Annotated in this window: 190 protein-coding genes, 23 tRNA genes, 1 pseudogene and 2 riboswitches (2 of these 216 cut by a window edge); of the genes and pseudogenes, 91 read left to right on the forward strand and 123 right to left on the reverse strand. The window is 41.9% G+C overall.

All coding sequences use genetic code 11. The features are described 5' to 3' along the window. Positions 1–981: the 5' portion of a cache domain-containing protein gene (locus DXX92_RS09695; protein WP_116000275.1), read on the reverse strand. Its footprint begins 411 nt before the window's first position; only the first 981 of its 1,392 coding nucleotides appear in the window; the start codon lies at positions 979–981; its stop codon lies beyond the left edge, outside the window. A gap of 754 nt (positions 982–1,735) precedes the next feature. Between DXX92_RS09695 and DXX92_RS09700 the strand changes: the two genes are divergently transcribed. Next, positions 1,736–2,158 (forward strand): type II toxin-antitoxin system HicB family antitoxin, encoded by a 423-nt coding sequence (locus DXX92_RS09700; RefSeq protein ID WP_116000276.1) that lies wholly within the window; start codon positions 1,736–1,738, stop codon positions 2,156–2,158. 34 nt (positions 2,159–2,192) lie between these two features. Here the strand turns inward: DXX92_RS09700 and bioD are convergent, their stop codons facing one another. From bioD to bioB, 4 genes are all read right to left on the reverse strand, one after another. After that, on the reverse strand, positions 2,193–2,897 hold the full coding sequence (gene bioD, locus DXX92_RS09705; RefSeq protein ID WP_116000277.1) for a dethiobiotin synthase: 705 nt from the start codon (positions 2,895–2,897) through the stop codon (positions 2,193–2,195). A 69-nt stretch (positions 2,898–2,966) separates the two neighbouring features. After that, positions 2,967–3,749: a malonyl-ACP O-methyltransferase BioC gene (gene bioC / locus DXX92_RS09710; protein WP_116000278.1), complete on the reverse strand. Its 783-nt coding sequence runs from the start codon at positions 3,747–3,749 to the stop codon at positions 2,967–2,969. After that, on the reverse strand, positions 3,749–4,897 hold the full coding sequence (locus tag DXX92_RS09715; RefSeq protein WP_116000279.1) for an aminotransferase class I/II-fold pyridoxal phosphate-dependent enzyme: 1,149 nt from the start codon (positions 4,895–4,897) through the stop codon (positions 3,749–3,751). Before DXX92_RS09715 ends, bioC begins: the two co-directional genes overlap by 1 nt. Before the next feature lie 21 nt (positions 4,898–4,918). After that, complete coding sequence (gene bioB, locus DXX92_RS09720) at positions 4,919–5,971, reverse strand: biotin synthase BioB (protein ID WP_116000280.1); 1,053 nt, start codon at positions 5,969–5,971, stop codon at positions 4,919–4,921. A gap of 99 nt (positions 5,972–6,070) precedes the next feature. Here bioB and bioA point away from each other — a divergent pair, with 99 nt between their 5' ends. After that, on the forward strand, positions 6,071–7,369 hold the full coding sequence (gene bioA / locus DXX92_RS09725) for an adenosylmethionine--8-amino-7-oxononanoate transaminase (protein WP_116000281.1): 1,299 nt from the start codon (positions 6,071–6,073) through the stop codon (positions 7,367–7,369). Between the two features lie 104 nt (positions 7,370–7,473). Here bioA and DXX92_RS09730 read toward each other — a convergent pair whose 3' ends face one another. Further along, positions 7,474–7,857, reverse strand: coding sequence for a hypothetical protein (locus tag DXX92_RS09730; protein WP_116000282.1), 384 nt, complete (start codon positions 7,855–7,857; stop codon positions 7,474–7,476). 159 nt (positions 7,858–8,016) lie between these two features. Here DXX92_RS09730 and asnS point away from each other — a divergent pair, with 159 nt between their 5' ends. Then, positions 8,017–9,417 (forward strand): asparagine--tRNA ligase, encoded by a 1,401-nt coding sequence (asnS, locus tag DXX92_RS09735; protein ID WP_116000283.1) that lies wholly within the window; start codon positions 8,017–8,019, stop codon positions 9,415–9,417. Between the two features lie 182 nt (positions 9,418–9,599). Here the strand turns inward: asnS and DXX92_RS09740 are convergent, their stop codons facing one another. The 10 genes from DXX92_RS09740 to DXX92_RS09785 all read right to left on the reverse strand — a co-directional run bounded on the left by DXX92_RS09740 (position 9,600) and on the right by DXX92_RS09785 (position 17,375). After that, positions 9,600–10,079, reverse strand: a complete 480-nt coding sequence (locus DXX92_RS09740) for a hypothetical protein (protein ID WP_116000284.1) — start codon at positions 10,077–10,079, stop codon at positions 9,600–9,602. A 59-nt stretch (positions 10,080–10,138) separates the two neighbouring features. After that, positions 10,139–11,335, reverse strand: a complete 1,197-nt coding sequence (locus DXX92_RS09745; protein WP_147301948.1) for an alkaline phosphatase family protein — start codon at positions 11,333–11,335, stop codon at positions 10,139–10,141. 160 nt (positions 11,336–11,495) lie between these two features. Continuing rightward, on the reverse strand, positions 11,496–12,053 hold the full coding sequence (locus DXX92_RS09750; protein ID WP_116000286.1) for a phosphoribosyltransferase: 558 nt from the start codon (positions 12,051–12,053) through the stop codon (positions 11,496–11,498). A 72-nt stretch (positions 12,054–12,125) separates the two neighbouring features. Continuing rightward, positions 12,126–13,097: a M20/M25/M40 family metallo-hydrolase gene (locus DXX92_RS09755; RefSeq protein ID WP_116000287.1), complete on the reverse strand. Its 972-nt coding sequence runs from the start codon at positions 13,095–13,097 to the stop codon at positions 12,126–12,128. 14 nt (positions 13,098–13,111) lie between these two features. Then, a complete protein-coding gene (locus DXX92_RS09760) occupies positions 13,112–14,290 on the reverse strand; it encodes a tetratricopeptide repeat protein (RefSeq protein WP_116000288.1) in 1,179 nt (392 codons plus the stop codon). A gap of 238 nt (positions 14,291–14,528) precedes the next feature. Next, positions 14,529–14,619, reverse strand: a tRNA-Ser gene (locus DXX92_RS09765). Between the two features lie 260 nt (positions 14,620–14,879). Then, positions 14,880–15,665: a hypothetical protein gene (locus tag DXX92_RS09770; protein ID WP_181901733.1), complete on the reverse strand. Its 786-nt coding sequence runs from the start codon at positions 15,663–15,665 to the stop codon at positions 14,880–14,882. 124 nt (positions 15,666–15,789) lie between these two features. Beyond that, positions 15,790–15,880 (reverse strand) — tRNA-Ser (locus DXX92_RS09775). Between the two features lie 107 nt (positions 15,881–15,987). Continuing rightward, positions 15,988–17,073, reverse strand: coding sequence for an HDOD domain-containing protein (locus tag DXX92_RS09780; RefSeq protein WP_116000290.1), 1,086 nt, complete (start codon positions 17,071–17,073; stop codon positions 15,988–15,990). Between the two features lie 211 nt (positions 17,074–17,284). Next, a tRNA-Ser gene (locus DXX92_RS09785) sits at positions 17,285–17,375 on the reverse strand. Positions 17,376–17,514: 139 nt separating this feature from the next. Between DXX92_RS09785 and DXX92_RS09790 the strand changes: the two genes are divergently transcribed. The 6 genes from DXX92_RS09790 to DXX92_RS09815 all read left to right on the forward strand — a co-directional run bounded on the left by DXX92_RS09790 (position 17,515) and on the right by DXX92_RS09815 (position 20,344). Continuing rightward, positions 17,515–18,108, forward strand: a complete 594-nt coding sequence (locus DXX92_RS09790) for a DNA-3-methyladenine glycosylase I (RefSeq protein ID WP_116000291.1) — start codon at positions 17,515–17,517, stop codon at positions 18,106–18,108. A gap of 112 nt (positions 18,109–18,220) precedes the next feature. Then, complete coding sequence (locus DXX92_RS09795; protein ID WP_116000292.1) at positions 18,221–18,889, forward strand: Bax inhibitor-1/YccA family protein; 669 nt, start codon at positions 18,221–18,223, stop codon at positions 18,887–18,889. 98 nt (positions 18,890–18,987) lie between these two features. Continuing rightward, the gene (gene tusD, locus DXX92_RS09800; protein WP_181901734.1) at positions 18,988–19,353 is read left to right on the forward strand and encodes a sulfurtransferase complex subunit TusD; all 366 of its coding nucleotides are present in this window, start codon (positions 18,988–18,990) and stop codon (positions 19,351–19,353) included. Next, complete coding sequence (tusC, locus tag DXX92_RS09805; RefSeq protein ID WP_116000294.1) at positions 19,350–19,712, forward strand: sulfurtransferase complex subunit TusC; 363 nt, start codon at positions 19,350–19,352, stop codon at positions 19,710–19,712. Before tusD ends, tusC begins: the two co-directional genes overlap by 4 nt. 10 nt (positions 19,713–19,722) lie before the next feature. Then, positions 19,723–20,016, forward strand: a complete 294-nt coding sequence (tusB, locus tag DXX92_RS09810) for a sulfurtransferase complex subunit TusB (RefSeq protein ID WP_116000295.1) — start codon at positions 19,723–19,725, stop codon at positions 20,014–20,016. A gap of 1 nt (position 20,017) precedes the next feature. Beyond that, the gene (locus DXX92_RS09815) at positions 20,018–20,344 is read left to right on the forward strand and encodes a TusE/DsrC/DsvC family sulfur relay protein (protein ID WP_116000296.1); all 327 of its coding nucleotides are present in this window, start codon (positions 20,018–20,020) and stop codon (positions 20,342–20,344) included. Between the two features lie 33 nt (positions 20,345–20,377). Here DXX92_RS09815 and DXX92_RS09820 read toward each other — a convergent pair whose 3' ends face one another. Both DXX92_RS09820 and DXX92_RS09825 read right to left on the reverse strand, forming a co-directional pair. Next, positions 20,378–20,578 (reverse strand): hypothetical protein, encoded by a 201-nt coding sequence (locus DXX92_RS09820; protein ID WP_116000297.1) that lies wholly within the window; start codon positions 20,576–20,578, stop codon positions 20,378–20,380. Positions 20,579–20,790: 212 nt separating this feature from the next. After that, positions 20,791–22,242, reverse strand: a complete 1,452-nt coding sequence (locus DXX92_RS09825) for a glyceraldehyde-3-phosphate dehydrogenase (RefSeq protein ID WP_116000298.1) — start codon at positions 22,240–22,242, stop codon at positions 20,791–20,793. A gap of 168 nt (positions 22,243–22,410) precedes the next feature. Here DXX92_RS09825 and DXX92_RS09830 point away from each other — a divergent pair, with 168 nt between their 5' ends. Further along, positions 22,411–23,211, forward strand: a complete 801-nt coding sequence (locus tag DXX92_RS09830; protein WP_116000299.1) for a DUF2989 domain-containing protein — start codon at positions 22,411–22,413, stop codon at positions 23,209–23,211. A gap of 64 nt (positions 23,212–23,275) precedes the next feature. On the opposite strand, the gene msrB is transcribed toward DXX92_RS09830, so the two are convergent. Together msrB and gndA are read right to left on the reverse strand one after the other, a co-directional pair. After that, positions 23,276–23,653 (reverse strand): peptide-methionine (R)-S-oxide reductase MsrB, encoded by a 378-nt coding sequence (msrB, locus tag DXX92_RS09835; protein ID WP_116000300.1) that lies wholly within the window; start codon positions 23,651–23,653, stop codon positions 23,276–23,278. A gap of 10 nt (positions 23,654–23,663) precedes the next feature. Further along, positions 23,664–25,187 carry an NADP-dependent phosphogluconate dehydrogenase gene (gndA, locus tag DXX92_RS09840; RefSeq protein WP_116000301.1) on the reverse strand — a complete coding sequence of 508 codons (1,524 nt, stop codon included), beginning with the start codon at positions 25,185–25,187 and terminating at the stop codon, positions 23,664–23,666. Positions 25,188–25,427: 240 nt separating this feature from the next. On the opposite strand from gndA, the gene gap reads away from it, so the two are divergent. Then, complete coding sequence (gene gap / locus DXX92_RS09845; protein WP_116000302.1) at positions 25,428–26,423, forward strand: type I glyceraldehyde-3-phosphate dehydrogenase; 996 nt, start codon at positions 25,428–25,430, stop codon at positions 26,421–26,423. Positions 26,424–26,628: 205 nt separating this feature from the next. Continuing rightward, positions 26,629–28,902, forward strand: coding sequence for a hypothetical protein (locus tag DXX92_RS09850; RefSeq protein WP_245961451.1), 2,274 nt, complete (start codon positions 26,629–26,631; stop codon positions 28,900–28,902). A gap of 101 nt (positions 28,903–29,003) precedes the next feature. On the opposite strand, the gene DXX92_RS09855 is transcribed toward DXX92_RS09850, so the two are convergent. Genes DXX92_RS09855 through zwf form a run of 5 tightly spaced genes read right to left on the reverse strand, consistent with a single transcriptional unit; the run spans position 29,004 to position 34,664 of the window. After that, positions 29,004–29,648, reverse strand: coding sequence for a bifunctional 4-hydroxy-2-oxoglutarate aldolase/2-dehydro-3-deoxy-phosphogluconate aldolase (locus DXX92_RS09855; protein ID WP_116000303.1), 645 nt, complete (start codon positions 29,646–29,648; stop codon positions 29,004–29,006). Then, complete coding sequence (locus tag DXX92_RS09860; protein WP_116000304.1) at positions 29,645–30,670, reverse strand: glucokinase; 1,026 nt, start codon at positions 30,668–30,670, stop codon at positions 29,645–29,647. The genes DXX92_RS09855 and DXX92_RS09860 overlap by 4 nt, the downstream gene beginning before the upstream one ends. Then, positions 30,670–32,499 carry a phosphogluconate dehydratase gene (edd, locus tag DXX92_RS09865; RefSeq protein ID WP_116000305.1) on the reverse strand — a complete coding sequence of 610 codons (1,830 nt, stop codon included), beginning with the start codon at positions 32,497–32,499 and terminating at the stop codon, positions 30,670–30,672. Before edd ends, DXX92_RS09860 begins: the two co-directional genes overlap by 1 nt. 2 nt (positions 32,500–32,501) lie before the next feature. Continuing rightward, on the reverse strand, positions 32,502–33,194 hold the full coding sequence (pgl, locus tag DXX92_RS09870; RefSeq protein WP_116000306.1) for a 6-phosphogluconolactonase: 693 nt from the start codon (positions 33,192–33,194) through the stop codon (positions 32,502–32,504). A 3-nt stretch (positions 33,195–33,197) separates the two neighbouring features. Further along, positions 33,198–34,664 (reverse strand): glucose-6-phosphate dehydrogenase, encoded by a 1,467-nt coding sequence (zwf, locus tag DXX92_RS09875; RefSeq protein WP_116000307.1) that lies wholly within the window; start codon positions 34,662–34,664, stop codon positions 33,198–33,200. A gap of 294 nt (positions 34,665–34,958) precedes the next feature. On the opposite strand from zwf, the gene DXX92_RS09880 reads away from it, so the two are divergent. Both DXX92_RS09880 and pyk read left to right on the forward strand, forming a co-directional pair. Then, positions 34,959–35,807: a MurR/RpiR family transcriptional regulator gene (locus tag DXX92_RS09880; protein WP_116000308.1), complete on the forward strand. Its 849-nt coding sequence runs from the start codon at positions 34,959–34,961 to the stop codon at positions 35,805–35,807. Positions 35,808–35,868: 61 nt separating this feature from the next. Next, positions 35,869–37,323, forward strand: a complete 1,455-nt coding sequence (gene pyk, locus DXX92_RS09885; protein WP_116000309.1) for a pyruvate kinase — start codon at positions 35,869–35,871, stop codon at positions 37,321–37,323. Positions 37,324–37,490: 167 nt separating this feature from the next. Here pyk and DXX92_RS09890 read toward each other — a convergent pair whose 3' ends face one another. Both DXX92_RS09890 and DXX92_RS09895 read right to left on the reverse strand, forming a co-directional pair. Beyond that, positions 37,491–37,859, reverse strand: a complete 369-nt coding sequence (locus DXX92_RS09890; protein WP_281269100.1) for a VOC family protein — start codon at positions 37,857–37,859, stop codon at positions 37,491–37,493. Positions 37,860–38,148: 289 nt separating this feature from the next. Next, positions 38,149–39,018, reverse strand: coding sequence for a DUF6279 family lipoprotein (locus DXX92_RS09895; protein WP_116000311.1), 870 nt, complete (start codon positions 39,016–39,018; stop codon positions 38,149–38,151). Positions 39,019–39,163: 145 nt separating this feature from the next. Here DXX92_RS09895 and DXX92_RS09900 point away from each other — a divergent pair, with 145 nt between their 5' ends. After that, positions 39,164–40,180 (forward strand): 6-phosphofructokinase, encoded by a 1,017-nt coding sequence (locus DXX92_RS09900; protein ID WP_116000312.1) that lies wholly within the window; start codon positions 39,164–39,166, stop codon positions 40,178–40,180. Between the two features lie 143 nt (positions 40,181–40,323). On the opposite strand, the gene DXX92_RS09905 is transcribed toward DXX92_RS09900, so the two are convergent. The 36 genes from DXX92_RS09905 to DXX92_RS10080 form a co-directional block, all read right to left on the reverse strand. Then, positions 40,324–40,731: a DUF6488 family protein gene (locus tag DXX92_RS09905; protein ID WP_116000313.1), complete on the reverse strand. Its 408-nt coding sequence runs from the start codon at positions 40,729–40,731 to the stop codon at positions 40,324–40,326. Between the two features lie 19 nt (positions 40,732–40,750). After that, positions 40,751–41,269: a hypothetical protein gene (locus DXX92_RS09910; protein ID WP_116002374.1), complete on the reverse strand. Its 519-nt coding sequence runs from the start codon at positions 41,267–41,269 to the stop codon at positions 40,751–40,753. Between the two features lie 85 nt (positions 41,270–41,354). Next, positions 41,355–42,014, reverse strand: a complete 660-nt coding sequence (locus DXX92_RS09915; protein WP_428977362.1) for a HupE/UreJ family protein — start codon at positions 42,012–42,014, stop codon at positions 41,355–41,357. A 43-nt stretch (positions 42,015–42,057) separates the two neighbouring features. After that, positions 42,058–45,240 carry an efflux RND transporter permease subunit gene (locus tag DXX92_RS09920; protein ID WP_116000315.1) on the reverse strand — a complete coding sequence of 1,061 codons (3,183 nt, stop codon included), beginning with the start codon at positions 45,238–45,240 and terminating at the stop codon, positions 42,058–42,060. 11 nt (positions 45,241–45,251) lie between these two features. Then, positions 45,252–46,490: an efflux RND transporter periplasmic adaptor subunit gene (locus DXX92_RS09925; RefSeq protein ID WP_116000316.1), complete on the reverse strand. Its 1,239-nt coding sequence runs from the start codon at positions 46,488–46,490 to the stop codon at positions 45,252–45,254. An 11-nt stretch (positions 46,491–46,501) separates the two neighbouring features. Continuing rightward, positions 46,502–47,713 (reverse strand): TolC family protein, encoded by a 1,212-nt coding sequence (locus tag DXX92_RS09930; RefSeq protein WP_245961452.1) that lies wholly within the window; start codon positions 47,711–47,713, stop codon positions 46,502–46,504. A gap of 361 nt (positions 47,714–48,074) precedes the next feature. Further along, positions 48,075–49,019 (reverse strand): M56 family metallopeptidase, encoded by a 945-nt coding sequence (locus DXX92_RS09935; protein WP_116000318.1) that lies wholly within the window; start codon positions 49,017–49,019, stop codon positions 48,075–48,077. A 9-nt stretch (positions 49,020–49,028) separates the two neighbouring features. Then, positions 49,029–49,415, reverse strand: a complete 387-nt coding sequence (locus DXX92_RS09940) for a BlaI/MecI/CopY family transcriptional regulator (RefSeq protein ID WP_116000319.1) — start codon at positions 49,413–49,415, stop codon at positions 49,029–49,031. Between the two features lie 221 nt (positions 49,416–49,636). Beyond that, positions 49,637–50,461 (reverse strand): LytR/AlgR family response regulator transcription factor, encoded by an 825-nt coding sequence (locus DXX92_RS09945; protein WP_116000320.1) that lies wholly within the window; start codon positions 50,459–50,461, stop codon positions 49,637–49,639. Positions 50,462–50,473: 12 nt separating this feature from the next. Then, the gene (locus DXX92_RS09950; protein WP_116000321.1) at positions 50,474–51,541 is read right to left on the reverse strand and encodes a sensor histidine kinase; all 1,068 of its coding nucleotides are present in this window, start codon (positions 51,539–51,541) and stop codon (positions 50,474–50,476) included. Between the two features lie 260 nt (positions 51,542–51,801). Further along, positions 51,802–53,013, reverse strand: coding sequence for a phosphotransferase (locus DXX92_RS09955; RefSeq protein WP_181901735.1), 1,212 nt, complete (start codon positions 53,011–53,013; stop codon positions 51,802–51,804). An 82-nt stretch (positions 53,014–53,095) separates the two neighbouring features. Further along, positions 53,096–53,785 carry a nicotinamide riboside transporter PnuC gene (pnuC, locus tag DXX92_RS09960; RefSeq protein WP_116000323.1) on the reverse strand — a complete coding sequence of 230 codons (690 nt, stop codon included), beginning with the start codon at positions 53,783–53,785 and terminating at the stop codon, positions 53,096–53,098. Positions 53,786–53,820: 35 nt separating this feature from the next. Further along, the gene (locus DXX92_RS09965) at positions 53,821–54,084 is read right to left on the reverse strand and encodes a hypothetical protein (protein WP_116000324.1); all 264 of its coding nucleotides are present in this window, start codon (positions 54,082–54,084) and stop codon (positions 53,821–53,823) included. Between the two features lie 192 nt (positions 54,085–54,276). Further along, positions 54,277–56,364 carry a TonB-dependent receptor gene (locus DXX92_RS09970; RefSeq protein WP_116000325.1) on the reverse strand — a complete coding sequence of 696 codons (2,088 nt, stop codon included), beginning with the start codon at positions 56,362–56,364 and terminating at the stop codon, positions 54,277–54,279. A 126-nt stretch (positions 56,365–56,490) separates the two neighbouring features. Then, a riboswitch (TPP riboswitch) is annotated at positions 56,491–56,653 on the reverse strand. A 168-nt stretch (positions 56,654–56,821) separates the two neighbouring features. Continuing rightward, positions 56,822–57,184, reverse strand: coding sequence for a purine nucleoside phosphoramidase (hinT, locus tag DXX92_RS09975; protein ID WP_116000326.1), 363 nt, complete (start codon positions 57,182–57,184; stop codon positions 56,822–56,824). A 72-nt stretch (positions 57,185–57,256) separates the two neighbouring features. Then, the gene (locus tag DXX92_RS09980; protein ID WP_116000327.1) at positions 57,257–60,367 is read right to left on the reverse strand and encodes an efflux RND transporter permease subunit; all 3,111 of its coding nucleotides are present in this window, start codon (positions 60,365–60,367) and stop codon (positions 57,257–57,259) included. Beyond that, the gene (locus tag DXX92_RS09985) at positions 60,364–61,752 is read right to left on the reverse strand and encodes an efflux RND transporter periplasmic adaptor subunit (protein ID WP_116000328.1); all 1,389 of its coding nucleotides are present in this window, start codon (positions 61,750–61,752) and stop codon (positions 60,364–60,366) included. Before DXX92_RS09985 ends, DXX92_RS09980 begins: the two co-directional genes overlap by 4 nt. Further along, entirely contained in the window at positions 61,739–63,385 is a 1,647-nt protein-coding gene (locus tag DXX92_RS09990; RefSeq protein WP_116000329.1) for a TolC family protein, read from the reverse strand. Before DXX92_RS09990 ends, DXX92_RS09985 begins: the two co-directional genes overlap by 14 nt. 247 nt (positions 63,386–63,632) lie before the next feature. Beyond that, entirely contained in the window at positions 63,633–65,504 is a 1,872-nt protein-coding gene (locus DXX92_RS09995) for a putative bifunctional diguanylate cyclase/phosphodiesterase (RefSeq protein WP_245961453.1), read from the reverse strand. Positions 65,505–66,044: 540 nt separating this feature from the next. Then, positions 66,045–66,120: transfer RNA gene (locus DXX92_RS10000), tRNA-Gly, on the reverse strand. A gap of 43 nt (positions 66,121–66,163) precedes the next feature. Continuing rightward, a tRNA-Leu gene (locus DXX92_RS10005) sits at positions 66,164–66,250 on the reverse strand. Positions 66,251–66,254: 4 nt separating this feature from the next. After that, positions 66,255–66,328, reverse strand: a tRNA-Cys gene (locus DXX92_RS10010). Between the two features lie 47 nt (positions 66,329–66,375). Then, a tRNA-Gly gene (locus tag DXX92_RS10015) sits at positions 66,376–66,451 on the reverse strand. A gap of 100 nt (positions 66,452–66,551) precedes the next feature. Then, a tRNA-Gly gene (locus DXX92_RS10020) sits at positions 66,552–66,627 on the reverse strand. Between the two features lie 31 nt (positions 66,628–66,658). Next, a tRNA-Leu gene (locus tag DXX92_RS10025) sits at positions 66,659–66,745 on the reverse strand. A gap of 61 nt (positions 66,746–66,806) precedes the next feature. Next, a tRNA-Gly gene (locus DXX92_RS10030) sits at positions 66,807–66,882 on the reverse strand. Between the two features lie 107 nt (positions 66,883–66,989). Then, a tRNA-Gly gene (locus DXX92_RS10035) sits at positions 66,990–67,065 on the reverse strand. Positions 67,066–67,096: 31 nt separating this feature from the next. After that, positions 67,097–67,183 (reverse strand) — tRNA-Leu (locus DXX92_RS10040). Positions 67,184–67,238: 55 nt separating this feature from the next. Next, positions 67,239–67,314, reverse strand: a tRNA-Gly gene (locus tag DXX92_RS10045). Positions 67,315–67,392: 78 nt separating this feature from the next. Next, positions 67,393–67,479 (reverse strand) — tRNA-Leu (locus DXX92_RS10050). 4 nt (positions 67,480–67,483) lie between these two features. After that, positions 67,484–67,557 (reverse strand) — tRNA-Cys (locus DXX92_RS10055). A 56-nt stretch (positions 67,558–67,613) separates the two neighbouring features. After that, positions 67,614–67,689 (reverse strand) — tRNA-Gly (locus DXX92_RS10060). 146 nt (positions 67,690–67,835) lie between these two features. After that, positions 67,836–68,417, reverse strand: coding sequence for a CDP-diacylglycerol--glycerol-3-phosphate 3-phosphatidyltransferase (gene pgsA / locus DXX92_RS10065; protein WP_116000330.1), 582 nt, complete (start codon positions 68,415–68,417; stop codon positions 67,836–67,838). A gap of 112 nt (positions 68,418–68,529) precedes the next feature. Continuing rightward, the gene (gene uvrC, locus DXX92_RS10070; RefSeq protein ID WP_116000331.1) at positions 68,530–70,407 is read right to left on the reverse strand and encodes an excinuclease ABC subunit UvrC; all 1,878 of its coding nucleotides are present in this window, start codon (positions 70,405–70,407) and stop codon (positions 68,530–68,532) included. Between the two features lie 8 nt (positions 70,408–70,415). Beyond that, entirely contained in the window at positions 70,416–71,063 is a 648-nt protein-coding gene (gene uvrY / locus DXX92_RS10075; protein ID WP_116002376.1) for a UvrY/SirA/GacA family response regulator transcription factor, read from the reverse strand. A gap of 212 nt (positions 71,064–71,275) precedes the next feature. Then, the gene (locus DXX92_RS10080; protein WP_116000332.1) at positions 71,276–71,515 is read right to left on the reverse strand and encodes a hypothetical protein; all 240 of its coding nucleotides are present in this window, start codon (positions 71,513–71,515) and stop codon (positions 71,276–71,278) included. 159 nt (positions 71,516–71,674) lie between these two features. Between DXX92_RS10080 and fabA the strand changes: the two genes are divergently transcribed. Beyond that, a complete protein-coding gene (gene fabA, locus DXX92_RS10085; protein WP_116002377.1) occupies positions 71,675–72,190 on the forward strand; it encodes a bifunctional 3-hydroxydecanoyl-ACP dehydratase/trans-2-decenoyl-ACP isomerase in 516 nt (171 codons plus the stop codon). 103 nt (positions 72,191–72,293) lie between these two features. On the opposite strand, the gene rmf is transcribed toward fabA, so the two are convergent. Further along, positions 72,294–72,467 (reverse strand): ribosome modulation factor, encoded by a 174-nt coding sequence (rmf, locus tag DXX92_RS10090; RefSeq protein ID WP_116002378.1) that lies wholly within the window; start codon positions 72,465–72,467, stop codon positions 72,294–72,296. Positions 72,468–72,683: 216 nt separating this feature from the next. Between rmf and DXX92_RS10095 the strand changes: the two genes are divergently transcribed. Together DXX92_RS10095 and DXX92_RS10100 are read left to right on the forward strand one after the other, a co-directional pair. Next, positions 72,684–73,193, forward strand: a complete 510-nt coding sequence (locus tag DXX92_RS10095; RefSeq protein ID WP_281269101.1) for a SixA phosphatase family protein — start codon at positions 72,684–72,686, stop codon at positions 73,191–73,193. A gap of 53 nt (positions 73,194–73,246) precedes the next feature. Beyond that, entirely contained in the window at positions 73,247–73,621 is a 375-nt protein-coding gene (locus DXX92_RS10100; protein ID WP_116000334.1) for a VOC family protein, read from the forward strand. Positions 73,622–73,636: 15 nt separating this feature from the next. Here the strand turns inward: DXX92_RS10100 and DXX92_RS10105 are convergent, their stop codons facing one another. After that, complete coding sequence (locus DXX92_RS10105) at positions 73,637–74,182, reverse strand: nitroreductase family protein (protein ID WP_116000335.1); 546 nt, start codon at positions 74,180–74,182, stop codon at positions 73,637–73,639. A 122-nt stretch (positions 74,183–74,304) separates the two neighbouring features. Then, positions 74,305–74,988 (reverse strand): HvfX family Cu-binding RiPP maturation protein, encoded by a 684-nt coding sequence (locus DXX92_RS10110; protein WP_116000336.1) that lies wholly within the window; start codon positions 74,986–74,988, stop codon positions 74,305–74,307. 187 nt (positions 74,989–75,175) lie between these two features. Between DXX92_RS10110 and sppA the strand changes: the two genes are divergently transcribed. Next, positions 75,176–77,059 carry a signal peptide peptidase SppA gene (gene sppA / locus DXX92_RS10115; RefSeq protein ID WP_116000337.1) on the forward strand — a complete coding sequence of 628 codons (1,884 nt, stop codon included), beginning with the start codon at positions 75,176–75,178 and terminating at the stop codon, positions 77,057–77,059. A 239-nt stretch (positions 77,060–77,298) separates the two neighbouring features. Beyond that, positions 77,299–78,321 (forward strand): asparaginase, encoded by a 1,023-nt coding sequence (gene ansA, locus DXX92_RS10120; RefSeq protein WP_116002379.1) that lies wholly within the window; start codon positions 77,299–77,301, stop codon positions 78,319–78,321. Between the two features lie 58 nt (positions 78,322–78,379). On the opposite strand, the gene DXX92_RS10125 is transcribed toward ansA, so the two are convergent. The 5 genes from DXX92_RS10125 to DXX92_RS10145 all read right to left on the reverse strand — a co-directional run bounded on the left by DXX92_RS10125 (position 78,380) and on the right by DXX92_RS10145 (position 84,572). Beyond that, on the reverse strand, positions 78,380–81,199 hold the full coding sequence (locus DXX92_RS10125) for a DUF349 domain-containing protein (protein ID WP_116000338.1): 2,820 nt from the start codon (positions 81,197–81,199) through the stop codon (positions 78,380–78,382). Beyond that, on the reverse strand, positions 81,196–81,501 hold the full coding sequence (locus DXX92_RS10130) for a YeaC family protein (RefSeq protein ID WP_116000339.1): 306 nt from the start codon (positions 81,499–81,501) through the stop codon (positions 81,196–81,198). Before DXX92_RS10130 ends, DXX92_RS10125 begins: the two co-directional genes overlap by 4 nt. After that, the gene (locus tag DXX92_RS10135) at positions 81,502–81,831 is read right to left on the reverse strand and encodes a zinc ribbon domain-containing protein (protein ID WP_116000340.1); all 330 of its coding nucleotides are present in this window, start codon (positions 81,829–81,831) and stop codon (positions 81,502–81,504) included. 80 nt (positions 81,832–81,911) lie between these two features. Further along, positions 81,912–83,387 carry an alanine/glycine:cation symporter family protein gene (locus DXX92_RS10140; protein ID WP_116000341.1) on the reverse strand — a complete coding sequence of 492 codons (1,476 nt, stop codon included), beginning with the start codon at positions 83,385–83,387 and terminating at the stop codon, positions 81,912–81,914. 57 nt (positions 83,388–83,444) lie between these two features. After that, the gene (locus tag DXX92_RS10145; protein ID WP_116000342.1) at positions 83,445–84,572 is read right to left on the reverse strand and encodes a M14 family metallopeptidase; all 1,128 of its coding nucleotides are present in this window, start codon (positions 84,570–84,572) and stop codon (positions 83,445–83,447) included. Positions 84,573–84,847: 275 nt separating this feature from the next. Between DXX92_RS10145 and DXX92_RS10150 the strand changes: the two genes are divergently transcribed. After that, entirely contained in the window at positions 84,848–85,468 is a 621-nt protein-coding gene (locus DXX92_RS10150) for a glutathione S-transferase family protein (protein WP_116000343.1), read from the forward strand. A gap of 277 nt (positions 85,469–85,745) precedes the next feature. Here DXX92_RS10150 and DXX92_RS10155 read toward each other — a convergent pair whose 3' ends face one another. After that, positions 85,746–86,633, reverse strand: a complete 888-nt coding sequence (locus DXX92_RS10155; RefSeq protein WP_181901737.1) for a sugar-binding protein — start codon at positions 86,631–86,633, stop codon at positions 85,746–85,748. 417 nt (positions 86,634–87,050) lie between these two features. Between DXX92_RS10155 and DXX92_RS10160 the strand changes: the two genes are divergently transcribed. From DXX92_RS10160 to DXX92_RS10185, 6 genes are all read left to right on the forward strand, one after another. Then, positions 87,051–90,083, forward strand: a complete 3,033-nt coding sequence (locus DXX92_RS10160) for a TonB-dependent receptor (RefSeq protein ID WP_116000345.1) — start codon at positions 87,051–87,053, stop codon at positions 90,081–90,083. A gap of 381 nt (positions 90,084–90,464) precedes the next feature. Further along, the gene (locus tag DXX92_RS10165; protein ID WP_116000346.1) at positions 90,465–92,024 is read left to right on the forward strand and encodes a tryptophan halogenase family protein; all 1,560 of its coding nucleotides are present in this window, start codon (positions 90,465–90,467) and stop codon (positions 92,022–92,024) included. A 23-nt stretch (positions 92,025–92,047) separates the two neighbouring features. Beyond that, positions 92,048–92,776 (forward strand): SapC family protein, encoded by a 729-nt coding sequence (locus tag DXX92_RS10170; RefSeq protein WP_116000347.1) that lies wholly within the window; start codon positions 92,048–92,050, stop codon positions 92,774–92,776. Between the two features lie 124 nt (positions 92,777–92,900). Beyond that, the gene (locus DXX92_RS10175) at positions 92,901–93,938 is read left to right on the forward strand and encodes a cupin-like domain-containing protein (RefSeq protein WP_116000348.1); all 1,038 of its coding nucleotides are present in this window, start codon (positions 92,901–92,903) and stop codon (positions 93,936–93,938) included. Then, the gene (locus DXX92_RS10180; RefSeq protein WP_245961454.1) at positions 93,935–95,488 is read left to right on the forward strand and encodes a tryptophan halogenase family protein; all 1,554 of its coding nucleotides are present in this window, start codon (positions 93,935–93,937) and stop codon (positions 95,486–95,488) included. The genes DXX92_RS10175 and DXX92_RS10180 overlap by 4 nt, the downstream gene beginning before the upstream one ends. Positions 95,489–95,515: 27 nt before the next feature. After that, on the forward strand, positions 95,516–96,247 hold the full coding sequence (locus tag DXX92_RS10185; RefSeq protein ID WP_116000349.1) for a DUF6445 family protein: 732 nt from the start codon (positions 95,516–95,518) through the stop codon (positions 96,245–96,247). Between the two features lie 90 nt (positions 96,248–96,337). On the opposite strand, the gene DXX92_RS10190 is transcribed toward DXX92_RS10185, so the two are convergent. Both DXX92_RS10190 and DXX92_RS10195 read right to left on the reverse strand, forming a co-directional pair. Continuing rightward, positions 96,338–97,675: a HAMP domain-containing sensor histidine kinase gene (locus tag DXX92_RS10190; protein ID WP_116000350.1), complete on the reverse strand. Its 1,338-nt coding sequence runs from the start codon at positions 97,673–97,675 to the stop codon at positions 96,338–96,340. Beyond that, positions 97,668–98,345 carry a response regulator transcription factor gene (locus DXX92_RS10195; protein WP_245961455.1) on the reverse strand — a complete coding sequence of 226 codons (678 nt, stop codon included), beginning with the start codon at positions 98,343–98,345 and terminating at the stop codon, positions 97,668–97,670. The genes DXX92_RS10190 and DXX92_RS10195 overlap by 8 nt, the downstream gene beginning before the upstream one ends. 232 nt (positions 98,346–98,577) lie before the next feature. On the opposite strand from DXX92_RS10195, the gene DXX92_RS10200 reads away from it, so the two are divergent. Both DXX92_RS10200 and DXX92_RS19140 read left to right on the forward strand, forming a co-directional pair. Continuing rightward, positions 98,578–99,843, forward strand: coding sequence for a hypothetical protein (locus DXX92_RS10200; RefSeq protein ID WP_116000352.1), 1,266 nt, complete (start codon positions 98,578–98,580; stop codon positions 99,841–99,843). Positions 99,844–100,156: 313 nt separating this feature from the next. After that, positions 100,157–100,279, forward strand: a pseudogene (locus DXX92_RS19140) (DUF6445 family protein); the annotation flags it as partial. Between the two features lies 1 nt (position 100,280). Here DXX92_RS19140 and DXX92_RS10205 read toward each other — a convergent pair. From DXX92_RS10205 to DXX92_RS10215, 3 genes are all read right to left on the reverse strand, one after another. Then, on the reverse strand, positions 100,281–100,598 hold the full coding sequence (locus DXX92_RS10205) for a hypothetical protein (protein ID WP_116000353.1): 318 nt from the start codon (positions 100,596–100,598) through the stop codon (positions 100,281–100,283). A gap of 259 nt (positions 100,599–100,857) precedes the next feature. Then, a complete protein-coding gene (locus DXX92_RS10210; RefSeq protein WP_116002381.1) occupies positions 100,858–103,419 on the reverse strand; it encodes a glycoside hydrolase family 3 protein in 2,562 nt (853 codons plus the stop codon). Between the two features lie 155 nt (positions 103,420–103,574). Continuing rightward, positions 103,575–104,843, reverse strand: coding sequence for a sugar MFS transporter (locus DXX92_RS10215; protein ID WP_116000354.1), 1,269 nt, complete (start codon positions 104,841–104,843; stop codon positions 103,575–103,577). Positions 104,844–105,141: 298 nt separating this feature from the next. Between DXX92_RS10215 and DXX92_RS10220 the strand changes: the two genes are divergently transcribed. The 5 genes from DXX92_RS10220 to DXX92_RS10240 all read left to right on the forward strand — a co-directional run bounded on the left by DXX92_RS10220 (position 105,142) and on the right by DXX92_RS10240 (position 110,395). After that, positions 105,142–106,467 (forward strand): GH1 family beta-glucosidase, encoded by a 1,326-nt coding sequence (locus tag DXX92_RS10220; protein WP_116000355.1) that lies wholly within the window; start codon positions 105,142–105,144, stop codon positions 106,465–106,467. A gap of 50 nt (positions 106,468–106,517) precedes the next feature. After that, positions 106,518–107,870 (forward strand): glycoside-pentoside-hexuronide (GPH):cation symporter, encoded by a 1,353-nt coding sequence (locus DXX92_RS10225; RefSeq protein ID WP_116000356.1) that lies wholly within the window; start codon positions 106,518–106,520, stop codon positions 107,868–107,870. Between the two features lie 70 nt (positions 107,871–107,940). Beyond that, positions 107,941–108,942, forward strand: coding sequence for a LacI family DNA-binding transcriptional regulator (locus DXX92_RS10230; RefSeq protein WP_116000357.1), 1,002 nt, complete (start codon positions 107,941–107,943; stop codon positions 108,940–108,942). 125 nt (positions 108,943–109,067) lie between these two features. After that, positions 109,068–109,499: an MbcA/ParS/Xre antitoxin family protein gene (locus DXX92_RS10235; protein WP_245961457.1), complete on the forward strand. Its 432-nt coding sequence runs from the start codon at positions 109,068–109,070 to the stop codon at positions 109,497–109,499. A gap of 131 nt (positions 109,500–109,630) precedes the next feature. Beyond that, a complete protein-coding gene (locus DXX92_RS10240) occupies positions 109,631–110,395 on the forward strand; it encodes an RES family NAD+ phosphorylase (protein ID WP_116000358.1) in 765 nt (254 codons plus the stop codon). A gap of 7 nt (positions 110,396–110,402) precedes the next feature. Here the strand turns inward: DXX92_RS10240 and DXX92_RS10245 are convergent, their stop codons facing one another. Together DXX92_RS10245 and DXX92_RS10250 are read right to left on the reverse strand one after the other, a co-directional pair. After that, positions 110,403–113,465 (reverse strand): efflux RND transporter permease subunit, encoded by a 3,063-nt coding sequence (locus DXX92_RS10245; protein WP_116000359.1) that lies wholly within the window; start codon positions 113,463–113,465, stop codon positions 110,403–110,405. A gap of 1 nt (position 113,466) precedes the next feature. Continuing rightward, the gene (locus DXX92_RS10250) at positions 113,467–114,513 is read right to left on the reverse strand and encodes an efflux RND transporter periplasmic adaptor subunit (protein WP_116000360.1); all 1,047 of its coding nucleotides are present in this window, start codon (positions 114,511–114,513) and stop codon (positions 113,467–113,469) included. A 309-nt stretch (positions 114,514–114,822) separates the two neighbouring features. Here DXX92_RS10250 and DXX92_RS10255 point away from each other — a divergent pair, with 309 nt between their 5' ends. The 3 genes from DXX92_RS10255 (at position 114,823) to DXX92_RS10265 (ending at position 118,660) form a co-directional block, all read left to right on the forward strand. Next, complete coding sequence (locus DXX92_RS10255) at positions 114,823–115,398, forward strand: TetR/AcrR family transcriptional regulator (protein ID WP_181901738.1); 576 nt, start codon at positions 114,823–114,825, stop codon at positions 115,396–115,398. A 185-nt stretch (positions 115,399–115,583) separates the two neighbouring features. Further along, positions 115,584–117,686, forward strand: coding sequence for a CapA family protein (locus tag DXX92_RS10260; RefSeq protein ID WP_116000362.1), 2,103 nt, complete (start codon positions 115,584–115,586; stop codon positions 117,684–117,686). A 548-nt stretch (positions 117,687–118,234) separates the two neighbouring features. Then, positions 118,235–118,660, forward strand: a complete 426-nt coding sequence (locus DXX92_RS10265; protein ID WP_116000363.1) for a DUF6678 family protein — start codon at positions 118,235–118,237, stop codon at positions 118,658–118,660. Between the two features lie 383 nt (positions 118,661–119,043). Here DXX92_RS10265 and DXX92_RS10270 read toward each other — a convergent pair whose 3' ends face one another. After that, entirely contained in the window at positions 119,044–120,069 is a 1,026-nt protein-coding gene (locus DXX92_RS10270; RefSeq protein ID WP_116000052.1) for an IS110 family transposase, read from the reverse strand. 110 nt (positions 120,070–120,179) lie between these two features. Between DXX92_RS10270 and DXX92_RS10275 the strand changes: the two genes are divergently transcribed. The 7 genes from DXX92_RS10275 to DXX92_RS10310 all read left to right on the forward strand — a co-directional run bounded on the left by DXX92_RS10275 (position 120,180) and on the right by DXX92_RS10310 (position 125,978). Continuing rightward, on the forward strand, positions 120,180–121,154 hold the full coding sequence (locus tag DXX92_RS10275; protein WP_116000364.1) for a YiiX/YebB-like N1pC/P60 family cysteine hydrolase: 975 nt from the start codon (positions 120,180–120,182) through the stop codon (positions 121,152–121,154). Between the two features lie 138 nt (positions 121,155–121,292). Continuing rightward, positions 121,293–121,799 (forward strand): hypothetical protein, encoded by a 507-nt coding sequence (locus DXX92_RS10280; protein WP_116000365.1) that lies wholly within the window; start codon positions 121,293–121,295, stop codon positions 121,797–121,799. Between the two features lie 215 nt (positions 121,800–122,014). Then, a complete protein-coding gene (locus tag DXX92_RS10285) occupies positions 122,015–122,407 on the forward strand; it encodes a hypothetical protein (RefSeq protein WP_116000366.1) in 393 nt (130 codons plus the stop codon). Beyond that, positions 122,407–123,000, forward strand: coding sequence for a restriction endonuclease (locus DXX92_RS10290; RefSeq protein ID WP_116000367.1), 594 nt, complete (start codon positions 122,407–122,409; stop codon positions 122,998–123,000). Before DXX92_RS10285 ends, DXX92_RS10290 begins: the two co-directional genes overlap by 1 nt. A 79-nt stretch (positions 123,001–123,079) precedes the next feature. After that, on the forward strand, positions 123,080–123,388 hold the full coding sequence (locus DXX92_RS10295; protein WP_116000368.1) for a hypothetical protein: 309 nt from the start codon (positions 123,080–123,082) through the stop codon (positions 123,386–123,388). 504 nt (positions 123,389–123,892) lie between these two features. Further along, positions 123,893–124,294 carry a hypothetical protein gene (locus tag DXX92_RS10305; protein WP_116000370.1) on the forward strand — a complete coding sequence of 134 codons (402 nt, stop codon included), beginning with the start codon at positions 123,893–123,895 and terminating at the stop codon, positions 124,292–124,294. Positions 124,295–124,785: 491 nt separating this feature from the next. Further along, positions 124,786–125,978 (forward strand): IS3 family transposase gene (locus DXX92_RS10310; RefSeq protein ID WP_116000054.1). Its coding sequence is split into 2 segments (ribosomal slippage): positions 124,786–125,091 and positions 125,094–125,978, totalling 1,191 coding nucleotides; the frame shifts between segments, so codons are not numbered across the junction. A 393-nt stretch (positions 125,979–126,371) separates the two neighbouring features. Here DXX92_RS10310 and DXX92_RS10315 read toward each other — a convergent pair. Together DXX92_RS10315 and DXX92_RS10320 are read right to left on the reverse strand one after the other, a co-directional pair. Continuing rightward, positions 126,372–127,397, reverse strand: coding sequence for an IS110 family transposase (locus tag DXX92_RS10315; RefSeq protein ID WP_116000052.1), 1,026 nt, complete (start codon positions 127,395–127,397; stop codon positions 126,372–126,374). A 129-nt stretch (positions 127,398–127,526) separates the two neighbouring features. Continuing rightward, positions 127,527–128,039: a MerR family transcriptional regulator gene (locus tag DXX92_RS10320; RefSeq protein WP_116002383.1), complete on the reverse strand. Its 513-nt coding sequence runs from the start codon at positions 128,037–128,039 to the stop codon at positions 127,527–127,529. A 204-nt stretch (positions 128,040–128,243) separates the two neighbouring features. Here DXX92_RS10320 and DXX92_RS10325 point away from each other — a divergent pair, with 204 nt between their 5' ends. Next, positions 128,244–128,756: a hypothetical protein gene (locus DXX92_RS10325; RefSeq protein WP_116000371.1), complete on the forward strand. Its 513-nt coding sequence runs from the start codon at positions 128,244–128,246 to the stop codon at positions 128,754–128,756. Between the two features lie 95 nt (positions 128,757–128,851). Beyond that, on the forward strand, positions 128,852–129,184 hold the full coding sequence (locus DXX92_RS10330; RefSeq protein ID WP_116000372.1) for a hypothetical protein: 333 nt from the start codon (positions 128,852–128,854) through the stop codon (positions 129,182–129,184). Positions 129,185–129,570: 386 nt separating this feature from the next. Here DXX92_RS10330 and DXX92_RS10335 read toward each other — a convergent pair whose 3' ends face one another. After that, positions 129,571–130,596 carry an IS110 family transposase gene (locus tag DXX92_RS10335; protein ID WP_116000052.1) on the reverse strand — a complete coding sequence of 342 codons (1,026 nt, stop codon included), beginning with the start codon at positions 130,594–130,596 and terminating at the stop codon, positions 129,571–129,573. Between the two features lie 111 nt (positions 130,597–130,707). On the opposite strand from DXX92_RS10335, the gene DXX92_RS10340 reads away from it, so the two are divergent. Further along, a complete protein-coding gene (locus tag DXX92_RS10340) occupies positions 130,708–131,154 on the forward strand; it encodes a hypothetical protein (RefSeq protein ID WP_116000373.1) in 447 nt (148 codons plus the stop codon). 104 nt (positions 131,155–131,258) lie between these two features. Here the strand turns inward: DXX92_RS10340 and DXX92_RS10345 are convergent, their stop codons facing one another. The 3 genes from DXX92_RS10345 to DXX92_RS10355 are packed head-to-tail and all read right to left on the reverse strand — an operon-like array spanning position 131,259 to position 137,510. Beyond that, positions 131,259–132,488, reverse strand: a complete 1,230-nt coding sequence (locus DXX92_RS10345) for a DUF1552 domain-containing protein (RefSeq protein ID WP_245961458.1) — start codon at positions 132,486–132,488, stop codon at positions 131,259–131,261. A gap of 23 nt (positions 132,489–132,511) precedes the next feature. Beyond that, complete coding sequence (locus DXX92_RS10350) at positions 132,512–135,712, reverse strand: DUF1592 domain-containing protein (protein ID WP_116000375.1); 3,201 nt, start codon at positions 135,710–135,712, stop codon at positions 132,512–132,514. Positions 135,713–135,716: 4 nt separating this feature from the next. Continuing rightward, on the reverse strand, positions 135,717–137,510 hold the full coding sequence (locus DXX92_RS10355) for a cellulose binding domain-containing protein (RefSeq protein ID WP_181901739.1): 1,794 nt from the start codon (positions 137,508–137,510) through the stop codon (positions 135,717–135,719). A gap of 1,109 nt (positions 137,511–138,619) precedes the next feature. Between DXX92_RS10355 and DXX92_RS19410 the strand changes: the two genes are divergently transcribed. The 3 genes from DXX92_RS19410 (at position 138,620) to DXX92_RS10370 (ending at position 139,951) form a co-directional block, all read left to right on the forward strand. After that, complete coding sequence (locus tag DXX92_RS19410; protein WP_428977363.1) at positions 138,620–138,820, forward strand: DUF7661 family protein; 201 nt, start codon at positions 138,620–138,622, stop codon at positions 138,818–138,820. Positions 138,821–138,930: 110 nt separating this feature from the next. Then, the gene (locus DXX92_RS10365; RefSeq protein WP_116000378.1) at positions 138,931–139,467 is read left to right on the forward strand and encodes a DUF7010 family protein; all 537 of its coding nucleotides are present in this window, start codon (positions 138,931–138,933) and stop codon (positions 139,465–139,467) included. Positions 139,468–139,492: 25 nt separating this feature from the next. After that, on the forward strand, positions 139,493–139,951 hold the full coding sequence (locus DXX92_RS10370; RefSeq protein ID WP_116000379.1) for a hypothetical protein: 459 nt from the start codon (positions 139,493–139,495) through the stop codon (positions 139,949–139,951). 174 nt (positions 139,952–140,125) lie between these two features. On the opposite strand, the gene dgcA is transcribed toward DXX92_RS10370, so the two are convergent. The 4 genes from dgcA to DXX92_RS10390 all read right to left on the reverse strand — a co-directional run bounded on the left by dgcA (position 140,126) and on the right by DXX92_RS10390 (position 145,250). Further along, a complete protein-coding gene (gene dgcA, locus DXX92_RS10375; protein WP_116000380.1) occupies positions 140,126–141,133 on the reverse strand; it encodes an N-acetyl-D-Glu racemase DgcA in 1,008 nt (335 codons plus the stop codon). Between the two features lie 2 nt (positions 141,134–141,135). Beyond that, positions 141,136–142,143, reverse strand: coding sequence for an N-acetyltransferase DgcN (gene dgcN, locus DXX92_RS10380; protein WP_116000381.1), 1,008 nt, complete (start codon positions 142,141–142,143; stop codon positions 141,136–141,138). Between the two features lie 392 nt (positions 142,144–142,535). Next, entirely contained in the window at positions 142,536–143,420 is an 885-nt protein-coding gene (locus tag DXX92_RS10385; RefSeq protein WP_116000382.1) for a LysR family transcriptional regulator, read from the reverse strand. Positions 143,421–143,528: 108 nt separating this feature from the next. Further along, a complete protein-coding gene (locus DXX92_RS10390; protein ID WP_245961459.1) occupies positions 143,529–145,250 on the reverse strand; it encodes a Na+/H+ antiporter NhaC family protein in 1,722 nt (573 codons plus the stop codon). Between the two features lie 436 nt (positions 145,251–145,686). Between DXX92_RS10390 and DXX92_RS10395 the strand changes: the two genes are divergently transcribed. Both DXX92_RS10395 and DXX92_RS10400 read left to right on the forward strand, forming a co-directional pair. Then, positions 145,687–146,838 carry a M14 family metallopeptidase gene (locus DXX92_RS10395; protein ID WP_116000384.1) on the forward strand — a complete coding sequence of 384 codons (1,152 nt, stop codon included), beginning with the start codon at positions 145,687–145,689 and terminating at the stop codon, positions 146,836–146,838. Positions 146,839–147,011: 173 nt separating this feature from the next. Continuing rightward, positions 147,012–148,595, forward strand: a complete 1,584-nt coding sequence (locus tag DXX92_RS10400) for an N-acyl-D-amino-acid deacylase family protein (RefSeq protein WP_116000385.1) — start codon at positions 147,012–147,014, stop codon at positions 148,593–148,595. A 188-nt stretch (positions 148,596–148,783) separates the two neighbouring features. Here the strand turns inward: DXX92_RS10400 and DXX92_RS10405 are convergent, their stop codons facing one another. Then, positions 148,784–148,975, reverse strand: coding sequence for a hypothetical protein (locus tag DXX92_RS10405; protein ID WP_116000386.1), 192 nt, complete (start codon positions 148,973–148,975; stop codon positions 148,784–148,786). Positions 148,976–149,278: 303 nt separating this feature from the next. Between DXX92_RS10405 and sbcB the strand changes: the two genes are divergently transcribed. After that, positions 149,279–150,724, forward strand: a complete 1,446-nt coding sequence (sbcB, locus tag DXX92_RS10410; RefSeq protein WP_116000387.1) for an exodeoxyribonuclease I — start codon at positions 149,279–149,281, stop codon at positions 150,722–150,724. A gap of 198 nt (positions 150,725–150,922) precedes the next feature. Here the strand turns inward: sbcB and DXX92_RS10415 are convergent, their stop codons facing one another. Further along, positions 150,923–151,789 (reverse strand): NAD(P)-dependent oxidoreductase, encoded by an 867-nt coding sequence (locus DXX92_RS10415; RefSeq protein ID WP_116000388.1) that lies wholly within the window; start codon positions 151,787–151,789, stop codon positions 150,923–150,925. A gap of 284 nt (positions 151,790–152,073) precedes the next feature. Here DXX92_RS10415 and DXX92_RS10420 point away from each other — a divergent pair, with 284 nt between their 5' ends. Continuing rightward, on the forward strand, positions 152,074–152,556 hold the full coding sequence (locus DXX92_RS10420) for a glutathione peroxidase (protein ID WP_116000389.1): 483 nt from the start codon (positions 152,074–152,076) through the stop codon (positions 152,554–152,556). A gap of 19 nt (positions 152,557–152,575) precedes the next feature. Then, on the forward strand, positions 152,576–153,016 hold the full coding sequence (locus tag DXX92_RS10425) for a MarR family winged helix-turn-helix transcriptional regulator (protein WP_116000390.1): 441 nt from the start codon (positions 152,576–152,578) through the stop codon (positions 153,014–153,016). A 97-nt stretch (positions 153,017–153,113) separates the two neighbouring features. Here DXX92_RS10425 and lysC read toward each other — a convergent pair whose 3' ends face one another. Further along, a complete protein-coding gene (lysC, locus tag DXX92_RS10430) occupies positions 153,114–154,463 on the reverse strand; it encodes a lysine-sensitive aspartokinase 3 (protein ID WP_116000391.1) in 1,350 nt (449 codons plus the stop codon). 191 nt (positions 154,464–154,654) lie between these two features. Continuing rightward, positions 154,655–154,841: riboswitch (Lysine riboswitch) on the reverse strand. Between the two features lie 543 nt (positions 154,842–155,384). On the opposite strand from lysC, the gene DXX92_RS10435 reads away from it, so the two are divergent. The 5 genes from DXX92_RS10435 to DXX92_RS10455 all read left to right on the forward strand — a co-directional run bounded on the left by DXX92_RS10435 (position 155,385) and on the right by DXX92_RS10455 (position 160,064). Beyond that, positions 155,385–155,461 (forward strand) — tRNA-Met (locus tag DXX92_RS10435). Positions 155,462–155,621: 160 nt separating this feature from the next. Next, a tRNA-Met gene (locus tag DXX92_RS10440) sits at positions 155,622–155,698 on the forward strand. Positions 155,699–155,858: 160 nt separating this feature from the next. Beyond that, a tRNA-Met gene (locus tag DXX92_RS10445) sits at positions 155,859–155,935 on the forward strand. A gap of 265 nt (positions 155,936–156,200) precedes the next feature. Next, a complete protein-coding gene (locus DXX92_RS10450; protein WP_245961460.1) occupies positions 156,201–156,914 on the forward strand; it encodes an ElyC/SanA/YdcF family protein in 714 nt (237 codons plus the stop codon). A 249-nt stretch (positions 156,915–157,163) separates the two neighbouring features. Continuing rightward, positions 157,164–160,064, forward strand: a complete 2,901-nt coding sequence (locus DXX92_RS10455) for an insulinase family protein (protein ID WP_116000393.1) — start codon at positions 157,164–157,166, stop codon at positions 160,062–160,064. Between the two features lie 178 nt (positions 160,065–160,242). Here DXX92_RS10455 and DXX92_RS10460 read toward each other — a convergent pair whose 3' ends face one another. Next, positions 160,243–161,001, reverse strand: a complete 759-nt coding sequence (locus DXX92_RS10460; RefSeq protein ID WP_116000394.1) for a Nif3-like dinuclear metal center hexameric protein — start codon at positions 160,999–161,001, stop codon at positions 160,243–160,245. A 500-nt stretch (positions 161,002–161,501) separates the two neighbouring features. On the opposite strand from DXX92_RS10460, the gene DXX92_RS10465 reads away from it, so the two are divergent. Both DXX92_RS10465 and DXX92_RS10470 read left to right on the forward strand, forming a co-directional pair. Next, positions 161,502–164,120, forward strand: a complete 2,619-nt coding sequence (locus tag DXX92_RS10465) for a TonB-dependent receptor plug domain-containing protein (protein ID WP_116002384.1) — start codon at positions 161,502–161,504, stop codon at positions 164,118–164,120. Between the two features lie 133 nt (positions 164,121–164,253). Next, positions 164,254–165,582, forward strand: a complete 1,329-nt coding sequence (locus DXX92_RS10470) for an IS4 family transposase (protein ID WP_115999868.1) — start codon at positions 164,254–164,256, stop codon at positions 165,580–165,582. Positions 165,583–165,721: 139 nt separating this feature from the next. On the opposite strand, the gene DXX92_RS10475 is transcribed toward DXX92_RS10470, so the two are convergent. Both DXX92_RS10475 and DXX92_RS10480 read right to left on the reverse strand, forming a co-directional pair. Beyond that, positions 165,722–166,195, reverse strand: coding sequence for a GNAT family N-acetyltransferase (locus tag DXX92_RS10475; RefSeq protein WP_116000395.1), 474 nt, complete (start codon positions 166,193–166,195; stop codon positions 165,722–165,724). Positions 166,196–166,336: 141 nt separating this feature from the next. Further along, positions 166,337–166,588: a hypothetical protein gene (locus DXX92_RS10480; protein WP_116000396.1), complete on the reverse strand. Its 252-nt coding sequence runs from the start codon at positions 166,586–166,588 to the stop codon at positions 166,337–166,339. A 295-nt stretch (positions 166,589–166,883) separates the two neighbouring features. Here DXX92_RS10480 and DXX92_RS10485 point away from each other — a divergent pair, with 295 nt between their 5' ends. After that, positions 166,884–167,840: an IS110 family transposase gene (locus tag DXX92_RS10485; RefSeq protein ID WP_116000397.1), complete on the forward strand. Its 957-nt coding sequence runs from the start codon at positions 166,884–166,886 to the stop codon at positions 167,838–167,840. A gap of 22 nt (positions 167,841–167,862) precedes the next feature. On the opposite strand, the gene DXX92_RS10490 is transcribed toward DXX92_RS10485, so the two are convergent. The 4 genes from DXX92_RS10490 to DXX92_RS10505 all read right to left on the reverse strand — a co-directional run bounded on the left by DXX92_RS10490 (position 167,863) and on the right by DXX92_RS10505 (position 170,801). Beyond that, the gene (locus DXX92_RS10490) at positions 167,863–168,204 is read right to left on the reverse strand and encodes a hypothetical protein (RefSeq protein ID WP_116000398.1); all 342 of its coding nucleotides are present in this window, start codon (positions 168,202–168,204) and stop codon (positions 167,863–167,865) included. 402 nt (positions 168,205–168,606) lie between these two features. Next, positions 168,607–169,410 (reverse strand): methyltransferase family protein, encoded by an 804-nt coding sequence (locus tag DXX92_RS10495; protein WP_116000399.1) that lies wholly within the window; start codon positions 169,408–169,410, stop codon positions 168,607–168,609. A gap of 61 nt (positions 169,411–169,471) precedes the next feature. Then, positions 169,472–169,774, reverse strand: coding sequence for a hypothetical protein (locus DXX92_RS10500; protein WP_116000400.1), 303 nt, complete (start codon positions 169,772–169,774; stop codon positions 169,472–169,474). A 169-nt stretch (positions 169,775–169,943) separates the two neighbouring features. Beyond that, entirely contained in the window at positions 169,944–170,801 is an 858-nt protein-coding gene (locus DXX92_RS10505; protein ID WP_116000401.1) for a LysR family transcriptional regulator, read from the reverse strand. Positions 170,802–171,021: 220 nt separating this feature from the next. Between DXX92_RS10505 and DXX92_RS10510 the strand changes: the two genes are divergently transcribed. Continuing rightward, complete coding sequence (locus DXX92_RS10510) at positions 171,022–171,432, forward strand: hypothetical protein (RefSeq protein ID WP_116000402.1); 411 nt, start codon at positions 171,022–171,024, stop codon at positions 171,430–171,432. A gap of 110 nt (positions 171,433–171,542) precedes the next feature. Here the strand turns inward: DXX92_RS10510 and DXX92_RS10515 are convergent, their stop codons facing one another. The 3 genes from DXX92_RS10515 to DXX92_RS10525 all read right to left on the reverse strand — a co-directional run bounded on the left by DXX92_RS10515 (position 171,543) and on the right by DXX92_RS10525 (position 174,279). After that, positions 171,543–172,445, reverse strand: coding sequence for a haloalkane dehalogenase (locus DXX92_RS10515; protein WP_116000403.1), 903 nt, complete (start codon positions 172,443–172,445; stop codon positions 171,543–171,545). Between the two features lie 85 nt (positions 172,446–172,530). Next, on the reverse strand, positions 172,531–173,274 hold the full coding sequence (locus DXX92_RS10520) for a DUF1223 domain-containing protein (RefSeq protein ID WP_181901740.1): 744 nt from the start codon (positions 173,272–173,274) through the stop codon (positions 172,531–172,533). Between the two features lie 105 nt (positions 173,275–173,379). Then, complete coding sequence (locus tag DXX92_RS10525; protein WP_116000405.1) at positions 173,380–174,279, reverse strand: methyltransferase domain-containing protein; 900 nt, start codon at positions 174,277–174,279, stop codon at positions 173,380–173,382. A 118-nt stretch (positions 174,280–174,397) separates the two neighbouring features. On the opposite strand from DXX92_RS10525, the gene gloB reads away from it, so the two are divergent. The 3 genes from gloB (at position 174,398) to DXX92_RS10540 (ending at position 177,633) form a co-directional block, all read left to right on the forward strand. Continuing rightward, positions 174,398–175,177 carry a hydroxyacylglutathione hydrolase gene (gloB, locus tag DXX92_RS10530; protein WP_116000406.1) on the forward strand — a complete coding sequence of 260 codons (780 nt, stop codon included), beginning with the start codon at positions 174,398–174,400 and terminating at the stop codon, positions 175,175–175,177. 84 nt (positions 175,178–175,261) lie between these two features. Next, entirely contained in the window at positions 175,262–176,881 is a 1,620-nt protein-coding gene (locus DXX92_RS10535; protein WP_116000407.1) for a lytic transglycosylase, read from the forward strand. 134 nt (positions 176,882–177,015) lie between these two features. Further along, a complete protein-coding gene (locus tag DXX92_RS10540) occupies positions 177,016–177,633 on the forward strand; it encodes a LysE family translocator (RefSeq protein WP_116000408.1) in 618 nt (205 codons plus the stop codon). Positions 177,634–177,753: 120 nt separating this feature from the next. Here the strand turns inward: DXX92_RS10540 and DXX92_RS10545 are convergent, their stop codons facing one another. Continuing rightward, positions 177,754–178,218, reverse strand: coding sequence for a hypothetical protein (locus tag DXX92_RS10545; RefSeq protein ID WP_116000409.1), 465 nt, complete (start codon positions 178,216–178,218; stop codon positions 177,754–177,756). A 280-nt stretch (positions 178,219–178,498) separates the two neighbouring features. Here DXX92_RS10545 and ccoN point away from each other — a divergent pair, with 280 nt between their 5' ends. From ccoN to DXX92_RS10615, 14 genes are all read left to right on the forward strand, one after another. Beyond that, entirely contained in the window at positions 178,499–179,923 is a 1,425-nt protein-coding gene (gene ccoN, locus DXX92_RS10550) for a cytochrome-c oxidase, cbb3-type subunit I (RefSeq protein ID WP_116000410.1), read from the forward strand. Positions 179,924–179,946: 23 nt separating this feature from the next. After that, complete coding sequence (gene ccoO, locus DXX92_RS10555) at positions 179,947–180,591, forward strand: cytochrome-c oxidase, cbb3-type subunit II (protein WP_220347692.1); 645 nt, start codon at positions 179,947–179,949, stop codon at positions 180,589–180,591. Between the two features lie 5 nt (positions 180,592–180,596). Further along, a complete protein-coding gene (locus DXX92_RS10560) occupies positions 180,597–180,770 on the forward strand; it encodes a cbb3-type cytochrome oxidase subunit 3 (RefSeq protein WP_116000412.1) in 174 nt (57 codons plus the stop codon). Further along, positions 180,770–181,744 (forward strand): cytochrome-c oxidase, cbb3-type subunit III, encoded by a 975-nt coding sequence (ccoP, locus tag DXX92_RS10565; protein ID WP_116000413.1) that lies wholly within the window; start codon positions 180,770–180,772, stop codon positions 181,742–181,744. Before DXX92_RS10560 ends, ccoP begins: the two co-directional genes overlap by 1 nt. Before the next feature lie 199 nt (positions 181,745–181,943). After that, on the forward strand, positions 181,944–182,708 hold the full coding sequence (locus DXX92_RS10570) for a BRO family protein (protein ID WP_116000414.1): 765 nt from the start codon (positions 181,944–181,946) through the stop codon (positions 182,706–182,708). A gap of 174 nt (positions 182,709–182,882) precedes the next feature. Continuing rightward, positions 182,883–183,377 (forward strand): FixH family protein, encoded by a 495-nt coding sequence (locus DXX92_RS10575; RefSeq protein ID WP_116000415.1) that lies wholly within the window; start codon positions 182,883–182,885, stop codon positions 183,375–183,377. Positions 183,378–183,387: 10 nt separating this feature from the next. Continuing rightward, complete coding sequence (locus DXX92_RS10580) at positions 183,388–185,781, forward strand: heavy metal translocating P-type ATPase (protein ID WP_116000416.1); 2,394 nt, start codon at positions 183,388–183,390, stop codon at positions 185,779–185,781. Then, positions 185,778–186,011 (forward strand): cbb3-type cytochrome oxidase assembly protein CcoS, encoded by a 234-nt coding sequence (gene ccoS, locus DXX92_RS10585; protein WP_116000417.1) that lies wholly within the window; start codon positions 185,778–185,780, stop codon positions 186,009–186,011. Before DXX92_RS10580 ends, ccoS begins: the two co-directional genes overlap by 4 nt. Further along, on the forward strand, positions 186,011–186,682 hold the full coding sequence (locus DXX92_RS10590) for a sulfite exporter TauE/SafE family protein (protein WP_116000418.1): 672 nt from the start codon (positions 186,011–186,013) through the stop codon (positions 186,680–186,682). The genes ccoS and DXX92_RS10590 overlap by 1 nt, the downstream gene beginning before the upstream one ends. Before the next feature lie 46 nt (positions 186,683–186,728). After that, positions 186,729–187,445 carry a fumarate/nitrate reduction transcriptional regulator Fnr gene (gene fnr, locus DXX92_RS10595; protein WP_116000419.1) on the forward strand — a complete coding sequence of 239 codons (717 nt, stop codon included), beginning with the start codon at positions 186,729–186,731 and terminating at the stop codon, positions 187,443–187,445. A gap of 213 nt (positions 187,446–187,658) precedes the next feature. Further along, on the forward strand, positions 187,659–188,588 hold the full coding sequence (gene uspE / locus DXX92_RS10600) for a universal stress protein UspE (protein ID WP_116000420.1): 930 nt from the start codon (positions 187,659–187,661) through the stop codon (positions 188,586–188,588). A gap of 211 nt (positions 188,589–188,799) precedes the next feature. Next, complete coding sequence (gene ttcA, locus DXX92_RS10605) at positions 188,800–189,729, forward strand: tRNA 2-thiocytidine(32) synthetase TtcA (protein ID WP_116000421.1); 930 nt, start codon at positions 188,800–188,802, stop codon at positions 189,727–189,729. A gap of 180 nt (positions 189,730–189,909) precedes the next feature. After that, complete coding sequence (locus DXX92_RS10610) at positions 189,910–191,202, forward strand: NCS2 family permease (protein ID WP_116000422.1); 1,293 nt, start codon at positions 189,910–189,912, stop codon at positions 191,200–191,202. Positions 191,203–191,211: 9 nt separating this feature from the next. Then, positions 191,212–191,973, forward strand: a complete 762-nt coding sequence (locus DXX92_RS10615; protein ID WP_116000423.1) for an outer membrane protein OmpK — start codon at positions 191,212–191,214, stop codon at positions 191,971–191,973. Between the two features lie 389 nt (positions 191,974–192,362). On the opposite strand, the gene DXX92_RS10620 is transcribed toward DXX92_RS10615, so the two are convergent. From DXX92_RS10620 to DXX92_RS10645, 6 genes are all read right to left on the reverse strand, one after another. Next, positions 192,363–193,190 (reverse strand): glucosaminidase domain-containing protein, encoded by an 828-nt coding sequence (locus tag DXX92_RS10620; RefSeq protein WP_116002385.1) that lies wholly within the window; start codon positions 193,188–193,190, stop codon positions 192,363–192,365. 39 nt (positions 193,191–193,229) lie between these two features. Then, positions 193,230–194,018, reverse strand: a complete 789-nt coding sequence (locus DXX92_RS10625; protein ID WP_116000424.1) for a hypothetical protein — start codon at positions 194,016–194,018, stop codon at positions 193,230–193,232. 172 nt (positions 194,019–194,190) lie between these two features. Further along, positions 194,191–194,499 carry a hypothetical protein gene (locus DXX92_RS10630; RefSeq protein WP_116000425.1) on the reverse strand — a complete coding sequence of 103 codons (309 nt, stop codon included), beginning with the start codon at positions 194,497–194,499 and terminating at the stop codon, positions 194,191–194,193. A 64-nt stretch (positions 194,500–194,563) separates the two neighbouring features. Then, positions 194,564–194,890: a hypothetical protein gene (locus DXX92_RS10635; RefSeq protein WP_245961461.1), complete on the reverse strand. Its 327-nt coding sequence runs from the start codon at positions 194,888–194,890 to the stop codon at positions 194,564–194,566. A gap of 701 nt (positions 194,891–195,591) precedes the next feature. Then, positions 195,592–196,149 (reverse strand): DUF1415 domain-containing protein, encoded by a 558-nt coding sequence (locus DXX92_RS10640; RefSeq protein ID WP_116000427.1) that lies wholly within the window; start codon positions 196,147–196,149, stop codon positions 195,592–195,594. A gap of 66 nt (positions 196,150–196,215) precedes the next feature. Further along, entirely contained in the window at positions 196,216–197,997 is a 1,782-nt protein-coding gene (locus tag DXX92_RS10645) for an ABCB family ABC transporter ATP-binding protein/permease (RefSeq protein WP_116000428.1), read from the reverse strand. Positions 197,998–198,303: 306 nt separating this feature from the next. Here DXX92_RS10645 and DXX92_RS10650 point away from each other — a divergent pair, with 306 nt between their 5' ends. Beyond that, positions 198,304–198,789, forward strand: a complete 486-nt coding sequence (locus tag DXX92_RS10650) for an acyl-CoA thioesterase (RefSeq protein ID WP_220347646.1) — start codon at positions 198,304–198,306, stop codon at positions 198,787–198,789. A 113-nt stretch (positions 198,790–198,902) separates the two neighbouring features. Here DXX92_RS10650 and DXX92_RS10655 read toward each other — a convergent pair whose 3' ends face one another. Beyond that, positions 198,903–199,298: an MAPEG family protein gene (locus DXX92_RS10655; RefSeq protein WP_116000429.1), complete on the reverse strand. Its 396-nt coding sequence runs from the start codon at positions 199,296–199,298 to the stop codon at positions 198,903–198,905. 102 nt (positions 199,299–199,400) lie between these two features. On the opposite strand from DXX92_RS10655, the gene DXX92_RS10660 reads away from it, so the two are divergent. Then, complete coding sequence (locus tag DXX92_RS10660; protein ID WP_116000430.1) at positions 199,401–200,012, forward strand: TetR/AcrR family transcriptional regulator; 612 nt, start codon at positions 199,401–199,403, stop codon at positions 200,010–200,012. Between the two features lie 93 nt (positions 200,013–200,105). Here the strand turns inward: DXX92_RS10660 and DXX92_RS10665 are convergent, their stop codons facing one another. From DXX92_RS10665 to DXX92_RS10685, 4 genes are all read right to left on the reverse strand, one after another. After that, positions 200,106–200,705 carry a GTP cyclohydrolase II gene (locus tag DXX92_RS10665; protein ID WP_116000431.1) on the reverse strand — a complete coding sequence of 200 codons (600 nt, stop codon included), beginning with the start codon at positions 200,703–200,705 and terminating at the stop codon, positions 200,106–200,108. Between the two features lie 558 nt (positions 200,706–201,263). Next, a complete protein-coding gene (uvrB, locus tag DXX92_RS10675) occupies positions 201,264–203,264 on the reverse strand; it encodes an excinuclease ABC subunit UvrB (RefSeq protein ID WP_116000433.1) in 2,001 nt (666 codons plus the stop codon). After that, positions 203,261–204,637, reverse strand: a complete 1,377-nt coding sequence (locus tag DXX92_RS10680; protein WP_116000434.1) for an MATE family efflux transporter — start codon at positions 204,635–204,637, stop codon at positions 203,261–203,263. Before DXX92_RS10680 ends, uvrB begins: the two co-directional genes overlap by 4 nt. A 707-nt stretch (positions 204,638–205,344) precedes the next feature. Continuing rightward, entirely contained in the window at positions 205,345–207,312 is a 1,968-nt protein-coding gene (locus tag DXX92_RS10685) for an alpha/beta hydrolase family protein (RefSeq protein WP_116000435.1), read from the reverse strand. 613 nt (positions 207,313–207,925) lie between these two features. Here DXX92_RS10685 and DXX92_RS10690 point away from each other — a divergent pair. The 4 genes from DXX92_RS10690 to DXX92_RS10705 all read left to right on the forward strand — a co-directional run bounded on the left by DXX92_RS10690 (position 207,926) and on the right by DXX92_RS10705 (position 208,500). After that, positions 207,926–208,002: transfer RNA gene (locus tag DXX92_RS10690), tRNA-Asn, on the forward strand. An 81-nt stretch (positions 208,003–208,083) separates the two neighbouring features. Further along, positions 208,084–208,160 (forward strand) — tRNA-Asn (locus DXX92_RS10695). A 98-nt stretch (positions 208,161–208,258) separates the two neighbouring features. Beyond that, a tRNA-Asn gene (locus DXX92_RS10700) sits at positions 208,259–208,335 on the forward strand. A gap of 88 nt (positions 208,336–208,423) precedes the next feature. Then, positions 208,424–208,500: transfer RNA gene (locus DXX92_RS10705), tRNA-Asn, on the forward strand. Between the two features lie 101 nt (positions 208,501–208,601). Here the strand turns inward: DXX92_RS10705 and DXX92_RS10710 are convergent. After that, positions 208,602–209,063, reverse strand: coding sequence for an Lrp/AsnC family transcriptional regulator (locus DXX92_RS10710; RefSeq protein ID WP_116000436.1), 462 nt, complete (start codon positions 209,061–209,063; stop codon positions 208,602–208,604). A gap of 114 nt (positions 209,064–209,177) precedes the next feature. Between DXX92_RS10710 and ctlX the strand changes: the two genes are divergently transcribed. The 3 genes from ctlX (at position 209,178) to asnB (ending at position 213,737) form a co-directional block, all read left to right on the forward strand. Then, complete coding sequence (gene ctlX, locus DXX92_RS10715) at positions 209,178–210,263, forward strand: citrulline utilization hydrolase CtlX (RefSeq protein WP_245961462.1); 1,086 nt, start codon at positions 209,178–209,180, stop codon at positions 210,261–210,263. A 107-nt stretch (positions 210,264–210,370) separates the two neighbouring features. Further along, a complete protein-coding gene (locus tag DXX92_RS10720; protein WP_116002388.1) occupies positions 210,371–211,813 on the forward strand; it encodes an alanine/glycine:cation symporter family protein in 1,443 nt (480 codons plus the stop codon). Between the two features lie 259 nt (positions 211,814–212,072). After that, the gene (asnB, locus tag DXX92_RS10725) at positions 212,073–213,737 is read left to right on the forward strand and encodes an asparagine synthase B (RefSeq protein ID WP_116000437.1); all 1,665 of its coding nucleotides are present in this window, start codon (positions 212,073–212,075) and stop codon (positions 213,735–213,737) included. Between the two features lie 115 nt (positions 213,738–213,852). Here asnB and DXX92_RS10730 read toward each other — a convergent pair whose 3' ends face one another. From DXX92_RS10730 to DXX92_RS10740, 3 genes are read right to left on the reverse strand one after another with little or no spacing between them, the layout of a single operon-like run. Further along, complete coding sequence (locus tag DXX92_RS10730; protein ID WP_116000438.1) at positions 213,853–217,014, reverse strand: efflux RND transporter permease subunit; 3,162 nt, start codon at positions 217,012–217,014, stop codon at positions 213,853–213,855. Beyond that, entirely contained in the window at positions 217,011–218,393 is a 1,383-nt protein-coding gene (locus DXX92_RS10735) for an efflux RND transporter periplasmic adaptor subunit (protein WP_181901741.1), read from the reverse strand. The genes DXX92_RS10730 and DXX92_RS10735 overlap by 4 nt, the downstream gene beginning before the upstream one ends. A 37-nt stretch (positions 218,394–218,430) precedes the next feature. Next, the gene (locus DXX92_RS10740; protein ID WP_116000440.1) at positions 218,431–219,090 is read right to left on the reverse strand and encodes a TetR/AcrR family transcriptional regulator; all 660 of its coding nucleotides are present in this window, start codon (positions 219,088–219,090) and stop codon (positions 218,431–218,433) included. Positions 219,091–219,472: 382 nt separating this feature from the next. Here DXX92_RS10740 and DXX92_RS10745 point away from each other — a divergent pair, with 382 nt between their 5' ends. Continuing rightward, positions 219,473–220,273 carry a hypothetical protein gene (locus tag DXX92_RS10745; RefSeq protein ID WP_116000441.1) on the forward strand — a complete coding sequence of 267 codons (801 nt, stop codon included), beginning with the start codon at positions 219,473–219,475 and terminating at the stop codon, positions 220,271–220,273. 93 nt (positions 220,274–220,366) lie between these two features. On the opposite strand, the gene DXX92_RS10750 is transcribed toward DXX92_RS10745, so the two are convergent. The 4 genes from DXX92_RS10750 to DXX92_RS10765 all read right to left on the reverse strand — a co-directional run. Beyond that, positions 220,367–221,848, reverse strand: a complete 1,482-nt coding sequence (locus DXX92_RS10750) for an OmpP1/FadL family transporter (protein ID WP_116000442.1) — start codon at positions 221,846–221,848, stop codon at positions 220,367–220,369. A gap of 638 nt (positions 221,849–222,486) precedes the next feature. Then, positions 222,487–223,497 (reverse strand): quinone-dependent dihydroorotate dehydrogenase, encoded by a 1,011-nt coding sequence (pyrD, locus tag DXX92_RS10755; protein ID WP_116000443.1) that lies wholly within the window; start codon positions 223,495–223,497, stop codon positions 222,487–222,489. 101 nt (positions 223,498–223,598) lie between these two features. Next, entirely contained in the window at positions 223,599–228,437 is a 4,839-nt protein-coding gene (locus DXX92_RS10760; protein ID WP_116000444.1) for an NAD-glutamate dehydrogenase, read from the reverse strand. Positions 228,438–228,830: 393 nt separating this feature from the next. After that, positions 228,831–230,686, reverse strand: partial view of an efflux RND transporter permease subunit gene (locus DXX92_RS10765; protein WP_116000445.1) — the 3' portion only. Its footprint extends 481 nt past the window's final position; only the last 1,856 of its 2,337 coding nucleotides appear in the window; its start codon lies off the right edge, out of view; it ends in the stop codon at positions 228,831–228,833.

Consider the following 230,686-nt stretch of genomic DNA (forward strand, 5'->3'; position numbering starts at 1 on the left):
CTCATCAAGTGCAGCACTAAGCCCATGATCTTCCAATATTCCAGGATGAAGCTGGTGTGAAATACTGCGGATGTCACGCATTACGCTACCCGTTAAATCAACAGCATGTTCAATATCTTTTGTGGGATCTTGCTGATGTTGGACTTTTAGTTTTATCGTTTCCATTGAGTACTTTGCCGCAGCTAACGTTTGCCCAACACCATCATGTAATTCTCTTGAAAACCGTTTACTCTCTTCCTCTTGAGTTTGAAAAATGCGTTCGTTTAACTCTCGCAGTTTTTTATCTGCTAACCGTTTTTCTCCATACCTAAAATAGTGGCTAGTAATAAACACCATGACAGTGGCTAATACACCAATAAGGAAAATGGTTTGTGATGCCGATTGAATGTGCTTGGTGACGGCTGATTCTATTTCAGTGACTTGGTTGTCTATATCATCAATATAAACGCCTGTTCCAAATACCCACTGCCACTGTGGAATTTGTTCAGAATAAGCCATTTTTTTGGCCGTTTCGCCAGTAGACGGTTGGTTAAACACGTATTGAGAATACCCGCCGCCATCGCGACTATTTTCTATGATTGACTGAACAATTTTCACGCCATTCAGATCTTCCATCTCGTACCAATTTTTCCCGATACGCCACTCTTGGCCTGGCAGAACAACATTTACACCGTCAAAGTCGTAAGCGAAAAAATAGCCATCCGAGCCAAACCGCATCTTGGTTAAAATTGCTTTAGCTTGCGATTGATAAACATCTTTATCTAGCGCTTGTCCTTGATATAAATGTTCAACCGCACCTCGAGCTAATGAAACATAGTTTTTTAATTCTTCTAAGCGATGATTCACCACATTTTGGCGATACGTATTTTCCAGCTGTGTCGATAGCTCATTAAATTCCATGCGTGTCGTGTACAAGACAGTGCATAAAGCAACAATTAGCGGAACCGTAGTAAACAATTGTAGTTTCAAGTTTATATTCATTAACACGCCTAAAAGCTTTATACCAATTGAAATAAATACTTAATCATTCAGCGAGAATTAAAAGGCTCAGAGGCAAGGCATTGACTGTAGAGAATGGTTTCTCCCTTGTTTAAATCAATAACGCCGCATATGAGCCTTTTAATCTCGCCCTTTGGGAGCGTGTCAGCGTCGCGATAACTGCACCAAATTGATTAGATGTAGAACAACTATATCAACAAAAATTTGGCTTGTTCTCCCAACGCTGGCAGCGCTCTGAATTGATCAATTAATTAATTCAATTGGTATTATTTGTAAAGAATGTAATTTATCCGGCGCAATTATACGTCTAAGACGATTTCACTCATAGATTTCACTCATAGAAGTTATCTGTTTAGGTGTTTATTTGCTTCCATCTGTTTGAGAAAATAAACAAAGCAAACGCTATTAACTTCCAACTTTAATCATTTTAAACGCCTAAAATCGCAGTCTAGCCACAACCATTAACAACTCTAATACCTCTTATTATCTAACTGGTTTAGCCATTTTTATTGAGCATGGCTCAGGACCTTCAACATTATAAAAAAAGCTTCAAGTAATTTGTAAGTATACACTAACATATTTTATAGAGTTATCAGGGTTATCCAAAGTGGAGTACTGAGAGTTATCAGAGTTATTTAGATGTCAACTTTAGGGGTTACTGGAGTTACAATCAATTTGCTATAGAGGGTTATAAGGGTTATGGTGTATTAAGTGGTTAAATTAAGGACAATCTAAGATGCACTACCCAGTTAAATTTGCTGGCAACCCTATGAGTGGTTATCAGGTATTGGTTCCCGATCTACCTGGCTGTGAAGTGAACTGCGAATCAATAGATCAAGGCTTAAAAAAGGTAAAAGACGCGATCACAGCTCATTTAATGATTTTGGCCGAATATGGTGAGCCAGTGCCACCAGCGAGCCAAATCGATAAGTGGCTGGAAAAAGAAAACGCCTCTAATGCCGAGGATGTTGGGCTAACTTGGGCAATTATCGAAATTGATGTTGCACAATATTTAGGTAAGAGTCATAAAATCAACGTGACACTGCCTGAGTTACTTATCAAGCAAATTGATGATCGAGTAAGCAAATCAGAGCAATACAAAACACGCTCAGGCTTTATTGCCCAAGCATGTTTGGCTGAACTCGCTATAAAAGATTAATGGTGCAAACCAGTATGACTATCAAACCAAGTTTTTATTCTTGATGAAAACTAGCGATTTGTTCAATCATATCTTCGTTCAGGAATTTGCTGGCTTGCTCGGCGTTTTCTACACTAGGCACTACACCTAGCAGCGGCGCATCTAAATATTGACTGAGTTCAGTTATGTTCTCTTGTTGATAATCCATTGGCTCAATACAATTTGCGACCCACCCAACAACAGTTAAACCATCACGTTTTATGGCTTCATAACTAAGCAGCGCATGATTTAAACAGCCCAATTTCATGTTCACCACTAATATCACGTGCTGTTCAGTTTGCTTGGCAAAATCTGAAAGAAACTGACCTTCCCCCAAAGGCAACCGCCAACCGCCAGCCCCTTCAGTTAATATCACATCAGGCGCGAAACTATCTAACGAATCAAACAAGTTAGAAACCTGCACTGCGTTAATTTTTTGTCCTAGCGTTTGTGCGGCAATATGAGGGGCAATTGGCTCTTCAAATGCAATAGGGTTAATACTTTCAAGTGGTTGATTACAATTGGCCTGTTGTTTTAATTGCAATGCATCGTGATTCACTAGCTGCCCGTTAACATTATCGCAGCCCGCAGAAATTGGTTTGAATACGGCAACTTTACGTGCCTTAGTTAAAATATTGATAATTGCACAGGCAACTAAGGTTTTTCCCGCATCAGTATCAGTTGCTGTTACGAAAAGGTGCTTTGTTTTTTTACGGGGCATTTTTTAGGGCCTTTTGGGCTTTAGCGATAAAAATGTACACAAGAAGTACTACGAATAATTTCAGGTATTTTATGTCAAGGGTTTCACGACTTGCCCTGAAAAAACGCGATACGTTGCAGGGTATACACCGCTCGGCTCAACAAAGTCTTGATAAGCCTGAGTCATTCGCTGCCATTTATCTTTACCAGCCAAACCACGATGTTGTTTCTTAGGTACATGGTTAGCGCCTAGTCCTTTGAGCTCTCGCGCTAAATGAAGCACATTTTCATATTCCAAAATAACATCTTGCACGTGATGACAAGTTAACTCCCAACCTTGGCTATCTAACGTTGAGAGAATATCGATATCTTTTTTAAAGTCGATAACGTGTTTGTCATCGTCCACTTGTGCCCAAGAAGACTTAAGTTCACTTAAGGTTTGATCAAGTAAGGTCGTAAATACAAATCGACCACCTGGTTTGAGCACTCGCATTAACTCTTCAAATAGGTGCGCTAAGTTATCGCACCACTGAATAACGAGGTTGGAATAGATTAAATCGATGCTGTTGTCTTGAAATGGTAAGTGATAGGCATCACCCGCTACCAAATAATCTACTTTTCGATGTGACCTTGTGTAATTGAGCATTTTATTGGAAATATCAACACCGATAACACGTTCAAAATTCCCTGATAAAAGTTCGGTAAAAAACCCTGTGCCGCAACCTAAATCGATAACGGTTAACTGCCTTTCTTGTGGTAGCCATGGCATTAAATGTTTGCCACTATAACGCTGTAAACGCGCTGAAACATCATAAGAATTGGTCGCTGAATCAAATGATTTAGCAATTTTTATTTGGTTTAACGTATTTGGCATTACACCAATACCTCATTTAAACATTCTGCTAAGTATATGATATCCCTTTCTTTATGGTTCGCACAAATGGTTACGCGTAACCTAGATGTACCACTCGGCACTGTCGGTGGCCGAATTGCTGTCACCCAAATTCCTTTTTGTTTTAGTTTTTCGCTCGCTGCTAACGCTTTAGTTTCTTCTTGAACATTAATGGCATGAATTGACGATGTGGTTGGCACCAAATCTATGCTGCTATCGAGTTGACAACTAAATAACCTTGTTAGAGTAGATAGCTTTTCTTGTCGCCAAATTTCTTTTTTTATCGTCTCTATGCTTTTTTTAGTCGCCCACGCTATTGCCGGTGAAATTGCCGTTGAATAAATATAGTGCCTTGCAAAATTAACAAAATAATCATGTAACTCTGCATCGCAAGCTACAAATGCCCCACTGGTTGCAATCGCTTTACCAAATGTCGCCATCACGATATCGACATCAGCACTCGCGATACCTTGTCCTTGTTCACCTTTGATGCCAATACTGTGAGCCTCGTCAAGGTAAATCATGGCATTTGCTTTATTCGCCAGCTGCGTTAAGGCGTCAATATCCGCTTCATCACCATCCATACTGAAAACACCTTCAGTTGCAATCAAGGTGTTTAACTCATTGTTTGCCGCCGCCGTTTTCGCGAGTAATGCGCCTAGATGCTGATAATCATTATGACGATATCGTTTTAAGCTCGCTTGAGATGATAATGCTCCATCAATAATAGATGCATGTGAGAGTTTATCCAGTAGTAACTGCACGTCTTTTTGACCTAGCGCATGCATTACTGCCTGATTTGCTGCAAATCCACTACTAAAAAGCAACACACGCTCTCGCCCGAGCCAGTTTGCGGCTGTTTCTTCTAGTGCCTGATGGGCATAATTAAAACCAGTGACTAGACTTGACGCACTAGCGGAAACACCGAACTTTTCAGCCCCTTCGATCATCGCCGCTTGAATGTCAGGATGATTATTGAGGCCTAAATAATCGTTAGAGGAAAAGTTCAGGTATTGTTTACCATCAACAACTATCTCTCGACCACTACTACCTGCAATGCTAACTCGCTGACGATACCGATTTAGTTGCGTTTGCTGAGCCAATTGCTCAGCAATAAATTTGAATTTCATCTATCGCGCTAATTGTTAAAACTAGCCAGCGTTATAAAACAGGTCTTGGTTTTCTTGTTCACTAATTGCGGTGTGAATTTTCTTTTCATCACTGCCATCGTCAACAAGCGACTCAATGGTTTCTGTATTGATGCCAAGCTTATTGAACAATGCAATATCTTGGTTAGTTTCTGGATTCGCCGCTGTTAATAACTTACAGCCGTAGAAAATCGAGTTTGCGCCAGCTAAGAAGCAAAGCGACTGCATTTGCTCATTCATAGTTTCTCGGCCCGCCGATAAACGAACATGGCTTTTTGGCATCATAATACGCGCAACGGCAATACAACGGATAAAATCGAATTCGTCTAAATCGGCAACATCCGCAAGTGGCGTACCGTCAATTTTTACCAACATATTAATGGGTACACTTTCTGGCTGTGGCTGCAAATTGGCCAGTTGTACTAACAGTGAGGCACGATCATTGGCCTTCTCACCTAAGCCAACAATACCACCACTACACACTTTCATGCCGGCAGAACGCACATTGTCTAGCGTGTCTAATCTGTCTTGATAGGTGCGCGTAGTAATAATTTGATTATAGTGTTCTGGCGAGGTGTCCAAGTTGTGATTGTAGTAATCTAAACCTGCTTCTTGCAGCGATTGGGCTTGGTCTTTAGACAGCATACCTAGCGTCATACAAGTTTCTAAACCCAGCGCCTTTACGCCTTTAACCATTTCGGTGACATAAGGCATGTCACGCTCTTTTGGGTTACGCCATGCTGCGCCCATACAAAAACGCGTAGAGCCTTGCGCTTTCGCTTGTTTAGCAGCTTCCAGCACTTTCTCAACTTCCATTAAACGTTCTTTTTCAATATCGGTTTTGTAGCGAGCGCTCTGTGAACAGTATTTACAATCTTCGGGGCAGGCACCTGTTTTAATCGACAACAAGGTGCTGACTTGAACTTCGTTGGCATTAAAGTGCTGACGGTGCACAGTTTGTGCTTCAAACATCAAATCATTAAACGGTTTGTTAAATAATGCGTTAACTTGTTCGATTGTCCAATTGTGTCGAACCTGAGATAAATTTTCTGTCATAGTGTGCCCGTCGTTGCTGTGTTGCCAGCGAATAAATTTAGGAGTAGTCTAGCCGCCAAGTAAAAGATGTCAACGCAGACCAGAATAACAAGTTAACATATGAGCATTATTTATACAGATGATTTAGCGTTTGACCGCGCACATATTTGGCACCCGTATACGTCAATGACTAACCCTTTACCTAGCTTTAAGGTAAAAAGTGCCAATGGCGTGCATTTAACACTAGAAGGCGGCCAACAAGTTATCGATGGTATGTCATCTTGGTGGGCAGTTATTCACGGTTATAACCACCCTCGCCTAAATCAATCGGTATCAAACCAGCTAGCGCAAATGGCACATGTCATGTTCGGCGGCTTAACTCATGAGCCAGCTATTGAACTTTGTAAAAAGCTAGTAACGTTAACACCTGAGGGGCTTGAGAAAGTATTTCTTGCTGATAGCGGCTCTGTTGCGGTTGAAGTCGCGCTTAAAATGGCAATTCAGTATTGGCATAGTTTAGGTCAACCACAAAAAAACAAACTATTAACGGTAAAAAATGGCTATCACGGTGATACTTTTGCTGCGATGTCGGTATGCGACCCAGTTAACGGTATGCACCAGCTATTTGCCAACTCCATTAACCAGCACTATTTTGCCGATGCGCCGCAAACTCGATTTGGTGAAGAATGGCAAGCAGACGATATCGCGCCGTTAAAAGCGCTATTTGAGCAACACCACCAAGAAATCGCCGCCTTTATTATCGAGCCTGTGGTGCAAGGTGCTGGTGGCATGCGGATTTATCACCCGCAGTATTTAGCTGAATGTCGAAAATTGTGCGATGAGTACAATGTATTGATGATTGTTGATGAAATCGCCACTGGCTTTGGTCGTACGGCTAAGTTGTTTGCCAGCGAATGGGCAGATATCACGCCAGATATTATGTGCTTAGGCAAAGCATTAACGGGCGGCTATATGACACTTGCCGCAACACTGACCACTAAACACATTGCAGAAACCATCAGTAACGGCGAAGCAGGCTGTTTTATGCATGGCCCAACGTTTATGGGCAATCCACTTGCCTGCGCCGTTGCCAATGAAAGCTTAGCAATGCTGATGGAAAACCAGTGGCAAGCGCAAGTAAGCCGTATTGAAAAAACGCTCACGAGTCTGATTTCGCCTTTAGCTGAACATCGCCGTGTAGCTGATGTACGGGTACTGGGAGCTATCGGCGTTATTGAAACAAAACAAGCAGTGAAGATGGAAAATATTCAAGCACTATTTGTTGAGCAAGGTGTGTGGATTCGCCCGTTTGGTAAACTCATTTACTTAATGCCACCTTTTGTGAGTTCTGATGAACACCTACAGAAACTTGTTTCGGCAATTGCATTGGCACTAGATAATGAACACTGCTTTCAATAGTTTTATATTGTGTTCAATTACTAAGGGTTAGTGTTCAATTGCTTAGGATGAGTGATCTTTGCTAGGAAACATCATACATTTCTAATGAATGTTTAATATTGAATTTAAGACTGCCAATAAGCATTAATTGCAATATAAAATACCCAAGCCGCGCAAATCACAAAAAGTAGTACGAAGTTATAAAACTTATTATCGGTAGCGCGGCGAGTGCGAAAATGACTCAATATAATGCTACCGAGGCTTAATAACGCGGTAATCCACAATAGTATGTACAAATAGTCAGTGAGTGGCGTTACCCAATAGTCTCTTACCTCAATGCCTTTATAACGGGTAATACCGTAAGAACGTTCCGGTGCTGCGTAAAATGAAACAACTAAGGCGATAGAAAATAAAAACCAGCCAATCAATGACAACCACTGTAAAATGTTAACCCAAGTGTCTTTGTTTTCTCGGCGGTCTACTTCCGGCCATTGCTTGTTTGAATCCATCTTAACTACATCCAAAATAACAACATTTTTAGTGTAAACATTCAGTTCACGAATTAATTAGCTAAATTAAGTAATTATTACTTGTTAAACGCAATAGTCACGTTAACATAATACGCCCTAAAATTATGTATTATTTATAACGAAAAACGAGGTCATTCAATGTCAGTTATTTCAATTACTGATGTCTTAGCAGGCAAATTCCCTGTTAATGAAGAGATCACTGTGCACGGCTGGATCCGCACTCGCCGCGACTCAAAAGCAGGTATCTCATTTTTAGCTATTCACGATGGTTCATGTTTCGACGCCATCCAAGCTGTTGTTCCGAATGATCTGAATAATTACGAAGAAGAAGTTTTAAAACTAACGACTGGTTGTTCAGTAAAAGTTACGGGTACTTTGGTAGAGTCTCAAGGCCAAGGTCAAGCGTTCGAAATTCAAGCAACTGGTGTTGAAGTGCTAGGTTATGTTGAAGACCCTGACACTTACCCGATGGCTGCTAAACGTCACAGCATCGAATTCTTGCGTGAGCAAGCGCACTTGCGTGCTCGCACAAACTTAGGAGGTGCGGTAACACGTGTGCGCAACACGCTTGCACAAGCAATTCACCGCTTTTTCCATGAGAAAGGCTACTTCTGGATTGCAACGCCATTAATCACAGCAAGTGACTGTGAAGGTGCAGGTGAAATGTTCCGTGTGAGCACGTTAGACATGGAAAACCTACCACGCACTGACAAAGGCGAAGTAGATTACAGCGAAGATTTCTTCGGTAAAGAAGCGTTTTTAACAGTATCTGGCCAACTAAACGTTGAAACCTACTGTAGCGCTCTTTCAAAAGTTTACACTTTTGGTCCAACTTTCCGTGCTGAAAACTCAAATACTTCTCGTCACTTAGCAGAGTTTTGGATGGTTGAGCCTGAAATCGCATTTGCTGATTTATCAGATGCTGCAGATTTGGCTGAAGACATGCTGAAGTATGTACTAAAAGCATTACTTGAAGAGCGCGCTGATGATATGGCGTTCTTCCAACAACGCGTTGATAAAACCGTTATCGATCGTTTAAATGCACTAATCAGTACCGACTTTGTACGCATGGATTACACTGACGCTATCGAGATCTTAGAAAACTGTGGTAAGAAATTCGAAAACCCAGTGTCTTGGGGCATCGACTTAAACTCTGAGCACGAGCGTTACTTAGCCGAAGAACATGTTGGTGCGCCAATTATTCTGCAAAACTACCCGAAAGATATTAAAGCTTTCTACATGCGCCTTAATGAAGACGGTAAAACAGTTGCGGCGATGGATATTCTTGCGCCAGGTATTGGTGAGATTATCGGTGGTGCACAACGTGAAGAACGTTTAGATGTACTAGATGCACGTTTAGCGGAAATGGACTTAGATCCAGCTGATTACAGTTGGTACCGTGACTTACGACGCTACGGTACTGTGCCTCACGCTGGTTTTGGTTTAGGCTTCGAACGTTTAATTGCTTACGCTACTGGTATTGCAAACGTACGTGACGTTATTCCATTCCCTCGTACACCAAACAACGCTGCATTCTAAGCAGTATTGTAGCGAGTTAATTAAATTAGAAAGCCCATCTAGTTGATGGGCTTTTTGTTATTTGGCTTTTTATTTTTTGCTTTGCGGTGTTTTTATTTTGGCTCTTTTGGGGCCATTGGCCAACCAACACAATATGCCGAGCTAATGCACTTATTTAATGCACTTAGTCATTGATTCACGATTCATTTGATTAACAATTCAAGTTCATCTCCATAGCTTACCCCCTCAATAAAAGGCGCAATAAGTTCAACCACATTACTCGGTTGAAAATGCCCTACTTTAGTTTCTGCTTTGGGTTGATAGATAAAAGCTGAATAGCATTTTCCTTGGTAAGCAATTTCGCAAGAATAGAAATCAAAATCCTCTGCTGGCCAATCTGTTGTCCATTTAACGTTTTTAAATCGATAGTCGGCTATGCCAAACTGAATGCACAGCTCTGCATGCCTCTCTTGACAGGGCTCTTGACTCGATTCTTGAACTAGATCTTGAACAGTTTGCTCAATTGCCAAATTAATTGTGCCATCGAACATTCGGGATAAATCTAGCCCTAACTTTTTAAAGAAAGGTTTTTGTAACGCTATTGTACCTTCAGAAAATGGCGAGTCAGTGGCTTTGCCAGAAGCAACTTGATGGCCCTTAATAACTCGCCCTTTCATTCTCATCGTTATTGTCTAGCTATAAAGTTTAGTTAAAGGTTTATGTATAAGCTTAAGACTTTGCATTAATCAACAATATATTCGTTAATGGCATGCTTGTCTGCTGGCGTTTTTACGCCAATTAATTCTGCGATAAAGTTAAACACGTGAATGTTTTCAAATGCTTCTACCTTTCCTGGCTTGACGTTGGGGCCTGACGCAAAAAATACGGCTTCCATTTGTGCTGTATCGGCAATGTCATAACCATGAGTTGCTGCTGTTTGATATTTTTTTTCGATAAAAATGATACCAGGCGCCGCGTTAACAATTAAATTCGGTAGTACGTCGGCTTGAGCTTGTGTTGTCGGTGCGAAACGCCAATGCTTTGGATAACTGTCAGGTAAATAAGCTTGATAACGACCTTGGCCTTTTTTATTTATTCGTTTTGCTGACTCCGCTAATACCTTTTTATTGTTGGAGTAAACATAAAGCTGTGTTTGACCATTCACCACTAGGGAGTTTTTCGACAATACTCGTGGCAGAACTTTAGATTGTAAAAGTTTATTCTTGATTGGTGCCATACCGTGATCAGACACAATCACTAAATTGATTTGAATATCATTTTCGTTTAGCACATCAAGAAATTCACCTACTAGCTGATCTACTTCAGCCACTGCTGCTTTAGCTTCGCTCGAATCTATTCCATGTTCGTGATTGGCTGAGTCGACAACCGAAAAGTAACTGGTAATAAATTGCGGTCGTTTTTCTTTAGGTAGCTTTAACCAGTCTATTACTTGCATCAACCGTTGCCGATTAGAATGGCTGCCATCATAAATTTCGTAAAAAGTGGGACGCGTATTAAATAGATTGGCATCAGATGTTGGCCAAAAATAAGTGGCCGCTGTCACACCTTGTTCCTCTGCTAACACCCACAAAGGTTTGGCGAGTAACCAGCTTGGATCTTCTTTAGTTTTACCCATGCTGTAGAGGTTGTTTCGTGTTCTACTGTAAAAACGGTTGTGAATAATGCCGTGCTCAAGAGGATACTTGCCTGTGACGATAGAGATATGATTTGGAAAGGTTTTTGTTGGGTAAACCGGGAGTAACGCGTTACTGGATAACCCCTTATTTCTTAATGATGATAAGTGTTTTGGGGCAAGTAATTCGAATTGCTCTTGGCTAAAGCCATCGATAGAAAGGAGTACTGTCGGCGCTTTTTCTGCAAAAGCAGGTGTCACTGTGATAACGCTTAAAACAAGCATTATTGTCGTTAAAAACTTCACTATGTTTCCACTTATAATTATGTTGATTTCTCTTTTGTTAACGAGAAAGCGCAAAAGTACGCTGGTGAATGAATCATTAAAATTGAGTTAACAAACGAACAAAAGGCAAAATTTGGGCAATAAAAAAGGAGCATAATGCTCCTTTTCTGTGGCAGTACGATTACACGAATAGATCTTTAATATTCGCTAAGTCGGTTTTGCCGTTAGCAATTTCTTCTGGTGTTAAACCGGAAAGTTCATGAGGGAAAACTAACCACTCTTCTGACTCATGAACATAGTAATCAGGCACAATTTCTACCTTGGAATTTTTAGGCTTATACCAAGGGCATGCAACGCGAACATCGGTTGGCATGTTGTTGCGCATTAACACTTTTAATTGTTTGATAAGGGCGTCAATACTGCGGCCAGAATCAAATACATCATCAACAATTAATAGGCCGTCACCCGCGTTAGCATTTTCAATAATGTAGTGCAAACCGTGTACTTTAATTTCTTTACTTTGCTGATTGATGCCGTAGTAAGAAGAAGTACGCACTGCAATATGGTCGGTCTCTACTTTTTTGAAATCAAAAAATTCTTGAACGGCGATACCGATCGGCGCACCACCACGCCAAATGCCAACGATAAACTCTGGTCGGAAGCCATCTTCATAGACTTTGGCCGCTAATTTGAATGAATCTTCAAGTAACTCTTGCGCTGAAATGTATTTCTTTTCCATTGAGGAAATTACCTATTTATTAAAGCTAAGGTGATAACCAACGATTGTAACAAAGCTTGACTAGTTGGTTAACTACTTTACGCCAATATGTTGATCTAAATAGCGTAGATGTAAATAAATACTATTGCTAGCACGCCAAAAAAATTCTTTATTAATGTTATCGTAAGTGTCAGACGTTTGGTGATAATGCTGATGTGTGCCTACCCCAAAATAGATGAATGGGATGCCTGCTCGATAAAATACGCCGTGGTCACTCGCCAGCTTCCATCGCCTTTTATTCCACATGCCTGCCGCCCTTTCGCGCTTAAAACCCTTTTGTACCGGCACCCAACTGGAATACTGAAAGCGTAAGAATTCCTCTTCCTTTTGGTCAGATAATAACTGATCAAGATTATGACTAATGTAACTTAGCTTACTCGTATTCTTAACCCCAGCTATCATGTCCAAATTAACGTTTAGCAAGGTATCTCTTACAATGCCTGGTAATTCATCTACAAAAGCTTTGGCACCTCGAAGGTTATCTTCCTCTCCATCACTAAAGACTAAAATAATATCGTGCTTCGTTTTACCTTTTAGTACCTTAGCCAATTCAAGCAGTGCCGCAACGCCTGAGGCATTATCGTCTGCGCCGTTATAGACTTTATCACCACTCGCACCAATGTGATCATAGTGCGCCGAAAGCACAATATAGCGCGGTGACAGTATTTCGTCAGCGTTATTGCCCTTAATGTACGCAATAACATTCGTACCGTTTTTTTGCCTACCAAGGTGGTAACTAAAAGACTGAAAATACCCTCCCACTTGCGGTAAAGGCCCAATTCCATAATTGATAAGTTCATTTTTAATATATTGCGCGCTTGCTCGTGCGCCTTGAGTATCTGTTTCTCGGCCTTTGAGTTGATCACTCGCCAAATATTTAACATGGGCAAGTAATGAGGATTGATTGATAACTGTGCCTGAAAGAGGCGGCGACTGATAAAGTGTTGTTTTGTTAGTACATGCACTAACGCATACAATTAGCAATAAAATACTTAATTGCTTCATATTAGCTCAGGACACTACTGGTTTAAGATATTGAGCTTCGCCAAATATTGCTGTTCAACATCTGGATATTTGTTAATCCGAATCGCCCTTTTCATTGCTATTTTCGCAGAGTTTGTTTTGCCTAAGGCACTAAACACTTTAGCTAATCCATAGTGAAATTCATGAATGCTGTCATCAAGTTTTATCGCCCGTTGGTAATGACGAGCTGCACTTTCATAATTGCCTTCATAAAAATCTTCATCTGCTAACAAGGCATGGTAATACGGGTTTTTAATACGCTGTTTGAGTATCATGCTGTCGATGCGCCGTGCTTCATCGTAGCGACCTTGAATTGCCAACAATATGGAAAGATTCGTTAAGGTGTTTAAGCTTCTTGCATCTAAGCTAATCGCATGACGATAAGTGGTTTCTGCTAGCTCATTTTGATCCGTGAATCGGTAAAGTACAGCCAAATTTCCCCAGCCTGCAGCAAAATCAGGAGCGGTTTTTACTGCTTGAGCAAAATAACGGTAGGCAGTGTCGTAATCGCTTTCAACAAGTGCTTGTGCGCCCTTATTATTATAAAACATCGCTGCAACCGTATTAATACTGACTTTTTTCTTAGGAAAGCGTTTCTTTTTAACGAAAGGATCAAAATCAATTTCGATATCAGCACCGCCCCACACAACACTAACATTAGGATCTCGAGATTTAACACCAGGAATTAGTAAGTTAACGTGGCCTGTTAGCAAATTATATTGGCCATTTCTCACCCAGTATTCTGGTACTTGAACATCTTGGAACACAACATCAAGCCCCGACGCTTTAGCCATGGCATACGCCATAATGGTTAACGACATGCAATTGGCCGTCTGGCTTTGATACGTTTCACTCGCGGTTAAATTTGCATTACTTTGATAAGCAAGACCAACATTATTATCACTAAAAATATGGCGAATAAGTTTCATTGCTTTATTGTGCTTGGTGCGCTCAGACATAAAGCTGCTGCGCACAACCGACTTCATTTCATCGCTTAACGCAAAAATTTCTTCTTTTGACTCAACATCAATTTGCTGCGCTTTGGGGAAGGCTTTGTCAACTAGGAGTAGGTCTGGATTATAGGCGGCGACACCCGCAGAGTGTTGAGGCACAGTTGAATTGCAACCGCTAAGCGAAAAAACCATGGGGAACAGCAATAAAACCAGTCTATGCATAAGCCACCTCAAACATCACATCTTATTTAAGCATAATGTAAAACTGATAGATTGCTTAATTGAATACTATGCGGTTAATAACTCGTTACATAAAAACTTGTGGAAGAGCAATTAGCTATGTGGAGATGTGTTTGTCTTATAACTTGTCGATGTGTTGAAAACTGAGGTTTAGTATAGGCTCCAATTACTAGAGCCTTATAACGAAAAAAGGCTGCACAATGTGCAGCCTTTTCGAATATGGCGGTGAGATAGGGATTTGAACCCTAGAGGGGCTACAAACCCCTGCCGGTTTTCAAGACCGGTGCTTTCGACCACTCAGCCATCTCACCAAACTTGTTCCCTTTGCTTGGGAACGAGGCGCATATTAAAGACAGATTCACAGCTTGTAAAGCCCTAATTTGAAGATTTTTAACGATAAAGAAGATAATTGTACTGTTTGATTAATTAACCTACGCAACTCGTTCAAAAAGTATAAGGCAACTCAATTTGCGAGGCACTCAACACTCGATTAATTCGATGTATTTACCCCATATATCCTCACTTTAGGTTTCAAATTCGACGCTATTAATTCACGAATAGATCAAGATAACTAGATAGCAGCCTTTTGAACTACCTTCAGTTCGATTATAAAATCCGAATTACTAAGCAATTTCATCGCTTTTTTTAGCTGCTTACCAAGATGTGGCTTAAGGTATCGACTAGCCTCATTGATTGGTAGATCTTTTAGCAGTAGAAATATTGCAAGCGCATAAACATGTTCATTTTCACTGAGGTATCCACTGCGACTTGATTTCCACCCTTGAGAGTCTGCATCGGCATATTGGCTAAAGTTAAATGCTGAGTTCGCCATAAATATCCCAAACCCCATAAAAGTCGCTGCAATATCTGTTGCAAACTCCCAATTATCCCAACCGCCCGGTGGCTCATCTTTAGCAGTTGCTGTTAAATAGTGCGCAAGCTCATATGCAAGCGTGGCAACCAATTGCATAGGTTGCCCTACTAAAACTGGATTGTAGGTAATAATCACTTTATCTGACGCAGTAGCTTGGAAAGTTCCATTAGGGCTAACTGGTGCATTTTGTATGGCAATACCCGCAGAAATGAAAGGGTTGGCATCTTCTTGTTGTGCTTCAAGTATGCAATCCCACTCCGCCATATTGGCGTGCTGCTTTACTGAATTAAACGTTGCTATAGCGGCAGCTTCTGCGTTATCTGCTTCAACAGGAAAATATGCTTTTGTCGGTAAGACTAAACTTGTTGCTTGGTAAAAATCTTCTCCACCAAAATTACGCAACAACCAGCGATATGTCTCAATATGAAATGTTTGATCTTCTGGCGCAAGAAAGGGTTTGTTTTTAAATAAGTTAAACATCAATCCATTGAAGCTTGAAAGCAATGAGTTTGATATTACAAAAACAATAAACAGAGGTCTATTGATTACCCCCTGTTTGAATAATTAAAACGAAAAAAGGCTGCACAATGTGCAGCCTTTTCGAATATGGCGGTGAGATAGGGATTTGAACCCTAGAGGGGCTACAAACCCCTGCCGGTTTTCAAGACCGGTGCTTTCGACCACTCAGCCATCTCACCAAACTTGTTCCCTTTGCTTGGGAACGGTGCGCATAGTAAAGCGTGCCCACGCGCTTGTAAAGCGTTAATTGCAATAAAATTGCAATATCGTTCCGTTCGCTCACAAACTAATCAATGGCCATGTATTTTTCTACAATTTTACGAGTTGCAGGTACATTTATTAGCTTATTAGTTTCTTGCTCTAGTACAACATCATCAATTCTTTGCGACTGACGAAGCATAATTAATTGGCTTAGTTTATTGGCATCATAATTAGCCGCTGCTACAGGGTGTTTGTCTTTAACCGACATGAGCTGAGTAACGTTAGTGGCTTTTATCTGCACGGCAAGTGGCAACAAAACACTTTCAGGCAACTGCCATGTTTTTGCAATAATATAAGTTAGCTTAAGCGAATACTTGTCGATGATTTGCTTGAGCACCAAAGCATTTGGTCTACAGTCAGGATCAACCCAACTAAAAGCTTCTACCATCAATTGGAAAAGTACCATTTCACCAAGGTTTCTAATTAGGCCGACAAAATAAGCACTAGCGGCCGCTTCTGGCGCTTGGCGTTTAACTATTTCCTGCGTGAAATCAGCGGTATTTTGGCTGTGCTGCCAAATTCGCTCACCGAACTGTTTGAAATAGGCACTGGTAACGGGCTTGTAACTATTTATGTAGCCATAAATCGCCCCTTCCAGCAGGCCAGCAGTACCTACGGTAACAAACGCGGTTTTCAAATCAGTAATATCTTTGGTGCCACGTTTATATTTAGTTGTATTAGCCAGCTTAATAACATCCGCAGCGATACTTGGCTCTGCAGCAATAATTTTTAAAAGATAATCGGTATCAAAATCACCGGATGATAACTGATTAGCAAGATCGGTAATCGTCGCAGGCATCACAGGCAGCTCGTTAATAATTGCCTTTGCCTGTGTGGTAATGATTGTCTCAATTTGCTGTTTAACAAATTGACTGATTTCATCAACGTGACTGCCCGTCACTTCTGAATTAAATAAGTAATTGGTGAACGCTTGACCAAGTTCAAAACGCATAGAAGGTATAGAAGACGCTGATAAGTTTTGTTGAGCTTCATTGAGTGAAGTAGCATCTACTTCTTTAGTTGCCCTACTCTGGGCGAACGCTTCATAATTAGGTTTTTTCTGTGATTTAGCTAGCGTAGGAAAAGCTGATTTAATTAATTTACGAAACACAAAGATAAAGCCTGTGAATGATTGAAAACACTAACAATTCCATTGTCTACGAATAAGGTTTACAAATAGTGAATCCTTCAAGAAGCTAATTGCTGCTTAATGAAATGATTTGCGAAACAGCGCGGAGAATAGTAACACAATCTGTAGGGGCTATTTGTAAACAAAAAGTAAAAGATAAAAAAAAACCTCGCATTTGCGAGGTTTTAGAATATGGCGGTGAGATAGGGATTTGAACCCTAGAGGGGCTACAAACCCCTGCCGGTTTTCAAGACCGGTGCTTTCGACCACTCAGCCATCTCACCAAATTGTTCCCTTTGCTTGGGAACGAGGCGCATATTAAAGTGTTGATATTCGCTTGTAAAGCGTTAATGTTAAAATTAATTTTGTTTGCTTTCATTTTGAGCAAAGCTATTATTTTTAAAGCAAAAAGGCTAAAAATTAATGAATAAATGTCGCTGCCCTTGGCTAGATGAATCTAAACCAGATTATGTAAAGTACCATGATGAAGAATGGGGACTACCTGTTAAAGAAGACCAAAAGCTGTTTGAGTTTCTCGTTTTAGAGTCGGCACAGGCAGGCTTAAGTTGGTATACCATATTGAAACGCCGCGAACACTATCGAACAGCCTTCGCAAATTACGATGTTAATACGGTTAGCCAATTTACTGAGGATGACGTAGAAAAGTTAATGCTAAATAACGGTATTATTCGCAATCGCAAGAAAATAGAAGCAGCAATAAACAACGCCTCCCGCTTTATTGAAATACAACAAGAATTTGGTAGCTTTGCCAACTATCAGTGGTCGTTTGTTGGTAATAAGACCATAGTCAATGCCCCTAAACAATTAAGTGACTACCCAGCTACGACAGAAGTTTCAGATAAGCTTGCGAAAGACATGAAAAAGCGCGGTTTTAAATTTCTCGGTTCAACAACTATTTACGCGCACATGCAAGCCTGTGGCATGGTTAACGATCATTCGGTAGACTGTTTCAGAAGAAAACAAATAATTGATCTCTTTCAGCAAGAAATAGCGTAGTAATTTTAAAATCTGCGTGCCATAATATGTCACGCATTGACAATTTGGGCTTGAACTTTTTGTTATTGCCCAAATCTACATAATTAGAAAATAAGTTCATAGAGGAAAGTTTATGCAAACAAATATGAATCTAGGTACTGCAAGTCAAAGTAGTGCTATTGAAATTAATAAGGTATTGCGAAATACCTACATGCTTTTAGGCATGACCTTAGCGTTTAGTGCGGTTACTGCTGGTGTTTCAATGGCCATGAATTTATCGCATATGGCTGCTTTAGTCATGACGCTTGTTGCTTTTGGTTTACTATTTGTTGTTAACAAGCAAGCAGACAAAGCCAACGGTATTTTCTGGATTTTTGCTTTCACTGGCTTAATGGGCGCCTCACTAGGGCCATTACTTAATATGTATGCTGCTCTACCTGGTGGTCCATCATTAATTATGCAAGCGTTAGGCGGCACGGCGTTAATTTTCTTTGCTTTGTCAGGCTACGCACTAACAAGTAAGAAAGACTTCTCATTTATGGGTGGTTTCTTAATGGTTGGTTTAATTGTGGTATTGATCGCTGGTATCGCGAATATCTTCTTCGCTATTCCTGCAGTATCACTAGCGTTAAACGCTGCGATTGTGATGATTATGTCTGGTTTAATTTTATTCGATACTAGCCGCATTATTCACGGCGGTGAGCGCAACTATATTCGCGCTACAGTGTCGTTATACCTAAACATTTACAACTTGTTTGTTAGCCTACTTCAACTATTAGGCGCATTTAATTCAGACGATTAATTCTGAATTGATATTAATATATAATAAAGCCCCGTTTTAAAACGGGGCTTTTTTTATTTGCGACTTTTACTTTATGACAACGAGCTATTAGGAAATCTGTGTCTGTTTATACTTTGGTAGTGACTACTCCACCCCATCAGAACAATACCGCCACGGTAATTGAATTTGCAGAATCAATTTTAACGGCTGGGCATCAAATTAACGGTATTTTTTTCTATCAAGACGGTGTGCTTAACGCGAGCACATTGACGTCAATACCTAACGATGAATTCCAAGCGCCAGCCGCTTTTGTGAAACTTCATAACGATCACCAAGTAGCGCTACATTTGTGCATAACTGCGGGTGAGAAACGCGGTTTAACCGACCAAGATGGTGTAATAAATATAAATCCAGCATTTACCGTATCTGGTTTGGGGGAAATGGTAGAACTGACATCTACAGCAGACAAGGTGATTCAGCTATGAGTTCAACTTCACTAGCCGTTATTAATACGAAAGCGCCTTTTGCGACTAGTCATGGTAAAGATGCTTTAGACCTAGCACTTATCTTTGGTAGTTATGAGCAACAAATATCGCTATTTTTTATTGGCGATGGTGTTTTTCAACTACTTCAACGGTGTGACGGTATTACATTAAACGTAAAAGACTTTACCAAAACTTTCGCGGCATTGTCGTTCTACGATATAGAAAACGTTTATGTCAGCCAAGAATCATTAACTAAACGCTCATTAAACAAGAGCTCATTAATTGATGGCGTAGAGGTTTTATCTGATGATGTAATTCAGCAGTACCTTAGCCAACACACCGCAGCGTTAACATTCTAAAGGTTTATCAATGACAAGTTTGCACCTTATCCGAACATCTTCATTTAGCAGCGATAGTTTTACGAATGCTTTAACAGTGATGAAAAGTAGTGACCGAATTATTTTATTAGACGACGGCGTTTACAGCATTAATCACCCTATCCTACAAAAGGCTTTAGCCTTAGTGGGCAAAGAAAACCTTTTTGTGATCGAGCATCACTATTTGGCACGAGGTTTAGTGACTGATGATGCGTTGAATTTTATCTCAATGGCAGCACTCGTTGCACTAACTGAAGCTGCAAATCAAATTATTACATGGCAATAGTATGCAATTTAACAATCAAACAATAGAACTCGATAAACACGGCTATTTAATCGATTTTCAACAATGGAGTGAGGAACTCGCACCTGAATTGGCAAAACAAGACGATGTAGAGTTGACCGAAGCGCATTGGGAAGTGATCCGCTTTGTGCGCGAATTTTATGTAAAATTTAACACTTCGCCAGCAATTCGCGCGCTAACTAAAGCAATGAAAGACGAATTCGGTGAAGAAAAGGCAAACAGCCGTTACTTATATCGATTGTTTCCCGAAGGGCCTGCAAAGCAAGCAACAAAATACGCAGGCTTACCAAAACCTGCGCGTTGTATTTAGTTTGCTAACGTCAGTGAGCGATTTAAACAAACGTTAGACTTTGATATTAATGTTGTTACCCGAGCTCGCTGTCGGTGGGCTTACTTGGCCACCAGCAAGGCTAGATTCGATGAGATCAACAGCGATCTGGCCTTCCACTTCTGTTTGACTATTTTCTCGCTGTGCACCTTTTACTTCTAGTGCGTTTCCGCCATCTACATTCACTGGTGTTGAAGAACCGATGGTTAAAGTCATAACTACCTCTCATTACATGACAATATTAACACGTTAGTGTTCCTGATCTATTTATCGGAAAAACTACGAAAAGCTTTAGCGCTTTTAATGGCTAACTCAGTGAATATTTCCTTAAAACCGCTTTGACTATTTTTTAAATAAGCAGCTGAAGCTTCAACATGTACAAAAAAAGCGCCGAAGCGCTTTTTTAATCGTAATCCATAAATGCAAGCTTACGCTGCTGGCAAGTTTGGTACAAAGATCCCCGCCATTTCTTGCATAACACGTACAACTTGGCAACTGTAGCCAAATTCATTGTCGTACCATACGTATAATACAGCGCGATCTTCATCAACAATGGTTGCTTGAGAATCAACAACACCAGCATAGCGAGAGCCAACTAAATCCGTTGATACAATTTCAGTTGACGCTGTGTAATCTACTTGGTTTTGTAGATCTGAGTTTAACGAAATATCACGTAGGTAATCATTTAAACCGTCAGTGGTAGTTGCTTCTTTAAGGTTTAAATTCATGATTGCCATAGAAACATTTGGCGTTGGAACGCGAATCGCGTTACCTGTTAACAAACCTTTTAATTCAGGCAATGCTTTAGCAACCGCTTTAGCTGCACCTGTAGAAGTAATAACCATGTTAAGTGGCGCACTGCGACCACGACGCGGCGACTTGTGGTAGTTATCAATTAAGTTTTGGTCGTTAGTGTACGAGTGAACCGTTTCTACGTGGCCGTTTTTAATACCAAACTTATCGTTTACCGCTTTAAGTACAGGTGTGATTGCATTGGTTGTACAGCTAGCCGCTGAAACAATTTTATCTTCAGCCAAGATCATATCGTGGTTTACACCGTAAACAATGTTCTTGATATCACCTTTAGCTGGTGCCGTTAATAATACTTTAGCCACACCGTTTGATTGTAAGTGCTGGCCTAGACCTTCTTCGTCTGACCAAATACCTGTATTATCAACTACTAGCGCATTGTTAATACCGTATGCAGTGTAATCAACATCAGCTGGTGATTTTGCGTAGATAACTTGAATGAAAGCACCGTTAGCTTTGATAACGTTGTTTTCTTCATCAATAGTAATACTACCGTTAAACGAACCATGTACAGAATCGCGACGAAGTAAGCTAGCACGTTTTGCTAAATCACCTTCTTTACCTGGGCGGATAACAATGGCGCGTAAACGTAATTTTGACGAAGGACCCGTTTTTTCAATTAATAAACGAGCAAGTAAACGACCGATACGGCCAAAACCATAAAGCACAACATCTTGCGCTGCTGGCTCTTCACTATTGACAGCTAAACTGTCAGCAAGTTCTTTTTCTAAGTACTGTTCAATCGTTAAACCATTCGCACCACCTAAAAATAGGTAATTGTAAGCAAGTTTACCAATATCAACGCGCGCTGGTGATAATGACATCTTGGTTAACGCTTCTAAAAATGGGAAACTCTCACGTAAGCGTAATTTACTTTCTTCGTGTAATGCGACAGACTTGTGTGCTTTGACGATATCAATGGCCGAAGCATTAACGAGAGAACGACCATAAACAGCAACTTCAATTCCTTTATTGCGGAATAGTTGGCTGATAATAGGTAACATATTTTCGGCGAATGTTTGGCGCTCTTGCCAGCTTGCTTGATATTGTTCCTCAAGATGAGAAGTCATTACTTAAACCTTATATTTCCATGAAGTGATCGTTTGACTATTATCAATGTTTTAATATGACGTTATGATTAATAATAGCTACTTGCTTGATGCGGCGGACATTGTAATGCACAGTGAAAGTTTTCGCTACCACCTACATAAAAATTTCCAAGTTTACTTGAGTATTAAATGAAGCATTTACCCTTACTACTACTTTCTCCTTTGCTACTAATGGCTTGCGATACAGGACCAGATCTCGCGAAAATATGCAAGGAATCGCCAGCTATGTGCGAAGAGTTTATTGAAGATACTTGGTGTAAGAAAGAACGTGTAAAAACAATTTATCACAACTACGCACTTACACAGACAGGTGCAGATAAGCAAAAGTTCGATTTGTTAATCGCTTACGAAGAGTATGCAGCTTGTATGGATCACGCTTCGCAAATAGAACATATCAAACTCAAGTACAAAAAACGTAACCGTATTGATAATGCAATAAAGGCAAAAGAGCGTATCAAGCAGCTAAGTGAAGAAACACTGCGCTCTGAACACCCCGAGTTATTGTTTTATCACTGGTCACGGTATTTAAATGAAGGCGCGCTCGCAAAATTTTTAGCGATGGAAGGAAGTAAAGCATTAGAAACAGCTGCTTCACAATTTAACTTGGCCACTTATTATATTAAACGCGATCCCGACAAAACCTTAGATCTACTATTTCATGCATTGGAATTACAGGCCGATGATTCGCCGGTAAACACTGAGATATTCAAATCTATTACGACAATATTTACAGATAAAGAAGAGTTTAAACAAGCTTACATTTGGTTAAAAATACTCACCCTTTACGATCCTGAAGATATTGATAGTAGCGAGCAAGGATTAATGGCATTTGCGCAATTCCACAAGTTGGATGCTGACTTTCTCGATAAGGTTGCGAGCGCAACCTTAGATAAGATTACCGATGGTACCTTTACTGCTCCACGCCATTAGGAGCAGTAAGGTGTTCTTTATTCCCTTAGGTGCTAGCTATTCTTCGTCGTTTGATTAGTCTGAACTATAGTTCTTGTTCAAAAATCAAGCTCAAAGAGTTCACACAATAACGCTTGCCAGTAGGTGCTGGGCCGTCATCAAATACATGGCCGAGGTGCGAGTCACAATGCTTACACTGAATTTCAACCCTTACCATATTGTGAGTCAAATCTTCCAAGTAAGCGACGTTATCATCTAAACAATCATAAAAACTTGGCCAACCGCACCCAGCATTAAATTTTGTTACTGACGAAAACAAAGGACGTTCACAACAGGCACAATGATAACTTCCTTCAAGCCAGTGATCATTATATTTGCCCGTAAAAGGCCGCTCAGTCGCCGCTAATCGACACACAGCATAGGCTTCTGGGCTTAATTTATCTTTATAATGATCCTGACTCATAGTCTACCTACTAAATTTTTTGAATTGCGCGTTCCTGCGATGACCATTCAACATGATACTTCTTACCCGCTGCTTTATCTAAACGTTCAAACGTATGGGCACCAAAGAAATCACGCTGACCCTGCAATAAGTTTGCTGGCAACACCGCTGAGCGCATTGAATCGTAGTACGACAATGATGAAGACAACGCCCCTGCCGGAATACCCATCAAAGTAATTTCAGCAACCGCCTGACGCCAGTTCGCTTGGTGTGTATTAAGCTGTTCAACAAAGAATTCATCGAGGAATAGGTTCTCTAACTCTTCATTGCGCTCAAACGCTTCAGTAATTGATTGCAAGAACACAGCGCGAATAATACAGCCTGCACGCCATATTTTAGCGATGCTGGCAAAGTCTAGCGTCCAATTATGTTCTTTTGCTGCAAGTTTCATTAACTGGAAGCCTTGTGCGTAAGCACAAATCTTTGCACAGTATATTGCATCATGTAGGCGGGCGATGAATGCTTGTTTGTCTTCCTCAGAAAGCGTTTTCTGCGCAGGGCCTTGTAAAAGTTCAGATGCGGTAACACGCATATCTTTGAAAGACGAAATTGAACGTGCGTATACAGCCTGTGAAATTGTCGGCGCTGGGCACCCTACTTCTAAGCTACTTACCGCTGTCCACAAACCAGTACCTTTTTGGCCGGCTTTATCCAGAATTAAATCAACTAGTGGCGTTTCGTCTTCTATCTTGTGACGCAAAACTTCCACTGAGATTTCCATTAGGTAGCTATCTAATGGACCTTGGTTCCACTGTTCGAAGGTATCAGCAATTTCATCACAGCTCATGCCTAAGCCATTTCGTAGTACATGATACGCTTCACAGATAATTTGCATATCTGCGTATTCAATACCATTGTGCACCATTTTTACGTAGTGACCTGCACCTGCTGGGCCAATATAGGCGGCACATGGATCGCCACCTTCTATTATTTGACCTGGCTCAACACGCTCAATTGGCTTACCAGTTTTAGGGTCTACCTTGGCAGAAATAGCCTCCCAAATTGGCTTAATGCGAGTCCACGCATAAGGAGAACCACTTGGCATAAGCGCAGGACCAAATCTTGCGCCAACTTCACCGCCAGATACCGCTGACGAGAACAAAATAAATTGATTTTTGTAACGCTCTTCGCGCTCAACCGTATCAACCCATAAACTATTACCAGTATCGATAACAATATCGTCTGGTTGAATACCGGCTCCTATCAAGCTCTCGCAAACTTGATCTACTGGCTCACCAGCGGGAACAGACAGAACAATTAAATGAGGGGCTTTTAGTTGTGAGAGGAGTTCAGTGTAAGACGAGCAACCATAAACACGTTGGCTATCTGTTTTGTTTTCTTCCTTGTCTTGCTCAATTGCATCATTTACTTTTTCTTGGCTTAAATCAAAAGCAGCAATTTTATAGCCGTTATCAGCAAGATTAAGTACAAGGTTTTTACCCATTACACCTAAGCCGATAAAGCCGATGTCACACAATGCTTTCTCTTGTGTCATATTCTAATTCCGAGGGTTAATACAGTGGATGTCGGCGCATCAATGCGCCATGTTTCCACTATTTTATCATGGGAATTTCCATAACGCTTCAGTTAAAACGTATAAAGCTGTTAATTTTTCTTGGTTTTTTAGTAACAATCCGAAATTTAATTTAACTAAATTACATAACCAAGTGTTTTACTCTTGTATTTTTTATTTATTGGTGTAATTTTACTACATTAATAAAATTCAGGAATTCACATGACTATTAAAGTTGGTATAAACGGCTTTGGTCGCATCGGCCGTTTTGTATTTAGAGCGGCGCAAGAACGCCAAGATATTGAAATTGTCGGTATTAACGACTTAATTGACGTAGATTACATGGCTTACATGCTTAAATATGATTCAACTCATGGTCGCTTTAACGGTCAAGTTGATGTCGTTGATGGCAATTTAGTGGTAAATGGTCAAACAGTTCGTGTCACCGCTGAACGCGATCCAGAGCAGTTAAAGTGGAATGACATTGGAGCGGATGTGGTTGTTGAGGCAACAGGATTGTTCTTAACTGATGAAACAGCACGAAAGCACATTAAAGCTGGCGCTAAAAAAGTTGTCATGTCGGCACCGTCTAAAGACGCTACACCAATGTTTGTTATGGGCGTAAACCATAGCGAATATCAAGGTGAAGATGTTGTATCGAATGCTTCTTGTACTACCAACTGCTTAGCACCAATTGCTAAAGTGCTCAATGACAATTGGGGTATTACAGACGGCTTAATGACTACAGTTCATGCTACGACTGCGACCCAAAAAACCGTCGATGGCCCTTCTGCAAAAGACTGGCGTGGTGGCCGCGGTGCTGGTCAAAATATTATTCCATCTTCAACGGGAGCGGCAAAAGCCGTTGGAAAAGTTATTCCTGAACTAAATGGCAAGTTAACGGGTATGGCATTTCGTGTGCCAACGCCAAATGTGTCAGTTGTCGACTTAACGGTAAACCTTGCGAAGCCAGCAAGTTATGAAGAAATCTGTACGGCAATGAAAAGTGCTGCACAAGGTGAACTAGCGGGCGTATTGGGTTACACAGAAGACCAAGTAGTTTCAAATGACTTTATCGGTGAAAAATGCACTTCAGTATTTGATGCTGGTGCAGGTATTGCCTTAACAGATACCTTCGTCAAAGTTGTATCTTGGTATGACAACGAAATTGGCTACTCAAATAAAGTACTCGATTTAGTTGCATACATAGCCAAGTAATCGACAGCGAAATAAGCAAATCAAACAAAGTTAGATTTACGCTAATTGAACACTTAGAAAAGTCGGCACTCGCCGACTTTTTTGTTAACTATTAAGCAATTATTCTATTCATCTACTATCTTCAGGCTATAGGCGAACTCACTCGTCTTATTAAGCATTGCAAAAGTGCTTACAAATCGTTGGGAACAAAGCCAGAGAGGATGATATGCAGAAAAACAAACCAAGCAAGGTAGCTAGTAACCAAGTAAACTCCCCTCAGCGCAAAACAAGAGAGCCACTTAAAGCTCATTCCCCTTCTTCCAATTCGACCACTGCAAGAGAAGAAGAAACGATTTCGAATAAACGTACGATTGCAACGAATAGTAATGAAACTAGTGACTTCATTGGCGCAGATAAATACAATTATTTCACCGAAAAAGACGTCTCACTAATACTTAAAAATTTGGATAACTTGCGAGGTGAGGTCTACCCCAATTCGCATGCTTCGGAAGACGAAGATCTTATACCCCCAAACTTTCCCTCAGTCTGTTTAATTGGTTTGGGTCGCTGTGGTTCAAATATCGCCTTAGATGTTGCCTGCCTTGTTCACAATGCTCGTAATTACTATCTAGATGAATTTCACAACGCCCAACTGCAAGCACAAGAAAATGATAGCAAACCACTGAAATGGATTCAGCGCAGCCTTAATATTCAACCGTCTAAAGCAGTAAAGCCGGTATTCCTTATCGAGCCTTTGGTCATGCTTGGTGATTTAGACAAAGACATCGAAGGTCGTATTCGATTCTCCTCTAAGGGTTTTGACAATAATTTCCTTAAAGATTACAACAAACTCAAAATCATGGATCTGTCTGAAGTACATGCGGGCGGTGCGGGCAACGCACCTATTCTCGGCCAATATTTGGCGAAAATAATTCTGAACAAAAATACCGATCAATTCACTAATCAAGATTGGAAGTTTATTCACTCGTATTTAATAGATTCATGCGGTATTAAAGCCAACCAATCGCGCTTGTATTTTTACATTTTTAGCGCTGGTGGTGGCACAGGGTCTGGCATGGCGTCAGAATTTGGTTTGGCTCAGCAATATTCGTATATGAATAAAACGTTCGATACAAAGTCGGAGCGGGATTTAGCCAGTCACAATCAATCGTTTGTCTTTGAGCCCATTTTTACTAGCGGTATCTGTATCTTACCCAATATTTCAGATCAGTACGTCGAAACGTCGGAAGCCCTGCATATCAACGCAGGCCGCCTGTTATGTAAATATCTGTCGGAAGAATGGAATTTCTCGTACAGCATGGATAACGAAAATACGTCAATAACTAACATGATACCCCACATACGGCCTTGGAATGCGATGATGTTAATTTCCAACGATATCATGCGCTACGCCGAACAAAACGATAAAGACGGTGGCATGCAATTTATTGATGTTAACTCGATGGAACGACACGCGAATCAATATATTAGTCAACAGATTTTCAACATTTTAACGGCGCAAGCGGTCACCACAGATTACGACGAAAATTATTTTAGACGCGCGGGTATTGATATCGGCGAAACCATTCGGCTTGACGCCAATGATTTATTTATGAGTTTGGCAGGCCCTGTAGCAATTGCATATGCAGAATCTGTGGTTGGAGATAGCGAACATTCTGGTGAAAGTAAAAAGCTATTCAATACCGATGAACAATCACTCGATATTGATGATCTTTTTTATCGCTCAATCGACCTGCCGCACTTTAATAAACAAACTCAAGCCATCGAAGGCATCAGTATTTTACCTATTGAGTCTAATCAATATCGTGTCGCCCTAGAACACTATAAAAAGCATGACTACGATGCTTCAGTACTTAAAAAGCTGCATTTTTATAAAAACTGCTCTTCTGTGGTTTCAATCGTATCACTGCCGAAAGACTATAAACTTTCTTACATGGATTTAAATAAATTAAAAATGCACCTGAATAATTTATTTCCAAATACCACATTAAAACGCTACGCCCTTGTTATTGGTGCCTCTGCAAACTTGTCATTAACTACGTTAATAGCTAAAAGTCCTTGTCTAAGCGACGACTTCTTAACGCTTTTTGTTGCATATATAAAACGTTGTTTTGCACGAGATAACTATCGATTTGACGATACGGTAGACAAGCGAATTATTGAGTTTATTAAGGCTGATGAATTCGATGTAAAAGAAGTCGATAAGTTGTTACTGGAGTTTGAAAATCCGGCCAAGATTCTCGACACAAATTGGTATGCCATTAAGCCGATGTATGAGAAGAAGTATCGGGAGCTGATTAATGACAACAAGCAGTTTACGTCAATTAATGACATTCGACTAACCTTGGATAACGTTAAAAATGCAATCTACTATTTACGCGAAATATATCGCCACCGTATCAGCAAAACAAATGTTATTTCCTTGAATAACACTATCTCAATTAGCGATATTGACATTAAGGACAAGAATAGCGACTAAGCCAACACTTTTAGGCTAACCAAACAAAAAACCAGTCAATAACGACTGGTTTTTCTATATTAAAGCAACTAACTTAGTCGTTATTTTACAACGCTAGCTTGTTAGACATGAGCCAAGGCTTCTTGCGCCAGCTCAGTAATTGCCGTCCAATTTTTTTGCTTAATGATGTTGTCAGAGACCAACCAAGAGCCACCACAACATGCCACATTCCCTAAAGATAAATAGTTGTTAACATTGTTTAGGTTAATACCACCCGTTGGACAGAACTTGATGTTAGGGAAAGGTCCACCAATGGATTTAATTGCCTTAACGCCACCTGATGCCTCAGCGGGGAAAAACTTAAAGTGGTCATAACCAAAGTCAATGCCATCCATTAATTCTGAAATCGAGGATATTCCTGGAATTAATGCAATATCACCTTCATTACCCGCTTTAAGCAAATCTTTGGTTAACCCAGGGCTAATAGCAAACTTAGCGCCTGCATCTCGTGATCTTTGCAATAATTCACGGTTAGTTACGGTACCCGCGCCAACCACAGCATCTGGTAAATTCTTAGCAATGGTCTCAATAACCTGCAACGCAGAAGGTGTGCGAAGCGTAACTTCTAATACGTTAATATTAGCAGCCATTAGCGCTTCAGCGATCGGCAACGCATCTTCAACATGCTCGATAACAAGTACAGGCACAATTGGTCCCATTGCAAATAGCTCAGATGGCGCCAGTTGCCATTTTTTTAAATCCTTCATAATGCCTCTTTCTTATCTTGTATATCGTCTTGTAAATCGTGTTGAAGGTTGTCTTGAAGAAGGTATGCGGTTGCACCCAAAATCCCAGGTTGAGATTCAGTAATCACATAAGTAGGAATGTTTTGGTTAAAACCAGACATACGGCCTTTTTCTTCGAAACGTTGCCTAAAATCACTGCTTTTAAAATACTCTATAAATCTTGGAACTATGCCACCAGCAATATAAACTCCGCCGAAACTTCCTAGCGTTAATGCTAGATTGCCAGCAAAGCTGCCAAGTGTTTTGCAAAATTGTGCTAAAGCTTGAGCACATACTTCACACTCGCTTGCTAAGGCGCGAGTGGTAATATCTTGTGCGGCTAGCTCGGTCTCAACCGAGGAATTTTTACTGGCAAGCGCTTGGTATATTTGTTCAATCCCCAAGCCAGAAAGCAGCTGCTCATACGAAACATGCTGATATTTCGTCAGTAAAAATTCCAATATGTCGATTTCTTGTTTATCTACAGGCGCAAAGTCGACATGTCCACCCTCGCCGCTTAAACTTAACCAAGTTTCTTGCTGTTGGGCATCTTGCTCTTGAATTAGGTTCGCAACACCTAAACCAGTGCCCGGCCCACAAACCGAAATAGGTTTACCAGCGACTGACTCACCACCACCAATTTGAACTTTTTGCTCATCACTTAGCATAGGAATCGCGTGGGCAATTGCGGTAAAGTCATTAATAAGCAGTAACTTGTTGAGCCCAAGAGCCGATTTCAATTGTGTTTTTGAAAATTGCCAAGGTAAGTTGGTCATAACCACAAGATCATTTTCGACCGGGCATGCTATTGCAAAACATGCATTGATTGTTTTACCCGACAGCTGCTCTTTTTCAATAAAATCAGCAATTACTTCAACCAAACTTGCATATTTAGCGCATTGGTAAACAGTTAAGGCCTCGCAACTACCATCTTGCTGGGCAATGCCAATTCTTAAATTAGTGCCGCCAATATCGGCGACAATATTAACTACATTCTCGAGCATTAATGCTCACCCTCAAGATTACCAAATAGTGAACATGCGCCAGTGTCAGCTGAACTCAAGCTTTGACGCATAAAGCCAAACAACTCACGTCCCATACCTTCATGGTGGCCATTAACATTAAAATTAGCTAACGGACGCTGTGCTAACTCTTGTTCGTCAACTAACAAGGTTAATTCGCCTGATTCACCATCAACCATGATCATGTCGCCGTTCTGCACTTTAGCGATCCAACCACCATCTAGTGCTTCTGGACACAAGTGGATAGCAGCCGGCACTTTACCTGATGCACCAGACATACGTCCGTCAGTTACTAACGCAACTTTAAAACCCTTGTCTTGCAAAACACCTAACGGTGGCGTTAATTTATGAAGTTCAGGCATACCACGCGCTTTCGGCCCTTGAAAGCGCACTACTGCAACAAAGTCTTTTTCAAGCTCACCAGCTTTAAATGCAGCTTCTAATTCGTGTTGATCTTCAAAAACAACGGCTGGCGCTTTAATCACTGTACTGCCATCGCGTAGTGCAGACGTTTTTAGTACTGAAGTTCCCAAGTTACCTTTGAGTACTTTCAAGCCACCGTCTGGCTTGAATGGTTGTGCTGTAGTTGCGATCACTTCTGGATCGCCAGAAACGTCAGTACTGTCTACCCATACTAATTTGCCATTCTCTAGCAAAGGTTGCTGGGTGTAGCGTGTTAAGCCTTTACCACAAATCGTCTCTACATCTTCATGTAGTAAACCAGCACCGATTAGTTCTTTGAATAACAACGCCATACCACCTGCTTGTTGGAAGTGGTTAATATCGGCATGACCATTAGGATAAATGCGAGTGATCAGTGGGACTGCGTCCGACAAATCATTAAAATCTTGGAAGTCGATAATGATGCCGGCAGCTTTTGCAAATGCGATAATATGCATGGTTAAGTTTGTCGAACCACCAGTGGCAAGTAGTGCCACAATCGCGTTAACCACTGAGCGCTCGTCAACCATTTTACCAATAGGTAAGTAGTTACCTGATTGCTGTGTTAGACGCGTGACTTGGCGTGCTGCTGCTTTGGTTAACTCTTCACGTAGTTCCGTGTTTGGCGCGACAAAAGATGCACCCGGTAAATGCAAGCCCATTACTTCAACGACTAACTGGTTAGAGTTAGCTGTTCCAAAGAAAGTACAAGTACCAGCACTGTGATATGACGCTGATTCTGCTGCTAGTAGCTCTTCTTTGCCCACTTCACCTTTGGCAAATTGCTGTCTAACACGTGCTTTTTCTTTGTTAGGAATACCTGAAGGCATAGGGCCAGCTGGCACAAATACTGTTGGTAAGTGGCCAAAGGTTAAACTCGCTAATAACAAGCCAGGGACGATTTTGTCACAGATGCCAAGCATTAACGCGCCATCAAACATGTTGTGTGACAAGCCAACAGCCGTAGACATTGCAATCACATCTCGGCTCATCAAGCTCAGATCCATACCCGGTTGACCTTGGGTGACACCATCACACATTGCAGGTACACCACCGGCAAATTGAGCTACGCCACCAGTTTCAGATACTGCTTGCTTGATAATCGCTGGATACGTTTCGTAAGGCTGATGTGCCGAAAGCATATCGTTATAAGCTGATACAATGGCAATATCTGAGTGATTTAAACCTTTAAGTTTGTTTTTATCTTCTTTGCCACACGCAGCAAAGCCATGTGCTAAGTTGCCACAAGACAAACTGGCACGGTGGACTGTGTCCGATTTTGCTCGTTCAATTTTATCTAGGTAAGCCTGACGAGTAGGCTTACTGCGTTCTATGATTCGTTCAGTTATCGCTTGAATTTGGGGATTCATCATTATTCCGCCCAGTATACTTGAGTCTCAAGTGACTCATGGTGCAAAAATGCACGAATTGGCATTTGCGTCGCATCAGAGTCTGCTAGTGCTTCCTCTAATACTTCTTTCTTGCTATCGCCACAAATGTGTAAAAAGGTGTTTTTACTTTGCGCTAAGTACGCGTAGCTAAAGGTAATGCGTTCGTGTGGCGCCGTTTGCGGTACCACCTTTAACAGTGGCGCCGCGTCGCGTGATAAGGCTGAGTGAATTTCGTTGCTGCACGGGAACAGTGAAGCTGTATGACCGTCTTCACCCATGCCTAAAATCAGCACATCAAATGGCAACACTGTAGTGCCTGCGGCAAGGTTTAAGTCTGAAAGTACTTCAACTGTAAGCTCGTCGCCTTGTTTGATATGAAAGAAGTTAGCGTCCAGTGCCTTATTTTGTAGTAGGTTTTCATGAACTAGCTTGGTATTGCTAGCGTCATCAGTAATATCAACCCAACGCTCATCGGCTAACGTTACCGTAATTTGTTTCCAAGGCAGATCCATGTTGGAAAGTGCGGCAAAAAAACCTTTTGGCGTCGAACCGCCAGAAACGGCAATGCTTGCTTTACCTTTTAACTTTACCGCACTAACTAGAATTTCAGCCACTTGATTAGCAAGCGCTTGGTCTAAATTTGCGCGAGATTCAAATTCGTTAATTTTATACATCTATTATTCTACCCATTGTCTATCATCACGAGCGATCAGTGAAATTGACGACACTGGTCCCCATGAACCTGCTGCATATGGTTTCGGCTTATCATTGCTCGCTTGCCATGCATCAATAATGCTATCTGCCCACTTCCATGCGGCTTCCACTTCATCGCGGCGTACAAATAACGATTGGTTGCCATTGATAACTTCCAACATCAAACGCTCGTAAGCATCAACCACACGCTCATTTTCATACGTTTCTGAGAAGCTCAAATCCAGCTTGTTTTCGTGAATGTTCATTTGTGATGCGATACCTGGGATCTTATTCATAACCTCAAGCTCTACACCTTCATCTGGTTGCAATCGTATGGTTAATTTATTTGCAGGTAAATCAGCATAGCTATCTTTAAAGATGTTGTGTGGCTGCTCTTTAAAGTGAACAACAATTTCACTGTGTTTGGCTGGCATACGTTTGCCCGTTCTCAAGTAGAAAGGAACCCCCGTCCAACGCCAGTTATCAATTTCTGCTTTAATCGCGACAAAGCTTTCCGTATTGCTATTTTTATTGGCGCCCTCTTCTTCAAGGTAACCTGGTACCGCTTTACCAGCTAAAAAACCTTCAGTGTACTGGCCTCGAACCGTTTTCTCTTTAATGTTCTGACGAGTGATAGGCAATAACGCTTTGATGACTTTTAGTTTTTCGTCACGAATGCTGTCAGCACTCAGATCGGCTGGTGGTTCCATCGCCAGTAGCGATAGAATTTGCAATAGGTGGTTTTGTACCATATCACGCATCTGGCCAGCTTCATCATAGAAGCCCCAACGTCCTTCAATACCGACACTTTCGGCGACGGTAATTTGGATATGGTCGATATGGTTGCGATCCCAATTATTAGTAAACAAGGAATTGGCAAAGCGCAGTACCAATAAATTTAGTACCGTTTCCTTACCTAAGTAATGGTCGATGCGGTAAATCTGATTTTCTTCAAAATGCTTGGACACCATGTCGTTGATAACTTTAGATGACGCAAGACAATGACCAATTGGCTTTTCCATAACCACACGGTCTTTTGGCTGAATTAAATCAGCTTTATGTAAGCCTTCGGTAATATCACCATAAATAGCAGGTGGTGTTGAGAAGTAATAAATACGCTCTTTATCTGCGGCTACTGTATTCGCTAAGTCTGCGTAACTGTCAGTTTGCTTGAAGTCTAAACGCTGATATACCAAGCGTGCTAAGAAACGACTCAGTACCTCTTCATTTAGCCCTTCTTTGACAAACTGCGTTAAGTTTTCTTTAGCAAAGTCGACTAAATCTTGGTTTGAATGCTCTTGTCTGGCGACACCTACAACACGAGTGCTCTCATCAAGCAGGCCAGCTAAATCCAGTTGATAAAGCGCTGGGAGTAACTTTCTGCGTGATAAATCTCCAAGTACTCCAAATAGTACGACGTCAACTGCTGGGCTGCTTTGTGCATTTTTCATATATAAATCTCTAGTTTACATGCTGTAACTAAACTACATTTGCGGTTAATTTAGCGCTACTTATAAGCGCAGTAAAGAACTTTCTGTAATTTTACTACACTTCATACGTATGTAGTCGCTACCTTTATGTGTCGCTTGTAATTATAGCAGCTGAGCAATGGCTATTAATTAAACATCGAGTTTATTTTCAACAGATAAGAGTAATCTAATGAAATATTGTAATAAATTTACATTTTTACTGTTATTTATTGAGAAAATAAATTACAGTTAGCAAAAAAGATCTGGAAAAATTATATGAACATTTTAGAAAAGATCGCTAACGAGCTAGACACCTTTAGTAAGTCTGAACGAAAGGTTGCTGAAGTCATTCTAGCGTCGCCAAATACAGTTATTCACGCAAGTATTGCCGCTTTGGCTAAACAAGCCAATATTAGTGAGCCAACCGTTAACCGCTTTTGTCGCCGATTAGACACCAAAGGTTATCCGGACTTTAAGCTGCATTTAGCTCAAAGCTTGGCAAATGGTACACCTTATGTAAACCGACATGTCGATGAAGACGACACTGCTGATGAATATACAGCAAAGATCTTCGAGTCAACCATGGCGAGCTTAGAATTAGCAAGAAAAAGCTTAAATACAACCGCCGTTAATCGCGCCGTTGATTTGCTCACACAAGCCAACAAAATATCGTTTTTCGGCTTAGGTGCTTCTGCTGTTGTCGCACATGATGCTTTGAATAAGTTCTTCCGTTTCAACGTACCTGTTGTTTACTTTGACGATGTCTTGATGCAACGCATGAGTGCTATTAATAGCCAGCAAGGCGACGTGGTTATCGTGATTTCGCACACAGGTCGTACTAAAGCCTTAGTTGAAGTTGCTGCTCTAGCAAAAGAAAACGATGCTACTGTAATTGGTATTACTACTGATGGCTCTCCACTTGCCAAAGAGTGTAGCTTAGTGCTTTCAGTAGATGTTGCCGAAGATACCGATTTATACATGCCAATGTCTTCTCGCATTGCCCAGTTAACGCTCGTTGATATCTTAGCAACTGGTTTTACTCTGCGCCGTGGCAGTAAATTTAGAGACAACCTCAAAAAAGTTAAAGACAGTCTGCGTAGCTCGAGATTTGAACGCAAAGAATAAAAAACAGGCATACTTAGGTATGCCTTTTTTAGTACCCACTTACACAGGATGAATCACAAAAATGCCTAGAAGAACCAAAATTGTTGCTACCTTAGGTCCAGCAACAGACGATAAAGAAACACTAAAAAAGGTACTGGCAGCGGGCGTGAATGTTGTACGTTTAAATTTCTCGCATGGCACACCTGAAGATCACATCAATCGCGCAAATATGGTGCGTGAACTATCAGCTGAGCTTGGTATTTACGTTGGTATTTTGGGCGATTTACAAGGCCCTAAAATTCGAGTTTCAACGTTTAAAGACGGTCCTATACAGTTAAACGTTGGCGATAAATTTGAGTTAGATGCCACCTTACCTAAAGGTGAAGGCACCCAAGAAAAAGTTGGAATTGATTACAAAGAATTGCCTAATGATGTGAGCAGTGGCGATGTCTTGTTACTTGATGATGGTCGAGTACAACTAAAAGTTCTAAACACTCAAGGCACATCAGTATTTACTGAAGTTGTTGTCGGTGGCCCGCTATCAAATAACAAAGGTATAAACCGCCAAGGTGGTGGCCTAACGGCGCCTGCACTAACCGATAAAGACAAAGAAGACATTAAGCTAGCAGCTAAACTAGATGCTGATTTTCTTGCGGTTTCATTCCCACGTGACGCCGCTGATATGCGCGAAGCGCGTTTACTCGCCCAAGAAGCTGGCTGCAACGCTCGACTAGTTGCGAAAATCGAACGCGCAGAAGCGGTTAACGACGACCAAGTGTTAGATGAAATTATTTTAGCGTCAGACGTGGTCATGGTAGCGCGTGGTGACTTAGGTGTGGAAATTGGCGACCCTGCCCTAGTGGGCAAACAAAAACACATTATCGCTCGTACCCGTCAGCTTAACCGTGTAGTGATCACCGCAACACAAATGATGGAAACCATGATCAGCCAACCTATGCCGACTCGTGCAGAAGTGATGGACGTTTCAAACGCGGTTCTTGATGGCACTGACGCAGTTATGCTGTCAGCTGAAACAGCTGCTGGTAAATACCCAGTAGAAACCGTAACTGCAATGGCGGCAGTATGTTTGGGCGCTGAGCAACACCGTTCAGTTAATATGTCGAGACATCGTATTGAGTTAATGTTTACTGAAATTTCAGAAACCTTAGCACTGTCAGCAATGTACGCCGCTAACCATTTAGAAGGTGTAAAAGCAATTATCGCCTTAACAGAATCAGGCCAAACATCGAAAATTATGTCGCGCATTACCTCAGGATTGCCGATTTATTCACTTTCGCGCCATCACAAAACATTAACAAAAACGGTTATCTACCGTGGTGTTTACCCAGTGCAATTTGATTCAACCGAAAGCACAGACCAATCGTTAACTAAAGATGTACTGAAAGCTGTTGTTAGTCACGGTGATTTTAAAGAAAACGACAAAGTCATTTTCACCCACGGCGATTTAATGGAAACAGTTGGTGCAACAAATACCATGAAAGTGCTTAAAGTAACCAAGGACTTGTTAAAGCACTAAATGGCACGTTAAAACATGGTGAAATAGACTTGTTGCGCTAATTTTCTTTCATTCAAAAAAGCGAGTACCCGTAACCAAGTACTCGCTTTTTTTATGCTGATTTTTTTATACGGATAATATAGAACTGCTGATTTGCAGCTTTAGTCTTTAAAAACTGAGTTACTGGTTTAAAGGTATTCAAGCCCTTGATAAGGTGAACGCTTTAGTGATAACAATCGACTTGTTAAATTGCCGCAATGAATTTCTAGTTTGTGGCCGTCAGGGTCTAGAATATAAAGCGAATTTCCCTCACTTGTGTTGTCCTGCCACTGTTTCATATTATGTTTTGTGATTAATTGACGAAACACGTCAAATTTATCCGTGGCAATAGTAAATGCAATATGGCTATAGTCTTTGCTTGGCTTGACCTCTCCAAGCGACAAACAAAACCACAAAGAATCAAGTGTTGTATAAGCCCCAGTATTCCATTTGACTTCCCCTTTCATTCCCAACACTTCTGTGTAAAACCGTAGAGAACGATCTGATACCAATTGAATTAATTAATTGATCAATTCAGAGCGTTGACAGCGGTGGGAGAATCAGCCAAATTTGTGCAGATATAGTTACTCTACATCGAATAAATTTGGCGAAATTATCGCGCCGCTGACACGCTCCCAAAGGGCGAGTTTAAAAGGCTTATATGCTGCGTTATTGATTTTAACAAGGGAATAACCATTCTCTGCAATCAATGCCTTGCCTCTCAGCCTTTTAATTCTCGCTGAATGATTAAGTATTTATTTCAATTGGTATAAATCACTAACAGCGATGGTGATGTGATTCAACGCACTAATCATCTGCTAAGTCGTTCAAATCGTCAATATAATCTTGTAGACGGTTATTAAAACGATTTTTCTGCTTAGGCGTTAGGCTGTGCATCATATAGTAAAAGATATCGGAAAAGTTTTGATTATTTTGTGTTTGTATTGCGACATACTCTTTACTTTTTAAGTCATCTGGCGAAGAGATAAGCTCGGCAAACAATTGCTGATACGTTTCTTTATTTAGCTCAGGGCTTAGTGCATGGCTAAAGCCTTGATACCAAGCCTGACGATACGTTAACCAATGGCTATAGGTTGATTGAAACCCTTCGCTCAAAACACAAAGCTGAGCTTTTTGCTCCTTATTGAGCTTGCCAACCCATTTTCTGAATTGTTCTTGTTGCTCCACACACTCTTTTTTAACCCATTCATCGCGTGTCAGGTTTTGATACTCTGCCTCATACTCCTCTTTATTTTCTCGATTAGTTTCAGCAATACCTTCTAATAAATCCTGACGCTGTTCTTGATCTAGTAAGCTGGTAAGCTCAATCAGATCTGGCTTTGCATGCTCGCGCAAATTAACCCAGTGAGCCCTCATTTGCTTTAAGTGCTCAGCGATTTGCTCTGGCGTAATGCCTTGGTTCACCTGCTCTTTTAGCGACGTTAATTGTTTTGCGTAAGCAGTTAATTGTGTCGCTCGGTGCCAATCATGTAACTCGCTAAACTTGGCATCAAACACTTTTTTCTGTGATTTATTTAGTGAGACATAGTCATCTAGATACCAATCAACCCACCAATCAAGATTGTTGTAAACGAAAGTAAAACTACAACCGGTTAAAAATAAAGAACAAAATATGACGGTTGCAAACTGTTTACCACGTTTGATGAAGCTCATCATTAACACAATCCCTCGGTATAAATTATTGATTCAACACAATCTGTGTTTAAGTTAGTTGAATTAAACTACGATAGTCAGAATACAAAGGATTGTAAACATGCGGTTATGTCAGCAAATATTTCAAAAAGCTTAGGAGTGAATAACGATGGCAACACGCGAAAAACCACTTAAGATAGGGCTACTTACCAGCGGTGGCGATGCCCCTGGAATGAACGCTGCCATTCGAGCTATCACCCTAGCGGCCGCACACCACAAGCTTACTTGCTATGGTTTTCACCATGGTTATAACGGATTAATCAATCAAGATTACGGCATTTTAGCGCCTGATAACGTAACCAATATTATTCATCAAGGCGGTACCATCTTAAAAAGCGCTCGCTGCCCAGAAATGATGACCCAAACGGGAATAAAGCAAGCTGTTAGCTGTCTAATCAAAGAGAATATCGATGCCTTGATTGTGATTGGTGGTGATGGCTCTTTCAACGGCATGTTAGCCATACAAGATCATTGGCAGGGTAAGTTAATTGGCCTGCCTGGCACCATCGACAATGATTTAGATGGCACAGATTTTACGATTGGTTTTTCCACCGCAATTAATACAGCAATCAATGCTATTGATAAAATCCGTGATACCGCTGATGCCTTCGATCGTGTGTTCGTTGTGGAGTTGATGGGGCGTCATAGTGGCCACATCGCATTTAATGTTGGGGTCGCATGCGCCGCAGAGCAAATTATTTCCTTTGAAAATTTTGATCCACTAGCGCAAGAAGCTAAATTAGCCGAGATAATTGCTGATATTGAACAGCAAAAGCTAAACAAAGCGCACAGTTATTTAATTGTACTTGCAGAGAACCTTTGGCCCGGTGGCGCTCACTCGCTAGGCGAAGCACTAAAGCAACAGGGTAATATCGATGTTGGTATTTGTGTACTTGGCCATATTCAACGAGGTGGTTCACCCGTTGCAAAAGATAGAATATTAGCCACTAAACTTGGGGTCGCCGCGATTGAAGCGATTATTACAAAGAAATCCGGCATTATGATTGGCGAATGCGAAAGCAAAATTACTCACACACCACTTACCAAAACCATACAACATCAGAAAATGGTTAACGATGACTTGGTTAGTATTCACGAAGATATTTTCAAAATAGGTAATCACTAGTCAATAAGAAATGCCGGCCCTGTTGTATGTTCAATAAGGTTCAAGATAATCTTCGTTGTATACGGAGCATGAGCACTGAGCACTGAGCACTGAGCACAGTTCAAAATCTATGCGCCCAGTGCATGCTAACAACTCGTTTAAACTTAATGGGCGTGCCCGTGACTATGACCATGCTCACCAGATTGTGACTTGGCTTCTTTGACATCCAGCACTTTTCCACCTTTGCTGACGTTAAAAAGCAAGGTTTGTTGGTTATTCGTATTAGTCGCTTTAACGATAATAGCATTATCCGTTTCTTCAACCAGCTTAAACGCACCTTTAGCTACCTTGTTCCATGAACTATCAAGCTTACCCACTGACATGCCTTTGTCCTTAAACGTTAACATTTTGGCTGAAGTTTGCGCAGCTTGAATAATCTTACTTTGATCTAGCTTACTGTGGCCGTCACCATGGGCGAAGGCTGATGAGGTGAAAATAAGCGTCGAGGCTAAAACGAGTCGGCTTATTTTTTGAGTTAATGTTTGAGTTATTGCTTGAGTTAAAGCTTTCATAATTTTTCCTTATTTGCTGTTATTTAAGACCTTCAATGACATAGTTGCCACTGAAAAGAAGTTGAATGTTGATGTCTTTATCTGAGTTGTTTTTCCAATACCAGCCGTGTGAACCGTCAAAAGGGACAGTGAAACTCCCTTTCATTTCTTCAACACTGGCAATGGTATAAGACTCAAAATAGCCTGTGGTATCGCCTTTGGGCTCGCCATGTAAGTCAACATATAAGGCACCACCATCGGTTACCCACTCGTAGGTAGCTTTTTGAAACTTGTTCATACTCAACTTGTATTCAATGCCTTTGCCTGCTGGTACGGTAAGTAAAACAGCATCTTGCTCGCCATCAGATGATGCGGATGTTGGTGTTGAACCTGCTTCATTAAAGACAGTTAGCCCCAATTTTTGACCAACACCTGTCGGGTCGATGCTGTATTCTGCGGGTAGAATGAATAGCACTAATGCGATTACCGCAACAACGAGTGAACTGATGGTCGCTTTCACTAATGAGCGATTGGTTTGATTAACTTGACTGGTTTCCATAAAAATGTTTCTCATAATGGTTAACTAAAAATGTAGATTGATAAAACTAGCTGGCATTACTATCTGACAAAGCTAACTGACAAGGCTAACTGACAATAAAGCCTGTCAGCTGCATGCCAACTAGCATAAAGCCCGCACTCATCAGCGCGGTATTGGTGGCTTTGGCAAAACGGTTAAAACTCTCAAATTGACGCCAGAAATTAATGGCCAATAAGATAAATATCAGTGCTAAGAATTGCCCTATCTCTACCCCGATATTGAACGACAGTAGGTTTGTCGCCAGCCCTTCACTCGGTAATGCAAACTCTTGTATTTTGGTGGCTAGGCCAAAACCGTGGAATAAGCCAAAAATCAACACGGTTTTTTTTGGATCCGGCTGTTTACCAAAGAAATGTTTAAAACCACCCAAGTTATCAAAACCTTTGTAAACCACAGACAAACCAATAATGGCGTCAATCAGGTAGGCATTTACTTGAATGTTGGCTAACACGCCGGTCATCAAGGTCAAGCTATGACCAATCGTAAACATACTGACATACAACAAAACATCACGCGTACTTCTTAAAAAGAAGAGCACACCGACCAAGAACAACAAGTGATCGTAGCCTGTTACCATGTGTTTCGCGCCGATATACACAAACGGTAATATTTGTACGCCGGTATTGTTTTCGAGAAAGTTACGTGTACTGTCATCAACACCGTGAGCGAAAGTTTCAAAAGAAACCAAGACTGCCAGCATTAACATTGGGCACCACAAATAAGTGAGTTTAAATTTTCCTAACATCGATTTACCCTTTTGCTATTGTTAAGTTGTTTTTTGCTGACACTAGTTGTTTATCGTTTGCATGTAACAAACGATAAAGTGCTGGTAAAACAAACAAAGTTAGAATGGTTGATGAAATAACGCCGCCAATCACCACCGTAGCCAGTGGTCTTTGAACTTCAGAGCCAATGCCAGTATTTAGCGCCATTGGAATAAAACCTAGTGATGCCACTAAGGCCGTGGTAAGTACGGGACGAAGTCGGGTTAAGGCGCCGGTAATGATTGCTTTTTCTAACGCATAGTTTTGTTTAATCAAATCGCGAATAAAAGACACCATGACCAAGCCATTAAGAATGGCGATGCCCGAAAGCGCAATAAATCCAACCGCAGCAGAAATTGAAAAAGGTATATCGCGAATCATCAGGGCAAAAACACCACCTGTTAAGGCCAGAGGTACCCCTGAAAAAATAATCAATGAATCTTTCATTGAGCCAAGTGCTAGTAGCAACAAGCCAATAATCAGCACAAGTGTCACAGGTACCACTATGCTTAAACGCTGTGAGGCAGATTGCAATTTTTGATAGGTGCCACCGTACTCAATCCAATAGCCCGCTGGCAGTTCAACATTGGCATTAACCGCTTGTTGAATATCCTTAACAAAGCTTCCTAAGTCTCTGCCACGGACATTGGCGGTAACCACCACACGGCGCTTGCCGTTTTCACGATTGACTTGGTTGGCACCCACCACCATCTCGATATTGGCCAATTCTTGCAGCGGTACATAACTCTTTTCTGACACTGAATTTGGCAATGAGATCGGCACTGAGATCGGTAATTGGCCTAAGGCATCCACGTCTTGACGCTGTTGTTCAGGTAACCGCACAACAATATCAAAGCGTTTATCACCTTGATAAAATTTACCCGCGGTTTTGCCTCCCATAGCAATTGCTACCTGAGCTTGGAAGTCCGCAAGGCTCAAACCATATAACGCCAGTTGCTCGCGTTTAGGAGAAAAGGTCAACACAGGTAAACCCTTGGTTTGCTCTACTTGCACATCACGAATGCCGTCAACGTTCACAATGGCTTTTTCTAACGCCTTGCCAAGTTCAGCTAAGGTATCAAAATCGTCGCCAAATACTTTAATGGCTAGCTCAGCACGCACACCCGCAAGCAGTTCATTAAAGCGCATTTGAATCGGTTGCAAAAATTCATAACGATTACCTGGCACAGGGGTTACTAACGCTTCCAACTCTTTGACTAAAGCTTCTTTAGGCTTGTTTGGGTTAGGCCATTCATCTCGCGGTTTTAAAATAATAAAGTTATCGGCAACGCTCGGTGGCACGGCGTCTGTGGCGACATCTGGCGTGCCCACTTTGGCAAACACTCGCTCAACTTCTGGCAGTTGTTTGATCCGTTCTTCCAGTGCTTTTTGCATCGCAATAGATTGCGATAACGAAGTACCTGGAATGCGCAGCGCATGCATGGCAATATCGCCTTCATCGAGGTTCGGAACAAATTCACTGCCCAGTTGTGTGCTCATCACACCGGCATAGCTGACCAACGCCACAGCACCTGCTACCACCAACCAACGTGCTTTTAACACGAACGTTAGAATTGGTTGATAAAGTGAAACGCTTGCTTTAATAATCACGTTTTCTTTTTCTACCACTTTACCTTTAAACGTTAAGGCAATAGCGGCAGGAATAAAGGTAATCGATAAAATCATGGCGCTAATCAAAGCGATCACCACGGTAATCGCCATGGGGTGGAACATCTTGCCTTCTACCCCTGACAAGGCAAAGATGGGCAGATAAACGGCGGTGATAATAAAGACACCAAATAGTGCTGGGCGGATCACTTCTCGGGTTGCGTCATACACCAAAACTAAGCGTTCTTTTACCGGTAATATCTTACCTTTTGAAGCATGGCTTAAACGGCGCAAACAGTTTTCGACAATAATAATCGCGCCATCGACGAGTAGGCCAAAATCCAATGCCCCTAAGCTCATTAAGTTCGCGCTCGTACGGGTTTGGATCATGCCAGTTACTGTCATTAACATGGCAAAAGGGATCACCAGCGCGGTTAGTAATGCTGCTTTGATATTACCAAGCAATAAAAACAACACGACAATTACTAACACGGCACCTTCGGTCAGATTCATTTTAACCGTGTCTAAAGTTTTATTAACTAACTTAGTACGGTCATAAACCGCGTTAACCACTATACCTTGTGGCAACGACTTGCTGATTTCCTCAAGCTTTTCACCCACTCCTTTGGCAACCTTTTGGCTGTTTTCACCAATTAGCATAAACACTGTACTGAGCACGACTTCACGGCCATTTTGGGTCGCTGCACCTGAGCGTAATTCTTTGCCTTCAGTTACGTCAGCAACGTCTTTAACGCGCAGAATTTGCCCAGCTTTTGCTGTTAAAGAGTTTAATGGCAACGGAATATTAGCCAGTTGCTCAACGCTATCGACTTGGCCTGGCAAGCGAATTAACCACTGGGCACCACTTTTTTCGATAAAGCCAGCACCGCGATTTTGGTTATGTGTGCCAACAGCCTTGATCACGTCTTGCTGGCTTAAGCCAAACATCAGCAGTTTATCTGGGTTTATGGCAATTAAAATCTCGCGCTTATAGCCGCCAATGGGGTTAACTTCAACCACCCCTTCTACTTGCATTAGCTGCGGGCGAATAACCCAGTCGTGAACAGTTCTTAAATCGGTTGACGTGATTGCACTGCCATCAGGGTTAGTTGCCCCTGCTTTCGCGTCCACCGTAAACATAAAGATTTCACCAAGCCCCGTTGATATAGGGCCTAATTCGGGCTCCAATCCAGCGGGTATTTCTGACTTAGCGGCACTTAAACGCTCATTCACTAACTGGCGCGCAAAATAAATATCGGTTTCATCACTAAAAACGGCAACTACTTGAGACAAGCCATAGCGTGAAACGGAGCGGGTGTAGGTTAGGTTAGGAACACCTGAAAGCGCGGTTTCTATTGGAAATGTCACCCTTTGCTCAACTTCCAATGGCGTAAAACCCGCCGTTTCCGTGTTGATGACTACTTGCACGTTAGTAATGTCTGGTACAGCGTCAATCGGTAGTTTTTGGAAATTCCAAAGCCCTAACATGGCAACCGCAAACACAAATACTAGTATCAGCTTACTGCGCTCAATAGAAAATTTTAAAATCGATTCCAACATATCATCAATTCCTAGTGGTCGTGTGAAGCGCCAGACTTTTCAATGTCGGCCTTGATGATGTAACTATTGGTGGTAACGTATTCTGTGCCTAGTGGTATACCGCCAAGCACTTCCACCCAAGGGCCTGCTTTACGGCCGAGTTCAAGCATCCGTACTTCGTATTGGTCACCAAATTTACCGTAGACCACGGTAAAATCACGAAATGACTGTAACCCTTCGGCTTTAACCGCTTTTTCGACCGTATAGGTATTCACCAGTACTTGCCCGGTGACAAATTGCCCTAGGCTAAACAACCCTTGGCTATTATCGATTACCGCGCGGTAAACTTTCGCTTGCTGCGCAGTTAATTGATAAAGCGACTCCGTTAACACAGTTTTTATGGGTGTTTCGCTGCTAGCAATATGGATATCAACTTTGGCACCTAATGTGATTTTCGCTTGATCCATAGGGTAAACATTGACATCCGCCAATAGCTTGCTGGTGTCAGTGATGCTAAGCAGCACACGATCACCAGACTGCTCGCCAACGCCAACATTTTGTTGGGTAATCACACCGCTAATTGGCGATGTTATTTGGTAAGTTTGTAGACTTTCATTGGCTTCGATGGTCATGAGCACTTGGCCTTTTTTGACCTTATCACCCATTGTTGCGTTTAGTGATTTCACCTCGCCGGCAAAGCGAGCAGCAACATTACGAGTCGCGTTGGCGGGTAATGAAAGCGCGCCATAAACTTTTAACCGTTCTTCCATTTCCTGACTGGCTACCACTTCCGTTTCAATCCCCATCGACTGTGCAAGCGCGTTTGGAATTTGGATACGCCCCTCAAAGTTGTCATAAGACCATTGGTAGCTTTTTCCTTGATAGTACGCCGTTAACGTCACCAGAAATGAATGTGGCTCGTAAATTTCCATGTTGCCGCGCTGATAGTCGTTTTCAACAAAGAAGTTAATGTCGTCAACACCGTCGCCAAGGCGCGTTAGCTTAACGTTAACCTCAAATTCTTGTGCATTTATCGGCTGACCGGATTTAGTTGCGTAAACGCGAAATTCGGGGGGTACACCCGTTTCGAAGATCGCCAATTCAATGGCAAAATCACCATCGCGCAGCATACGACCATTGTTTGGCCCCTTCTCTACTTCCGCTTGAATTTCAACTGGCTGACTTTCGGCATTGGCACTTTGGCTATATATCGAAAATCCGAAACCTAGCTGACTTAACGCGATAACTGCGGCTATTGATTTAAGTTTCATTATCTTCTCTCTTACCTTGACACTGACGTGCCAGTTAATCGTTCTAACTCAATGTTAAATTGTTGAATATTGGTATAAGCATCTATCAATTGTGACTGCGCATTAATCAGCTCTTGCTGAACCGCATAGAGGTCGGTATAGCGATAGCTGCCCAATTGATAGGCTTCATTAGCTTTACTGCTCGCTTGCTGCAAATAAGGAATCGACTGATTTGTCAGGCTGTCGATAACGTGAAGGTTGTGCTTTAGTTTATGGGTTAACAGTAACGCTTGTGTTGAGATGCGCTGATACAGCGCAGTTGACTCGGCCCTGCTTTGATTTTGCTTGGCTTTAAGGGCTGCAATTTGACCTTTATTTCTATGACTAGTGCCAAATGGGACGGTTATGCCTGCGGTAAACGAGTAATCATCAGCGACCTCATTGCGTCTTATTCCCGTTGTTATCTGCCAAGCTGGATCTTGTTCCGTTATGGCTAAGTCAATGGCGGATTGGGCGATATCTTGCTCAACTAAAAAGCGCTTTAATAATGGATTGGATGTTAACTTTGCCAACGCACTATCCAGCGATTTAACGCTTAGAATATCAGCCAAATTACCTACGATATCAAAGTCAGTACCGCTGGCATTCTCGCCACTCCAGCTATCAGAAAACTGCGCCGCAAGCTGTGCCTTAGAAGCGGCTATTTCATGGGTTAAGTCTTCCACCTCTAGTGTGAACATTGACAGCGCCGCTTTTGCCCGCAACTCATCAACAACAAACAGCTTACCAGCGCTTACCTTCTTACTGATTTGCTGAACCACAGCTTGCGCTTGTTGTTCGGCCAGTTTGGCAAGCTTTAGCTTTTCCTGCTGGGAAAGTATTGTGATAAAAATACTCGCTGTCTCAGCCGCGATATCAATGGCTTTAATTTCCCGTTCGATCGTTGCGGCTGCAACTTCACTGTTTGCGAGCTTTACCCGTGAATCTATAATATCGTCTTCGAGTAACCACGAAATACTCAGTGTCGTTTGCAGCCCTTTAATACCAGAGTAACTCCCTGTACCAAACGCATCTTCGACCATAGCATTTACCGCAAGCGGTGTGCCTACTCCTGCTTGTTCAACCAGTGCTTGTGCCGCCTCAGTTTTATAAGTAAATGTTGCCAGCTCAGGGTGCTGCTTTAGCGATAAGGCAATGGCTTTATTCAGCGACATGGCTTCTGCGGCATTAGCTGTTGCAGCCACGGATAAATTGACTGACAGTGCAATACAACAGAGTCCTACGCGGCCAACCCCCTTTAAATACCGATTCACAATCGGTTTTAAGTTTAAATTTTTCCCACAAAACATGCGTCTAACCTTTACGTTATAAGTGTATAAGTGCTTATGTGTTTAACCTCATTTGAGGTTGTTTATCTTTGTACTAACCTGTACCTAGCTTGCTCAGAACGGCTTTAAGCTCCATAAAATGCGTTTTTGCGTTAATAGCAAGAAACCGACAGCTAAAACCCATCCATAATCGGTTTTAAATGTAAAAAAATAGCTAAATTTTAATACCTAGTTATTAATGGCCAATTTTTAATGATTGGCTATTAATGGCTAGCTTCTAATGACTAAATAAGGTCTCCATAAAGTGATGAATGCCGTCGATAGAAGTTGTTGAAATAACCACTAATAAGGTCAATAAGATGACTGTAATGCCTTTATGTACGGGGGCTAATTTCAGTTTGTCGAGTAGAAAATAAATACGTTGCTCCAGCACATCAGCGCCAAAATTTACGACCAAATCATTGCTTTTTAACAGGCTACTTTGGGCATTAAATTTAGCGATTTTGACTAGAGTGCTAGCAACGAATAGCTTTGGCGTGCCACTTTCAATAACGGCACTGTCTGCTGCTTGCTCCATTGCAAGCGTCATATGTAATTTAAGCCTTTGCCCTATCGGTTTAATAAAAAACGTACTTAGCAGTGAAAACAGCCATTTCTTAAATGGATCATTTGCTAATCTGTGCGCTTTTTCATGCTTGATCACAACATCATATTCTTCAGCAGATGTTTGATTGATAAGCCCTGTACTAACAAAGCATTTTTTAGTAAAAAAACCTGTGGTAAAAGCTGACGCGTTATCCGTTTCCAGTTGATAGACACCAGCTTCTTTTTCATTGGCAAAATTTAACAAGGCGGACACTTCTTTTTTATGCAGCCAAAGGTCCTTTATACTGCGAGCCAGTACAAAGACAATATAGCTAACCAAGGCGATCACGCTAACGCCATGCCAGCTATGCCATTGAAAGTCAGCCATATGATGCCAATGGGGAAAACCATAGCCAGTTAATGAATCATTGGTGTGATAGGAGGTAAACAAATAGCCAGAACTTGCTACACTGACTAGCCAAGGTAAAAGCACAATAGACCATAGCAAGAGCTTGCGAGAGTCTAATTGAATATTGAGGACTTGTTGGCTGACTAGGGAAAATAGCGCAGACAAGAAAATATTTGCCACGACAAAAGTGATCGAGAAAATTGCCAACACATTCAACAATACTTCCATCGTCAAATCCTAATCGTTCTCGTCAGTTAGCTTTTGTTTCTGCGCTTCAATCAATGCTTCTAACTTAGACAGTTGCTCGACATTAAAGTCTTTCGACATAGAAGAAAATGCAGCAATGAGACTGTTATCGTCTTCAGTGACAAAATCGCTAGTGACCGACTTGATCAATTGACCAATCAATTCATGTCTTTCAACGCGAGGGCGATAGTGAAAGGCATAGCCAATTTTCTCTCTTGCCAACAGATCTTTCTTAAACAAACGATCTAACGTGCTTTGATAGGTATTTAAACTACCACCGCGAATTCTTTCAAAGTGAGCAAATACCTGTTTCACATCTGCGGACTTGTGTTGCCACAAGTACTGCAGCACTAATTTTTCTAACTCACCTAATTTCATATGAGCACCTACTAATACCGATTAACGATGGGTATTAAGCCAAAAATAAAACCGACAGTCAATGGGTTTTAATGTAAAGAAGGGTAAATTGAACCTATAGAATAGCTTTGGATAAGGCTTAATGTGAAAAAATTACGCAAATCTATGAATGTGACAATAGAAGGAATAATGAGAAAAATAGCTGCTTTCAGGTGAAAACAGCTATCTATAAAATGGATAAACTACTGAGTAACCGCCTGTTTAACTTTGTCTTTATAACTGCGACTAACTTTGAGTTCTTTACCACTGTTCATCACTAAGTAGTACTCGCCGTTAAGCTGGCTACAGAACTTCTGCACATAATTTTTATTGACTATGGTTGAACGGTGGCTGCGAATAAATATACGTGGGTCAAGCAACTCTTCTAATTGCTTCATGGTCTTGCGTAAAATGTGCGTGCCCTCTTCTGTATGAACACACATATAGTCGCCCGCCGCATCAATCCATGAAATGGTATTAACGGGGACTCGGCTTAATTCGCCGCCGTCTTTAATGGGTAAAACATCAGAATACTGTGAAATTGACACTGTTTGCTTGTTAGCTAACTCTTCCAAAATGGTGTTTTGATCATTACCTGTCACATCGCTAACCAGTTTAACGAGCTTATTTTTGTGCTCTGCGTCAGTTTTGCTTTGCAAGTGTTCGCGAATGCGGTCCATTGCTTGAGCTAGGCGCGCGTCATCAGCAGGCTTCATTAAGTAATCAACCGCATGTACGTCAAAGGCTTTAATCGCATATTGATCAAAGGCGGTAACGAAAACGACCATGGGCATAGGCAGCCCTTGCGCTATTAGTGCGTCTATCACTTCAAAGCCATTTATTCCTGGCATTTGAATATCTAGAAAAACGAGATCAGGGCGATGCGTTTTAATCGCCTCAATCGCTTCACGACCATTGCTACATTGAGCAACAATACTAATGTCATTATGGGCAGCTAAACGAATGGCAAGACCTTTACGTGCTAACGGCTCATCATCCACTATGATGGTAGACAGCGTGGCAGTCATATTAACGTCCTATTAATGTCCAAGTTCGTAGGGAATTCTGATATTTACTTTAACACCTGAAGGCTTGTTTGAGGATACTACCAGTGAAAAATTATCTTTATAAAGCGCCGCTAAGCGCTCACGAGTATTTGCTAGACCTACGCCGTTTTCACGATGTAAATTACCATTTTTGATCTCTGCACCTGGGCCATTATCGGCTAGCTCTACCAGTAAGTCATTGCCAAAACGATTAACCGTGATAGAAATGGTACCGCCTTCTTCTTTTACCGCTATCGCATATTTAATCGCATTTTCAGCAAGTGGCTGTAACACCATACTCGGCACTAGTGCGTTGGCGCAGTCATCGGCAATATTAATATCGACTTGCAAGCGCTCTTCAAATCTGACTTTTTCAATATCTAAATAAAGCTGTAGCGCCTGTATTTCGTTAGTTAAAGTGACTCGCTTCATTGGGTCTTTATCCAATGAATAGCGCAAGAACTCACTAAGTTTGGTGACCATACCGTTAGCGGTATCATTTTCTTTGACCAAGATTAACGTAGAAATGGCATTAAGAGTGTTAAACAAAAAGTGTGGGTTTAACTGGTAACGCAACATTTTTAACTGTGCTTGATGGGCAGCGGTATTCGCTTGTAATACATTTTGCTTTTCTTTTTGCAGCATCTGGTAGTACTTGATGCCAAAATACAAACAGCTCCAGCTCAAAATAATGTAGAACGACCAGACACTCGATTTGGTGTAATACAACCAAAATTCAGGCTGCCAACCGTGCTTATAGATTTCCCAATAGTTAATGTTTTTAATCACCTGCCAAATTACTGCGGTAACGTAAGAACTCAAGATAACAACGGCGACAAGCTTTATCGGTGACAAGTTCCAAGCACGACGATAAACGTAGCGCAAAGGTACAGTAAGCATCCAACCTGCATAACTGTTTAAGAAGATAACGATGACAAATAAATCACGTAAATCATGCAGCAAAGAGCCAAGGAACTGAACTAAGGCAAAGCCAAACCAGCCTGCAGTATGCAGCAGCCAGAAAAAGCGATTGCGGTTTTCAATAAGTGCTTTCCAGTTCACAAACAACGACCAACACAGGTTAATAATTTAGTTACTGTAATTATGCGAAAATAGCAGGAAAGGCGCATTACGGTTAATCGTAACTTTTTGGCACCCTGTCTCAATTCAGCCTCAATTTAGCCTCAATTTGGTCCAAATTTGCGCCCGCTTTACGTCTTTTTACATGATTTATCTTAGTTATTGTTAGTCGTCGAATTCGGTTAACCGGCTTTTATTTTAGGTTAAGGCAAAATATTGAAGTATTTATGAAGCAGCTAATGCTAAACCGCAGAAATTACCATTTTTGCGTAATTTTTTTGCTTCAAGGCCATCGCCTTATAGTTTTCTACACAGCTATTGTTAAATTTATCGCCCGCTTGGCCTAAAAACCATAACCAGTTGATTATAGAAGAAATAAATGCGTAACGCGTAACCTCTTCGAGATTAATTTTACGCAGTTTAAGCGACGATTTTAAATAATTTTTCACGGTTAACGAAGTTAAAGACAAAGGAACATTATTTATCGCCATCAACATGCCAAGATCATATTCAACCGGCGCCATTGCCACCGATTCAAAATCAATAACACAAGCGTCAATGTCTTTATTGGTTTGACTGACTAATAGGTTGGTGTAGTTCAAGTCTCCGTGAACAACGACAAGGTTTGCGGAATGTTGAAGTTGCCGATGTGACTTATTAGTGGCCGTGCAATCAGTCATTGAGTTGCTCGTTTCAACCTTGCTGGCTTTAACCTTGCTAGCTTTAGTTTTGCTAGCTTTGCTTTGAATAGAGAATAAATCAACATCATGTTGCAACGCTTTCGCAAAGGAGACTGCCTTGCTGATGAGCTGCTGATCACTTTCAGCCAAACCTACCTCCAACTCCTTGAGCTCGGACACTAGTTCGCTAAGTACCGAAACTAAATCTAGCTTAGTAATATTTCTCGTATCCGTGGCGATGTTAAATGCACGATGAAATTTGGCTAGTGCGCTTGTCGCAATTGTTATCTTTTCTTCTTCACTGAGTGTTAACTGGCTTAAAAGTGGTTTATCAATAAATTCTGAAACTAGCCACTGCCCTTCGCAGTAAATAATTTTAGGAGACAACGCCTTGTCTGCTAAAAACCGTTGAACAAAAGCTTCTAATTGTGCTGTTGTTTTATCGCTAAAGCGCTTAGCAATATAAAATTCAGGTTCAAGGGCAGTATTGGGCGATGTTGAGCAGTTCGCTTGCTTATTTTCCCTGCACTTGTCTTTTTCCTTGCGCTTGTGCTTGTCCTTGTCTTTGTCCTTTCCTGAAACGCTTACTTCAACGGTAGATACTTTAAAAACTTGTTGGCTAAAGCCCGAATTAATTTTAATGATCTCAAGTGATTTACCCACAAAGCAACTTAGCCTAGAAAGCTCAGTATTAACGCTTTCAATGAATCTAGGTAAACTTTTGTTGCTCTTTTGTTCACTGTATTCAGTGTGTTCGCTTTGTTTATCGTTCATTCCAATCGTTACTGGCATAAAGTACTAAAAACACTCAAACCTAACAGTCAAACTTAACAGCCAAACCTGACACACAAGCTTGCTAGCTTTTACCTTGTACTATTTTGTTATCGACACCTGCAAAGCTATCATGACCTTCAGCTAACGCTTGATGGTTCCTTTTATATTTATCAAGCCAAGTAAAGTAACCAACAATAGCGACAACCACATAGACAACAAATAGCATTGCCGTTGGCGTTAACCCTTTTTCGATATAGATATATATCGACACTAGGTCGATCACTATCCAGTACAGCCAGTTTTCAAGCACTTTTTGAGTCACCAAGTAAGTCGCATAAACAGCGAAAACCGTAGTTGCTGCGTCTAAGTATGGGAAAGTCGTCGGCGTATTGTTGGCCATGAAATAGCCCACAAGAATTGACGTGATCGAAAGCGCCAATAAGGCTTTAAGATGCTTAATTAGTGGCTGTTGATGAATAACAGTCGCCGTTTGCTCCTTGTTTTGGGCAAGCGCACCATCATTTGCTCGCACCTTACGCCAACAATAAAAACCATAAATTGCCATGGCAAAATAATAAACTTGTAGCGCACTATCCATCCACAAATACACGTCATAAAAAATAATGGTATATAAAAGCGTGCTGATGAGTGCTGCTGGCCAACACAAAATATGCTCACGGGCAGCCAAAATTACGTAAGCCATTGCGGTAATCACCGCGATTATTTCCAGAACAGCCATTTGGCTAAAATATTGATAGGTTTCTTGCCACATTTTTACTTATGCTTATTTGCTGAGTCTTGTATTGATTAGTTTTCATATTCGCGAAAGCGATCGTCGGCAATTATCTTGAGAATAAACACGGCACCGCCAACCGTTTGGTGTACTTTTTTCATTTCCGCCATGACGAAATTGAGTGTGTGATCATACTCACCAAACACCTGAGTACTCATGCCATTGGAAACGACTTTCACTTGCGCGTCTGCTTTCAAGGCGTTAATAAATGCCCATATTTCGGTTTTATAGGCCTTCTGTGCCAACGGATAAAGGCTTAAATCGATGGATATTTGCATTACCTTCTCCACTTTGTGTTCTTATTTGATGCATTTTTTGATGCGTTTTTTGATGTACTTATTGAAGTAAAGGTTAAGCGCATCAAATTTTTACGTTTGATGCGCTGGTCATTTTACTTGTTACGTTGCTGGTTACTTCGCTAGTTAAGTAGCTTACTGCTTAATTTATTGCTTAATTTACAAAAAAGCTTACTAGAACTGATAGTCCAGTGTAACGCCATAAACTCTTGGCTCACCTAGCTGGTAATATTGCTTAGCTTGATACCCGTCGCGCGGATCATTACCAAAGAAGAAGCCACGAGTTTTGTAATCTTCATCTGTGATATTACGCGCCCATACTTTGACTTGCCAGTCACTCATCTCATAAGTTAAGGACGCATTAAGAGTCTCATAACCGTCTGATTGCTCGTTATGACTGTCTGAGAAATAAAAGTCGTCTTTGGCAATAATATTAACGTTAAATGTCACTTGATCATTAATAAACGCATTTACGCCCAATGTCGCTTGGTAATTCGGTGCATGAGCTTGATCGCGGCCAGTTAAATCAACGCCTTCCTGATTGACAAAATCGCGAAGTTCAGTGTCTAAATAGCCAAATGCACCATAAATTTCTGCACTTTCAGTTAGTTGCCAGCTAGCATCAAGTTCAACCCCTTGGTTTTTCCCTTCTGCAGCGTTACCTAAATAGCTAATGAACTCTGCACTACCGTCAGGTCTAACGTCTGTGCGACTGCTATTGACCTGCATATCAGTGCGATCCATGTAAAACGCCGTCACGCGAACATAGCCAGAGTTGTCGTCAAAGCTGTATTTGTAACCTAATTCGTAGTTCCATAAATACTCTGGATCAAATTCTCGAAGGTCAGCAGGCAAACTACCATCAGTATTAACGCCGCCGGCTTTATAACCGCGGTTGATTGAAGCAAAAACTAATGCTTGCTCCGTTTGCTGATAAGACAAGACTAATTTACCACCTACCATAGTATCGTCTGGGCTAAATGTTAAACCATCGGTGTTATCGTAATCGGCACTGCGCTCTTCTACACGTAAGCCTGACGTTAACGTCAGCTTTTCCGTTAATTGGCTGTCTAGCTGAACATAAGCAGCAATCGTATCGGTATCGAAGTTTGACCCAAAGTCGCCATCAGCAAAAGTGTATTCTCGCAGCAACTCTTCAGACTCTGTTTTAGCGTATAGTCCAGCAACCCATGCCGTTGTACCATTGAACAATTTACTTTGGTTATTTGAAACGGCTCTTAACTCAAGTGTTGAACTCGATTTTTCACGGAAATAATGGTCAGTTGAGCTGTATTCGAATGGATGCAAGCCAACAAAGCTCCAGTCTTCGTCATAACCATAGTCAATATCACTGTCTGCATGAGTCACTATGGTAACAAGCTCACCAAAATCAAAACCTGAATAATGAGATTTAGCACTTAATGCATAAGTTTCTTGGCGATCAAAACCCGGTTGATCTGAGCGTGTTTGACGGTTGTTATCGAGGGAAAATGCATCATATCCATTGTCAAAATCAAAGTAATATAAGCCCAAATCGAGGTGATGGTCATCGCTAAGTGTAATGGCAAGTTTACCGCGCGCAGTAAGTTCATCGCGATCATTGGTGTCGTCGCGGTTTAGGTGAATATTGTCGATGAAGCCATCACTTTGGTATTTTTCTAATGCAAAGCGATAGTTAACGCTGTCTGTTGCAGGGCCAGACAAAGCAAGACCAGCACCATAGCTACCGTAATTACCCGCTGTGAGCTTAGCTGCGCCTTCAAAATCATTACTTGGTGCATTTGTGGTGATGTTGATTAAACCTGCTAACGCGTTAGCACCAAAGCGTGTTCCTTGTGGCCCGCGAAAAACTTCAGTTTGGTTAACATCAAATAATGAAGCAATACTGCCAACGCCAGTAAAGTCGATATCATCAATGATAATACCAACCGATGGGTTAATTGGCTCACGGAATTGACTGCGTTCGCCAATGCCACGAATTTGGTAATAACGCGCTCGCTGGGTGCCTGCCGAAAAGTTTACATTAGGCGCGATAGAGATCACTTCCTCTAAGTTTTGTGCGTTTAAATTGGCAATGTCTTGTGCCGATAGCACACTTAATGAAGCAGGAATCTTTTGTAAGTTAGTGTCGCGAAAATCCGAAGTAACGGTAATCACCTCTACTTCTTCTAGCGAAGTCGCGTCGTTATTTTCGGCATAAACAACAGAAGAAAAAATGGCACTGGTAATAGCAGCGGCAAGAATTGATTGTCTTGTTTTCATTATACTCTCGTTCGATTTCTCTAAAATCGGCGTTTTGTTATAGGAAGTTGAGTAAAAACCAAAACAGACGCAGATATCGTTAGAGCGACAGCATAATGCTTAGGAGCCAAGCGGCGGAGAATGCAGATATGATGTGCTAACCATCCCTACGCCAGTATTAACCGGATCAGGTAATAAGGGTTCTGCACTTTCAACACAATGTAAACAATACAATGTGAGAAGCCAGCAATCTCAGCAGGTATAAATTACTAAAAGTAACTTCCATATACCCGCACCCCTTGGTTTTCGCGGCATATTATCAAGTATTAACGAAAAGTATACAAACTATTTCAAATAGCTTATGCGTAAATACTCATCATTTTATTGATCTTTTTTTACAGCCGCTTCTTTGCAAAGTAAAAATCAATCAACCTTTAGCCGAATGAATAGTTAGTTTAATGATGTTGGAATCAGGTAGCTACACACTTACCATAGGCCCCATGGGTTGACCGCCTAATAAATGCATATGAATATGATAAACCTCTTGGCCGCCATGTTTATTGCAATTCATGATCAGCCGATAGCCATCTTCAGCAATGCCTTCTTGCTCAGCCAGCTTCTTAGCCACTGTAAATAAGCGGCCAAGTGCTAATTCATCACTTTCAGTGACATCATTGACCGTTGGAATTAATTTATTGGGAATGATCAGTATGTGTGATTTAGCCCGTGGTGAAATATCACGAAAAGCTGTAACTAGCTCATCTTGATAAAGTAATTCGGTTGGGATCTCTTGGCGAATAATTTTAGAGAAAATGGTTTCTTGCCAGTCAGTATTTTCCATTTTATATCCTTGTTACATCGTAATATTTAAAGGTAATGATGCCAAACCACTACCTTTGAACACAACGACGGATTAATTGGCAGCGGAGAGCTGCCTAGCGTCTTTACTAAATTTTAACGCGCTTTTTAGATCTTCCACCAGCAAATAATTAACGGGTACTAAAACTAAGGTGATCAAGGTAGCAAATATAATCCCAAACCCCAGTGACACGGCCATTGGAATTAGGAGTTGAGCTTGCGTCGCTTTTTCAAACAATAGCGGCATTAAGCCAATAAAGGTGGTTAGTGATGTAAGCATTACTGGGCGAAAACGTGCAGCACCAGCAATTAACACCGACTCCATTAATTGCGCCCCTTCTGCCCGTTTTTTATTGACGAAATCAACGAGTACCAAGGAGTCATTAACAACTACACCAATGAGCGCCATTAATCCCAGCAGACTCATAATGGTTAAATTCATGCCCATGATCCAATGGCCAATTACCGCACCAATTGCGCCAAATGGTATAACAGACATTACAATAATTGGCTGCAAGTACGATTTAAACGGAATCGCTAACAAACAATAGATAATAAAGAACACAAAAATTAAGCCATAAAACAGGCTGCCAAACGAGTCTTGTTGCTCACGCGCTTCCCCTTCCAGTGAATAGCTTACCCCAGGGTACTTAACAACAAGTTCATCCAAGAAAGGTTTTAAATCTGCATTAAGTACCGTCATGTTAGTGCTTTCTTTCTCTACATCGGCCGTAACATTAACGGTTCGGTAGCGATCAATGCGACTAATAGTTGACGGACTTTTACCAGTGTTAAATGTGGCAATGTGAGACAGCGGCACATCGCCACCTTGTGGCGTTGATATTTGCATATCGGCGAGATTTGCTATTGCTGAACGCTCTGCGAGTGGAAAACGGAGCATCACACGCACATCATCTCGACCCCGTTGAATACGTTGAATTTGCGCGCCAAAAAAGGCGTTGCGTACTTGCTGAGTGACACTGCTGACCGACAAACCCATGGCGTGACCTTGTTCCGTTAATTCGATTTGTATCTCTTCTTTACCATTGGATAAGCTATCGGCAATTTCAAACACTGTGGGATAAGTTGCCAAGCGCCCTTTAACTTCTTCAGCGACTGTTTTTAACAAACCGAGATCGGTAGCAGATAGCTGAACATCAATGGGATCACCGCCGCGCCCGATTTCTGCCCTAAAAGTTAAACTTTCAGCACCCGGTAATGCGCCTATCAACCCGCGCCATTCATTGACGAGTTGGCGAATAGTAACACCTGATTCATTTTTATCTGCTGGCAAAATTTCAAATCGAACACGACCAATATTAGTATTATTACCGCCAGTAATGGCAAGTACATTGGTGATCACGCTATTCCCTTCTTCATCGCGATACTTTTCTTGCAATTCAATGGCTGCATTAGCCATTTTCTCAACATAGCCATCTATGACGTCAAAGCTGGTGCCAACCGGCATAACTAAATTAGCACGTGCAGTTTCGCTAGGAATACGTGGAAAAAACGTAAACTTAGTCCAGCCACTGGTGATAAAAGACAAGATCAAAATAAAGACGCCGATAAAGCTCATTAAGGTGGTTAAACGGTTGCGCACGGCAAGCGCTAATATCGGCTGATAGTACTGAATAATGGCTTGCTCAAAACCATCGGCGAATCTCTGTTGTAGTGCCTGTAATTTAGATGTGTTTTCTTTTTCATGTCGCAGTTTTAAATGGCGTAAATGGGACGGTAAAACGAATTTAGATTCAATCAGAGAAAATAGTAAGACAGGAATCACCACAATCGGAATTTGCGCAAACAAGGCACCACGAGTGCCTTCAATAAATGCCAGTGGCAGAAATGCAGCGATTGTGGTTAAAATGCCAAAGGTCACTGGAGTTGCCACCTCTTCCGTGCCTTTAATCGCTGCCTGTAAGCCTGATTCAGCAAACTGGCTATGACGATAAATATTCTCACCAGTAACAATGGCATCATCTACAACGATGCCCAACACTAAAATGAAGCCAAATAGGCTCATGATATTGAGCGAAATATCAAAAATTGGCATAAATACAAAGGCGCCCATAAAGCTGACGGGAATGCCAATAAATACCCAAAAAGCAATGCTTGGACGCAAGAACAAGGTTAATAACAGTAATACCAAGAAGCCGCCCTGCAAGGCATTGCTAATTAACGTGTTTAAGCGGCTTTTAACAATTTCTGAGTCATCATCCCAATAGCTTAGGGTAAAGCCAGCAGGCAAGCTATCTTGCTGCTGCTCAATGTAATCTTTGACCGCATCAGCGACTTCAATCGCATTTTGCTGACCAATTCGATAAACCTCAATTAATGCCGCTTGCTGGCCGTTAAAACGCGCTCTCATCGGTGTTTCTTCAAAACCATCATTGACGTTGGCGATATCACCCAGCTTAACAATCGTGCCATCAGGATTTGTTTTTACCACAATACTTTCAAATTCATCTTGCCGATAAGCTTGGCCTTTACTGCGCACCAGTACATCGCCACCTTCGGTTTTAATGTTACCGGCAGATAAATCAACAGAGCTATTACTGATAGCACTCGCTACAGCATTAAGCGATAAATTAAACTCGCGTAGCTTGTCTTGTGATAAATGAATGCCGATTTCATAGTTTCGCACAGCGTCAAGTGAAAGCTGGGTTACTTCAGGCAGCCTAAGTAGATCATCACGCACTTTTTCCGCAAACTCTCTAAGCTCTTTTTCGCTATAGTTTGAGGCTATGGTGACGGCAATAACTTCACGCTGACGTTGACGAAGCGCAATTACAGGCTTTTCCGCGTCAGCCGGAAAGGTATTTACCGCATCAACTCGACTTTTAATATCAGCCAATAATTCACGGGCATCATAGCCAGATTCAGCTTCAATATTAATTGTCGCTGCGCCTTCAACCGAACTACTGGTGATCTTTTTGATCCCTTCCAAATCTTGTACGGCCTCTTCCACTTTAATAGCAACACCCAGCTCAACATCCTCTGGCGTCGCGCCGCGTAAACTGATATTGACGGAGACCACATCAGAATCGAATGACGGAAAGACTTCGAGCGGAATACGCAGATTCATTGACATCAAGCCCACCATTAAAATGGTGATCATCAATAAATTTGCCGCGACGTGGTTACGAGCAAACCAGGCGATCATAATGCTGCCTCCTTATTCATCAGCGCTTTTTTTGACGCTTGAACTTGATCCGCGCTCGGTTTTTTTCCTCGATGCTGTTTCGTCTGACGAGCAGCTTGGCTAGTTGTTTGATTAGAGGCGCTTGTTACTTGGTTGTTGTTTTGGCTTTGTTTTAGGTTAAGGTTACGACCATCTTTAGCCACTACAGCAACAGGTGTTCCTGAATTCACCTGCCCTAAAGGCGTTAATACTAATAAATCGCCTTCCGTAAGCCCTTGTTCCTCTTGCGTATATCCTTGTTCCCCTTTCGTATATCCTTGTTCTAACAGCGCAAACTCTTTGTTTTGCCATGCAATATTGATTGCCTGCCTTTTTAACAAACCGTCTTTAACCACAAACACATAGCTGCCCTGATAAATGGCTTTATTTGGGATTTTAATAACCTTGCTCAGCGATTTACCTTCGATGTCGGCACGTACGTACTGGCCAATTTTAAGCGGTAAACCATTGGTAGAGGCCACGCCGTAAGGGTCATCAATTTGCGCAACAACAAAGAGTTGTTGCGAATTTTGATCAAACGCGCCTTCAGTTCTAATCACTCGTCCTTGCCACTGCTGTTCATTCACGAGTTCTGAATATATAGTGACACTCGGCAGTTGGACTTTTACTTCGTTATCAAAGCGAGTGCGCTCTGGCAGGTTCATATAGGGCAGATCATTGTTTTTAATTGGCAATCGAACTTCGACATAATCAACTGCGAATATTTCGGCAAGCTGGGTATTAGCTGACACAACTTGCCCGAGATCTGCAGCTTTATTGAGAATTCGTCCCGTATAGGGTGCTTTAATTTCAGTGCGTTCTAGTGACAATTGTGCCTTTGCTAGTTGCGCCTCTGCCGAATACACAGCAGCTTCGGCTGCAAGTAACTGTGGCTTTCGCAATACTAACTCCGAGGCTTGCTCGCTGTTACCCAACCGCTGCCAATCCTGTTTTGCTTGCTCTGCACGCGCTAATTCTTCTGTTAACGCTTGCTTAGCACTGTATAAATTGGCTTTGGCGATATTAATATCTGCAAGGTAATCTCTATCGTCTAACTTAACCAGCACTTCACCTTGTTCAAAAAAACCACCTTCACGAAAGTTGTCGCTAATTGCAGTGATCTCGCCTGCAACTTGCGGCATTAATATGCTTTGTGTTCTTGGCTGTACCGTGCCGTAACTGCTAATTTTTAACGTTAGTTTTTCATTGTTAATGGTTTGCACGGCAACGTTAAGTTGTGGCGCAGCACTCGGTTTACCGCGTTTAGCTTGCGGCGGATTACTTGCCACAAAATTAGCCGCAATAATAAAGGTTGCCAATACAAGGATTGGCACACCAAATCGGGTTAGCTTTTTATTGAACGTCATGATGTTTTTCTACACGGTTAGAGTCTGAAGTCACTTGCTGAGTTTCTGCTTGCGTGCTCGATGCCAATGCTATCGCACCGTCATTATTTTTAGATAAGTTACCGTCAGCAAGCATAGCGCCTATGTTTTTACCGCCAATACTGGTTAGCATAGCAATGCGGTTTTGAATAATTTGATGGGTGATTTCTACCAAGTTGGTTTGTGCGTCAAATGCTCTGCGCTGAGCTTCAAGCACCGTTGTGTAATTCACCAAGCCTTTTAAATACTGATTAAAAGACAAGTCTTCCGCTGCAATAGCATTATCCTTCGCTTGCTGAATATGGTTAAGTTGCTTGGTTAATGCTGTATGGTTGCTAATTTGGTTTTCGATATCAGCCAACTTACTGTACACCTGGTCTAAATAGGCTTGCTCTTGCGCTTTAACTTGCAAACGTGCTTGTTGTTCAAGCGATTTAAGTCGACCCGCATTAAACAAAGGAGCTGTGATTGCACCACTGATTGACCAAGCGAGCGGGTTTCCTGAAAGTAGATTTCCCAGCTCGTCACTACTATCTCCGCCTGATGCCGTCAATCTAAGTGATGGAAAACGCTGCTTATGGGCAACGGCAACACCTGCATCGGCAGCGAGCAAAGACAACCAGCTTGATTGCAACTCAAAGTTATTAGTTAACACACTAGCAGGTAATTCACTCAACGACTGTTTGGCAAATGTTGGCAATTCGAAGCGTGTATTTTTAACCAAATGCCCTTTAGGGTAATTAGCAACTAATAGTTCCAGTTCCCGTTGACGCTCCAATACCACTTGTTGCTGAGCATCAACGCGCGCTTGCTCACTGTTAACTTCATTTTGTGCAAGGTAAACATCAAGCGCATCAGTTAAACCAAGTTTATAAGAGGCATTGATAATATCGAGGTTATTGAATAAGTTAGCCGCACGATCTTGGTACAAGTTAACCAGCGTTTGGGCTTGTGCCAAGGCATACCATGAAGATACGATTTGCGAGATAAGGTCATTTTGTCTTTGGTTAAGATCGAGTTTTGCCGCTGAATACTCAAGCTGCGCTTGCCGCTGCTCCGCTGACAATTTGCCCCAAATGTCTAGTTCGTAACTTAGCTGTAAACTTAAGTCGGCGCTATTGGAAAAACTTGCTTGCTCAGCACTAACCGATTTTCGTCGGCTTTGATTGATGGCAAGTGATAGTTCCGGAAAATCGCTCGCGTCTGCAATATTTAACTGTTCTTTAGTGATTAACAAATTTTGGTAGCTAGCGTTTAGCTGATAGTTATTAGCTAAGCCAGTGCTAATAAGTTTATTGAGTAATTCACTATTAACAACTAACTGCCATTCACCCACCACACCTTGATTTGAGGTTAGCTCACCCACTGCTAACTGACTATCTGATGCTGGTTCCGTTGTTCTATGTATAGCTAATTGTGGTTTAGCGATTTGCGTTTGCCACTGCTCTGGTAATGGCGGCTTTTTCGCCAATTCTGATATCGCTGATTGAGAGGCACAACCTGTTGTAAGTAATATCAGCCCAGTGCACACAATACTATTGGATACTTTGGTGATTACGCGTGCCGTCGGTCGATATGTCGGAATTGAGCAAACTTTAGAACTCGATTTCTTCACACATTATTCCTAATTTTGTAATACTCGCCAAAATGATGGTCGATTAACGACAGTCATAGTAATTGTGAGCTGTAGAGAACAAAATTAGATTTACGATACTTTACAATCGTAAGTTTATGAAAGTTGAAACTTTGAGGTGCTAGCCAAATCAGTTTCCTTGGTATCAATACGCAACTGATACCATCAAAAACATTTGGTCATTAAAGAGTTTTGAAGAGATAAGACTTATAAAATCGAAAGTTATAAATTAACCTAATGCAGAACTCACAACGCGTGACTTTTGTGGTGGCCAGACACCAGTACCAGTCATAGAAAGGTGACTAACACTTTGTTTTAGCACTTTATCACCAACATGTGCTGATGTTTGCGGGCGGCTAATCAAATAACCTTGGATATAAACAATACCCAAAGATTTGAGCAGTTCTAATTGTTCGATATCCTCAATACCTTCGGCAACAACTTTTAAATCTAGTTGCTTAGAGAGATCGGCAATCGATTGGATAATTTTATTGTACTTAGTATTTTTTGTTGCTTGGCTAACAAATAATTTATCTATTTTCAGCACATCGACTGGCAAATTAGCCAATAACGATAATGAACTAAAGCCTGTGCCAAAATCATCTATCGCAATAATAATCCCCTCGTTGCGTAACTTGTTAAGCTCATCAACAGTATTATCAGATAAATCGATAAATGAGGATTCGGTAATTTCAAGCATCAACGAACTTGGTGGCAGGCCAATTTTATTCAAACTCGCCATCACCCATTGGTACAAAGAACGATGTTTAAGCTGCACACCCGATAAATTTACCGAAATACGAGTTTTAGACATACCCGCATTATACCATGCGGCCATTTGTCGGCAGGCTTCATCTAATATCCAATCACCTAGTTTTAAGATTAAGTTGGAGTCTTCTGCAATTGGGATAAATTCGCTTGGTGCAATACTACCTTCAGCTGGGTGGTGCCAACGAACTAATGCCTCAAAATAACTAATGGCACTGCCATCTACATTAATTATCGGTTGAAACGAAAGTGTAAAACTATTGGTATCAAGTGCAACACGCATTTCTTCCAGTAAATAATGGTATCGCCTCATGTTACTGCCCATTTCAGGAGAGTAGATGCGATAAATACCACGCCCTTCCTTCTTCGCACGATACATAGCAACATCTGCCATTTGAACCAGTGCTTCTGGAGAATTAGCACTGTCTGGATAGATAGCAATACCAATGCTTGCACTTATCTTGATTTCTTTATTACCAAGCACGAAGTCTTTTTCTATTTCTTTTAGTACATTCTTGGCAATTTCAATCATTCGTGAAGACTCAGATAAATCTTCCACAAATAAGGTAAATTCATCACCACCTAAACGGGCAAGGCTGTATTCAAGACCTGAATTATCGTTACATTCATAAGATAGCTTTTCAGTGCGTACAATGGTTAATAAACGCTCCGCAACTTGAATAAGTACTTCGTCACCGAAGGAGTGACCAAATGAGTCATTAACTTGTTTGAAACCGTCTAAATCGATAAACAATAAACCGCTTTTCTTAGATTGCTGCCCGTTCTCTCCCAACCTTTCCGTGATGTGTTCTAAAAAGCGATGACGATTCACTAAACCAGTTAAACGATCGCGATGAGCATTATTAATTGAACGTGCGTGATATTCGTTTGCAAAAGACGATAAGCCATCCAAGGCCATGTTGATACGAGTAAGAGATGATTGGCCTTCGTCAGGTTTTAATTCCTTACCAAAGACATCTGCAGTTTGCTCTGCTTTACTAACTAAAGCAGCCATTTTGACATTTAGGCGAGCGCGATGATATTTCCCTGACATCATAAACATGATGGCAGCGACAGCGATCAAGGCAGTTAGCGGCAGAACAATATCAACAAAAGTTTTAAACAGTACAGGCCTTAAGGCGATCGTTTTTCGTTGCCCTGTTTCATCAGTAAACCTGATCGCCAAAGTATTATCTATTTTGGTGATATTACTGAGTAACAAGGCATCTGTGTAGACTTGTTCTAAGGTAGAAAGCGGTTGTACGCTTTGTTGTTTGAGTTCAATACTTGGGAACTTGTTCGGTTGCTCTAGTTCTTTTGATAAACTAGACACAAATAACACATAAGACATAATGCTGATCATTATCAGCGTTGTCATAAAAGTATTAAAAAGTTTTACTGCCAGCTTTTTCAAAAACTAAACCTGTTTAATGCTTCCAGCACTTATTCTTTTCTAACAACCAATCGACTCATTCGACTGCGCGCCTTTTATAGGCGCTTGAAAAAGTACTAACGTAAAATTACATATTAGCTACATATTGCATTCAAACTACATAAAAGTGAATAGCAATTTATAAACAATTGCGGAATTATGGTAACTTTTTTTCACACTTGTTAACACTTTGTTAAATATGGATTACATATTAACCGTTAAGGGTTAACCAATAGAATAACTTCTCAAATGAGCTTTCGAAGGCGCTATAGATTCAGGGCTTAACAAGTGTGAATTATTCGATGAATGTAGCCGTAGCGAGGACAAACTGGTAACAACGGTTTTTAACGCAATACTTGAAAAAATTAAGATAAGAAATGAATACAGAGAATTATATAGTGAATATTGTCTGTGTATTTTTATAAGAGTTTATTGGAAATTTGGAGCGGCTGACGAGGCTCGAACTCGTGACATCCACCTTGGCAAGGTGGTGCTCTACCAACTGAGCTACAGCCGCAATATGAAGAAAAACTTTTAACTATCCACTTATCATAGTGAAATGGTACCCAGGGCCGGACTTGAACCGGCACGCTCTTACAAGCGAGGGATTTTAAATCCCTTGTGTCTACCAATTCCACCACCCGGGCATTATGGAGGCGGGTCCCGGAGTCGAACCGAGGTCCACGGATTTGCAATCCGCTGCATAGCCACTCTGCCAACCCGCCATATCACTACGACTCGGGGGTAGTATTTTAGCTTCTCTTTGAGAAATTGGAGCGGCTGACGAGGCTCGAACTCGTGACATCCACCTTGGCAAGGTGGTGCTCTACCAACTGAGCTACAGCCGCTTCTTGTCAAATAGTCTAGTCGACTATTCTGTCTTTGTTATCGTTGGCATAACAAAGTGTATTTTAACCTAGGATATATAGAAACCTGAGATTTAAAATTTGGAGCGGCTGACGAGGCTCGAACTCGTGACATCCACCTTGGCAAGGTGGTGCTCTACCAACTGAGCTACAGCCGCTTCGTGTATTTACTATTCGATTCAGATGAAATGGTACCCAGGGCCGGACTTGAACCGGCACGCTCTTACAAGCGAGGGATTTTAAATCCCTTGTGTCTACCAATTCCACCACCCGGGCACTGTGTTAACAACTAGTTAATTGTTAATGCCACTATTCATCTAGAATGAGCAGTAAAATTTGGAGCGGCTGACGAGGCTCGAACTCGTGACATCCACCTTGGCAAGGTGGTGCTCTACCAACTGAGCTACAGCCGCTTCGTACTTATCCCGTGTTTCTTATAAAAAGCAAGACAAGCAAATCTCAAAACTTGAGATGCTTCACTAATGCTAAATTAGCAAAGACTTTGTTTCCTAAGAGGAATTGGAGCGGCTGACGAGGCTCGAACTCGTGACATCCACCTTGGCAAGGTGGTGCTCTACCAACTGAGCTACAGCCGCTTCATGTGTTTACTATCCGATTCAGATGAAATGGTACCCAGGGCCGGACTTGAACCGGCACGCTCTTACAAGCGAGGGATTTTAAATCCCTTGTGTCTACCAATTCCACCACCCGGGCACTGCTTACTGTTTAAGTAATGCCACTCATTCATCTTGAACTGAGTAGTAAAATTTGGAGCGGCTGACGAGGCTCGAACTCGTGACATCCACCTTGGCAAGGTGGTGCTCTACCAACTGAGCTACAGCCGCTTCGTAAATTGCGGCGCGCATTCTAACGCACCTATTTCTCTATGACAACTTCTTTATACAACACCGTTCGAAGTGAAATGGTACCCAGGGCCGGACTTGAACCGGCACGCTCTTACAAGCGAGGGATTTTAAATCCCTTGTGTCTACCAATTCCACCACCCGGGCATCATGGAGGCGGGTCCCGGAGTCGAACCGAGGTCCACGGATTTGCAATCCGCTGCATAGCCACTCTGCCAACCCGCCATATCACTACGACTGGGTAGTATTCCTTGAAGTTACCTCTTAAAAGAAAGAGAAATTGGAGCGGCTGACGAGGCTCGAACTCGTGACATCCACCTTGGCAAGGTGGTGCTCTACCAACTGAGCTACAGCCGCTTCCTGACGCTGACTCCCTGTCAACTGGTGGTGCATTCTACATTGATATTAATGGGAGTCAACAATTAAATATCAAAAATATTTCAAGTGATTAAAAAGCGTTTAATGTGATGTTTTTTTAGCTTTTTCGCGACAAAAACAAGCATTTATTCAGCTTTTAAATCAGGCCATGCAGCTTTGAAATAACTCACCATAGTTGAGACCGTTAAGACAGTCGCAATGAAATAGAACAAATAAGCAGCACCCATTAAAATTTCATGTGGGAAATTAAACACAATCAACGGAATATCGTAATCTGGTTGCCAAATTAACCCCATGATCCCGAGCATTTGTGCAGCCGTTTTATATTTACCTAATGTTGACACCGCTACGGTGTCGCGCTTGCCTTTAGATGACATCAGTTCTCGTAAGGCACTAATAAAAATTTCGCGGGCGATCATTATCATCGCCGGAACCGAGATCCACCACACGGCATAATCTTCAGCAATCATAATCAGCGCTGAAGCAACCATAAGTTTATCGGCGACAGGATCAATAAAGGCACCAAATGCCGAAGATTGATTAAGCTTTCTAGCTAGGTAGCCATCTAATGCATCACTAACCGCTGCTAACCAGAAAATGGCAAACGCACCGAAATGATTCCATGAGACAGGTAAATAGAAAACAATGATAAATACAGGAATTAATACAATTCGAAATAAGGTAATTTGGTTAGGAATGGTCCACATAGATACTTCACAAAGCTATTCTTATCGTTGCTACCGTTACTATATAGAAGACAATCAAACATCATCTCTATAGCAACGGCAGTTTGTGAAGCTATTCTACACAGTTATTTAACTAATTGTCATGCAGCGCATCATATATATTTTGCGCGAGGGTTTGGCTGATGCCTGGCACCTTCTCTAAGGTTTTAACATCGGCATTTTTTACTTCCTGCATACCACCAAGGTATTTAAGCAAAGCTTGGCGCTTCTTAGCACCGATACCAGGAATAGATTCAAGCGATGACGTTTTCGCGTGCTTTTGTCGCTTAGCGCGATGACCCGTTATCGCAAACCGGTGCGACTCATCTCGAATGTGTTGTACTAAATGCAATGCTGGAGAGGTCGCTGGCAATGAAATAAGTTGATGGCTACCTGCGAGAATAAGCGTTTCTAAGCCTGGCTTACGCGACTCCCCTTTTGCTACCCCCACCAACAGCGGTATTTTAGAGAGTGACAAGGTGGCGAAAAACTCTTCTGCTTTAGCTAACTGTCCTTTACCACCGTCAATAAAGACAATATCAGGTAATTTATCTTCGTCAGTGACTTTGCCATAGCGCTTGTTGAGCGCGAATGCCATGGCGGCATAATCATCACCCGGCGTTATCCCTTTAACATTGTATCGGCGATAATCGCTTTTCAACGGTCCTTCAGTATTAAACACCACACAAGAAGCAACCGTTTGTTGCCCCATAGTATGGCTGATATCAAAACACTCTAACCGCTCTATTTGCTGGTCTAGTTCAAACACTTCGTTTAATTGTTCAAAGCGTTTATGCATTGACTCTTTTTCACTATTGCGAGTGATCAGTGCTTGTTCAGCATTCGTAGCAGCAAGCTTTAAATACTGTTTTCGCTCTTGGCGCACATTACTCGAAATTTTAACTTCGTATTCCGACTGCTCTGACAACAAGGCTGACAGTTCGCTGGCACTTTCAATTTTATAGTCGATCACAATTTCTTTCGGTATTGCGCCTTGAAATGCTTCATTGACTAAATAATGTTGGCCAATAAACGCAGCGATAATTTCTTCGTCGGTATCTTCCGCCATCAATGTTGGATAGTAGCTTTTACTCCCGAGAATTTTATGATCGCGAACAAATAACACGTGCAGACACACTTGCGCCCCTTTGCGATACAAACCAATAACGTCCATTTCTGCAGCAACGCCACTAACAAATTGCTGTTGCTGAACTTTGCGAAGCGTCGCTATTTGATCGCGATAACGTGCCGCCTGCTCAAATTCAAGTGCCATACTCGCTTCTTCCATACGGCCAACGAGTGTGTCAATCACCTGCGAGCTTTTACCACGAAGGAATAACTTGGCAAGGCTAACTTGCTGCTGATAGTCGGGCTCTGAAATTTTATCCACGCAAGGTGCAGAACATCGGCCTAATTGATACTGCAAACACGGGCGTGTTCTGGCGCGATAATAGCTGTCTTCACATTGTCGAATGGGAAAAATCTTTTGCATTAAGCGCAGCGACTCCCAAACAGCACCAGGGCTTGGGAACGGGCCAAAGTACTCGCCCTTTTGTCTTTTTACACCGCGATGCATACCAAGCTTTGGGTGTTTATGGCTAGTGATCAGTAAATACGGATACGACTTATCATCACGCAACAGAATATTGTATTTAGGCTGGTACTTTTTAATGTAGTTATTTTCAAGAATTAACGCTTCACCCTCGGTATGGGTGATGGTCACGTCAATTGCCAGTATTTGCCGCACTAAGGCTTTGGTTTTGACACTGGCAACGTCTTTACGAAAATAACTGGCGAGGCGTTTTTTAAGATTTTTGGCTTTACCCACATAAATAACCTCTTGCTCAAGGTTATACATGCGATAAACACCAGCCTTTTCCGTTACTATTTTGAGAAACGACTGGTGATCAAAAGTTTGTGCGGTTGGTGAACTTTGTTTGGAAAGTTCAGGTGATTCTGTTTGTTCAGGCAAGGCCGACTCTAGAATTTTTCTGTTTTTAACATGCCGTGGCGAATTGCCAAATGGGTAAGTTCAACGTCATTACTCACGTTAAGCTTATCAAACATCCGATAACGATAACTATTGATCGTTTTAGTACTTAGTACCAGTTGCTCAGAAATATCTGGCACTTTTTCGCCTCGAGTGATCATCCACATAATTTGTAACTCACGCTCTGATAGCGCGTTAAATGGATTCTCTTCTGTAGATTTAAATTGATTGAGCGCCATTTGTTGCGCAATTTCTGGCGTTATATAGCGCTGCCCACTGTTAACTGCACGGATTGCATTGACCATTTCATCTGGCCCTGCGCCCTTGGTTAAATAGCCAGCGGCACCAATTTGCATCACTTTTGTCGGGAAAGGATCTTCACTATGGATAGTTAAGACAATAACTTTAACATCAGGTGCATAGCGGATGATTTTTTTGGTGGCTTCTAGACCACCAATGCCCGGCATGTTCATGTCCATCAAGACAACATCAGGTTGCTGTTCCTTACGACAGAACTGCACAGCCTCTTCACCGGTTTCAGCTTCGCTGATGACTTTAATTCCTTTAACTTCGTCAAGTATCTTGCGTATCCCTGTACGGACTAATTCATGATCGTCAACTAAAAGAACGTTAATCAAGAGCATCTACCTTTGTTTTGTTATACATTGTTATCCCTGAATTTTTATTATGTTTTTAATTGCTATTGCATTATTCGCCGGAGCATTGTTGTTAGTATTTTGCTCTACGAACTTATTCAGAGATAGATCAAAACTATATAGTGAAATACCTATTATGACAATTAATTAATTCCATAAAACGCTTATAAATTAGGCGTATAAACACCTTTTGACTAAAGCTTATTCTTTGTTAACCAATTATTTAGTAATCCTATTTGACCATTTTTATAAGCCGCATAAGTTAGCCTAACCGCATTGCTTAAAATAACAGAATCAGACCAGTTGGTTTGTTCTTGGATTAGCTCATAACATTCCAATGCTTCTTTCGATAGATAGCCGCGCATTTCCTTTTTACCATTTTCTTTTTGACGTTCGCGATAACGCCGCTGTTTTTCTGCATTGCTTAACGCCATGTCATCTCCTTGTCATTAAGCTCAATTAATATACGCTACTGATGGTTACGCATAACCATCAAAATTGCAACAAAATAACTGCTCCGAGTTGTTTAGTGTACAAGTGTTCGCTAAAGTAGCTACTCTAAATTACAGCAATGATTAATGAACAGAAAAAATATGGAACAAAAAAACGCATTCAGCAAAGAAGACTTAGTGTTAGCCGGTACCACCGACTTTTTTGGTGAAGGTAACAGCAAATTGCCCGCTGACAACATGCTGATGATGGACCGTATCAATCTTATTACTGAAGAAGGTGGTGAGTTTGGTAAGGGTGAAATCATTGCCGAACTTGATATTAATCCCGACCTTTGGTTTTTTGATTGCCACTTTAAAGGTGATCCGGTAATGCCAGGCTGCTTAGGTCTAGATGCTATGTGGCAACTTGTAGGCTTTTACTTAGCATGGGCAGGCGGTCCAGGCCGTGGCCGTGCATTAGGTGTTGGCGAGGTTAAATTTACGGGCCAAATATTACCTACGGCGAAAAAAGTAACTTATAACATTCAACTAAAACGAGTGATCAAGCGTAAGCTGTTTATGGGTATTGCTGACGGCACCGTTTCTGTTGATGGCAAAGTGATTTATACCGCAACTGATCTTAAAGTAGGTTTATTTACAGATACATCAAGCTTTTAATTCAAAGCTTGATGTTAAATACTTGAACAGACAATACACAAAAGCCCGACGACAAGTCGGGCTTTTGCTTTTCTACTATTTGTATTTTCAATTGTGTTGTTTTCTACTTAAATAAACCTTGCTGTTTATCGGCAATGGCCTCTCGCCAACCACCTAGCCACTCAGATTTTGCTTCACTGTTTTGATATGGACACATTTCTTTAGAACGCCCTGCGACGCCTGCTTGGTAACCTTTAGAGTGTGCTCTATCGTGACGATCACGTTTTTGCCTCTTCATCATCGACAAGTTCTCCTTATTATCTTTTAGCTCTTTTTTTGTTGAACATTTTTCAAACGCCCTATTAACGAATAGAAGACAGTAAAGGTTATTTCAACAAAGAACTTAGTGTTAACAACCAAGAGATTGATATAACGAATTAAATAATTGGCTCTTCCAACCTCTACAAACAATTATTTGCCAGCAGGAATTGCCAAGATTGGCTACATTAGAAAGGTGGAAAAGATAACCTTACATTTGATCAGGCACGCCAAATCGAGTTGGGATAACCATATGCTCGCAGATATTGAGCGGCCACTCAATCAAAGAGGCAAGCAAAGTTGCAGAATAATTGCGCCCAAAATTGCAGAGTTAGGTTGTGACTTTCAACAGGTACTTGTCAGCAACGCGACACGCGCACAACAAACTATTGAAGAAATCGCCAGCAGTCTTCCGAATATTCAATTGCAGTGGCACACTGAACCGCAGTTATACACATTCAGTGCATCCGCCCTGCTGGCCTATTTACAATGTCTAGAGCTTCATATAAGTAACCTTGTTGTTATTGGCCACAACCCTGCTCTAACTGACCTGTGCGACTATTTAACGGGTAGCGACATAGGCAACATACCGACAGCTGGCTATGCACAACTAACATCTATCGGTCCTATTTCATGGCAAGATTTAACGAGGAATAGCTTTGCATTGTGTCATTTTATTAAACCGAAGGACTTTAAAGCCAACTGAGCTACACATAAAAACGAACGCACAAAAGAGAAACGCACAAAAGAGGAACACACATGAAACTTGGCGCATTTTCAATCAGTTTAAATGTTAAAGACATTAAGCTCTCATATGAGTTTTATCAAAAACTAGGCTTCACTCAATTTGGCGGTGATATCGAACAAAAATGGCTAATTTTACAAAACGAAGATAAGCATATTATTGGCTTGTTCGAAGGTATGTTAGATAACAACACCCTCACTTTTAATCCAGGCTGGGATCAAAGCGCACAATCGTTAACAAGCTTTGACGATGTACGAAAAATTCAAACTCAGTTATTAGCCGATGGCGTAAATTTTGTGACGCAAGCTGATAGCAATAGCGAAGGACCTGCAAGTTTTGTGGTGTTAGACCCAGATGGCAACCCCATTCTTGTCGACCAGCATCGCTAAAACTAGCAACGAGCATTAATCCAAATAACGGGTCACTGTTTCAAATGATTTTCGTGACTTACTTGGCAGTACTTTACTCTCAGTGCCGACATATAAATAGCCAACAATATCTTGCTCTGCAGCTACATTTAGCGACTGCTTTACGATTTCACAATGCGCCATATCGCCAGTGCGCCACATCGCTTGATAACCCAATGCTACTGCGGCCATTTGCATAGCGTAAACGGCACAGCCTGCGGTAATTAGCTGTTCTTCCTTGGGTACCTTCGGATGTTCTTGGTAATTGGTTGCGACAACAATCATCATTGGCGAGCGAAATGGCATTTTTTCCGCTTTAGTCACTTTAAATTCATCACCACTATTGGCCTGTGCTGATTGTTTGAACGCTTGTCCAAGTGAAGCGCGGGCTTCTTCTTTAACAACGATAATGTTAAATGGCGTTAAACCACCGTGATCAGGCACTGACATTGCGGCTTGCAGCAATTGTTCAAGCTCATGTTCGCTTGGCGCAGGTAAGGTTAAGTTTGGGTTAGATTGGCGTTGAAGTAGAAAATCGATCACAAGCGTACTTTTATCTGTGTTTATCTGTGTTGTGTTCCTTTCATTGTAATGAATATAAAAATAATAAAAACCCGCACTTAGTGCGGGTTTATAAAAATAGCTAATTTCTACACTATTTATTATTAATCAGCAGACAAAAATCGTGCACGAACGAAGTGATCGGCACTCGTAAGGCGACCGGCACCAATAAAGAATAGCGCAAGTAGCATGATGAAATAAGTTACTGCAAACTCAATACCATTGTTTAGCACAACAATATTACCGTTTTCATATAACCAGTTGGTGTTGCCATTCTCATCCAAAATATCGCGCATTTTATTTAAGCGTACTGACGTTTCTTCTGAATTTTCCAAGCTCGCTTTTGCACTGTCAAAGCCTAACCAAGCAACCATTTTTGCTGGGCTTGTATCTGGGTTTGTCGGCGTGATAGCGAACCAACCATTGTCAGCGTGCACACTTGTTGCGGCAACAACCATAGTGAACATTAGCGGAATTGAGATTAAGCGAGTGAATAAACCGATAATCAACAACCAACCACCTAAAAATTCAGTCCATGCTGCTAAATTTGCCAACAGTGTTGGGAATGGTAAACCTAAGCCCCATTCCGTGTTGCCAAACCAATTCACAATGTTTGGATCCGCAGCCAGCGATGCTAAACCGGTAACATCTGGGTTGCCAAGTTGTAATTTAGAATAACCAGCAATGATGAATACAGGAGCAAGATATAAACGAATTAACAGCGCTGGAATACCGTCAAGTTTTGAAAGCTGTTGAGTAAAACTTTGATATAAAGAAGGTAAGTTCATAAGTTCACTTTTGTTGTGTTAAATAATATAGTTGGACTAGACCGTAGAAAACCCAAAATAATTCTCCTACGTATTTGTTATATTTAAAGATAATAAATTTTACAAAATTTACTACTGCAAGTTAATAAATTATGTAGCATTAGTACCATGACGGTAGCTTCTCAATCCGATGTAATGGAAAATATGAATGAATAGTAATCCTGGCCTTATTAGACGATTTTTTTCAGCAAGTTGGCGTGTTGTCGACACAAGTCGCAAACTTGTAGTAAACCTAATTTTTCTCGCGATCATTATCGCTATTATTGGCATCATTAGTAGTGACGATACGCAAGTCACCGTCCCAGAAAATTCTGCACTTGTGCTTAATTTGCGTGGTGACTTGGTAGAACAAAAAGTGGCGATTGACCCCATGGATGCATTATTTAACGAAGCTTTAGGCCAAAAAGAAGAAAGACCCGAAGTGTTAGTAAGTAATGTACTTTCTGCAATTGAGCATGCAAAAAATGATGATCGCATCAAGCTATTGGTACTTAAGTTAGATCAACTTGGTCGCGGTGGTTTGAGCAAGTTACAAGATATCGGTCAAGCATTAAACGACTTCAAAGGCGCCGATAAACACGTAATTGCACTTGGCGATTCATATTCACAAGGACAATACTACCTCGCTAGCTATGCCGACGAGATATGGTTAGATCCTAAAGGCTATTTGCTGCTCGATGGCTTTGGTCGCTATCAACTTTATTTCAAATCAGCGTTAGAAAAGCTCGCCATCAGCCCGCATATTTTCCGAGTAGGCACCTACAAATCAGCGGTTGAACCTTACATTCGCGACGATATGTCTGAGGAAGCGAAAGCCGCTAATCAGTTATGGTTAAACGACCTATGGCAAGAATATAAAAAAGATGTAGCTAAAGAGCGTGGCTTTGAAACATCTAATTTCGACGAAAACATTGAATCTTTGTTAACTAAATTTAGCGAGGCTAATGGCAGTTTCGCTGAATACGCGAAGCAAAACCAGTGGGTAGATTCACTAAAAACTCGCGATGAAATGGTTAACGATTTAATGTCTCGTGTAGGCAAAAACACCAGTGGTGAATACTTTAAGCACATCAACTATAAGTCTTACCTTAAGGCGATTAAACCTCCGTTCCCGTTAGATACAAACGGTAGTGATAAAGTAGCTGTTGTCGTTGCAAAAGGCACGATTTTAAATGGTAACCAAGCACCTGGTACCATTGGTGGCGATAGCACGGCTAAACTATTAAAACGCGCCCGTTTTGACAAGCAAGTAAAGGCTGTTGTACTGCGTGTTGATAGCCCAGGCGGCAGTGCTTATGCATCAGAAATTATTCGCCAAGAAGTAGAACTGTTAAAGCAGGCGGGTAAGCCTGTTGTCGCCTCTATGGGTAGTGTTGCGGCATCTGGTGGTTACTGGATTTCAGCATCTGCAGATAAAATTGTCGCGTCACCAACCACGATTACAGGTTCAATTGGTATTTTTGGCATGTTTATGACGTTAGAAAATACGCTTGGCAAACTTGGTATTCACACCGACGGCGTTGGTACAACTGATATTGCTGGTTTTGGTGTAACTCGCCCACTCTCTGAAGGTATGTCGAAGTTATTTCAATTAAGCATTAATCGGGGTTACGAAGACTTCATTTCGCTAGTGGCAGAAAACCGAGCGATGACCAAGCAGCAAGTAGATAAAGTTGCACAAGGTAGAGTGTGGTCAGGCATTAAGGCGCAAGAGCTTGGCTTGGTTGACGAGCTAGGCTCGCTAGACGAAGCTGTTAACATTGCAGCAGATTTAGCTAAGCTTGAAGACTTTGAACAAGTATTGATTGAGCGCGAATTGAGCCCTCAAGATTTGTTCTGGCAAAACCTAGTGGACAGCAGCGCATTTGTTGCTGAGAAATTAGGTTATGAATATCAATCGTCTTCACCAATTGCCCATATGGGACAAGCTCGCCAAATCGTGCAGCAAGTTATCGACGAGGTTAAACAACTCGAGCAATTTAACGACCCACAAGGCATATACTCATTTTGTTTGACTTGTGAAGTAAATTAATTCTTAATGCCCCGATTATTCGGGGCTTTTTTTTACTTAACCTCAGGTTTGGATAAGAAATAGCAAATAAACAATAAATTTATACATTTAAATTTACCGTTACCTTCTAACGAGAAATTTTTTCTGAGATCAAGGCGAATTTGCGCGTCAATAGCTGGTCTATTGCAAGTAAATTCAACGCTGATACCAGGAAAAATAGCCGCTAGAAGCGCATTAGTTATCCTGAGCTGAGGTTAATGATCATGAAGAAAAACATTTATGTCGCCTACACAGGCGGTACTATCGGCATGAAGCAAAGTGATCAAGGGTACATCCCTGTTAAAGGCCACTTAACCGATGCTATCAATCGTACACCTGATTTTCATCGCACAGAAATGCCAGATTTTGTCATCAATGAATATGAGCCATTAATTGACTCATCAAATATGACACCAAAAGACTGGCAACGTATTGCTGATGATATCTACCAACATTACGACGACTTTGACGCCTTTGTCGTGCTGCACGGCACAGACACTATGGCGTATACCGCTTCTGCCCTGTCATTTATGTTTCAGCACCTCAGTAAACCCATTATTGTGACGGGTTCGCAGATCCCTTTTAGTCAATTGCGTTCAGACGGACAAGAGAACTTGCTGAACTCTTTATTTATTGCTGCCAACTACCCAATCAATGAAGTGGGCTTGTATTTTAATAACAAGCTATTTCGCGGTAATCGAAGTATTAAAGCCTACGCTGATGGTTTTAACGCCTTTGATTCTCCGAACATGGAACCATTACTTGAAGCCGGTATAGATATTAAAATAAAGGCTGGAAGGCTTGCCGATACAACAACGGAAAAAGAGCGACAAGCGCTTAAACTCGTTCCAATTACACCGCAACCTGTTGGCGTAGTTCATTTGTATCCTGGAATTAGTCATGAACTAATTAGCAACGTATTACAACAGCCGGTTAAAGCCTTAATTTTAAGAAGTTATGGTGTGGGTAATGCCCCACAAGATGAACAGCTACTAAGTGTACTTAAGCAAGCGACAGAGAAAGGGATTTTAATTCTAAACCTTAGCCAGTGTGTCAAAGGTAAGGTAAATATGGGCGGTTATGCAACAGGCTCAAGTCTAAGCCAATGTGGCCTAATTAGTGGCGCAGATATGACTTTGGAAGCTGCCTTAACCAAGCTACACTTCTTGTTAAGTCAAAACTTGCCTTATGAAACACTATGTCAACTAATGCAAGAAAACCTGCGTGGTGAGCTATCACTTTGATAGTGATAGCTACCCAAACTTCTTATTCTTAACTAAACCTAAGCTTAAGCCTAAAAGACTAGCAGAAAATTCTTTTTGCTCGATCTATTAACGGCAAGTCTTCAGCCGTTAATTGTCCATCATTTAGCCAAGACCAAAGCTTATCTTCAGCCGACGTTAATTCACCAGAGTTCATTTTTTGTTGCATGAGCTCAACTTGAATTATTCTGCGCTGCGCTTGGTCTTGTGCTGGTGATTCAACGCCAGCAATAATCTCTAACGTAATGGTTAGCGCTAAGCGATTTTCAGCATTCTGCTCAGATAAATGGTCAAGCACTTTACGCTTGCTTGCTTTAGACAAGCTTTCATACGCTGCTGTATCTTCACAAGCTTGACGGGTAAGACTTTCTTGCGCAATTTGCTCAAATAAAGCAAAAACCTGTTGCCAGTCCTTTTTACTGCTTTGTGCCAACAACAACTCAAGTTTGCTTTGGCATTGGCTGACAAACTGACTCACTTGGCCTAGCGCCGTTTTATTTGGGTGTGACTCCCCAAGAAGTTGCTGTTTCAACTGCTGTGCCTCGCTTTGCAAGGCTTTTATGTCACTAGGTGTTGTGGTTTCTGCTGTTAGTTTAACATTGAGTGCTTCAAGCGTAGCTTTTACTGAAGACAATTGCTCGGCACTTTCTTGCTTGTGCTTTGACTGTAATTGTTGTCGCTGACCAAATATTTGATCATTTATGGCGCGAAACTGTTGCCATAAACGGTTTTCTTTCTTAGCACCAGCGTATCCAACTGTCTTCCATTGTTCTTGCAGTCGTTTAACACGGTTAACCGCATCAAAAACAGCTTGCTCGTCGTCCATATGACTAGCGAGTGATTGTGCCTCATCAATTAGCGCCTGTTTGGCTAGTTCATTGTTATCGTGATATTGATTAATCGCTGTACGCACAGGCTTAGAGAGCGTTTGATATTCTTGGTTGATGTTGCGATAAACTTTGCGATCGACATCTCCGGCATTTCGCCATTGTTGATTTAATTTGTTAAAGCTCGATTCTATCGTCTTAAAATCAATATCCTTGCTAGATAGCTGTTCAACAAGCAACTTCAGGTGTTCAATCAGCTCTTTACGTGTCGCTAAATGTGCATCGCGAATTTTCTCTTGTTCAGCATAAAACAAACGACATGGAGCAAATGCCTGCTCGCAAGCCTGGTTAAACGCTTGGTTTAATTCACGATCAACTTCTTCATCGGCGTGACCTAATGTATTCCACGTTTTTCTATACCATTTAACTTTGTCAGCTTGCTCGTTCGGATTATCGAGCGGTGTCTGTGCAAGCATTTTAATTTCTTGCAGTAACTCTTTCTTACGTGGCGTGGCAATGTAGTGCTCCCAGTCACTTAACTCTGCCATTTTCTCTGATAAATGCTCAAAATCACGATGTAGCTTACGTTGGAGTTCTTCCGTCAACTCGTTATAGGCGCGTTTGAATTTGTTAAATACACCAAATGCCGCATTGTATTTGCCCGATGCTAACAAACGTTTCAAGTCAGACACTTTACGCTGGGTTTGGCGCAGCAACTGTTCTTGCTCTTTTTCAAGTGGTGCCAACGCTGCTAACCAAGCTGTTTTCACTTCTTTGTGCGCTGCAATAATTGATTCAGGCAATACGCCACTGGCTTGGCGCATATTTTCTTGCCAATCTCTAAGCCAAGATTTGAAGATACCTTGCTTGTCAGATAATTCTGATTGGCTTACCGGTGGTGTTTGCTGCGACATTCTGGCAATTAACTGCGTAGCATTAGCGACAGAAGCAGCAATTTCATTCACTTTGGAAAGCTTATTGGTCAGCTCTTGTGATTGTACTAACAACGATTTTACCGCTTGTTCACTAAGTACCGACGCTTTTACTAGGCGTTCAAATTCTGCAATATCATTCAACAATTGCTGCTCGTCAAGACTAGCATTTTCAAAAATAGCTTCACTTATTGCTTGTGTTGTTGACGATAAAAATTGCTCAAAATCTTGCTGTTGGTCTTGTTGCTGTTGGGCAACTTTGGCTGCTATTTGTGCTTGTTGGTACTGCTCTGCTTTAGCAACGAAAACCTTATCTAATGTCGCGTTAATCGTTACGTATTTTTCATTGAAGGTTTGCGCACTTTCTTCTGACAATAGCTGAAATTGTTCGCTTAGCACTTGCCATTCTTGCTCTAACTCAGCACGCTTTGATAAAACAACACCATAGTCAGTCACATCTTTCAATGCTAATAGCTTAGACAAGTTCAATTGAGCATCTTTGCTAATTTTTATCGGTGCTTGTTCCGCTTCTTTTAGCGCCGTAATTTTATTATTTAATAGCGTTGATGCCGACTCAAGGTTAACCTTCTTGGCAAGCTTTTCCAGCGAATCGATGTCACTATTGTTATCAATAATATATTGCCATAGCGCTAGTTGATTCTTTTGCTGCGCGATGCTCACCAGCAAGTGAGGCTTATCAAGCTTGCTAAACAATGCCAGAATAAGGTCAATCGAATTGGTTTGGTTTAAAACCTGTTCAGCTAATGCTTTATTTAGCTGCCCGCCAAGCTCTATACGCTTTTCAATGCTTGACTGACTGTCTTCACTGGCGATGTGTTCAACAATTTTTTGCTCAGCAACTCGGCGAATTGAGCTGGCACTGTCGTTCGTTAGTGCCTGTTGCCAAAGCGAATAATCATTCAACTTTAACAGCGCAGCACGTCGCACAAGCGCACTCTCGTCTTCACTGGCAAGCTGACGAATAATTTGCTCGTCTTGTGCTTCGTTCAATTGTAATTCTTGCTCGATGCAGCTAACCCGAACGTTCGGGTCTTGGTGCTGCCAATTCGCTTTTGAAGCGAATAACTTTGAAAAGATCATAGATCCGTAAACCTAGCAATATTGTTCTGTTCAAGGGGTGTTGAAGATTGCTCTTGGTTATGACTAAACTCAGCCTTCAACTCACGTTTGCTTTTACTGACAATTTCTCCATTTTCACCAACAGTGAGCATTTCTTTTGATTTAAGTACGCGTGCCTGATACGCCATTACAATCTGCATGGCAGTATCGCGTTGTGCTTGATCGACGTTGGTGCCTTCTGGCCACTTTCCCGTTTCTGCGGCACACTTGAAACGTTCAAACATATCCACAGAAAGATTATCTACAACTTGAATGATATCCATTTATTTTAATTTTCTTTTCACTAATAAAATTCTTACGCGAGTAACGATATACAGAATGAAACCGATCACTGTGCTACTCATGGCGGTAACATACTGCCAGCTACCTGGCTGAGCGTTTTGCCAAAATAAAAACAAGAAACCGCCACAAAATAGCAACATGGCGATAAAAGAATGCGTCATTAACGATTGTTGCTGCTTAATGCGTTTTTCACGCTCAAAACTGGCGAGTTTTTCTTGGTCTACGCCCTTAAGCGGAACGCCACAATGGCTACAAGATTCACTTTTATCAGATATTTTTTTACGGCAAGACGGGCAATTGATAACAGCCATATAGCTTCCTGTTTTTCTAAATACCTCGGTATTTTAACCAAAAAAAACGCCCTTGCGGGCGTTTTTTCTTGGATTATCGATTATTTTTTATCGCGCCAAATGTCGGCATTTTTTATGCCTAACTTATCAGGGTCAAAACTGTACTCTTCAACCCCTTCTTGCTGCTGACGCTCGTAGTCTTTCAGTGCTTTAATCGCTGGTTTAGCCATAAAGAAAATCACTAAAATACCAATGATATTTAACCAGGCCATTAAGCCAACACCAACATCACCTAAGCCCCATGCAATATCTGCTGCTTTTACCGTACCGTAGAAAGTGGCCACCATAATGGCAACTTTTAACAAGAAAGTTAATGCAGGGATTTTGAACGTACGCTTAATGTAAGCAACGTTGTTTTCCGCAATAAAGTAGTAAGCCAAAATAGTGGTAAACGCAAAGAAGAACAAGGCTAATGCAATAAATGGTTTGCCAATGCCTGGCAGCATGCCTTCCACAGCAATTTGCGTAAATGCTGGGCTATTGGCTGCAACATCAGCGGCTACATTTTGAATAATAAAGGCGTCACCTGCACCATGAACATTGTACGCACCCGTGATTAAAATCATAAAGGCAGTTGCTGAACAAACAAATAGCGTGTCAATGTAAACAGAGAAAGCTTGCACAAGCCCTTGCTGCGCAGGGTGCTTAACCTCGGCAGCTGCTGCCGCATGAGGGCCAGTCCCTTGGCCAGCTTCATTTGAATATACACCGCGTTTAACACCCCAACCAATAGCAGCACCAACACCTGCCATTGGTGAGAATGCATCATTGATAATCATCATGAAAACGCCTGGTAATTTATCGATATTAAGCGCGATCATCACACAAGCAATAATAATGTATGCCAATGCCATAAACGGCACGACAACCTGAGTGAAATTAGCTATACGCTTAACACCACCAAAGATGATAAAACCAAGTAACAACACAATAGCAACCGCCGTATACACTTTAGTGATAGCGAGCGGGCCAAAGGCTGTATCAACAACATGCCCTTGACCAAAGACCATAGTTACCGCTTCACCAATACTGTTTGACTGCACCGTTGGTAACAACACACCACAGGCTAAAATAGTTGCTATCGCAAATATCCATGCATACCATTTTTGACCCATAGCTTTTTCAATGTAATAAGCTGGGCCACCACGGTATAAGCCATCGTGCTCTTCTTTGAATATCTGCGCATTCGTAGATTCGATATAAGCAGTCGCAGCACCAAAAAACGCCACAACCCACATCCAAAATACCGCGCCAGGGCCACCGAAACCGATGGCAGCGGCAACCCCTGCAATATTACCCGTACCAACGCGGCCAGAGAGTGAAACCGCTAAGGCCTGAAAGGAAGAAATACCCTGCTCAGAGCTTTTTCCTGACAGCAGCAGGCGCCACATTTCGCGAAAATGGCGAACTTGCACAAAACGGGTAATAACTGAGAAAAATAAACCTGCGCCTAGGCACAAATAAATAAGCGCAGGGCTCCATATCACGCTGTTAAGCGTATTGACTAGTTCTAACACTAATTAACTCCAATATTGTTATTGTTTTTATTGTCATGTTTCCTGAAATCGTTATTTTTATCGCAGATCGTCTACCACATGGTAAACCGCTGTTAAGACATCGCGACCAAATAAGCTGCTTCGTTCACCTGACCAGCCAACGCTATAATCTGGCAATAAAGCATTGTCTTTAAATGGCATTTCAATGGTATAAGCTAAACATTTAAAGGTTTCACCAACCCAGTTGCTACCTACAGTTAAGTTAGCTTGGCCTGGCTCATCTTTGTCGTAGCCTTTTTCATCTTGGAATTCAGGCGTAATCGCTAAAAGCACTTGTTTAAACTTGTCTTCTAACGCTTTATGACGTTCGTCGTATGAAGGACAGCCTTCACAACCAGCAACGAAGTTATAAGGTAACGCTTCATCACCATGAATATCAAGGTGCATATCAACACCTGTCTGCTTCATTTTTTCTGTGACGAGGAAAACTTCCGGGCTTTGTTCCATTGATGGCGACTGCCATTCACGGTTTAAGTTAACACCAATCGCATTAGTTCTTAAGTGGCCACGAACACTGCCATCTGGGTTCATGTTCGGCACAATGTAGAATACAGCTTTGTTTAACAGTGCACGTGCAACACCGTCATCTTCATCTAATAAACGGTCAATAAAGCCTTCGACAAACCACTCCGCCATCGTTTCACCTGGGTGTTGGCGAGCAGTGATCCAAACGGCTTTCTTGTCTGCCCCTTCTTCACCAATTTTTAACAGTGACATATCACGACCATCTAAGGTTTGACCTAATACCTGTAGTTCACAGTCGATGTCTAATTGCGCTTGATGTAATAGGTCTTGATGGCGTTCATAGCTGTATGGCTGGAAGTAAGCAAAATATACCGAATCAAATTCCGGCATAAACGTGATTTTAAGCTCTTGGCCATCAAATTCGGTAGGCACGCGGAACCAATGCTCGCGATCGTAAGAAGCCACCGCTTGATAATCGTGCCAGCCTTCTACATAGGCTGATTGCCCAGCATTGACGATGCGAATGTTATGCTCAACACGCTCATTGTTGTGTAATTTAAAGTGAAACCATTGATAGAATTCTGAGCCGTTATCTTTGTTAATGGCTAGTTGAATATCGCTTGGATCATTAGCTGCTAATACTTGAATATTGCCGCTGTCGAAGTTAGAAGAAATTTGCATAACGTTTGTTTTATTGCTCTGACATGAAGCCGTAGTGTACACAAAGCCTTAAGTGATCAGAAGTTTTAATAAAAACATCACACCGAATGACTGTCAGCAACAAGTTACAGCTTATTTTTAGAACAATTTTGACCTCCCGATTCAATTTCCTTCTTACTTCCTAACACACGCGTCTAGATTGCATCTAATGGCTTGCGGGGCTATCTTAGCACTAGCCACGACAAAGTTTACTTAGCACGTAATTTTAACGACAAAAGAATAACAAGGATCCAAATATGAAGCTCTTTACCTTTCCGCCCGCACCAAACCCTTTACGCGTTAGCTATTTTTTAAAATACAAAGGGCTAGAAATTGAAACCGAAATTATCGATTTAAAAGAGAAACAACAGTTTAACGCCGAGTATGTCGCGGTAAACCCCAATGCCACCGTACCAGCTCTATTGTTAGACGATAACACGCTGCTCACTGACAGCATCGCGATTTGTGCTTACCTAGAGCGCAAGCACCCAGAAAAACCTTTGTTTGGGCAGAATGATAAAGAATACGCGCAAGTCATCGGCTGGTGCCACAAGCTTTACGTTGAGGGGTTTAGTGCAGTTGCAGAGGTGTTGCGCAATGGCAGTGAATTTTTTGCTGATCGCGCCCTACCCGGCTTAACGCCAATAAAGCAATTACCAGCATTAGTTGAACGTGGCCAAACCCGTATTGGACTATTCTGGAATATGCTTGATAAACACCTAAGTGAACGCGAATTTGTTGCCGCAAGTGGTTTTAGTCAAGCAGATATCGATGCATACGCTATTTGTCAATTTGCGAGTTGGGTAAAAGCAAGCATTCCGACAGAATGCGAAAACTTGAATCGCTGGCATCAACAAGTTGCAGCTATTCTTGATTAAAGGCTACTTTGACTTACGCTTAGTAGCAGCCGACAAAACTAAAGCATCTATCAGGTAATCTGTTAACAATATAATGTTAAGCACCTGACTCTTTGTTTGATTTTTAATAGCTATCGCTAACATTTTACTAGCGATGGCTTTTCTTTAACTTTCATTTAACTTATGAGCTCTTCCGCTATCGTGCGAACATTTATTAAATGGCGCTTACATTCGGCTCTCACAAATGACTAACAAATGACTAACAAATAGCAATCAAACCGCCAATCAGCATTTTGCATTAATTTTGATTCTCAGAATTGCTATCAACGGACTTAGTATCATTGAAATAATCGTCGCCGACTAAGATCAAGGTATCGAAAACATCTGCAGTTTTATAACCTAGGTTTTTATCACCGTTAACGGGGATAATGTCAGTTGAACCGATAAAGTGCTCTCTGTACTCGCTGCCATCATTATCGCAATAGGCCAACATAAAACCGATTTTTTTACCTTCTACATTGCTCACCCGATAACGTTCAGCATTAGATTCTTGATAAACATAGCGATCATTGTAAAGCTTAACCGCCAGTTCCCAATAAAACGGGTTTCCAACTTCAAGACTCCGCTGCCATTGGCTATCAATGTGATGGTTAAACAGTTTAGGTTCACCTTGTCTATTTCGTTGTTTCGCTAACTGCTCGTTTTCGACTGTTGTTTCTATCGAAGGGGCAATATCAACGACCTGATTGTCGAGCGCAATGTGGTAGGCAAACGCATTAAAATTAGCCAAATGCTCCCCTTTAGAGTTGTCTTCATCGATAAATACCTCTAAACAGTCATCATCCCAATAACGAATCAACGGATCAGGGTGCGCATCATACAATACGTTATCGAATAGCTTTACCAACACATATAAGTAGTCTTTATCCCACAGTAATTTATAACTTGCAGAAAAATCATCAGGTGTTGGGTAGCTACCTATTATCTGTTTATCAATCGGCAGCCAACTTGCCTCTTGCCAAGCAGTTTCGTTAACAATGCCGTCAATTTCGATAGCTTGCACAGCTCTTTTAACGTGTATCGAATTATTGGCGTATATCACTTCACTGAATACCGCGGTAGCCATCGGAATACCACCAACAAAACATGATGTAATTATTTTACTAACAGGCCAGATGGCGTTCATTTCTTCGTCCTTTAATATTGTACAAATACAAAGATTCAATCGCATTCAAGCTATGCATTGTTTCAATTCTTCGCTTCTTAGTTTCAAAGCTCCGGAAAGTAAAATTAGCTAGTCATTTAACTATAAGCGAATACTACCTAGCATTTACGTCAGGCTTGATAAGCTCATGTATCTTAATGAGTATTAATGACTCAACGAGTATAAATTCATCAAGCGCCCCCTCACTGGTCAGAGTTTAAACAACTTTTTTGATTTCAAGTTGATCAAAGTTATATTATGAACTAAATTAATGTAAGCGCTTTCAGGTTTCACAAATCTTTATGACTTGTGATTTTTTTTAAAACACCATGTAAGCGCTTACAACAAATCATTAACGTATAATAATGATGATAAAAAATAGAAATCGAGGGGATTCGAATGGCAAACAAAAAGTTCAATAAATCAAAGTTGGCGACCAGCCTATCTTTGATTTTAGGTGCTTCTATCGTCACTCCCGCCCAAGCTGCTGAAAGTCAAAATGCCGAAAATGTTGAGGTCATTGAAGTACGCGGTATCCGAAGCTCGCTAGTCAAAGCGATGGATATCAAACGCAGTAGTAAAGGCGTTGTAGAAGCAATTAATGCGGAAGATATTGGTAAGTTTCCTGATTCAAACTTAGCGGAATCACTACAACGTATTTCTGGTGTGGCCATTGACCGTGACAATGGTGAGGGTAGCCGAGTCTCTGTTCGTGGTTTTGGTCCAGATCGTAACTTAGTGTTACTTAACGGCCGCCAAATGCCAACATCAACGGGTGACCGTTCATTTGACTTTGCCAATATCGCCTCAGAAATGATTTCGGGCGCTGAAGTTTACAAAACAAGTGATGCAACGATTGCAACCGGTGGTATTGGTGCCACGATAAACATCCAAACCCATCGCCCACTGAACAGCCCTGGCCGCACCGCGACAATTAGCGGAAAATTATTAGATGATACTTCGGCTGAAGATGGTGATATTACGCCAGAATTATCAGGTATGTACTCCGAAACCTTCGCTAATGATACTTTTGGTATCTCTATCGCAGGTAGCTACTCAGAGCGTGAAAGTGGTAATCAACGCGCTGAAGTCGGCACCGGTTGGCGTACCTTTCCAGCTCGCGTTAACCAAGACTGGAGTGGTGGTAATGCAGACTGGGGCGGCGTGCCTTACGAAAACCAAGTTAACCGACCAGATCCTAGCTCGGATGATATCTATTCAGTTCCTCAAACAACTATCTACCGTTTTGAAGAACAACAACGTGAACGCATTAATGGTCAGCTAGTACTGCAATATGCACCAACCGATAGCTTCACCGCAACTTTAGACGTTACTCACATGAGTAATGAAATTGATGTGCAGTTTAACGACATATCAGCTTGGTACACGTTTGCACCGTCTGAAAATGTGTGGACTGATGGCCCTGTCGCTGCTCCACTATTTTACAGCGAAGATTACGAGGCAAATGGCATTGGTAACCAAGATTTATCAATGGCAGTTTCGAATTCATCGACTAAAGCTGAATCAAATTCAATCGCCCTAAATTTACAATGGCAGGTGAATGACAACTTAAACCTTGAGTTTGATCACCACTCGTCAGAGGCAGAAGAAACACCAAATAGCCCATACGGTAGCTCAAATTCGCTGTCAACAGCGGGCTTTGTGCGTCGAGCAGCCGCAACGGACTTTACAGGTGACTTGCCTATTTTAGCGGTTCGCGGCTCTAGTGATGTCAGTAAAGCCGATATGCTAGTGACAGGCTCTTTCTTTAGAAACGAAGATAACCGCGCTGAAATCGACCAAACTCAACTGAGAGGTACATACGAGCTAGACGAGTACGGTAGCATCGACTTTGGTGTTAGCTTGATTAAAGCTGAAAAACACAACCGTGCCGTGCAAGTACAACGTAACGATTGGGGCGGTGTCGGTGCAGCTGGTGATTTAACCAATATCGCCGGTGATATTAGTGGCGTGCAAGACAAGTTTGATGACGTAAGCGGTGGTAATTTTGAAGATCACCCCGACGGACCAGACGGTTTTGAAATTGTTGATAGTATTATCAACTGGGATTTTGAAGCACTGCGCTCATTTGCTGCTGCCAACTATACCCCAGCAGAATTAACCGGTATCGTCGGTGATTGTGGTAACCAATTCTGTGCATCTACTGACTATGCAGCTGATACTGATCGCTTCGTTGAAGAAGAGGTCACCTCTTACTACATCCAATGGAACTATGAAGGTGAAATTGGCGATATGCCTTATGACGTGCATATCGGTGTTCGATACGAAGAAACGGAGATTGACTCAACCTCTGTAGTACCAATATACAACGGAGCGCGTTGGGAAGGTGACACCGAAATCGTGCTGACAGGCAACGGCGAACGTGAGTCACTGAGTAAGTCAGGTGACTACGACCATACCCTGCCGAATATCAACTTCAATCTAGAAGTGACTGACGACATTATTGTTCGTGCAGCATACAGCGAAACCATTGGCCGCGCAGCATACGACCAATTACAAGGCGGTACAACGGTTGGCACACAGTACAACCGTGGTGGTGGCTCTGGTTCTTCGGGTAACCCGAATTTAGAGCCGCTAGAGTCAACTAACTTTGACCTATCATTTGAATGGTACTACAGCGATTCAAGCTATGCCGCTATCGGTTGGTTTAAGAAGGATGTAGAAAACTGGGTTACCAACGGCCAAATCCGCGATACCCTGTTCAACATCCGCAACCCAATTGATGGCCCGAAATACGATGCCGCAGTTGCAGCAGTGGGTGGTGATGCAGGTCAACAACGTCAATGGATCTTAGATAACTTTGGCGATCGTCCAGAAGTTTACATTCAAGACGGTAAGCTGATTATCGAAGGTGTTGACGAAGATAACTTAGTTGAATTCTTAATTGATGTGCCAGTAAACGACGATATCGAAAATACGTTCGATGGTTTCGAGTTCGCTATTCAACATGTATTCGGCGACACGGGTTTCGGTTTCTTCGCCAACTACACTATGGTTGACGCTGGTGACGATTACAACACTCAAGTTATTACCGGCGCACCTTACGACAATACTGATATCTTAGGTGACACTAACGATGACGTACAAAATGGTATTTCAGATACAGCAAACTTAGTGCTCTTCTACGAGAATTATGGTGTTTCAGCTCGCCTTGCGTACAACTGGCGTGATGATTACCTAGAAAAAGTAGGCGACGATACGGGTTCTAATCCAACTTTTGTTGAAGCTTATGACCAGTTAGATTTTAACATTAGCTACGACACCCCATGGGTTGAAGGGTTATCGGTATTCTTCGAAGGTATTAACATTACGGACGAATATCGCCGTAAACATGGTCGCAACTCTCACCAAGTACTTAACGTAACCCAACAAGGTGCGCGTTATAGCTTAGGTGTTCGTTACAACTTCTAATGTTGATGACGATTAGCTAATTTAAAGCCGTGTGAATGCTCTCTCCTGTTCACGCGGCTTTATTTTTGCAACTTTATTTTTATTAAAGGCTTAATTTTAAGCCATATAGAAATGACAAAGAAAAGATAAAAAATACTTAACTAAGTAATAAGTAAACGTAGTGATTGACTGTACTCATTAATTGAAACGGTTGCAGCAAGGAATATGCTCACACTTAATAGCCACTTTGCCAAAACACTTTAGTTTTGACTAAGCAGCAGCTAAGTTAAAAGACATAGGCTAAGACAAATTAAGCGCATGCAAAGCAACAGCGCAATCAACTGTCCAAACATCAGGTAAAATTATAAACAAATATTTTGTTAAGTATTTTTGGTAGCAAGAATGACAAAAGACGTAACGCAAATTGTTGTCGTAGGTGGCGGTAGCGCTGGGTGGTTATCCGCTGGCATTATCGCGGCACACTATCAAACACAAGGTGATAACGCGATAAACGTCACTTTGGTTGAGTCACCTGATGTCGCCACCATTGGTGTTGGCGAAGGTACTTGGCCTTCAATGCGCGGAACGCTTAAAAAGCTAGGCATTAGCGAAGCCGAGTTTATTCTTCATTGTGATGCGAGCTTTAAACAAGCATCAAAATTTAATAACTGGCTTTATGAAGAAGATAACGGTGGCGACAGCTACTACCACCCTTTCACCATTCCCACTGGCTTTTTTGAGGCGAACATTGCTGAGCAATGGTTGCAATATCGCGAACAAATCAACTTTGCAAACGCCACCTCTAGCCAAAGCCATTTATGTGAACAAGGCAAAGCCCCTAAACAAATTGCCACGCCTGAATACGCTTTTTTGCAAAACTATGGCTATCACTTAGATGCCGGAAAATTTAGCAATTTCCTCACAAAGCATTGCACACAAAAGCTAGCCGTTAAGCATATTAAAGATAATGTGACCGCGGTAAATACGCATGATGATGGTGCGATTGCATCCATCGCTACCGCTCAACACGGAGACGTTGAAGGTGATCTATTTATTGATTGCACCGGTTTTACGGGTCTTTTAGTCGACAAACACTATGGTATTTCGCTAAAACCTCAAGACCATATTTTGTTTAATGATCGCGCGTTAGCAGCACAAGTACCCTATTCGCAAGCCGATGCGCCCATTGCATCGCATACGGTATCAAGCGCACAAGACAATGGCTGGATATGGGACATTGGTTTGCAATCTCGTCGTGGTGTCGGTCATGTCTACGCCAGTAATTTTACCAGTGACGAGCAAGCAGAAATTGATTTACGTCGCTATATTAGCCGCACAAGCGATATTAAAGAGGACGACATTAACGTTCGTAAATTGGTGATTAATCCTGGTTACAGAGAGAAATTTTGGCACAAGAACTGTGTTGCAATTGGCCTATCTGCGGGCTTTATTGAGCCGCTTGAAGCTTCAGCAATTGCGCTTATTGAGTTATCAGCCAACTTTGTCGCAGAGCAACTGCCTGCTAACAGTGATGTAATGGCTATTACCGCTGCCCGCTTCAATCGCAAATTTAGCCACCGCTGGCAACGTATTATTGAATTTTTAAAATTACATTACGTGCTTTCCGAGCGAGAAAGTGATTATTGGCAAGCAAATCGCAGAGCACAGACGATTCCTGAAGAACTGCAAGAACTGCTCAGCTTGTGGCGATATCAAACGCCCTATCAGTATGATACGCATCAAACTGAAGAATTATTCCCTGCTGCCAGCTTCCAATATATTTTGTATGGCATGGGGTTTGAGACCCAGCTACCTGCGAGAGAAAAAAGAGCAAGTGTTGCAGCTAATGCGCAACAAATATTTAATGAGAATAAACAACGTACGGCAAAACTAATGCACGCATTGCCAAGCAATCGCGAGCTGATTAATAAAATAAAGCAGTACGGATTAAGTAAAGTCTAAAAACAATTATTAGGGTGAGATATATGGCACAGCACGCGCTAGTGAATAACATTGACCACAAAGATATCAAAATCATCAATAAACGCTCTGCTGAGTTGGGCGATGACCTTTGGTATGCACTAACGTTTCCTAGAGAATTTCGTAGCGTACAAACCCACTATCCTATTCTTCTGCACAAAGACCCGCAAACCGGCCAATTTTTATCCGTTGCGCTTTTTGGTTTCCAAGAAGGAGAAAATTTATTTCTCGATGACGCTGGTTGGCACGCAGCCTACATTCCGGTCTCGGTTAAGCGCCAACCATTCCTCATTGCCAACCAAACCCGAATGGTTGATGGTAAAGAAATACAAGATCGCATGCTGTGTATTGATATGGAACATCCTCGCGTTAATAAAGAACAAGGTGAGCCACTGTTTTTGGAATTTGGTGGTAACACGGAATTTCTTGATCAAACCGCTAGCATGATGGAAGCCATGCACTTGGGCATGAGCGACGGCGAAGCATTTTGCAAAGCCTTAGCTGACCTAGATCTTATCGAGTCGTGCACCTTTGATATTCAGCTAAAAGACGGCAAAAAGTATCAAATGATTGGCTTTTATACTATCAATGAAGAAAACCTGGATGCACTAACTGACGAGCAAGTACTTGAGCTTAAGAACAAAGGTTATTTACAAGCCATTTATATGATGCTCGCCTCACAAGGCAATATTCATCACCTATTGGCAAAGAAAAACGCAAAAGTTTCAGGTTAACAATTTAGTCTTAAAAACGTTTATTTAAGCCTTTAACAACAGTTGGGTTGGATTGAGTTGAATCGAATTAATGACAAATACTGGTCAAGTCAACCACAAGCAAGTGAGCATAAGCTAAGACCACATGAAGCAAGTTAACACAAAGCAAGGCAACATAAAGCAAGGCAACATGAAGCAAGTTAGCGATATTCGGGCTGACAATATTCCCGATTGGTTATACGCTGAGGAACAGCCTGTTGTCTTAAAAAACTTTGGTGAAAGCTGGCCACTTGTTCAAGCTGGAGCACATTCTGAGCAAAAAGCCGCGGAATGCTTGCTGTCTTTTTACAACGGTCGTCCGGTTAATGCTTGCCACTTACCAGCAGAGGAAAATGGCCGCGTATTTTACAACGAAAGCATCGATGGTTTTAACTTTCAGCCATCGCGCGTTCCATTGCAACAGGTGCTCGCTTATTTGCTATCGTCGCAGGAAGAAAAGCCTGCAGGCATCTATGTCGGTTCAACTGAAGTTGAAAGCTATTTTCCTGGTTTTAAAGCAGCACATACATCAGCACTTGATACATTCTCACCGTTAACCAGCTTGTGGATTGGCAATAAGAGCCGAGTGGCCGCTCATTACGACTTTCCACACAATATCGCCTGTGCCATGGTAGGTAAGCGTCGCTTCACCCTGTTTCCGCCAGAGCAAGTCGTTAACCTTTACCCTGGGCCTATGGAGTTTGCACCCGGCGGCCAAGATGTTTCCATGGTGGATTTTGCAAACCCTGATTTTGAACAGTTTCCCAACTTCAAAGTAGCACTCGAACATGCACAAGTGGCTGAACTTGAAGCCGGCGATGCGGTTTTTATTCCAAGCATGTGGTGGCACCATGTTGAAGCACTCAGCAGTTTTAGTGTACTACTCACCCATTGGTGGCGCGATACGCCAGCATACATGGGTCGCCCCAATAACGCCTTGTTGACCGCGATGCTTAGCTTGCGCAACCTGCCGAAAGCTCAACGTAAAGCATGGCAAGCCATTTTTAATCACTATATTTTTGAACACGACGATGCTGATTTTACGTATCTACCTGATCACGCAAAAGGTATGTTAGCAACGCCAATGGATGAACTAACCGCTCGTCGTATTCGCGCTGAACTATTAGAGAAACTTAAACGATGAATAAGCAAACAGCTAATCCCGCACATATGCAGGTAAATATGCCGGTAAAAAAAGTCGTGATTGCAGGCGGTGGTACCGCTGGTTGGATGGCAGCAGCAGCGATAAGTAAACTGCTTGGCAAAGCGGTGAGCGTAACCCTCGTTGAGTCCGACCAAATTCCTACTATCGGCGTTGGTGAAGCAACAATTCCAACTCTGCATATTCTTCATCAACTGCTAGGGATTAATGAAGCTGAGTTTATGTCGGCAACTAATGCCACCTTTAAGTTAGGCATTTCTTTTGAGAATTGGAAAGACCTAAACCAAGACTATATTCACTCCTTTGGCTACCTTGGGCAAGACTGCTGGGCCTGTGGCTTTCATCACTTTTGGCGCAAGGGCTTAGATTTAGGACTGGTTTCTGAAATTGGCGATTATTGTCCAGAGCACCTCGCTAGTCGAGAAGGTCGATTTGCTGTGATGGCCAATCAAGACCTCAATCATGCGTACCATCTAGACGCAGGACTTTACGCAAAATTCTTACAAGGAATTGCTTTTAAACACGGCTGTGAGCGAGTAGAAGGTAAAATTAGCCAAGTTCATCAAGATAACCATACCGGCTTTATCACAACACTCACCTTAGATAATGGCCAGCAAGTCAGTGGCGATTTATTTATTGATTGTACTGGCTTTAGAGGCTTGTTAATTGAGCAAGCCCTGCACACAGGCTTTGATGACTGGAGCCACTATTTACCTTGTAACAGTGCCATTGCAGTGCAAACAGAAACGGTTGGTTCACCTGTCCCTTATACTCGCTCTATCGCCCGAGATGCGGGCTGGCAATGGCGAATTCCTCTGCAAAATCGCACAGGCAATGGATTCGTATTTTGTGACAAATACATCAGTGACGAGCAAGCGATTGATACGTTACTCAGTAATATTGAAGGAAAAACGTTAAACGATCCCCGTGTTATTAAGTACACAACAGGTACACGTCGTAAACATTGGAATAAAAACTGTATCGCGGTTGGTTTGTCAGGCGGTTTTGTTGAGCCACTTGAATCAACAGGTATTCACTTGTTCCAAAAGGCTATTGTTCGCTTATTACAACTATTTCCACATACCGGTATTGATGACGCCATTGTGGATGAATTTAACAAGCAAACCCAAGAAGAAATGGACAATATTCGCGACTTTATTGTCTTGCACTACTATCAAACTGAGCGCAATGACACACCATTTTGGCGACATTGTGCCAACATGCCGATTCCAGATAGCCTAAAGCATCGCATGGCGCTGTTTAAAGAATCTGGGCGGGTATTTAAAAAAGCAGAAGAATTGTTTGGTGAAGCCAGTTGGGTACAGGTAATGATGGGACAAGGGTTACTGCCAGATCAGTACCACCCGATTGTTGATCAGATGTCTGAGCAGGAGCTTGCCAACTTTCTAAACCGTATCAAACAGAACACCAGTAAAAAAGTGGCCAGCTGGCCATCGCATATCGACTTTATTAATCATTATTGCCGCAGTAAGGTAAGTCGAAGTAAGACAAACTCGGCCGAAGCAAGTTAAACTTGATCGAAGCGAGGTAACGCAAGCTTGCCAGCCACTGGAGCCGCAACTGAACTTACCATTAACCCTAACTTTACTGTTAGGGTTAAGCGTATTGGCTTCGAAAAAACACCTGTATTAGTCATTGATGATTACTTAGCGAATATCGATGAGCTTAGGCAGCAGGCTAGCAAACAGGACTATCGTGAAGATAAGCAAAGTTTTTATCCCGGTATTCGAAGCCCAATAGCCACTAAAACAGTCGTTGCACTTATTCAACCTGTGTTGACTGGCTTTTACAAAGCACTAAAGGTTCCTAGTAGTCATAAGGCAGCCGCACACCCTAGCTACTTTTCGCTCATTACCAAACAGCCGGAACAATTGGTGGCCATGCAAACAATTCCGCATTTTGACACCTCACGCCCCTACTACTTTGCCGCCTTACTTTATCTAAATGAAGCTACACACGGCGGAACGGGCTTTTTTAGACACAAAGCAACTAATTACGAGCGAATAAGTGATAGTAAGGTCGACAGTTATTTAGCATCAGTACAAACAGAGTTTGATGGACAGAATGATCAAGGTAGTCACCATCACAGTTATCAAACGGGCACAAATCAACAGTATGAACTAATTGATAGCATTGCCTACCGAGCCAATCGGCTAGTGATTTACCCAGGTAACCTACTACATTCCACCTTAGTTGATAACACAAATGACATTAGTGTTATCCCCGAAATAGGCCGGTTAACCGCGAATATTTTTATCGAATTTCAATAACCATACTCACGGAATTGATATCAATCTGAACCTTAATCAACGGAATTAAATTGGTATAAGCCCAGCAACTTTATGACTGAGATGAATCAATTATACCGGTATCACTACCATAAATTTAGCGCCGTGAGGATTGGCATCGGTGACCTTTATTGAGCCATGCATTGCTTTTGTGGCTGCACTAGTTATTGCAAGCCCTAACCCTAACCCGCCAGTATTCCGATTGCGACTTTTATCAAGACGGGCAAAAGGGATAAAAATATTTGCTCTGTCTTGTTCAGGTATACCATCACCGTCATCCTCGATACACAACACTACCTGTGCTTCATTGCTCTCAATCCTCACCGTCACCTGTTGATGAGCGTATAAAACAGCATTTTTAAGAAGATTATCTAGCACCAATCGCAAATTGACTTCATTAACAAACAACTCAATGCTAGTTGAGCAATAAACACGGATTTCAATATCGGGTTCTAATGCTAGTTGTTGAACACGATTATTAATAAAATTGACTAAGGTAACCTGTTTTTTCGAGGATTTCTCAGACTGTAAATTGAGCTTTGAGAAGGCAATAATTTGGGTACAAAGACCGTCGATGTCATCGATATATTGATCGATATTGTCAATCAATGTGAGTTGTTCTTCATTTGGCATGTGTTGCCTTAAGATACCTGCTGCAAGCTGTATTCGACTTAACGGTGTGCGCAGTTCGTGAGGTACTGCTTGCGCAAAAATTTGGCTCTCATTGAACTTACTGCTCAACTCTTTTGCCATGGTATTAAAACGATCTGCAAGCTTGTTTAGTGGCACAGGTAAGTCTTTGTTAGCCCTAACTGAAAAGTCACCTGCGCCTATTTTCTCACTGACATCATCTAAATGAATTATGCTATGTTGCAGTTGCCTTAATGGCAAATACAAAGCAGCACCCGATGCTAAAATAATAAAAACGCAAACTACCTCAACCGCATATGCTTCTAGGTCAAATGCATAAAAGAGGTTTTCATCACGATGCTCAGGCAATAAGGTCTGTTTATCTTGTAACAACAGAACGCCTGGCATTGCTTGTGTTAGGCGATGCACAGCGACTAATAAGCCATCTACACGTTCGTAAACATCAACATTTTTGTAGCTGCCAATAAACTCACAGTCTGCGCACTTACTTTCGATAGAGGTATTGTTAATCCAATTAACTTCAAAGGGGTAAAGAAGGCTATCAAGCAGAGGGTAAAACACCTTCGCGGATTGTGCCTTTTCATGCCTTTGTCGCTCTAAAACTGCCACTACAAATAGTGTATCGTCAACAAAATCCTCGGTGTTGTTATGCTCATTCCAGTTATCCAGCACAGCAAACGTCAGTAACATGCTTGCAAGCATAGCAATAACGATATAGCCATATAACCTAGCAAAAAAAGAAGAAAACAGCTTATTCATTAACTAGCATGTAACCTTTGTTACGGATTGTTTTGATCATTTGATAAGGGGCCACTTCGTCGCCGAGTTTCTTGCGCAATCCCGAAATACGCATGTCTACTGAACGATCTGAAACCTCATAGTTGATGCCGCGCAGCGCTTGTATACATGCAGCTCTCGAAACCGTTTCTCCTTTGTGACTAGCAAGCAATGCCAACAAGTCAAATTCCGCAGAAGTTAAATCAACTCGGGCCCCGCCAAGTGTAACCGTATGGTTATGGTCATGGATGACTAATTGATTAGCCAACGCAACTGGCCTAGCCCCCTGTTGCGATGTTGCTCGCCTCAACAGCGCTTCAATGCGAGCCAGCATAATATGAGGTTTAACTGGTTTACGTAAGTAGTCATCTGCGCCGAGCTTGAGCAAACTCACTTCACTCATATCGTCTTCGCGGGCAGTCATCACCAAAATAGGGCCAAAATAAAACATTCGAGCTTGTTGGCAAATTTCAAAACCATCCACAGTGGGCAACATTAAATCAAGCAAGACCAAATCGGGCTGAAGGTTTCGGGTGGTTGCCAATGCGTCTTTACCATCACTTACGAGGCTAGTATCGTAGCCTTCACTTTTTAGAAAAAGCTGTGTCAGGCGGGCAATTTCTGCATCGTCTTCAATAATTAAAATGTGCATAACAACCATACCTTATAGGCAAATTCATTAAGAAAAGCCCCTGTAAAAGCCCAGTTAATAATCAGGCAATTAAACAAAGCCTATATTGTACTTAAATTCGCGAAAAGTTCGATTTTGCTTACAAACGCTTACAAACCATTAAAACGCTTACATTCGCTTACCCAACAGCAGCCTTGTCTTGGTTAACATAGCTGCACATCCTTTCTGTTAAATTTAAACGGGTAAAATAGCAGTGAAATTTTTACACCTTTCTTCTCTAGCTTTGCTTTCAGCGACCACGTTATTAGTTGGCTGTGGCTCAGATTCGTCGGAGAACACGACGACTTCACCCAATAGCCAAACTCTTGCACCTAATACACAGGGTTCGGGTAACACAACCAACAACCTATCAGATGCCACAAAGGCACTGGGTATTGAGGTCATCCCTAGTTCATTAAGTAGAACTTACTCAACGTCATTAAACTTCGATCGTTATACTAAGGTAGATACGCCTAATGGCAAGGCCATTCATATCGTCGCGCAGAATCAAATTACCGACAATCAAATAGTACGTGCTCGAAGTATTTTACAAAGCTACCTCGCTCCTTTCCCCGGTTCAAAATATGGCGAAGATAAATCCGCTGTAGCGAACAAAATGTCAGATAACGGCGCAATTCTTATGCTACTCAATGGAGTTGATGATGGCAGCAACAAGGCAGCCGAGCTTGATGGCCAGCCTCTTTATTATGGTGAGATGCAAGTGGAAGGCGGCCAATGGTACATCCAACAAGACTATCAACACCGCGATGCGTCATTTGAAGAAATCCTTCACCTTGTGCATGACTTTGGCATAGGTATCGATCAAGAGTCTGAATTTTTTGGCGCTTTACCTGAATTTCAAGCAGATATTCGAGCTGCGCAAATTAACGCTCTAAACTCTGGTATTTGGGGAGCTAACCAACCCAGTTGGATCGATGAGCTCCAAGACGAAAATAGTTTGTCACAAGAATATTTAGCCGCGCTTATCGATGTTTACTATGGCTTATGGGGAGCAAACACTCAGTTTCCTCATACCGGTATGTATGACATTTACCTACCTAAACATCGAGCAGATATCCGCACTGAAGACCCACAAGGAGAAGCTTTACTCGACAATAGCTTTTTCTTGCCCTACTTGGCATATAACGCGCGTATCGACGAAAGTTTTAAAGGTGATTTCAGCTTGAAATTTAACGCTAGCCTTCCGTATACACATCACGCTCAATACTTAAAAGATATTACACTTACCGGCGAAAACCCCAGTAAGGTTATTGTTAACCAGCTTAATAACTCAATTACAGGTAACAGCGCGGTGAATACGGTAATATTCTCAGGAGCATCTTCTGAGTATCAAATCACGAGTGTTGATAAGGAGGTTACAGTAGTCGACCTAGTTGATAACCGTGATGGTACTAACACCTTAAGCGGTATTGAGAAGCTACGATTTACTGATACAGAAGTTGAATTATCGACAAACTAGGCTTGTCATCATCGTAACTAAACTAGCGGGGCAACACGATATAACGCAATGTGTAGTCCCGCGTAATAAATTTCCCAAGCCCTTTATTCCAAGTCCACACTAACCCGCCTTTCAATAGAAAACAGTTACCAAAGCCTGATTGTTGGCATACTTTTATCGCGAAATGAAATTTAACTTGATGGTAAAAATTTGCTTTCAAACAACACCAAAGTGATATGGGGAATGGTATCAATAGCAACATTATTAAATATAAAATCATACTCTATCTAAACGAAGCTACACATGGCGGAACAGGCTTTTTTAGACACAAGCCAACCGGTTAGTGATTTTCCCAGGTAACCTGCTGCATTCCACCTTAGTTGATAACACTAATGACATCAGTGCTATCCCAGAAACAGGCAGGCTAACCGCGAATATTTTTATCGAGTTTCAATAAGCTATTGACTTTTTTGTGCTCGGATTTGCTTATTTGCAACTTCCAACATAATCAGCGTTTCACACGGTGAATATTTTTCCAATAACGATACTGAGCGATAATTTACCCACTCAGAAATGGGGTCAAACTTGTCTTTCTTTTTGAAGGTAAGATCTTTAATCTGAACTAAACACTCTCCTTGCATTTTCGCATTTTCAATCGTTTTACGATCAAGCGAGGATTGTTTATATTTCTCGGCAACAATATCAAACCTGTTGAGTTCAACGGCAACGCAATTAAAGCTTATTGTCGAGATTAATAAACAGGTAAACTTTTTCATCCAATACTTTCCTTTGTTAACAGATTCCATACTCACGCATCTACATTAGTTAAACGACTATTAGTTTTTTAGCAAATACATAACGTCATGAAAGTTACGCTAATACTTTAAATAAAGCCATAGCTATTAATAACTTAACCAAACAAAAAACGCTCATTAGGTAAGTAACCTAATGAGCGTTTTACATTAATCTAATTAGTTTCAGTAATTACTGCTAGCGAACCTAGCGCAGAACTGAATGTATTTACTGATAATTTGCTTATTGGCAAGAAATTGTCGCGCTTTCTGCCATATTAGGTTGATAGCTAATTTCCGCAAGTTGCAACTCGACAGCACCTTGTGAGTAAATCTCAAAAGGTACAACTAAGTCGCCAAAGCTTGTGCCTTTGTTAGCAAAACACTGTAAATCAATACTAATTGCTGACCAGCCGTGATGAACGATTTGGTTAAGTGCATCGGTAATATCAATTTCGGCACCACAGTTATCGGTTGGGCTTTCCGCCTTTTGACAACGAGTAGCCACAATCACTTTATCTTGCGGTTTGCTATTCACGCTAACAGCAAAATGAAGGGCTGATTTGTTTTCCAACGCTGAGCGTAAATCTTCTCTGAAATTACTCTTGCTCACCAGTGATAAACCAGCTTTAACACTGCCATCTAGGGTAATCTGCCGAGCATCTTCTTGTACTTTTTTATCAACGGTACGATACGCTAACCCTTCCAAAACGTGAGTATTCGCATTAGGCTCTAAACGTGTATCGCCAGCATTTAACCACATTAGCCAAGGCTTATGCATTTTGCCATCGAAGAAAATTTCTTGCTGAGCGTCTGTCGCTGAAACCTCTACCGTTTCGTCTAACAATTTCGCTAGTACATTTACATCACCGGTATTTTTATCGTAAGTTAACCCAAAACCGTATGGTAGCAATGGCGCATAATCTTTGTCGCCACGGTTTACAATGACTTGCGTTGGGCTTACTGGCCAAGAAAATGACAGCTTACCGACAAAGTCATGCTGTACTTTGCCTTGTCCATCCGTAAATAAAACATCAGCTACTCCATTACCTTCAGAGCCAGGTAACCAAGCGGCAACAAACGCATCAGATGCATTAAGTTCAGGGTTAACCCACATAGGGCGGCCACTAATAAATACCGATACTACTGGTATACCTTGCGCTTTAAGGCTTTTCAGCAACGCCAAGTCGCGCTTATCACCACGCTGAAAAGCTAAATTATCACGGTCGCCATGGCCTTCCGCGTAGGGATCTTCACCGAATACAACAATCGCTACATCAGGTTTTTCGCTGAAGCTACCATCGGTACTTAAGGTCGCTTTGCCGCCTGCTTTAGCAACTTGCTCTGCAATTCCATCGTAGATTGAACTACCGCCTGGGAAGTCCTTGTTATTATTGCCCGTGCCTTGCCAAGTAATTGTCCAGCCGCCAGACTGTTTACCAATATTATCTGCGCCGTCGCCAGCTACCAATACATTAGCTGTTGGCGATAACGGCAATAAATTCTCATTGTTTTTTAATAGAACTAAAGATTCTCGCACGGCTTGTCTGGCAACGGCTCTGTGCTCAGCTGCGCCAATGAGCTCTGTTTTACCTGAAAACGGACGATTAGCAGGGCTTGGTTTTTCAAATAATCCAGCGCGAATTTTTACTCGTAAGATGCGACGTACAGCGTCATCAATACGCGCCATTGGAATCTCACCGTTATTAACCTGCGCGATGGTATTTTCATACAAAGGCTTCCACGCCGCGGTTGGCACCATAAAAATATCTAGGCCAGCATTGACCGCTTGCGGGCAACTTTCATTCGTGCAGCCTTTAACTTGACCATGACCATTCCAGTCGCCAACGACAAAACCATCAAAGCCCATTTTATTTTTCAACACGTCAGTCATTAGGTATTTGTTGCCATGGTTTTTCTTGCCATGCCAACTATTAAATGATGCCATCACCGACTGCGAGCCAGCACTTAAGCCACCAACATAGCCTTGTGCGTGAATATCAAACAGCTCTTGTTCTGAGGCGACATTATCGCCTTGGTCGTCACCAGCAACCGTACCACCATCACCTAAGAAGTGTTTAACAGTAGAAATAACCCGTTGATCGCTCAAGAAATCTCCATCAGCATGTCCTTGCAGACCTTTTACAATCGCAGCTGAGTATTCACGAACGATTTCTGGGTCTTCCGAGTAGCCCTCGTATGTGCGTCCCCAACGGTCATCACGAACAACAGCAACAGTAGGCGCAAACACCCAATCAATCCCCGTGACCATCACTTCTTTGGCGGTAATTTCAGCAATTTTTTCAATTAGCGCGGGGTTATTTGCTGCCCCTAAACCAATGTTGTGTGGGAACAAAGTGGCACCAATCACATTGTTATGGCCATGCACTGCGTCTGTTCCCCACATAGTTGGTATGCTAGAGCCATCTAGTGAATCATCAATTGATGCTTGATACAGCTTTTCAGCTAATGCGATCCAATCTTGTGGTGTAGCGTGTTTATTGTTATTCGGAAACGCACCGCCACCATTGAGGTAAGAGCCAAAGCCGTATTTACGCATATCTTCTACGGTGATATCACGTATTTCAGGCTGGATCATTTGCGCCACTTTTTGCGCTAGCGTCATACCGCTTAACAAGCGCTCAACTTTCGCTTCTACCTGTGCGTCTTTCTTAACGGCAATATCAAGTGTTGGCCAAATCGCTAAATTGTTCTTTTCTACACTGGTAGTTGCAGAGGCTTGGGTAGCTGCCGTTTGCTCTGCACTTTCGCTTGATGCTTTTTCTTGATTACATGCCGTAGCCATTAGCGCCAATGGCAGTAAGTAAGCAATTTTATTTTTCTTAAACATAATGTTCGTTAACTTTTTTGTGTTTGTTGTCTAACCCGTATCAACGAATTGCAGTTAATTTGAATTCATGATCACGGGTTTCCTTATTTAAAGCCTTGCTATATCCGCTTTTATACTTGTTTAACTGCCTGCTTTGGCTTGTGACCAATCAAGCCGTAGTAAGCAATGTAGAGGTAGCAGAAAATCGGTAAGAAGAACGACAACTGAACCCCAATAGAATCGGCCAACATACCTTGGAATACCGGGATAATTGCACCACCAACAATAGCCAAACATAAAATCCCCGAACCTTGTGAGGTATGTTTACCAAGACCGGTAATAGCTAAACTGAAAATGGTTGGGAACATTATCGAATTGCATAGGCCAACCGCCAAAATTGCCCACATCGCCAAGTCGCCTTTAGTGAAAATAGCCACAAAGACAAACAGCACAGCAAATGCAGCGTTAAACGCTAACACCTTACCTGCAGCGATTTTTTGCATCACCGCAGCGCCGATAAAACGACCCACCATAGCGCCGCCCCAGTAGTAGGCAATGTAAGTGGCTGCATCCGCTTCTTCTAGGCCTGCAATATCTGGCTGATTTAAAAAGCTAACAAGAAAACTACCAATTGCGACTTCGCCGCCCACGTAAACAAATATACCGATCGCACCAAGCACTAAGTGACTGTATTGCCAAGCACTGCCAGAAACCGCTTTGTCTTCATCTGTCTCTACTTGTTCTACAACAGGTAATTTTAAGTATGCAAAAATTGCTGCCAGTAACAGCAACATAGAAGCTAACAATACGTAAGGCATCTGCACTGCTTCTGCACCTGCTGCAGCATTACCGACTTCTGTTGCTGCTTGCTCTAAAATCAAGAATGCGCCGAAGAAAGGCGCCACTGTCGTACCTAATGAATTGAACGCCTGTGTCATCGTTAATCGAGAAGAAGCGGTTTCAGGCTTACCAAGGATACTGACATAAGGATTGGCAGAAACTTGCAATAAAGTAATGCCACTTGCTAATACAAAGAGTGCTATCAGAAAAACTGGGTAGCTTTGCAAAGAGGCCGCAGGATAAAAGCCTAAGCAACCGACAGCAGCGATCACTAAACCAATAACTATACCCTTTTGAAAACCAAGCTTTTTAACCAATACACCCGATGGAATTGACACAATAAAGTAAGCCCCGAAGAAGCAGAATTGAATCAACATGGCTTGTGTGTAGGTTAGATCAAACACCGCTTTTAAATGTGGGATCAATATATCATTAAGGCAAGTGATAAAACCCCACATAAAAAACAGTGAAGTCAATGATGTAAGTGCAAATCGGTAGTTTTCACCGCTTGCACTTACCTTAGTGTTATTCGTCTCTGGTACCGCAGATGCGCCTGCCATACAGCCCCCTTAATTATGAATTTTTGTAATAGTAGAGAAAGCAACTTGCGACACTAGCTCACGATATGCGGTAACATGAAATACGTCGCTACGCGCCCCGCGTTTTCACGCAATTTATTGACGTTAGAGTTGATAACTACTACCCTAATCAATGTAAGCGCTTTCACTCCCCGTTATTAAAAACCAACAAGGGTTGTTTTTCAATACATTTGTAAGCGCTTTCAATCTTTCTTGAACTCAGTATAACGTAATTCAAAATGGTCGCTGATATTGTGCCCAATTAAATAGGTAAAAGTGAATGAATAAACTAGAGCTACCCGCTAACTCAACCATGTTAAACAAGGATTTTGTTTATGGTGTTGCAACGGCTTCATTTCAGATTGAAGGCGGTATCGACGACAGGTTAGCTTGTATTTGGGACACATTCTGTGCCACCGAAGGCAAAATTGCCGACAGCTCTAACGGCGCTATCGCCTGCAACCATTACGAAAAATGGCAAGACGATATCAAGCTTATTGATTCATTGGGGGTAGACGCCTATCGCTTGTCAATTTCATGGCCTAGAGTCATGAACCAAGATGGCTCTGCTAACCAACAAGGCTTGGACTTTTATATTGCTATTTTAGATGCGTTAATTGCACGTAATATTAAGCCGTTTGTCACCCTTTACCACTGGGATCTACCACAGCACCTTGAAGATAATGGTGGCTGGTTAAACAGAGACACCGCCTATAAATTCCAAGAATACGTCGAGCTAGTAACCAAAGCATTTGGCGATCGCGTTCATTCTTACGCAACGCTAAACGAACCTTTCTGTAGTGCCTACCTTGGTTATGAAGTGGGTATTCATGCGCCGGGTAAAGTAGGTAAAGAGTTTGGCAAGAAAGCCGCTCACCATTTACTGTTAGCGCATGGTTTAGGTATGCAAGTGCTACAAAAAAATAGCCCAAATACCATGAACGGCATTGTGTTGAATTTCACTCCTTGTTATCCAGAAACTTCTGCAGATCAAGCAGCAGCGAACTACGCGGACGATTATTTTAACCAGTGGTATATCAAGCCAATACTTGATAAAGCTTATCCAACAATTATTGACGACTTGCCAAAGTCGCAACAGCCTGAAGTATTTGATGGTGACTTTGAGATTATTAGTCAACCGCTAGATTTCCTTGGTATTAACTTCTATACACGTGCAATTTATACCTCGCATGATGAAGAAATTTTTGAACAACTACCGCCACCAGCACCAATAACCGACATCGGCTGGGAAATTTACCCTTCATCGTTTACTAAGTTACTTACGGATTTGAATAGTCGCTACCAACTGCCGCCGATTTACATTACCGAAAACGGAGCCGCAATGGCTGATACCTTCGTTGACGGACAAGTTAACGACTTAGATCGCCTGAACTATTACCAACAGCATTTAGTTGCTGTGAACAATGCCATTGAGCAAGGCGTTAATGTTCAAGGCTATTTTGCTTGGAGCTTAATGGATAATTTTGAATGGGCTGAAGGCTATCTAAAACGCTTTGGTATTGTTCATGTTGATTATGACACGCAACAACGTACGATAAAGCAAAGTGGCCTCGCCTATCGTGATTTGATTTTAAGCCGACCTTAAAAAAAGCGCCCATAAAAATAATAATTAGGTATAAAACTTAGGTAATGCAAATGACAATAAACAGCAGCGTTAGTGTACGTGAAAAAATCGCCTATGGCCTTGGCGATACCGCGAGTAACATTATTTTCCAAACGGTCATGATGTTTTTAATGCTTTACTACACTGATGTTGTTGGTTTATCGCCAGCTGTAGTTGGTACCATGTTTTTAGTCGTGCGCGTGGTCGATGCAATTACCGACCCGTTAATGGGAACACTAGCCGATCGCACACACACCAAATGGGGACACTTTCGCCCTTACCTGCTCTGGTTAGCACTGCCATTTGCCATTATCAGCGTGCTCGCATTTACCACTCCTGACTTGCAAGGTACCAGTAAGCTGGTTTATGCCTTTACTACCTATACGCTGTTGATGATTGCCTACACTGCAATCAATATTCCTTATTGTGCGCTTGGCGGCGTGTTAACGGCTGATGCTAAAGAGCGTGTCACCGTGCAATCGTATCGTTTTGTCTTTGGCATGCTCGGCGGCGTTATTGTCGCAGGTTGCACCATGCCCTTAGTCGAGTTTTTCGGGCAAGGAGATAACGCGAAGGGCTATCAATACACGATGGCGGCGATGAGTACCATGGGGCTGATTATGTTTTTATTGTGTTTTATCGGCACTAAAGAACGTATCGAACAGCCAAAAGAGCAAGAAGTGAGTTTATTAAAAAGCGCTCGATCACTATGGCAAAACGATCAATGGCGAATCCTCTGTTTAGCCGCGCTATTTCTACTCACCGGACAAGTGTTACGATTTACCTTAGCCGTATACTACGTCAAGTATTACCTAGGTCGTGAAGACTTAATCACTTCATTTATGACCCTAGGGGTGGTTGCCAGTATGGTAGGCTGTGCGCTCGCACAACCACTGGCTAAACGAGTATGTAAAATTAAGGCCTATATTAGCCTTCAGTTTATTGCCGCGACCATTTGCTTATTGAGTTTCTTTATTGGTGCTGATCAACTGGTACTCGCTTTTGTCGCTTTTATTTTATGGAAATTCTTCCTCGACATGGCAACGCCACTACTTTGGGCCAAAATGGCCGACACCATAGATTACGGCCATGAAAAAACGGGCATTCGTATTACTGGGCTAGTCTATTCTGGTGTTATCTTTTTCATCAAAATGGGCGTAGCTCTTGGTGGCGCAATTGCCGGCTGGTTGCTGGCATACTACCAATATCAACCAGATTTTGGCCAAACCGAAGCAACCCAGCAAGGTATTTTGTTATCGTTTACGGTATTACCGGCGTTAGGTTCATTTTTAGTTGCGGCGATCATGACCCGCTACACCTTAACATCAAATAAACTAGAAACGATCCAAGGCAAGCTAAAACACAATGCATTAACCTCTGGTTAACAAAGATTATCTTAGGTATGATTGCCGCCCATTTGGTCAAAGAACAACAGCAAGGTAGTTAATAGCGCTCATGGCAACGATTTATGAAGTATCAAAATTAGCTGGTGTATCACTCGCAACGGTTTCTCGCGTAATGAATAATAATGCGCGTGTCAGCGATAAAACCAAGCAAAAAGTGCTTGATGCCATGAATGAGCTTGGTTACAGACCCAATGCAAACGCCCGTTCGCTAGCATCAAACCGCAGTGACTCGGTGGGTATTATGGTGTCTGAGCTACATGGCCCTTTCTTTGGTCAAATGATGGCCGGTATTGAATCAGAGCTAAGAGCCGCTGGTAAACACGTTATCTTTACTACTGGGCATTCAGAAGAAGACCGAGAAAAAGACGGTATCGAGTTTTTAATGGGCCGTAATTGCGACGCCATTATCATTCATGTTGAAGCGGTAACTGATGACTACTTAGTCGAGGTTAGCCAAGGCAATACGCCTATTTATCTACTTAGCCGCTATGTTGAGCAGCTTAAAGATAAGTGCATTAGTTTAGACAATGAAGTTGGTGGTTATTTGGCAACAAAAGCGCTGATTGATCACGGCCATAACAACATTGCTTACATCGCAGGACCACAATTTAAAGCAGATGCCAGCAATCGACTACTAGGTCATAAGCGCGCACTGCAAGAACACGGAATCGAATTTAATAGCGACTTATTGTTCATTGGCGACTTTAAAGAAACTGGTGGTAGCGAAGGATTAAAGCATTTTATCGACAATCAATTGAGTTTTAGCGCTGTCGTTTGTGCCAATGACGAAATGGCATCTGGTGCCATGAAGTACGCTCGTGAGCACGGCTATACACTACCCAATGATTTATCGGTGATCGGATTCGATAATGTTATTTTTGCCAATTACCTTTACCCTACTTTGACCACTATCGATAATCCTGTTGAAAAAATGGGACGTATGGCCGCCAAAATGGTGTTAACCGATATTTATAAGCGCAAAGACTTATCAATTGAACGCGTTTTTGAGCCTAGCCTTATATTGCGCAATTCAATCGTAGAAAGTAAATAACCTCAGCTCTGAATAAGTTCCTATAGCTGGCTTTAAGGTTTCGCTTGTTCCTATAGCAGCCAACCTCAAAACTTGCATTTGCACATTTTTTATACCAAAATTTGCATATGCATTTAGGAGGCCTAATGACTGCTGTTCCGAAACTTAACACAAATACATCAAGCCAAGCGATGTATTCGAGCACTGATGATCATCACAATACCGATCAACAACGCAGTGAAGCGCAGGTGATCATCAAAGCGTTTAACAATGCCTGCCAGTCACTCAATATCTCAACACAAGAGAAAGTGGCTATTTCTGGCGTTAATGCCTCAACGCTTTCACGCAATCAACACAAAGGATTCTCGCCTAAATCTAAAACAGGTGAAATTCTGCTGCATTTTATCCGTTTGTATCGCTCACTCTTCGCGATAGCAGGTGGTGATGAAGCTTTTATGCAACATTGGTATCGCACACATAATAACGCCTTAAATGGTATCCCAGCAGAAATTTGTCCGACCATTGAAGGTTTATATCGAACCAATCAATATTTAGATGCAATGCGCGGTAAAATTTAATGTCCGGTAGCTCCGGTAGCGCTATTTCGTTACTGTTATTACTGGTTATATAGCTTCGTTACACTTACTTAGTTTAGTTATATTGCCAACAAGCCAACACACAACCTTACCCGCATAGAAATGGAACTTCTATGATAAACAACATCATTGCTGCCTGCCCCAAGCATACCGCCTATTCAAATCATGTATTTCGCATTGTTGAAACGCAAGAATACGCCGCAACCACTAAAATTGTTGATGATTTAAGTGAACAACATTTACTTGAACAGTTATTAGATGAGGTGAAACCCGCCTATCGCCCAGCAACTGAAGAGCTGCACTATTTAATCAGCACGCCTTTTCGCTACCCACCACTTAAATACGGTTCACGCTTTGGCGATATCACAATGCCTAGCTATTTTTATGGTGCTGAGCAAATATCAACGGTACTGGCAGAGTGTGCGTTTTATCGTTTTGTGTTTTTGCATGATATGGCAACCCCTTATGAAGGTACCATTCAATCTGAACACTCTATTTTTAGCGTAAAAGTGAGCACAACACGTTGCAGCGATTTAACTAAACTGGCCGAGCAAGACCACCTCAGTGCCATTAGCGCCGCGACCAGCTATCAAACCTCGCAAGCCATAGGTAAACACCTAACACAGCAGAAAGGAACAGAAGTTATCCGCTTTTATTCAGCCCGAGACACACACGGTATGAATCAGGATATGGAACGCGGTGTGAACTTGGCGATTGCAACACCTGACGCCATAAAATCAAAAAAGCCAGAGCAAATGCAGCTCTGGCTTTGTCAAACGAATAACGAAAGTGTCACTTTTTCTACTCAAGGTCAGCAACCAAGCATCTTTTCCCGCGAAACATTTTTGTTAGATGGTCAGCTGGCTAAACCGTTTTAGCCAGCTCTTAAGCACTTTTAACTTTAGTTACTTTAATGCGATAGAGAATGCTATACAGCACCGGCACAGCAACTAGGGTTAACAGTGTTGCAAATGCTAATCCGCCCATAATGGTCACTGACATATCGGCAAAGAAAGGATCTGCAATCAACGGCATCACCCCTAAAATAGTGGTAATCGCCGCTAGCGATACAGGGCGTAAACGACTTAAGCTCGCATCAACAATTGCCACACCTTTTGCTTTACCTTCTTCAATTTGCAAATCGATTTCTTCCAGTAACACAATAGCATTTTTGATTAACATGCCGAATAAACTCAGGAAACCAAGCAACGACATAAAACCAAACGGTAAATCAGCAATTAATAAACCAGCGACTACACCAACAATCGCCATAGGCACAACAAGCCAGATGATCAACGGCTGACGAGTGCGGCCAAATAGCAGCACGCTAATAATAAACATCACCAAGAAACCTAGCGGTAAACCTTTACCTAGTGCAGCTTGCGCATCGCGTGAAGATTCAAACTCTCCACCCCACTCTAATTGGTAGCCGTCAGGCAGTTCAATAGCTTCTATCAATGGACGCATACGGTTAAACGCTGCTCCCGCCGTTTCGTTATAACCCGCTTCCGCCATGACGGTTATGGTTCTAACGCGATCGCGACGGTTAATCAGCATCTCTTCACTATCGAAGCTGGTATTGCCACTGACCTGGCGAAATGGAATATAAGTACGTTGGCTGGCGCTCCACACTAAACCATTTTCTAGCTCGCCAAGTTGCGCTGGTCCCGACTCCCCCTGAGTCACCCGATTTTTCGCGACAATTGGGTATAAATAATCGCCCTCTTGCAACTGTCCAACTGTTAGACCATTAGTGTAGAACTGCACAGTTTGATTAAAGTCACTACGTGAAACCCCAGCCATACCCGCTGCGTTAATGTCATATTCAGGCATTAACACCATGCCTTTAGTTCGCCAATTATGGCGAACATCTCGAATATTACCGTCTTGTTGATACAAGGTTTTTGCTTGCTCGGCTAAATCCCTTAGCACCACAGGATCTGATCCTGAAAAGCGCACTTGCAGTTTTGCCCCTGAACTTGGGCCAAATTGCATAACTTCTGGGTAGTAATTGGCGTTCGGGTTAATTGCTTGTAAACGCTCGCCCAAGTCTTTGGCAATGCGAGGAATATCTTTCGCATCGTCAACGCGCACTAAGTACATGCCGTAACTTTCATTAGGCATTTGCGGCCCGTAAACTAAGGTAAAACGCTCTGCGCCACGGCCAATAAAAGTCGTTAATGAGCTTACACCTTCAGTTTCCAGAATGAGTGATTCGCCAGCCTTCATGTACTTTTCTGTCGCTCGAATGTCGCTATCTTGTGGACCCCAGTAATGGACAAAAAAGTTAGGAGTGTTCGATGGAGGGAAAAAGCCTTGTTTGATCAAACCAAAACTTGCATAAGCACCAACAGTGATCACCAGCAACACAAGTACTGACAAGCCACGGTAATGCAATGCATTGCGCAATAAGACTAAATAGCCACGATGGAAGAAAGAGTGCTGCTCATGTTCCGTTTCAGTTGCTGCTACTTTGTAGAAGTATTTGCCTAGTAACGGAGTTAACGACACCGCGAGTACCCAACTTAGCATCAGTGAAATGAGCACAACCGCAAACAACGAGAATAAGAATTCACCTGTTGCGTCGTCAGACAAGCCAATGCCACTAAACGCCGCAATACCAATAATGGTCGCGCCTAAAAGCGGCCATTGAGTGCGCTTTACAATAAAACTGGCTGACTCTAGTGCGGACTTGCCCTTTTCCATACGCAGCATCATGCCTTCAGCAACTACTATGGCATTATCGACAAGCATCCCCATCGCGATCACCATAGCACCAAGCGAAATACGCTCTAGCTGTAGGCCATAAAGCCACATTATCAGTACTGTACCCAAGACTGTGACGAGCAAAGTGCCACCAACCACGACACCTGAGCGCCAGCCCATGAAAATACATAGCGCTATCGTTACCACAGCAACTGACATTTCAAGGTTTAAAATAAAACCATCAACCGCTTTATCAACGATTTTAGCTTGGTTGTAGATAGGTGAAACATCGATACCCGCAGGCAAACCGGCAAGTACATTCGCAAGTTTTGCTTCAATGCGCTCACCAACTTCAACAATGTTGACATCGTTTTGTGCCGAGATACTCAGGGTTATCGCACTTTCACCATTGTAGCGTTTAAGATCAGACGGAATATCAACAGGCTGCAAGCTTAACGTCGCAACATCTTTGATTTTGATCGACGCATTGCGACCAGGTAAAACAAAAGAAATATTCTCAATTTCAGCTATTTTATCGGTTGCTGCAGATACCGGAATACGAATTTGCTTGTCACCTACGTATAAACGACCACCCGCAAACGGCTTTAAGTTACTCGCAAGAATTTGTTCAATATCTGGAAATGAAAGCCCTAAACCAGCAATTTGATAAAGGTCAATTTCCGCAACAATTTGCTCTTCTAGAATGCCGCTAACGGCGACTTTTGCGACGCCATCTACCGTTAATAACTCACGGCGAATAATGCGCGAGAATTCACGCATTTGGTAAGCGGAAAAATCTGGTGCAGTAAGTGCGTAGTAAATACCAAATACATCACCAAAATCATCAATCACTACCGGCTGGCTTGCTCCTAACGGTAAATCCGCTCTTACATCACGCAAACGTTTGCGTAATTCATCCCAGATTTGCGGTAGCAGTGGTCCGTCAAGGTTCGACTTTACTTCCATGGTAATGCGTGAAAAACCTGGTTTACTCTCTGACTCAACCCGCTTTAACTGCCACATTTGTTGCAGTGCGATTTCCAGTTGCTCCGTGACTTCTTTTTCGACTTTTTCCGCATTTGCGCCCGGATAATAGGTCATGATCACCGCTTGCTTGATGGTAAAAGCAGGATCTTCCAGACGGCCAATATCATTTAAGCCAATGACACCACCAACCAACAAACATAGAGTGATAAGCCAAACATTAATCGGCCGAATAAGTGAATAACGTGCGATATCCATATTAGAAATCCGCCTGATATTCTTTAACTTTTAACCCTTCGCGCATTTGCTGAACAGCTGCGGATACAACCTTGTCACCAGCTTTTAAGCCTTTGCCAATTAATGCAAATTCACCGCTAATTGCAGCAATTTCAACAGATGCCTTAGCCACGGTATTTGTGTTTTTATCAAACAGCCAGACAAAAAATCCGCTGTCTTTACTCCCCGTTAAGGCATTTAACGGTACCACGAGTGCTGCTTGGTCTTCATGAACGTCACTTACTTTAACGGTTGCACGAGAGCCTGGGTAAAAAAGTTCTGACGCTTCGCCGTCAATTGCAAACGTAATTTTATAGGTTTGGGCAATCGGATCAGGTGTTGTTTCATGCTCAACATAATGAATATCAAATATTTGCTGCTCATGACCAATCACCGAGGCTGTCGCCTTAATTTCGCGATTACCTGCATTGGCCGTCATTACGCGCTCTGGTACTTCAAATGAAAAATATAGCTCTGAACGATCTTGGATATTTGCAACGGTATCACCAGCACGAATATAGCTGTTGTTTTCGATAGAGCGTGTGCCAATAACGGCATCAAAAGGTGCGCGAATTGTGCAGTAGCTTAAATCTTGTTCTGCATCTTCAAGGGCAATTTTGGTGAGTGTAAATAGTGACTGGGCATCGTCTAATTCGCGCTGTGAGGCGACGTTCTTTGCATGAACTTCTTCAATACGGCGCAGCGCTCTAGCGGCATCTTGATGGCGAGTGCGACTTTCTTCAACCTTACGACGAAACGGTGCCGGATCAATTCTCGCCAGCACTTCACCTTTTTTCACTAGGCTACCTTCGATAAGGTTTTCTTCAATTAAGCGGCCAGAGACTTCAAATTTAACATCAACATCTTTTACTGCTGAAACAATCGCAGGAAATTCATAAACTTCATTAATATTTGTTGCATTAACTTCGGTTAATTGCACAACTAATGGTGGCTTTTCAGCCACTTCTACAGTTTGCTCTGAACACGCTTGTAAAGTAAGCGCCATCATCACGATTAAAATACGAAACACATCAACTCCAGTAGTTTGTTACATACCAACAATGGAAATTTTTAAGCTGAGTAAGGTAGCAATTTGGGGTTAGCCTTTTTTAGCTTGTTGGGGCTTGGTATAGCTTGCTGAATTAATAGCGACTAGCCCGCCGTTTTAACCATACTCAAAAGTAATTTGTGTAAACACTAGGTTTACATCATGACAGGCATGCTAACACAGGTTTACACATTTGCATAATATGTAAACTTGTTTCGTATGTGTATTGTTTATGAATAGACAACACATTATCATTAGCGCATCTATGACCCCCCGCTTGGATTGATTGTTTTGCCTAAATCAGTTGGAAAAATTGTAAGTGCCGCACGAGAATGCTTTTTTCAGCATGGCTATCACGCCAGTAACGTCTCATTGATTGCCCGGTATGCAGGTATTTCACGAGCAACGATTTATAAAAACTTCAGCTCAAAAGAAGCCTTGTTCCAAGCCATGGTACAACGCCAATTTGCTGAATATGATATTGCGTTAAACGAATACGCCGAAGCTAATGGGGATTTTTGGCAAGAAACAGAAAACCTGTTTGTCAATCGCTGCCAAGGCGTATTTGACGATATATCAAGCCAAGTGATTCGAACTGAATTGGTTCATGCAGGTCACTCACTTTGCCAAGCGCTCATGGATAAAGAGCAAGAAGACATGCTCGGCGTTATTATTAATCGCATTGAACAAGAAATTACAGCAAATCGTTTAACCCTTGAAAGAATCAACATGACATCCGCACAATTTGCCAGTGCGATGCAATCAATGCCCATTGGTATTTTCTTTTCCAGCAACGAGGCCAATGATTTAGGGTCGCTAAAACAAGTATTAACTATCTTCCGCGTTGCAACCGAGATAAGTAACTAGGCCACAGGCCTTAAAAAAGATTGGTTAGTCCGACGACTTTTTCGCACATACATCAAGGTTAAACTTTCATTAACGCGCAAACATTCCTTCAAGTTATAGCCTTTTCACCCAATGGAATAGATATCACTATTATCACCAAGATATACTGCTAAAATCATTACAAAAATAACCACAGCAGGCAGCCCATGAGCAAACTATTTCCGCCGAAATTATTGAGCTTGGCGACTCTCGCCCTTTCATTGTCTTCTTCATTTTATAGTTATGCCGACACAAGGTTTAGCGCAAAGGTTGCAGATGAAAACAACCAACCTATTGCTGGCGTAGACGTTAGCATTAACGGGCAAAAAGTTCGCTCGAACCGACAGGGTGAGTTTACGCTTAATTTGCCAGAACAAAACTACTATCAAGTAACGTTAAGCAAAGGTGACTACTACCAACGCGTTCATACCTTTAGTCATAAAGAGCTGGAAAACCTTAACACCAAGGCACCATTTCAATTGATAGAGAAAAAGAGCGGTCGAGTGATGTTTGCCTTTGGCGGCGACGTGATGATGGGGAGACGCTACTACAAACCCTACTTTGACGATCCCGTACTGATCAAGCCTGATTCAATTTTGCCTGACAGCAAAGCCTTAGTTGAGCATGTAAAACCCTACATGGCCTTAGCCGATATCGCTGCCGTTAATCTTGAAACTCAATTAGCAGCAGACGAGCCAATACAGCGCCTGCAAAAGTCGGTGACCTTTTATTCAGCGCCAGAAACCGTTACTGCGTTGCAATGGGCAGGCATTGATTACGTAACCTTAGGCAATAACCATACGTTTGATTACATGGACGAAGGGTTAACATCAACACTAAACGCTCTAAACGAAGCCAAACTCCCCTATTCTGGTGCGGGTTATAATGAAGCAGAAGCACTCAAACCCTACAATATGACTGTCAACAATCAACCACTGGCACTATTGGGTTATGTTGGCTGGCATGGTGGTAAAAAGCCAACGCAAACGGCAGATGCTCATCAAGGTGGTGCTGCGTTTGGCAACATGGAAAATATTAAGCAATCGGTAAGCGACGCCAAACAACAAGGTAACTTGCCTATCGTACAGTATCACGGCGGATTAGAGTACGTTAAAGAGCCAACAGGCGTTACCGAACAGCGCTTAAAATCAGCGGTAGATAACGGCGCAGCGCTGGTCGTTGCACATCATCCACATGTCACCCAAGGTATTGAATTATATAACGGCAATTTAATTGCCTATTCAATGGGTAACTTTATTTTCGACCAAAACTTTAGTGCCACACAACACAGCTACATTTTATATGTTTGGCTAGATGACGGCGAATTTAGTCGCGCAGAGTTAGTGCCAATATATGTAAAAGACTACAAACCAACACCAGCAATGGACGACGAACGCAATCGCGCACTGACTCGTATCGCTACCTTGTCGGCAAAGCGTAACACCCATATTGCCAATCATCATGGACATGGCGTTATTTCTGCGGCAAACACTGTAAAACAAAGTGCTAAGAGAAAGCTTGCTCAAGCATATCGCCTTGATGTTAGCAAAATGACTACGTTGCCTATCCCCTACAAAGCTTGGTCTGAGAAAATTCAAAAAGTTGAATTACCAAACGCTGACTTACCAAGCGCTGACTTAACAAACAATGATTTGCAATATCGTTTGGGTAGTAACTTAGTTAATGGCAGCGACTTTGAACAATTCACTTGGTTTAACGCACCAGAGCGCAATTTCAAATTACCTAAACAATGGCAATTGGTTACAGACGGCTTTCAAAGCAAACAAGCGATGCAATTAACCGTAGATAAAAATTCGACAAGCTTATTTGGCATGAAGCACTTTCGCCGTGTTTACGCAGCGGATAATCCAATGACTATGACTGTACAAGCAAAAACAAATAAGCCTGTGAAGGTAAATGTTTATTGGCAAGGCCGTAAAAGCGGGCAAAAGCTATTAGATGCTTACGCCGAAAGCCCTAAACACTTTATTCAATCTTTTGAACTAACCCCAAATAATGGTTGGCAAGCGCTTGAAGTTGACTTTGACTCACCGCGCATACGCTATCGCAGTTACCGCGTACTCGTTGAGTTTGAGAATATGGAAAACATTGATGCCAATGTGTTGTTAGATAACTTTGCACTGGTTGAATGGCATACAGCGTTCCAGCAAAACGTTAAACCATTTACCCTAGATGAAGATGGACAAATGGCTGACTATATTGGCGTGAATAAAACTGCTAGCAAAGCAATAACAATAAAAAGCCACTAGTTACTAACACTTATCACTCGAAACCATTGTTAAAAGTGCTTACTTAGTGAACTTCGCTAAGTAAGCTTTTTTCTACCATAAAAATTAATATTAGAGGTAAGGAATTTAGCGATTCTTAACCTTGTTTATTCGCTACCGCTTTCCAATTTTCGCGATTTTTACTAACTGCGCTGCAATGGCAATTATTAGTGGAAAGCCTATGCTCTTTTTTAGTGAATAGCCCTACCCATCAGCTTTATAGTGCATTTAGCTATATAAAACTTGAAAAATATCTTCCCCTACACTAAAGATCGCTCTTAAATTTTTTGTTTTAAACCCAGGATAACAACACTGTATTTATACACATAAACAGGAAATTTAAACAATATTCAGGATCGTGGACATTTTGTCCAAGTTTATCCGCCGCTATATTAGCCAAAGTTAAAACCCTTGAAATATTATTAGCCTAGCGTATGGTTAAAAATCATTAAGAATATTATTGGACAAAATGTCGGTAGAAACTTGGACATTTTGTCGGATAATAAATTGTTATATGCCTGAGGAATTTCATGCCTGCTAGAATGGAAGAAGCACTTAAAAAATTAATCAAGCGTAAGTTTGATGCTTCGTTTATGTCCAATACAAAATGGCGGAAGGTATTTACAGCTTTAAGTGTTGTCCCCTTGAAACAAGCGTTTTGGAAGTATGTCGATTTAGATTATGAGTTGCGCAGTTGCTTCGTCGACGAAAGTGATTTAATGGATAGGTTTATTGGTGATTGTGGGCTTGCTGGCGCTCCACTTGCCTACCGAAGAATTGAATGGATCGAAATTCCAAGAATTGGTGTAGATCCCTGTTATGAAAATATACCTCATATGAATTTTGAACAGGATGTAGATCTAGTTATTTCAATACTTGAGTCAACTGGGGAGTTTGAACTTGAGCAAACTGATCGCGGCATAAGAATATATGGCCACAAAAAAGTCGGCATATAACAAGCCAATTAAGTGCGGGACTGCTAAAGCTTGGCTCAGTTCCGCTCCGCTACACAAGTTTAGCCAAGCATTTATCAGCCCCTTATTGGGGCTACATGGACTCCCCTTTGTCAAGCACAAGCAGTCTCTGACAACAAGAAAGTCTGACAGCAGCTCTACATTCGGCGTTTGTTAGCATACTGCCGTAACAGCTTGTGCTATCGCCCTGATGATTTGCGCTTGAGCATGGCCTCATTCGTTAAACAGCGTCTTCTCTTTCAAGAAATGCGCTTCCCGACTAAACAGGCTTTTATGCTCTCGGTCTGACCGTGTTATCGTCAATCGCTCATGCTAAGACGCGGTGGGGTTAACCGTTAGGGTTACCTCTACAACTTCAATCTTTTCTATTTTACATAATCTATTTGGTATTCGTTTTTACTTCGAAGCAATGCCCATATCAACCGTGCATTCTTGGCTGCAAGCGCGACGGTTGCCCGTTTAAATCCTCGTCGCTCAATCAGCTCTTTTACCCATAAACTGGTTCTGTCTGTTTTATGTTTGCAGTTGGCTATTACGGCTCGAGCACCGTGAATGAGTGAGGTGCGAATGTGTTTTTCGCCACGTTTACTGATTCGGCCAAGTTTCACTTGCCCACCTGTCGTGTATTGCCTAGGTACTAGACCAATCCAAGCGCTAAAGGCGCGGCTGGTATCAAAATCTTTTGCATCACTCACCGTCGCAACAACCGCCGTTGCCGTGATTTCGCCAACCCCAGGAATGGTCATTAAGCGCCTTGCCGCGTTCATTTGGTTCGCGAGTTGATAGAGCTTTCGGTCATGTTTAAGAATTTGCTGGTTTAATGCTTTAATGTCTTGCCATAAGTCACTTAGTAGCTCTCTAGCGAGCATGGGTAAGTTGTTCTCACCATCTTCTAAGATGCCACTAATGGCATGTTGTGCCGGATAACGTCCTTTGGGCATGATAATACCAAATTCTGCGAGTAAGCCCCGAAGCCGATTAATGAGTGCGGTTCTGTCCTTGATAGCCCCTTGGCGAATACGGTGTAGGCAAAGCACGGCTTGTTGCTCTTCACTTTTGATGGTGACAAAGCGCGTTTTGGGACGGGTCACCGCTTCACAAATGGCTTCAGCGTCGTTGGCATCGTTCTTTTCGTTTTGGCGATACGGAATCACGAACTTTGAGGCCATGATGCGTACTTCATGGCCAAGCTTAGTAAACTCTCTTGCCCAGTAGTGTGCGCCTGAGCACGCTTCCATACCAATGATACACGCTGGCAACTTAGCAACTTCAGCTAACAGTTTGTTTCGCTTAACGGTTTTTCGTAATTGACACTTGTCATGACTATCGACACCGTGGATACTGAAAACAGATTTGGCTAAATCGATGCCAATTGCTTTAATTAGTGACATATGGACTCTCCTCAATTGAAGCTACTTATCAACTTCACTATGGCACACTCGCTAGAGAAAGATGCCGAGCGGGGAGTCCATATCATTCGTTAAGTGAATTTGGAGTATCGATGTATTTGTTGAATATGGGGTTATTAAAGCCCGGTGATATTATTTTGACTGGGAGTGATGCTAAATTAAGTCGAGTGATAAAAAAGTTCACTAAAGGTTCATTTTCTCATGCAATTTTGTATGTCGGGGATGGAAGTTATATTCACTCCGACAGAGACGGCGTACATTCTAGCAATATTCAAAGGCTGCTTTTTGAAGAAGAGAGCAATGTGATGGTGTTAAGAGCTGCTAATGAACAAGTAGTTTCATTGGCTTGTGATTTTGCGCGTTCTCAAGTAGGGAAGGAGTACTCTGTAAAAGGTGCAATTAACGCGAAAATAAAGGCTCCTCTTAACGTAGATACTAATCGTCAGTTTTGTTCAAAATTAGTTGCTAAGGCATACGAGTTTGCAGGACTAAAATTAGTCGAAAATGCTGATACTTGTATGCCAAAAGAGATTGAAGATTCCCAGTATTTGAAGAGAGTGAATAAAATTACCGTAAAGGCTAATGAGGCCGAGATAGAGTTTGCAACTAGTGACTCTCCATTAGACAAACAGGCTGAAGCTACTAACAAAATTTTGTTCGCGGCGAGAGCGCTCTTTAAGAAAGACATTCAAACTTTATCTGAACTTCCTCATTTCCTTTTTAAGCAGCCACAGTTTGACAGTCAAATATCTAAAGTTGTTTTAGAGTCTGGTTACTTAACTCTATGGGACAATGATAGGGTTAAGAACCCCTGGAGATATGACTTAAATGTTTTTTGTAATTTACCTGTTCCCGAGGCTGAAAAATACGCTCTTGCCAAAAGAGAGTTTGATAGCTCAAAGGGGATGTTAGAAAGATTTGGTGGTATGCTTGATTTTTACACTGATGCACATAAGCAGCATAATTTACAATTTACTAAACTGCATAGGGATCTTTATTTAAAGTTGTGTCTGGGCATAACAGATAATCATAAAGTAGCATCTTCGTACCTTGAAAAATTCACTTAACAAACGCTTTAAGACGGATTCCCAACGCTTGGCATTTTTAGTTTGAATCGGCTTTAGTGTTTACGGTGAAATAATCAGGTTTAGTGGTAGCGTTGCTCACCACTTAAGCGGGCGTTATACGTACAGGAGAATTAAAGCATGGAGCCAACAGAAGAGTCTATTGCGTATATAAAAGAGCGATACAGTGAGGAAATCGCTACGTTCGAGAATATAGAAAACAAGTGCGCTCGATATTTAACACTAATTACCATAATCATTGTTGCATTCAGTTCTATTCTTGGGTTTCAAAACAGTGATTTGTTCAAACCTAATAATTTTTTAGAATACTTAGCTTTAATTAGTGCTGTAGGTGCTATTTTTTCATTAGTATGTTCATTTGGGCATTTACTCTTGTGTTTAAAAATAAAAAAAGCTGTACTTGTTCCTAGGTGTGATAAAACATCAAATTGGCTAAGAGAAAAGCGGAAAGAAAAAGTTGTATCGAAAATATTTGATTGGTATGCCAATGCAGTTAAAAAAAGTGCAAAGTATAATGATGAAAAGATTAAGCCTTTAAAGTTGGCATATTCTGAATTAGTTATTGCAGTTTGGCTAATCAGTTTCTTTGCGATTACAAAATTAATATTGGAGCTTATAAAATGTTAGTAAATAAGAAAAAAGATGATGAACCGCCTATTGAAGAGCGTAGAGATAAATTTGTTCCAAGAAAGAAACAAAACTACAACGTATAACAAGCCAATCAAGTCGGACGTTTAACAGTTGGCTACGTTCACTTCGTTCACAATTTTAGCCAACTATTACCCGCCGTTTATTGGGGCGTTATACCTCTTGAAGCCCCGATGAAAAAGGATAATTAATAAGTGCATTCAATTATTGTTTATGGGTTCCCAATGATACTTGTTTCATTTGAAGCTTTACTACGTAATCTAATTAACGTAGACACATTTGCTTTTGTGGGGCCTACGCTTGCTGCGACAGGAATCTCTTTTCTGGTTCCTCTAACAAAACTCAAAGAATTAGAGTTTGAAACCGCCGAGGGTGAAAGGTGGGTAAAAGTATCGAAAAGAGATCAAGCTTTTGTCAATTTAACATGGTTATTGCTTTTTGTTTCTTTATTCGTTTGGTTTTGGGTATGCACTTTATCTATTCAAAGTACTCCCATCACTTGGTTAGGGTTTCCTGCCCAAATAGTAGCAGGTGCAGCACTATACGTAATAAGTATAATCCTGAGTACTGTTAAGGAGTATGTGTAATGAATAGTGAATTGCTAAGTTTATTGCTAAGTATCCTTTCGTCTCTTGTAGCTTTTATTTCTGTTTTTTTAGTTCGAAAAGCGGCGAAGTCCATATTGGAAGAAAATAAAATTGTATTGAAAAATGATAAGGGAGAAGTCAGAGAAATTTTTGCTGAAATTGGAGATAGCAAAAATGAGTATAGTGCTTATTTAAATGAGGCAATCGACTTCGAGAAATTTGTATTTGAAAAGTTAGTAGAGTTAAATTTAAATGTTAAAGATAAGCCTCAAAACAGTATGGATAAGGGCTATGACTTATTATTTGAGAAAGACGGAGAGTTAGTTGCAGTTGAAGTAAAATCGCACAAAAAACCGCTGTCGGCCAATGCAATCAAAGACTACACAAGCAGACTTCCTAGTGATATTGCAATTGTATTTTTCATATCAAAGAGCGGGTTTTCTTCTTCCGCAATTGAGTTATTAGAGAAATATGATAAAAAAGTATCGTTAATTGATGGAAGCATAGATGACTTGGGAAGTCAGCTTAGTAGCGCATTAGTGGCGAGAGGTATAACAAGGCAATTAAAAAGCGGACCTAAAACAGCTGGCTAGGTTTCGCTTCGCTCCACAGTATAGCCAGCTATTTTAGGCCGTTTATTGCGGCGTTAGAAGTAATCTGGAATTCGAGCATATGGAAATATTCACAGACGGTAGTCTTATTATTTGGGATAAAAATGAGCTTGAAAGAGCCGAAAAAGAAGTTCCTGCTGAAGAGGTTATTTCTCTTAGAGTAGGAGCCAAATGCTATAGTGAAGTTGGGTTATCAAACTTGTATAGGCGAATAGCGAAATATAAAAATGTTACTAAAGTTTCAGTTGCCGATGATCGTATTCTTGACCCAGATATGCCAAGTGTAAAAGCCAAATTTGAAAAGCTGTTTCCAAATGCAAGTTTTGAGTGGAGTTATGATTTACTCGTAGGTGGAAAGCACGGAAGGTAAATTACTTCTAACAAGCTGTTTAACAAGGACAAAAAACTGTTGGCTTTTGCTCCTTCGTCGCTAATTTTAGCCAACAATTTTTTGCCTGTTAACAGGGCGTTATGTACCACCACAATATCAAGGATGAAAGTTAATCTAATCAAACACCCTTTTCTGAATTTATCTGCACGTTCATGTGTTTTTCGCCGTCAGCATTTAGTCTTTTTTCCAGAACAGTATGCGGCTCAAAATTCAGATTTAGTGTGTTGTGGTGGCGAGTTGCTGGCTGGTTCAGTACGTATACTTTCTAGGTTTAGCGGTTAATCTAACCCTCAGTAAAGTAAGCTAAATTACATAACAAGCAAATTAACTGGGACTTAAAACTGCGGGCTCTTTTCGCTTCGCTCAAGTTTAGCCCACAATTTTAAGCCCGTTATTTGGGCGTTAAGCTGCTTTCACGCCTCTTGAAATCTGAAAGCATGTCCATATATCTCAGGATATTTGAAGTACATAACTAGGAAATACATGGAAAATTTATCGTTACTTGACTTAATTTCTTTAGTAGCAAGTATTGCATCTTTAATATTGGCTGTTGTAGCTATCCAGGCTGCAAAATCTTCCGAAAAAGAAGTTCGTGAAAATTTCCTCAAAACTCAAGAAATGCTCAATCAATTCGAATCTAGGAACAAAGAGGTTATGGCTGAGATCGATAAAAAATCAGCGGTAATTGAAAGAACCGTATCTGACTCACAACAAAAATTAATGGATACATTAACTAATATTCTTAATGAAACAGTCATCCCGAAAAAAGAAGATATGGGTGAAAAAATGGGAATGCAAATGTTAGAGCAAATGATGAGCAACCCAGAAACAGGTATGCAAAATTTTGCTGTGCTTGCCGACATAATGCAAAAGGTTCAAAAGTAGATCAGCTTAACAAGAAAATTAAATCGGACTAAAAACGCTTGGCTTGGTTCGCTGCACTCACAAAGTATAGCCAAGCATTTTTAGCCGTTTATTTAAGCGTTAGTTACCTAGAAGGATCAAGTCGCACTCCAATGTTTGGCTACGTGTTTTTCCTTATAGTTACATATCCTCTGGCTTTACTTGTTTACTCAGTTGTATCTGAGAAAATAGGTTTGGAAAGTAGTAGAGCGCTTAAGTCGGCTGTATACGGTTTTTTCTGCTCTCCCTGTGTAGTAGTTATTGGAGAGAGTTATCGTAATAAAACAGTTGTATTAGGGCTGTATGCAATTATTCAAGGCTACGATGTTTCACTTACGGTGCTACAAATGGTAGGTTTTACTATCGGACTATATTTGTATTTTTGCTATAAAGGTAACTAACAAGCGCTTTAACGGGACAATGTAGTTCCCCCATTTTAGTGGACACCTCCTTATCTCAATGAGGAGGCCATTATGCCCAGATATACCAACCCCAGAAAAACATGGTTTTACCCAGTTGATTTCAAAATCAAAGCCGTCGAACTAAGCTTAAAAGACGATGTCATGTCAAAGGATGTTGCTCATGCGCTCGATATTCATCCCTTTATGTTAAGCCGGTGGCGTAAAGAATATCGAGAGGGGAAATTTAACTTACCCGTGCGCTATAAAAGCAACAAGGAATTAATGAGTGAACTCCCCTCCAAACAAGAGCTGAATAAAATCAAACAACTCCAACGAGAAAATGAACGCTTAAAGCAGGAGAATGACCTGCTAAAAAAGTGGCAACGGTATCTGGCGGAAGTACATCAGCACGATTTGGATTCATCAAAAGGCACGGAAAAGCCTTAGGTGTTAAGTACCTTTGTACTTGGTTAAAGGTGTCACGTAGTGGCTATTACGCATGGCTACACCGCTCCCCTTCGAATAGAGTGCTGGCCGATAAGACATTGCTAAACAACATAAAAAACGTATTTAATGCCAGCCTTCATACCTATGGTAGTCCCAGGGTGTTTGAGGCACTCAAAAGGCTCGGTATTCGAACAAGTAAAAAGCGAGTAGCACGGCTTATGCACGAGTACGGTCTTGTCGCCCGTGCCGTCAAAACCTACCGTAAAACCGCGAAAGTGAAGTTTTTCTATAAGGAAATTGAGAACAAGCGCCAATCGCTTGAGAAGCCTGAGGGTATCAACCAACAATGGTCGGGCGACATTACTTACCTTAAAGTGGGTAAACGGTGGCACTACTTAGCTGTCGTGATTGATTTATTCTCTCGTCGAATCGTGGGCTGGGCATTTGGGGCGAAGAAATCAACAGCATTAACCCTTAGCGCTTTGCGCCAAGCACTACATCAACGAAAGCCTCAAACACGTTTACTCTTTCACACCGACAGGGGCGCTGAATACCGCGCGCACGTCGTGCAGCAATTTCTACAACGCAATAACGTAGAGGCCAGTATGAATCGCCCTGGATGTTGCACAGACAATGCTGAAGTGGAGTCCTTTTTTCATTCGCTTAAAGCAGACCTCATTCGCGGCAATACATTCTCATCGGCAAATAAATTACACGCATTATTAAAGAGTTACCTAAATAACTTCTACAATAGACAGCGATTACATTCGAGTTTAGGATATCAAACACCTGCTGAATTTGAGTCAGCAGTAAATTAAACATGGAGCGTGTCCACTTTATCGGGGCAAGATCACTTAAAATCGCGGGCTATTTTCGCTTCGCTCAAGTTTAGCCCACTATTTTAAGCCCGTTATTTGGGCTACATGGACTCCCCTTTGTCAAGCACAAGCAGTCTCTGACAACAAGAAAGTCTGACAGCAGCTCTACATTCGGCGTTTGTTAGCATACTGCCGTAACAGCTTGTGCTATCGCCCTGATGATTTGCGCTTGAGCATGGCCTCATTCGTTAAACAGCGTCTTCTCTTTCAAGAAATGCGCTTCCCGACTAAACAGGCTTTTATGCTCTCGGTCTGACCGTGTTATCGTCAATCGCTCATGCTAAGACGCGGTGGGGTTAACCGTTAGGGTTACCTCTACAACTTCAATCTTTTCTATTTTACATAATCTATTTGGTATTCGTTTTTACTTCGAAGCAATGCCCATATCAACCGTGCATTCTTGGCTGCAAGCGCGACGGTTGCCCGTTTAAATCCTCGTCGCTCAATCAGCTCTTTTACCCATAAACTGGTTCTGTCTGTTTTATGTTTGCAGTTGGCTATTACGGCTCGAGCACCGTGAATGAGTGAGGTGCGAATGTGTTTTTCGCCACGTTTACTGATTCGGCCAAGTTTCACTTGCCCACCTGTCGTGTATTGCCTAGGTACTAGACCAATCCAAGCGCTAAAGGCGCGGCTGGTATCAAAATCTTTTGCATCACTCACCGTCGCAACAACCGCCGTTGCCGTGATTTCGCCAACCCCAGGAATGGTCATTAAGCGCCTTGCCGCGTTCATTTGGTTCGCGAGTTGATAGAGCTTTCGGTCATGTTTAAGAATTTGCTGGTTTAATGCTTTAATGTCTTGCCATAAGTCACTTAGTAGCTCTCTAGCGAGCATGGGTAAGTTGTTCTCACCATCTTCTAAGATGCCACTAATGGCATGTTGTGCCGGATAACGTCCTTTGGGCATGATAATACCAAATTCTGCGAGTAAGCCCCGAAGCCGATTAATGAGTGCGGTTCTGTCCTTGATAGCCCCTTGGCGAATACGGTGTAGGCAAAGCACGGCTTGTTGCTCTTCACTTTTGATGGTGACAAAGCGCGTTTTGGGACGGGTCACCGCTTCACAAATGGCTTCAGCGTCGTTGGCATCGTTCTTTTCGTTTTGGCGATACGGAATCACGAACTTTGAGGCCATGATGCGTACTTCATGGCCAAGCTTAGTAAACTCTCTTGCCCAGTAGTGTGCGCCTGAGCACGCTTCCATACCAATGATACACGCTGGCAACTTAGCAACTTCAGCTAACAGTTTGTTTCGCTTAACGGTTTTTCGTAATTGACACTTGTCATGACTATCGACACCGTGGATACTGAAAACAGATTTGGCTAAATCGATGCCAATTGCTTTAATTAGTGACATATGGACTCTCCTCAATTGAAGCTACTTATCAACTTCACTATGGCACACTCGCTAGAGAAAGATGCCGAGCGGGGAGTCCATATCATTCGTTATACGCTAAGAAGTCCTAGCTCATCCTTGAGCCATTTGTTAGAAGTTTCTAATTCTAGATATCTCTTCAGCTTCAATACCTAAAGATTCTAAAAATTTCTGGTGTTCTTGTGGCTCCATTTTTTCAAAGTTTTGATGCCATTTAGTCATATCCTGCTCAGTGAAACCAGAAGCCCTCATTATCTCTACCCAGCGTTCTTTTGTAACCATACCTTGCTCCAATAATTCAGGTTGTTTTAATAGTGCAACAATTGCACTTTGCTGTTTTCTCAGTTCCGAAATATTTTGCTCAAGTATATTGAATTGAGCTTTTAACATTTCAGATTGAGTCTCTTTATCATTGTGTTCAACGAGGGCAGTTATATCAGCTACAGGAATACCAAAGGAGCGAAAGCGCAATATTTCTTTTAACCTTTGTAACTCAGTGTCACCATACCAGCGGTATCCATTTTCAGAGCGAAGTTTGGGTTTTAGTAGTCCTTCTCGCTCGTAATAGAGTACCGCAGCACGGGATATGCCGCATGTTTTTGCTAGTTTGGTTACTGTAAGCATTTTTGTATCTCTCGTTAAACACAGGGGCATTATCAACCCTGAACTTATAGACGAGTCAAACAGGTTTAGGATAATATTTCAAAAGATGTTGATAGGCGCGTATAACAAGAAAATTAAATCGGACTAAAAACGCTTGGCTTGGTTCGTTTCACTCACAAGTATAGCCAAGCATTTTTAGCCGTTTATTTAAGCGTTAGGTTTCAAATGGAACGAATAGACAACATCGAACAAGCCAAAGAGAAGGTTCTCGCTGATATGAACACCTTTCTATCGAGTGTTCGTGATTTCGCTAGCGAAGATGTCTTAGACCTCGGATCTGGCTTGTCTAAACTCAGAAATATTCGCTCTTCCGTGTATGAAAGTCTCAATCAAATTCAGCATGAGTATCTGATCCTTCAGGGGCTAATCTGGCTTAATTCAAACGGCCACGCACATTCAGGTACACATTGGTATTGGAATCCTCGTCAAACTGGTGATTCCACTGAACCTGATTTGCGAGGCACTTTCGAAGGGCGGGTAGTTATATCAGCCGAGGCAACCACATCCGAAAAGCCCCAAGGTGTGATTGATACTCGAATGAAAAACACGATGGCAAAGCTCAATGAAATGGAGGGCGAAAAATTCTATTTCATTAGAACTAGCCCAATGGAAATGCGGGCAAATACCAAGGCCGAGAATAATGGCTGGCCCATTACGGTGGTAAAAATTGAAGGCTAAAAACCTAACAAATCAATCAACTACGCCCCTGCGGGGCCGGACGCAGCAAAGCTGCGCCGGTTATTGAGGCGTTATGTTTTCTCAAGGAATTCAGAATGAATAAAATTGTAGTACTGTCTCTAAGTCTATTACTGACAGCTTGTGCAAGTAATAAAAATGATAAAACAGAAATTACAGGGAAAAGAATTAGTAAAGAGCAAGCGAAAAAACTCAACCTTAAACCGGTAGGGACAATCCAAGACTTAATGAAATCTCAATTTGCAGGTTTGCCTCAGCCTGGTGACTATGAAAGCTGCCAAGAACTTCTTCAGCAATTAAAGCAAAAAAACATTTCTATTCAATCAGTAAAAGAACGAGAAGTTATCGCTGTATCTAAAAATAGAAAATTACTTACATATAATTTTAAAGATGGTAATTGCTTAGGCTAAAAACATAACAAGCGCTTTAACGGGACAAATAAAGCTTAGCTCCCGTCGTTGCTCTCCTAATTTTAGCTAAGCTATTATTTGCCCGTTAAGCGGGCTACATGGACTCCCCTTTGTCAAGCACAAGCAGCCTCTGACAACAAGAAGATCTGACAGCAGCTCTACATTCGGCGTTTATTAGCATACTGCCGTAACAGCTTGTGCTATCGCCCTGATGATTTGCGCTTGAGCATGGCCTCATTCGTTAAACAGCGTCTTCTCTTTCAAGAAATGCGCTTCCCGACTAAACAGGCTTTTATGCTCTCGGTCTGACCGTGTTATCGTCAATCGCTCATGCTAAGACGCGGTGGGGTTAACCGTTAGGGTTACCTCTACAACTTCAATCTTTTCTATTTTACATAATCTATTTGGTATTCGTTTTTACTTCGAAGCAATGCCCATATCAACCGTGCATTCTTGGCTGCAAGCGCGACGGTTGCCCGTTTAAATCCTCGTCGCTCAATCAGCTCTTTTACCCATAAACTGGTTCTGTCTGTTTTATGTTTGCAGTTGGCTATTACGGCTCGAGCACCGTGAATGAGTGAGGTGCGAATGTGTTTTTCGCCACGTTTACTGATTCGGCCAAGTTTCACTTGCCCACCTGTCGTGTATTGCCTAGGTACTAGACCAATCCAAGCGCTAAAGGCGCGGCTGGTATCAAAATCTTTTGCATCACTCACCGTCGCAACAACCGCCGTTGCCGTGATTTCGCCAACCCCAGGAATGGTCATTAAGCGCCTTGCCGCGTTCATTTGGTTCGCGAGTTGATAGAGCTTTCGGTCATGTTTAAGAATTTGCTGGTTTAATGCTTTAATGTCTTGCCATAAGTCACTTAGTAGCTCTCTAGCGAGCATGGGTAAGTTGTTCTCACCATCTTCTAAGATGCCACTAATGGCATGTTGTGCCGGATAACGTCCTTTGGGCATGATAATACCAAATTCTGCGAGTAAGCCCCGAAGCCGATTAATGAGTGCGGTTCTGTCCTTGATAGCCCCTTGGCGAATACGGTGTAGGCAAAGCACGGCTTGTTGCTCTTCACTTTTGATGGTGACAAAGCGCGTTTTGGGACGGGTCACCGCTTCACAAATGGCTTCAGCGTCGTTGGCATCGTTCTTTTCGTTTTGGCGATACGGAATCACGAACTTTGAGGCCATGATGCGTACTTCATGGCCAAGCTTAGTAAACTCTCTTGCCCAGTAGTGTGCGCCTGAGCACGCTTCCATACCAATGATACACGCTGGCAACTTAGCAACTTCAGCTAACAGTTTGTTTCGCTTAACGGTTTTTCGTAATTGACACTTGTCATGACTATCGACACCGTGGATACTGAAAACAGATTTGGCTAAATCGATGCCAATTGCTTTAATTAGTGACATATGGACTCTCCTCAATTGAAGCTACTTATCAACTTCACTATGGCACACTCGCTAGAGAAAGATGCCGAGCGGGGAGTCCATATCATTCGTTAGGCATCAAGGAATAGCCAGTTGAAATTTTCAGAATTAATAGGGAAAAAGCTAAAGGATCCCGAAATAATAGAATTATTAGAACAAAATGAGATTGAGGTTGTTTATGATTTTGATCGCCATTTTGAAAACATGGATGACGTTTATTGGGCATCGTGTGAAGTTGGCGGGTTTCAGTTGCGCTTTAATAAAGAGCAGATACTAGACACTGTTTTCCTTTACTTATCCGCACACGATGGCTTTTCACCAATTCAGCATTCAATGATTGATGTTAAGACGTTCGAGAATTTTGATAACGCTGAAAGCTACTATAAAGAAAACGCTATGGATTATATTGCTAGCCCTGGTGAACCTGGCAGCGATATGTTTAAGTGGTGGATTAAAGTTCAATTGGGAAACATTAAAATTCACCATCAATTTGAACAAGAAAAAACAATAAGGGTAACCTTGTTTAGTAATGATGCCTAACAAGAGACTATGGCATCAATAAATAACGTTTGGCTCACTTCCACTTCGCTACAAAGTTTAACCAAACTTTGTCAAGTCTATTTACATGCGGGGCACGCATTGATTTAAGCGATTACACCTGGAATTTCTTTGCCAAAGCCAATGTCGACACCACATGCTTTAGCTGCGGTATAAAGTACATCGTGATGATCATAACCAGTACCCGCGTCCGTGACTACGCCACGGTTAATTCTGGTGCCGCCACCAGCAATGGTATAGGCCACAGGGCTCGCCGAGTGGGTATCAGCGTGGCCCATGTCTGTGGTTTCCACTACAACTGTGCTATCTAAAATACCTGCTGCTCTCAGCTTTTGGATTAAGTAAGCGTTATAGCTCGCCATATGGCTACGCATTTCTGTGTAATACGGGTAATTCACTTTTCCCCCGCCACCACCATGAATCGACTGATGATAGACACCTTGATAACTTAACTCTGGAATTCTAAAGTCGCATTGACTATTGCCATAAGCCAAGGAAACTGAACGGGTTAAGCCACATTGTAATGCCGCAACTGCAATATCTGCTTGCAACTGAGCTTGCTGAGAGAATGTGTCGTGAGTTAGCGTAAATTCGGTATTGTCGGGTGCAATACCACAGCTCGAACCGCCAGACAGTTCATCTAAACGACGCTGGGTATCGGCAATAGCGTCTAAGTGGTCATCTATTCTTTGCACTTCATAACCCGCTAATTTACTGCGAATAGCATTAGCCGCAGACACATGAGCATTCATAATTGGCGTTTTTGAGCTGCTACCTTGACTAGAGCCAAAGACTAAATCGAACACTGTAAATGGGTTGTCTTGAAATGGTATTCGATTCTTACTGTCTTTCGTCATGTAGTTAGCGCCGTTGCTATGCACTCCCAAGTTGATGTACCGAAATGGCATATCCGGCCCTAGTGCATTCCCCATCATGACGTCGTAACTGTCGCTGTTCCATTCCTTTGCCCAAATAATGGGCATCCGGCCGTGGCCAGCATTACCATGTGCCATGTTCACTAAAAAGTTACATTCGTTTTTTACCGAATCGTACCCTTGTGACATCGGCCCCAACACCATATCTTCGCCCGCCCCTGTTGGATTCCAGAGGTTGGCAATCGCGCCGCCAGGCGTAAAAATACAGATGGTTTTATTCGGTAAGCCAAACTCTTGAGCGTCGGCATGTCGTTGGAACAACATACCAGCTACAAGTGGAGATGTGCGAATCAAGCTGCTTGATATACCTGAGGCTGCAACTATTTTTAACAAGCTGCGACGCGATATAGCTAATTTATTTAACTGATCTTTATTCATCATAATTTCCTTTGCAGCTCAAACGATTACTCATCTCTTGACCAAGCTTTACGATACCTAACAGATTTTAGATAACCAAAGTTTTCTAACATGGCTCTTGGGCTTTCGGTTGCCATCTTGTCTTTTAGCGTGTCGATTTCACATAAATAACCCGCTTGTTCAGTTTCAGACAAGTTTGCATCCTCTGGGTTATTGGGATCAATTTCGTCATGTCCCACGCCCATCGTGTAGCGGAACATTTGCTGTGTTAAACAACTTTGCGCTGAGTTTAATCCAGCGATTACATTAGCTAACCCTTGAGTGCCGTTGAACAGCTGCACAGCATCAAGATCCGCGTAGTTTTCAGGGGCATACAAGGCGCCCGAAGCGTCAACTTGGTTTCCGTTGTTATCATTGCTACGAACATTACCTACGGCGTCGAAGTCTTCCATACCGAACCCCAGTGGATTGATGTACTCAGCATGACAACTGCTACAGGGGCTGTCTTCCGTTAACGCGTGATACTTATCGCGGTTGGTGGTTGTTGGGTCTTGCAGAAACTCGGATAGCTCGGCAAGCTTTTCATCGCGCGCTTCGAACGTACCAGCAGGCGGATCCGGCTGGTCTTGGCACAACATACGGCGACGAACACGCACCGAGCGAAGCACAGGGTGAGATTCAGCAGGCTCTGCCCACCGCGCCATAAATGCACCATTAGCTAAAATTCCACCACGATCTGCGGTGTCGGTTTTTTGCATTTCTTGTCCTGTTACGCCAGCAATACCATAGTGATTCGCAAGCGTTTCATTTAAGAAGGTGTAATTAGCGGTGTAGAGCGAAGCAAAACTTTCATCTTGCTGCATCATGATCCAAGCGAACGTTTTATTTAGCTCTTCTTTCATATGTGGCACTACATTTTGGTAGTTCGGATATAAGGTTTCGTCTTTCGCTGCCACTTCTAATTCTGCTGTACCGAGCCAACTACCAATAAAGTCGGCCAATACCCCCTCTGCACTTGAGGCCAAGCGAGCGGCGTGTTCCATGATCTTATCTTCATCTCGCAGTTCATCATTGGCGGCCGCAGCTAGCAATTCATCATCGGGCGTGGAGCCTGTAAAGGTATAAGCTAAGAAGGTTGCCATTTCGTATGACGTTAGCTCAAAGGCATCGTTGTCCAACTCTGGATTGTCAGGGTTGGCCTCACCTAATTCATGACGATAAATAAATTGTGGCGAAGATAACAAGCCCTCTAGCGCCAGCTGCATGCCAGTGGCAATATCGCCACCATTGAATGTTCCTAACGCAATGGATTCGTAAGTAGTTGCCTCTTCCGATGTTAATGGACGTCTAAATATCTTAGGGGCAACATCAGTGATCAAGGCATTGGCACAGCTGCTATCAAGCGCTGCACACGACAGGATATTTGAGAAATTCTGATCCGCCGACCATTGTGCGAGTTCTTCAGCCACCAACAAATAGTTGTTATAGGTGGTGGATAATACGCTTGCATGAGTGTTGTTTGTGAAGAAGCCTACTTGGCTGTCTGGTGACAGACCATCGGCTACGTGATAATCGACCTGTAACAAGTCTTCAACGGTATTTTGGTATTCACGTTGGGTCAGGATTTTAAGCTGTCTTGCACCATATGCCACTGGCGTAACACCGATATCACAGGTTAATGTGGCTGGCCATAATGTTTGAATAAACGCGGCGATATCTTCAGCACATTGCTGATCACAAGACGCTGGATTGCTATAGGGCATAGTACGAACAATGACATCAATCATCGCATCGACATTTCGCTCAGTGTTCAACGCTGGGAAACCGCCCAAACCGCCCCCCTCTGAACCATGACAACCAGCACAGTTGGCGTTGAATTGCTCCATTCCTCTGGCTACTGCATTGGTTTCAGTCACGGTTACTGAAACTGATTCTGTTGGCATAGAGGGCACACTTTGGTTAAGCGCAATAACTTTATAGTTAAACTCGCCCGTATCAGGCAAACCCTCAGACATTAAGGTTGCACTGGCGGCAAGCTCGGCAACCGTGTGCCAATCACCACCTAGGGTTTGTCGCCTAACCAGATAAGCGGTTTCATTATTGCTGTTATCACGCCAATTTAAGTGCGCCTGACTGTCTGACGGTTCATATTGCACCACAAGGCTGTCAGGCGCGATTGGCGCTTCAGCCTTATCAGTTTGCACGAAATTATTCGCGCTCACCGAGGTAAACTGCAAGTCGAAATAAACGGGTACCGCTTCACCAATGCCTGATAGCCCCGCGACCACACGCAAGGCTTCAATACCATACGCCATATCAAAGCTATTGCTATCTACAATAAGTGGTCGCAGCGTTGATACCTTGACTGTGCCAGCTCCAAGTTTAGCCACTAATAAGTCTAGCGACATTGATTGGCTTACCCCGTGAATCGTTAAATTACCGCTCACCGTCTGCGTGGCAATATCGCCTGTTGGCATCGCAGATATTTCTGAGGTATCTATTTGGGTGGTAAAATAGGCAGTAGGTAAAAGCTCGGTGGCAAATAATAAATCGACGACTCGGCTGTTGCGAATATCAATGCCAGTTTCGATGTTGTTCAAGTTTACCGCTAACACCACATTTCCATCGGTATCAATACTACCCGATAATGCCTCGCCGTTAACATCGTCGCCTTGGAATGCGTTTACTTCTGCAGTGTGCAACTTCTTCACTGAAACATAGCGCAATGATGAAGTGTCGCCATTTAATGACCACAAACCAGTGTCGGTCTGATTGTCACTGTTGCCATCACCACCGCTACCTGAATCCGAGCCGACAACGCCATCGCAAATATCACCACTTAGTGACAGTTCAACCTCACCTTCGTAACCATTTTTACTGGCGACAAAGCCCAGCCCTAATCGCTCATTTGGATTTAGAACTGAATTGGCATTTTGTTTGGTAATCGTACATCCCGTATTCGAACAATCGTAAGTTGCATTCCAACCATTATTAATTGAAACACCCTCTGGCCAAGTAAGGTTGAGTGTCCAGTCGTTTTTAGCGACCTCGTTATTTTGAATAACAATTTCGGTTTTAAATCCGCTATTCCAATTATCTGGTATCGAGAATTCGCAGGTTGCCGCATATGCGTTGTGCGATAGCAGTCCCATTCCCGCCAGTAACAGAAGAGAAAAGCGAGGCGATTTCAGTTTAGATGCGCAGTTTGAGTTGCGGCCAAACAGGTGTTGAAGGTTAAATAATCTCATTGTCTTATTCCTCCCCTGCTTGCACTTGTTCTTTTGCGCTTGCTTCTGTTGTGAATACTAAATTGAAGTTTACTGGCACCGCATAACTAATTGACGTTAAGTTTGCTAACGTTCTTAAGGTTTCAATGCCCGCTTCAAGTCCGAAGTCTGTTGCATCTAATAAGATAGGTTGGTTGCTCTGAACCAAAATACGCGATGAAGACAACCGGCTTACTTGCACTTGAGTATCAATTTGGATATCAGCGCCATACAAATTTAATGTGGCGCTAATGTCCATAGCCTGTGTCGTACCTGCTGGTACTGCTTTAACCGTATCGTAATCTAACGACAAGCTAACCTGGGCAAACGGATAAGTATCAACTGCAAATAAGTGTTCAGTCATACGACTGTCACGGGTATCTACCCCAGTATCAACGCTATTTAAGTCAATTTGTAAGCTCGCTTCACCTTCAACTGAAATAGCACCAGATATCGTGCGGAATGTATGGGTTTCAAGCGTGTGATCTTTTTTGGTAGAAACGAAATACAGCGACGAGTTATTGCTGTCTAACACATAAGGCAGGCTTATTTGCGGTTCGGATACCAAAATCGTTAGTGGGTCTGTACTTGAACTAACAGCGCCATCGTTAACCGTTAAGGTAACTGAATAATTGCCCTGCGCTTGATAAATGTGCGTAGCTTGAATATCTGTTGACGAGTTGCCATCACCAAAATCCCAAAAATACGTTAATTCATCACCGTCAATATCTGCTGACTGCGCAGCATTGAAAGTAACACTTAATGGCCCTTCGCCAGAGGTGACAGAAGCGATAGCAACTGCCGTTGGTGCATTGTTAATGTTACCGTCGAACGAGCATAACCCGCCTAACGCAGGAATTGTCGGTGCAGTATCAGGAACTGGTTTTTCAGCGTTAAAACCAAAGTTAATGGTTTGCCCTGCGGCAATCGTTGAATTGTACTGCTCGTTAACGACAGTGTATGGATTGCTGCCTGTGTGATTGCCGTGCCAAACGCCGGTAATTCTGGTTGTGTCTTCGAACTGCATTAGCACTTGCCAGCCTTCAATGGCTTGATTGGCGGTATTGCTAATATCAACTCGCGCTCTAAAACCAGAATTCCACTCTTGCTCTATGGTTAATTGACACAGCGCTGACTCTGGCTGCGGATCTTCAACTGTTACAGTTAACTGTGACTCTAGTGCTTGTTCTAGCCCTTGCTCAATTCGGGTAGCAATAAACGTAACCGTATACTCGCCTGCAGTATCAAACGTGTGTTGTGCGTTAGGAGTATCCGCGATGGTTTCGTCTTCAAGCTGCCAAACGTACTCGACGTCACTCCCACCTGCCCCTTCAACTTGTGACGTAAAATCAACGGTTAAAGGGGCTACGCCGGATAATGTAGAAGCGTCAATTTCAATCGAGAAAGGGGCATCGTTGTTGTCGTTGTCGCCATCTGCACTGTCACACGCGCCACTTAACGAAGGCTGTGAGACCGTTGAACCATTTGGCTTTGTACCGTTAAAGCCGAACGATTTTGAATCACCAGGGTTGATCTTGGCATTCCAACCTTTATTGGTCAGCGTGTAAGGGTTACTACCGCTTAAATTAGCGTTCCATGCACTACCAATTGTTTCGTTCTGACTAAACGCTAGGCCAACTTGCCAGCCGTTGATTACATCTGCGCTGTCGTTGGTGATAACCAATTTACCTTGGTATCCATTTGGCCATTGATTTACAACGCTAAATTCACATTGTGCCGCTTGTGTTTGATAGGCCCAGAACGGAGCCGTGATAAGCAAAAATACTCTCGAATTTCGCCAGCATTTTTTCCTGTTTTTTTGCCAGAAAAGGTGGGGACAGCTGTTCATACATATATCCTTATTATGACTATAATGTATTCAACCTAATCAAAGACTATAGTCACGAATTGTGGAGAAATTATGTACAACTCCTAAAACAACAAAATTTTATGATTTGTGAAAGTTGATATTCTCCAAATCTTATGAGCATTTTTCTGGCCAAACAAACTCGTAATCGATTTTTAAGTTAATAATTAGTCGTTAGATTCAAATGCCAATACATGAGTTTCCAAAATCATCTACCCACTAATTGCAGTTCCCTCTGTACTGCTTGTCCGACAGACTGTTTATTTGCTTCGTAAAGATTCTGATAACACATCAATTTATACACAAAACACAAACAGTATTGCGAATAGTCCACTTTTCCAAAAACAATATTATTGATAACAATTTCAATGCTTTAAATCTTCGTTATTTTTAGTGAATTTGTTGTTTATTGGCTTTTAACTTAGTAAAGTCAAACCTAATAAGCCAATAAACTGAGCGGAATGAAGAGGCTTCAAATTCGCCAAAGGGCGCTGGGCGATTTCTATGTATGTTTACCATGTCCTCAGACCCTGAAGTAATAAAACCCTTTTCGCATACACTAAGTCGTGACAAGAGTGATGCTACCGTTAAAAAAAGTTGAAATTACTTGGAGATTAGCACGGCTAACATTAGGGCTATGGATATGCCACACAAGCTGCTAATGCAGTATTGAAAATAGGATTTGACGAGCTAAATTTCAAAATTTTTTTCTTCGCTCTTGCAGACATTTACCCTTAACGCTCCGTTATGGAAAGAGCGAATATGGTTCATTATAGGGAAATTTTTTTGCACCCTGAACTCCCAAGTACAGAACATTTGCGTGAACATTGCATTTATAAAGTCTCGAAAATAGATTGGGTTAAATATTTTATCTAACAAAGAGCTCATTAGGGCACGTAGCGTTAGCCTCGTTTTTTTGCGAAAGGCTCATAACTCATTCTCAGTAATAACAGAGACAAAACAGAGCGTGATTTACATATTCTTATTTGCTTAGGAGGTTTAGAGTGTTAATTAAGTTTGATGTGTTTGGTAAAAAAATGTCCGTGATGAAAAAAGAACTGGAATGGCAGTTGTTTAATGACTCCGAGACAGGCATCCACACGCGGGTCTATGACGTGGTAATTCCTTCTGACCTAAACGAAAGTGAGCTGGAAAAATATTTAGACGACATCTATCACGAATATTCATCCGAAAGATATTCAAGAGTTAAAAGACTAAATTAATTCAGTAGTTAAATAAAAATAGAGTGACGCGTTAACAATTAACTTTAGCCGTTTATCTAAGCATATGTGCTTAAATATTGGCGGTATTTATGTTCAGGGAGAGGAATATTTTGACATTAGATGATTACAGAAGCGAATTTGAGCAATCTTCAAATAGGTCTGTTTCAATGCCCATTGCTGGCACCATAATCTGGGGCGTTATTGCGCTATTGAGCACTCAGTTTGACCAAGCGATAGCAGTCTACATTCTATTATTTGCAACAGGTGGCATTTTCCCTTTAGCGTTAATGATTTCGAAACTAAGAAACGAAAACTTAGTTTCATCAACAAACCCGTTAGCTAAACTTATGGGGCTTTGTGTGCTTATGGTCAACCTGCTATGGGCTGTGCATATTCCATTATTACTCAATGCCCCCGAGTTTGTACCTATGACCTTAGGTATTGGGTTGGGCCTTCATTGGGTTGTCTATTCGTGGATAGTTCAGCACTCTGTTGGTGTTCTTCATGCGGTGCTACGAACGATTCTTATCCTTTTAGTTTGGTATATTTTTCCTAACCACGGCCTGCTGGCAATATCTTGTGCGGTCGTTTTTGTATATTTAGTCAGTATTTATCAAATGCTAACAAGAGAAATAAAGACCACATAACAAACTTGTTAAAGTGAGCATATCGATGAAGTCTAGCGTTTTCACATGGATTGTTGGCGGAATATTCACCTTACTAGTATTCACTGGCGGCTTTATTTCGGCGTTTTATTTAAATTACGCATCTCTAGGAAGCACCTATACAAAAGAGCATATTGATAATGGACGCTTCATGCTTTGGGCATTGAAACATTTAGAGGATGATGAAATTGAAAAAGCGAAAAATTTCTTGCGGAGCCAAGTATCAACTAAAGTGTTAATTGTTGACTCTGTGCGTTTACCCCCGACGAGTAAAAGAGAACTTGAGTTAATTGAAAGCTTTTATCTTGAGGTCATCGAGTACTTTGATGCTCACGGTGGGTTGAATGAAACGTTTCAAGTCATGGAAAACGATAAATGGGTTACTAGGCCAACTGCTGCAATGAAAATATTAGAAGAGTTCAAAGCTGAACAAGATAAGTGGCTATGGCACGAGTCTTGTTTTTAAGCCTTGCTTAATATCGCGGCCTCTAATTAAAACCATCAATTCAGTGCATTACATTAACTTATCGATAAAAAAAGCCCCTATACGGGGCTATAACAGGAGAACATTAGAATAAATCTAAAGTCTATTTAAGGTCACTCACCAAAAGTATATAACCCCAAAATGCTGCTTACTCGATTAGTAATTAGCGCTTGCGCCGCCCCATAAGCGATGATCAAGTGCCGACATCAAACCGCGATCAATGTTAAAGCCATATTCGCGATCTTTAGCGACTAATACGGGGCCGTCTAAATCTACATATTTTGCTTTTGAGGCCAATAAATACGCCGGAGCCATAGCGAGCGAACTGCCCACCATACAACCAACCATAATATCTAAACCAAGTGCTTGTGCTTCTTGCGCTAATGCGACAGCTTCGGTTAAGCCACCTGTTTTATCTAGTTTGATATTGACCGCCTGATAACGAGCAGCTAAATAATCGAGGTCTTTACGCGTATGGCAGGACTCATCAGCACATAACGCAACTGGTAGTTTAACGTTGATAAGTTCAACATCTTCACCTGTTGGCAATGGCTGCTCAATAAGTACTACATTGCAATCAGCGAGCACTTGAGCGTTATCAACGAGCTGAGACATGCTCCAACCCTCATTCGCGTCAACAATAAACTGGCTGTTTGGCGACGCTTTGTATATTGCCTGCATTTTCTCAGCAATATCTTGGTTATCCAACTTCACTTTTATCAGCGGAGGATGTTCAAGTGCTGCGGCAGCTTTTGCCATTGCCTCGGGAGTATCAATACTTAAAGTTTGCGCTGTAATGCATGAAGCAGGTTCGGTTAACGCCAAGAGTTGCGCAACCGATTTACCAGCAAGCTTGGCTTTTAAGTCCCAGAATGCACAATCAATGGCATTTTTTGCCGAGCCAGGCGACATAGCAGCTAAAATCAAGTCAATATCGACACCGCTTGCCAGACGATTTTGCACATAATCGAGTTGATTCGCGACACTCTCGATCGTTTCTTGGTAGCGGTTATAAGGCACAGACTCTGCGCGCCCTACTTTGCCATCTTGGATTAAGCTAACTTCAACAACTTTCGCTTCGGTTTTAGCACCTCTAGCAATGCGAAATACTTGTGCTAGCGGAAAATCAGTTTGTCGATATTCAAGTGATATTGCAGCAGTCATCTTTAAAATTCCTGCGTTAAGCGCTCAACAATTGCATCACAACCATCGCGAACAGGGTCAACACACGGTAATGAAAGCTCATCACTGATTTGCTGACAAATAGCTTGCCCTTCTTCGACACTGACACTCGACGTGTTAACGGCAATACCAGCAACTTTAACGTTCGGATTAGTTAACTTTGCAGCTTGTAAATTAAGCGCAATGGTTTCTTGTAAACTTGGGAATGCAGTATGCGGTAAACCGCGCATATGATGGCGATTTAACGCATGACAAATCACCAAGGCGTCAGGTTGAGAGCCATGTAATAACCCCATGCTCACGCCAGCAAACGCTGGATGTGAAAGTGACCCTTGGCCTTCAATGATGTCCCAGTGTTGTTCGTTATTGTCTGGTGACAACGACTCTGTGGCACCAGAGATGAAATCAGAAATTACGCAATCAATTGCCACACCTTGACCTGCGATAAGAATGCCGCACTGCCCTGTTGCGCGGAAGTCAACGTCCATGTTTTGATCTTTCATGGCTTTTTCAAGGCTAAGCGAGGTGTACATTTTACCTACTGAGCAATCAGTACCCACGGTTAACAAACGCTTGCCTTTACGCGGAACTGCTGTGCCCGTTTTAAACTCACCATCTGGATGGCGAATATCGAGAAGCTTAACTTTGTTTGCCGCCGCAGCCTTTGCTAGTTCTGGTACGTCGCTCATTTTTTCATGTAAACCACTAACGACATCCATACCAGCAGCAAGCGCTTCTAGAATGTATGGGTGCCATTTAGGATCTAACACGCCACCACTGTTGGCAAAACCTAACACGAATGTTTTAGCACCTTTGGCAACGCCTTCAGCGATAGTAAGTTGCGGCAAGCCTGTAGTCACGGTACAACCTTCAACTTGCATTTCGCCAATACAAAGCTCAGGGCGAAAGTCGGCTACACCACGTGCCATTTTAATTGATAAGGCATCGGTCGCATCGCCAATAAAAAGTAAGTAAGGGCCGACAATTTGCATAACACATCCTTTAGCTGAGTATTAAATTTTCAAAGACTTAGATTCAGCTTAGAGGGTGACTTCAAGTTTGAAAAATAGCGTGTGTTGTCATGTCCATAACTTGAGGCTATACGCGAAAACTTCTCCCTGTGAATTATTTTCTGAACAATTTATAAGGTCTTAAAAATACGAAGAAAACGCACCAACAATAAGCTTAACTCATTGTTACCAAGGCAAATAAACCTAGCATGCTAGCTAGTGGCAACACTTATATTAAACAGCAATTGATGGAATTTTCGATGAATGAAAGTATGGCTGAAACTATGAATGAAACTGTGGAAAAAAGAGGTAAAGCAACAAGGTAAATTGACGGTACAAACGCCTTGTTGCCGATATGAGGTAAAAGCAGCAGTCTAAATACTTTGGATCTGTTTATTTAAAAACTCCATAAAGTCATCCGCCGCAACGGATAGTCGCCTGTTTTCTAAATGCAACATACTGACATTGAACGACAAACGCGGCTCAAAAGGTGCATAAGCCACATCATCCATGGCATTGCCGTAGGCTGTGTATTTATCTACAACACACACGCCAGCACCATTGGCAACCATGCGCGCAGCAATAAAGTATGTTTGTACTTTGATGGTGGATTGTAGCTTGATGTTTTCTTTCATCATTCGCGTCCAGAGCTGATCACCCAGCGGACCACTGTCGCTAATATCAATAAATGGTAAGTCTTTTAAATCAGTTAAGTTTAGCGATGTTGGCTCTGACGGAAACAGTGATTTGGGATACATAACAACGAGCTCAGATTGATCGCATACCGTTTCAACCACACCCGCCATCGCCGTTGGCGAGAATACCACGGCAATATCACACTTGTGCTCGTAAAGTGACTGCATCACTTCATCGTTGTGCACTGTCTGCACCTGAAAATTTACTTTTGGGTGTGCTTGCTGAAAATTAGCAATAGCGACTGGCAACACGTCAAACCCTAAGGCTGGCGTTACTGCGATACTAATATTGCCATATTCAGACTTTTTAATATTTTCAGCGGTATTGTTGATTGAACGCATCTGCTGATAAATTTTATCTGCTTCATCAAACAACATTTCCGCTTCATTGGTTGGAATGAGTCGGCCTTTAACACGTTCAAACAATTGGAAGCCAAGTTGCATTTCAGCGTGCGCTAGCACCTTACTCACCGAAGGCTGGGAAACGTGCAATATTTTCGCTGCATTTGTGATAGAGCCAGTTGAATAAATGGCATGAAACACCTCAATATGTCTAAGTCTCATTTATTCTCCTCCACGATTTATGTTTTTCATCTAAGTTATTCTTGTTTTCTTGTTGTCTTTTACTCTGTATTTTTGGGTGACTTTGCCTGAATGACCATAGTTCACATACTAGGCTGCAAATCCAATAACACATAAGGTCCAAAGCAGTGCTGCCGTAGCTGCAGCAAAACTAGCCGGTACAATTTGCGATTTTACATGGTCCATTAAGTCACAGCCCGTGGTCATCGCGCTTAATATGGTGGTATCTGAAATTGGCGAACATTGGTCACCATAAATACTACCGTTTAGCACGGTGGCGAAACAAATCATCAAATAAATTTCTGGATTTGCCAGCATTTGGTGCTCGCCAATAGCCCACGCCAGCGGCATCGCCAGTGGAAACGCGATGGCATAGGTTCCCCAGCTTGTGCCCGTAGAAAACGCGATCACCATGGTCATTAATTGCAAGGTAATAGGCAATGCCCAATACGGTAGTTGTTCACCTAACAATGAAACAAGATATAAACCGCCACCAATCTCTTTGCTGATAAAGCCAATGATCACCGCCATCATTAAAATAACAGAGGCAAAGACGACACTTTTTAAGCCCAGATTTAGCCCGTCCATCACGTTTTTAAGACTCATACCTTTTGCAAGGGCAATACCTATCGCTAACATTAATGCCGCGCCAAATGCCCAATTCACTTTTGGTGAGCCCAGCAAAATGAAGGTGAAAACCGCAATACCGATTAATGCGACCAGCGGGAAAATAAATTCAAAATGGTGAGAGTGATAACCTTCCGGCACTACCCTGCTTTGCAATTCCTTCGCACTTAGCGGCTGAGCATTGGGCGCATCTAATTGCCCTGTGGTGTTCGCTCTGTGGTGCGCTTCGCGTATTCTTCGACCTGAAAAAGTCGTGATGTTTAAGCTTAATAACAAGGTACCGACGACGGCTAAAATGCCATAGAAACTAAATGGAATACTGCTGAAAAAGAAATCGAGACGATCAGCTTCTGTTGCTAAAAACGCAACCCCAGGTACAAAAATAAGCGCCTGTACATAAGCTGGCCACGCATTGAATGCTAACACAGCAGCAATAGGTGAAGCCGTTGAGTCAACGATATAACTCATTTCCTCATGGCTGACTTTTGCTCTATCCGCTAGCGGCCTGACTGTTGTCCCCACTAACACAGTGCTCATGGTGCCCCCTTGGAAAAACAAGACACCTAAACACCAAGAAACTAATTTAGCCGATCGTTGCCCGCGCACGAACCTGCGTGTCATCATATCGGCAAAAGCTTGGGCTGCACCAGTTTTCGCCCATACACCAAGTAAACCGCCCAGTAACCACAAATACAGCAGTAATAGCGCTGCACTGCCTTCTTTAGCAAGTTGCGGAATTATCACGCTGTCAGTTATATCGTATTCACCAAGCATTAGCGCGCCAGTAACGATACCAGTAAACAACGCACTTAACGGCTCTTTCGTAATTAAACAAAGTGAAACAGTGATCAGCGCCGGCAACAACGACCAAACGCCAAAATGAAATGCTGGCTTCAGCTGTTTAATCGTCCCTTGTTCATCAATCACCCATTGCTGACTTAATGCCGGCTCGTCAACATTGTTGAGTGTTGCCTGATTAAGCGCTGACTCTTGATAGGGAACAACATCTTCAATAATGACCTCTTTACCGCGATAGATATAGGCATTATCACCATCATTGGTTTGGTAAACTTCATATACGAGCGACTGTTCGAGCCAAGTTTTAGGAACATACTGGCTGACATAAACCGCAGAAAATAAACCAAATATAACCACCAATAGCGCTAATTTGTTATAATTTTTCACATGCATTCTCGCTGATTTTAGCCGCAATGATGCATCTGCAATGCACCTGCGTTTTAGATGTTATTTTAACGGTAGCAATTATTTTCCCTGACGTGATGTAGCGAAACAAAGCCAACCTATAACTTTAGGTTATAGGTTAATGTTCAACAGTCAATTGTTAATTCAGCTAATTTTGACCAAGGTTAGAGTTAAGTGCAGTTAGCTAATGTGCTTGCCTGCTTCAGTTGTAAAGAGCCGCAGCAAAAGAGCTTTATCCAAAAAGCGTTAGCAACCGAAACAGTAACATTAGTTATTAGCAAGAATTCGTTACAACCTTAGCTAGCAATCATGATTAATTATCAGGTTTGCTATGCTAAAAATTCATATTCGTTAGCCGATAATCTTATGACGGCTAACGAAATATTAAACAAATCAATTAATAAAGAAGCCAATTGCCATGTACAAATTTGTGACTTCAACAGTACTATCATTATTCGCAGCAAGCAGTTTCGCTTGCCAATCTGACAACATTCAGTTGCTTAACAACTTTTCAAATGCAACGTCTGCATCATTAATGCAGAATTGTGAAATCGACGAAAGCAACAACCAAATTAACGTCAAACTACTGCCTGAAAACAAACCGATTAATAATAGCCCTTGGTACGCTTTTCAACTTGTTAGCAAAGAGCCAAGAACAGTAACTCTGACCTTAACCGTTAACGATGGTGATCATCGTTACCTACCGAAAGTCAGTAGAGATGGTAAAAACTGGCAGCAAGTCGACTACAAAATTGTTGAAGACAAAATGCACGTTGAGCTAGCCATTGATACAAAAACTACGTGGATCGCCGGACAAGAGCTGATCACCAATAAAGACTACATTGATTGGGGTAAGAAGCTAAGCGAGTTTGAATTTATTGATCACAATGTGATTGGTCGCTCAGTAAACGGTAAACCAATTTACCAAGTCATCACCAATCAACCGAGCGTAAAACAGTGGTTGGTTGTGCTTGGTCGCCAACACCCACCTGAAGTAACTGGTGCCATTGCACTATTCCCGTTTGTCGACACACTATTAGGTAATAGCGAATTAGCACGCTATTTTCGCCAAAACTACAATATCGTTGTTGTGCCAAACATGAACCCAGATGGTGTAGAACTCGGTTACTGGCGTCATAACGCTAACGGTGTTGATTTAAACCGTGACTGGAACAAATTCAAGCAACCAGAAGTTATTGCGGTTGATAAGTTGCTAACCGACTTAGTAGCGAAAGGTCATAAAATTTCAATGGCGGTTGATTTCCACTCTACCCACAAAGACATTTTTTACACCATGCCTAACGACTATGGCGTACAACAACGCTATTTGGTTAATAACTGGTTGAACAAACTTGATAAACAGTATCCAGAGTTTAACGTTATCCAAAAACCAGGTAACAACCCGCAAATGGGTGTATTCAAACAGTATGTTGCTGACAAGTTCGACGTTCACGCTATCACGTACGAGATGGGCGATAACACTGACCGCAAATTCATTCACAAACTGGCCAAAGATGCAGCAAATACCTTAATGCAAACGATGCTTAAGGATAACGACCAGCTACGTTAATTGATGCTGAATGAAATGAATCTTTAGTGACTACTGCAATGGTAATTATTAAAGCTGTAGCACAATTAACTTATCTCAGCGGCGTCAGATGAAAAAATCTCGTTTGATGCCGCACAGCACCTACGAATCAAACATCAGCGAAAACGATAAACTACAACGATAAGCTACAAAAAATGGCAAAACATAACTTCAAAAAGCTAACCAGTGCTATGGCATTAGCACTTGCGGCAATCACATCAGGCTGTTCGAACCAAGTATCACCGCAAGTTGATACCCTAATCATTAATGGCGACGTTTATTTAGGTGATGGCAGCGGCGCGCAATCACTCGATATTGGTATCTGTCAGCAAGTTATCTGTGCTATATCGCCTAGTGGTAGTCAGCAATATCAGGCAACGCGCATAATTGATGCGAGTGGTCATGTTGTTAGCCCTGGTTTTATTGACCCTCATACACATACGCTCGCCGAGCTTGAAAGCCAAGACAAAAACGCCAATGTTAATTACCTAATGCAAGGGGTGACAACTGTCATTAATGGCAATGATGGTGGCAGCCCAATTGATATTGCTAAAACTGCAAAAACATTAGAGACAAACGGTATCGGCACAAATGTCGCTTTTTTCATAGGCCACAATAGCGTTCGTACCGCCGTTATGGGTCGCGAAAACCGTTATTCTTCAGACCAAGAAATTGCGCAAATGGTCGGCATTGTCGACAAAGCAATGCAAGACGGTGCGCTTGGCTTGTCGTCAGGCTTATATTACGTACCTGGCAGCTATGCAAAAACAGAAGAAGTGATTGCTTTGGCTAAAGCGGCCTCGGCCTATGGTGGCATTTATGACACGCATTTAAGAGATGAAAGCACCTTTAACATTGGCTTTGCAAATGCAGTTGATGAAGCGATTAACATTGCCAAAGATGCTGATATTCATTTGCACATTGCCCATATCAAAGCCTTGGGAGTGGATGTTTGGGGTGAAAGCACCCCCGTTATCAAGCAAATTGAACAAGCTCAGCAGCAAGGTGTCAGTATTAGTGCAGACCAATACCCTTGGCTAGCGTCAGGCACGAATATTCGCAGTGCTATTATGCCTAAGTGGGCATTGGCTGGTAATCAAATCGCCTTCTTTCATCGCCTAAAAGATAAAGATTTATTACCGCGTATTCGCACAGAAATTGCCGAAAATATTCGCCGTCGTGGTGGTGCCAATGCCCTACTTATCACAGAGTTTCACAGTAGACCTAATTTAGTAGGTAAAACACTCGAAGAAATTGCCAGCGAAAAAGGTAAAACACCTGTTGATACCGCCATTGATTTGGTACAACTTGGCCGCATTCGAGTAGCTTCTTTTAATATGTCGCCAAACGATTTGAATAAATTTGTTGTTCAACCATGGGTTGTTACCTCTTCTGATGGCACCAATGGTCACCCAAGAAAATATGGTAGCTTTCCTAAAAAGTATCAAGATATGGTGATTGATAAAAAACTCTTATCAATTGAAGACTTTATCATCAAAAGTGCAAGCCAAACCGCAGACATTTTAGGACTAAAAGATCGCGGTAAGTTAGAAAAAGGCTTAGCGGCAGATATTATTGTCTGGGACGCGAATACGTTCAAAAGCAATGCAACCTTCCAAAAATGGAATGTTTTAGCCTCTGGCGTTGATACGGTATTAGTCAATGGGCAAGTTGTCGTGGAAAATGGTGAGTACAACCAAAAACTAGCAGGTCAATACGTTAGAAAATCGGCAAATTGATATACGTGTTGTTATGCATTATTGGGCTTTAGGCTGACGCATTAGCAAGACTTAGTGAACGAAATAAAAAAAGGCAGGCTATCATATTGATAACCTGCCTTTTTATTGGGAGTCTAATTATAAATTCACGTAGCCAGTAAATGTCTTATTCAGCGAGCATTACTTTAAATAGCTTAAAATTCTAGCGACTAGTTATAGCCCAACACATATTCCTGTGCTTGCCCGCCAAGAAACTGTACCTGATACTTGCGTGTTAAATCTTGTTTAACGACTTTAGACTTAGCAGATACTACCTTAGGTAGTTGCTGTAAAGTTTCATTAATTTGATTAACAATAGTTTCTACACCAGTGTTGTTGGTTGACGGTTGTTGTTGAGCCATGATATTTCCTGCCGTATGCGCTTAGTTCAAGTGTAATATGCAATAAATCTGCAACATTTAAAATGCACATAAATTAGCCAAACCATAACGTAAAGTTATGGCTACAAATTTAATTACACTGATTTACGCTAAAGATTGACAACCCGTTATCCAGGTAGATTTATAGTACTCAGCTAAATAACGAACTTACCCTACTATTGTGTTAAAGTACGGCAATAACTAAAAAGCCGATGCCCAACCGCGAATTCTTTCGCCAAATCAAAAGACAACGGCGAATAACTAAACAAAAACGATATTAACTATATGAATAACCAGCCGACCATTCTATGGTACGACTTTGAAAGTTGGGGCATTAGCCCAAAGTACGACAAACTATCCCAATTTGCAGGTATCCGCACCGATTTTGACTTGAACATAGTCGGTGAGCCAATCATGTTCTATTGCCAACCTCCTGCAGATTACCTACCGAACCCCGAAGCTGCATTAGTCACCGGAATTACGCCTCAAAAAGCGATGTCTGAAGGGCTACCTGAAGCTGAATTCGCTGATCGCATTCACGCCCTATTCTCAGCACCAAATACCTGTGTAGCTGGCTATAACAATATTCGCTTCGACGATGAAATGACCCGCTATCTGCTCTATCGTAATTTTTACGACCCTTATGCTCGTGAGTGGCAAAATGGTAACAGTCGCTGGGATATCATTGATATGGTTCGCGCTTGTTATGCATTGCGTCCAGAGGGCATTGAATGGCCCAAAGTTACAGACGAAGAAACAGGAGAAGAGCGCGTCAGCTTTCGCTTAGAACTATTAACCGCCGCTAATGGTATCAGTCATGAAGCTGCACATGACGCAATGAGCGACGTATACGCCACAATTGCCATGGCCAAGCTTATTAAAGAAAAACAGCCTAAGCTATACCACTTTTTGTTTGGTCTGCGTAATAAAAAACAAGTGGCCGAGCTGATTGATGTGTATAACATGACCCCAGTTGTACACACCTCAAGCAAGATTTCATCACAGCACGGTTGTACTAGCTGGTTTGCCCCATTGGCTTACCACCCAACCAATAAAAATGCGATTATTGCAATAGATTTAGCGCGTGATCCACAGCCACTATTTGACTTAAGTGCTCAGCAGATCAAAGAAAGACTGTATACACGCTATAGTGATTTAGCTGAAGACGAACTGCCGATCCCGCTTAAACTGATTCACATCAACAAATGTCCTGTGATAGCGCCAGCGAAAACACTCTTGCCGGAAAATGCAGCGCGATTAGCCATACCACGCGAGCAGTGCTTAGCGAACCTAAGCAAGTTAAAAGAACACCGCGAGATAATCGATAAGCTTAATGATGTTTTTGCGCCCGACTATGATGAAAGTGAACAAATAGATGCGGAACACGCGTTATATGGCGGTGCTTTTTTCTCTGAAGCCGATAAAGCGCAGATGGCAGTTTTACATGGCCTCACACCTGAGCAACTGGCTCAGCATCAATTTGAATTTCAAGATGAGCGTTTGCCCGTTATGCTGTTTCGCTATCGCGCGAGAAACTACCCATACACGCTTTCAGCAGCGGAAAAACAAAAGTGGCAGCAATACTGCCAAGACAAAATTCAATTTGGTGGTAAAGGCATACTCAGTGCCGATGAATTTATGATCCGGTTAGAAAACTTAGCGCATGAGCACGAAGACAACGCTGGAAAGATGTCAGTGTTAAAAGCACTTTATCAATATTTACAGCAGTAAACTTGGTAAACAATAGCGGGTTTTAACTTATTTTCATTAGATTCCCTCTATATATGTATTAAAAGTGATAGCTGAGTATGATGAGTAATCGCTCAGCTATTTTCTCCTCTATTTACGATATCATTCCACTTGCTTAATTTTGCCGTTTTCAGCGAGTAGATTTTCAATAGCATGCCTTCTTATGGCGTTAAAGCATCGTTATTTTTTATAACGCGATATCAAACTCGATGTATCCCAACGATTACCACCAACCCGTTGAATTTCTTTATAAAAACCATCAACCATTTTGGTCATTGGCAATTGTGTGCCATTTTTCTTTGCTTCAGCAAAAGCGATTGATAAATCTTTACGCATCCAATCAACCGCAAAGCCAAAATCGTATTCGCCCGCAAACATCGTTTTGTAGCGATTTTCCATTTGCCATGAGCCTGCAGCTCCTTTTGAAATAGTCTCAACCAGCAAGTCTGGATCTAAGCCAGCATTTTCAGCAAAAGTGAAAGCTTCAGCAAGCCCCTGAACAACACCAGCGATACAAATTTGATTAACCATTTTCGCTAGCTGTCCACTTCCTACTTCACCCATTAATTGCGTGAACCGTGAGTATGTAGCCATAAAAGGCTTCGCTGTTTGATAAGTTGCCTGATCGCCCCCTAACATCACAGTCAACACACCATTGTCTGCGCCAGCTTGACCACCTGAGACAGGTGCATCTAGAAAGCCTACATCTTGCGTTTGCGCTTGCTGCGCTAATTCTCTAGCTAGCTCTGCTGATGCGGTTGTATGATCAACTAAAATTGAGCCCGCTGACATGCCAGCTAAAGCACCATCATCACCTAAACAAACTGAGCGAACATCATCATCGTTTCCAACACACGTTAAAACAATGTCACAGCCAGTTGCTGCTTGTTTAGGCGTCGTAAAGCATGCTCCGCCAAATTCCTTAACCCACTGCTCAGCTTTGGAATGAGTACGGTTGTATACATTTACTTGATGGCCTGCTTTTGCTAAGTGACCAGCCATCGGATACCCCATAACCCCTAAGCCAATAAATGCTACATTTGCCATGCTCTCTCCTAATTAAAAATGATCAAACTAATATCAAACGCTAACAATCAATTATCGATAACTACGTTTGCTATGTCAGTGTTATATCAACCAGTATATTACTGAAAATTAAGCCGTATTAGTATCAATCTATTCAATAAATACGGGTGAACTCAAAGGGTACAACTCACCAAAAATAAATTTATTTTTTTAACCATACAAAGTGAACTTTATTATTTATATTGCGTACAACTTAATCATGCACAACAATGTTAACAAGTTACTACTTTTAAAAAGGAAATAATATGTCGTCTTCTGTATATGACTACAACGCCCAAGACTATCGTGGTGAAAACGTATCGCTTAAAACATATGAAGGTAAGGTTCTACTGATTGTAAACACGGCAAGTGCTTGTGGATTTACGCCACAGTATGAAGGTTTGCAAGATCTTTACGAAAAATATAAAGATGAGGGTTTAGAAATTCTGGCATTCCCTTGTAATCAATTTAAAGAGCAAGAAAAAGGCAGTAACGAAGAGATAAAATCATTCTGCGATTTACACTTTAATATTCAGTTTCCTTTGTTTGCCAAAATTGATGTCAATGGCGACAACGCTCACCCACTTTACAAGCATCTAAAGCAAGAGGCTCCTGGTATTTTAGGTAGCCAAGGTATCAAATGGAATTTCACGAAATTTTTAGTTGGCCGCGATGGCAAAGTTATTCAGCGTTATTCAACCATGACTAAACCCAAAGCCATAGAGCCAGCGATAAAGGCCCTGCTTTAGTCTGCAGACGAAAAAAGTAATGAGTGACAACTTAAAACTAGAAAAACAGCTTTGTTTTCGGCTGTACAGCTTGAATAAAACCATCACTAAGCTCTACAGCCCATTGCTAAAAGCACTGGGGCTTACCTATCCGCAGTATTTAGTGATGTTGGTAATGTGGCAAGCCAAGCAAAGTGTGCCAATTAAAACGCTTTGTCAGCAACTAGAACTAGACACGGGAACTTTGTCGCCCTTGTTAAAGCGAATGGAACAAGCCAACCTGCTTGTTAGAACGCGAAGTGAACAAGATGAGCGCTCCGTGCACATTAACCTCACCAAAAAGGGTAAGCAGCTAAAACAACAAGCCGCGCAAATACCAGAAACTATGTTTTCACTAACTGGCTTGTCGATAGAAGAAGTGGTGAATTTACAACAAACGCTCGACAAGGCGTTAAACAACACAAAAGCACAGCTAGGTTAATACTTGCAATAAATGCGTAAAGCACCTAGCGCACTTTTGTATGTTTCATTTGCCAATAACAATCAAAAGCTAAACCAGTAGAACTAAGCCAGTAACGCTAAGCAGCAAAAAGTGTATCGTGAAGTTGTTCAACAACCGTATTTGCGTCTTGCTCTGGCACTAAAAAGCATAAGTTGTTTGAACTTGCACCGTGACAAATCATACGAATATTAAAGTCGTTAATTTTGTCAAACACACTGCTACCCAGTCCTTTAGTTGCATGAAGGTTGTTGCCAATTACCGCAACAAGTGACAAGCCGTGCTCAACAGACACTTCACAAAGTTGTTCCAGTTCCGCTAACACCGAATTGTTGATCAGCGATTGTGTGCTGCCCGTTGGGTTATCGAATGTCAACGCAACACTAATCTCACTGGTTGTGATCAAATCAACACTGAGCTCATGCTTGGCTAAAATTGCAAACACCTTAGCTAAGAAACCACTGGCATGTAACATCGCAGGGCTTTTTACCGTCACTAAGGTTTGCTCTCGGCGCAATGCAATAGAGCGATATGTAGGTGATGAAGAAACACTTTGCTGAATAAAAGTACCACCTTGCTCTGGCTCTTTGCTCGAACCAACAAATACCGGAATATTTTGTCGCATGGCAGGAATAAGCGTTGCTGGATGCAGAATTTTGGCACCAAAGGTAGCCATTTCAGCCGCTTCGCCAAAACTGATTTCAGGAATAGCGCGGGCTTGATCAGTAATGCGCGGATCCGTTGTAAAAATCCCGACCACGTCAGTCCAAATACTGAGGTTAGTGGCATCAAGTGCTTCAGCAATCAATGCTGCACTGTAATCAGAGCCGCCACGGCCAAGCGTCGTGGTATGACCTAACCCATCTTGACCAATAAAGCCTTGCGTAACAATCACACTATTTTTTGTAAGTGGCGCTAAATGTTCAATAGCGTTTATTTTAAGCGCTTCAATATCTACAACAGCTTGCCCATACAAACTGTTAGTTTTCATGACTTGGCGAATATCAAAACATTTGGCGTTGACACCAAGCTCATTAAGCATTTGGGTAAATAAAGCTGAACTCAGCTGCTCGCCAAAAGACAAAATCTCATCAGCATTTTTGACACTGTGCTGTTGCGCCTGAATTTCAGCTATTTCACCAAGCTGCGAAAGCTTTTCATCGACAAAGTCACCAAGGTTATGGTCGCCCGTAAAGGCTTCAATAATATTGAATTGAATTTCACGTATGCTCGCAATAATCTCATTGCGCTCTGTCGCAGGTACATTCTCCTGCCCTAAACGCACTAGATGATTGGTAACACCAGCGCTCGCCGAGACCACAACAACACGATTGGCAAGATCATTTTTGATAATCGTTGCACAGCGCTCCATCGCTTGATGGTTAGCAACGCTAGTACCACCAAATTTTGCAACCGTAAAATTAGACATAAATCCCCCAATCACTAGCCCAGTCGCTAGATTCAGTTGTACTTTCAAGGGTGCTTGGTAAACACGCCGCAAGTTGATTGTGGATTTTGGTGATAATGTTCATTAAAGGGTCTCCCTATATAGCAAAAAACTACTTACAACAAAGGAAGAGCATGGCTGAGGATATTCTGAAGCCCAAAAGCAAGACATTTTCAGCCAGAAGCTCTCCACCTATTTAACGATTACCTCGTTACTGGTGACAGCCTTAGGGATTCAACCCTAATGACCGAATTTAGTTTGCCACTCAAACTAAATCCTCGGCGATAGTCCCCCTCATTAACGCATAACGGGCAGTGACCCTAACGTTAGTTACCTGGCTATCGCTCCTCTTCTGGTGTTAGCGAGTATTTATCTTGTAAAAATTTAAAGTAAAAACTCAATAACGCCCTCATTAAACATTAATTATTCGTTGTGATCAATAGGCATTTAGATGTCTAAACAATTGTTTGTAATATCTGATGCTAATTGCGTTGTAGATTTTCTATCTCGTATTTCATTAAAGAGAAGTGAGAGAAGGAAAATACTTTGATAGGTTGAATTAAAAGATGTGCTTAGATAAATCATTTAAGCAAATCGTTGAACGTAACTGCCAAAGGCAACTATTCGCAGGAAGTAACTATAGTGTGAGCTGCTATGGCCTCGATACTTGCCCAGAAAAATGAACAGGTTGTGATAGCAAACACGACAAATACGTATATTTACGCACCTTTTTGCTCACTATTAGAGCGAGCAGTAAAATCCTTCAAAAAAGCAGTTGCAAATCACATTAACTATCCTTAACATACGCCTCGCTTTCACAGAGATGCAATAAATCTCTGATAATGAACACTTCATTAGAAAGCGAAGTCGTTGGTAACCGACTCAAACTGTTACAATACTTGGCGCGGGATGGAGCAGCCTGGTAGCTCGTCGGGCTCATAACCCGAAGGTCGTCGGTTCAAATCCGGCTCCCGCAACCAATTTCTTTAGATGTTAGAAGCAAAACAAACATTAATTATTGTGTGAAACGACCAAGTCACCGGTTCCCTCTTTTAAAATCAAGGGCTCACGCAAGCAATTCTTCGTTATAGATTCAGAAGTAAAACAATCTTGGCTCGTTTACTCAGTAAACCATTCGGACGCGGGATGGAGCAGCCTGGTAGCTCGTCGGGCTCATAACCCGAAGGTCGTCGGTTCAAATCCGGCTCCCGCAACCAATTTCTTTAGATGTTAGAAGCAAAATAAACACTAATTGTTGTGTGAAACGACCAAGTCGTCGGTTCCCTCTTTTAAAATCAAGGGCTCACGCAAGCAATTCTTCGTTATAGATTCAGAAGTAAAACAATCTTGGCTCGTTTACTTAGTAAACCATTCGGACGCGGGATGGAGCAGCCTGGTAGCTCGTCGGGCTCATAACCCGAAGGTCGTCGGTTCAAATCCGGCTCCCGCAACCAACTCCTTGAATCCTAAACCTATATTACACCTACGCTTCTATACACCACAAAATGCCCAATTAGTTTCCGCTAATATCGTCACTCTAATTAAAAAAGCACTTCGTGCATACATTGTTTTTCAATCGCCCTATAACAATTTAGTACTTTAATTTCCTTTTAACTTCAAAAACATCTACTGATATAGTTAGCCTTCAAAAATACGCTATGGCCTCTTAATTTTCCAATGGACTTTTTTCTCTTTAAAAAAATTATTGCAGCGGTTGTTATGCCACTCAATATATCTCTTCTATTACTGATAATCGCCGCTATGTTTTTTAAGCTAAAACCTAAACTGAGCCGAACCTCTTTAATCTTGGGGACGCTAATTCTTGGTATCTCTTCAATTACCCCTGTTGCAGATAAAACAATAGCGCCTTTTGAGCAAACGTATGAAAGCTTTAGCCGCTCTATTAAGCCAATTAGTTACATTGTTGTGCTAGGTTGTGGGCACGCGACAAATCATGCACTGCCTGCGACGTCACAGCTAAAAGCCTGCTCTTTAAGGCGTTTGATCGAAGGTATGCGAGTATTAAAGCTGCACCCTGAGGCTAAGTTAATTGTTTCTGGCTACGGACTTTACGACGAACAAACAAACGCCGAAACAGTGCAAAAAGCCGCTATCGCGTTAGGCGTACCAAACGCCAAAATTATCGTTGAGCCTTACCCAAAAGATACTCGTGAAGAAGCACAATTAATTGCCCCACGAGTAAAAGGAAAAACAACAGTTTTAGTTACCGACGCTTACCATTTGCCCAGAGCAATGAAGTATTTTGAGTTAGAAGGAGTTAAGCCAATACCAGCGCCTGCTGGCTACTACGCTATCAACCCAGATCAGGACTTTGTTTGGCCTCATTTAGTGCCTAGTGCCAAAAACCTTCAAACCTCAAGCATTGTTTGGTACGAAACCATGGGGCGTATTTGGCAGTGGCTTGCTTACTAGCAAGCTATAACCACTAACCTTCTTTTAACTCAGCTAAACAACCACAATAATAACGCAGGTTATATCGCAGTTTTGTACCTAGATATATCCTGTGTTCTACTTAGCATTTGATTTAACACCACTAAAAGTCCGTTTACTTTATTTAGCATTTCACATTATTATCAAAGTGTTATAGCGATTTAATTAAGCATAACTGCTAAATATATACAAAATAAAAACAACAATATTAGATAAAGGAATATCGCCCCAATGTGTCGCTTTGACTTTAGAAAAAAGCTCGTAAATGCCTGTGTGTTGGTATTTATCAGTGTATTCGCTACGTTTTTTTCAACCGCCATTTTCGCCAATCATGTATTACCTAGCCCTGAAGCATTTGATAAAAACTTGTCAAACTATGTTGAGCTGGATAATGGGCTAAGAGTGTTACTGCTTTCAGATCCAAATGCTAAAAGTTCTGCAGCATCTATCACCATTAATGTCGGCGGGCGGCATTCACCAAAATCTTTTCAGGGGCTAGCTCATTTACTAGAGCATACTGTTTTTCTGGGAAGCAAATCTTACGCTGGCACGAAAGATTTTGATGGGTTTGTAAAAAAGCATAATGGGTGGAGTAACGGCACCACTCGCCCTCTGACCACGCGTTATCATTTCCAGCTAAACAACAGCCCAAGTGCAGACGCCTTAATTGAGGGCCTTGCGCGCCTGCACGACATGTTAATCAATCCATTGATGCGAGAAGGTGACATTAAACTCGCAATTGAAGAAGTAGACGAGGAATTTCAAAGCCGTAAATCAAACGACTTTGCGGGCATTGTTTCAGTTTTTAAAGCAAATATGTCTCCAAATAACTCCGCGCGATATATGGACGTTGGCAATAAAATATCGCTTCAAGGGACGACAACTGACATTAAACATGTATCGAGCGCCTTAAAAGCGTTTCACCAAAATTACTATAAGCTCGAAAATATGACGTTGGCAGTTTACAGTAAACAAGATTTAAACACACTTAAAAATATCATAAAACAAGTATTCAAAAGCCCTAAAAACCTAGACCAAACCATAAACCAAAACCTAAACATACAATTAAACAATCGACTGTTTTCAACGCATCGTATGCCATACAGCCGACTTTACGAAAAAGATGATCTTGGCAAGCGTATCGATGTATTGTCGTCTACCGACCATCCAGCATTGGACTTGCGATTTGAAGTACCTGCAAATGAAAAAAAAGCGATAGCTTATATTCGTTATTTGCTTGATTATGATAATTCAGGCTCGCTTGCTCACTATTTAAATCAGAAAGGGCTAGCTCATCAGGCGTTTGCCGCCTTGCATGGCGACAGCCTTAACACTGTAATCAACATATATGTTGACCTAACGAATGAAGGTTATGACCAGGTAAACACGGTAATTGAAGCCACCTTTGCTTATTTTAATCATCTCAAAACTCACCCTCATCCTGATTATTTACAACAAGAATTGGCAGCCGTTCAAGCCCGCGATTACAAGCGCCCTATTGAAATGGAACCCGGCGATTGGTTAAGTGAGCTTTCCGATCAAATGCATGTGGCAAATTCTAGCGATATATTCACATCAATGTATAACGCTAGGCCGATGACTCAAAGCACAATTGATAAGCTACTAAGCCACTTTTCGGTGAATAACTTCCAAGCCTATGTTTCCAGTAATCAACCATTAGCAGGCAAGATTCAGCAAACACCTCATTACTTAAAGCCTTACACTGAGCAGCGTGTCTCACCAACGTTGCTAACTCAATGGCAGCTCGCTAAAAACGATAGCTTCTCGTTTCCCAAACAAAACCCTTACCTCAAGCCCAGAAAAACGCAAACAGCTGAAGTAAACTCATCGATTACCACGCAAGATAAATTAGCTGCGCAGATAGTAACAAATCCAGCATTTGCCATTGAAGATACATTGCTGATAAGGCTAAGCAACTTAACACTCAATAGTGAGTTTGATAACGACACAAACAACGAGAGCAAAGCTTACCCAAATAGCTATGTATTATTCTTGCTGATGGCCGAGCAGCTAAGCCGTAACTTAGGAGAGAATCATATTTATGCTGAGTTGGCAGGCTACCATTTTGATGAAAAAGTCACTAACCAATCGCTTGGACTTGTGCTCAGTGGCAAGCAATCACACATAGTAGATTATGCATTTGATCTTATTTCACCTTTTCATTGGCAAAAGCTTAGCGCGGCAGAATTTGATGTACTGAAAAAAAGCGCTTATCGCAATTACGAGAATGTTTTACACGAGAATGAGTTCAGGCAGGTTATTAAAGCCGCCAGCAACCTAGGTAATAGCTTGCCAAGTATAAAAGCAACGCTTGAACAAATTAACGCTGTAACTCTCGCAGACTACCAAACGTTTGTTGCGCAGATGATACCATCACTGACCATTTATACAGACTCGATGGCAAATAGCCACAAGCTTTCAACTCGCTTTATCACGCACGTCAACTCTGAACCAGTTGAAGCAAATACCCTACACAACAACTCGTCAGTCAACGCAAATACAAGTAACGTTAATGTAATAAACACAAATGCATCTGAGGTGGTTAGCCTGGCTAAGCAATTTAAGATTGTAAATGTCACATCGGAGAAGCAAGCGGCGTTAGCATTTACCATTGTTTTCAACCCCGACTTACCATTTATGCAAATTCAAGATAGTGTCAAAGCGAATGCGCTACTTCATATGTTTAAGCAGATGACGACACGAGAATACAGAGATGAGATTCGTGTAAAGCAGCAACTTGCTTATCATGCGGGAAGCCTTTTATTTAATACTCAAAAGCCAGCGTTAAGTTTTGTCGCGGAGTCTTCAAAAGTAAATGCTACCGAGCTTGCCAAACGAACAAAGGTGTTTTTTATCGACACCGCTTCTAAACTAACCAATGAAGATAATTTAACAACCAATCAGCAAAAGTTTTTGCAAGCTAAGCCAATCGTTATTGAACAATTGAATACTTTCTATCGCCGCGAGCAGCAGCTACATCAGCTAAATTGGCAGTTAGACAATGGCTTTAGAAACTTAGATTACAACGCACTAATCGCCGATGAAATTAATAGAATGACTTACCAAGAGTTTACCGAATGGTTGATCATTTTAGTTGATGGCACTTCTTGAGGGTATTTCTTGAAGGTATTGCTTAATGGTATTAGTTAAAGACATAGCCTGAAGGTATTGCATAATTCAGTAACTGAGCAACTAAACATCAGATCGACCATAAACAGGCCTAACAAGAAAAAAGCCCGAACACTTTCTAATGTTTGGGCTGTGTTGTTATCGAGTGAATTATTCGTATTTACACTGGGTTATCAATATCAATAAAATCAACGTTGAGGCCTAAATCACGAGCAACAAATTCGCCTAATGCTTTTGCGCCATAACGTTCAGTAGCGTGATGACCAGCAGCAAAAAAATGAATATCCATTTCACGCGCTATATGGGTTGTCTGCTCTGAAGCTTCACCTGAAATAAAGGCATCTATCCCCTGCTCTGCTGCCAGTTCGATATAACCTTGCCCACCGCCAGTGCACCAAGCCACGGTTTTTATTGGTTTGTTTGACGGTGGTGCGATATGTAAACATTGGCGATTGAGCTTTTTACTGATCATTTCGTTAAAGCTGACACCATCAATACCAAACGGCAACTCCCCTTGAATTGGCACGCTTACAGGATTACCAAGTTCTAATGGCCCAGTGACCTTAATGCCTAACAATTTAGCCAACTGCGCATTATTACCAAGCTCAGGGTGAATATCTAACGGCAAGTGGTAAGCGAATAAATTAATATTGTGATCTAATAACTTTTTAATACGCTGATATTTCATACCTGTAATCGTTTGGTTTTCACCTTTCCAGAAATACCCATGATGCACCAAAATAGTATCGGCTTTTAAAGCGATAGCCTCATCAATTAGCGCTTCTGTTGCGGTTACCCCTGTGACAATATTGGTAACTTCCTCTGCTCCTTGTACTTGCAATCCATTGGGGCAAAAGTCTTTAATTTGTTCAGGTTTTAAAAGTGCCTGCAAATATTGAACGAATTCTGTTCTAAGCATGTAAATTCCAAAAATAACCTAACATTTGATTGCGCCTACTTTACCTCAAATTACTTTCACTTGCGCCCAACAAGTAAGATTTACTACACAGCATTAAGCAAAATCTTGCACTTTCGCCCCAAGAAGCTTGCTTTTAGTGTTCAGAATTTATGCGAAAAACAACACTTAAATTATATTTATGCTGCTTATGTGAATATTAATTCAGCAAACGGTTATTTTTTATAAATTTATTTTCGTACGAACTAAATCGTAAAGAAACTAAGTGTATACAAGGGCTGCAGCGCGAAATTTCATAATTTACGGACAGAATAATTTACAATTTGATTAAGTTATATACATATACCCTATTTCTATATGCTGATTTATTTGATACAAAATTAGCGTCATGTTGTACCGAGTGAACTAAGTGCTTCTCCCCTGTAACACTTTGTGAACAATGGTTTACCATCAGGATTTGACACAAATAACAAAAGCAAAATAACGCAAAAGGAAATATGGAAATGACAAAGTTCTTTTCAAAGAAAACGTCACTTGCGCTTAGCATTTCAGCAGCACTGCTTGCCTCTCAAAGTTTCAACGCTGTAGCCGAAGAAGCAAACGAAGAAATCGAACGCATTCAAATTACTGGTTCACACATCAAACGCACCAGTATGGAAGGCCCATCGCCGATCACAAGTTTATCGTCAGACGATATTCAAAAAACCGGTGTCACAGATTTAATTAGCTTATTCACTAAGTTACCTATCTCTGGCCAAGGGACTTTCTCAACCCAAGCAAACAGCTCAGATGATACGGCTAATGGTGGTTCATCGGTATCACTGCGCGGCCTAGGTGCCGATTCAACGCTAATCTTAGTTAATGGTCGCCGTGTTTCGGTCAGTCCATTCGCTAAAGGTATTGATACCGCTTTCGTTGATATCAACAACATTCCATTATCTGCCATTAAACGTGTAGACATCTTAAAAGATGGTGCTTCTGCAACTTATGGTTCAGACGCTGTTGCAGGTGTAATTAACGTTGTACTTCGCGACGATGTTGATGGTGTTGAACTATCAGGTAAAGTGGGCACAACCGCCGATGGTGGCGGTGATGAACAAAGCTTTAGTTTAGTGTTTGGTAATCAAACTGAAAAATCTAGCCATACGTTCATCTTAGAATATTTTGATCGTGAAGAAGTATTATACGCTGATCGCGACTACTCTCGTTCAGCTAACCAAGCAGCGCTAACTGGCGACCCATTAGCAACTGATTTCCGTTCATCTTCAGGTATTCCAGGTACAATTGCCCTTGCCTCTGATCCGTCAAATCGTTTGATTGACTTATTCGGCAACGACATTTGTCCAGTTGAAGACCAAGACCCTGAGAACAACCTTTGTCGTTACGATTACGCGCCACACATGACCATGATCCCAGATGCAGAACGCTTTAGCTGGAACTACATGGGTAAGTACGAAATTAACGACACGGTACGTGCATTTGCTGAGTTAAACGGTCAAAACTCAAAATCAATTGTTCGCGGTGCAGGTAGCCCAAGCTTCAACGAATTGTTTATGTCTGGCGACAACCCAAATCATCCATTTGCCGATATGCCAGATCATCCGTTCTATCAACAAGACTTAACCATGCGTCGTCGTACCGTAGATATCGGTAACCGTGAGAAGCGTGTTGATTCTGACTACTACCGTGCAATTCTTGGTTTGCAAGGTGAAGTTAACGACTGGAGCTGGGAACTTGCTTACAGCTACATTAAGAGCGAATCAACAGAGCGTGGTGTTGACGGCTTCCCTAACTCACGCCGCATCCAAGAAGCCATTGACGGTGTACAGTTAGATGATGGTACAACCCTTTACTGGAATCCGTTTGAGCCTTCTGCTAACTCTCAAGAATCACTTGATTACATCGAAACAACCACTGTTCGTGTCGGTAAATCAACTAACCGCTCAATTGACTTTAAGATCTCTGGCCCTGTGCTAGAAATGGAACACGGCGACTTACTACTTGCATTAGGTGCCGAGTACCGTGAAGAAAGCATTGCTGATAACCCAGATGATCAATTCCTACGTGGTGACATCTTCGGTACCGAAGCAACACAAGCTAACGGTTCACGCGATAACACCGCCATTTTCGGTGAATTAGCAATTCCAGTGCTTGATACCTTAGAAGTACAACTAGCGGTACGTTACGAAGACTACTCAGACTTTGGTACGACGACCGATCCAAAAGTATCTTTCTTGTGGGCACCAAGTGATGACTTAAGTGTTCGTGGTTCATACGGTACTGCGTTCCGTGCACCTTCTTTACATCAGCTAGGTTTAGGCCGCACTGACGAATCACCAAACTTAGTTGATACGCAGCGCTGTGCATTAATTGGCGATCAAGACCGTGCATGTGATCCTCAAGAATATACAGCAGTATTCGAAGGTAACCCGGATCTTGGCCCAGAAGAGTCAGAGAGTTACAACTTTGGTGTAATTTACAACGTTACCGACGATTTAAGCTTCTCAATTGACTACTACAACTACGATATTGAAGACATTATCGACTCTGATACTCAGTTTGTAATGGACAACTTTGGTTTAGATCCAAACATCGTAGAGCGTCGCCCAACTTCAATTCCTGGTGACCCAGGTGAAGTTATTCAAGTTAACGACAGCTTCCAAAACATTGGTGACTTAGAAACTTCAGGTTTAGACATTGATATTCGTTACAACCTAGAAACTGAATACGGTCAATTCCGCTTTGGTTACATCATGAACTACGTAACTAAGTTTGAAGACTTCCGTGGTACAGAAGAAGGTGGTTTCGAGCAACCAGAAGTGCGTTGGACAACGTCGGTTGACTGGTTAAAAGATGACTTTAGCGCTACAGTAGCGGTTAACTACATCGGTGAGTTTGACCAAGAAGCATCGTTAAACATCGATAAGAAAGTTGATTCAATGACCACGGTTGATGCCACTATCAACTACTACGGCATTGAAGACACTGTACTAACGTTAGGTGCAACTAACTTATTTAATGAAGAACCTCCGTTTGCTTACCACGACTTTATGGGTTTTGTGGTTAACGTACATAACGGTCAAGGCCGCTTTGCCTACGCACAAGCAACATATAAGTTCTAATTAAGTGAATATTATGTGATAAAAGCCCGGTAATTACCGTAATGCCGATCAGTTAAGAAATTTAATCGATCGGTTGACCGATATTTAAAAGGCTTCAAAATCCGATATCAGTTTTCTGCTATCGGATTTTTTTATGCCCCTTGTCCAAGCTTTTGAAGATGTATCGTCGTTTTTAGATGACGTTAATACACTGGATAAACTCAAAGCGATACTTGACCCAAATATTCTTGAACAAGCTTTCGAGTATGCCGGAGTTGCGACAGTAAGGCGAAGAAGGCTGCCATTGGAAGCGGTTATGTGGTCAGTGATAGGAATGAGTCTATTTCGTCATGAAACGGTTTGGGATATTGCCAGTCGTCTTGATATTTCTCTCCCCGGCAAACATAAGCTAGTAGCGCCTAGTGCGCTTGTACAAGGGCGCCAACGCTTAGGTTACGAAGCGGTGCAACAAACATTTCAATTACTTGCTCATAGAGCATTTTCTACTCATGCCTTTGAGCATTGGTGTGGGTTAAATTTGCTCGCGGTAGATGGTGTAGTTTTTCGCACACAAGACAATGAAGATAACCGTGTAGCGTTTGGGAGTGACCGTAATCAGCGCGGTGAAGGCAGTTATCCTCAGATACGCATGTGTGGGCTCATGGAAGTGTCAAGCCACCTGTTATTGGATAGTGCATTTGATAGTCGCCATGTGGGCGAAATGACATTAGCAGAGCGACTTTTGCCAACAGTACCAGAAGAGTCTTTAACCCTATTCGATCGAGGTTATTATTCACTGGGGCTTTTGCATAACTGGCAACATCAAGGGCAAAATACTCATTGGATGATCCCCGCGAGAAAAGACCTACAGTATCAAGTTGAACGCAGCTTGGGTGAATACGATAAGATAGTCACATTATCGACCAGCCCACAAGCAAGAAAGAAATTTAGGGGGCTGCCTGCACACCTCACTGCGAGGCTCACGTCATACCAAGTGAATGGAAAGTCTTATCGTGTACTAAGCTCATTAACCGACCCGCTACGATTTCCATACGATGAACTCACCGAAGTCTATACGCAGCGCTGGGAAATCGAACTAGGATTTAGGGAGATGAAGCAGGGATTACATCAAGCCAAACATGTCCTACGTAGTAAAAAGCCTGACATGGTGCGTCAGGAGTTATGGGGACTTTTACTGGCTTATAACCTGATACGTATTGCGATGCTTGATGCCGCCAACGCAGATGAAATGATATCACCAACGAGGCTAAGTTTTAGTTTATGCATGCGACACGTGATTGCATTTCTCATGCTTACACCGATACGTAGCGCAAGCAAACTGCCAATTCACTATGAGGAATTACTCACCACCTTGAGGATGTTTACATTACCAGACAAATTACCCGATAGGCATTACCCAAGAGTCGTTAGAAAGAAACCGACGAAATATCCTTATAAACGAAAAATGCCAGTCAGCTCTTAACTGACTGGCATTACGGTAATTACCGGGCTTTTTTATAGTTTTTTATTTGATTTTTATTAGCTTTAGAAAAGCTAAACTAACCGAATTGCGACAAGAGCAAAACTGAAATCTGAAAGAAAACGGCAAGAAACTAAAAGCTTTATTTATTCAACAGCCTATTAGGCTCTTTATTGTTATTTAGCTCGTGTACCGTTACTTCATACTTTTCGTTGCCAGGCATTTGACCACTAGCCATGCCAGTTTCAATAAAGCCAAGCGATTTATAGAACGCTAACGCGGCATTATTGCCTTTCAATACTTCTATTGAAAATATGCGAGCAGGTGACCCAATAACAGCTTTCACTAATGCTTTACCAATGCCACTGCGATAGGTAGTTGGATCAACATATAACCAAGCAATTTCTTCTTTGTCATATGCAATAAACCCAACAACTTGATCATTTTGCTCAGCAATCAATATTTCATATTCAAACAAATCTTCATTCTCTGCAGCTACTTCCAGTGGTAAGAACGCACTTTCTAGTGAGGCACCTCGCAGTTCATCTAATCGAGCTGAGTCGTGTATCTCGCAGATACGGGCCCAGTCTTTTTCTAAATAATCACGAATTATCATATTGAGTTTTGGTTTTCGTTTCGTTTTGGTTTTGGTTTTGGAGAGTTGGAGTTTTCAGGTTTGGTTTCCATGTAATGCCTAATGTTTGAATAAACAGTGAAAAATTAGTTATTGATCTCAAAGCCTTGAGTTAGGAATACTTTATTTTAGGTTCGCTATTTTCTGATTTAGCTCATAGCCACTATCGGTAACGATAGCCTCTACTGCGGCTAACCTTTCTTTTAATGCTTTTACTTCATTTTGAAGCTCAAGGTTTGTCTTGCTATCAAGCCCACTTTGTAGCGCTTGCAATTGGGCATTTACTTCTGATTTGTATTTAAAATACTTAGAAATAAAAATACCAATTAAGATCGGTGATGCAAAAGTTAAAATAACGAGTAATAGTTCGAACATTTAATTTCCCTTTAAATTTATAGTGATAAGAAGGTGTCAGTCAAAACAGCTGAACTGCATTGTCCTTTTGAGTAACTTGTATGGATAATTACCCACCTAAATAACCATTTTCGGTAAAGTGAGACCCAAGCCTTAGCGGCAACTAAGGCCTTCTTTTACAGTAGTTCGATTGATTAATGGCTCCTCAATTGAGAGACCGGTAACAAGAACGAACGCTGTAAAAGACTCCAAGCAACATACTCGAATAGTCTACTGGGTCTCGAACCCGCATTATGCAAGCAAGGGTTAGCTTATTATGAAAACAGTCATCAATCAAAAGATTCACGTTGGGGTTGATACAGGTAAATACCAACTGGATGTTTACCTTCGTCCTTTGGACATTTACTTCACCGTCACCAATGACGAAAAAGGGATTACAGAGGCCATAAATCAGCTCAAGCAATACCCGATTGAACGCATCGTTATTGAAGCGACAGGACGGTTAGAAATGCCCTTTATTATGGCGTGTGCGAATAGTAAACTTCCCTTTGTTATCGCCAATCCTATTCACATCAAACGCTTTGCTGGTGCGATTGGGCAACGGGCTAAAACGGACAAACTTGATGCGCAGCTTATCGCCCACTATGGGGAAGTGATTAAACCAGCACTATCACAACTCAAACCAAGCATCATGCAGGCCATGAGTGATTTGGTCGCCAGAAGAAATCAGTTACTTGTGATGCAAACGATGGAAAAGAACCGCCTTCAATCCCTACCGAAAAGCTTGTCGATGACGATAAAACCAATACTCACCGCGTTTAAACATCAAATCCTAAAAATTGAAAAAAAGCTCGTTGAACTCATCGAGTCTTGTCCTGAATACCAGGCGAAAAATACGATTCTGCAAAGCATGACAGGTATTGGCAAGATAGCGGCAGCGTCAATCATCTGTAATTTACCCGAGCTTGGCTATGTGACGGGTAAACAAGCGAGCAGCCTAGTTGGTGTTGCGCCGATGAATCGAGAAAGTGGCCGTTATAAAGGGCAACGGAGAATCCAAGGTGGGCGGCACCAAGTACGCACGGTGTTATATATGGCCATGCTGTCAGCTATTCAAAGTAATCCCGTGTTTAAAGACACCTATCAACGATTAGTCGTTGCAGGCAAACCTAAAAAAGTGGCGATTATTGCCTGTATCAGAAAGATGGTGGTGATATTAAATTCGATGCTCAGAGACGGAGTAATGTGGGAAGCGCCAAGGGCTAAAAGTTAGCTATTGACGCCATAGTCTCTTGTTATGTGTTTATGACCACATACCTTACGGTCGCTTGACTAATAACATTTGAACCTTCTTGAATCTTCCATACTCGGCCTATAGTTAACAACTCGCGTAACCCAATAGAGTCAATAAAAGTTACGTTTAAGATTTTAGTTTCCCCGGGGTAAACCCATTCATCCTCTTGTAACTCAAATTGCCCCATAAACATTCTTGAATTTTCAGGCCAATCAAAATTGTGGTTGGGTCTATAGTATTGTGTGAAAGGAGTATGTCGCCCACCATCTTCGGTCTTGTATAGTGTGACTTCAGCTTCTACTAAATATGGCCCATCACCTGCGAACTCGAGTACGTCATACATGATTTAGCACCCTTCAATGACACATAACAGTTTATTAGAAGGCAAATTGCGCGCTTTCCACAATTCCCTTCAACGCTTTATTCATTGATATTTACTTTAGTTAAAAGGACTTTTCAATACTAGTCAACAACTTATAAAATATGAAAAAGTATATATTGGAAGAAAGCGCGCAATTTGCGCGCTTTCACCGTGGAAAGAAGGATTTACTTTAAACTGTATTTATACACATGTAGAAATTAAAAAATGTTTGTATTTATGGCTTGTGAGAGAAAAGGTGAATATGTGTCGTTTTAGCTGCCCCACTTTATTACGTAATGGCTGCTTATCACCAAGATAAACAGCCTGTTACATAAAGAGTCATAAAGTCTCTTATAGGAATTCATGACCAAATCAGCAGATAAATCATGTACGGGCTTTTGTAGGTTGTTGCTGTTGTGTGCTTTGAACTCGCTTCAACCCGATAGGTAATAACTGCGGCACCCGCTCCATGTAATCGGCGTAAACTTTGCCAAATCTCGCCAATAAGTCACGCTCTTCATAACCAATGCCGATAAACACATAAATAGAGAACAAACTTGCCGCAACCAGATGGCCGACTGTCATCTCAGGGGTTGACCAGAACACAATCAACATACCCAGATACATAGGATGGCGAGAAACTTTATACAAAGATGGGGTTTTGAAATCCTCTTCTACCATAGGTTTGTCTTTATAGGCATACCAAGCCTGAGCAAGTCCAAAAAGTTGCGTATGGCTGATCAAAAAGGTTGACCACAATACCAAGCTTGCACCCGCGAAGAAGCTAAGTTGCAGCACAACCGAGGCCATTCCTGTGGCTTGCCAGACCATAATGTCGATAGGTTGCCATGCCAGATAGAACCAGATAAGCACGAAGCAGGTTGCCAGCATAAATACACTGCGCTCTAGCGACGAAGGTATCCATTTCAAGATAAGCTTTTTAAACCCTGATCTGGCCATCACACTATGTTGTACCCCAAAGGCAACAATAAGTAAGGCATTAGCAATAACGGCGGGTAACAATGGAATGTTGCCTAAAACTGGGCCACTTCCTACCGTTTTAATGATTTCCGGCAGAGGAAAATAATAGCTAAAGAACGGCCCACCTAAAAAGACCAATAGATACGTGAACACACACCAAAACAGCAAATATATGGCCGCGCTAATCGCAAGTTGTATTGTTTTCATGGAATCATCCTAATTTAAAGTTATGTGTCGGTTTCTGCATCATTCAATTTATTCCCGAGTATCAACCCTGATACTTGGTTCGTATGCTTAATCCAATCACCAATAAGCCGAAGAAAACCGAATAGGCAATCCCCTCAGTACTGAATTTCAGAGAACTTAATTTCAAAACAGATATTATTGGCGTCAGCACGTTTGCAAGTGCAGCCTGAGTGACAGGACAGAAAGAAACCGCTGAAACAATAAAGAGCACGCACAGCCCTAAAAAGTATTGCGTATACCTCTTTGCAGTAGCGTGTGATTGCCCTTGAGGTTTTGCCGAGTCTTTTTTTACCGAGCTTTGTACCGTGTTTATTTGCTTAACCATCGTCTTTTTCCCGTTCCGTTATTGGACGAAACCAAGCTTAATGACAGCGGTTAAGAAGGTACAATTATTAAAATTAATTGCCCTATAAGAATTGCTTTAATGCTAGTAAATACAATCTATTAGTGTCGTTGTAAGAGCAAAAGAATAATTTTTCTCGAAACTAACAAATTCACAAATGACGAGGAGCATTCTGTTGCAGATGCTCAATAACTTGTTTTTGTAATGCCGACATGTAACGGTTTTTCACATAACAGAGAATGACTGGGCTGGTGACGGCTTTCGCGTGGGTAACAATCTCGAAATCATCACTGTCTTTAATAATATGCTCAGACACCACAGCTTCACCAAACCCAAGGCGAACGCCATCTATCAGCCCGTAGACGTCATCATAAAAACAGCGGTCGAACTCAAAATCCGCCATTCCTTGAGTGTCAAAAAAGTTGTAGGTGGTAACATCATGCGCATCATGATCTAGAAAAATAGGCGGGTCCAACCGATGTTCGCTGGCCTTATTACGTATATGTACCAAGGTTTCGTGGCCTAGTAACTCAAATTGCAAACGCGGGTCAGTGAATTCGGCATCCACGACGATAAAGTCGACCTCTCCGGACAACAACAACGGGGGTAATTCTCGCAACTCTCTGGAAAAAAACTCCACCTTCAGTTGATGAGGAGAATTAATCAAAGGCAATAACGATGGCATAATCACTGAACGCATCACTGAGCTGAACGCTCCCACACGGATAATACCGTTAGCAATAGCGCTACGGCCGGTCACTTGATTCAACACATCTTGCTCGCGTGCCTGCAAGTCCGACACATATTCGAAAAGGGCCTTCCCCTGCTCTGTCAAACCAATGCCTTCAGGACTGCGGATCAGCAAGTTGGTGTCCAGCTCCTGCTCCAATTTAAGCACCCGCTGAGACAAGGCTGATTGGGTAATATACAAGTTGTCAGCCGCCTGACAAAAGCTCTTGTCTAATGCCACCTGATAAAACGCATTCAATCGATCGGTATTAAGTTTCATAGTATCTAAATACAGGTGAAAGAAGGAAATATACGCACTTAGAAAGTTTAGTTGAACCAAAGAGCTCAAGCCAATTTAGAGAACGCTGCTAGAGCGAGACGAGAGTCAGTAGCATTAGTTCAGGTTAGGTTAAGCGGGCTTTGCTAACGTGAGTTGCTAATGCATGTCGCTAAAGTAAACCGCTAAGGTGACTGTCAAACTTTATTAACTGGAACCATCGATGATACAAAAGATAGTGTTATCACTTTTACTTTTTTCGGCATTTTTCAAAGTAAATGCATTAGCGAATCAGCAAGCCCTGAGCATTGAGCGCCTGATTCCCGAAAATTTTGAGCTGGCCTTCCCCAATGAACAAAACCTACAGCCTCGTAAAAGTGACTTTGCGGTTATTAATTATGCTTTGATGAGCAATCAGGCAGGTGAGCGCTGGGCTGTGGTTACGGTCAGGAATTTAGCCAGTGGATGGCGAATGCTAGATCAAAAACATTTACTGGCGCTCACGGCAAATGGCGAACGAGTTAACCCAACGCATATAGAGCAACATTTTAAGGCAGGAGAAACGCTGTCGTTAACCATTAATTTTGGCGAGCATAAGTTTCCTATACTCTCGATTTATTCTAGAGCCGACTGACACAAGTAAATACAATTTAGCACGGGTTAACACAGCGACATTCTGACAAAGCTAAATGGTAGGTACACTCAATGCCAAACGTATACCTACCACAAAGTTATTAAACGGATTTATAAACCAAACTTAGCTAATGCTTGCTTAGCAATGGGCACGCCGTATTCCTGAACAAAGTGCCCTGCTTCTTCGAGCTTCATGGGTTCGGGACAGCCCTTAATAAACGACCTTAGTACTTCCATAGATTTTTCACCTAACACGGCATCTCGCATACCAATTGCCATAAAGCTTTGTCCTTGCCACTCGTTAGACCAAAATGATCGAGCACGCGTTGTTATATCAATAGCTGGCATATCTGGATCTACTGGCACTAATTGGGGGAAGCGGCGCACTCCTGCTTTGTAGCTATTGTCTGGATATGGGGCATCGTAAGCAACAACATCTAGCATATTCATTGCGCTGCCGGCATCTGTCGCAATTAAACCGCCAACTGGTATTTCAGGTGCACTGGCACAAAATCCTCGCCAGCGGTAAAAGCCCTCTGTTGCACCGTCACCTGCGGGTAAGCCGGTATTCATCACTAATAAATTATCAAAGCGAGCGGCCATATCCATGGGTAAGGTTAAGCCTAGAATCCCGCCCCAATCTTGGCAGACTAAGGTGATATTTTTCAAATCTAAACGCTCAATCAATCGCATTAAGCTGTTTCGGTGAAATTCAAAGGTGTATGTATCATCATCAACAGGCTTATCAGAGCGACCAAATCCATAAAGATCAGGCGCGACGACACGATAACCCGCTTCAGTGAACACAGGAATCATTTTACGATACAAATAACTCCAACTTGGCTCACCGTGTAAACAAAGAAAAGTGGCTTTGGCATCTTTGCTACCTTCATCAATATAAGCCATACGAAGCGTTTCATAACCTGCTAAATCGTCAACATAATTAGGCTGGTATGGAAAGGCTGGAAGTAATGAAAATCTTTCTTCAGGCGTTCTCAGTGCAACTATCGGCATACTCGATTCCTTATTCTTATTTTTCACGTTTATGAGATTAGTAAATAAATATACTTTGTGGCTATTTGTTTTATAGTCAGCGACATTAATCTAACCAACCGCCAACGGCTTGTATAGGTTTAGGGTCAAATCGCTTAGAAAGCCATACAACAATTGCTTTTTGGTTTGACTCAAACTTACCGCTGTTAGGAATAGGCAAACTCGCCGTCAACTGAGTATTGCTGACTTTGACACTGGATTGCTGATAGTCAATCACAACAAAATCATGTGGCAATGCCTTGCCTCTATTTTCACCGCGAGTAACACGCGTTATTTGATCAAATCCAAGAATCGCAACGTGTGCCTGAACATATGGCGGTAGGGCTTGCTCAGCATCAAAGGTCAGTGTTACTTGTTGTTCATCAATTTTGGCACTAAGCTCGCCAACGACTAGCGCGTTATCTATCGGTAATTCTTGGCGGTAAAACCAACCATTCCACCCTTTGCCGTTAACCACAAAACCTGGGGTCGCAATGTTTTGTGTGTGACCAAGGCGCTGGTAATTTTGCTGACGTTTAGTAAAAGCACGTAAGGCGTAAGGATCTTTCCAGCCAATGTAGTCCCAATAGTCGACATGAAGATTAATTGGAATAAACTGCTCAAACAGGCGTTTGTCAGTTTTAAATTGACTAAGCCACTTTTCTGCTGGAGGACAGCTGCTGCAACCTTGAGAGCTATATACTTCCACTAAATTAACTTGTTGTTTGGGGCTAACAAAGGTTTGAGAAAACGTGCCGAAGGAAAGTAACAGGCACAGATAGGAAAACGTCAAGGTAACTGCATTTGGCATTGATAGTAGCTTCATCGCATTGAGTTTGTTAACGGGCTGTCTTAGTTAAGAAACGGCCAACTGCAATAAAATTTCTTTTTACGCACAAGGGCAGTTTGTAAAGCACTACTTATTTTTAGTTGCCTTGCTATTTCTGTTGCTAATCACTCTGTTGCTGTTCATTCTGTTACTGTTCAGCCTATTGCTATTCACTCTATTACTGTTCATAGAAGGCACTCGCGCTGGCTGTAGACTTGGGCGTAATCGCCATTTAGGTTTTATCGGTGTCAGTGGGTGTACGCGTTTTTTCGCGACAATCACATAAATACTGCCAATGGCGGGAAAATATGCTTGTGCGAGTTTTTGCCATGCTTGTTTTATTTTACCCTGTGGCAAAGGTTGTTCATTGCCATCAGCATCTGCTGCAGATTTAGCTGTTTCTTGCTTTACTGCTGTTTGATTATCTGCTGAGGCTTGCCCAGCTAGTGTTGAATGCAGTAAACGCGTATCTTCCAAGATTTCAAAGCCCATCAACTCAAGCCAATCTTTAACCCGCATCGGGGTAAAAAAGTGCTCTCGCCATGGCATTTGTTTGCGGCGATATGGCAGTATTTTATTTAATCCGGCAAAACTTATCGGGTTGTAACCGGTAATCACCATGTAGCCATTGGGAATTAGTACCCTACTCGCTTCCCTGAGCACATGGTGTGGGTCAACACTAAATTCTAATGCATGCCCCAGTAAACACACATCTACGCTGTGTTCGATAAACGGCAAGTCGTCAATATCAGCAATAACAGAACTATTATGACGACAATGAGCGACAGTGATTTGATGCTTAATGGGTGATAAGTGGGTATCTAAAGCGCCACTCAATGCCCCTATTTTCATCAGATGATAACCAAAGAATTTCGCAGTCCACGGCGCGATTGTTTGATTAATCGCATCGAGTATCACATTGCCCATCGGCAAAGACTGCCAGCTTTGCGGCGAGCTCGGTTCTCGGAAGGCTAAAGCCGATTTCATCGTTACGTATTACTCCAACAGCTATTTACACCCATGACTACTCGTTATTTTTATGCAAACGACTTAATTTAGTTATACTAGCCAACAATTGGGCACATTTAGCGAATTAAACAACTCTATGACTATTAATATAACGGCGATTCATGCATTTAACGACAATTATATTTGGGCGATTACACAAGAAAATGAACCTGAACTAACACTTGTCGATCCAGGCCAAGCCGAACCTTGTATAGACTACATCGAAGCTAACGACCTGAAACTGACCAATATATTGATTACTCATCATCATGGTGATCATGTTGGCGCTGTTAAAGCGCTTGTTGCGCAATATGGTAACGACATAAATATTTATGGCCCTGCCACTGAAAACATTCCCCTTTGTCGTTATCCATTAACCGAGGGCGATAGCGTCAATATCGATAAGCCTCAACTTAGTTTTCAGGTGCTTGATGTTCCCGGTCACACCGCAGGCCATATTGTTTACGTTAACGACGATGTTCTTTTTTGTGGCGATACATTATTTAGTGGCGGTTGTGGCCGTTTATTTGAAGGTACGCCTGCGCAAATGCACCACTCACTTGCCAAGCTTAAACAATTGCCACCATCAACAACTGTGTACTGTGCGCACGAATACACCTTAGCCAATTTAGCGTTTGCGCAAGCCGTTGAGCCAAATAATGGTGAACTCAATGAATATGTAGAAACCGCTAAGCAATTAAGAGCACAGCAAATAGCTACCATACCCACCACAATGGCAAGAGAATTGGCAATTAATCCTTTTTTACGTGCTGACCAAGCTGAAGTTCAGCAAAGCGCGCAATCATACACTGGCGCAACACTTAGTAATGAAGTTGACGTGTTCGCTGCGGTTCGACGCTGGAAAGATGAATTTTAGCGACGATTGATGAAATTTAATAACAACTTGAATTAGTTATTCAAACCAGTAGAATTCGGTTAGTTTTTGTCAAAATAAGCGTCTATGAAGCAGTTAACACTTTCAATATCAGCCTCTTTACTATTGCTCGGCTGTCAAACCACGCAGCAAGAGCAGTCATCTGATTTAATCGCCGCTAACGAATACATCGCGACTCCGGTTGAAATCAATCAAGCATTAATGGCTGATGAATCCATAGACGTTATTCATCCTGTAGCTGACGTTGATATTAATTTAGCGGATGATGACATACATATCTCTGATGATATTTGGCAACACATTCAACAACAAATTACGTTCGATATTCCGCAAAACAAACGTGTTGTTGTACAGCGCAACTGGTATGCAAAACACCAAAGCTATTTAGATCGCGTTGCAAAGCGCGCAGAGCCATTTTTGCACTACATAGTGCAAGAGCTTGAAAAGAATGATATGCCAATTGAAATGGCATTGTTGCCAATTGTTGAAAGTGCCTTTGACCCGTTTGCCTACTCTCACGGGCGAGCTTCTGGCATGTGGCAATTTGTACCAGGTACAGGTAAACGCTTTGGCATGAAGCAAAATTGGTGGTACGACGGCAGACGCGACGTGATTGCCTCAACCGATGGCGCCATTAAATACCTTAAATACCTACATAAATATTTTGACGGTGACTGGTTATTAGCCCTAGCAGCCTATAACTCAGGTGAAGGTCGAGTCAAACGAGCAATGAAAGCTAATGCACGTAAGAACAAGCCTACTGATTTTTGGTCACTTGATTTACCTAAAGAAACTCGCGCTTATGTGCCGAAACTGCTAGCACTAGCTGATATTGTTAAGCGTCCTGATGACTTCGGTTTGAACTTATACAAAATTAATAACAACCAAGTCATTTCAACGGTTGATATTAAATCTCAACTCGATTTAGCCAAAGCCGCGCGGTTAGCTGATTTATCTCTTGCTGAATTTCAACGACTAAACCCAGGTTTTAATCGTTGGGCAACCGACCCTGACGGGCCACATTATGTGGTTGTACCAACCGCAAAAGTTGAAGCATTTGAAACAGGTTTAGCAAAACTGACCGATAAAGAGCGTTTGTCTTGGCAGCGTTATCAGATCAAATCAGGTGACAGCTTAATTCGTATCGCCAAGAAGTTTCATACCACACCAGAGCTGATCCGCAGAGTTAACAGCATTAAAGGCAATAATATTCGCGCAGGTAAACATTTGCTGATCCCTGTCGCGGCGCAAGCGCTTGATGACTACATTTTGTCGCAAGAACAGCGTTTAACCAAAACCCAGCAGCGCAAACGCAATGGCATCAAAACCTACCACAAGGTGAAATCAGGCGACACACTTTGGGACATTAGCCGCTTATACAATGTCTCTACCAAGAGCATTGCGAAGTGGAATGGCATGGCACCGCGTGATTACATTAAACCAGGTCAAAAGCTCGTGATTTGGCAAAAGAGTGGTTTAAAGCAGTCAGCCGGTAAACCCGCTGAACAAGTTGTCATGCGCAATATTACTTACAAGGTTCGTCGTGGTGACTCATTTGCCCGTATCGCGAATAAGTTTAACGTGTCCATTAAAGATATTGAGCGTTGGAATAGTTTGAGCCGCAAAAACTACTTACAACCAGGCCAAATGCTGAAATTGTCTGTTGACGTTACCAATAGTATCTAGGCGATAAGCGTCTTTCTTCTTGGAATATTAATATGATTAAAACGGCTCCTTAAGGAGCCGTTTTTCACTAAGCTAATGATTGTGGTTTTGGCTTCTAATTTAATTGGTACAAATGACAAACACTTGAAAATCAGATGATAGATACCACCCTGCTCGCCGTTTTTATTCCAACCATTTTTTTCGTTAGCATCACACCCGGCATGTGCATGACCTTAGCGATGACGCTGGGCATGTCTATTGGCGTCAGGCGCACGCTATTTATGATGTTTGGTGAGCTATTGGGCGTTGCTAGCGTTGCCATTGCTGCTGTAATGGGGGTTGCGGCGGTAATGCTTAACTACCCTAGCGCATTCGCCGCCCTAAAAATTATCGGTGGCATTTATTTAGCGTATATCGGTATTAACATGTGGCGATCGAAAGGCAAGCTTGCCATTAGTAAAGACGACAACGGAGAAAGACAGCCGCTACAACTTTTTTCACAAGGCTTTGTCACCGCAATAGCAAACCCCAAAGGCTGGGCGTTTATGGTTTCCTTACTACCGCCTTTTATTAACCAATCAATGCCACTGGCACCGCAGCTAAGCTTTCTGGTCGCCATTATCTTACTTTCAGAGTTTATTTGCATGATGCTGTATGCAACGGGTGGGAAAACCATAGGTAAGTTACTCACCTCGCAGGGCAACGTGAAATTACTCAATAGAATTTCAGGTGGGTTAATGCTTTGTGTCGCACTATGGCTATTTGCTAGCTAGCAGCTTTTTATAAAAGTGAAGTATAAAAGTCATAGATAAAAGTGATGTATAAAAGTGATGGATAAAATCCATCAATAGCAGTCATGATTAGCAGCTAAACTGTAAGACTATCCCCGAAGATTACAATAAATCTTCAGGTATGGCGTTGAAACTTTGAAAACTTTGCACGGTAAAACTAACTGTTTGCGTCTCGCCAATGGCCGATTCAAGCGTTAACCACACTCGCCATGTCATTTGTGCTTGTGCGCAGCTACCGAACATGGTGTGCGCCGCCCAGCCACCATCGCTTACCTGTTTGAAAAACAATGGGATTTTACCCATGTACATGTCTTCGCCAGCCATGTGTGCGCTGGTTACAGTAAGCTCATTTGGTAGCGCCAAGATATGCATCTCAAACGGCGTTTCAGCAACTAAAAATTTAGTATTAAAACCTAGACTAATCTCGCCAAACTGAGTGGATAATTGACAACTAGATTGACCATAAATGCAGCCAACCTCCTGGCTAATATCTATGCGATTACCGCTTGGTTTACAGCCAAATAAAGAGAATAAAAACAAAATGATATAAGTGTATTTTTTGGTCACAACACTGCCGTTTCACGGTCGATAAAATGGTATTTTACTGGCATTTTTATTGATTATGGCGGATATCTCAGTTTTTTTTTGATTTAGAACAGGTTTTACCCGTAACGCTAATGACTTTTTGGGGGTAACTCTTTAATATGCGCACGGGTTGGAGAACCGCTGGTGACTCACAAAATTTGGTCTATAACTTAAGGTTAGCTTTGAGTGAGATCGTTTTGCGGGCCATTAGGCGCAATCCACGTTCTGTTAATGAATAACTAAAAACTGCGGAAACCATAACATGAGTCAAAGTAATACAGCAGCAGTAGACTACAACATGAAAGTTGTACGTCAATTTACTGTGATGACTGTCATTTGGGGGTTTGTAGGTACGCTAGTTGGTGTCTTAATTGCAGCTCAATTAATTTGGCCTGCGCTAAATTTCGATACTCCTTGGCTAACCTACTCCCGTTTACGTCCACTGCACACCAATGCGGTAATCTTCGCTTTTGGTACTAGTGCACTTTTCGCTACATCTTACTATGTTGTACAACGTACTTGTAAAACAGCATTGTTTGGTGGCAGCTTAGCATCGTTCACCTTCTGGGGTTGGCAGGCCGTTATCCTTGCTGCCGTAATCACCCTACCGTTAGGTTACACTTCAAGTAAGGAATACGCTGAATTAGAATGGCCGATTGATATTGCTATCACGGTAGTTTGGGTAAGCTATGCAATTGTATTCTTTGGTACTGTAATCAAACGAACGACCTCGCACATCTACGTTGCGAACTGGTTCTTCGGTGGCTTCATCATTACCGTTGCGGTATTGCACATTGGTAACAGCATGGCAATTCCAATTTCTGGTATGAAGTCTTACTCGATTTACTCCGGTGCAATCGACGCAATGATGCAATGGTGGTACGGTCACAACGCTGTAGGTTTCCTACTAACAGCAGGTTTCCTTGGTATGATGTACTACTTCGTACCTAAGCAAGCAGAACGTCCAGTTTACTCTTACCGTTTATCTATTGTTCACTTCTGGGCACTAGTATCACTATACATTTGGGCAGGTCCTCACCACTTACACTACACGGCACTTCCTGACTGGGCACAAAGCTTAGGTATGGTAATGTCTGTTGTATTATTCCTTCCTTCTTGGGGTGGTATGATCAACGGTATCATGACGTTGTCTGGTGCATGGCACAAACTACGTAATGACCCTATTCTTCGTTTCCTAATCGTTTCATTGTCTTTCTACGGTATGTCTACTTTCGAAGGCCCAATGATGGCGATTAAATCTGTAAACGCACTATCTCACTACACTGACTGGACTGTTGGTCACGTTCACTCAGGTGCGTTAGGTTGGGTTGCAATGGTTTCAATTGGTGCAATGTACCACTTAATTCCAGTGTTATTTAGCCAAGAGCGTATGTACAGCGTTCGCTTAATCAACATCCACTTCTGGATGCACACTGCGGGTATCGTTTTATACATCGTAGCAATGTGGATTTCAGGTGTAATGCAAGGCTTAATGTGGCGTGCAGTTAACACTGACGGTACGTTAACTTATAGCTTTGTTGAAAGCTTAACGGCTTCTTACCCATTCTACTTTATGCGTTTCTTAGGTGGTGTATTGGTTGTAGCTGGTTTCGGTATCATGATCTACAACATGTTAAAAACCATAGGTGCTGAAAACGGCAGCCTTAAGAAAGTTGAAGCAGCTTAAGGAGCGTTATCATGGCTAATAATATGCAAAACAAGCACGAAAAAGTTGAAAAGCACGTTGGCTGGTTCTTCATCTTTACGATTATGGCGATCAGTATTGGTGGTTTAGTGGAAATTACCCCACTATTCTTCCAAAAAGAAACAACGACGCCGGTAACTAACTTACGTCCATACACTGCACTAGAAATGGAAGGTCGTGACATTTACATCCGTGAAGGTTGTAACGTATGTCACAGTCAAATGATCCGTCCTTTCCGTGCAGAAACTGAACGCTACGGTCACTACTCAGTTGCTGGTGAGCACGTATGGGAGCATCCGTTCCTATGGGGTTCTAAGCGTACTGGTCCTGATTTAGCGCGCGTAGGTGGCCGTTACAGTGATGACTGGCATCGTGCTCACTTAATCGACCCACGCTCGGTAGTGCCAGAGTCAAACATGCCATCGTTCAGATGGTTAGAAGAGAACACCTTAGACGGCAAGCTAACTGCGAAGAAGTTAGAAACGTTCAACATGTTAACTCGTAACCGTGGCCATAAAGATGAAAATGGCAACCCTATTCCACTTTACTCAGCTGAAGACATCGCAAACGCACGTTCTGACGTACAAGGTAAAACGGAAATGGAAGCTATCATCGCTTACCTTCAGTCGTTAGGTCACGCATTGAAGTAATCACCATGGACTATGGAACACTAAGAGGGTTAATTGCCCTTCTAATATTGGCACTTTTTATCATCATTGTGGTCTGGGCTTACAGCAAGAGTCGCAAATCGTCTTTTGACCAAGCAGCGAACTCTATTTTCGAAGAAGACCATAAAGATGAGGTAAACAAACAGGAGACTAATAAATAATGTCTAGCTTCTGGAGTATTTGGATTACAGTTCTTTCACTAGGAACATTAGTAGGTTGTTACCTATTATTACGCTGGTGTTTAAAGAACTTCGCTGGTGTCCCTGAAGGCGAATCAATGGGACACGAATTTGATGGTATCGAAGAATTAAACAACCCACTTCCTAAGTGGTGGTCGACATTCTTCCTAATTACTATCATTTGGGGCTTCGGCTACTTACTTTTCTACCCTGGTTTAGGTAACTGGCAAGGTCTTTTTGGCTGGAAGTCATCTAACCAAGGTATTATGAGCATCGAAGAGTCAAAAGCGTTAACTGCTGCTAACTTAAAGTCAGATTCTGGTGTACTTAACCAGTACGACCGTGAAGTAGCGCAAGCTGACGAAAAATACGGCCCAATCTTTGAAGCATACGCAGCGCGTAGCATTGAAGATTTAGCTGGTGACGAAGAAGCACGTAAAGTAGGTCAACGTTTGTTCCTACAAAACTGTGCACAATGTCACGGCTCTGATGCACGCGGTACAACTGGCTTCCCTAACCTAACGGACAACGATTGGTTATACGGCGGCACACCAGCTGACATCAAGCACTCATTAATCCACGGCCGTAAGGCTAACGGTATGATGGCTTGGAAATCAGCACTAGGTGGTGAGCAAGGTGTTAAAGAAATGGCAGCTTACGTATTAAGCTTAAGTGGCCGTGAAGTTAACGCTGAAGACGCAGCAAAAGCAGCGCCTAAGTTCGCGATGTGTGCGGCATGTCACGGTCCAGAAGGTCAAGGCAGTAATGCTATGGGTATCGCACTTGGTGCACCTGCCCTAAACGACAACATCTGGTTATACGGTGGCTCACAAAAAGCCGTTGAAGAATCTATTCGCAATGGCCGTGCCGGTGTAATGCCAGCTTGGTTAGATATCCTAGGCGAAGAGAAAATTCACGTTATCAGTGCTTACGTTTACAGCTTATCTAATAAGTAATCATTAAACGCAAGTTCCTCTTTAAAAACGCCTTGCTAAGCAATTAGCAAGGCGTTTTTATTTTCAATAAGTTGTTTAGTGCAAGTGTTGTTGCAATATGTTATTGTTTTTATTGCATCTAGATAGTCTAAACGTCCTCTAATCTCTTTAGCGATAAACCTTTTAAAATAGTTAAACTTTAATAAAACATAAATCAATCATGATCTTATCAGAAACAATTTTTTCTTACGAAAGCGCTGGTGGTCAATCGGCAATTAGAACCCTAACAAAAGAAGGGAAATTGTATTTCTCACTATTTGATGTTGTAAAGACTATTTCTGCTGAAAATAGAGCGCTCGATGCTAACAGACCAGGAAAGTCTTTGTTAAATCTTATTAGAGCACATGTTACACACCTCCTCCCTACAGAAGTAATGGTGCGTGACAATATACCGGAAAATATAGATGAGCCTCTGAGAGAAGCCTATGTTACGAAAGCAGGTTTGCTTAGAGTAGTTTTACAGGACAATTCACCTGCATGTATTAAATTTCAAGAATGGATACTTGAAGAAGTCCTTCCAAGTGTAATAGAAACAGGTACTTATACTCACCCGTCGACAAATGCTAACAATACATCGATGTCAGATGGTGACTTTGATGTAGAAAAAATGTTGTTGATTCAACTACAAGAAACTCGAGAGCGGAAAAAAGCAGATTTGGCACTCAAGAGTGAAATGAATCAACTAGCGGTAGAAGTTGATATGTTGAAAACAGGAATTAAAACTGGTTTTACGCTGGTCTCACAACATCCAGTTGCCAGAGAGCTTGAAGATGAAAAGCAAGATAGCTTATTTCTTGATTGTATTGCGTTGTGTTCGCATTACCCCTCAACTTTCAAATCTGAGCGATTGAATCAAAAAAATGATAAAACATCTAAAGCTTTCTCATTAAATACAATTGAAACCGCATTGGAAAAATATCAATAAACCAATAAATACCAGCTACTTAGTTCGGCTACATTGCTTCATTATCATTTGGCGAACAAACTAACATGTTTTATTGATACAGATCTTTAATTTTCGATTAAATCGTAGAGCCCGACGATGAAAAACGCTACAATATTGCCCTTATTTGTCGTAACTAGACTGTAGAATAAATTAATGAAAACTCCTTGGTATAAAGAGCCGTGGGCTTGGTTAGTCTTTTTCCTACCTTTATCTGCGGTGATCGCAGGTATCACTACCGTGATTATTGCAAACACCGATCCCGATGACTTAGTGGTAGGCGACTACTATAAAAAGGGTAAGGCAATTAATATTGAGGTGTCTAAAGTTAAGCTTGCTCAAAAACTTGGCATGAAATTCGGCTTAAAACTTTCTGATAACGAATTAGTTATTCGCCCACTCGGCATTGAAAAAGAATTTCCAGTAATTAATGCCAATTTCTATCACCCAACGCTAGAAGAAAGAGATTTTTACTTAGCGCTAACGCCTGACGGCAATGGTGATTTCAGACACCGCTTTGAAGATGCAGTATCTGGCAAGTGGCGTGTTACCCTCTCATCTTTTGAAAATAACTGGAAAGTGCAAGCAACAGTTGCATTACCACAAGAAGAATTCATTGAGTTAATACCAAACCCTGCACAAGCTCAGTAATAACGTACACATGTCAGATCCTTGCTTTCATTGCGGCGAGCCCATTCCTAAGGGCATTTCGCTATTTGTGACGATTGATCAGCAATCACAAGCCATGTGTTGTGCTGGTTGTCAGGCGGTTGCCGAAACTATCGTTGAAAATAACCTCACCGACTACTACAAGTTTCGCACCGAGAATGCGCCTAAAGGTACGGCACTAGTACCAGAGCAGTTGAAACGAAATCAACTGCTCGATGATGATAATCTTCAGCATGAATTTACGCATCAAGACGGTAATACTCGAGAAACCATCTTAACGGTTGATGGCATTAGCTGTGCCGCGTGTGCGTGGCTGATTGAAATGAAGCTCGAGCAAATTAGTGGTGTCAGTAAAATTTCGGTTAATGCCACCACCCAACGTGCGTCGGTTCATTGGCAAAATGATCACATTAAGCTCAGCAATATTATCGAACAAATTGAACGACTTGGTTACCATGCCCTGCCCTTTAAAGCGAGCGATGCTGAGCAACAAAACTTAGCGCAAAGCAAAACGTTTATTAAACGCTTAGGCATTTCTGGCATTTTAATGATGCAAGTGATGATGATTGCCGTTGGTTTATATTTCGGCGCGTTCTCTGATATGTCAGAGCACAATCTGGTGTACCTTCGCTACACCAGCTTACTGCTGACCACGCCTATTATTTTCTATGGTGCGCTGCCATTTTATACCGGCGCGATTAATGCGTTGAAATCAAAACGCTTATCAATGGATGTGCCCGTATCTATCGCCATACTACTAGCCTTTTTTGCCAGTGCGTGGGCGACTATTAGCCAGCAAGGCGAGGTTTATTTTGAATCTGTCTCCATGTTCACCTTTTTACTGCTCATTGGTAAGTTTTTAGAGTTTCGCGCTCGCTCTCGTGCCGCGCAAGTCTCTGCCAATTTATTGAAACTCATGCCAATGACGGCGACTAAACTAGTCAATGACATAGAACAGTATGTTGCTGCTAAATCATTAGCAATTGGCGATAAAGTGATGATTAAGCCGGGCGAAACCGTACCGGCAGACTGTGTTATTGAACACGGCGATAGCCACTTTAACGAGGCCATGCTCTCTGGTGAGCAGCGCCCTGTGGCGAAAAAAGTTGGTGACAATATATTTGCCGGTACTATTAATGGCGACGGCAATCTAGTTGCCAATGTCGTACAACCGGGCAGTGATACCTTTTTAAGCCAACTGATCCGATTAAGCGAGTCTTCGCAAGCGCACAAGCCTAAAATCGCCCAACTTTCCGATAAAATCGCTCAGTATTTTGTTGCTATTATTTTACTAACCGCGATAGGCACCGCACTATACTGGCAGCAACATATGCCAAGTGAAGCGTTCTGGATTACGCTTTCCGTGTTAGTTGCTACCTGCCCTTGTGCATTATCGCTTGCCACGCCAACCGCGCTCACTTGCGGCACTACGCGCCTTAATCGTGATGGGATTATGATCAAATCAGGCCATGTGATGGAAACTATTCCTGAAGTTGACACCTACGCGTTTGATAAAACCGGTACTCTCACTCAAGGTGAGTTCCAAGTAACCCAGCTTAAGCGCTATGATCAAAACTATAGTGAACAGCAACTATTAACCTTGGTAGCAGCACTGGAAGCTCATTCTCAACACCCACTTGCCAAAGCATTTACCCAATATCGCGACTTTGCGATTAACGCAACTGAGATTAAAGTACATCCAGGGCTAGGTGTTACAGGCCGAGTAGGTAACGATGAAATTTCACTGGGTAAAGTCAGTTGGTTAATTACCGACAGCAATGAGGAAAAGCAGTTAAATTGTGACGACGCACAAATTGCTGTGATGATTAACGACAAGCTAGTTGCCGCTATTTATCTCACCGATAGCGCACGTGAAGACGCCCAAAGTGTGCTTAGCGCGCTAAAAGCGAAGGCGATGACAACGTATATGCTGTCAGGTGATAGCAGTGCGGGCTGCCAACAAATTGCCGCTCAACTACCAATCGACCACGTGCATTCAAGCCTGAGTGCGCACGAGAAAATGGAAAAGGTAAAATCACTGCAAAGTGATCATACTGTGGCTATGGTCGGTGATGGTGTAAACGACACACCAGTGTTTAGCGCAGCACACGTTTCTATTGCCATGGGCAGTGGTACAGACGTCGCAAAAAGTGGCGCTGATGTGATTTTACTTAACAACCGATTAACGTCATTGTCGGTATTGCGTCATGTTGCACAAAAGACTCGCCGTATTATCTGGCAAAATTATGGCTGGGCATTTGGCTATAATGCTATTGTACTGCCATTAGCCGTTTGCGGTTACATCACGCCTTATATGGCGGTAATTGGCATGTCAGCCAGTTCAATATTGGTTATCACTAACTCGTTGCGATTATTGAAAAAATGAGTGTAATTTACGTACTAATTCCCATAGCTATCATCCTACTTATTGTCGGCATTTACTTGTTCTTTTGGGCGGTAAAAACCGAGCAATTTAATGATTTGGAAAAAGAAGGTTTAAGCATCTTATTCGATGATGAAAAATTAAAAGAAGAGACAGCGAATACCGAAGTAAGTAATACCGAAGCTTCAGAGCAATCATCTAGCACATCATCTGACACTAGCAATAAGCGTTAATGAACATCGATCTATTTTCGGCATTTATTATTGGCCTGCTCGGTGCGGGCCATTGTATTGCCATGTGTGGCGGCGTTTCTGGTATGTTGTTGTCGGCCATTCCTGCTGGGCAAAACCAACAAAAATTCTCACTTATTATTGGCTATAACCTAGGCCGTATTCTCTCTTATAGTTTAATCGGCGGTATTGTCGGTTTTACCGGCTCAATCACAGCAAAAAACCTCGGTGTGCCATTGACGGGCTTAAGACTACTGTCAGGCGTCTTTCTAATTTTACTTGGCTTGTATTTAGGCCAGTGGTTTATGTTACTGGCGAAAGTTGAGCAAGCCGGTAAAAAGCTTTGGCAGTTTATCTCACCGTTAGCGAAACACTTTTTGCCGGTGAATAACAAACGTAAAGCATTTGGCTTAGGGGCTGTTTGGGGTTGGTTACCCTGTGGTTTAGTTTACTCAACGCTAACATGGGCACTCGCCAGCGGTAGCTTTAGCCAAGGGGCACTGATTATGGCAGCATTTGGTGCTGGCACCCTACCCGCATTGCTCACCCTTTCCTTTGGTGTGTTTTCGGTCAAAAAAATGCTACAAAATCGAACATTTAGAAACGTTTTGGCTACAGGTCTGATTTGTTACGGTTTTTATACATTGTTTATTGCTTACAGGCTGATGTTTTAATACTATACCGAGCGTAATTCCAAGGAAATATTAAGGTTATTCCGCCATGTCTAGTCACTGTGCAAGCAACAACCATATTCATTGCCAAAACTGCAGTATCAGTGAGCTTTGCTTACCATTTTCCCTTAACGAGCAGGAGTTAGATACACTCGATAATATTATCGACCGCAAGCGCCCTATCCACAAAGGCGAAAAGATTTTCCAAGACGGCGAAGCACTTCACTCTCTATTCGCTATCCGCTCAGGCACTTTTAAAACATTTACTATTGATTCTAACGGCGAAGAGCAAATTACTGGCTTTCACTTAGCTGGTGATTTACTGGGTTTCGACGCCTTAGCCAGCAGCGAGCACCAAAGCTTTGCACAAGCACTAGAAACATCAATGGTTTGTGAAATTCCCTACCATACTCTAGATGAACTTTCGAATTCGATGCCAGCGCTTAAACGCCAAGTTTTAAGACTAATGAGCAACGAGATTCGAGCAGATCAAGATATGCTATCACTACTTAACCGTAAAAATGCCGAGCAGCGTTTAGCAACATTTTTATCATCGTTAAGTAGCCGATATAAAGCCCGTGGCTTATCTGCCAGCCAGTACCGCTTAACAATGACGCGTGGCGACATTGGCAACTACATTGGCTTGACCGTTGAAACGATTAGTCGCTTGCTAAATCGTTTTCATAAACAAGAGCTCATCATTGTTGAAGGAAAGTTAATTACCATCAATGATCTCGATGGATTGAATGAAGTCGCCATGCTGTAAAGCAAGGCGATTTCTTTCCTTTTTCTTCTTCACTTCTATTTTTATTCCCCTTTAACAATCCGTTTTCACCGCTAACAACCTTGCATCAGTGCATTTACCTACTAAGCTAAAAGTAATTGGTTAGTAGCGCCTATTTATTGATTTAAAACAAATAATTATTTGCTCATTAAAAGCACACTGTTTGTACACTATTGAATCAGCGAGGTACCGAGCATGGAAACGTATCAAAAAATCTTAGTCGTAGTTGACCCAACAACTGAAGAACAAAAAGCCTTAAGTCGGGCAATTGAGCTTGCTGATAAAACGCAAGGCAAAATCACAGCGTTTTTGAGCATTTTCGATTTTTCATACGAAATGACGACTATGCTCTCTAGCGACGAGCGTGAATCCATGCGGCAAATTGTGATCAATGATCGTATGTTGTGGATTGATGAACGTATAAAGGAGCTAGGCGCTTCTGAAAAAGACATCGACATCAAAGTGATCTGGCATAACAGACCTTTTGAAGCCGTTATTGACCAAGTGTTAGAGCATGGCTATGACGTTGTTATCAAAGGTACGCACGAGCACGACAAACTCAAATCCGTGATTTTCACACCAACTGACTGGCATTTATTACGTAAATGCCCATGCCCATTATTATTGGTTAAAGACCATTCATGGCCAGCAAACGGCAATATTTTAGCGGCAGTTAATGTCGGTAGTGATGAAGATGAGCACCAATCGCTCAATAGCATCATCACAGAAGAAGCCAAACACTTAGCTGATTTAATTAGCGCTAATGTGCATTTAGTTAATTCATTTCCTGGCACTCCGGTCAACATTGCCATCGAAATCCCCGAATTTGATGCCAGCCAATACAACGACACCATGTTGCAGCATCATCAACAATCAATGCAAACACATGCTGAAAAATACGGCATCGATACCGCCAATACCTATATCAAAGAAGGGCTACCGGAAGATGTTATTGACGAGCTATCACAAGAACTTGATGCCGAATTGGTCATTTTAGGGACAATTGGCCGTACCGGATTGTCAGCAGCACTAATTGGTAATACTGCCGAACATGTTATTGACCGATTGAATTGTGATGTCTTGGCGTTAAAACCAGCAGGCTATATTTCACCGCTACAAAGCTAGCTACTGAGCCATACATAGATTGATATAACGAATATAAAACAAAATATTAAAACACCAAAATCAAAGCTGACCGCTCGGTAAGTTACCAAAAACATTAACAAAATCGTAACCAACAGTCGCTAAAAAGAATGCTACTGTTGGTTATTTTTACTTATCTTTTATACTAGTTAGCTATATAATACGCGCCCAATTATTTGAGTAGTTTTTTGGTATGACTGAAGCAGATAACAGAAAGGCCATCTTTGAAGCCAACAAGTTGCAGAAGCGACTTCGTAGTAAAGTCGGTAAAGCGATTGCTGATTACAATATGATCGAAGAAGGCGACGTTGTTATGGCAGCTATTAGTGGCGGCAAAGATTCTTTTGCCATGCTTGATATTTTGCTTAGCTTAAAAAAGTCAGCACCGATCAATTTTGATGTGATTGCCGTTAACTTGGATCAAAAGCAACCAGGCTTTCCTGCACACATCTTACCCGACTACTTCGAATCACTTGATATCCCCTACTACATCATCGATAAAGACACTTATTCGGTTGTTAAACAAAAAGTTCCGGAAGGTAAAACCACTTGTGGTTTGTGTTCGCGTTTACGTCGCGGCACGCTTTATTCGTTTGCTGAGCAAATTGGTGCAACTAAGATTGCTCTTGGCCACCACATGGACGATATCGTGGAAACCTTATTTTTAAATATGTTCTTTGGCGCAAAGCTAAAAGCAATGCCGCCGAAGCTTCGTGCAGACGATGGTCGAAACACAGTTATTCGCCCGTTGAGCTATGTTCGTGAAAAAGACCTTATTGCCTTTGCAGAAGTACGTGAATATCCAATTATTCCATGTAACTTGTGTGGCTCTCAGGAAAACCTGCAACGCCAAAATATTAAGGCTTTGCTTAGCAGCTGGGACGCCCAAACCCCGGGTCGCATTGAGAACATATTTAAATCATTGAAAAATGTCAGTCCAAGCCAATTAGCCGATACTGAGCTATTTGACTTCGCCAACCTGCCAATTGATCGCAGCGCGCCACGCGAAGCTTATGACTTTTCAAAAGAAACTGTCTCGTCTACCAATATAGCGACTGAACTTGCCAATTCGTTAGATAGCAACATAGACGATTCAATGATTATCGACGTTTCCAATATCTAAACACTATTTGTAAAAACTATTTAGAAAAGTTGTTTAGAAAAATTAACGGATTATTTAACGAATAAATACGTCCTGATGCGCTGCTTTTTGCCTAATTTTACGCAAACAGCATCTAGGACATTGAACGCTTTCTTTTTAACGCCAATGAATTGGCCCAAACTTTAAGCTTAGCAACCCATGATGTTAGAAAAACTTTTCAAACTTACAGAACACGGAACTAACGTTCGCCAAGAAGTTGTTGCGGGGATCACTACATTCCTGACAATGGCTTACATTATTTTTGTTAACCCCGCTATGTTAGCCGATGCCGGTATGGATCACGGCGCCGTATTTGTCGCAACCTGTGTTGCCGCAGCGGTTGGCTGTTTTATTATGGGCTTTTTCGCCAACTACCCAATTGCCCTTGCACCAGGCATGGGCCTAAACGCCTTTTTCACCTACACAGTAGTCCTTGAGATGGGTTACAGCTGGCAAGTGGCACTTGGTGGCGTATTTATCTCAGGTATCATTTTCGTAATACTGAGCATCTTCAAAATTCGTGAATGGATTATCAACAGTATTCCACAATCACTGCGCTATGGTATTGCTGCCGGTATTGGTTTATTCCTCGCTTTTATCGGCTTAAAAAGCGCTGGCATTATCGTAGATAACCCAGCAACTTTAGTTAACCTTGGCGATATTACTTCATTACCTGCGTTGATGGCGGCACTTGGTTTATTCCTGATTGTAGCAATGGCAAGTCGCGGTATGAATGGCGCGGTAATGTACTCAATTTTAATTGTGACTGGTTTAGGCATTTTACTTGGCGACGTTCAATTTAACGGTTTAGTGTCGCTGCCACCTGATGTGACTCCAACGTTTATGCAATTAGACATCATGGGCGCATTAGAAGTGAGCATGATCAGTGTTATCTTCGCATTCTTGTTCGTCGACTTGTTCGATACTTCAGGCACATTAATCGCTGTTGCCCAAAAAGGTAAACTGCTAAATGAAGACGGTTCACTGCCTCGCCTAGATAAAGCACTACTTGCTGACTCATCTGCAACTATCGCAGGTAGCATGTTAGGCACCTCAACTACCACCAGTTATGTTGAAAGTGCTTCAGGTGTTGCCGCTGGTGGTCGCACAGGCTTAACTGCGGTTGTGGTTGGCTGTTTATTCTTACTTGCCTTATTATTCTCGCCACTAGCGGGTATGGTGCCAGCTTACGCCACAGCAGGCCCTCTATTTTTCGTTGCGGTATTAATGCTTTCAAGCCTAGCTCATATTGATTGGGACGACTTGTTAGAAGCAGTACCTGCAGCCCTAATCTGTATTACTATGCCATTAACTTTCTCTATTGCTCACGGTATTGCCTTTGGCTTTATTGGTTATGCAGCAGTGCGAATTTTTGCAGGCAAGTTTAATCAGTTATCAGCCAGTGTGCTATGTATAGCCGCACTATTTGTAATTAAGTTCATTTATTTTGGATAGGAAAGTTCAATGACTTTATCTCGTACTTTTTTGGTCGCTGGCGGCCTTGTTGTATCAAGTATGACTTCTGCACAAACAATATGGAGTTCAAATAGCTTAACTTACCTCAAAAACACCAGTGATTTTGAAGTATTAACTAATGACGACGTAGATGTTTTCACTTTAGAGCACGCTTCAGGCCACAACTGGGGTGACGCTTTTATGTTTGTTGACCGCATTGATGCTAAAGCAGATGCCAATGCACCAACACACAAAGAAACTTACGGTGAAGTTACCGCTCGTTTAAGTCTTTCTTACGCGTTAGACAGCAAGATTTCTTACGGCCCACTAAAAGACGTATTCATTGCTGGTACATACGAGCATGCAAGCATCTCTCAGCCTAACTTTAGCACTGGCTTTGATAACTACTTAATTGGTGTTGGTACCTCTTGGAATATTCCAGGTTTCGCTTTCTTTGGCGCTGATGTTTACCAAGCGAATAACGAGTTAACCGACAACGACACACAATTAACCATTACTTACGGCTACCCGATTACGATGGGCAAACACAAAGTAATGATTGATGGTTACATTGATTGGTCTTCTTCAGCCGACGATCACGCTGCTGATTTCCACTTCAACCCGCAAGTGCGTTTAGACGTAGGTAACTACTTTGGCAAGCCAAACGCTGTTGAAGTGGGTATTGAATACAGCTACTGGCACAACAAATTCGGTATCGCTGGTATCGATGACGAAAGCGTTGTTAGCGCCATCGTAAAAGTATTTTTATAAGACTCCTCCTTAAAAGCTTAAGCAATAGACTTATAAAAAATAAAACAATGCCGCAGTTTAAATCATTTAAACTGCGGCATTTTTATTTGCCTTCCGTTATCAGCTGACTCATCCTCTAGCCCTATAGTTAGCTCTGCTGTTAGCCCTATATTCGAATCAACCAAACCTTAGTCGTTGTTATTTTATCTTAGATTTATCAATGGATAGTTAAAAGGTTAAAACTCTTCTTAAAACTACTTGGTCTAGCTGTATTTTGATTGAAATAATCCAATCGATACACTCACGATTACGATTAAAGCAAAACAAAATTAGCCGAAGCAATTCGCTTAGTTAAAGATAAACTAAGCGATAGATAAGCTGCACAACTGAGCTGTATGGGCGCAGAATAGTTAGGGCGCGGTTGATGATTGCAAGTATTGGCTATTGTGGCGCAGCATATCTGAGATTTCCAACACATAGTCTGAACCGCGCTCAGAGTATGGCAACAAACCCATGGCTAACACTTCAGGCACCAAAGGCTGGTCTTGCTCGCGCAGTTGTTGGCGAATTGAACGAAATACGCTGTATGCGTTATTCGTGTTGATATTGTGCAAGTAACGGTCAACCGCCTGGTCAACAGATTGGAATGCTTCCACTTCATGTTTAGCGCCGCTATTGCGAGAGCGAGGCACCATGCCACAGCCCGATTTATAGCACCATATACCAAAGAAATTTAAACCAATTCGAGCAAACCTTGATGTTCCCCAAGCAGATTCGTTTGCAGCCTGCACTAGCACAAGTGCAGTTGGGATCTCATCAACCTTTAGTAACAAATGGTGTAATTGCTGCATTTGGCTGCTCTTTTTACTCACCCGATAACGGCTAGCCAACTCATCCAATTGTTGCTCTTGGCCGGGCATCAGCGGTTCACCTAAAGATACCGTTACTAACATTTCTTCAAGTGCTGCTCGGTTTGCAAGAATAGCACTATTATTTGACTCTACGGCGGGTCGAATAAAATCAAAAAAAGCAGATTTTTTCTGGTTAACATCAACAATTGCTGCGAAGTCTGGAAGCGTTACATTGTGCAGCGGTTTTTCAATAATGACGGGCTTAGGTGGTGGCGGAATCACAGGCGCCGGCACCACTTCTTCTCGTTCGGTTTCAACAACAAATGGGCGAATAAGTGCTGCAGCAATAACAACCGCACCTAAAACAAACAGTAATTTCCTTAACATCTTTTGCAACATAATTGCTCAATCCCTTTCTTTACCATGCTAGGCGACAAACGTGTCATCACCTACTTGCGCGTCAGCAGCAACTGCGTGTAATTTCATCCCGAAAATTTCACGATATAAAATGCCTTTAGCGTTGTAATAACAAGGCGCTAGATAAGATAGCGAGAAGATAAAAATAACGCTAGCGATAAACATCATAATTTCAGTTTGTGCAATCACCATTGGCAAGAGTGACGCAGCAAGTGCCATCACCATAAATAAGTAAACAGCAAAAATATTAAACCACTGAAAGCGCAGTGCTTTGAGCGATAAAATAATCGCTTTCCCTGGTGTTAAACGCTTTTCAAGTACCAGTGGAATAGTAAGAGATAAGGCAACAGCTAAGAATATGCCGGGAATGATCAGTAGCTGTAAACCTAAACTGATCAGTACAGATGTCATCACAGCGCACAGTGCTACCCAACTGCCACGTTTCAAAAATGCAAACACTAGCTTCGGCTGTGTTTTTACGCCCACTGCGTGCAATACTCCCATCATTTCGACACCAGCAAGAAATGGCCAAATCACAAGGGTAACAACGATATTAAGGATTAAACTCGCTTCAGGGTTTTCCATAATATTTTCAACACCACCCAAGTACTCACCGACTAACAATGAGCAAGCCATGCCAATAAGTAATACAAACAAAAGGCCGATATTTATCGACCAGCGTGTTGTGGTGGTTTTTTGCCATGCTTCTTGTAGCACTTGTTTAGGGTTGATGACGTACTGACCTTTCAGCGCTTTTTCAACATCACCACCAACTTGAATAATCGAATTTTTGTCCACAAAATACCTATAAGTAGCAAGAACATACCCCTATTTTTATTGGGGTTTAAAAGACATTTGAACGCTTATTGTACCTTAATGAGGGTTGTAATGCTGTGCATTTATTGTGCAAGCAATTACTGAGAAAGTTGATGGCTAATTGGCAGTTGTTTGCTGGTTCATGTGGTATGAGCTAAACGTCGATGTCAATCCCATCACCTTTTCCGCCAAAGAATCCCCCTAAAATTCGGCCAACTAATCTGAAAAACCAAACGGCGAAGTCAACAGGAAACTCAATGAAAACTTCGATAACATCCAAAACGACGTGATCTCCATCTCGTTTACCACGTCTTTTGCTAGGCCAGCACCAATAAGCGCAAACAAATAAGACAACGCTGACGAACAAGAGGCTCCAACTAAACTCAGCGGTTACCAACGAGGCGGCCAAAACGCATCCTGCGACAAAGCAAAGCACGGCCAATAATTCTCTTAACGATTCCATTCTCAATAATTTCCTATTTATTTGTCAGTTATGCATAATTTGGCATTCAAGACAGAAAATCCCTCTACGAAAGTTGGCTCGCATTTTCTTGTTCTTGCAGAGTTGCAGCTTTTGACAAAGCCCACCAACCTATAAAAATACTCATTACAGTTCTAATGGGAAAATAAATTAATGCAGGTAGATCAAAAATCCAATAAACAACTTTTTCAGGCAACACATAAAACGCCACTTGTTTAACCCAAAAAATGAACGGCACAAAATCACGAAGCAAATCGTTGACAGAAATACCTACAAGTACCCAATTCTCTGCAACATTTATCCATATGGCATAAACTGCTAAGACACCATCACCTAAGCTACCGACCACAGATGACCAACCTAAAATAAGCAAAAACAACCGCACCGTCACTCCTTAGTCAATCGCGAAGCTCTAGTGGCAACGCAATATCATTCTGTAACACCTAGGATTATTCACTATGCGTAAAGTTAATAAATTTTATAGCAATTTTATAGAGTTAATTTTTATAGAGGTGATGTTGGGTTGTTGAAGTACCAGTGATGGAAAGAAGATAGGTGGTTGCGATTTTATTCTGTAGCTAGGTCTAGATTACTGGGGAGGTGGTGACAAGCTTTATTGTCGGTACTGAATAATAGCGAGAGGAATTATTCTGTTTTGGGCGGGTTCGCAGTTAAGTGGCTAATACCATGCTCGATATATCGCTGGTTTGGCTGAATATATAAATTACTTGGTTGAATGGTTAAAGTTACATGGTTAACGGTTAACGGTGAATGGTTAACTCACTGCTTTTTCCAGTTTAGCTGCGTAGAACTGCCATAATTCCTCAAAATTGCTAAATTTGTATAATTTGCCGTGGTACATTGCTTTCATCACATTCACCTAACACTTGCGTTTATTTGCTTTAACTTACGTTAATGTCGATGCAAGAAACGCTTTCACCGATTGATGGTGGCAATTGTATATAAATCAATCAAAAGAAAGCGTTATAGAGTGCTATTTGAATGTAATAAGTTGTACGTTATTTATTCACCTATTCACCTATTCACCTCGCGGAAGGCTTAGTTTATGCAGTGCTAGCTCAGCTTATTCAAGCCAGCCAAAAATTGTTTAAAGAACTTTGTGCCTTTTTCTTCGGCCAAAGCAATATTATCTTCTGGGATTTGTTCGGGATTTTGATACACTGCCAACACTTTCGCCATACTAGCTTCGCGAATTAAATGCAAAGTTGGTAGTGGCGAACGGTTAGTATAGTTGCTAGCCCCCTGCTCATCTTCGCCTTCAAAAACATAGTCTGGATGAAAGCTAGCAATTTGTATTTCGCCATCTAAACCTAAATCAACAAGTAACTCGTTAGCGTAATCGACCAGATCAAGGTATTTGTCAAAACTGCGAAAACCGGTTGTAAAAATCACTAGCGTGGTTTCAATTTCTGGGTGTTCAACTAGGTATTGTAATTGCTCGGCAACTTCACTTAGCGCTTGTTCAAGAAGGCCAGTATTGCTGGTCGCGTATCGAATAGTGTTATTAACAAACTCTTTTTTTGCAAAAGGGCAAAAGTTTAAGCCGATCACTATCTGTTCAAGCCAGTGTTTAGTTTTTACTACTGCAGGGTGTAGTTTTTCGTCAGTCATTTTAAATTTACCAGTCGTTTTGCGTTGAGAGTATGCTAGAAGTTTTCGGGCACGCTTTTTATCAGGTTATTCGCTTTGCTGCAATGCCCACATCGAGGCATATTGCCCGCCTTTGGCCATTAACGTTTGATGATCCCCCTGCTCTATCAGCTTACCTTGTTTCATCACAATGATATGATCAGCATCGACTATGGTAGATAAACGGTGAGCTATCACTAAACTCGTCTTGTTGCGACTGACCTGTTTTATTGCCTTCAAAATGGCCTGCTCTGAATGGCTATCTAGCGAAGAAGTTGCTTCGTCAAATACTAAAATGTCTGGTGCTTTTAAAATAGTTCGCGCTATGGCAACCCGTTGTTTCTCACCACCGGACAACTTTAAGCCACGCTCACCCACCATAGTATTTTCACCGTCAGGTAAACTGTCAATAAACTGGTCTAAATAGGCTAATTTTATTGCCTCACGCACTCGTGATTTTGATGCTTGTGGATCGCCATAATGAACATTAGCCAACAGTGTATCGTTAAATAGCACGGTATCTTGCGGAACAATACCGATATGTGCGCGAAGACTATGCTGCGTGACTTCCCGAATATCTTGCCCATCAATTGCGATATTGCCACAAGTAGTATCGTAGAAACGAAACAATAGTTTGACGAGTGTCGACTTGCCAGAGCCGCTATCACCCACCACGGCAACTTTTTGTCCAGGTGCAATCGTAAAATTCAGCGCTTTTATCACGTCTCGCTTACCATCGTAGCTAAAGCCAACGTTATTAAACGATATTACGCCTTCACTCACCTTAAGTGGCTTAGCATCTTTACCGTCAACCACCTTAGGTGTTTTCGCCAACAAGCTAAACATGTGCTCAATATTTGCCATCGAACCTTTAATTTCGCGATAGACAAAGCCCAGAAAATTCAGTGGTAAAAACAGCTGCATCATAAACGCATTAATCAGCACAAAATCCCCTAACGTCATTTGCTGATGCGTCACTTGGTAAGCTGCCATCGCCAGCATGCCCGTCATTGAAGTGGCAATAATGAGCGCCTGACCACCATTTAAGGCAAAGAGTGACAACCGGTTTTTAATTTTTGCCTGCTCCCAAGTGGCTAATTGCTCGTCATAGGCATTTGCTTCGTAACGCTCGTTGGTAAAATATTTAACGGTCTCGTAATTTAAAAGGCTGTCAATTGCACGGGTATTACTGGAAGAGTCGGCTTTATTAGCTTCGCGTATATAGCGAGTGCGCCATTCTGTCGCTTTTACCGAATAACCAACATAGCAAACGATAGAGGTGAGCACTGCAAGTGAAAAGGTTAAACCGTAGTTGTAGCCTAAAATGCCAATCACCAAGGCAATTTCAAACAAGGTGGGTACTATGTTAAAGACCATAAAGCGCATTAAAAAGCTGATGCCAGAGGTGCCACGATCAATATCTCGCGACAATCCACCCGTTTGACGGTTTAAGTGAAAGTCCAATTCTAGTTGATGCAAATGTTGAAAGACTTTCAGGCCAATACGGCGAATTGCACGTTCTGTTACTCGGCCAAATAATGTATCTCGTATCTCGGCAAAAATAACAATTGAGAAACGCACTAAACCATAGGCCGCAACCAAACCAAGCGGCACCAGTAACAAGCTTTGTTTGTTGTTTTGATCTAAGGTATCAACCAGGTCTTTTAGAATAAAAGGTAAATAAACGCTGGCAATTTTCGTCAGAATTAAGCAAGCAATCGCAATCGATATACGCGTGCGAAATTCGAGTAAATATGGCCATAAAGTTTTCAATACTCGCCAATTTATCTCGGTGACTTCACGATCAGGGTGATGGCTTCTACGGGGCATATTGCTACAACGCTCTTAATTTATTCCGCTACACGACGAGTTATGGTTCAAACGATACTTGCTAATTGACTGATTAAATTGATGACTGACTAAAAAGTTGAGTAGCTAAGTCTCTGCTATCTCTATGGTAAGTCTAACATTTATTTTCATACGCTAGCTAAAACTAAAGTTGAAATTAAACCAAGCATACGGTTCACACCAAAACATAGATGCAAAAAATCATTGCATAGCACTAGTGACAATCGCTCAATGGCAAGGTTAAGCTAAAGCTTACAAGTTGTTTTATGTACTGGTAGTTAGATATTTATGGACGAGTCAATTTTACAGTTAGCAGAATACCCCAACGCCTTTGGCAAAATGTTCAAAGTAACCGAAGAGGATATAGATGGCTTTGGTCATGTTAACAATGCCGTTTACTTAAAATGGCTTGATGCCACTGTATGGGCGCATACTCGATATGTTGGTTTAGATGAGCATACTTGCCAATCACTTAATCGTGGTATGGCGGTGGTTCGCCACGAACTTGATTATATTAGCTCAGCTTATTTGGATGATGAGATTGCCGTGTTTAACTGGCTGTCCGCCAATGACGGTAAACTGCGGGCAAGCCGCACTTTTCAAGTTGTAAGAGTAAAAGATAAGAAAACCTTGCTACGCGCAAGAACAGACTATATTTGCACAGATTTAAGCACTGGGCGTCCAAAACGTATGCCACAACAATTTGCCGAGTCTTATCAAATAACCTTAAATTCAGAGGCTACTTCGCCTAAAGCACAAGCCATTCCCGCTTAACTTATATGCTAGTTTTGCGTTAGTTAGACGCAAGTCACTATCACTGGGATCGTGCGAGCCAAGCGGCTCATCACGCTCCCGATAAAGACCAAGCACAATTATTCTCTAACTGTTTACCCCATTAAAATCCCAACGCCAAATGCCCCAATAGCAGTCACCCCAACATTCCAAACTAGTGTTCTAGCGCCAGTAATACCTAGCACGTAGCTAATGGCGTACAGTACGCGTGCGCCAGCGAATATAATAGCGCTCCATTGTGTTATAACGTTTGAAACACCACTGTGTGCGGCAATAAATACCAAAGGTGCAAAAACAACGGCGGCTTCAATCGAGTTTCGAATAGTACGTTCAATTCGGCCTAAAATCGCGGGCGGGTTATCCAATGGTAAGTCTCTGTTGCCTGATACATAGGCAAAGTTAGAATTTGCAACTAACACCATTGCCTGTGTAAACAAGGTAAATAGGATGGTTGCACAAAAGGTGTAAAGCGAAAGCAATTCAATAGACATGGTTTATTCTCCTTTATTAATTTATTTTGTACTGCGCAATACAATTTAAATATGGCAGAATAAATAACACAGTTCAATCTATTTTGTTTAGGTTAGTACAAAATGCCAAGAAATCGCAGTTTTAATGAAGAGGAAGTCCTGTACAAGATCATGTGGACTTTTTGGGAGCAAGGCTATGAGGCAACTAATCTCGGTCACCTTGAGGCTGTCACGTCCTTGCCAAGAACTAGCTTGTACAATGCTTTTGGTAATAAAGCTGACATTTTTGCCCAGATTCTTTCCTTGTATCATCGAGTTATGGAGGGACATTTCGCTGAAATTACCGCAAAACCAACTATGGATTCACTAGTTAGCGTATTTGAAGCAATGCTAGACAGGCAAAATGAAGAAGGTAAAAAATTTCCGTTAGGCTGCTTGATGGTGGGAGCTGCATCTCAACGTTCAGTGCTTGAAGAAAGGCATATTGAACTAGTACATAGCTATAGATCGATGCTGGTTTCAAGAGCTCATGATATTTTGAAGATAAATCAAGAAGCTGGCGAAATTAACGCCAATATAAATGTGGCAGAATCTGCCGAGTTTCTAGTCTGTGTTGCTTGGGGTGCACTATTAACCCAGTGTATTGATACTGGAGGAAGTAGCGTGCAATCGGCTGTGGCAACGCTTAAACAAACCTGTATTAACTGGTGTACATCACCATCGGTACTGGCTTAGTTTAGCAGGTAAGTCGTAATAACATACGCCAGATCTGAGCTAGTTCAGATCTGGCGCGGATGACAGAACGTAAATGTTTTGCCTCCAAAGACCTTATGGCTCAAGTTTTATATTGTGCTTGCCGTGCTCTTGCTTGGCAGCAAGATAATTGGCGTTATCATCTTTTAAATGAACTTGAGTATTGACCACCTCAGTCACTTCTACGTGGGTAGCGAGTGCTTTCGCTTTTCTTGGGTTATTGGTCAGTAACTTTATACGTTGAATATTAAGTGCATCCAACATAGAAAACGCATGTTCGAAGCTACGCTGGTCATCTTCAAAACCTAAGTGATTATTGGCTTGATAGGTATTTAAACCTTGGCTTTGCAGCACATAAGCATCTATTTTGTTGTAAAGACCAATGCCTCTGCCTTCTTGGCGCATATACAGAATGATACCACCCTGCTCTGCCATTACATTGATACTTTCATCGAGTTGTTCACCACAGTCACAGCGTGATGAATGGAACACGTCACCGGTTAAACATTCTGAATGCACGCGCACCAATGGTACATCTTGATTTAAATCTGCTTGTTTGAACACCATGGCAACGTGTTCATTATCTTTATCAAAACCAGTGAAGCTAATAATTTCTGCGTCGATATCACTGTTTTGGCCAACTTTAAGGCTAACTCTGGCTCTAATTTCTGACATATCTCTATTTGATCTCTTTGCGTTTATTAGTTTTACGGCAACTAATAAAATTAGATCGCGGATTTTACTCCTTGTTCACTGAAATGGCGAACTTTTCTAGGTAACTGCTTAGAAAACTTACGACAAAGTTATAACTCAACCACGAACGTTTATAACACATAAAAAGTGTGGGTATTTTTTAGATAACCAAAGAATCTAACCCCTTAAGGGGCATCAACTACAATTAATATTAGTGTTCACACATATGAGGATGTATTTATGAGCGCTATATGGAGAAATCATGCCATGCACTTAGCCAATATGATTAATTGCAATAAGGAGACCGCTGCACATCTGTATTTGGAACAGCTGATGCTATTCCCGCTTGACGTGCAGGATAAAATAATAGAAGAAATTAGTAATTTGTCGCATTGCAACAGTGACGCCGTTGCAGACATTATAGGGCGCTACTCTATGCCTGAGTTAAGGTAGCGCAAACGAGAGCAACACGAGTACATCTGGCCACTATAACTAAATGCGCCGACCAAATTAGCTAGGCGATTCTATTTTGTATATGCACTAGCGACTTAGCTGTTGCTCTCTTAGTTTAGCTACTTCATCTCGTATCGCAGCAGCTTGTTCAAATTCTAGATTTTTAGCATGTTCAATCATTTTTGCTTCAAGCTGCTTAACTTGCTCATCAATTTCCTCAAACGAAAGCGTTTTATAGGCAGCTTTTTGCTCGGCCACTTTATTGGCGATCAATTGCTCTTCAGGATCTAAGCCAACGTCCATCACATCCGTAATTTTACGCTTCACCCCTTTTGGTGTGATGTTATTGGCTTTGTTGTGATCGTCTTGTTTAGCACGGCGACGTTCTGTTTCATCAATGGCTCTGCGCATTGAGCCAGTAATGCGGTCAGCATATAAAATCGCCTTACCATTCACATTACGCGCTGCACGACCGATGGTTTGAATAAGCGAACGCTCTGAGCGTAAGAAGCCTTCTTTGTCTGCGTCTAAAATAGCGACTAAGGAAACTTCGGGCATATCTAAGCCCTCACGCAGCAAGTTAATACCGACGAGCACATCAAATTTGCCCAAGCGAAAATCACGAATAATTTCGACCCGCTCAACGGTATCGACATCAGAGTGCAGATAACGGGTTTTAATATTGTGCTCGTCTAAGTAATCGGTTAAGTCTTCGGCCATACGCTTAGTCAGTGTTGTAGCAAGTACACGTTCTCCTAGCGGAATGCGCTTATTAATCTCTGATAATAAGTCATCTACTTGCGTGTCTACTGGTCGCACCATAATTTCTGGATCAAGCAGACCCGTTGGCCTAACTACCTGCTCAGCGACTTCGCCTGAAGACTTTTCCAGTTCGTAATCACTCGGCGTTGCCGACACATAAATAGTTTGTGGTGCCAGTGCTTCAAACTCTTCGAATTTCATCGGGCGGTTATCAAGTGCTGATGGTAATCGAAAACCATATTCCACGAGGTTTTCTTTGCGCGATCGGTCACCTTTATACATGGCGCCAATTTGCGGCACAGTAACATGTGATTCGTCAATCACCAGCAAACCGTCATCCGGTAAGTAGTCAAATAACGTCGGTGGCGCTTCACCTGCTTCGCGACCTGATAGGTAGCGTGAATAGTTTTCGATACCTGAGCAGTAACCAAGTTCAGTCATCATTTCAATATCAAACTGAGTGCGCTGAACAATGCGTTGCTCTTCTATCAGCTTGTTATTGTCTTTTAACTGCTGAGCGCGATCTTTAAGCTCAACTTTGATCGATTCTACCGCTGCTAATATTTTATCGCGCGGTGTCGCATAGTGAGTTTTAGGGTAAACGGTTACTCGAGCAAGCGTGCGCTCAACCGCGCCAGTTAATGGGTCGAATTCACTGATTTTTTCCACTTCTTCGTCGAACAGCTCAACACGTAATGCAAGACGATCAGATTCGGCAGGGAAAATATCAATCACATCACCACGCACACGGTAAGTTGCCCGTTGAAACGCTAAATCGTTGCGGGTGTATTGCAATTCAGCTAGGCGGCGCAAAATATCACGTTGATTGATGATATCGCCCTGACGCAAATGCAGCATCATCTGCAGGTAAGAATCAGGGTCACCCAAACCGTATATCGCCGACACCGACGCGACAATTATAACGTCTCGTCGCTCAAGTAAGGCTTTAGTTGCCGATAGTCGCATCTGCTCAATATGATCATTTATTGAGGCATCTTTCTCGATAAATGTATCCGTTGTTGGCACGTAAGCTTCCGGCTGATAGTAATCGTAGTAAGAAACAAAGTATTCAACGGCATTGTTCGGGAAAAATTCTTTCATCTCCCCGTAAAGCTGCGCTGCCAAGGTTTTATTTGGCGCTAGCATCATGGTTGGGCGATTTAATTTGGCAATAACATTCGCCACCGTAAAGGTTTTACCTGAGCCAGTTACGCCAAGTAGTGTTTGATGAGCAAGACCTGAGTCTATGCCATCAAGCAATTGTTCGATCGCGGTTGGTTGGTCGCCACTTGGCGTATAATCAGAAACTAATTCAATTGACTTCATGTCGACTGCGGCTCCGCGTCTATATTTTCATCGATAAATTGGCGCGTAAATGAATAGTAAGAGATAAATGCCATGACTAAATTGCCCAGCAGTGCACCAATAAAGAAACCTTCTATGCCATATAAGTAGCTACCTAGGTAAGCAAGCGGCACATAACAAACAAATAAACGCACAACTGATAGCACTAAGGCAACCATAGGTTTATGCAGTGCATTAAATGATGAGTTAGTTAGAATAATAATACCTTGTAAGCCATAGCCTAGCGGTAAGGTGTAAATGAATAACTTGATAAGATCGGCCACTGCTTGTTCTTTAGCAAAGGCATCTGCAACCCATGAAGATATCACAATAAGAATGGCATAAATTAATACTTGCCAAATCATCACGAATTTCACTGAGGTGCGGTATGCCTGCTCAACTCTAGCCATATTACCCGCACCAAAGTTTTGGCTAATAAATGGTGGTAAGGTCATCGACATCGCCAATACCACTAAGCTAGCGATCGATTCAATTCGTGAGCCAACACCGAAGGCCGCCACTGCAGATTCACCGTAGCCTGCAATTATTGCCGTCATAATCGCTGCGGCAATAGGCGTTAGCATATTTGCGCCAGCGGCAGGCAAGCCAATGTGTAAAATTCCTTTGCACGATTTAAGCAAGGTGTGTATTGGAATCAAATGAGCATGAATAAGCTGGCGTTTGTTGACCAAAATATGAAGGACTAACGCTAAGCCGACAAGCCATGATACTAAGGTAGCAATTGCCGCACCTTTGATTCCCATCGCTGGTACCGGGCCAAGGCCAAAAATAAACAAAGGGTCTAATACGGCATTAATTAAACCAGCACTGCCCATAATAATACTAGGTGTTCGCGTATCCCCTGAAGCACGCAGCACAGCATTACCAATCATTGGACCAATTAAACAGACACTGCCTAAATACCAAATGTCCATGTAATCGTGAATAAGTGGCAATAAGCTATCGCTTGCACCAAGCAAGTGGAAAATTTCATCAGTAAAGTAATAGCCTATACCCGATACTATCGAGACAATTACAGCGGCTAAATACATCGCACTGGTTGCGTTGTCTTTTGCCGTTTCTTTGTCTTTTGCACCTAAGTATTTTGCAATGACTGCGGATGTGCCTATGCCTAATCCTATGGTTAGGCTTAACACAGTGAAGGTGATTGGAAAGGTAAAACTTACTGCGGCTAGCGGCTGTGTGCCTAATAAGCCAATAAAAAACGTGTCAACCAAGTTGAAGGTCATCAATAGAACCATGCCGTATATCATAGGAATGGTCATATTTTTCAAGGTTGGCCCTACCGGATCGGCCAGCAAGTCGATCTGGTGTTTATGTTTTGTGTCGGTCATGTACTTAATTGATTACCGTATGTAACTGGTCAAACAAACAAGGAAGGTTCTTTGTGTTCTTCGCACACTTTGTGTTTTTGTATGCTTTGCGATATCGCGAAACAACTATTGTAAAAGATAGTGATAAGACTCGCTATTGCTATCTTTTATTTCACCTAGATTGATTCGCAACAAAGTGTAAACACTTGTTGTGCTACTACATAAAAGTTCTGCGCATAGATTCTACACATAGAACAAGCCCTACCAGCGCATCATCGCAAAAAGAACACACAGATACTCGGCAAAATCGATGAATCGCCTAATAAATAGGCTGCACGGCTCAGCATTGTACAAAATACAAGCTATCTCGTTGTTTATAAAAGGTATCACGACAACTAGTTAAATTTTAACCAATGCGCTACAGACCCCATATTTATTCGCAATTACCAACTATTACACTTTAACTCACACAGTTATCCACAATTTACGTGGATAACTCATCAGAGTTACCAAGTTATCTAAGCTCACTACTGATAATTCAGTTATGGTAGTACGCTAAATGCGGAGTGTAAGTCCAATCAACACGGTAATTAGCAGGTAAGAGCTATATAGCTTGGAAGGCTAAGTTGGAGGATATTGGGTAATGAATAACCTTGATGAAAACACGGATTGCTCTCTGTGCTAACTCACAGCGCAGAACTGAACAGAGAGCAAGTTTTCAACTATGTTTATAAATATTTTTTTAGGAAATTTACATAGGCTTCAGACGCTTCAATGCGATTGCTTTTGTTCCTAAAACCATGACCTTCATCGTCAAACAAAACATAATCCACTGGCACATTGTTTTTACGAATCGCTTCCACCATTTCATCGCTTTCAACCTGTAAAACACGAGGGTCGTTGGCGCCTTGCACAATCAGCACTGGTGCTTTGATGTTGCTAGCATGGAATAAAGGAGAAATCGCGCGGTGGCGCTCTTCGTCTGTCGCAGGATCACCCATTTCTTGGTAGAGGCTTTCTTTAAACGCCTCCCACCAAGGTGGAATACTTTTCAATGTGCGAACCCAGTTGGTCACACCAAAAATGTTGATACCAACTTCAAATTCATCGGTAAAGGCAAGACCCGCCATGGTTAGGTACCCGCCATAGCTACCACCTATCAAACCAATTTTATCAGCATCAACCCAGTCCAATGATTGCAGGTACTTTTTACCGTAAACAATGTCTTTTAAATCAACATCGCCGTGCTTTTTATCGTCAAGGTGATAGAAGGTTTTGCCATAACCGGACGAACCTCGATTATTAACGGCGAAAATCGCATAGCCATGGTTGACCAAATGCTGCCTTGCCGCAGAATAACCTGTTCTTGATTGTCCGCCGGGGCCGCCATGTATCCATATTAGCGCTGGTACCTTGTTGGCACTTGAAGCTTGCTTAGGCTTGAACAACAAGCTTGGTATCGGCAACTCATCATAGCTATTAAAACGAACAACACTACTTGCTACTAGATGTTGCTCGTCCATTTCTTTCGCCAACGTATTGGTTAGCTTAGTGGGGGCATCACTGCCAAATTGATAGGTATAAAGATTGGAAGGAGAAGTATCTGAGTTCAACAAGAAGTTAACAACGCGCTCATCAGACGAAAAGTTTACACCGCGAATATCACCTGCTGCTAAATTTGGGATGATGACTTGCTTACCACTTGTTTGCTCTACACTTGATTGATCTACATTGCCTAGTTCAGTAATGGTTACCGTTGTGCTCGCATCTTCATTCACCCCCATAACACTGTACTTGCCAGTAGGTGAATACACTAAATAAGCGACGTCCCAGTTCAAGTTAGTGATTTGCTTGTGCTCACCCGTTTCAATGTTATAAGTCCATGGCTGGGAAAACTCGCCGTTAAGATTAGTTGAATACGCAACTATGTTATTGTCAGGTGAAAAGTCCAGTAAGTTAACTTCAGCATCGTTATCATCATCTGATAGATTGATTAATTTACCATTACTAACGTTCGCAATAATTAAATCTGTATCTGTATTGCGGTTAGATTTTGAAAGCCCTATCCACTGCCCATTTGGTGTGACACCGCTGATAAAATAGTTATTGTCATTTTCAAAGATTAACTCTCTGCTGTAATCTTCAACACTATATTTATACAAATCAAATACTTTGGAATCGCGTTCATTGGTCGCTATATAAAACCACTTATCACTTTCGTGCCAACCAACAAATGATGCTTTTAAGTTCTCACCCGGCGTTAAGTCTTTTACGGTGCCATCTGTTGATTGAACATAAACGTGATTGAGCTCATTGCCGCCTTGGTCAGAAGAATATAAAAACCGATCATCGGTTGGAAACCAATCAACAACCCAAATAGCGTCTGTGGTCGATAGGGTCAGTTGTGTGGGCTTATCGCCATTGAGCGGATATTGGTAAGCATTGTAGATACCTGACTCGTCAGAGCTCACTAGGGCATATTCGCCAGAATAATTGATGCGTGAGCCATAAATACTCGTGGTTTTGAAAAAGGTTTCGGCTGAATATGTTGGTATGGTTGGCGTTGCTTCTGGTAGTTTTACTTCTTGTGCATCAGGTTTTGCGGCGGACACCGTCTCTTGATTGGTGTTACCAGACTCGCTACACCCCAATAGCAAGCCCATAATCACCAATAGCGATGATATTTTATGGTTCATTTCACGTTCCTTATTGTAATTAGTCGATACCTCTGACCATATTTTTATTGTTTTATCGCTACCCTCAATGTTTCTAGTGGTTTTCAACTAACTCCTAATAAATCAATAATAAGCAAGCTAGAAGTGTAACGACAAAACTGAGAATAGTTGACTCAACTGAAAGGGTCAATTAGAGCCTTTTGCGGAGTGTTAAGCGGCGCTGTAGTTCAAAAGAATGGGTTCAAAAAATGAGTTTCAAAAGAATGCTGTAAATGAGTGTTCTGAATGAATGACGTTACTTATGTGAACTGATGTGAACTGAGCTTTTAATGACAACATCAAACTGTATTCCTCATTGCCATACAAATAAATAAGCGACTATCTAAATAATGCAGACTGAAGACTTTCGATTAAAACATCAACAAACACTTGTAAGTAACAGCAGGCAACCTTAAAGATATCAGCTAATTGTGCGCAAAATTACCACCACTTGACCACATATTCAGCAAACGATCTAATTGTGAAAGAATTTGTCATTTTTGTGTTGACACTCTCACTAACGGGCTTTAATATTCCGCCCCGTTAGCGAGGCAAGCCTATTAAACGGTATGTTTCACTACTGAATAAACACTATTCCCCTGTAGCTCAGTTGGTTAGAGCGGTGGACTGTTAATCCATGTGTCGTCTGTTCAAATCAGACCAGGGGAGCCACTCTTTTTTAAGAGTAAAGATAATGACTAGGTAAATCTGTTGTTATTAAATCATTTAGTGTTAAAGAAAGTAAAAATTTATTCCCCTGTAGCTCAGTTGGTTAGAGCGGTGGACTGTTAATCCATGTGTCGTCTGTTCAAATCAGACCAGGGGAGCCACTTTCTTCTAAAGAAAAAAACTAGAATTAAAGGTAATGGCTGATATTGTTAGCGGTTATCTGAGTGAAAGCTCAAGGTAAAAGAAAGTAAAAGTTTATTCCCCTGTAGCTCAGTTGGTTAGAGCGGTGGACTGTTAATCCATGTGTCGTCTGTTCAAATCAGACCAGGGGAGCCAATTTCTTCTTATACTTATTATTTACTAATAAATTGGTTAGGTAATAAGTTAAGAAAAATCCCATCAAACGATGGCAGTAAAAGTTTATTCCCCTGTAGCTCAGTTGGTTAGAGCGGTGGACTGTTAATCCATGTGTCGTCTGTTCAAATCAGACCAGGGGAGCCAATTAATTCACTAGCAAGTGAAACAAGAAAGACCATCATTTGATGGTCTTTTTTTTCGTCTAGAAAATCTCACTAGCCCTGCTCCAGGCCACATTAACCAATTTAAATTGTGGTTAGCAAAATACTAGTTTCACTGGCAATAATCCCTTCTATCTCGCGAACAATTCGCAAAACTCGATCAAACTCAACAAGATTGCTGGTGTTTATCTCTGCTACCAAGTCCCACTTACCATTAGTAGTATGCAGTTTAACTAATTCAGGAATGCCTCTTAACAGTTGGATCACTTGTGAGGTTGAACGACCAATCACTTCAATCATCATCATTGCGCGCACCGTATCTTGCTCAAGCCCTTCATGAGCGCGAATCGTAAAACCTAAAATTGCCCCTGTGCTGATTAATTTATCAATTCGACTTTGCACCGTCGCACGCGATACTTTGAGTTGTTTCGCTAACTCAGAAACAGGCGCACGGCCGTCATTACGCAGCAAGGCAATAAGCGATTGATCTAACGCGTCGTAACGATGTGGATTGAGCGTTTTTGGCTCAATGTTATCATTTTGCATACCTAAGCTTATCTATTTGTATATTTTGGCTATCAATTTATCACATTATTACGCTTTTTGTTTAGCATGCTTGGGGGTTAGCCTAGCAATATATTGTACAAAGCGAATTTCATTATGTTATCAACTCACGCTAACCCAGCTAAAACCACTCTAACAATTGCCGACTTAAATTGTTCAGGATCAGAGGTACACGCATCAGAAACAACTCAAGCGCCAATACCAGCGTCAAAACAAGCACCAATGCAGGCGTCAAAACAAGCCCACATTCAAGCAGCCATTCATGCACCTGGGGCTGTAGTGATGGTGCGCCCACATCAATTTAAACCCAATCCACAAACAGCAAACGATAATGCCTTTCAAGTAAACGACAAAATTACGCTGAGTCAGCAACAAATTGCTAAACAAGCGTTTGATGAAGTGACTCAGGTGGCCAGCAAGTTATCTACCCTAGGGGTAAAAGTGCATTTGTTTGAAGATAAGCTTTCGAGTACGCCAGATGCTGTCTTTCCCAACAATTGGTTTTCCACGCATAGTGACGGGCAACTTTATATATATCCAATGTACGCAGAAAATCGTCGCTTGGAAAAACGAGACGATATTATTGAGCACTTGATCGCTAATTATCAGGTTACACAGTTAACTGATCTTTCATCTTGGGAGCAAAAACAACAGTTTTTGGAAGGAACCGGGGTATTAGTGATCGATCACCTAAATCACTTGGTCTATGTCACTCGCTCAAAACGCGCAGATGAAGCGCCGCTAATGGACTTTTGCCAACAGCAAAACTTATCTCCTGTATTTTTCACTGCTACCGATCGCCGAGGTAAAGCTATTTATCACACCAATGTACTGATGTGTGTGACGACTGATTTTGTCATTATTGCTGATGAAATGATTCCCGATAATAAGGAGCGCGAGCAAGTCTTAAAGTTTATACGCCATAGTGGTAAAGCTCATATTTCACTTACCGAAAATCAAATAAATCAATTTGCTGGCAATATGTTTGAGCTTAGCGGTAGCGAAGGACGATTTATCGCGATGTCGACTACTGCTTACCAGTCGTTATCAAAACAACAAATCTCAGTGCTACTGGCAAAAACACGTATTGAAACTTTTGATATCCCAACCATTGAAATGGCGGGTGGCTCAATTCGCTGTATGCTGGCAGGTATTCATTTAACACCGTCACCAAAGCTTTAGACATAACAATAAAATGTAAGTGTACACATATACTTAGAATACGCTAAGGTAAGGCGATTCGAATAATAATTTCGTAGAACAAATAAGGAAGTCGTATGTTTGATCAGATCTTTAATGCCACCGTTGGCAATATTAACAACTTGTTGTGGGGCTCTGGTCAACTACTCATCTATATTCTGGTTTTTGCCGGTTTCTGGTTTTCGTTCAAACTGAAGTTTGTCCAGTTTGCCCATTTTCGCCATATGTTTTCGGTGATGAAAAACAGTACTAAGGGCGATAGTGCCGGTATTAGCTCTTTTCAGGCATTGTGCACTGGCTTATCTGCCCGCGTAGGTACAGGTAATCTAGCAGGTGTATCAGTCGCAATTTCACTAGGCGGCGCCGGTGCTGTTTTTTGGATGTGGGTAATTGCCTTTTTGGGCATGGCAACTGGTTTTGCCGAAAGCATTTTGGGTCAACTTTACAAAGTAAAAGACGACCATAAAGAATATCGCGGTGGCCCTGCTTACTACATAAAAATGGGCTTGAATAAGCCTTGGCTGGCAGTGGCGTTCGCTATTTGCTTGTTCTTAGGTTATGGCTTTAGTTTTAGTGCCATGCAAGCCAACACCATTAGCGATGCACTAAACCACGCGCTTGATATTCCACATATGTATTCAGGTCTCGCGATTACCTTATTTGCCGGTGTGATTGTGATGGGCGGGTTTAAAAGCATTGCCCGCTTTGCAGAGCTAGTTGTGCCATTTATGGGGATAGCCTATATTTTAGCGGCGCTAACGGTTACTGCCCTTAACATTGAGCACATCCCTGCGCTAATTGGCGATATTTTAGCATCTGCTTTTGGTTTACAAGAAGCTGGTGCCGGTGCCCTTGGTGCTGCCATTAAAAATGGTATTCAGAGAGGCTTATATTCGAATGAAGCCGGTGCCGGCTCTGTGCCTCACGCCTCGGCAAGTGCTTCCCCTACCCCTAATCACCCGGTTGCTCAAGGTTATGTGCAAATGCTCGGCGTATTTGTTGATACTGTGGTGCTTTGTACTTGCACTGCCGTGATTATTTTACTGGCGGACCTGCCCATGAGTGGTGAAATGGAAGGTATTCGTCTAACCCAAGATGCGATGACCGCCCATATTGGTGAAGGCGGTATTTATTTTGTTGCCGCAGCAATTACCTTATTCGCCTTTACCTCAGTGGTTGCTAACTATGCCTATGCCGAGAGCAACCTGCATTTGTTTAAGCTAGACAATAAACTTGGGCGTGGTATTTACACTAGCTGTTATCTCGCCATGGTACTTTGGGGGGCAAATGCATCGCTATTTCACGTGTGGGCAATGGCGGATATGGCGTTGGGTTTAATGACGCTGGTTAATATTTTTGCCATAGTGCAATTAACTCCAACCATTAAAGCTTTGTTTAAAGATTATTGTCAGCAGCGAACGACTCAAATGTCGTCACCAGATCAGAGTAAAACCAAGCCTGAAATCAGCTTCTCTGCGCAAAATATCGACTATCAAGGTAAGCTCTATTCAGGTATTTGGGATAAGAAATAGAGTTTTTATTCAAAATTTACTGAATTAGTGAAATTAAGGGTTGCTTTTTCACGAGAAGCTGGCATGTTAAATAGCAACTGCAGACGGTCAACCGTTTGTTTAAGTGTTAACGTTAACCCTATTTAACCTAAGTCCAATAGTAGTTATCCAATAACTAACAGGCTGAATAGTTTTACTTTAATTGGACATTTATCCGCAGTCGCTTCAATAAATTTAAACACTGCACCTCATACAATTTGGAAAAAGGAGTAGCACTTCAATGTGTTCGATCTTTGGTATTCTTGATATTAAAACTAGTGCGTCGGCACTTCGCCCTACTGCATTAGAATGTTCTCGTCTTTTACGTCATCGCGGCCCCGACTGGTCTGGCATTTACACTAGCGACAATGCAATTTTAGTGCACGAACGTTTAGCCATTGTTGATACTGAGCACGGCGCTCAGCCACTTTATAACGAAGACAAAACCCACGTTTTAGCCGTTAACGGTGAAATTTATAACCACAAAGCACTTGCGGCGAGTTTAACGGTAGATTACGAATTCCAAACGCACTCCGACTGTGAAGTTATTTTACCGCTGTACAAGGAATTCGGCGCAGAGTTTATTGACAAGCTACAAGGCATGTTCGCATTCTGTTTATACGATGAAAAAGCAGACCGCTACATCATCGCTCGCGACCATATTGGTATTATCCCGCTGTACACAGGCTATGATGAAGACGGTAACTTCTATGTTGCCTCTGAAATGAAATCACTCATGCCGGTTTGTAAAACGGTTAAAGAATTCCCTCCAGGCCATGTGTTAGACAGCAAAACTGGTGAATTGCGCAAGTACTTTAAGCGCAACTGGATGCAATACGATGCGATTAAAGACAACCACACCAGCAAAGAAAAACTGCGCACGGCGCTTGAAGACTCTGTAAAAAGTCACTTGATGACCGACGTACCTTACGGTGTGTTGCTATCAGGCGGTTTAGATTCATCACTGGTATCTGCAATTACGCAAAAATACGCCTCACGCCGTATTGAAGAAAACGATTTATCTGAGGCTTGGTGGCCAAAAGTTCACTCATTTGCCTGTGGTTTAGAAGGCTCGCCTGACTTAATCGCCGCGCAGAAAGTTGCCGATGCGATTGGTACGGTGCACCACAATGTAGTGTTTACCGAGCAAGAAGGTATCGATGCGTTAAAAGAAGTGATTTATCACTTAGAAACATACGATGTTACTACCGTTCGTGCTTCAACACCGATGTACTTAATGGCGCGTAAAATTAAAGCCATGGGCATTAAAATGGTACTTTCTGGCGAAGGTGCTGATGAAATATTTGGCGGTTACTTATACTTCCACAAAGCACCAAACGCACAAGAGTTCCATGAAGAGTTACTGCGTAAGTTAGACAAATTACATATGTTTGATTGCTTACGTGCCAACAAATCAATGTCGGCTTGGGGTATTGAGGCTCGAGTACCATTCTTGGATAAGAACTTCCTTGATGTTGCAATGCGCATTAACCCAGAAGATAAAATGTGTGGCGGCGGTAAAATGGAGAAAAGCATTTTACGTGAGTCGTTTGAAGGCTACTTGCCAGAAGAAATTTTATGGCGCCAAAAAGAGCAGTTCTCGGACGGTGTTGGCTACTCGTGGATTGATGGCTTGAAAGAATATGTTGAATCGCAAGTCAGCGATCAACAGTTAGCAAACGCGGAATTCAAGTTCCCAGTTAACACGCCAGATACCAAAGAAGCTTACTTCTACCGCACTGTGTTTGAAGAGAAATTCCCACTGGAAAGCGCCGCGAAATGTGTACCGGGTGGTAAGTCAGTTGCCTGCTCTACCCCACAAGCATTAGCATGGGATGAAGCATTTCAAAACATGGCCGACCCTTCAGGTCGTGCCGTACAGTCGGTACATAACGACAGTTACTAGTTAACGTTGTAAAACGATTGTTATCAACAATTAAAAGGCGCTACTAAACTATCAGTAGCGCCTTTTTTATTGATTGTGACCCGTCCGAAACAGGGTGGCTCAAAGCTAAATGTTATTAACTTGAGTGAGCTTGATTAATGCCAACTTCTCGCCCTTGCTCTGGGTTATTCAACGGAGTAAGTGTTTCTGGTTTTGCCACACCAAAATCTTCCAAAATCGAATACAGGCAAGGAATTACGAACAGCACTAACAAGGTCGACATTGCGATACCAAAAACAATACTCGTGGCTAGCGGAATCAATACTTGTGCTTGTAAGCTGGACTCAAAAAGTAGCGGTGTCATCCCCGCAATGGTAGTAACTGATGTTAAAAACACTGCCCTAAATCTGTCATAGCTCGCTTTTGCTGCTGCGGCATGAACACTCAACCCTTCGTGAACACGACGTTTAACGAACTCTACAAGTAAGATGGAATCATTGACGACGATACCCGCGAGCGAGACAAAGCCAAGCATTGACGGCATCGTAAAATTCAGCCCCATAATGACATGCCCCCATATCACACCAATCAATGCCAGCGGAATGGCAACCATTACAATTACTGGCTCAACGTAGCTTTTAAATTGAAACGATAACAGGATAAAAACACCAAATAGTCCTAATAAAAATGCCCGCATCATTGATTGCTGTGTAGTGGCTGAATTTTTTATTTCCCCCTCAAAGCTAATTTGAATATTAGGAAATGCCGACTGGAAATCATCTAACCATCGCTGTTTAAGATCAGTAATTACGGCAACGGTATTATTTACCTGTGTATCTATATCGCCATAAACCGTTACTGTCCGCCTATTGTCAACTCTACCAATGCGCGAGTATTCCTGTTGCCATTCAATAGTCGCAATACTAGAGAGTGGAATTTCAACCTTATGCTCTGGGTGAATAATGACAAAATTATCAAAGTCTTGAAATTCATCACGCGATTCAGGTGCCAGCTTAACGGTGACCTCAAAGGTATCTAAGCCAACATAAGTTTCCAACACTTTAACACCTTGAAAGGCGGCACGAGTCTGCCGAGCAATTTCTTGTGCAGTGATCCCCAGATTAACAGCACCAGATTTTAGTTTTACCGAAAATATTGGCTTACCGGGGCGTAAGTCAGTTGTTAGGTTTTGAACCCCAGGGTACCCCCCTAACCAGTCTTGCAGGTTTAATGACGCTTGTGTTAACTCATCAAAGTCATCACCAGAAAGTCGAATTTCTAATGCCCGTCCACTTGGCCCAATAGCCGGCTCTTTAAAAGCAATGGTTTTCGCTTCAGCAATAAGTGTGGGGTTGTCTTGAGTATGGCTGCGCCACAAGTTGATAATGTCTTGCATTTTGCTATTGCGCTGCTCGGCTGCTAGTAAATCTACAGTAACCGTAGCTAAATGAGCGCCTGTGTCGTATGCATCGGCATTTTGGTTGTAGCTCACAGTCACTGCTCTTACAAGTTTGTCCTGCTCATCTTTAGACATTGTTGCGTTAGTTTTTTCAAGTGCTTCAATTAGCTGATTAACTACCGCTTCTGTGCGGGTCAGTGGTGTACCGCTTGGCATAAGCACTCTTGCCTGCACAATATCCCCCTCAATACTTGGGAAAGCTGAAAACTTTAGCACGCCACTAGCTAGCAAACTAACCGACAAAAAGAACAGTGCAATAACGCCACCAACGAATGCATAACGATAGTCAATCAGTTGCTCAACTTTCTTAAATACACTAACTCGCAACACTTCAAATTTTTTATCAAACGCAAGGCGAAACGGTTTTGGTGCTTGCTTTTCAGCATGATGCAATGAGTGATACAAATGACTAGGCAAAATAAAGAAAGCTTCAATCAGTGAAACCGTTATCACTGAAATCAGCACTATTGGGATCACCTTGAGGATTTGCCCTAAATCACCAGCTAAAAAGATTAAGCCGATAAAGATAGACAAGGTAGTGGCAAACGAAGATGCAACACCGCGCGCCACAGCTTTAGTGCCTTCAATTGTGGCTTCGAGAGGCTGTAAGCCCTTTTTAATCTGACTCGCAATTGATTCCGAAATAACAATGGCATCGTCCATTAAAATGCCTAAGGCAAGCAAGAGTGCTACCATCGAAATCATGTTAATAGTGATACCTAAGTGACCCAACAAGAAAAAACTCATTAAGAAGGAAACAGGTAACCCCATTACCACCCAAAAAGCATAGCGAATAGTAAAAAACAGCCACATCACAGCGAATACAAGTACGAGTCCTTGCCACGCGTTTGTTGCCAGCATATTAATGCGATCTTTTACTATGCTTGTCGCATCTTGGGTTAAACTCAGCGAGACTTGAGCTGGTAAGTTTGCTCGCTGCTCTGTCACTACTTTCTCTACCGCAGCCAACACATCTAAACTGTCGTCTTGAGTATTTTTAAGCACTTTAAGCAGCGCCGTTGGTTGGCCATTGAATGCCACTTTCTCTTCAGCAAGCTCAAAGGTGTCTTGGATCTTGGCAATATCACCAAGCCTTACCTCACCGCCTTCACTACCGGAAAGCACCACCAGCTCAGCAAGTTCAGCAACGGTTCGACGTTCATCATCGAAACGGATTTGTAGCTCTTGATGGCTGGTAGTAAGTGTACCAAGTGGTAAATCTAGATCTTGTTGTTCAATCTTAGCTGCTAGCTGATCTAGGCTTAGTCCGTATTTTCGTAAGTTATAGCTTGGCACTTCAATGCGTAATTGGCGCTCAGAAAACCCCTGAATTTCAACAAGTGGGATTAACGGGTTCTGAAGCAAACTTTGTTTAACTTGCTCAGCAAGTGTTTTTAGCTCAGCACGCGATATATCGGCAGTTAGTGCGATTGCAACAACATCTTGTGTACGCCCCTTTTCAGAGACAATCGCCACTTCTGCTTCTTGTGGAAAGTCGTTAACGCTATCAACTGAGGTTTTTACATCATCAATAAACTTATCAAAATCCCCTTGCTCTTTCATTTTGACTGTCATTAAGCCTAAGTTTTGGCGAGCGTCGCATACTTTCTCTTCGATAAAACTAATGCCATCTAACGCGTCTTCCAAGGGTAAACATATACCGCGTTCAACGTCGATCGGGCCTGCGCCTGGGTAAGGTACAGAAATATCAACGGCATAGCTTTTTATCTCAGGAAAAGTTTCTCGTTTAATTTCTGGCAGGCTGATCGCCCCTAAGATAATAAACACCAGCATGACCAAATTGGCTGCTGTTGGGTGGGCGGCAAAAAATCGGATCATTGTGTTCGCTCCAGCCAAGCACGTAATTGATTCTGCGTCGCTGTATCTTGAACTGGCTTGAGTGCCATACCATTAACGGCAGGAAAGACATCGGACACGAGTATTTTATCACCCGCTTTAAGCAGTTGCTCATCTGCGTTTTCCTCTGTTAACTGCTTATTGGGCAGTAAAAGCGCTAAGTTCCCCTGTAACAGTGCATTTTCAACAGCAAGGCGTGCAAGCGTGTTTTGAGCGGTAACTTTGTATATTTGCTGATTTTTTATAGCAAATCTTGGCAGCACTAAAAACTCTTTAGGTTTACCTTTAAGGGTTACTTTCATGTACATGCCTTCGAGTAAAGGTGGCCTAATACCGGGCTCAACTTGCAAGTAGCTACCTTGAACAGAAACAATGACACCTACGGTACGAGTTTTTAGATCAAGGCTGTCGCTCAACCGCTCAACCTTAGCTTGCCAGCCTTTAAATTGCTCTCCGGCAACTTCGACCTGAGCAGTCAATCCCATTTGTGCTAACACTTCACTCATTACAGGTAATTGAGTCATGTTAGTTAAATCAAGTTGGTCACGATCGGTCTCGGCAATAAATTGGCTAAACTGATCAATAGGAAACTGGGCATTAATGGTAATTTTGTCGATACCAACTGCACTAAACAGCTTGCTGCCTAGTGAAACAAACTGGTCCTTTTCACTAGACACTTCAGCAATTCTGCCATTAAAAGGTAAATATATTTGAGTGCGGGATAGGTCACGTTCCGCTTGTTCAAGCTTTGCTTTGGCAATATCAATTTTGGTGTGAAGCACAGCCAGCTCAGATGGCAATGTCGTGCGCTGACTCTCTAACTTCTGCACTTCCTGTCGCTGAGCAAGCACAGCTTTGGTTTCTTGATCTAAACGCGATTGAGATACTGTGCCATTTTTTCTCAATGTTGAGAGTCGCTCAAGCTCTGACTGACTCACCTTTAACTGCTGATTCGCCAATTTAAGTTCAAGCTTATTATTCTCTATGGTTAGCTCAAGTTCTTTGACATTTTCTTGAGCCGCCAACAAATCTGCCTGAACTTGTTGTATAGCCAACTTGTAGTCTTTATCGTCAATGCTGAGTACCAAAGTGTCTTTAGCGATAAATGCACCTTTTTTTAACTCAGGATGCACATAAGTAATTCGACCCGAAACTTCAGCAATTGCGTTTAACTTTATATCGGGTTTAACGGTTCCAAACCCGACAAGATTAGGCTTAACCTTATGCTGCTCAATTTCTACTACGTTTACAGGGGTAACTAATTGCGCCTGCGGATTATGCTGCATCTCAGGCTGGAGTTTTACAATAGCTACTGTTAGCAATATTCCTAATGCAGCGACTAAAGGTAGAGCTTTTCTCATTCGCAAACTGGCTTTGAATTGAGTAAGGATAGATTGATTAGTTGTCATCACTCTGCCCCCGAATAATGCCGCCAATAAATTGCTGGTAAAGATGGTCGACCCAAGCCTGCTCGTGTAGTTGTTCATCACAGATCTGCCATACAATTTTCCGTATAGGTGCAGCCACATAAGGCATCATGATCATCGACATCAGGTTAAATGCAGCATATTTGCAATTAACATCGCCCTTTATGGCTTTATGTGCTTGAAGCGCGGCGACTTCTCTTTCAATTAATGCCGGTAAAAGCTCGGCCATTTGACTAGGAAAGCCCGCAAGAAATTTATCTCGTAGTGGATAGTTTTCATTAAGCACTTCGTCGTGAATAAATTTAGCAAGGCCTTTGTCTTGATTTAAGGTGTTAACGATATATTTAATAAAGCCTTTGACTGGCTCTGGCTTGTCTTGAATGGCTTGCACACTAGAAAAGTGTTGCACCACCATTTGATTCATCGCTTCAAGAAACAACTCCTCTTTACCGCCAAAATAGTACTTTATCATTGCAGAGTTAACGCCCGCCGCAGCCCCTAATTCACGGATGGTGACACTGCGATAACTTTTTTCACGCATCAGTACGTTAGCCGCATCAATTAACTTTTGTTTTTGCTCAGCTTGCTTAGCTGTATCTTTTGGGCGCCCTCGATTGGTTTCTTGCGTCATATTGTCACCTTGCACATCTACGAAACTAAATTCTGTTATGATGCGATACACACCATTTAATTAATCACATGATTAATTAAATCAAACTAAGCACAGGTTTACAATTATAAAAAGCGGTAGCATATGAGTTCACACCTGTATTACGATGCTATTTGGTTGATTTTAATAACGATAAAAAAATAATTTTTTATCGAAAAATAATCATTCAAAACTTAATCATCGAGAGAACAAGCAAAGTTAACGCATTGATTTTCACCAGTGAGTCACAAAATTTATTGATTGTTTAGATTATTTACACTTGTCAGTTAATTTTTAGTGAAAATTACTTTAAAGTAGTGACATCTAAGCCATAAACCCGGTAAAACAGTTAGGATCTCCTGTTTTGACTAACCCAATCGACGAAAATATTCCAAGTATTAAGCCTGATCTTGATCAGGTTGAAGCCTACCGCAGTACGAAAAAACCAAGCAAAGCGGGTTCATCACCTTCGCCAAGCGCACCGACAGAGCCAAGTCAACCTGCGCCAAAGAAAAGCTCTGCTTTAGGTATTTTAAATAACCTCATCATTTACGGCGTGATTGCAGCTGGTGGTTATTGGGCATTTCAACAAGATGTAAAACGCGAGCAGGAGCTTATTTCCGCAGAGAATCGTATTCTTGATTTAGAGCGTCAGCTATCGGCAACTGATGAAGAAATGGGTGAATCAACGGTTGCGATGCGCGCGAAACTCGAAGGCTTAATTGAAAAGACTGATAAGTTATGGAGTGAGATGGATAAGCTGTGGGCATCGGCGTGGCGTAAAAACCAATCACAGATTAAAGAGCTACGCTCTAAAACCATCAAAACCGACAATAAGTTAACTGAAACCAACACAGAAATTCTCACCAACAAAACGGCGATTATTGAGTTAGGCGATAAGCAAAGCGCAACGGCATTTAATATTAATGCACTTACCGATCAACTAGGTAAGGCTCAGTCGGTTAAACAAGAAATCGAAAAGCTTGCTAGTCAGTTATCCAGCTTAGAAAACAAATCATCGAGTCGCGATCAACAACAAATAGAGTTAGCCACTATGGTTGCTGAGCTTGATACATCAGTAAAGCTATTGATTGAGCGTATGGAACGCCCTGCTGCTGGCGCTTCAACAACCAAATCAGCGGCTACGCCAACACCTGCGCAATAGCGTTAGGTTCTGCGAGTAAATTCTTTTAAAAAATAAATATGCCAATCATATGATTGGCATTTTTTCAGTTGAACTTGTGCAACTAACGTTAAACTACAACCAGTAATTTAGCTGTACAGACAATAGATGAACGTTAGTATCATAGTCAGCGGTTAAATTAGCGTTGGTTATACGCTGATCTTGCACATTGTATTCAAATTCATTGATGCTAGTGTCTTTCATCCACATATAGCCATAGGCTAAGTCTAACGTCCAATCACTATTTAGTTGCCAGTTGCCACCAATCGTCCACCAAATTCGATCATCAGTTGGAATACGTGCAGTTCTTCGCTCTTGTGGAATTGGGCTAGTGTCATATGCCACACCCGTTTTCAATTTGACCTTAGGCGACCACTGGTAGGTTACTCCTAGCGCTAATGCAAAAGTGTCTTCCCACTTTTCTGGTATATAAGCAATGTAGCCATCTTCATTTAAGTCAGCCTCAGTTACTTGCGAAATAGGGCCAGTTTCTTGTTCGCTAATGATGCTGATATTGTCAAACTCGCTCCAATCCATCCATTGCAATGATGCTTGTACCGATAGTTCAGGAGACAAGACTTGATCAACACTAATTGAAAAATTTTGTGGCAGGGTTAAGTCCATTTGCGCCGCTTCTTTTTCAAGCGGTGACGAAGCCAATAAGCCAGTGTTTAAATCAACGGCTGGTAACTCTGGAGCAACGACAAATAAATCATCATGCCCTCCAGCTGCCGCGCCAACAATAGGCACATTAGTAATTTCAAAATCATTTGCTAAGGTCAAATCAATTGCGGAGTTGTAAACAAAAGCGATACTGGTTTCACGACTTGGCTGCCATAGTGCTCCTAATGTGGCACTGACTGCCCAGTCGCTGCTATCTAGCTCATATTGAATATCGCAGTAGTTACTGTTGTGAACATCACCTAACCCCAATGGCGCATAGGCAGCATTAATAAAGTCTTCATTTTCACAAAGGCCACCGATATCTTTAAAGGCGGTTAAGCGCCCTTCGGCATACGAAATGCTAATACCAAGGCCTACCGAGAACTGCTCGGAAACTTGATACGCGAGTGTTGGCTGTAAACTGATAATGGTTAGTTCAGTGTCTTGTGCGAAGTTTCGGCCTATAAAGTTTTCGTCGTAAGTACTTGAAATTGCGGCAGGAGCATATAGACCTACACCCCATGCCCATTCATCGTTAATCGGTGAGGCATAAAATGCATATGGCACCACCTCACTAATATCAAAGTCACCGCTGGTTTCTCCAGAAACAGGCTGACCAAGTACGTTGGTGGCCGACACATTAGAATATTCAGACTGACCAAAGATATAACCACCACCGATGGATAAGCTAGCACCTGGCAGTTTTGTTAACCCAGCAGGATTGGAATACAAGATAGAAGCATCTTCAACTACCGCACCACGCCCTGCATAAGCATTGCCCATGCTACTAGTTGATTGTTCATAAATTTTAAAGCCTGCGGCTTGGGTAATTTGAGAAAATGAAGATGAAAGAAGAAGAGAACTAATAATTATTGATAATTTTTTATACTGCATAAATTGTTGTAATACTGTTGTAATGCAATTTCATCTTATATCTGATGAATAATATTTCAAACAACTATTTATACTATTTGAACGATAATTAATATTTACGAACAATATGTAGCCATATTGTATTTTCGTTATTCAAGCTCATTCGACAAAGTATAGTACTAGCAAGTAAAGATTATTTTTTATGCTTTATAAACAACACATTATTGTATATTAAATACACTCACCTTTATTTTTAGTGAGCTCTGGGAACTACAAAATCAATGCGTAAAATCTTTAAATTAAATGGGCAATTACAACGTTAATGAGTTATTAAAAATGTAGTTACAAGTTTAAACCTGTTCAACTTTTATGCATAAAACACACTGTAAATCGAATATTTATTCATCAGCTGCATTAAGAAAATCAAAGTGAGAAAACCTAAAAAGAAATAACCTCAAGTGAGGTAAACTAGGGTGTAGGATTTATGGTTAACTACTGAAAGTAATAAGCACTCATGAATTGCAATTGGGTTAATTTCAACCCTGATATCGCTATGTCGAGTAGGCTTTAAGCCCCAGCTTTGCGTAAAACTGAGACTTAAAGGGGATTAGTAAAACTTAGCGATTGCTAACTTTTACTAGATAAGCGTGATGATTCACTTATAACGCATCAACAATATCTTTAACCAGTTTGGGCCCTTCATAGATAAAGCCAGTATAGACTTGAACCAACGAAGCTCCTGCGGCAAGCTTTTCTTTGGCATCTTCAGCTGATTGAATACCACCAACACCAATAATAGGTAACTGCCCTTCTAAAGCTTGCGACAATTGCTTAATAACAATCGTGCTTTGTTCTTTGACTGGAGCGCCGCTTAAACCGCCTTGCTCATCGCCATGTGGCAAATGCGCAACTTTATCACGAGCAAGCGTGGTATTAGTCGCAATGACCGCATCAATATCATTCGCTTTTAAGCAGTCAGCAATACCCTCAACTTCTTCTTGCGTTAAATCTGGTGCAATTTTTACTGCAACTGGCACATATTTACCGTATTGCTCAGCAAGCGATTTTTGCTCAACTTTTAAAGCCGCAAGTAACTCATTTAACGCTTCACCATATTGTAATGAGCGCAGACCTGGCGTATTTGGCGAAGAAATATTAACGGTAATATAACTGGCATAGTCATACACCTTACGCATACAGTGAATGTAATCATCTTTCGCATTTTCTTCTGGTGTATCTTTGTTTTTACCAATATTAATGCCTAAAACGCCTTTGAAATTAGCTTTTCGCACTTGCTCTACTAAGTAATCAACACCTTTGTTGTTAAAGCCCATACGATTAATCACAGCATTAGCTTCTTCTAACCGAAAGATACGTGGTTTAGGGTTACCCGGTTGAGGTCTAGGCGTAATCGTACCAATTTCTACAAAGCCAAACCCCATCGCAGCAAAGGCTTGAATACATTCGCCGTTTTTATCAAGACCGGCAGATAAACCTACCGGGTTAGGAAAACGAATGCCCATCACTTCCACTGGCTTATCTTGCACAGTTTGTTTGTATACGGCTTTTAATGGTGAGTTTCCGGTTACATGCAACCCTTTGATTGTGAAGTTGTGAATAGCTTCTGGATCAAATTGAAACATCATCTTTCGAATCGCCGAATACAACATGGTTTTCCTCTTGTTTAAGTTATGAGTTAAGTTATAAATTAAATTATGAATTAAATACAAAAAGTCCCTGCTTAGCAGGGACTTTAATAGATTAACTTGGCTTACGCCGCGCTATGTAAACTTAGTAGCATTAATTCTCTTAATGCGACTGAGAACTTAGCAAATTCATGCGTTGGCGACATTCTAAAGTCAGCCAAGATATGACGCCAGCGCTCAAGTGGTTGTGCGCTCTGTTCAAACCACTGCTCAAGCAAATCATCTGAGTTTTTGCTCTTAGCATCTACTTTCAAGGCGACAATAGTAATAGCTCGCTGCTGCCAGTCAAGTTCTTCTCTAAATGACGCTCTTGCCAGTGCTTGCCAGTGGTTAGCAACAGGCTGTGCAGTGATCTGATCTAAGAACCAATGTAGGTCTAATCGGTCACCAAGCTTGAAGTAAAGCTCTGCAACAAACTCAATCGAGCGACCATCAATTGCAGCAATCTCTGCAATATCCATTACTGAGAACAATGTACTTAGCTGTGAAATACGCTTAGCTGTTTTCTTCGGCACACCTGATTTAACTAAACCAGACTCAACGTGTACCAACTGCTCTACTTCATCAGCAGCCATGTATTTGCTTAAGTTTTTCGCTAATGCATCAAACGTTGGACGATAGAAATCAATCGCTTGTTGAATATCCATGCCCTTGTCACGGTGTCTCAAGAACCAGCGCGTTGCGCGACGAACATTGCGACGCAGTTGGAACAACATTTCAGTTTGCACAGACGTTTCAATTTTGTTGTCTAACGCGGCAATGTCTTGCCATACTGCGCCCATTTCAAATACTTCACTTGCCATGGTGTAGCAATTAGCAACTTCAGCAACACTTGCGCCAGTTTCTTCCTGCATACGGTTTACGAAGTTAAAGCCCATGTCGTTGCCAAGCTTGTTAGCAAGTTTAGTGGCAATAATTTCAGCGCGTAGCGGGTGATCTTGCATTTGCGCACTGTATTTTTCTTGTAATAGACCAGGGAATGCACCAATCAGTAAGCGATCGTGATATGGGTTACTAGTGATTTCTTCACAAACTAAGTCTTCTTTTAATACCATTTTGCTGTAAGCAAGCAGTACTGAAAGTTCTGGACGTGTAAGACCATTACCTTGCGCTAGGCGCTCAGCAATTTCGTCATCATTTGGAATAAACTCTAAAGCGCGATCAAGTTTGCCATCACGCTCTAATTCGTGAATAAAGCGAGTTTGCTCTTTTAATTGATCAGCGCCGCGCATTGCCGTAATAGATAATGAGTGAGTTTGGTCGTAACAGTCTTTCAACACGATTTCTGATACTTCATCAGTCATGTCATAAAGTAACTTGTTACGCTGTTTAACAGTCAAGTCACCGCTTTGTACTAAACCGTTAAGCAGAATTTTGATATTGACTTCGTTATCCGAACAATCTACACCACCAACGTTATCAACAGAGTCTGCATTAATTCGGCCACCATTAGCTGCGTATTCAATACGGCCAAGCTGAGTTAAACCCAAGTTACCACCTTCACCTACAACTTTAGCTTGCAGCTCGCTGCCGTTGATACGCAATGCGTCGTTAGCACGGTCACCTACTTCTAAATGAGTCTCGCCACTGCCTTTAACATAAGTACCAATACCACCATTCCAAAGTAAGTCGACCTTCATTTTTAAAATGGCTTTAATTAAGTCGTTCGGCGCCATGCTTTGCTTTTGCGTGCCGATCATTTTCTTAATTTGCGGTGTAAGCTTAATTGATTTCGCTGCGCGGCTGAAAATACCACCGCCTTCAGAAATCAACTCTTTGTTGTAATCTTCCCACGTACAACCTGGCATGTTGAACAAGCGCTCACGCTCTTTGTAAGTCGGTGCTGCAACAGGATCTGGGTCGATAAAGATATGCATATGGTTAAACGCAGCTTGTAAGCGAATGTGCTTAGATAACAGCATACCGTTACCAAATACGTCACCTGCCATGTCACCGACACCAATCGCTGTAAAATCAGTTGTTTGGCAGTCAATATCCATTTCGCGGAAGTGACGCTTAACCGATTCCCAAGCACCTTTTGCAGTAATACCCATGCCTTTATGGTCGTAACCGACACTGCCACCTGAAGCGAAAGCATCACCCATCCAGAAGTTGTAGTCATCAGAGATACCGTTAGCGATATCTGAGAAGGTTGCAGTACCTTTGTCTGCTGCAACGACTAAATATGGGTCATCTTCGTCATGGCGAACAACATCAATTGGCGGAATGATATCGCCCTTGATGATGTTGTCTGTGATATCTAATAAACCGCGAATGAAGGTTTTATAACACTCTTGACCCGCTTCAAAGATTTCTTGTCGGGTACCACCTAGTGGTAATTGTTTACAAACAAAACCACCTTTCGCACCAACAGGCACAATCACAGTATTTTTAACTTGCTGCGCTTTTACTAAGCCTAAAACTTCAGTACGGAAATCTTCGCGGCGGTCAGACCAACGCAAACCACCACGAGCCACTTTACCACCGCGTAAGTGAACACCTTCAACTTGCGGTGAGTAAACAAAAATCTCAAATTTAGGCATAGGTAGCGGCATTTCTGAGATTTCTTCAGGTAAAATTTTGAATGAGATATAAGACTTTTCTTGCCCACTCGCATTTTTCTGGAAGTAGTTTGTTCGAATGGTCGCATTAATCATTTCAACGAAACGACGAATAATACGGTCGTCATCAAGATTAGCGACGTTATCTAGTGACTGTTCAATGTCATCAAGTACCTTGTTAACTGCTTTTTCAGTGCGCTTTGCACTCGGGCTAAAGCGTAAGTTAAACAGCTTAACCAATAGTTCAGCTAAATTAGGGTAACGAGCAAAGGTGTCTTCCACATAACTTTGACTAAATGTACCGCCAATTTGGCGTTCATATTTCGCGAAAGCACGAATGATTGATACTTCACGACCTGCTAGCCCTGCACCTAGAATCAAACGGTTGAAGCCATCGTCTTCTAACTGCCCTGCCCATACTTTTGCAAAAGCATCTTGGAATAACATTTGAACTTGTTCTAAGTTGAAAGCGCGATCGCCAGTTAACAACATCGAAAAGTCTAGAATCCAACAAGTTTCACCGTCTGCAGTACGAATGGCATATGGGCTTTCACCGATAACACGTAAACCAAAGTTTTCCAACATAGGTAGCACGTCAGACAAATGTAACGGCTCACCTTTGTGGAATAGTTTTAATTTAACAAAACGGCTACCCGACTTTTCTTCTTGTGGTTGGTAGAACAGCATCTCTAGTGGACAGCTTTCACATACCGATTCTAATTTCTCGATATCAACAATCGCTGTACCTGGCATCACTTCATCTTTATAAGATTGCGGGAATGCAGAATATTTGCGGCTTAATGCCTTGCCAACCGACTCACCTTTATGAGAATTCAACAAGGCCGATAATTTGTCATCCCAACTGCGGGCCGCTTCATTCAAGTTCTTTTCAATTTCTTTCACGTTGATATCTGCTTTTGTGTGATCGACACGGACAATGTAGTGAGTTCTTGCTTGTACTGATTCTGAGAAGTAAGTGTTAAATTCAACTTCTTCTTTGCTGCCAAAAGCATCACTTAATAGCTGCTGCGTTTGAATTCTTAGTTTTGTGTTGTAACGCTCTCTTGGTACATACACCATGCATGAATAGAAACGTGAAAAAGCATCACGGCGCACAAACAAGCCAGTATAGTCACGCTCCTGCATCTGCAAGATGCCTTTTACGTTTTGCAGTAACTCGGCAACGCTTGACTGCAAAATTTCATCACGTGGATAGGTTTCCAAAATATTGATCAATGTTTTATATGCATGTGAACCTGGAGCAAAACCTGATAATTCACAGACACCGGCAACTTTTGACTTAATTAATGGTAAATCTAACGCGCTGTTGGTGTAGTAGGCTGAGCCAAATAGCCCGATAAAGCGCTCTTCACCAACAACGTTACCTTTTGCATCAAAGCGCTTAATACCGATGTAATCTAAGTGGGCTGGACGGTGTACGCGTGAGCGTGAATTCGTTTTTGTCAAAATAAGTAAGCTATCACCTAACGCAACTTCTCTAGCGGTTTCGCTTAACGTTGAGATCAAGCGTTGTTCAGTGCCTTTTGAGTTTTTCATCAAGCCTAGGCTTGAATCGACATTAGCTGCAAGCGCCATGTCCCCTTTTAACGTTTTAATGTCGTAAGAGCGGTAGCCCATCAAGGTAAAATGATTGTTTGCAATCCACTCTAAAAACTCTAATGAATCCTGCTTTTCTTGATCAGAGCAAGGCACTTTTGCTTTTTTAACATCAGCTACAACTGATTGCAGCTTTTTCAACATTGGTTGCCAATCAGAAACCGTTAAGGAAATGTCGCTGACAACTGAATGTAAGTCTTCGGCGATCGCAGTAAGCACCGCGCTGTCGTCTTGACGATCAATCTCGATGAAGAATACTGTCTCAACTTTGCTACCTCTAAGCTTCTTGTCCACTGAAGCGCCGAGTTGTTTAATTTGGTTTTTCGCGTCACGCACTACTTGCATTGGCGTGTTGATCATTAAGTGCGGCGATACGCCTTGACGATTTAGTGCAATTCTTAATGAATCTACTAAAAACGGCATGTCGGCGACAATAACTTCGATAATCGTATGGCTTGATTTCCAGCCATGTTTAGCCACTTCTGGGTTAAACACTTTGATCACTGGGCTATCATCTTGATGGCCGTTTAATGAATTCCATAAACTCATAGTGGCACCATACATGTCACTATCATTACGGTTGGCAAGGTCAGTGGTGGAGATATTACCGTAAAGTAAATGAGCGAATTGCTCGACTAGGCCTGCTGTTTCTGCTGGGACTTTTTGTTGAATAGATTGAGCTACGTTTGTTAATAAAACTGAGGGTAAACCGTCTACGAACGCCATGTCGCTTTCCTTTTGGATAAAACGAATTGAGTAATTGTTGTGTTTTTTTAAAGTACTTTTTACTTATTCGAAGGTTATCCCTCATGGCTAATATTATTGTAATTTTAGGGCGCTCAGCGGCATAAACTTACGAAAAAGCAAGCAAATTGTACTTTATTCAGCCTATTCTGTTCAGCATAGACCAATGGCGCGAATTTTATTAATAAATTTAAGGTATTGCGAGCTATTTTTTAGAGCTATAACTCACTCTCAGAGTAATTTGGATAAGGGCTTGATTGGCGAGTAATTGTTTATTCAATGTCTGTAAATAGAAAATGGCCTTTCGGCCATTTTCGTGGTTATTTATGCAGGCAAAAATTTATCAGATTTTTGCCTCATTTATGGTGCATAAAATTATTTTTTGACGGCTTTTTTCTCTGGCCATAAGTAAGCGGCTATTGCTGGTAACACAATAATTGCGGCTAACATATTTACCAAGAACATAAAGGTTAACAAAATACCCATGTCTACTTGGAATTTAAGTGCAGAGAAGAACCAAGTAGAAACACCAATTGCAAGTGTAATACCGGTTAGTAATACCGCGTTGCCACGTTCTTGTAAGGCAGTTAAGTAAGCTTTCTTAACACTATCGCCTTCGCGTAAACGCAGACTCATGGTTGATAAGATATAGATACCATAGTCAACACCAATACCAACACCAAGTGCGATTACCGGTAACGTTGAAACCGTTAGACCAATATCAAGCGCTGTCATTAAACCTTGCGCCAAAGTTGATACGATATAAAGCGGTAACACAACAGAGATGGTTGCACGAACACTCTTGAAGCTCACTAAACAAAGTAAGATAACAGCGCCGTAAACGTATAACATCATCGGCAGTTGCGCGGCTTCTACAGCTTCGTTGGTTGCAGCCATTACACCTACTGGGCCAGATGCTAACTTAAACGTTAGTTGATCTGTATTTAACTCCTCAGCTACTTCCTTCACTCTGTTAACGACACGATTAATGGTTTCTGCTTTGTGGTCTTCCAAGAATAGAATCACTGGCATCACACTACAGTCGCGATTTAGTAAACCACTGGTGGTCGGTACGTTGGCAATCGATTGAACTAATGTTTGTTGATTACGCGGAATAACACGCCATTTTGGGTTACCTTCGTTGTAACCAGCGTTAACGATTTTCGATACCGCTGCTAAACTTGCCGCTGACTGCACACCTTCAACATTCTGCAAGTGCCATTGAAAGCGATCGATCACTTCTAATGTTTCAAACGAAGTACAAGCGTCTGGTTGGGTTTCAACAATCACAGACATGTAATCAACACTAATTGCGTATCGATCAGTAATTAAGAAGGTATCTTGGTTGTAGCGAGAGTCTTCATGAAGCGCTGGTGCACCGGCGTGCAACTCACCAATTTTCATGTTTTGTGCGTGATATAAACCAAAGGCATATAAACCTGCAACAATCGCTAAAATAATCGTCGCTGGACCACGTGTTGCGAACTTCGCCATCATGTGCCAAACGTCGTTACTATTCGACTTTTTCTTAGTGCTAGCTTCTGGCTGTTTAGCACCCTCTAATTTCATGTAAGAAATCAAAACAGGTAGTAACACCAAGTTAGTTAGGATGATCATCGCAACACCAAGTGATGCGGTAATCGCTAGCTCGCGAATAATACCAATATCAATCGACAGTAAGGTAATGAAACCAATGGTATCTGATAGTAACGCAACACCGCCTGGAATTAATAACGCGCGGAAACTATTTTGAGCGCCCTGCTTACAGCTAATCCCTGATTCAACCTGCTTAACAACTGAATTAATCATTTGCACAGCGTGACTCACACCAATAGCAAACACTAGGAATGGTACAAGAATCGACATTGGGTCAATACCAAAGCCAAGGCTCGCTAACATACCCATTTGCCAAATTACAGCAACTAGTGAACAAACAATGGTTAATAACGTAAGGCTAATAGAGCGACAGAAGAAGAATACCATTACCGCGGTGATCGCTATTGCAATGGCAAAGAAAGTAACAACATTTTTAGCGCCATTGGCAACGTCGCCAACCATTTTAGCGAAACCGATAACGTGCACAGACACCTTATCACTTTCGTATTTAACGCGAATATCGTTTTCTAATTGCTCAGCAATTTTCAACGTATCTAATGGTTCACCTGTGTTCGGGTCAATTTCCATTAGTGTTGCGGTAACCATGGCACAGCTGTAATCATCAGCGACGATTC

It is taken from the genome of Thalassotalea euphylliae, from assembly GCF_003390395.1.
Lineage (GTDB): Bacteria > Pseudomonadota > Gammaproteobacteria > Enterobacterales > Alteromonadaceae > Thalassotalea_F > Thalassotalea_F euphylliae_C.

Bases quoted from the DNA above. Each gene is read 5' to 3' on its own strand.
- DXX92_RS10475 (WP_116000395.1), bottom strand. From the start codon at position 166,195: ATGATAATTCGTGATTATTTAGAAAAAGACTGGGCCCGTATCTGCGAG.
- DXX92_RS10305 (WP_116000370.1), top strand. From the start codon at position 123,893: ATGGAAAATTTATCGTTACTTGACTTAATTTCTTTAGTAGCAAGTATT.
- DXX92_RS10615 (WP_116000423.1), top strand. From the start codon at position 191,212: ATGACTTTATCTCGTACTTTTTTGGTCGCTGGCGGCCTTGTTGTATCA.
- DXX92_RS10135 (WP_116000340.1), bottom strand. From the start codon at position 81,831: ATGGCTGTTATCAATTGCCCGTCTTGCCGTAAAAAAATATCTGATAAA.
- DXX92_RS10150 (WP_116000343.1), top strand. From the start codon at position 84,848: ATGAAGCTCTTTACCTTTCCGCCCGCACCAAACCCTTTACGCGTTAGC.
- DXX92_RS09985 (WP_116000328.1), bottom strand. From the start codon at position 61,752: ATGACGTTCAATAAAAAGCTAACCCGATTTGGTGTGCCAATCCTTGTA.
- pgsA (WP_116000330.1), bottom strand. From the start codon at position 68,417: ATGTGGACCATTCCTAACCAAATTACCTTATTTCGAATTGTATTAATT.
- DXX92_RS10465 (WP_116002384.1), top strand. From the start codon at position 161,502: ATGACAAAGTTCTTTTCAAAGAAAACGTCACTTGCGCTTAGCATTTCA.
- DXX92_RS09940 (WP_116000319.1), bottom strand. From the start codon at position 49,415: ATGAAATTAGGTGAGTTAGAAAAATTAGTGCTGCAGTACTTGTGGCAA.
- DXX92_RS10485 (WP_116000397.1), top strand. From the start codon at position 166,884: ATGAAAACAGTCATCAATCAAAAGATTCACGTTGGGGTTGATACAGGT.
- DXX92_RS09760 (WP_116000288.1), bottom strand. From the start codon at position 14,290: ATGCATAGACTGGTTTTATTGCTGTTCCCCATGGTTTTTTCGCTTAGC.
- tusB (WP_116000295.1), top strand. From the start codon at position 19,723: ATGACAAGTTTGCACCTTATCCGAACATCTTCATTTAGCAGCGATAGT.
- DXX92_RS09880 (WP_116000308.1), top strand. From the start codon at position 34,959: ATGAACATTTTAGAAAAGATCGCTAACGAGCTAGACACCTTTAGTAAG.
- ctlX (WP_245961462.1), top strand. From the start codon at position 209,178: ATGTTATCAACTCACGCTAACCCAGCTAAAACCACTCTAACAATTGCC.
- DXX92_RS10400 (WP_116000385.1), top strand. From the start codon at position 147,012: ATGGCAAAACATAACTTCAAAAAGCTAACCAGTGCTATGGCATTAGCA.
- DXX92_RS09825 (WP_116000298.1), bottom strand. From the start codon at position 22,242: ATGACTTCTCATCTTGAGGAACAATATCAAGCAAGCTGGCAAGAGCGC.
- DXX92_RS09855 (WP_116000303.1), bottom strand. From the start codon at position 29,648: ATGAAGGATTTAAAAAAATGGCAACTGGCGCCATCTGAGCTATTTGCA.
- DXX92_RS10395 (WP_116000384.1), top strand. From the start codon at position 145,687: ATGTACAAATTTGTGACTTCAACAGTACTATCATTATTCGCAGCAAGC.
- DXX92_RS09980 (WP_116000327.1), bottom strand. From the start codon at position 60,367: ATGATCGCCTGGTTTGCTCGTAACCACGTCGCGGCAAATTTATTGATG.
- DXX92_RS10660 (WP_116000430.1), top strand. From the start codon at position 199,401: ATGCCAAGAAATCGCAGTTTTAATGAAGAGGAAGTCCTGTACAAGATC.
- DXX92_RS10735 (WP_181901741.1), bottom strand. From the start codon at position 218,393: ATGAGAAAAGCTCTACCTTTAGTCGCTGCATTAGGAATATTGCTAACA.
- DXX92_RS10520 (WP_181901740.1), bottom strand. From the start codon at position 173,274: ATGCCAAATGCAGTTACCTTGACGTTTTCCTATCTGTGCCTGTTACTT.
- DXX92_RS10240 (WP_116000358.1), top strand. From the start codon at position 109,631: ATGATAAACAACATCATTGCTGCCTGCCCCAAGCATACCGCCTATTCA.
- DXX92_RS09700 (WP_116000276.1), top strand. From the start codon at position 1,736: ATGCACTACCCAGTTAAATTTGCTGGCAACCCTATGAGTGGTTATCAG.
- DXX92_RS10275 (WP_116000364.1), top strand. From the start codon at position 120,180: ATGTATTTGTTGAATATGGGGTTATTAAAGCCCGGTGATATTATTTTG.
- DXX92_RS10345 (WP_245961458.1), bottom strand. From the start codon at position 132,488: ATGATGAATAAAGATCAGTTAAATAAATTAGCTATATCGCGTCGCAGC.
- DXX92_RS10260 (WP_116000362.1), top strand. From the start codon at position 115,584: ATGAGCAAACTATTTCCGCCGAAATTATTGAGCTTGGCGACTCTCGCC.
- DXX92_RS10415 (WP_116000388.1), bottom strand. From the start codon at position 151,789: ATGGCAAATGTAGCATTTATTGGCTTAGGGGTTATGGGGTATCCGATG.
- DXX92_RS10405 (WP_116000386.1), bottom strand. From the start codon at position 148,975: ATGGCTCAACAACAACCGTCAACCAACAACACTGGTGTAGAAACTATT.
- DXX92_RS10145 (WP_116000342.1), bottom strand. From the start codon at position 84,572: ATGCAAATTTCTTCTAACTTCGACAGCGGCAATATTCAAGTATTAGCA.
- msrB (WP_116000300.1), bottom strand. From the start codon at position 23,653: ATGAGTCAGGATCATTATAAAGATAAATTAAGCCCAGAAGCCTATGCT.
- DXX92_RS10165 (WP_116000346.1), top strand. From the start codon at position 90,465: ATGACAAAAGACGTAACGCAAATTGTTGTCGTAGGTGGCGGTAGCGCT.
- bioD (WP_116000277.1), bottom strand. From the start codon at position 2,897: ATGCCCCGTAAAAAAACAAAGCACCTTTTCGTAACAGCAACTGATACT.
- DXX92_RS10505 (WP_116000401.1), bottom strand. From the start codon at position 170,801: ATGAAACTTAATACCGATCGATTGAATGCGTTTTATCAGGTGGCATTA.
- DXX92_RS10220 (WP_116000355.1), top strand. From the start codon at position 105,142: ATGAATAAACTAGAGCTACCCGCTAACTCAACCATGTTAAACAAGGAT.
- DXX92_RS10295 (WP_116000368.1), top strand. From the start codon at position 123,080: ATGGAAATATTCACAGACGGTAGTCTTATTATTTGGGATAAAAATGAG.
- DXX92_RS09750 (WP_116000286.1), bottom strand. From the start codon at position 12,053: ATGGAAAAGAAATACATTTCAGCGCAAGAGTTACTTGAAGATTCATTC.
- DXX92_RS10335 (WP_116000052.1), bottom strand. From the start codon at position 130,596: ATGTCACTAATTAAAGCAATTGGCATCGATTTAGCCAAATCTGTTTTC.
- rmf (WP_116002378.1), bottom strand. From the start codon at position 72,467: ATGAAGAGGCAAAAACGTGATCGTCACGATAGAGCACACTCTAAAGGT.
- DXX92_RS10370 (WP_116000379.1), top strand. From the start codon at position 139,493: ATGAAGTCTAGCGTTTTCACATGGATTGTTGGCGGAATATTCACCTTA.
- hinT (WP_116000326.1), bottom strand. From the start codon at position 57,184: ATGGAAAATACTGACTGGCAAGAAACCATTTTCTCTAAAATTATTCGC.
- DXX92_RS10160 (WP_116000345.1), top strand. From the start codon at position 87,051: ATGGCAAACAAAAAGTTCAATAAATCAAAGTTGGCGACCAGCCTATCT.
- DXX92_RS10510 (WP_116000402.1), top strand. From the start codon at position 171,022: ATGATACAAAAGATAGTGTTATCACTTTTACTTTTTTCGGCATTTTTC.
- zwf (WP_116000307.1), bottom strand. From the start codon at position 34,664: ATGAAAAATGCACAAAGCAGCCCAGCAGTTGACGTCGTACTATTTGGA.
- DXX92_RS09790 (WP_116000291.1), top strand. From the start codon at position 17,515: ATGAATAAATGTCGCTGCCCTTGGCTAGATGAATCTAAACCAGATTAT.
- DXX92_RS09905 (WP_116000313.1), bottom strand. From the start codon at position 40,731: ATGAAAGCTTTAACTCAAGCAATAACTCAAACATTAACTCAAAAAATA.
- DXX92_RS10425 (WP_116000390.1), top strand. From the start codon at position 152,576: ATGAGTGACAACTTAAAACTAGAAAAACAGCTTTGTTTTCGGCTGTAC.
- DXX92_RS09935 (WP_116000318.1), bottom strand. From the start codon at position 49,019: ATGGAAGTATTGTTGAATGTGTTGGCAATTTTCTCGATCACTTTTGTC.
- dgcA (WP_116000380.1), bottom strand. From the start codon at position 141,133: ATGACTGCTGCAATATCACTTGAATATCGACAAACTGATTTTCCGCTA.
- DXX92_RS10540 (WP_116000408.1), top strand. From the start codon at position 177,016: ATGATAGATACCACCCTGCTCGCCGTTTTTATTCCAACCATTTTTTTC.
- DXX92_RS10495 (WP_116000399.1), bottom strand. From the start codon at position 169,410: ATGAAAACAATACAACTTGCGATTAGCGCGGCCATATATTTGCTGTTT.
- gndA (WP_116000301.1), bottom strand. From the start codon at position 25,187: ATGACACAAGAGAAAGCATTGTGTGACATCGGCTTTATCGGCTTAGGT.
- uvrB (WP_116000433.1), bottom strand. From the start codon at position 203,264: ATGAAGTCAATTGAATTAGTTTCTGATTATACGCCAAGTGGCGACCAA.
- DXX92_RS09910 (WP_116002374.1), bottom strand. From the start codon at position 41,269: ATGGAAACCAGTCAAGTTAATCAAACCAATCGCTCATTAGTGAAAGCG.
- DXX92_RS10730 (WP_116000438.1), bottom strand. From the start codon at position 217,014: ATGATCCGATTTTTTGCCGCCCACCCAACAGCAGCCAATTTGGTCATG.
- DXX92_RS10665 (WP_116000431.1), bottom strand. From the start codon at position 200,705: ATGTCAGAAATTAGAGCCAGAGTTAGCCTTAAAGTTGGCCAAAACAGT.
- DXX92_RS10490 (WP_116000398.1), bottom strand. From the start codon at position 168,204: ATGTATGACGTACTCGAGTTCGCAGGTGATGGGCCATATTTAGTAGAA.
- DXX92_RS10170 (WP_116000347.1), top strand. From the start codon at position 92,048: ATGGCACAGCACGCGCTAGTGAATAACATTGACCACAAAGATATCAAA.
- DXX92_RS10155 (WP_181901737.1), bottom strand. From the start codon at position 86,633: ATGAACGCCATCTGGCCTGTTAGTAAAATAATTACATCATGTTTTGTT.
- DXX92_RS09860 (WP_116000304.1), bottom strand. From the start codon at position 30,670: ATGCTCGAGAATGTAGTTAATATTGTCGCCGATATTGGCGGCACTAAT.
- DXX92_RS10245 (WP_116000359.1), bottom strand. From the start codon at position 113,465: ATGGATATCGCACGTTATTCACTTATTCGGCCGATTAATGTTTGGCTT.
- DXX92_RS10575 (WP_116000415.1), top strand. From the start codon at position 182,883: ATGAAAACTCCTTGGTATAAAGAGCCGTGGGCTTGGTTAGTCTTTTTC.
- DXX92_RS10560 (WP_116000412.1), top strand. From the start codon at position 180,597: ATGGACTATGGAACACTAAGAGGGTTAATTGCCCTTCTAATATTGGCA.
- DXX92_RS10655 (WP_116000429.1), bottom strand. From the start codon at position 199,298: ATGTCTATTGAATTGCTTTCGCTTTACACCTTTTGTGCAACCATCCTA.
- DXX92_RS10270 (WP_116000052.1), bottom strand. From the start codon at position 120,069: ATGTCACTAATTAAAGCAATTGGCATCGATTTAGCCAAATCTGTTTTC.
- DXX92_RS10330 (WP_116000372.1), top strand. From the start codon at position 128,852: ATGAATAAAATTGTAGTACTGTCTCTAAGTCTATTACTGACAGCTTGT.
- DXX92_RS10230 (WP_116000357.1), top strand. From the start codon at position 107,941: ATGGCAACGATTTATGAAGTATCAAAATTAGCTGGTGTATCACTCGCA.
- DXX92_RS10350 (WP_116000375.1), bottom strand. From the start codon at position 135,712: ATGAGATTATTTAACCTTCAACACCTGTTTGGCCGCAACTCAAACTGC.
- DXX92_RS10570 (WP_116000414.1), top strand. From the start codon at position 181,944: ATGATCTTATCAGAAACAATTTTTTCTTACGAAAGCGCTGGTGGTCAA.
- DXX92_RS10450 (WP_245961460.1), top strand. From the start codon at position 156,201: ATGCCACTCAATATATCTCTTCTATTACTGATAATCGCCGCTATGTTT.
- DXX92_RS10685 (WP_116000435.1), bottom strand. From the start codon at position 207,312: ATGAACCATAAAATATCATCGCTATTGGTGATTATGGGCTTGCTATTG.
- edd (WP_116000305.1), bottom strand. From the start codon at position 32,499: ATGAATCCCCAAATTCAAGCGATAACTGAACGAATCATAGAACGCAGT.
- bioC (WP_116000278.1), bottom strand. From the start codon at position 3,749: ATGCCAAATACGTTAAACCAAATAAAAATTGCTAAATCATTTGATTCA.
- DXX92_RS09850 (WP_245961451.1), top strand. From the start codon at position 26,629: ATGCAGAAAAACAAACCAAGCAAGGTAGCTAGTAACCAAGTAAACTCC.
- DXX92_RS10535 (WP_116000407.1), top strand. From the start codon at position 175,262: ATGAAGCAGTTAACACTTTCAATATCAGCCTCTTTACTATTGCTCGGC.
- DXX92_RS10290 (WP_116000367.1), top strand. From the start codon at position 122,407: ATGAATAGTGAATTGCTAAGTTTATTGCTAAGTATCCTTTCGTCTCTT.
- DXX92_RS10210 (WP_116002381.1), bottom strand. From the start codon at position 103,419: ATGGCTACGGCATGTAATCAAGAAAAAGCATCAAGCGAAAGTGCAGAG.
- pgl (WP_116000306.1), bottom strand. From the start codon at position 33,194: ATGTATAAAATTAACGAATTTGAATCTCGCGCAAATTTAGACCAAGCG.
- ttcA (WP_116000421.1), top strand. From the start codon at position 188,800: ATGACTGAAGCAGATAACAGAAAGGCCATCTTTGAAGCCAACAAGTTG.
- ccoO (WP_220347692.1), top strand. From the start codon at position 179,947: ATGCAAAACAAGCACGAAAAAGTTGAAAAGCACGTTGGCTGGTTCTTC.
- DXX92_RS10100 (WP_116000334.1), top strand. From the start codon at position 73,247: ATGAAACTTGGCGCATTTTCAATCAGTTTAAATGTTAAAGACATTAAG.
- DXX92_RS10680 (WP_116000434.1), bottom strand. From the start codon at position 204,637: ATGACCGACACAAAACATAAACACCAGATCGACTTGCTGGCCGATCCG.
- asnB (WP_116000437.1), top strand. From the start codon at position 212,073: ATGTGTTCGATCTTTGGTATTCTTGATATTAAAACTAGTGCGTCGGCA.
- ccoN (WP_116000410.1), top strand. From the start codon at position 178,499: ATGAGTCAAAGTAATACAGCAGCAGTAGACTACAACATGAAAGTTGTA.
- pnuC (WP_116000323.1), bottom strand. From the start codon at position 53,785: ATGTGGCAAGAAACCTATCAATATTTTAGCCAAATGGCTGTTCTGGAA.
- DXX92_RS10650 (WP_220347646.1), top strand. From the start codon at position 198,304: ATGGACGAGTCAATTTTACAGTTAGCAGAATACCCCAACGCCTTTGGC.
- DXX92_RS09915 (WP_428977362.1), bottom strand. From the start codon at position 42,014: ATGTTAATGCTGGCAGTCTTGGTTTCTTTTGAAACTTTCGCTCACGGT.
- DXX92_RS10385 (WP_116000382.1), bottom strand. From the start codon at position 143,420: ATGAGACTTAGACATATTGAGGTGTTTCATGCCATTTATTCAACTGGC.
- DXX92_RS09970 (WP_116000325.1), bottom strand. From the start codon at position 56,364: ATGAAAACAAGACAATCAATTCTTGCCGCTGCTATTACCAGTGCCATT.
- DXX92_RS09945 (WP_116000320.1), bottom strand. From the start codon at position 50,461: ATGACTGCCACGCTGTCTACCATCATAGTGGATGATGAGCCGTTAGCA.
- DXX92_RS10470 (WP_115999868.1), top strand. From the start codon at position 164,254: ATGCCCCTTGTCCAAGCTTTTGAAGATGTATCGTCGTTTTTAGATGAC.
- bioB (WP_116000280.1), bottom strand. From the start codon at position 5,971: ATGACAGAAAATTTATCTCAGGTTCGACACAATTGGACAATCGAACAA.
- ccoS (WP_116000417.1), top strand. From the start codon at position 185,778: ATGAGTGTAATTTACGTACTAATTCCCATAGCTATCATCCTACTTATT.
- ccoP (WP_116000413.1), top strand. From the start codon at position 180,770: ATGTCTAGCTTCTGGAGTATTTGGATTACAGTTCTTTCACTAGGAACA.
- fnr (WP_116000419.1), top strand. From the start codon at position 186,729: ATGTCTAGTCACTGTGCAAGCAACAACCATATTCATTGCCAAAACTGC.
- DXX92_RS09965 (WP_116000324.1), bottom strand. From the start codon at position 54,084: ATGCAAATATCCATCGATTTAAGCCTTTATCCGTTGGCACAGAAGGCC.
- gap (WP_116000302.1), top strand. From the start codon at position 25,428: ATGACTATTAAAGTTGGTATAAACGGCTTTGGTCGCATCGGCCGTTTT.
- DXX92_RS10645 (WP_116000428.1), bottom strand. From the start codon at position 197,997: ATGCCCCGTAGAAGCCATCACCCTGATCGTGAAGTCACCGAGATAAAT.
- DXX92_RS10205 (WP_116000353.1), bottom strand. From the start codon at position 100,598: ATGAAAAAGTTTACCTGTTTATTAATCTCGACAATAAGCTTTAATTGC.
- DXX92_RS10500 (WP_116000400.1), bottom strand. From the start codon at position 169,774: ATGGTTAAGCAAATAAACACGGTACAAAGCTCGGTAAAAAAAGACTCG.
- DXX92_RS10515 (WP_116000403.1), bottom strand. From the start codon at position 172,445: ATGCCGATAGTTGCACTGAGAACGCCTGAAGAAAGATTTTCATTACTT.
- DXX92_RS10740 (WP_116000440.1), bottom strand. From the start codon at position 219,090: ATGACGCAAGAAACCAATCGAGGGCGCCCAAAAGATACAGCTAAGCAA.
- dgcN (WP_116000381.1), bottom strand. From the start codon at position 142,143: ATGCAAATTGTCGGCCCTTACTTACTTTTTATTGGCGATGCGACCGAT.
- DXX92_RS10195 (WP_245961455.1), bottom strand. From the start codon at position 98,345: ATGCACATTTTAATTATTGAAGACGATGCAGAAATTGCCCGCCTGACA.
- DXX92_RS10215 (WP_116000354.1), bottom strand. From the start codon at position 104,843: ATGGCAGGCGCATCTGCGGTACCAGAGACGAATAACACTAAGGTAAGT.
- DXX92_RS09795 (WP_116000292.1), top strand. From the start codon at position 18,221: ATGCAAACAAATATGAATCTAGGTACTGCAAGTCAAAGTAGTGCTATT.
- DXX92_RS10640 (WP_116000427.1), bottom strand. From the start codon at position 196,149: ATGACTGACGAAAAACTACACCCTGCAGTAGTAAAAACTAAACACTGG.
- DXX92_RS10280 (WP_116000365.1), top strand. From the start codon at position 121,293: ATGGAGCCAACAGAAGAGTCTATTGCGTATATAAAAGAGCGATACAGT.
- DXX92_RS10620 (WP_116002385.1), bottom strand. From the start codon at position 193,190: ATGTTAAGGAAATTACTGTTTGTTTTAGGTGCGGTTGTTATTGCTGCA.
- DXX92_RS10480 (WP_116000396.1), bottom strand. From the start codon at position 166,588: ATGTTCGAACTATTACTCGTTATTTTAACTTTTGCATCACCGATCTTA.
- DXX92_RS10180 (WP_245961454.1), top strand. From the start codon at position 93,935: ATGAATAAGCAAACAGCTAATCCCGCACATATGCAGGTAAATATGCCG.
- DXX92_RS10315 (WP_116000052.1), bottom strand. From the start codon at position 127,397: ATGTCACTAATTAAAGCAATTGGCATCGATTTAGCCAAATCTGTTTTC.
- pyk (WP_116000309.1), top strand. From the start codon at position 35,869: ATGCCTAGAAGAACCAAAATTGTTGCTACCTTAGGTCCAGCAACAGAC.
- DXX92_RS10080 (WP_116000332.1), bottom strand. From the start codon at position 71,515: ATGGCGTTAAGCAATGCAGAAAAACAGCGGCGTTATCGCGAACGTCAA.
- bioA (WP_116000281.1), top strand. From the start codon at position 6,071: ATGAGCATTATTTATACAGATGATTTAGCGTTTGACCGCGCACATATT.
- DXX92_RS10190 (WP_116000350.1), bottom strand. From the start codon at position 97,675: ATGAATAAGCTGTTTTCTTCTTTTTTTGCTAGGTTATATGGCTATATC.
- DXX92_RS10460 (WP_116000394.1), bottom strand. From the start codon at position 161,001: ATGCTTAGAACAGAATTCGTTCAATATTTGCAGGCACTTTTAAAACCT.
- fabA (WP_116002377.1), top strand. From the start codon at position 71,675: ATGGAACAAAAAAACGCATTCAGCAAAGAAGACTTAGTGTTAGCCGGT.
- gloB (WP_116000406.1), top strand. From the start codon at position 174,398: ATGACTATTAATATAACGGCGATTCATGCATTTAACGACAATTATATT.
- DXX92_RS10760 (WP_116000444.1), bottom strand. From the start codon at position 228,437: ATGGCGTTCGTAGACGGTTTACCCTCAGTTTTATTAACAAACGTAGCT.
- DXX92_RS10110 (WP_116000336.1), bottom strand. From the start codon at position 74,988: ATGAACTTACCTTCTTTATATCAAAGTTTTACTCAACAGCTTTCAAAA.
- DXX92_RS09820 (WP_116000297.1), bottom strand. From the start codon at position 20,578: ATGACTTTAACCATCGGTTCTTCAACACCAGTGAATGTAGATGGCGGA.
- DXX92_RS10175 (WP_116000348.1), top strand. From the start codon at position 92,901: ATGAAGCAAGTTAACACAAAGCAAGGCAACATAAAGCAAGGCAACATG.
- DXX92_RS09925 (WP_116000316.1), bottom strand. From the start codon at position 46,490: ATGAAACTTAAATCAATAGCCGCAGTTATCGCGTTAAGTCAGCTAGGT.
- DXX92_RS10130 (WP_116000339.1), bottom strand. From the start codon at position 81,501: ATGGATATCATTCAAGTTGTAGATAATCTTTCTGTGGATATGTTTGAA.
- DXX92_RS10225 (WP_116000356.1), top strand. From the start codon at position 106,518: ATGACAATAAACAGCAGCGTTAGTGTACGTGAAAAAATCGCCTATGGC.
- DXX92_RS10580 (WP_116000416.1), top strand. From the start codon at position 183,388: ATGTCAGATCCTTGCTTTCATTGCGGCGAGCCCATTCCTAAGGGCATT.
- sbcB (WP_116000387.1), top strand. From the start codon at position 149,279: ATGAATAACCAGCCGACCATTCTATGGTACGACTTTGAAAGTTGGGGC.
- DXX92_RS09730 (WP_116000282.1), bottom strand. From the start codon at position 7,857: ATGGATTCAAACAAGCAATGGCCGGAAGTAGACCGCCGAGAAAACAAA.
- DXX92_RS10125 (WP_116000338.1), bottom strand. From the start codon at position 81,199: ATGATCTTTTCAAAGTTATTCGCTTCAAAAGCGAATTGGCAGCACCAA.
- DXX92_RS10325 (WP_116000371.1), top strand. From the start codon at position 128,244: ATGGAACGAATAGACAACATCGAACAAGCCAAAGAGAAGGTTCTCGCT.
- DXX92_RS09740 (WP_116000284.1), bottom strand. From the start codon at position 10,079: ATGAGAATGAAAGGGCGAGTTATTAAGGGCCATCAAGTTGCTTCTGGC.
- DXX92_RS10235 (WP_245961457.1), top strand. From the start codon at position 109,068: ATGACTGCTGTTCCGAAACTTAACACAAATACATCAAGCCAAGCGATG.
- DXX92_RS09830 (WP_116000299.1), top strand. From the start codon at position 22,411: ATGAAGCATTTACCCTTACTACTACTTTCTCCTTTGCTACTAATGGCT.
- pyrD (WP_116000443.1), bottom strand. From the start codon at position 223,497: ATGTTGTATTCGGCGATTCGAAAGATGATGTTTCAATTTGATCCAGAA.
- DXX92_RS10420 (WP_116000389.1), top strand. From the start codon at position 152,074: ATGTCGTCTTCTGTATATGACTACAACGCCCAAGACTATCGTGGTGAA.
- DXX92_RS10750 (WP_116000442.1), bottom strand. From the start codon at position 221,848: ATGCAGTATAAAAAATTATCAATAATTATTAGTTCTCTTCTTCTTTCA.
- DXX92_RS09900 (WP_116000312.1), top strand. From the start codon at position 39,164: ATGGCAACACGCGAAAAACCACTTAAGATAGGGCTACTTACCAGCGGT.
- DXX92_RS09895 (WP_116000311.1), bottom strand. From the start codon at position 39,018: ATGATGAGCTTCATCAAACGTGGTAAACAGTTTGCAACCGTCATATTT.
- DXX92_RS10590 (WP_116000418.1), top strand. From the start codon at position 186,011: ATGAACATCGATCTATTTTCGGCATTTATTATTGGCCTGCTCGGTGCG.
- lysC (WP_116000391.1), bottom strand. From the start codon at position 154,463: ATGTCTAATTTTACGGTTGCAAAATTTGGTGGTACTAGCGTTGCTAAC.
- DXX92_RS10630 (WP_116000425.1), bottom strand. From the start codon at position 194,499: ATGGAATCGTTAAGAGAATTATTGGCCGTGCTTTGCTTTGTCGCAGGA.
- DXX92_RS09715 (WP_116000279.1), bottom strand. From the start codon at position 4,897: ATGAAATTCAAATTTATTGCTGAGCAATTGGCTCAGCAAACGCAACTA.
- tusC (WP_116000294.1), top strand. From the start codon at position 19,350: ATGAGTTCAACTTCACTAGCCGTTATTAATACGAAAGCGCCTTTTGCG.
- DXX92_RS09755 (WP_116000287.1), bottom strand. From the start codon at position 13,097: ATGAAGCAATTAAGTATTTTATTGCTAATTGTATGCGTTAGTGCATGT.
- DXX92_RS10320 (WP_116002383.1), bottom strand. From the start codon at position 128,039: ATGCTTACAGTAACCAAACTAGCAAAAACATGCGGCATATCCCGTGCT.
- DXX92_RS10265 (WP_116000363.1), top strand. From the start codon at position 118,235: ATGCCTGCTAGAATGGAAGAAGCACTTAAAAAATTAATCAAGCGTAAG.
- DXX92_RS09815 (WP_116000296.1), top strand. From the start codon at position 20,018: ATGCAATTTAACAATCAAACAATAGAACTCGATAAACACGGCTATTTA.
- uspE (WP_116000420.1), top strand. From the start codon at position 187,659: ATGGAAACGTATCAAAAAATCTTAGTCGTAGTTGACCCAACAACTGAA.
- DXX92_RS09920 (WP_116000315.1), bottom strand. From the start codon at position 45,240: ATGTTGGAATCGATTTTAAAATTTTCTATTGAGCGCAGTAAGCTGATA.
- DXX92_RS09955 (WP_181901735.1), bottom strand. From the start codon at position 53,013: ATGAACGATAAACAAAGCGAACACACTGAATACAGTGAACAAAAGAGC.
- DXX92_RS10610 (WP_116000422.1), top strand. From the start codon at position 189,910: ATGTTAGAAAAACTTTTCAAACTTACAGAACACGGAACTAACGTTCGC.
- DXX92_RS10710 (WP_116000436.1), bottom strand. From the start codon at position 209,063: ATGCAAAATGATAACATTGAGCCAAAAACGCTCAATCCACATCGTTAC.
- DXX92_RS10525 (WP_116000405.1), bottom strand. From the start codon at position 174,279: ATGAAATCGGCTTTAGCCTTCCGAGAACCGAGCTCGCCGCAAAGCTGG.
- sppA (WP_116000337.1), top strand. From the start codon at position 75,176: ATGAATAGTAATCCTGGCCTTATTAGACGATTTTTTTCAGCAAGTTGG.
- DXX92_RS10455 (WP_116000393.1), top strand. From the start codon at position 157,164: ATGTGTCGCTTTGACTTTAGAAAAAAGCTCGTAAATGCCTGTGTGTTG.
- asnS (WP_116000283.1), top strand. From the start codon at position 8,017: ATGTCAGTTATTTCAATTACTGATGTCTTAGCAGGCAAATTCCCTGTT.